The organism is Streptomyces sp. SLBN-118 (assembly GCF_006715635.1).
In the GTDB taxonomy this organism is placed as follows: Bacteria; Actinomycetota; Actinomycetes; order Streptomycetales; family Streptomycetaceae; genus Streptomyces.
Genome location: NZ_VFNP01000001.1, coordinates 2,178,781 through 2,409,466, shown reverse-complemented (window position 1 = coordinate 2,409,466; position 230,686 = coordinate 2,178,781). Strand labels below are relative to the sequence as shown.

Below are 230,686 nucleotides of genomic sequence, written 5' to 3'. Positions count from 1 at the left end.
GACGGTCACGGCCGCCGCTCGGCACGCCACACCACCTTCACCACGCAGGTCCCCGGCCGCCGCTTCATCGGCTACTTCAAGCCGGAGAACCGCGCCGTCGTCGGCACCGGCATGATCATCTCCTTCGGCTTCAACCGGGAGATCGAGGACCGCGCGGCCGTCGAGCGCGCCATCCGAATCACCTCCGAGCCGCCGGTCGAGATCTCCGGCCACTGGTTCGGCGGGGAACGCCTCGACTTCCGCCCCCGCGATTACTGGCAGCCCGGCACCAAGGTCACCATCGATCTCCGGCTGCGCGACGTCCAGGCGGCGCCGGGGGTCTACGGCATCCAGCAGAAGACCGTCTCCTTCACGGTCGGCCGCTCACAGGTCTCCCGGGTCGACGCGGCGGCGCACACCATGGAGGTACGGCGCGACGGCGGAGTCCTCGCGATGGTGCCGATCACGGCCGGGGCGCCCAAGGCGACCACGTACAACGGGAAGATGGTCGTCTCGGAGATGTACGACGTGACCAGGATGAACGGCGCGACGGTCGGCTTCAAGAAGAAGGACGGCAAGGGCGAGTACGACATCAAGGATGTGCCGCACGCGATGCGCCTGACCGACTCGGGCACCTTCATCCACGGCAACTACTGGGCCGCGCCCGAGACCTTCGGCTCGGCGAACGTCTCCCACGGCTGTGTCGGCCTGCGCGACGAGAAAGGCGGCAGCGCGGACGCCCCGGCGGGCTGGTTCTTCGACCGGACCCTGATCGGCGATGTGGTCGAGGTCGTCAACTCGAAGGACAAAAAGGTCGATCCGGCCAATGGTCTCGGCGGCTGGAACCTGGCCTGGGACGCCTGGATGGCGGGCTCCGCACTCCACTGACCCTCGCTGACCTGCCGGGCCCGTACCCCTATCAGTTGAGCTCGCCGGACAGTTGGGACTGAACGGTGACATTCACGGGGACATTCAACAACCAGGGGTGTGATTATCTAGCGCCGTGCGTGCGTGAGGCGCGCGGGGGTGCGGGCCGTGGCGGGGCCAGGCCGTGCGAGGGGAGACCATGGTGAACGGGCAGCCGATATCGGGGGCGTCGGCCGGGGCGGGGCGGATACGACGGCGCGGGGGCGCCGCTCTTCCGGCTCTGGTGCTTGGCGCCGCGCTGCTGCTGGTCACGGCCTGTGGGGGCGGGGACGGCAAGGCCAGCGACGACAAGGGCAAGAGCGACAGCGGGAAGGTCGCGAACGCGGCCTCCCAGGCGGTGGTGACCATCGCGCCCAAGGACGGCGCCTCCTCGGTCGCCACCAGCGGCGCGCTGAAGGTCAGCGCCGCGAAGGGCAAGCTGACCACGGTCACCGTCCAGGACGACAAGGGCGCCGCGGTCGAGGGCAAGATCTCCGCGGACGGCGGCAGTTGGCAGCCGCTGCAGCATCTGGCCGGCTCCACCAAGTACAAGGTGCACGCCGTCGCCAAGGACGCGGAGGGCCGCGAGTCCGCGAAGGACACGAGCTTCACCACGCTCGTCCCGCAGAACACCTTCATCGGGCAGTACACCCCCGAAGACGGTTCGACGGTCGGCGTCGGGATGCCGGTCTCGATCAACTTCACCCGTGGCATCACGGACCCGGCGGCCGTCGAGAAGGCCATCAAGGTGACGGCCGAGCCGTCCGTGCCGATCGAGGGCCACTGGTTCGGCAACGACCGTCTCGACTTCCGCCCGGAGAAGTACTGGGCCGCGGGCACCAAGGTGACCGTGAAGCTCAACCTGGACGGCGTCGAGGGCCGCCCCGGGGTGTACGGCAAGCAGACCAAGACGGTGAAGTTCACCATCGGCCGCAGTCAGGTCTCCACCGTGGACGCGAAGTCCCACCGGATGAAGGTCGTCCGGGACGGCAAGCAGATCAAGGACATCCCCATCACCGCCGGCGCACCGTCGACCACGACGTACAACGGCCAGATGGTGATCAGTGAGAAGTACGAGGTGACCCGTATGAACGGCGCCACCGTCGGCTTCGGCGGCGAGTACGACATCAAGGACGTGCCGCACGCGATGCGCCTGTCCAACTCGGGCACCTTCGTCCACGGCAACTACTGGGCGCCGTCGGACACCTTCGGTTCGGCGAACGTCAGCCACGGCTGTGTCGGGCTGCGCGACGCCCGCGGCGCGGGAGACGGCGGTACCCCGGCGGCCTGGTTCTACGACAACTCGGTCATCGGCGACGTGGTGATCGTGCAGAACTCCAAGGACAAGCAGATCTCTCCGGAGAACGGCCTCAACGGCTGGAACCTGTCCTGGGCGGAGTGGATCAAGTAACTCTTTCACGCAAGGGTCCGGTGCCGGCGGATTTTCTGGGGCGATACCCCCAGACCTCCGCACAGCCCCGGGCCCTTCGTCGTTAACGGCGGCTAACCTGCTGGGCATGACTGTTTCTCTTGAGGTCTCCGAAGGCGTCGGCACCATCCGTCTCGACCGCCCGCCGATGAACGCACTGGACATCGCCATCCAGGACCGGCTGCGCGAGCTCGCCGAGGAGGCGACCCGCCGCGAGGACGTACGAGCCGTGATTCTGTACGGCGGCGAGAAGGTGTTCGCGGCCGGCGCGGACATCAAGGAGATGCAGGCCATGGACCACACGGCGATGGTCGTACGGTCCCGGGGCCTGCAGGACTCCTTCACCGCCGTCACCCGCATCCCCAAGCCCGTCGTCGCCGCCGTCACCGGCTATGCGCTGGGCGGCGGCTGTGAGCTGGCGCTCTGCGCCGACTTCAGGATCGCCGCGGACAACGCGAAGCTGGGCCAGCCGGAGATCCTGCTCGGACTGATCCCGGGCGCCGGCGGTACCCAGCGGCTCTCGCGGCTGATCGGCCCTTCCAAGGCCAAGGACCTGATTTTCACCGGCCGGATGGTCAAGGCGGACGAGGCCCTGGCCCTTGGTCTGGTGGACCGCGTGGTCCCCGCCGACGAGGTGTACGAGCAGGCGCACGCCTGGGCCGCGAAGCTCGCGCAGGGGCCCGCGATGGCGCTGCGTGCCGCCAAGGAGTGCATCGACGCGGGTCTGGAGACGGACATCGAGACCGGGCTCGCCATCGAACGCAACTGGTTCGCGGGCCTGTTCGCGACAGAAGACCGCGAGCGCGGGATGCGCAGCTTTGTGGAGGAGGGCCCCGGTAAGGCCAAGTTCCTCTGAATCTCGGCCGGTTGGACTCTTCCGTGCCGGGCGTCAACCCTGTGTGTGGCTTAGCCGAGCCTTAAGACAGTCTTAAGTCGCCCTGGGTCGACTGCACTTGGCGATCACTCGTAAGCAGAGAGTCAATGCAGCTCAAGGCGGGTATCCGCGTCCGCATGCGGCCACAGTCATATGCCAAATGCTCACTGCGGGACGGCCGATTCCGGGGGCCTCATTCCCCCGGAACGGCCCCGGAGGCCGCCTGTTACGGCCATGATGGGGGCATGGCGGGCCTCGAAGGTGTGGAGCAACCTCGGCAGCGCGGCAGCGCTACCGCAGTGGGGTGGGTGCCTGCCGTCGAGGACGAACAGGCGCTGAAGGCGCTCGAGTTGTTCGGCAACCCCACGGAAGATGAAGTCAAGCTTCCCTCCCGCCCCGAATCCGCTGCCACCGCACGGCGGTTGACCCAGTGCGTGGTGCTGCGCCAGTGGGCGCTGTCCGCCCAGACCGCCGAGCACGCGGTTTTACTGGTCTCCGAGCTCGTCGGCAACGCCGTGCGGCACACCGGCGCCCGGGTCTTCGGATTGCGGATACTGCGCCGCCGCGGCTGGATCAGGATCGAGGTCCGCGACCCTTCGCGCGGTCTGCCCTGTCTGATGCCGGTCCAGGAGATGGACACCAGCGGCCGCGGGCTGTTTCTTGTCGACAAGCTCTCCGACCGGTGGGGCGTGGATCTGCTGCCGCGCGGCAAGACCACCTGGTTCGAGATGCGCGTCTCCGACCGCTGACGCGGAAACACAGAAGCCCCCTCGGCGGGGGCTTCCGCGGAGCGCCATGGATTGGGGGGTGTATCCACGGCGGCTTACGACGACCTGGCCCGGGTCAAAGGGGGGTCGTGCCACTGACTATGGCAGACGGGGGGCGACGTCGCCAGAAGTCGAGAATGGGGCATAGCTGACAAATAGCCGTATATCCATAGTGAATCGTAGGTGAGATGGGCCACCTGCCTAAAAAAATAGTGCATGAACATGCATTTTGGCGAGTGTTTCAATGATCGACTTCATCCTTGCGGTGGATGGCCGGTGACGACCTGTGAGCGTCCTGGATTAGGTCAATCGTTATCTTTCACTCATTTCGCGCCTACTGTGCATTCCCGTGACCTCGATCGACCGCCGCAGCGCACTGCTCGCCGGAGCGGGGGCCGTCGCCGCGAGCGCCCTCGCCACGAGCTGCTCCGACGGCCGTGCCGCACCGGCGCCACCGGCCGCCCCCACCCCGCCGGCCCGCAGTGCCTCTCCCGCCCCCGCACCGCGCCGCCTTCCCGGACAGCCCGCCCAGATCACCCACGGCCCGCGCGACCGTGACCTGGTCGCCCTGACCTTCCATGGCCACGGCGATCCGGCCATCGCCACAGCCGCACTCACCGAGGCCGAACGCGTCGGCGCCCGCATCACCGTGCTCGCCGTCGGCAGCTGGCTCGACCGTTACCCCCACCTCGCCCGACGGATCCTCGACGGCGGCCACGAACTCGGGAATCACACCCAGCGCCATCTGGGCATCTCCCAGATGTCCGAGGCCGAGGCATACGCCGAGATCGCCGACTGTGCCGAACGGCTGCGGCGCCTCACCGGATCCATCGGCACCTGGTTCCGTCCATCCCGTACGAAGGACGCGACCCTCCTGGTCACCCGGCTCGCCGCCCGGGCGGGCTACCCGCACGTCCTCTCGTACGACGTCGACTCCCTCGACTTCACCTCGCCCGGTGCCTTGGCCGTCGTCCGCAATGTCACCGGACAGATCCGGCGCGGATCGGTGGTGAGCCTGCACTTCGGCCACGCGGACACGGTCACGGCACTGCCCGCCCTCCTCGACGACCTCCAACGCCGCGGCCTGCGCGCGGTGACGACCACGGAGCTGCTGATCTGATGCATCCGACGACCTGCCGCACCAAGCGGACCACCGTACTGCTCGCCGGCGTCCTGCTCGCCCTCCTCGGAGGCTGCAGCTCACCCACCGCTACGACCCAGGCCCACGGCACGAACGCCGCCGCGCTGCCCGCCGAGCCCGAGAGGGCCGCCCCGGCCGGACTGCCCGGCATGCCGCCCGTCCTCGACCCCAAGGACATCTACGCGGCGGACCGGCCGAACCGGCTCTCCGCCGCCGTCCGGGGCTTCCCCTCCCGGGTGTACGTCCCCAACACCAACTCCAACACCGTCTCGGTCATCGACCCCGCGACATACAAGGTCGTCGAGACGATCCAGGTCGGGGTCCAGCCGCAGCACGTCGTCCCGTCCTGGGACATGAAGACCCTGTGGGTCAACAACAATCGCGGCCACACACTCACCCCGATCGACCCGGCAACCGGCATCGCGGGCAAACCGGTCAATGTGCACGACCCGTACAACCTCTACTTCACACCCAACGGCAAGTACGCCGTCGTCATGGCGTCCCTGGACCGCGAGCTCGTCTTCCGCGACCCCCACACCATGCGCCCTCTCAAGACCACCCCGGTGTCCTGTTACGGCGTCAACCACGCGGACTTCTCGGCCGACGGACGGTACTTCATCGTCTCCTGCGAGTTCTCCGGCGAGCTGCTGAAGGTCGACACCGAGAAGATGGAGGTCGTCGCGCAGCAGAAGCTGCCCTTCGACGGCGCGATGCCGCAGGACGTGAAGCTCTCCCCGGACGGGAAGACCTTCTACATCGCCGACATGATGGCGCACGGCATGTGGGTGCTCAACGGCGAGACGTTCGCCACGCCCGCGCTGCTGCCTACGGGCAAAGGGGCCCATGGCCTCTACATCAGCCGGGACTCCAAGGTGATGTACATCTCCAACCGTGGTGAGGGGACCGTCTCGGTGTTCGACTTCGCGCAGAACCGGCTGACCAAGAAGTGGTCCCTGCCGGGCGGCGGAAGTCCCGACATGGGGGGTGTCTCGGCGAACGGCAAAGTGCTGTGGCTGTCGGGGCGTTACAACGCCGAGGTGTACGCGATCGACACGGCGACCGGCAGGCTGCTGGCCCGCATCCCGGTGGGCGCGGGCCCGCACGGCCTCGCGGTCTACCCGCAGCCGGGACGCTACTCACTGGGCCACACGGGCATCTTCCGCTAGCCGGCCACGAGGAGCGCCTCGGAGCCCACCGGCCGGAAGCCCGCCGCCTGGAAGGTGCGCACGCTGCGGGCGTTTCCCGGCGACTGCTGGGACCACACCGCCGAGTCCGGAACGAGATGGCGGGCCGCAAGCGCCAGAGCGGGTCCCAGGCCCAGCCCGCGCGCCGCCTCGTCCACCTCTATCGCGCACTCCCAGCGCCCTGCCACGCCCCGGCCCAGGACCAGGACCCCGCCGTCGGCGGCCCAGACCCGTACGCCGTCGCGGAACTTGAGCGCCCGTGCGACGCGAGGATGATCGGGGTCCTCGATCTCCCGCAGTTCGATGTCCGGCCGGCCGGGCAGCGCCCCGGCGACCGTCAACAGGTCGATGGTGTTCATCGAACGTCCGGTGCGGGCCAGCATCGCGGCCAGGAACGAGGGGTTCATCGCGGCGGCGAGCCGGTCGGAGTCGGTGGCGGCCAGCTCGGCCCGTACCCACTCCGGATCCTCGTCCGTGAAGATCACCGAGTGGGCGGTGAAGGCCATCACCCCGGCGTCCCGGGCGTTCGGCTGCCCGATCACCGTGGTGGCGCCGTCCGAGGGCGGGAAATGACCGGCCGCCGCCGCGGTCAGGATCCTCGCCAGTGCCTCGCTCATCGTGTTCTCTCCTCGTCCGGGATCGCTGACACCCGGTCTCTCGCCGGGCCCATGAGGGCAGTTAATCTGACTCCGTCAGCAATGCACCAAGAAGGGCGGAAGCAGTGGTCGACATCGAAGAGGCGCGCAAGGCGTTCGAGCGTTACGACCTGGACGGCGACGGCAGGATCACGGCGGCCGAGTACAAGAGCGTGATGGCGCAGTTGGGCGACTTCCATGTCACCGAGCCGGTCGCCGAGGCAGTCATCGGGTCGAAGGACAGCGACGGCGACGGCGAGCTGACCTTCGAGGAGTTCTGGGCCTCGCTGAACAAGGCCTGACCCTCCCCGCCCGCCGGTGCGGCGGTCCAGGAACGCCGGCCCGGGGTCAGGCCTGGGCCGCCAGGGCCGCCTCCAGCGTCGGCGCCGTACGGAACACCTCCAGCACCCCGCCCGTGCGGAACACCCGCAGCACCGACGGCCGGTCGCACACCACCCACAGCCGCCCGCCGTTCTCGGCGACGCGCCGCCGTGCCCGGCACAGCAGCGCGAGGCCGGAGCAGTCGAAGAACGCGACATGCGTCAGATCGACCACCACATCGTGCTCGCGGACGGCTGTGACCACGTCCAGGTATGCCCCGACGAGCGTGGCTGCGGCGATGTCGATCTCGCCGTGCAGCTCGACGACCGTCCGCTCCCGGCTGCGGTAGACCTGTCCGTACGGACCGGGCAGCGGGGCGCGTAAGTCGGAGGACCTGGCTGTCAGCCCCTCGGCCATGGCTGTTTCTCCTTGGTGCGACGAGCCCTTACCGGCCACCGGGGGCCTGGGTGAACAGACTGCGACGTTAGTGGGAGGCTTCGGGGGGCCGGAGGAGAAAAAACGTTCGGAACTCGAAAAGCTCCCCCGTGCGAGTGAATTCTTGTGAACTTCCTTGACCGGTGAAGGTGTGGCTCAGCACTCGATGATGTTCACCGCGAGAGAGCGCGGGCAGCCCACCGACGCCGAGACCCGGCTCCGTAAACAGGTCGTACGGCTCAAGGAACTCCGCGAGAAGGACAAGGCCGAACTGGAACAACTCCGCGCCGACGTTCAGGGGCTGGTCCGAGTGGTCAACCAACTGAGCTTGGAAAACATCAGTTGCGTGAAGCGTTGACGTTCCCCGACCCGGTCGTCCGGGTCCTTCCCATCCAGCGCACACCGCCCCAGCACGGCTGACCTCTGACAGCGCCCGGGTGCCGGAGACAGGATGCAGTTATTGCGTAGCCAGACGCCGCCCCCGGAGCGACACCGACCAGGTTCCTGGCCACCGTGCCGATCGGTCCTGCGTGCCTCTCCAGCACCCGGAGCTGAACTGAAAGAGGACCCCGGCACCGCCGGCGAATGGCTTCGGTGAACGGTGTGCGCGCCGCGAGGCACCCGCGGTCTGGCCGGGCGGCTGGGGCGTGCCCGTCGCGTGCTCGCTCATTCCGTCGATGGCGTCTAAGCGCTTAACATGGCTGATGACGCGGTCGGTGAAAGGTAGGGAACGTGGCGAAGGCGGCGACGGTCTATGACGTGGCGCAGCGGGCCGGTGTGTCGATCGCGACTGTGTCGATGACCTTCCGCCGTCCGTACAAGGTGAGGGAGGAGACTCGGAAGGTCGTCCTGGCGGCTGCGGAGGCACTGAATTACGTGCCGAGCGCGAGTGCGCGCGGGCTGGCGCGCGGGCGCACCGGGGCGTTGGGTTTGTACTCGTTCGACTACTTCCGCCCGGAGTCGGTGGAGGAGCCCGTGGACCGGCAGCCGACGGGCCGGAAGCGGTCTGGCGGCGGGGTCGCGGTGGTGCGGGACGACGCGGACGAGGATCACCGCGGGTTTCCGCTGTACGTGGACGAGGTGCAGCGCGGTGTTGAGCTGGAGTGCTGGCGGCGTGGTTATGCGCTGCTGATTGGCGGAGGCAGCCGGGCAGACAGAGTGAAGGCCGTGACCGACATCGTGGGGAGAGTCGACGGGCTGGCGGTCTTCCCGCACACGGTGGCCGGTGACGTGCTGGAGCGGATCTCGCAGCGGCTACCGGTGGTGGCGCTGTCGGAGGGGCCGCACCACGACGGGCTTAGCACGGTCTCTGTGGACAACCGCGGCGGGATGCGCGTCATCACGGAGCACCTGATTGTCGAGCACGGGTTGCGGGACCTGCTGTTCGTCGGCGACACCAGTACTTTCGACCCGCAGGAGCGGTTCGCTGGGTTCCGGGCGGCGCTGCGAGCGGCGGGGCTGCGGGTACCGCGCAAGCCGCTGGCGCCGCTGGCTGTGTACGAGCACGACATCGGCCGTGCGATCGCCGGGGTGCTGGCCGACGGTGGCCTGCCGGAGGCGTTCGTGTGCGTCACCGACCAGGCGGCGCTGAACCTGATGGTCGCGCTGGCCGAGCACGGGGTGCGTGTCCCGGATCAGGTGGCGGTCACCGGCTTCGACGGGATCGTGGCGGGGCGGGTGGTGCGTCCGACACTGACGACCGTGCGGCAGCCGATGCAGGCGATGGGCAGGGCGGTGGTGGACATTCTGGTGGAGCGGATCGCCGATCCTGCGGGTCCACCGATCGCGCACCGGCTGCCCGTGCAGGTCGTGCTGCGGGAGAGCTGCGGCTGCCAGCGGCCGTGAGCTTGCCCTGCTCACGCCTTTGATCACCAGCTTCATGCTCTGAGCCTCGGCTGACGGCCCATGCCTCCATCTCCGATGGGCAAATTGTGCCCTTTTAGCCGACACTGGCCGTTGACAGCCAAGGATCTAAGCGCTTAGATTTCTAGCACGTCACGAATCTAAGCGCTTAAACCAATGGATTGCGGCGTTTCGTATCGAACGTCTGCTGAGGAGATCAGCGAGGCACCCCATGGCTCCGGTACTGACCAGTTCCCCGATCGCATCGCGCGGATACCGCCCCCTCCGCGGGCACAGTACCCCCGTGCCCGCGGCTCGCGATGCGACCGGTGAAGTCACATCCCATCGCGCGCTGATCGCCCTACGGGCCGAAGCGCGTCAGGTTCGCGCCGTCCGCCGATTCGCTTCGGCTCACCTCTCCCGCTGGGGCGTGACTGAGGACGACCAGGAGTCCGTGGTCCTCATCGTCGGCGAACTGGCCGGCAACGCCGTGCAACACGGGGGTGCCGACATGACCGTGAGCCTGTCCTTGACCGACCGGGATCTGTGTATCGACGTCGTGGACACCGGTCTGCCGGACCATCTCCCTGTCCCGTACGGCGGCGGCGAAGGGGGCGAACACGGCCGTGGTCTGGGCATCGTCGGTCACCTGGCGAACTGGACCGACTTCCGAGCGGAACGGGGCGGCTGGCGGAGCCGGGCCGGTCTGCGGGTCGCTCCTGCCGTGCTCGCCACGGACTAGGCACGCGCAGCGCCTCAGTCGGAGCCTCTTCACGCGCCGCCCCGGCCACAGCGACTCGCTCAAGGTGCCGCGAGGCGCTGCCGTACGGCCCGGGCGGCGGCCAGCACGAAGACGGCGACCGCACAGGTGCTGGGTGATGCCCCCGCCGACGCCGCTGGAACGGCCCTGGAGCGATCAGGCCAGTCCGAGGCCCAGCACGCCCACGGCCATGGCCTCCATGCTGGCAGCGAGTGCGATGAAGCCGGCGCCGGCCATGATCTGGCGTGGAGTCAGCCCCATCGCCTTGAGGGCCAGCAGGTCGCGGCAGCGGTCCCGTACGCCCGCGGCGATGGTGGTCGGCAGTTCTGCGAGACCGATCAGCGCCACATCCGCACCCAGTCGCCGACGCGGACATCGAGCAGCCCCTGCCGGCCGGGGGCGTAGCCCGGGCGACCGGCATGACGTCCAGGAAGCCCGCAGGTCCTGCACGCACGAAGATCACTCCGACGATCACGCCCCGCAGCTGCCCGCGGTCTCGGCCAGATCGTCCCGCACCGCGCTGGGACGGGAGTCCTTCCCGAGCACCGGCTGGGGCCGCAGCGAGTCGTTGCGCTCGTGCTGCGTGTCGGGGATGTGGAGATCACCCGCCCGCCGTCCTCCGGCTCGATGCTGCGCCCGCCGATGGCTGAACGCGCTTGGCCCGCCATGCGCCCGGCGCCGTGGTCGCGGCGATGAGCAGCAGTGCGCCCGCCGAAAATCGCCGCAGCACCCATGCGCGTTCGGAGAGCGCCTGCCCCAGCTCATTGCCTCGCCGACCCGGCCGGGCAGGCGCGGTCCCAGCAGCTCGGCGGCAAGCGCCCCGAAGGCGACGCCGACCAGCGCGAGGGCGAGGTGCTCGACCAGGTACATCGGGGAAACCGATCGCCTTCAGGACGGAGCTGCCCTGAGCTTGTCCTGCTCACGCCTTTGACCACCAGTTTCACGCCCTGAGTCTCGGCTGGCGGCCCACAGCGGCCCGTATCTCGATCTGTGAGGGTGATTCGTACCCTTAACTTAACCGGCACCCGCCCTTTACAGCCCAGACTCTAAGCGCTTAGATTCTCAGCACGCCGCCGAATCAAAGCGCTTAGATCAGTTGGATTGCGGCGTTTTATCACCATCCAGTCAGGATGGTTTCCAGCCAGGAGAGGAACAGCGATGGTGCTGAGAAGGGCTTCCGCGGCCGCGGTGTGCATGGCCGCCGTGGTGGTGCTAGCGGCGTGCGGGCGGGACGACGGGGGCGCGTCGTCGACGCCTTCGGGCACGGTTCCCTCCGGCAAGGTGACCGGCACGATCACCATGTGGGCACAGGGCACCGAAGGGGAGAAGCTGCCGGAGCTGATCAAGGGCTTCGAGGCGGAGAACCCCGGCGTGAAGGTGAACGTCACCGCGATCCCGTGGGGGGATGCGCATGCCAAGTACCAGGCGGCGATCGCGGGCGGCACGACGCCGGACGTGGCGCAGATGGGCACGACGTGGATGGCGGACTTCGCCAGTTCCTTCCAGGGGGTGCCGAGCGGGATCGACACCAGCGACATCTTCCCGGACGGGAAGGCCACGGCGGTGGTGAAGGGCGCCACGGTGGGGGTGCCCTGGTACCTGGACACCCGGGTGATCTACTACCGCGCCGACCTGGCGAAGAAGGCTGGCTACAGCAGTCCGCCAAAGACCTGGGACGAGTTCAAGGCCATGGCGAAGGCGTTGCAGACCAAGGCCGGCGCGAAGTGGGGGATCGCGCTGCCGCCCGGCGGCGGCGGCACCTTCGAGTCCATCCTGCCGTTCGCGTTCTCGGGCGGGGCCTCGCTGATGAACAGCGCTGGCAGCGAGTGGACACTGGACAGCCCGCAGATGATCGGCGCGATGAAGTACTACCAGAGCTTCTTCACCCAGGGCATCGCCAACCCCAACCTGACCACCGCGCCCGGTGCGCAGGAGTCGGCGTTCGTCAACGGCAGTACGCCGATGCTCATCACCGGCGGCGCGGGCATCAGCGGGCTGAACCAGGCCGGCGGCGCCGGTTTCGAGAGCAAGTACGCCGTGATGCCGTTCCCTGCAAAGGTGTCCTCCACCTCGTTCGTCGGCGGCTCCAACCTGGTGGTCTTCCGCAACTCCCCGCGTGCCGACGCGGCGTGGAAGCTGGTGCAGTACCTGACGAAGGCCAGTATTCAGGCGAGTTGGTACAAGGCCACCGGCGACCTGCCGGCCGTGCAGTCGGCCTGGAACGTCACGGGCCTGAGCACGGATCCGAAGCTCAAGGTGTTCAAGCAGCAGCTGGGCTCCGTTAAGGCGCCGCCCGCGAACACCGCGTGGACGCAGGTCGCCACCGTCGGCGACAGTCAGGTGGAGCGGATCGTGAAGGGGGCCGATCCCTCCTCGGCGCTGGAGTCTCTGCAGAAGAGCGCTGAGTCGATCGGAACAGGGAACTGACCGATGGCTCACAGCAACACTAGCGGCCCGGTCGGCCGCCGCAAGGTCGGCCGGGCTGGCGGACGGCGCCGGCCTAGCTGGGGGCGCGCCCTGAGTGAACGGCGGCGGCAGGGGCTGGCGGCGTGGCTGTTCGCGCTGCCGTTCCTGCTGGTTTTCGGGTTCTTCATGCTTGTCCCGCTCGTCTCCTCCTTTCTGATGTCGTTCACCGACTTCCGCGCCACGGACGTGCAGAGCCCCCTCTCGGTGAGCTTCGTCGGACTGAGCCAGTACGGGGACCTGTTCGGCGACGCGCAGTTCCGCAAGGCGATGCTCAACACCGCACTGGTCGTCGTGGTGGGCATCCCGCTGACCATGGCGATCGCCCTGGCACTGGCCGTGGCCCTCAACAGCGGCATCACCCGCTTCCGCACCGCCTACCGAGTCGGCTTCTACACCCCGGTGGTGACCAGCATCGTCGCCGTCGCCGTGGTGTGGCGGTTCATCCTGCAGCCCGACGGGCTGCTCAACACCATGCTTGGCTGGGTCGGCATCAGCGGCCCGGACTGGCTGCACAGCACCACCTGGGCGCTGCCGTCGCTGATCGGAATGACCGCCTGGCGCAACATGGGCACCCTCATGGTCATTTTCCTGGCCGGGCTGCAGAACGTTCCCCCGGAACTGCATGAAGCGGCCACCATGGACGGGGCCGACGCCTGGCAGCGCTTCCGCCGCATCACCGTGCCGCTGCTGCGCCCGACCCTGCTGCTCGGTGCGGTCCTGCTGTCCGTGGCTTACCTGCAGTTCTTCGAGGAGTCCTTCGTGATGACGCAAGGCGGACCGCTGGACTCGACGCTGTCGGTGAGCTACTTCACCTACAACCAATTCGGTTTCGGCAAGTACGGCTACGCCTCGGCCGCCAGTTATGTGCTCTTCACCGTGATCGCCGCGCTGAGCATGATCCAGTTCCGTCTGCTGCGGTCCAAGGATTGAGGCTGCTCACCATGACCCACCACACCACCCCTGCCGGCGCCGGCCCGACCGCAGCCTCCCGGCGCGCCCGCGTCCTGACCCACCTGGTCCTGATCCTGGCCCTGGCGGCGACGATCCTGCCCTTCCTCTGGATGCTGCTGGCTTCCTTCAAGACCCAGGGCGAGCTGCTGCGCGACCCCAGCGGCTGGCTGCCGACGTCGCCGACCTGGAACAACTACGCCACCTGGCTCGGCCAACTGCGCATCGGCCACTACTTCCTCAACAGCGTGGTCGTCGCGGTCTTCACCGTGCTGGGCAATCTGCTGTTCTGCTCCATGATCGGCTACGTGCTGGCCAAGCTGAACTTCCCCGGTAAACGCGCACTGTTCGCCCTGGTGATGATCACGCTCATGGTCCCGGCCGTGGTGACCTTCGTACCCCTGTTCGTCATGGTCGCCAAGTTGCAACTGGTCAACAGCTACCCGGCGCTGATCCTGCCCTACATTGCCTCGCCGCTCGGGGTGTTTCTCATGCGCCAGTTCATGCTCGGCATCCCCGACTCGCTCCTGGAAGCCGCCAAGATCGACGGCGCCGGGCAGGTGCGCATCTTCTTCAGGATCGTGCTTCCGATGTGCGGGCCGCCCCTGGCCACCTTGACGATCCTGACGTTCCTCGGCTCGTGGAACAACTTTCTGTGGCCGCTGGTCGTCGCCCAGAGCCAGGACAAGTACACCCTCCCGGTCGCCCTCGCCCTGTACTCCCAGGGTCAGAACGCGACCAACTACGCCCTGCTGCTCGCAGGCTCGGTCCTGGTCATCGCGCCCATGGTCGCCCTGTTCATGGCTCTTCAGCGGTTCTTCGTCCAAGGCGTCGCCACCACCGGCATCAAGTAGCCGTCCCCCCTCCGCTCGACCTCTCTTCCTTCGATCCAAGGAATTCCATGCCAGCGAACCATCTGACCTTCCCTGCCCACTTCCTCTGGGGCTCCGCAACCGCGGCCCACCAGACCGAAGGCAACAACGTCAACAGCGACTGGTGGGCCCGCGAACACGCCCCCGGCACCAGCATCCACGAGCCCAGCGGCGACGCCTGCGACAGCTACCACCGCTACGGCGAGGACATCGCCCTCCTGGCGGACCTCGGATTCAACACCTACCGCTTCAGCCTGGAATGGGCCCGCATCGAACCCGAGCAGGGCTTCGTCTCCCGGGCCGCGCTCGACCACTACCGGCGCATGGTGGCCGCCTGCCACCAGGTGGGCCTCACGCCGATGGTGACCTTGCACCACTTCACCGTCCCCCGCTGGTTCGCCCAACGCGGCGGTTGGCAGGCGCCCGACGCAGCCGACCTGTTCGCCCGCTTCACCGAGGCGGTTCTGCCCGTTCTGGCCGACGGGGTGGAATGGGTGTGCACGATCAACGAGCCCAACGGTGTCGCGCACGACGCCGGCAAGGCCAACGAGCACCTGCCCAACCACGTCTACGGCCTGCCCGACCCGGAAGTCTCCCAGACCCTGGTCCTCGCGCACCGCGAGAGCCGCGCCGTGCTCTCCACCCTCACCGGGGTCAAGTCCGGCTGGACGATCGCCACCCAGGCATTCCAGCCCGAGCCCGGGTGCGAGGAGATCGCCCACACCTACGGCTACCCCCGGGAGGACTTCTTCCTCGAAGCCGCCCGCGGTGACGACTTCATCGGCGTCCAGGCGTACACCCGCACCATCATCGGCCCCGACGGCCCCAAGCCGCCCCGCGAAGACGCCGAGAAGACCCTCATGGGCTGGGAGTACTACCCGCCCGCCGTCGGCGACGGCATCCGCAACGCCTGGAAACTCACCGACGGCGTCCCCGTCATCGTCACCGAGAACGGCATCGCCACCGACGACGACCGCCGGCGCATCGCCTACACCACCGGCGCCCTGACCGCCGTCCACCAGGCCATGACCGAGGGCATCGACGTGCAGGGCTACCTGTACTGGTCGGCCCTGGACAACTACGAGTGGGGCAGCTTCCGCCCCACCTTCGGCCTCATCGCCGTCGACCGCCAGACCTTCGCCCGCACCCCCAAGCCCAGCGCCCACTGGCTTGGCCAGGTCGCCAAATCCGGCCGGCTCACCCTCGACACCACCCGTCAGTAACGTCCGGCGCCGGTGGCTTCGAGGGCGCCCGGACCCATCCCCGCTGTCCGGGCGCCGTCGCGGCCGCCGGTTCCGCCGTGCAGCTCACACGCACCGAGGCTCACCGCAACGGGCATTGGCCCACGCCGCGCGCAGCCCGAACCTCCTCCCTCCCGGGGCCCTGCGGGCTCCGACGTCCGCCGGCCGGTGCCGGCTGCCCGAAAGGTCACTGTCCGATGCCGATCTCCGGTGTGCCGTGGTGGCGCGATGCCGTGATGTACCAGATCTATCTGCGGAGTTTCCGTGACGGTAACGGTGACGGTGTGGGCGACCTGCGCGGCGCCAGGGCCGGACTGCCCTACCTGGCCATGCTCGGCGTCGACGGGCTGTGGCTCAGCCCTTGCTTCCCGTCCCCGCAGCACGACCACGGCTACGACGTCGCCGACTACTGCGCGATCGATCCGCTCTTCGGCGACCTCGCCGAATTCGACCTGCTGGTCGCCGACGCGCACGGCCTGGGACTCAAGGTCATCCTCGACGTCGTCCCCAACCACTGCTCCCGCGAGCACTCGTGGTTCCGCCAGGCGCTCAAGGCCGGCCCCGCAAGCGCCGCCCGCGCCCTGTTTCACTTCGCCGACGGGCGCGGCGAGTACGGGGAGCTGCCGCCCAACAACTGGCGCGCCATGTTCGGCGGACCCGCATGGACCCGGATCCAGGAAGCCGACGGCCGCCCCGGGCAGTGGTACCTGCACCTGTTCACCCCGCATCAGCCCGACTTCAACTGGCGTCACCCGAACGTCGCGGACTCCTTCGACGACGTGCTGCGCTTCTGGCTGGACCGGGGAGTGGACGGCTTCCGCATCGATGTCGCGGTCGGCCTTTTCAAGCACCCGGAGCTGCCCGACTCGCCGGACCCCACCGCCGACGAGGACGCCCGCGACGCCGTCAACCCGCTGGCCTGGAACCAGCCCGAGGTGCACGAGGTCTGGCGCCGCTGGCGGACGATCTGCAACGCCTACAGCGCGCGGGACGGCAAGGAGCGCACCCTCGTGGGAGAGGTGGCCGTTCCCGCCCCCGCGGACCAGGCCGCCTATCTGCGCCCCGACGAACTTCACCAGGCCTTCTACTTCGACCTGCTGCACACCCCCTGGGACGCCGCGGCGTTCCGTACCCGGATAGACGCCGCTCTGAAGGACATCGTGTCCACCGGTGCACCGGTCACCTGGGTTCTGAACAACCACGACCAGCAGCGCACCCCTACCCGGTACAGCCGCGGGACACAGCCCGGCGAGGAACCGGATCCGGAGCGCGGCGCGGCCAGGGCCCGCGCCGCGGCACTGCTGATGCTGGCCCTGCCGGGCAGCGCCTACCTCTACCAGGGCGAGGAACTCGGCCTGGTAGAGGTCACCGACCTGCCGTCGGAAGCCCTGACCGACCCCATCGTGGCCGCGACCGGCGAGCCGGCCAAAGGCCGGGACGGCTGCCGCGTACCGCTTCCCTGGACCGGTGAACAGGCGCCGTTCGGCTTCTCCGATGGCCCGCCGCACCGGTCGTGGCTCCCGCAGCCGCACTGGTTCGCCCGCTATGCCGTGCAACGCCAGCGCGGCGACAGCGGGTCAAGCTGGCACCTCTACCGCGACGCGCTGCAGCTGCGACGCAGCCTCACCTCGCTCCGCGACGCCACGCTGCACTGGCTGCCAGGTCCTCCCGACACGGTGGTCTTCGGCCGGGGGTCAGGCTTCGTGTGCGCCGTGAACTTCACCGACGCACCCGTCACGGCGCCCGTTCCCGGAAAACCGCTGCTGTCCAGCCTCCCTTGCGATGACGGAAAGCTCGCGGCCAACAGCGCTGCCTGGTGGCTCGTGAACCGCCTCCCGGACTGACGGTGCGCCCCGCAGCACTGGGCCCTTGAGGAGTTGGCGATGATCGACGGCCCGCGCCCGGACAGGCGTTCCGCAAGGTGATCCGGGCGGTCGGAAAGACCGCGCCCCGCGTCCTCCGAGCGGTCAGCCGAGGTCTTCCTCGACCCCGCACACCTGGCAGACTTACGTACCGAAATAGTTCTTGGAGCTCGTGTTGGAACACTCGCCCCGCTCTGCGCTGTATCTCGATCCCGATGCGTCCGTGGAGGCGAGGACCCGTGACCTGCTGGCGCGGATGACCCTGCCGGAGAAGGTCGGGCAGTTGCTGCAGCTCGATGCCCGTCAGGATCTGGTGGACATCGTGTCCGCCAAGCTGGCCGGGTCGGTCCTGCACGCGTCCCCCACGCGGATGCGGGAGGCCATCGCACTGGCCCGGCGGACCCGGCTCGGCATTCCGCTGCTGACCGCTGACGACTGCATCCACGGTCACTCGTTCTGGCCCGGGGCGACGATCTTCCCGACCCAGCTTGCCATGGCCTGCACCTGGGATCCCGAGCTGCTCCAGCAAGCCGCCCGCGCCGCCGCCGCCGAGATCTCGGCGACGGGAATCCACTGGACGTTCTCACCGGTTCTGTGCATCACCCGTGACCTGCGCTGGGGCCGCGTCAACGAGACATTTGGGGAGGACCCCTTCCTGATCGGCGAGCTAGGGGCCGCGATGGTGCGCGGCTACCAGGGCGAGGGCCTCTGCGACCCGACCGCAGTCCTGGCGTGCGCTAAGCACTTCGCCGGCTACTCCGAGACCCAAGGCGGGCGGGACGCGAGCGAGGCCGACCTGACCCCACGCAAGCTGCGCTCCTGGTTCCTGCCGCCGTTCGAACGGGCGGCCCGCGCCGGATGCCGCACCTTCATGCTCGGCTATCAGTCGATGGACGGGGTGCCCATCACCGCGAACCGGTGGCTGCTGGGCGACGTGCTCAAGGGCGAATGGGGCTTCACCGGAACGCTGGTGACCGACTGGGACAACGTCGGCCGGATGGTCTGGGAGCAGAAGGTCTGCGCCGACGACGTCGAGGCAGCGGCCCTCGCCATCAACTCCGGCAACGACCTCATCATGACCACGCCCGAGTTCTTTCAAGCTGCCCAGACGGCGGTCGCGCGCGGCCTGGCCGACGAGAGGCAGATCGACGACGCCGTTCGACGGGTCCTGCGCCTCAAGTTCGAGCTGGGCCTCTTCGAAGACCCCCGCGCCCCCGACCCCGAGCGGCAGAAGGCGGTGATCGGCTGCCGGGAACACACCGAGCTCAACCTCCGGACCGCGCGCCGCTCCCTGGTAGTGCTGCGCAACGACGGAAGTCTGCCCCTCGAAGGGGGGCTGACCGGCGACGGGCTCGGCCGCGCCGTCAGCCAGGGCCCACCGCGCACGATCGCGGTCGTCGGCCCGAACGCCGACAGCCCACAGGCCATGCTCGGCGATTGGGCCGGGGCCTCCGGCCAGGTCGACTGGCTGCCGGACGGTCAGCCCAGCGAGCTGGTGGAGACCGTGCTCGACGGACTGCGTGCTGTCGCGCCCGCCGACTGGACGGTGACCCACACGCGCGGAGCCGACATCGAGGTTCTCGTACCCGACCCCCGGGGGCCGTTCTGGCCCGACGGCCAACCACGGCCGCCCGTCCTCAGCCCAGCCCCGGTCGATCAGGAACAACTCCGGCAGGCCACCGCCGCCGCGGCGGCCGCCGACTACGCCGTGGTGGTCGTGGGCGACACCATCGCCCTCACCGGCGAGGGGTGCTCTACGGCCACGCTGGATCTTCAGGGCGGCCAGATCGCCCTGCTCGACGCGATCGCCGCCACCGGCACACCCACGATCGTGGTGCTGATCCAGTCCAAGCCGAGCACTCTCCCGGACTCCGCGCTGAACGCGGCGGCACTCGTCGAGGCGTTCAACCCGGGCATGCGCGGTGGCCGCGCCATCGCCGAACTCCTCTTCGGACTCATCGAGCCCAGCGGCCGGCTGCCGATCTCCTTCGCACGGCACGTCGGGCAGCAGCCCGTCTTCTACAACCAAGTGCGCGGCCAGCACGGAGACCGCTACGCGGACCTCAGCCAGGACCCGTTGTTCGCGTTCGGCGAGGGCCTCAGCTACACCACAGTCACTTACTCCAACCTTGTAGTGCGGGACCAGAACGTCCCCGCAAACGGCACGGTCCACGCGACAGTGCGCCTGGCGAACAACGGCAGCCGCCCCGCCCTGGAAACCGTTCAGGCCTACGTCAGCGATCTCACCACCAGCGTCACCTGGGCCGAGCAGGAGCTGAAAGCGTTCGTCCAGGTCGAGTGCCCCCCGGGTGAGGCAGCCGACGTCGACATCCGTATCCCCGCCTCGCACTGCTCACTCGTTACGGCCGACAACCGCCGGGTCGTCGAACCCGGCGAGTTCGAACTCCGTGTCGGACCCAGCTCACGGCACGAGCGACAACTGACTGCGCGTTTCCGCATCCAGGAATGAAGGCGGCAATGATGCGGCGCCAAGCGAAAACGGGAGTGTCATGAATTCGGCTCCTCCAAGATTCCGGTGGTGACGGATGGTGACATCGACCCGGAGATGGGCTGGTGGCGCTACTGCGTGCCGGCCTCGGTGAGGTCGACTGGCGCCGGATCATCGACCGGTTCTACGAAAACACCAGCGTCGCGCTCCAGAAGATCGGGCACAGCCCGTATCTGGTCGTCCCGGCCGGGTGTGAGAACGCGCCTGAACGAGTTCGAGGCGCATGAAGTGCCTTGCCCACACCATGCGGTGTCGCGGGCGGCGAATGTGGCGTTGCCCAGCTTCCCTGCGGCGGCGTGCAGGTTGCCGACGGTGATGAAGTGCCGACGCAGGTGCCGAAGTGCGGCCTCGCTCTCGTCGTGCTCCTGAGGTGAAGAGCAGGTTGCCCTGACGTGCCGTCAGATCCAAGGGGCGGAGCAGGCCTGTCTCGAGGCCCGTGGCCCCAACCACATCTCTCCTCACCTCCGGCGCGCGAGGCGTCGAGCCTTCGAGCCCGACGGCATGCATCGGTTGCTCGCCGGCCAGACGCTCAGCACCTGGGGCAAAGGTCGACACGGTCCTGCGCCGGTACTGCTGCGCCGTCGGGCTGAGACGGCGTTGGGTCGCACGGAGTGGCGCCGGTCCCGAGTGAGGTGTCGGCATGCCCAGGGGGCGCGTCGGCGCGGTGGACGACGCCGTCACCCCGTGACCGCGGACGGCCCGGCCATCCGCCCGCTGCGGGAGCGTAGCTCCAGGGTCCGCAGGACGAGTTCGATGGCGAAGCGGTCGTCCGGCGAGGTCAGGCGGTTGCCGAAGGTCTTCTCCAGGTTGCGCAGCCGGTAGCGGACCGTCTGCGGATGCAGATGCAGCAGCTCGGCCATCTGCACCGCATTCCCCCGGGTTTCCAGCCAGGCCCGCAGGGTTTCGATGATGCGCTCGCGCTGGTTGGCGGTGAGCTCGGTGAGCGGGGCCAGTTGCTGCTTGGCGAGCGCGGTGATGAGGCGGGGGTCGGCGAAGAGCGAGAGCGCCACGAGGTGGTCCTCGCAGTGCGTGTAGGGCATATTCGGCAGAATGCCCGCCTCGACCAGGCTCAGTGCGCGCCGAGCCCAGTGCAGCGACTCGGCGGCATCCGCGAGGGGGACGGTCAGGCCGACGGCGGCGCGGATGGTGCCGGGGGCGGCGTCCATCAAGGCTCGGCGGTGTTCGTCGACCGGCCCAGGGATGAGGCCCTGAGGCTGTGGAGAGCTCAGATCAACCAGGACGTCCTCGGCGATCGCGCCGCGGTCCGGCTTGCCGTCCGGGCTGAACGCGATCAGGGTGACCTCGTCCGGCAGCGGCCACTTGGCGCGCTCGGCGAGTTCGACGAGGGTGCTACGCGGCGTCGCCTCGTCGGACAGCAGACGTTCGAGGAGCCGGTGGCGCTGGATGTCCTGGCCCTGCTCCATCTCCGCCCGGGCCTCGAGGTAGCCCTCACGCGAGACCTCGATCAGGTCGTCGACGTAGACGAGCAGCGCATCGGCGAACGCCAGTGTCAGTCCGGCCGGCAGATTGAGCCGCCGCAGGTTGCGCTTGACCTTGTACAGGGCCAGCCGTGCACCAAGCCGGAAGACCGCCTGCATGGTGTCCAGGCTGCGACCCTCGTATGCCTCGAAACGGCCGAACCTGCGGCACAGCTTGTCCCGCTGCACCGTGGAGGCGCCGGGCGTGGCCACCTGGTCGACGAAATTCGTCAGTATGTGCTCGACAACCAGGTGCACCGCCCGTGAATAGGGCCCGTCCAGCACTTCCGCGTACTCGGGATAGGAGCGGCGGATCTCGTCGATGACCTCGCGGATGAGCCCCGGGAGTTCGGGGCGCATGATGGCGGCGAAATCGCGTGGAAGGGAGGCCGCTGGATTGGGGGAATCACCAGGTGTTGCGACGGTTGTCATGGACTCCCCTTACTCAGCCCGTGATCGGGGCCGCCGGGGGGCGGTGGGGGACGACTCCCGGTCTGAGCACCTCGAGGTATGCCGAGCTGTGGCGATCAGATCTTGATCTCGACGACATGGAACTTCTGGAACGGTAGACCATGTTGCAGCGGTTGCGCACCATGCTCACCAGATCAGCCCGTTCCAGCACTGGCGTTCAGGGCGCCGTGCTCCGAGGCGCACGTCGTCACCCGGGACGCAGGGTGCTCACCACCGGATGAACCATCTCCCCTGGTTGGTGCCTCGGTGACAAATTCACTCGCCGACGCTCAAGTCGGCCGGTTCATGCGCTGTTCGTCAAGGGGTGCGGCGGTGAGTGCTCACTTGTGTATGAATCGCTGCGGGGAATTGCTGCCTTTGGGACGAGGGATTGCCCGTCGATATGGACGGTCGCGATTTTTTGAATTCGTGCGTTGCGTCGCTCGGTTACCAGTGCGTAGGGTCCGATGCGCAAGCCGCCGGAGGATTTGCGGTCTGTGCTGGAAAGTCAAGTGGATTCATCGACAGGGCATGGCCTGGAACCGCCTTCGGTTCTCCGAGACGCGGGTCTTCGTGCGTGTGGTCGCGGCTCCCCCGGACCAGCCGAGGGCCTTGCTGCCGGACCCCGCGGCGTACCCCCTGCCGCGGGGTCCCCTCCCGCCCAGACCACACCCATGACCTCGCCCTGAGGAGAACAGTGATGACAGGTGCCGTGAGCCGTCGGCTCGGCCTCCGCCTCGCCGCGGTCACCGCCGTGGCGCTCGTGGTCCAACTGCTGCCCGGCTCCGGCATGTCGGCGCGCGGGCAGGAGACCCGCAAGACGCTGGCGTACGACTGCGTGCTGCCCTCAGGGTCGCGGCGGGTCGAGGTCGCCGTGGCGGCCACGTTCCCGGCGCGCGGTGCGGTCGCCTTGCCGATCAGGCCCCAATCGGCCGGTGTCACGGTCCGTCTGCCCGCAGGCGTGGTCGGGGAGTTGCTGCCCGAGGCGACAGCGGCTCTGTCGGGGACGGCGACGCTGGTCACCGCGGTGACCCAGGGCCGACAGCGGACGCAGGCACAGTGGGCCGGGCTCACTGCCGCCGAGACGCCGCGCCCGCAGGACAGCGATGTCGAGCTGCGGTTCACCGGCGACGTACCCCAGGTGACGGCCGGCTCCGCGGGCGATGTCACCTTCGCCGCAAGGGACCTGGAGCTCACCCTCGCGACTCGGCAGGAGCCCGAGCCCGCCCGGTTGTCCTGCGCCCCCGCGCCGGGCACCGACACACTCCTGGCCACCGTGCCCGTGGCGGCCCCCGCGCCCCCGACGCCGGACGCCACAGCCGAGCCGGACGGTACCGACCGCCCGCCGCAGGGCATCGAGGTGGCCCCGGCGCCCCGCGCCACCACTGGGCCCCGCGCCACCACCGGCGAGTGCCCGGCCGAACCGCCGCGGGGCAGCCTCGACCCCGAGCGGCTGCCCGAGGTGCCGGCGGGGGCGGAGGTCACCGAGAACGAGCCGACGTCGCTGTGCGCCGTACCGGTCGGCTTCGCGACCATCCGCAAGCTGAAGGGCTCGACGATCGTCAACGACCCGCGCGGACCCCGGGTGGGCCTGATGCACCTCGCGTTCAACGTGCGCGAGGTCGCGGCACCGGGCTACCAGGAGTACGACCATCTGGGTCGCATCGACCTACCGGACGCCGAATCCACCTTCCTGACCTTCGGATTCCAGCCGACGACCGCGAAGGTCCGCTTCGAAGCCGGTCCCGCCACCGTCGTGAACATCGTTCGGGAGGGCAGGCCGACCATGACCAGGGTCGGCTACCACCAGCACCTGCGCCTGTACGACGTGCGGGTGGGCGGTGTGCCGCTGCCCGTCGGGCCCAGGTGCCGCACCGCGCGCCCGATCGACACGCGGCTCACCGGCACCTATCCGGTGTCCAGCGGCGGGCTGCTCCAAGGCGAGTTGGAGATACCTCCGTTCACCGGCTGCGGCTCGGCGGGCGAGGACCTGGACCCACTGTTCACCGCGGCGATCTCGGGCCCCGGCAACGCGCTCAGGATCCAACAGGGCCGCGTCTGCACCGGGTCGTCTTGCAGGAACGCGATACCGAAGCCGCCGGACCTGTGAGCCGCGCCGGTGGTGACCATGCGCAGCGCCGGGCTGACCACCGGGGCGCAGTGCCCGAGGAGAGCTGACCCTGTGTCCGAAGAGAGCCACCCAGTGTCCGAGGAGAGTGTGAGGCGCGATGGGAGTCGAAGTGGTCGTCGAAGGGCTGACCAAGTCGTTCGGCCGGCAGAACATCTGGCAGAACGTCACGCTCACCCTGCCGCGCGGCGAGGTCAGCGTGATGCTGGGCCCGTCCGGCACCGGCAAGACGGTCTTCCTGAAGTCGATCGTCGGTCTGATCAGGCCCGAGCAGGGACAGATCCTGATCGACGGCGTCGACATGGTCAACAGCCCGGAGCGGGAGGTGTACGAGGCTCGCAAGTTGTTCGGCCTGATGTTCCAGGACGGGGCGCTCTTCGGTTCGCTCAGCCTCTTCGACAACGTCGCGTTCCCACTGCGTGAGCACACCCGCAAGAAGGAGTCGGAGATCCGCCGCATCGTCATGGAGCGGATGGACCTGGTGGGGCTGGTCGGCGCCGAGCACAAACTGCCAGGCGAGATATCCGGCGGCATGCGTAAACGTGTGGGCCTGGCCCGCGCCTTGGTCCTCGATCCGCAGATCATCCTGTGCGACGAGCCGGACTCGGGTCTCGACCCGGTGCGCACCTCGTACCTCTCACAGCTGCTCATCGACATCAACGCGCAGATCGACGCGACGATGCTCATCGTCACGCACAACCTGGACATCGCGGCCACGGTGCCGGACAACATGGGGATGCTCTTCCGGCGAAACCTGGTGATGTTCGGGCCCCGCGAGGTGCTCCTGACCAGCGACGAACCGGTGGTCGAGCAGTTTTTGGGCGGGCACAGGGCCGGCCCGATCGGCATGTCGGAGGAGAAGGACCAGGCCACCGTCGACCGGGAGGCCGCACACGGCATCGTCGCCGGGCCCGCCCGGGAGCGGGGCATCGTGCCCCAGCTGGAACCGACCCCAGGACTGCCGGAGCGCAAGGCGGTGCGCCGCCGCAGGGAGCGGGTGCAGTCGATGCTGCACGGACTGACCCCGCAGGCACGGCGGGCCGTGGAGGCCAGCATGCGGGGCACCCTTCGGCCCGCTGCCGAGGACACGTTCCCCTTCCCGCAGATCACCGGAGGTGAGCGCCCATGATTCCACCCCCAGCGGTCGAGGACTCCGCCCAGCCCGACCTGCCGCGTCGGCCGCTGCCCGGTCTCGGAGCGCTCCGCGAGACGGGCCGCATGTTCGCCCTCGGTCTCACCGTGCTCCGTCTGATCTTCAAACGGCCCTTCCAGTGGCGGGAGTTCGTCGAGCAGTTCTGGTTCATCGCGAGCGTCACGATCCTGCCGGCCATGCTCGTCACCATCCCGTTCGGCGCGGTGATCGCGCTGCAGGTCGGCTCCCTGATCGAACAGTTTGGCGCGCAGTCCCTCACCGGCGGCGCCAGCGTCCTCGTCATCATCCAGCAGGCCAGCCCCCTCATCGTGTCGCTGCTGATCTCCGGCGTCGCGGGCTCGGCGATCTGCGCGGACCTCGCCTCCCGGACCACCCGCGAGGAGCTCGACGCGATGAAGGTCATGGGCGTGTCACCGATCCAGCGTCTCGTCGTGCCCCGGGTGCTCGCCGTCATGCTCGTCGGGCTGCTCCTCAACGGCCTGGTCTCCGTGGTGGGCACGCTGGGCGGCTACTTCTTCAACGTCGTGATGCAGAACGGCACCCCGGGCGCATACGTAGCCAGTTTCTCCGCCCTCGCCCAACTGCCCGACCTCTACATCGGCGAGTTGAAGGCCCTGGTGTTCGGCTTCATCGCGGGTCTGGTCGCCGCACACCGCGGCCTCAACCCGAAGGGCGGACCCAAGGGAGTCGGTGACGTGGTGAACCAGTCGGTGGTCTTCACCTTCCTCATCCTGTTCTTCGTCAACATGGTCCTGACGGGCATCCATCTGCAGCTCGTCCCCTCGAAGGGGCTGTGAACCGTGGCCCTCATCGCACGCGGCGGCGAAGGCCGAACCTTCGCCTGGCTCGACCGTCCCGGAGACGAACTCCTCTTCTACGCACGGGCGTTGATGTGGATCCCCAGAGCGATACGCCGCTACCCGAAGGAGATCCAGCGCCTCCTCGCCGAAGTGGCGTTCGGCAGCGGCGGCCTCAGCGTCATCGGCGGCACGGTGGGCGTGATGATCGGCATCACCGTGTTCACCGGCACGGTCGTCGGCCTGCAGGGCTATGCGGCGCTCAGCCAGATCGGCACCGACGCCTTCACCGGGTTCATCTCCGCGTACTTCAACACCCGCGAGATCGCCCCCCTGGTCGCCGCCCTGTCCCTGTCCACCACAGTCGGCGCCGGATTCACCGCCCAGCTCGGCGCCATGCGCATCAACGAAGAGGTCGACGCCCTGGAATCGATGGGCGTGCGCAGCATCCCCTATCTGGTCAGCACCCGCATCGTGGCCGGCGTGGCTGCCATCGTCCCGCTGTACGCGATCGGACTGCTCGGCTCCTATCTGGCCTCGCGCGCCACGACCGTGCTGTTCAACGAGCAGTCGACAGGGACGTACGACCACTACTTCCAGCTCTTCCTGGTCCCCACCGACGTCCTGCTCTCGTTCCTGAAGGTGCTGATCTTCAGCGTCCTGGTCATCCTCGCCCACTGCTACTACGGCTTCCGCGCCTCAGGTGGCCCGGCCGGGGTGGGCGTCGCCGTCGGCCGGTCCGTCCGCACCGCGATCGTGCTGATCAGCATCACCGACTTCTTCCTCAGCCTGGCGCTGTGGGGCGCCACGACCACAGTGAAGGTGGCCGGATGACCCCCCCGACCAGAGTGTGGCCCGCACCCGCACCCGCCGCCGTCCGCACCCGGCCCACCCGGCGTGCCCAGGCCCGCCGCAGACGCCTGGCCGGAGTGGTCTACCTCGTCCTGCCGGTGCTGCTCGTGTGGCTTTCGATCGCCGTGTACGACAAGGAGTTCACGGACACCGCGACCGTCACCGTCGAGGCGGGTCGGGTAGGCGGCGAGATGCACCCGAGAGCCGAGGTGAAACTGCGTGGCGTCGTCGTCGGCGAGGTCACCCGTGTCGACACCGACGGCCGCGCCGCCCGCCTAACCCTCGCCCTGCAGCCGGCGAAGCTGCGCGCCGTCCCCTCCGACGTACGTGTACAGCTGCTGCCGACCACCCTGTTCGGGCAGCGGTATGTCGCCCTCGTACCGCCGAAGAACCCCTCGCCGCGACCCCTGGCCGCGGGCAGCGTCATCACCCAGGACCGCAGCCGCAGCGCCGTGGAACTGGAACAGGTCCTGGACAACCTGCTGCCCCTGCTCACCGCCGTACAGCCGCAGAAGCTGTCGGCGACCCTGTCCGCACTCGCGCAGGCACTGGAGGGCAGGGGCGAGAAGCTGGGCGAGTCGCTGGTGCGGCTGGACGCGTACCTGAAGGACTTCAACCCTCATCTGCCGTCCCTGGAACGGGACATCAGGGAACTGGTCGAGCTCAGCGACACCTACGCCGACGCCGCGCCTGACATCGTCGACGCACTGCACGACGCCACCACCACGAGCGCCACCCTCGCCCAGGAGCGCGCCCAACTGGCTGAGCTGTACGCCTCGGTCACCGCGGGTGCGCAGGAGACCGGCAGCTGGCTGCGCGCCAACCGTGCCAACCTGATCCGGCTGACCGCCACCAGCCGCCCCACTCTGGAGATCCTCGCGAGGTACGCGCCCTCGTTCCCCTGCACGCTCAGCACCGTCGCCGACTTCGTGCCCGTGATGGACGCCGCGCTCGGTAAGGGCACCGGGCGGCCCGGGCTGCGCGTCGACGTGCACGTCGTGCCCTCGCGCGGCGCCTACCTGCCCGGCCGGGACACGCCCCGCTACGACTCGGGCGGCGGGCCGCGCTGCTATCCCGTGCCCTACAGCGGAGCCTCCTACTCGCCACAACGGGCCACCACCCCGACCGGGCTTCCGGGCGGGCTAGGTGTGGCCAATTCACCCCAGGAGAACGCCCTTGTCACCGAACTCCTCACCGCACCCGACACCGGCCGCCCGGCCTCCCTTCCCGGCTGGTCGAGCGTCCTGGCAGGGCCCGCCTTCCGTGGGGCGGAGGTGAACCTGAAGTGAGCGGCCAGCGCAGTCTGACAGGGCCCGCCGTCAAGTCGCTGATCTTCATCCTGGTCACGGCTCTCGCCACCACCGTGCTCGCGCTCAGCGTCGCCGGCACGGACGTGGACAGGACCCGCACCTACAAGGCCTGGTTCACCGACGCCACGGGACTGGGCGAGGGCGACTCGGTGCGTATCGCGGGCGTGCAGGTCGGTCGGGTCGAATCGATGGAGATCGTCCAACGCCGCTATGCCCAGGTCACGTTCAGCATGGACGCGGACCGCAGGCTGCCCGCCTCGGCGACGGCGTCCATCAAGTACCTCAACATGGTCGGACAGCGCTTCGTCGACCTGGGGCGCGGCGCCGGTCCGGTCGGCGGCTTCCTTCCCGAGGGGGCGACCATCCCGCTGCGGCGCACCGCACCGGCCCTCGACCTCACCCAGCTCTTCAACGGCTTCCAGCCCCTGATGCAGGGACTGTCACCGGCGGAGACCAACCGGCTTTCCTCGTCGATCGTGCAGGTCCTGCAGGGCGAGGGCGGCACCGTCGAGGGCCTGCTGCGCACCATCGGCTCCGTGACTACCACCGTAGCCGCCAAGGACCAGGTCATCGGCGAGGTCATCGGCAACCTGAACCGGGTCCTGAAGACCGTCAACACCCGTCAGGAAGGCTTCACCGACCTTGTCGAGACCGTCGAGGAGCTGGTCTCCGGATTCGCCGGCGACCGCAAAACCCTCGGCAAGTCGGTGGATTCCCTCGGCAAACTCAGCGTGAGCACCGCCGACCTGTTCGGCGAGAGCCGGGCCCCGCTCAAGGACGGCATCCGCGATCTGCGCCGGGTCTCCGGAACGCTCGCCGACAACGGGTCGCTGGTGGAGAACTTCCTCACCCGGACCCCGCAGAAGATGGCCGCCATCACCCGCATCGCGTCCTACGGCTCCTGGCTCAACCTCTATCTGTGCGAGGCACGACTCAGCGGCGTCAACACCTACGACGGCAGCCCGCCCCCGACCGGGCTGCCCCTGAAGGACGCGAGGTGCCGCGCATGAGACTTCCCCGTCTGCGCCGACCACGCTGGAAGCCTGTCTCGGAACGCAACCCGGTCGCCGTCGCCCTCGCCGGACTCCTCACCATGACCCTGATCGGACTGCTCGCCTACAACGCCGGATCGCTGCCCGTGACAGGCGGCGGAACCAACTACACCGCCGACTTCGAGGACTCGGCGGGCCTCAGGCCGGGCGACGAAGTGCGCGTTGCCGGGGTGCGCGTCGGCAAGGTGGAGGACGTCGCTCTCGACGGACCCAAGGTCAAGGTCACTTTCAAGGTCAAGGACGCCTGGATCGGCGACCGGTCCACCGTCGGCATCGCCGTCCGCACCCTGCTCGGCGCGAAGTACCTGGCTGTCGACCCGCTCGGCGGCCGCAAGCAGGACCCCGGCAGGCGCATCCCCATGAGCCGCACCGTCTCCCCGTACGACGTGGTGGAAGCGTTCAACGGGCTGAGCCGTACCGTCGGTGAGATCGACGAGGACCAGCTGGCCAAGAGCTTCGAAGCGATCTCGGCGACCTTCCGCGACACCCCGCCCCATGTGCGCAAGGCCCTGACGGGCCTGGCCGCCCTGTCCCGCACGGTGTCCACGCGCAACGACGAACTCGCCGAACTTCTCAACGGCACCGCCCGGTTCACCAAGACCGTCAACGGCAAGCAGACCGAGTTCGAGCGACTCATCGACAACGGCAACCTGCTGCTCGAAGAGGTACGCCACCGCAGGGACGCCCTGCACGCCCTGTTCACCGGCTCCCGCGACCTGGGCACCGAGCTCAGCGGGCTAGTCAAGGACAACGAGAGTCAGCTCGGCCCGGCGCTCGACGCTCTGGACCGCGTCACCACCATCCTCACCCGCAACAAGAAGAACCTCGACCAAGCCCTCGCCGCCGCCGGCCCCTACTACCGCCTGGTCGGTAACACCCTCGGCAACGGGCGCTGGATAGACGCCTACCTTTGCGGCCTGGTCCCCAAGGAGTACCTGAAGGCGGGCAGCGCCCCGGCCACCGGGTGCATGCCGCCGAAGAACGGAGGCGGACGCTGATGGCCCGCGACACATCCCGCAGCCCGCGCGCCGCACACGGCAGGAGCCGTCCCACACTCGGCGAGCGGATCGCCGATGCCACCGGAGCCCTGTGGGGCGGCCGCCTCGTGGTGATCCTGCTGGCGCTTGCCCTTCTGGCCGCCGCGGGCACGGCAGGCGTAGCCGTGCGCGCCCAGAGCGGGGACGGCAAACGGATCACCGCCTACTTCGAACGGACCGTCGCCGTGCACGAAGGCTCCGACCTGCGGATCCTCGGCGTGCGGGTGGGCAGCGTGGAGGAGGTACGCCCCCAGGGCACACGGGTACGGGTGCGCCTGCGCCTCGACGAAGGCGTCAAGGTGCCTGCCCAAGTACGGGCCGTGGTGGTCGCCCCGAGTGTGGTCTCCGGGCGCTTCGTTCAGCTCACCCCCGCATACAGCACCGGTCTGCAGATCCGGGACGGGGCGACCATCGGACCCGAGAACACGGCCACGCCGGTCGAGGTCGACGAACTCCTCAAGAGTGTCACCGAGTTGAGCGAGGCACTCGGTCCCGATGGGGCCAACAAGAACGGTGCCCTCCAGGACCTCGTGGCGGCGGGTGCGAAGAACCTCAAGGGCAATGGCAAGGACATCGGCGACACCCTGCACGCCCTCGGCGGCGCCTCGGCCGTGCTCAACGGCAACAGTGGCGACCTCGTCCAGACCGTGGAGCAGTTGCAGCAGTTCACCGGCATGCTCAAACGCAAGGATGGCGAAGTGAGGACCGCGGAACGGCAGCTGGCCGAGGTCGCCAGCTTCCTGGCGCAGGACAAGGACGACCTCGCCGCCGCCCTCAAGCAGCTCGGCACCGCACTCGGTCAGGTGAAGCAGTTCATCCGCGACAACCGGGGCCGCCTGAAGACCAACGTCGGCAAACTCGCGCTGCTCACCCAGTCCGTCGTCGACCAGCGGGCCTCGGTCGCCGAAGCCCTCGATGCGTTGCCGCTGGCCGCCGCCAATCTGGAGCAGGCTTACAACCCGCGCACCCGCACCGTCGACGGCCGCGCCAACATCAATGAACTGGCAGCGGGACAAGGGGCCTTGAGTGCGGAGGGCGACCTCGTCGCCGTGCCCGAACAGCAACTCGGCAGCCTGCCCGGCCTTCCGCTGCCGCCCGTCGGCGCCGTCTACGGCGCCCCGGCCGGCGGGCGCGCGGGGGCCGACGCAGGCGCCGCGACTGACGGAGTCCGCCGATGAAGCGCCGCGCTGCCCGCATCACCCTGGGCCTCAGCATCGCCGTCACCCTCACGGGACTCGGCCTGATCCCCGGCGGCATACCGGACTTCCACGGACTGGAGGACCTGCCGCTGCCCGGCGGCGCCGACCTCGGCGACCACCCCTACGAGGTCACCGCCGAATTCCGTGATGTGGTGAGCCTCTTCCCGCACTCCGCGGTCAAGGTCAACGACGTGCCGGTCGGCCGCGTCACCCGCATCGCCCTCGCCGACGACGGCTGGACCGCCCGTGTCACCCTTCGTCTCAACGGATCCGTTCGGCTGCCCGCCAACGCCTACGCCAACCTGGAACAGTCGAGTGTGCTCGGCGAGAAGTATGTCCAGCTCGTCGCCCCCGACGGTATGCGGGCCCGCCCCGACCTGCAGGACACTCGCACCGGCACCACCGCCGCCTACGCGGCGGACCGGGGCAGGCTCCGCGAGGGCGCGGTCATCCCTGTCGAACGCACGAACCGCAACCCCGACGTCGAGGAGGTCTTCGGCGCCCTGTCGATGGTCCTCAACGGCGGCGGCGTACAGCACATCGCCACGATCACCCGCGAACTCAACAAGGCCCTCGACGGCAACGAGCCCGAAGCGCGCTCGATGCTCCGACAGCTCGTCACCACCGCCAAGAGCCTCGACAAACACAAGAACGACATCACCGCCGCCCTCGACGGCATCAACCGGCTCTCCGCGACCCTCGCCACCCGCGACATCAAAATCGGCGAAGTCCTGCGCGACCTCCCGCCCGGCCTGAAGGTCCTCAGCAAGCAGCGCGGCTCCCTCGTCACCATGCTGCGGGCCCTCGACTCGCTGTCCACCGTCGCCGTCGACACCGTCGACCGTTCCAAGGCCGACCTGGTCGCCGACCTCAAGGCCCTCGCCCCCGTGCTGAAGAACCTCGCCGACGCGGGTGCCGACCTGCCCGAGTCCCTGCAGGTGATGTTCACCTATCCCTTCACCGACGAGGTGCTCACCGGGGTGAAGGGCGACTACCTCAACGTCTATCTGAAGATCGCCGCGGCCCCTGGCACGGAGATCGTGCCCCCGATACGCGGCGGCGGCGAACGCGCCTCGCTGCCGCTGCCCGCGGTCACCGCCGCCACAGGAGGCGACACATAGTGCTCACCCTGTCCACGCACCTGAAGAACATCGCCTTCCTCGTCCTCGGCAGTCTCGTTATCGGATACATCGCCGTCACCTACGCCGACCTCGGACGGTATGTCGGGGTACGTGACCACTACACGGTCAGCGTCGAACTCGCCCAGACCGGCGGCTTGTTCACCCACGCGAACGTCACCTACCGGGGCGTCGACGTGGGCCGCGTGGAGGCCGTGGACCTGACCCGCTCCGGGGTGCGGGCCCGTATCCGCATCGACGATGAGGCCCCACCCATCCCCAGCGACCTGGACGCGAAGGTCGCCAGCCTGTCGGCCGTGGGCGAGCAGTACCTCGACCTGAGCCCGCGCAGCGACGACGGCCCCTACCTCCAGGAGGGCTCGGTGGTCCCGCGCCAGGCCACCGTCACTCCGGCACCGGTCACCGACGTGCTCGTCGGCGTGAACCGGCTGGCCTCTTCCGTGGACACCGAACAGCTGCGTATCACCGTCGACGAACTCGGCCAGAGCTTCGAGGGGCGCGGAGCGGACCTGCAGATCCTCATCGACACCGGCAGCGAGTTCATCCGCGCCGCCCATGACGCGCTGCCCGCCACCACCGAGCTTCTCGTCGACAGCGAGACGGTCCTGCGCACCCAGAACGAGGAGGCCGATGCCCTGAAGAGGTTCGCGAGCGGCACCGCCCAACTTGCCGCACAGCTGAAGAAGTCCGACCCGGACCTGCGCCGTCTGATCACCCAAGTCCCCGATGCAGCAACCGAATTCACCGCCCTGCTGCAGGACACCGACCCGGGATTCGGCGTCGTGCTCGCCAATCTCGTCACCACCTCCGAGCTGCTGGTGACCCGGCAGCGCGGCACCCGGGAACTCATGGTCCGCATCCCCCGCGTGGCCGCCGCGGGCGCCACCGCGATCGGGCCCGACGGAGTGCGCTTGGGGATGGTCACCACCTTCTTCAAGCCGCTGCCCTGCACTGCCGGATACGGCTCCACCACCTACCGCAACGGCCTGGACACCACACCGGCCCCGGCCAACACCCGGGCCGCCTGCACCGCCGCCCCGAGCAGCGGCCAGAACGTACGCGGCTCGGCCAACGCCCCCTCCGGCGGCGTCCCCGCCCCTGCCCGGCCCGGCTCCACACGCGGTGACGCCCCCGGCGACAGCCCGAGGGGCCTCGGCGGACTGCTCGGCCTGGAGGAGCGATGAGACACATCGGAGGCGCGATGAGACCCACCACGGCGGATGCCGCCCGACGGCGCGGCGCATGGCTGCTCGCCTTCCTCGCGGCCGTGGTGTGCTGCGGATACGGCACGCTGACCTACGCCAGGACCCGGACCGACGCCGACCTGACGTACGCCCACAGCAGGGACGCGGCGCTCGACGCGGCACGGCGTCACATCACGACCCTGAACACCGTCGACGGCTCCGACGTGGCAGCCTCGCTGCGGCGCTGGCGGGATGCCGCCGACGGACCCCTCGCCGACGAACTGCGCCGCACCGGCGCCAAGGGCGGCAAGACCCTCGCACAGGAGGGCACCACCACCCAGGCGACCGTTACCGACGCGGCGCTGACCTCACTCGACGACCGGGCCGGCACCGCGAAGGCCATCGCCACCGTCCGCGTCGAGGTGACCCCGCGCACCGGCGATGCCACCACCGACCGCAAGCGCTTCGAGGCCGCACTGACTCGAACTGGCGGTGCCTGGCGGCTCAGTTCGCTGAGCGCCGTCGCGGCCACCGAGAGCTGAACGGAGCCATGCACATGACCTTGACGGGGAAGCGCGAGTTCGTGGCGGTACGCGACGACGGCAGCGATATCGAGACCGGCACCGATCGCGGCGCAGACACCGGCACCGACGCCAAGCCGCGTCGCCGCCGAACCCTGGCCGTCCTGGTTCTGGCCGCACTGCTGGCCACCGGCGGAGGTCTCCTGGCCGCCGCCGACCGGGCGGAGCACGCCCCCGCCGCCCGCAACCGCGCCCTGGCCGACGCCGAGGCCACCCGCCGGGTTGTCGGCGACATCAGCAACGCCCTGGCCGCCGTCTTCAGCTACACCCCCGACGACCTGCCCGCCACCGGTCAGCGGGCCCGCGAGGTGCTGAGCGGCAGGGCCGCCAAGGACTACCAGGCGCTGTACACCCGACTCGAACGGCAAGTGCGCGGACAGCAGCTGACGCTCACCACCCAGGTCGTACGGGCCGCCGTGCGCGAGCTGTCCGGCGACCGTGCCGAACTCCTCGTCTTCCTCGACCAGCACGCGCAGCGCAAGGGTGCCGAAGCCACGACGGCCGCCGCCCAGCTGTCCGTCACGGCCCGGCTGTACGCCGGGCAGTGGACGATCACCGAGCTCACGGCCAGATAGCGGAAAGGGACCACCCATGGCACGCACAACACCTCGGCGCCGCACGGCACTTGCCCTGACAGGGCTGACGGCCGCCGTCGCCACCGGACTCGCCGCCTGGACCGGCACCTCCTGGTACGCGGCCGCCCACGACGACTCCGCCGCTTTCGCGCAGACCCGCGACGAGGTTCTCGCGGCGGGCGAACAGGCCGTGCAGAACCTCAACACCCTCGACCACCGCGACCTGGAGCAGGGCCTCGACACCTGGGAGCGGTCCGCGACCGGTGACCTCCTGGCCGAACTGCGCAACGGGCGGGACGCGTTCGCCGATCAGGTAGGCAAGGCCCGCACGGTCACCACCGCCAAGGTGCTGTCCGGCGCGGTGACCGAGCTCGACCAGCGGGCGGGCCGGGCCGGGGTCCTGATCGCCGTACGCATCACCGTCGACCCGGCGGATGACGAGCCGAGCAGCAAGCAGTCCCGTCTGCTCGGGGAGCTGACCCGTACCGGCGACGGCTGGAAGCTCAGCGCACTCGGCCAGGCCCCCGCGGGCGACACCACAGCGCACCAGTGAGAGGCACACCATGTCGACGACACGCCACCTGGTCAACCGGCAGCGCCGCCTCGCCGCGAGCCGGGCAACCCGGACCCCGCACAAGGACGCACTCCGCATCCCCTCGAATCCCAAGGAGGCGAGGCGCCGACCCTCCTGGGCACTCCCCGACGGCCCCCGGCCGGTCCGCCGCCCCTTGCCCTGGCCGTTGCTCCTTGCCTTGCTCGCCGTCCTGGCCGGCGGCTTCGCACTCCTCGCCCACACCAAGGCCGAAGACCTGCGCGGCGCGCCCGCCCTGCGCAACACGGCCGTCACCGACACGGCCCGCACCAGCGAAGTCAAGGGCGTCGTCAGCAAGGCGGTGGGCGCCGTCTTCTCCTACGACCACACGGCGCCCGACAGGACGCAGCGTGCCGCGGACGACTACCTCACCGGCAAGGCGGTCGGCCAGCACCAGGACATGCTGGCGCGCATCCGCAGAGACGGCGGGAAGTCCAAGCTCGTTCTGACCACCACCGTCACACGCAGCGGTGTCGAGGTCATCGACGGCAGCCGGGCCCGGGTCCTCGTATTCGCCGACCAGAGCAACACGAGTACCGCCAAGGGCGGTTCGGCCACCTACGCCGCCGCCATGTTCGCCGTCGACGTGACCGAACGGGGCGGGAGCTGGCGAATCGCCAACATCGACACCTTCGACCGGTGACGCCCGCAACTGCCGTCCCCCGCCCGTTCGCCCGACCACCCCACCCGCGTACCACGCAGCTCTTGGAGGAGCCAGAGATGAGAACCCGCCGACGAGTCGCCATCGCTCTGCTGCTGTCAGTGGCGGCGGCAGCGGCGCTGACGCTGACCGCCTGCAGTTCCGAGGTCGACGACGGCCCCCAGGTCGACTGGGCCTCGGGATTCTGCGGCAGCGTCCAGGACGCCGGCGCAACGCTGCCCCTGCCCGCTCTGGACGGCAAGAAGCCCGGGCAGTCCCATACCCAGATCGTCACCTTCCTGGATGCGCTGGCAGACCAACTCGCCATTCTTGAGATGAAGATGAAGCAGGAAGGCGCCCCGCCGGTCGACGGCGGCGAGGCAACGTTCCGCAAGGCCCTCGCCCATCTGAGCGAGGCCAGCCTCACCCTCGCCGACACCCTCGCCGAACTCAGGCAGGCCAAGGTGACTGACAGGAAGTCCCTGCAGGCGGCGCTGGACAAGGCGGGCGCAGGCATCGACAAGGCCGGTGCCTACCAGGGCCCCGCGCAGGACTTCCGTGCCGACCCCGAGCTGAAGAAGGCCTTCGAGAAGGCACCCGAGTGCGCCGACCTCATCGGCAACACCGCGCCCCTGGCCGGCTGACGGCCCGAAAACGCCGTGGGCCGGCACGCCGAGCAGCCCGACCCGCGGCACCCACAGGCGCACCGCTGGACTGAGGCCCCGCCTCCCAGGCGGTACAGCCGCCTGGGTCCTGACCGGCAGGCTGACGCACATGGTCACGCTGGTGCTCTGCAACAGTCCCGACCTGCCGCTCGCCAAAGAGCACGCGGCCCAGCGCAGCGCTGGATCGACCTCACCCGCCCGCGACACGCCACGCACCGCGGCAACCCGCCCAGCTCGCTCGGCGTGCATTCTCCGGCTTGCCGAAGACCCCGCTGCGGGCGCCGCTGCCCCGGCCACCTGCTATCTGCGCGAGGTGGTCGTCGGACGTTGCAGGACCTCGGCGAGCCGCGCCCGGGTGTGGCCGAACTGCGCCCGGATGGCTGGGCCGGTGCTGACCGGCCGCCATCACCTCGAAGTCTGCGGGTGGCTCGGGCAGGGCGGTCCTGCCGATCGTGTGGTGCAGCGCGACGTTGAGCGGTCCCTCCGGCATGTGCACCGTCACGTCCGCGGTGGCCACGCTCTCCAGCGTGGCGCTGCCGAGCGCCCGCAGACCCGTGGCCGCGTTCCTGCCGACCTGCGACTGCGGTCACCTTGAAGGCGGGCATCTGCGGCCGACGTTGACTGTACCCGGTAGGTCTGCCTTCATGACCACGGTGAGCGGATCGTCCTCGATGAGCCGGAAAACACACCGGTACGTCTGACTCAGGGGCACCGGCTCGGCGACCTCGGGGGCACGCCGGCCATGCCGAGGAGTCCGCAAGGAGCGTCGCGGCGCACACGAGGATTGCGGATACGGCCCGCAGGGGGGTGTGGGCCCAGGGCTGGCGTCGCGTTCTCATCAGTACCTCGCGAAGCCTCAGGGGAGATCACGGGGGCCAGGGGGTCTGGGGTAACGGTCCGGCCCCCCGCCTCGAGGTAGGGGCGGGGGGCCGGGTAGGGAGCGCAGTGCGGAGCACCGCTCCCTGCTACTTGCGGTAGGTGAGGTCCATGTCGATGGTGTTGCCGGGTCCTGCGATGAGCGCGCTGATCATGTCGTTGAAGCCACCGCAGTCCTTGAGGCCGGACAGCGTGTAGGTGCCCTTGAGCTTGCCGCCCTGGTACGGCTGGAAGCGGCCCTCACTGGTCAGGTCGATCTTGGCGGGTTCGACGGTCCTGCAGTTCGCGCCGCCGCCGATCGGCAAGCCGAAGGCCTTGACGCTGGTGAGTTTGACGTTCATCTGCGAATGCGACTTGAGGACGCCGTCGGGGCTCAGGGAGCCGTGCGTCTTGGCCGTCTGCTCGAAGGCGACGTCGGCGGTGGCGGGCAGGAAGCCCATGATGGTGAAGTTGCCCTTGGTCGGGTTGAGCTTCAGGTCGGCGTCGAAGGTGCCCTTCGACAGGTCGTAGCGGGTATCGATGCCGCCGGCCAGGGGCGTGTTGCCATTGGCGGCCTTGATGAACGAGGTGCCCCTGATGTCGAAGCCCAGCGACACCGGCTCATCGCCCGGGTCGGTCGGCGGGTCCGTGGGGTCCGTCGGGGGGTCCGTGGGGTCGGTGGGTGGGTCCGTCGGGGTCGGGTCGGTACCGCCGTCCTCGACGGTCATCGTGTGCAGCAGGGTGGACTGGCCGGCGTCCAGAGTGCAGTCCGCCGCGAACTCGTCCCCGTTGGGCGGCAGTTGAACCGGGTCGCCGGCCGCGTCCCGGGCGATCATGTTGTGCAGCTTCATGCCCGTGACGTCGAACTCGGCGGTGCCCTCCTTCGCCCATGTCAGCAGCCCGCCCGGGGACTTGCCGGTGGCCGTCACCTGGAACGGCGCCGCGGGGTTGGGGATGTCGGCCTTCGCCACGGTGTTGGCGACCTTGAACGGCAGGCTGCCGTCGCCGCCCGGCAGGGTGACGTTCACATCGGCGGTGGCCTTGCCCTCCAAGGTCACGGCGCCGAGGACACCGAGACCCTGGGCGGCGCGCTGGCTGACGGCGGTGACGGCCTTGATGTCGTACTCGGGCACACTCTCGCCGACCTGCATGGTGCTCGGCATGTCGGCGGTGATCACCACTTCGATTGGATCGTTGTTGATGATCGGGAACTTGCAGGTGTACTTCTGTGACAGCTTCACCGGGTCGGCGGAGGCGGAACCGCCGCCGAGTGTGACGAGGCCGGTGACCAAGCCCGCGGCCACGGCCGCGCTCAGGGCGGCACGCGCCCCGACGGTTCTGGAATAGGCTCCCATGAGCTACCTCTCGGCTTACGTGAATGGGGTACGAGCATCGGCGCAGGCTCCGCGAGTTCCCATGATTTCGAGCGCACCGGCCCAGCTGTTCAGTGAAGCCGGGATCGCGAAGGTCTCCAGGGCCGAATTATTGCCGCCGGGGATGCGGCAACGTTTCGAAGCCGTAAACTACTGGCGGGTATATTGGGGGTCAAGGGAAGCTTCGGCCGTCGGCGAAGTTTCATCTGACGGGGCATTGGATTTGTGACCCGAGTGAGTACGGGTATGTGCCTGGGTGACAAAGTGCGGGCGCCGGGCGCATAAGCGGCCGCGAGCGCCGCCAGTAGTAATTACTCGACTGTGGCAGTTGTCTGTTCACCTTCGTCAGTGAGGTAACGCATGGAAAGAAAGAAATAAGGCCGCCGTACGAGTGGTGTGGGGATCGGCCCTGACAGGCTGCGCGGGGGTGTTTCTCGCCCTGGCCGACGGGGGGCGCAGCCTCCGCCGAGCCGGTTTCGCTCACGCAGAAGTACACCTGCAAGTTCTGCCGCCTGCACGCTGAACGCGGCGCAGCCCAGCAAGCTGCACTCGATGACGATCACGGGTGGCGGCGCGGATCCGAGCGACCCGTCGGACCCTTCCGATCCCTCTGATCCGTCCGACCCTGCCGACCCGTCGGATCCTTCGGACCCCAGTGATCCCGTCGACCCCGGCGACCCGACGGTTCCGGTCGACCCCACCGCCCGACCACCGACGGCGGCACCAGCACCGGCGGTTCGACGGGCGGCACCGGTACGACCGGCGCCTCCGGCACCCAGCTCGGCACCTCCGTGACCAGCGGCGGAGGCGCGCTCGCGGACACCGGTACGGTCGGCATCGGCATCATGCTGGCGGCGCGGGCGTGCTCGGTGTCGCGGGCGTCGGGGCGTACCACTATCTGCCGCGCCGCATCAGGGCCCTGGACGCCCACGGAGAGGGGCAGCCCACCTGAGGGCAGCGGGGCGCAGGTCGGCGGGCCCGGAGCGGCGAATGGCGCTCCGGGCCCGCCGACGTGTGAGTCAGGCCCGCGGGGTTCGACTGACCGCCGTCGGGCGGTCCTTCGCCTTGCGGCGGCGTACCACCAAGGACGCGAGGAGTGCGACCAGCACCAGGGCGAGCAGCGAGAGCACCGTCCAGTTCACTGTCCGGTAGCGCGCGGTCCCGCTCTCCACCAGCTCACCGCCCTTGTCGCTGGCGATCAGTTCAATGCTGCCCCAGTCCAGTGGGGGAGGGGCAGCCCAGTGCTGGGTGACTCGCACCCGCTGCCCGGGCAGCAGCTCGGCGGGCAGCTCGTGGCCGACATCGGTGAAGGAGGTGCGGCCGAAAAGGCCCTTCGCCTCGAGGTCGACGCGCGGCTCGAGGAGTACGTTTCCGCGGTTCACGAGCGTGTAGCTGATCGTGGCGTCCTTGCCGAGACCGGGCAGAAGCGGCACGTCGTAGTCGAAGCGGACGTCCTCCACCCGCAGGGCCGGTGCCCGCTCACCGCTCACCTGCAGATAGACGCGGGCGCCGACCGCTTGGCGGATGCCCACCCCAGTGCCCTGGGCGCGGGCGACGCGCTTGTCCAGAGCGATGATCGCGCCGGGATGGTCGCCGGGCGAGGCGCTCCCGGGAACGGTGAGGGTGAAGGGAATGGTGGCGCGGCCGCCGGCCGCGATGGTCACCTCACTCCGTTGCAGGCGCGTCCAGGCGCCGACGGAGCGCTGCCGCTCGGTCGGCTCGCGCACCGCGAAGCCACCGTCGCGCGGGGTGTTGTAGGCGTCGGCGGCGTATACCAGGAAGGTCACCGGCTCCTTGGCGAGATTCGAGACAGTGACCCTGTCCCGCAGGGTGCTGCCGGGCTTCGCCGTCATCCTGAAGTGGGCCCGGTCGGCACCGGGGGCATCGCTCTCGCCCTTGCGGACGGCGGGGAAGACGGACCAGCGCCCGTTGTCGGCGGCGTACGCGGTGGTTGGCTCGGCGACGATCAGCAGGCCGAGCGCGAGAAACAGAACGGCGAGTGCGGCCGAGGCGGGCCTGGCGGATCTGTGGTGGTGCATGCACGGCTCCAGGGGAGGGCGACGGGCGGCATGGGATGTCGGGTCGGTGAGGCGAAGGACCGGTGTGACCATGGGCGGTGTGGCGCAAGGGGGGCGGGAACGGCGCGGCGGCATGGCAGGGGATGGGCCGCAGGAGTGTGGATGTCCGGGACCGCAGTGGTGTGGAGACGGCGGTGGACCGGCCGTTGGCGACGGCCGGTCCACGCCTGGGCGAAGCGGGATCAGGTCAGGGTCAGGGTGAGCACGGCCGTGTAGTCACCGGCGGTCGCCGTTGCGGGCACGTCCAGTGCCAGGCCCGCGCCGACCATGAACGTGCCGCCGGTCTGCGCCGCGTCCGGGGCACTGGCGAGGGTGGCGCCGGTGGTGCCCACGGGGCCCTGGGTGCCGGGCACACAGGTGCTCGCCGAGCCCGCCGCCGTGTCGCAGGACGGGGTCCAGCCGAGCTTGTCCGCACCGATGGTGCCGGCACTGCCGGTGAAGTCGGTGACCTTGCCGGTGAGCGACCAGCCCGTCGCGCCGTTGCGCGCGTCGGTGACCGTCACCTGCTGCAGGCTGCCCGTCGAGCTGCCGCCCGCGCCCTCCTCGACCGGGGACAGGGCGACGGTGTCGCCCGCCTGGGTCATGGTGAGCTGCCCGCTGCTCTGCTTGGGCGTGACCTTGGTGTTGAGGTTCTGCTTGCCGCTGGCGGGAACGGGGTCGGGGTCGGGGTCCGTGCCACCGAGTATCTCCATGGTCTGGAGCAGGGTCGGCTGGCCCGCGTCGAGCGTACAGGTGGCCTCGAACTCGTCACCGTAGGGCGGCAGTTGCACAGGCGTGCCGTTGGCGTCCCGGGCGATCATGTTGTGCAGCTTGAGGCTCACCACGTCGAACTTGGCCGTACCGGGCTTGTCCCAGGTCAGCAGGCCGCCTGGGGACTTGCCGGTGGCCTTGACGTTGAACGCGGCGGCCGGGTTGGGGATCGGGGTCTTCTCGACCGTGTTCACCACCTTGATCGGCAGCGTCCCGTCACCGCCCGGCAGTGTCACGACGACATCGGCGGTCGCCTTGCCTTCCAGGGTGACCGCGCCCATCACCCCGAGCCCCTGGGCAGCGCGCGCGCCGACCAGGGTGTCCGCCACGACGGCGTACTCGGGAACCGTCTCGCCCACGTTCATGCTTGTGGGCATGTCCGCGTTGATTGTGACGGAGATCGGGTCGTTGTTGATGATCGGGAACTTGCAGGTGTACTGCTGGCTCAGAGTGGCCTGATCGGCCGAGGCGGCGGACGCGGTGCCGCTGCCCAGGGCCACCAGACCGGCGACCAGTCCGGTTGTCACGACGGTACACAGGGCGTCGCGCACCCCGGATCTCTCACATAGAACCTTCATGAACTACCTCTCGTGCATCGTGAATGGGCACGAACGGATGCAGCGCCGGCAGAAGTTCCGCCGAACAGGCGGCTGACTCGCACATCGGGGCTGCGGAAAGAATGGCCGTACATGTCGTCTTCTTCGGCAGATACGGCTCCGTTTCGAATGGGTAAACTACTGAGGGGTAGTTGGGCGGTCAAGGTGTTGCATGACCTGAGGATTCCGTCCGTCCCCATACCCTGCGGACTTCATCGCCGAGTGAGTAAACGCACTCCGTGGTTCGTCCTGCACTGCCAAAGAATCCGATGCGCCGAAGCGACACCGCGAACGGCCGGAATCGAGCCCGAGTGACAAGCGGGAGCGGCCCGGTGCTCACTGTGTGACAGATTTTGCCGGTGCGGCGAAGCACGCCTTGACCCGCTTCTCGAACCACTACTACGTTCCGCTCTCGGCTCGATTGCCCGTTCAACGTAATTCTCGCCACCCAGGGCAATAGCCGGAATATTGCGTACGTTCCCAGGCCCCGGCCGGCCCTGCCGAAAGAAGCCGGGCGGGACAGAGCCGAGCGCGGAGAAGCGGAGAGCCGATGCTGTCTTCTGAGGAAAGCCCGGAGCAGATCCCGGATGCCGTCCTGGGGTTGAGCCCCTTCGGACGGCCCGACGCCCGACTCGTCGGTGCGGTCTGCCGGGCCGGCGGCCTCGGCATACTCGACCTTGGCGACGGCGACCGGCACGCCCGCGAGGAACTGGCCATGCTCGCCCGCTGGGAACCCCAGCGCTTCGGCGTCCGCGTGGGGGAGCGGTGCACTCTGAGCCCCGACCACCTGGACGCCATGGGATCCGCCCGCCCACACACCGTGCTGCTCGGCGTCGACTCCGCCTGGCAGGCCAGTGAACTCAGCAGCTACTACTGGGTCCTCGCGGAGGTCACCAGCCGTGCCGAGGCGCTGCGCGCACTCGCCGACGGCGTGGACGGACTGGTCGCCCGCGGCAGCGAGAGCGGCGGCCGGGTCGGCGACCTCAGCACCTTCGTCCTGCTGCAGCAGCTCACCGCGGACCCCGCCGTCCCGCTGCCCGTGTGGGCCTGCGGCGGCATCGGACCCCACACCGCGGCCGCAGCCGTCATGGGCGGGGCCACCGGAGTCGTCCTGGACACGCAGCTCGCCCTGCTCGACGAGTCCGCCCTGCCCGAGCACCATCGCTCCACGCTCGCCGCCATGGACGGCACCGAGACAGTCGTGGTCGGCGGCAGACGGCTCCTGCGCCGACACGACGCGGCGGCCGCTCGGGAAGTCGGCGAGCCGTCGGCCGCCGACACCGGGAAGGCCCAGGACCCCGAGGGCCTTCCCGCCGGTGAGGACGGCTTCCTGGCGGCGGGGTTCGCCCGCCGCTGGCGCACCGCGGCGCAGGCGGTGCGGGGGATACGTACCGCCATGGCCCAAACGGTGACGACGTGCGGCCGAGAGGACGCCGCCCCGCACGGCCGCGAGTCCGTGACCTCGCAGGACCAGGCGACCGCCACGGCGCACAGCCGTGAGCCCGTCCCCGCGCACGGCTCACGAGCCGCTGAGCACGTCCGTGACGCCCTCACCCCCGCCGCGTCCGCGATGGCACAGGCGCTCGGCACCGAACTCCCCGTCGCCCAGGGCCCGATGACCCGTGTGAGCGACCAGCCCCGGTTCGCCGCGGCCGTCGCCGCCGAGGGAGGGCTGCCGTTCCTCGCGCTCGCTCTCGCCGACGGCGCACGCACCCGCACCCTGCTGGCCGAGACCCGTGCCGAGCTGGGCGAGCGGCCCTGGGGTGTGGGCATACTCGGGTTCGCGGACGAGCGGATCCGCGCCGAACAGCTCGCTGCCGTAAAGGAGTTCCGACCCAGCCACGCCGTCGTCGCCGGAGGCAGGCCGGGACAGGCGCAGGAGCTCGAGGCGGCCGGGATCCGTACCTTCCTGCATGTGCCGTCGGCCGGACTCCTTCGCCAGTTCCTGGACGCGGGTGCCCGGCGCTTCGTCTTCGAGGGCTCCGAGTGCGGCGGCCATGTCGGGCCCCTCGCCTCCTTCCCGCTGTGGGAGGCGCAGCTCAGCGTGATCGGGGAGTACCTCGATCGGCACGCCGATGCCGACGGACCCGGGATCGAGGTGCTGTTCGCGGGCGGCATCCACGACGCGCGGTCCGCCGCGATGGCCGCCGCGCTCGCCGCACCTTTCGCGGACCGGGGCGTCGCGGCCGGCGTCCTCATGGGCACCGCCTACCTGTTCACCCGCGAGGCCGTCGAACTCGGCGCCGTCCAACCGCTGTTCCAGGAGCAGGTCACCCAGGCCGAGACGACCACGCTGCTGCACACCGCACCCGGCCACGCCACCCGCTGCGTACCGAGCCCCTTCACCGCCGAATTCGCCGCGCAACTGGAACGGCTGGGGGAGGCGGGTACGCCTCGGGAGCAGATCTGGGCGGAACTCGAACAGCTCAACCTGGGGCGGCTGCGGATCGCCGCCAAGGGCCTGGAGCACCACGACGGCGTGCTGCGGCAGGTGGACGGCGCACGGCAGCGGGCCGACGGGATGTTCATGGCGGGACAGGTGTCCGTACTGCGCAGCAGTACGACCACCATCGCGGCGCTGCACCACGAAGTCGGGGTGGCGAGCGGAGAGTTCCTGCGCAACCGCGCCGCACAGCTCCGTCACCGGTTTACGACCGACCGGCCGGCCCCGGGCCGGGTGCCCCCGCCGATCGACGTCGCGGTCGTCGGCATGGCCTGCATGTTCCCGCAGGCCGACGGGCTCGACGCCTACTGGGCGCGAATCCTCACCGGAGCCGACTGTGTGACCGAGGTGGACCCCGAGCGCTGGGACCCGGCCGTCCATCACGGCACCGGACACGGCCGGACGCCCTCCAAGTGGGGCGGGTTCCTGCCCCGCATCCCCTTCGACCCGCTCGCCTACGGCATCCCGCCCGCTTCCCTCAAATCAATCGAACCCGTGCAGCTCCTCGCGCTCGAAGCCGCCCGCCGCGCCCTCGACGACGCCGGGTACGCGGCGCACGCCTCCGATGACGCCGGACCCGCGGCACGGGCTTTCGACCGCACCCGGGCATCCGTGGTGTTCGGCGCCGAGGCGGGGAGCGACCTCGCCCAGGCCACCACCTTGCGCACGGTCCTGCCTGCCTACGTGGACCAGGTGCCCAATGTGCTCGCGGGCCAGCTTCCGGAACTCACTGAGGACTCCTTTCCCGGCATGCTCGCCAACGTCATCGCCGGGCGCATCGCCAACCGCCTGGACCTGAGCGGCGCCAACTACACGGTGGACGCGGCCTGCGCCTCGTCCCTCGCGGCCGTCGACGTGGCGTGCAAGGAACTCGCCCAGGGCACCAGCGACCTCGTCCTGTGCGGAGGTGCGGATCTGCACAACGGCATCAACGACTACCTGATGTTCGCCTCCGTCGGCGCCCTCTCGCCGACCGGCCGATGCCGCACCTTCGACGCCGACGCGGACGGCATCACTCTCGGCGAGGGTGTGGCCTGTGTGGTGCTGAAGAGGCTCGCCGACGCCGAGCGGGACGGCGACCGTATCTACGCCGTGATCAAAGGGATCGGCTCCGCCAGCGACGGCCGCTCCCTCGGCCTCACCGCGCCGCGCCCCGAAGGCCAGCGCGCCGCCCTGGAGCGTGCCTACGCCCAGGCCCGCGTCTCGCCCGCGCAGATCGGTCTGGTCGAGGCGCACGGCACCGGCACGGTCGTCGGCGACCGCACCGAACTCGCCGTACTCACCGCGGTGTTCACGGAGGCGGGAGCCGCTGCCGGCCGCTGTGCGCTCGGCTCGGTCAAGTCCCAGATCGGGCACACCAAATGCGCCGCCGGACTCGCCGGCCTGATCAAGACCGCGCTCGCCCTGCACACCGGCGTCCTGCCGCCCACCCGTCAACTCGCCCGGCCCAACCCCGTCTGGCACCCCGAGTCGAGCCCCTTCGTCTTCCACACCGCCGCCCGCCCGTGGGCCGCCGAGCCCGCGGACCGCCTGGCAGCGGTCAGCGCCTTCGGGTTCGGCGGCACCAACTTCCACGTCGTGCTCGGCGCTCGCCGGCACGGCGCGCCGCCGGCGCACGGTCATGCGCAGTGGCCCGCCGAACTCTTCACCTTCCGCGGCCGCGACCACGAGGCGGCCGCCCGCGAGGTACGGCGCCTCCTCGACCTGGTCGAGCGCCGCCCCCACCCCGTGCGCCTGCGCGACCTGGCCGCCACCGTCGCCCACCGCGCCGAGAGCCGTACCGCGCCGGTACGCATCGCCGTCGTCGCCCCGGACCTCGAGAGCCTGCCCGGGCTGCTGCGCAGGGCGGTGGCGGGGGAGCAGGATCCCGCGTCGAGGATCTTCCTGGCTGACGGCGCCGACTCTGTGACGGCGGGCTCCGCATCGCCCGGGAAGACCGCCTTCCTCTTCCCCGGCCAGGGCAGCCAGCACCCCGGCATGGCCGCGGACCTGCTCATCGCCTTCCCCGAGGCGCAGTGGCGGCTGCAGCTCGGAGCGGCGTACGCGCCCGTGCTCCACCCGCCGGCGGCCTTCGGGACCGACGTGGACGAGCGGCAGCGGGCCGACCTCACCGACACCCGCCATGCCCAGCCGGCCCTGGGCATTGCCGGGCTCACCGCCTTCGACCTGCTGACCCGCGCCGGCGTGCGGCCGGACATGGCCGCCGGGCACTCCTACGGCGAACTCGTCGCCCTGTGTGCGGCGGGCGCCCTCACTGCGGACGACCTGATCTCCCTGAGCCGGCTGCGCGCCGAGGCCATCCTCGCCGCGGCGGGCGAAGACCCGGGGACGATGGCGGCGGTCGCGGCCGACGCGGAGCGGACTCTCGAGGCACTCCGCACCGCAGAGCTCGCCGACCAGGTGGTCCTGGCCAACCTCAACGCGCCCGGCCAGACCGTCGTCTCCGGCCCGACCGACGCGGTACGCGAGGCCGTGGCCGTACTGCGCTCGGCGGGCCTGGGCGCGAAGCGGCTGCCGGTCGCCTGCGCCTTCCACAGCCCGCTCGTCGCGGACGCGGTGCCCGCCTTCCGTGCACATCTCACCGAAGTCGCCCTACAGCAACCGGAGTTCACGGTGTGGGGCAACGCGACCGCCGCACCTTACCCGGCGTCCCCGGACGCGATCCGGGACGGGCTCGCGCAGCAGCTCGCGGTGCCGGTCCGGTTCGCCGAGCAGATCGAGGCCATGTACGCGGACGGGGCGCGGATCTTCGTCGAGGCCGGGCCGGGGTCGGTGCTGACCGGTCTGGTCGACCGCATCCTCGGTGACCGGCCGCACCTCGCCGTGCCCGTCGAGCCACGGCCCGACGCCGGGCTCCCCGGCTTCCTCACCTGCCTGGCGCGGCTCGCGGTCGCCGGAGTGCCGGTGCACACAGGCCGGCTGTTCCACGGCCGGCACACCGTCGACCTCGACTCGGCCGAGCCCGGCAGGTCGCCCGCCTGGACGGTCGACGGCCACCTCGTCCGGGGCGCCTCGGGCGAGCCGCTGCCCGGTGGGCTGCACCCGGCCCGACGCGTTGCCTTGGAGACTGCCGTGAGTGGACCGCATGTCGACCGGGACGCGCTGATCACGACGTTCCTCACCGGCGCGCGCGAGCTGGTCGCGGCCCAACGGGACGTACTGCTCGCCCATTTCGGCGCCGCCCCGGCCACGCCCGCTCCGCTGCCGTACGTGGACGCCACCGTGAACCCGGCGGCGGAAGAGCAGCCGCGTCCGCACGACGAAGCCCACACGATCGAACAGCCGCCACCGGTCGAACCGGCCCACGAGGACACGACCGCGGTCGGCGACAACCTGCTCGCCCACGTCCTGCGGATCATCAGCGATCGCACCGGCTACCCCGAGGACATGCTCGAACCCGGCCTCGATCTGGAGGCCGACCTGAGCATCGACTCCATCAAGCGCGCGGAGATCGCCGGGGAGCTTGTGTCCCGCCTGGCAGGAGAGCGCCTCGCCGACGCGGAGATCGAAGAGCTGACGCGGGCACGGACGGCGGGGGCAATCACCGAATGGCTGCAGCAGCGGTCGGCGGCGGAGCCCGTCGCGACCCCTGCGCCGCTCCTCGCCCGGAGTGGTCAGGTGGCCCCGCCCGCACACCACCCGCCGGCACCCGGTGATCACATCCCGGGCTCCGGTGGGGACCAACCGACGGACGTTGCCGGGCCGTTCGCGCCCCAGCCTCCCCACGGCACCGGCCCGTCCGTCACCCCTCCGACCGAGCCTGCGCCGGCGACCGCGCGAGAGCCGGCGGACGAACCATGGGTGGACGAGGCGCGGGCAGCGGAAGCACCGCCCGGGACGGCGCCTCGGCGGTACGTCGTCTCAGCCGCGCCCGTCGAGACGGAGCGGGTGGACGTGGACCTGACCGGGAAGCGGTTCGCCGTGCTCGGCGGCGGTGACGCGGCCGCGTCCCTCGCCGGCGAACTGGTCCGCGAGGGCGGCGAAGCCGTCGTACTGGAAGAGCCCGGTGCCTTGGCCGCGGCGGCGGCCCACCTGGACGGCGTGTTCCACCTCGGCGCGCTGGACGACGACTCCGAGGCCGTGCTCCCCGGCGGCTTCAAGGCGTTCAAGGCAGCCCTATCCGGACGTCCCGCCTGGCTGATCGGTGTCTGCCTCGCAGACCGCACAGCCGGCGCCGGGCTGGCCGGGTTCTTCCGCAGCGCCGCCCGCGAACACCCGGGCGCCACCATCCGCCTGATACGTCTTTCCGAGCGCCCTCCCGCGGCAGAGCTCGCCCGGATCCTCACCTCCGAACTTGCCACCAGGGACGCCGAGCCCGTCATCGACCTCACCCCGGAAGGCCGCTTCGCCCCGCGTTCCCACCCCGCCCCCCTGGGCAGGCGATCCCGCGCCGGCGCGCCCTGGCTGGACCGGGATTCGGTCGTCGTCCTCGCGGGCGGTGCCAGGGGCATCACCGCCCGATTCGCCCTCGCCCTGGCCGCCGCCACCCGCTGCCGCATCGAACTGATCGGCCGCACCCCGCTCGCCGACACACCCGAGTCCCCGGTCACAGCCGCGGCCCCCGGCCGCAAGGCGCTGCGCGCCGCGCTCGCCGCATCCGGCGACATGACTGCGGCCGAGGTCGACCGGACCGCCGGACTGATCCTCGCCCAGCGCGAAGTGGCCATGACCCTCGACGAGCTGGACGCGCTCGGCACCCTGGCCCGCTACCACACCGCGGACCTGCGCGACGCCGACGCCGTCGACCGCACCCTGAAGGAGGTCATGGCCGAGTACGGCCGCATCGACCTCGTGGTCGGCGCCGCGGGCGTCATCGAGGACCGGCTCATCGTCGACAAGGACCCGGACTCGTTCCGCCGCGTCTACGCCACCAAGGCCGACAGCGCCCGCCACCTCCTCGACGCCGCCGCCGTGCTCGCCGAACGCCCCCTGCGGGCCATCCTGTTCGGCAGTATCGCCGCCGTCCTGGGCAATCGCGGCCAGAGCGACTACGCAGCCGCCAACGACGCCCTGGAAACCCTCGGAGCCGACTGGGCGGCACGCACCGGCAACCACGCGCTCACCGTGCACTGGGGTCCCTGGGCGCCCACCGGCGCCCACACGGGCATGGTCACGTCCGAACTCGGCCGCAGCTACGCGCGGCGTGGCATCCGTCTCATCGACCCCGAGGAGGGCGTACGTGCCCTGCTGCGCGAACTGGGCCGCACAGAGCCGGAGCCGACTGCCGTCGTCCTCACCGCAACAGGGTGGTGAGCGCCGTGATCCCCGTGGCCATCGTCGGCATGGCAGTACTCGTGCCGGGTGCCCCCGACCTCGACACGTACTGGCACAACCTCAGCACCGGCGCCGACTGCATCACCGAGGTGCCGGCCCACCGCTGGGACGCCACCCACTACCCGCGGCGCATCTACTGCAGACGTGGTGGATTCGTCGACCAGTACGCCACTGTGGACCCGGCACGGTTCGGCGTGATGCCCAGCGCGGTGCCCGGCACTGAACCGGACCAGCTGATCGCCCTGCGGGTCGCCGCCCGCGCCCTCGCCGACGCGGGCGGTGAGCACCGGCTGCCGCCCCGGGAACGCATCGGCGTCGTCCTCGGCCGCGGCGGCTATCTCACCCCCGCCCAGGCCCGCAACGACCAGCGCGTCCGCACCGCTCACCAACTCGTCCGCACCCTCGGCGAGTTGCTGCCGGAACTGGACGCCGAAGCACTGAACCGCATCGAGGACGCCTTCGCCGACCGGCTCGGCCCGGACCACCCGGACGCCGCGATCGGCCTGGTCCCCAATCTGGCCGCGTCCCGCATCGCCAACCGCCTCGACCTGCGCGGCCCCGCCTACACCACCGATGCCGCCTGCGCCTCCTCCCTCGTCGCCGTCGACCAAGCCGTCGCCGAACTCGCCTCAGGGCGCTGCGACGTGATGCTCGCCGGGGGAGTGCACCACTGCCACGACATCACCCTGTGGAGCGTCTTCGCCCGCCTCGGCGCGCTCTCCCAGAGCGAGCGCAGCCGCCCCTTCCACGCGGCGGCCGACGGTCTGCTGATCGGCGAGGGCACCGGCATCGTCGTACTGAAACGCCTCATCGACGCCGAACGCGACGGCGACCGTGTCTACGCCGTCATCCGCGGCACCGGCGTCGCCGCCGACGGGCGCGGCGCGAGCCTGGTCAGTCCCGACCCCGGCGGCCAGGCCCGTGCAGTACGCCAGGCCTGGCAGGCGGCCGGACTCGATCCCAGGGCGCCGCACTCCATCGGTCTCCTGGAGGCGCACGGCACCGGAACGCCGACCGGGGACGCGGCCGAACTCGCCACGCTGGCGGAGGCCTTCGGGCCGCCCGAAGCAGAGCCGACAGAAACGGATGCCGTGATCGGCTCGGTGAAGTCGATGATCGGCCACACCATGCCCGCCGCCGGTATCGCCGGCCTGGTCAAGGCCGCGCTCGCCGTGCACCACGCCACCCTGCTGCCCACCCTGCACTGCGACGACCCGCACCCCGCCCTCGCCCGCACCCGCTTCCGGCCCCTGGCCGCCGCGCAGCCGTGGGAGGCGCTGGTGCGCAGGGCCGCGGTCAACGCCTTCGGATTCGGCGGCATCAACGCCCACGTCGTACTCGAACAAGCCCCCCAAGGCGTTCCCGTGCCCACCCGCACCCGGATCCGCGAGCCCGAGCGGGTGCTGCGCCTGACCGCCGACAGCGCCACACACCTCGCCGAACTCCTGGAAGCCGACGACGCCACGCTGCTCGCCGGCGCCGGCCGGGCCCCCGCCCCGGGTGGCCGGGTCCGCCTCGCGGTCGTCGCCCCCGACGCCCGCCGCCTCGCGCTGGCCCGGCGCGCGGTCGCCAAGGGGCAGGCCTGGCGCGGACGGGGCGATGTGTGGTTCACGCCCGACCCGCTGCTCACCGGGACCGAGCCGGGCAAGGTGGCGTTCGTCTTCCCCGGTCTGGAGGCCGAGTTCGCCCCGCGCGTCGCCGAGGTCGCCGACCACTTCGGGCTCGCCGTCCCGGCCGACGCCCGCGTGGGCGACCTCGGACGCCACGGCATCGGAGTCCTTGCCGTCGGCCGCGTCCTGGACGCCGCGCTGCGCGCGCTCGGCATCGCCCCCGACGGGGTGGCCGGACACAGCATCGGCGAATGGTCCGCGATGCTCGCCGGCGGCCTGTACGACATCGCCACCGCGGACGCGCTCCTGGCCGACTTCGACCCCGCCCGGCTGTGCGTGCCCGGCGTCGCCTTCGCCGTGATCGGCGCGCCCGCCGAACAGGTTCAGGACCTGCTCGGCGACCGCACCGACGTGGTGCTCTCGCACGACAACGCCCCTGCCCAGTCCATGATCTGCGGCGCCCCTGACGCAGTGGACGCGCTCGTCCGCGACTTCCGCGCCCGCCAGGTCATCGCCCGGACCCTGCCGTTCCGCTCCGGCTTCCACACCCCGATGCTCGCCCCCTACCTGGGGCCCCTCACCGAAGGCGTATACCGCGCCCCGGTGCGGGCGCCCCGCGTCCCCGTGTGGTCGGGCACCACGGCGGCGCCCTTCCCCACGTCGCCCGACGAGGTGCGTGAGCTGTTCGCACGCCACCTCGTCGAGCCGGTGCGCTTCCGGCCGCTGATCCAGGCCATGTACGCCGCCGGGTATCGGGCCTTCGTACAGGTGGGCACCGGGCAGCTCGGCTCGCTCATCGCCGCGACGCTGGAAGGCCGCGACTTTCTGACCGTGCCGGCGGACAGCCCGCGCCACGGCGGGCTCGACCAGCTGCGCCGGGTCGTGGCCGCGCTGTGGACGGAAGGCAGCGAGCAGGCCGAGGCCGCCCTCGGCTCCGGGCTCCTGCCGACTCCGCCCCACGGCACCGCGGTCCGTCTGGACCTGGGCGCAGCCTCGGTCTCCCTGCCCGACGCCGTTCGCGCCGACCTACGCGCCCGTCTGCTCGCCGCGGTGGGCGGCCAGGTGCCGGGCCGCCTGGACGCACTGGCCGAACGCTTCCCGGCGGTCGCCGCCCTGCGCGCATCCCTCGCGGAGACGGCGGACACCGCGGCGGCGCTGTTCCCCGGCGCGCAGAGGGCCATGGCCCCGGGGCGCGGGAGCGCCACCACAGCGCACACCCGGCCACCGGCCCCGGCCGCAACGGTTCTACCCTTCGCCCGGCCGCCGTCCACGAAGGAGCTCCTCGCCGACGCCCCACCCCCACCCCCAGCACCAGCACCAGGCACCGCGCCCCAGCCCCCCGGCTCTCTGCCGGAGACGCCCACTCACCGCAGCGAACTCCTCGTCTCCGCCGCCGAGATGCCCTACCTGCTCGACCACTGCCTCGTCCCGCAGCGCCCCGGCTGGCCCGACCTCTCCGACCGGCACCCCGTGGTGCCCGCCACCACCGTGCTGCGGCACATGATGGACGCCGCCGAACGGGCACTTCCCGGCCGGCGTACCGTCGCCGTGCACGACGTACGCCTGGAGCGGTGGCTCGCCGCCGAACCGGCCACCCGCCTCGAGGTCGAGGTGCGACCGGACCCGGACGGACACCGCGTGCACGTGGCCCTGGAGCCGTACGCCCGCGCCACCCTCGAACTCGCCGACGCCTATCCGCCGCGCCCCCCGGCCCGCTGGCGGGCCGCAGCCGCCGAGCGGCCCTGCACGATCGGCGCGCTCGACCTGTACCGGGACCGCTGGATGTTCCACGGCCCCGCCTTCCAGGGCGTCACCGAGCTCACCGCGATCGGCGACAGCCACATCCGCGGCGTCTTCACCACCCCGCAGGCTCCCGGCGCCCTCCTCGACTGCGTCGGTCAGCTCCTCGGCCACTGGATCCTCGCCGAACGCACCAGGCGCACGGTCGTCTTCCCGGTCCGCATGTGCGCCTACCGGTTCTTCGGACCCGAACCCGCCCCCGATACCCGCCTCGACTGCCACATCAAGATCACCTCGCTCACCGCGACGACCCTCACCGCCGACGTCCAAATCGCGGTCGGCGACACCGTATGGGCGGAGATCACCGGCTGGCAGGACCGCCGCTTCGACGTCCCCGGCGCCGACCGGGCCGGCGGCTACCCCGAGCACCGCTCTCTGTCCGAGGCACGACCCGGCGGCTGGGCCCTGCTGTTCGACGCCTGGCCCGAGCTGGCATCCCGCGACCTGATCATGCGCACCCAGCTCGGCGCCGCGGAACGCGCCGCCTATGCGGCGCACCCGCCGCGCACCCGCCGCCAGTGGCTGCTCGGCCGGATCGCCGCCAAGGACGCGGTACGCCACCGGCTGTGGCAGAACGGCTCAGGCGCGGTGTTCCCCGCCGAGATCGGCATTCGCAACGACACCGAGGGGCGCCCGTACGCGACCGGGGTGCACGGCCGCCGACTGCCGCCGCTCCAGCTCTCCTTGGCCCACCGGGCGGACGCCGCCGTGGCCCTCGTACGAGAGCAGCGTGAACAGTCCCTCGGCGTCGGCGTCGGCGTCGGCATCGACATCGAGGTGATCGCCGAGCGCGCCGAGACCATCCGCCGCATTGCCCTGGACGCGCAGGAACGCGCCCTGCTCGCCGAGGTGTGCGAGGCCACCGCGGTGAGCGAGGCGGTGTGGTTCACCCGTTTCTGGGCCGCGAAGGAGGCCGCGGCGAAGGCCGAGGGCACGGGACTGCGCGGCAGTCCGAGGCAGTTCGCCGTCCGGCAGGCCCAGACGTACGGCCTGCTCGTCGAGACCCCGCACGGCCGCCACCGGGTGCGCCTCGACCAAGTGGCGGCCCCCGCCCCCGGTTCCCAGGGCAAGCAGTACGTCGTGGCCTGGACAGCGAACGACGGAGCAAAGGAGCACAACCTGTGAAGACGACCGCACCGCCGACCCGAGCCCAAGTCCTCGGGGAGGTCAGCGAAATGATCACCACGGTGCTCGGCGACTACGCGCCGGACACCGCCGACATCGCCGAGCACACGCGCTTCGCCGACGACCTGGAGATGGAGAGCATCGACCTGGTCACCCTCGCCGGGCTGCTCGCCGAGTGGTACGGGACCGATGTCAACCTCGCTGCCTATCTGGCGGATCTCGAACTCGACCAGATCATCGAGCTGACCGTCGGCGATCTGGTGGCGTACGTCGTGAGCGCCCTGACGACCGGCACGGGACGCTGACCGTGGCCAGGGTGCGGGCGAACGGCCTCGACCACCACGTACAGCAACTGCCGCACCGGCCGGGGCCGCACGCCGCAGCGGCGGACGGCGGCGCGCCCACCGTCGTCTTCCTTCACGGCGCCTTCATCGACAGCCTGGCCAGCTTCTACTTCACACTCGGGCCGCAGTTCGCGGACGCGGGCTTCGACGTGCTGATGTACGACCTTCGCGGCCACGGCCGCAGCGAACGCCCCGGTACAGGCTATGGGGTCGAGGACTTCACCGCGGATCTGGCCGCCCTCCTGGACAGCGCAGGACCCGACGCCCCGGTGCATCTGCTCGGCAACTCCTTCGGCGGCACCGTGGCCCTGGACTTCGCCGTGCACCATCCGCGGCGCACCGCGAGTGTGACCGTCGTCGAATCGAGCCCCGCCACCCCGCAGTGGGCGCAGACCATGGCCGGGGCGCTGCACCTGGCCACCAGTGAGCTGCCCGAGGAGGAAGCCCTCGCCTGGTTCGTCGCCGAGTACGGCGCGCTCGCCTCGACCCGGCAGGGCGACGCCCGCCACGACGCGCACATCGCGCGCCTCGGCCGGGCTGCCGCGAAGCTGATCGCCGCCACGACGATCGCCGACGACATTCCCGCGGGCCGCACCCTGACCGACGCCCAACTACGCGCCCTCACCTGCCCGGTGCTCCTGATCAACGGGCAGAACGGTCTGGTCGCCGAGGAGACGGCCCGCCTGGCACGGCTTCTGCCCCATTGCGACGTCGTCGTGGTGCCAGGGCAGAAGCACTCGGTACTCGTCGAGGACGCGGACCGGGTCGGTGCGCTCGCCCTCGACTGGGCGGCCCGGCGCGTGCTGACAAGGAGCGTGACGGGATGAGCCGGTTCCTCTTCGTCGTGCCGCCGCTCGCCGGACACGTCCATCCCGTCTCGGCCGTCGCGGCCGAACTCACCGGGCGTGGCCACTCCGTGGCCTGGGCGGGAGGTCCCGAGGCGCTCGGCCGCCTGGTCGGTGTCGGAGCCACCGTGTTCCCCTGCGCGGGCCCGGCCGACCTCGACGGCAGGCCCGTCAGCCTGCGGGGCGTGGCAGCGCTCAAGTACCTGTGGGGCGAGTTCTTCGCGCCCCTCGCGCACGCCATGGCGCCCGGGGTGACCACCGCCGTCATGGAGTTCGGGCCCGATCTGGTCGTCGTCGACCAGCAGACCGTGGCCGGCGCGCTGGTCGCCGAACGGCTCGGAGTTCCTTACGCCACCTCGTCGACGACGTCCGCCGAACTGTCCGGAAGCCTCAACGGGCTGCCCAAGGTCGACCAGTGGCTCACCGACCTCCTCGACGGCCTGCGCCACCGCCTCGGTGACCCGTCGGCGCGCAACGACCTGCGGTTCTCGCCCCGGCTCACCCTGGTCTTCTCCACCAGCGAGCTGACCGGACCCCGCACGGCCGGTCACGGCCCGGTGCGGTATGTCGGACCCGCGCTCGGCCCGCGCCGTCCGATGGACGCCTTCGACTGGGACTGGGTGGACCGCCCCGACGGGCGGCAGCTCGCCCTGATCACGCTGGGCACGGTGAACTGCGAGGCCGGAGCCCGCTTCCTGGCCCACTGCGTAGAGGCCGTACGCGCCCGCGCCGACCGGATGCGTGCGATCGTCGTCGACCCCGGCGGCGCGCTGGGCGCACCACACGCCGACGACGACGTACTGACCGCCCCCGCCGTGCCCCAACTCGCCCTCCTTTCCCGCACCTCCGTCGTGGTGTGCCACGCCGGGCACAACACCGTCACCGAGGCCCTGTGGAACGGCGTCCCCCTGGTCGTCGCCCCCATCCGCGACGACCAGCCCGTGGTCGCCGCCCAGGTCACCGCAGTCGGCGCCGGGGTGCGGGTGCGATTCGGACGGGCCGACGCGGAGCGGGTCGGCGCCGCCCTCGACCTCGTGCTCGAACAGCCCTCCTTCGCCGCGGCCGCCCGCCGCATCAGCCGCTCCTTCAGACAGGCCGGCGGCGCGACCACCGCGGCCGGTTTCCTCGAAGAGCTCGCCATCAGGGAAACTGCCGGACACCGAGCTCCACGGCCTGGACATGGGTGAGCGCGGCCGCCGCCTGCCGGGGGCGGCTGACCGAACACGCCCCGAACTCCGCGCGCCACGACGCGGCCACCGCGAGCCCTCGGAATGGTACGACTTCCAGAAGCACTCCGAGCTCCGCAAGGTCTTCCAGGGCGCCAAGGCCAGGCCGGGGACTGCCCGTTCCACTCAGTGCGCACCGTCCCTTCCCGCATCAAGCCCCCGGCCGGGACCGGTCTTCCGGCATTGTGTTGCGCGGAGCAAGCCGTCGGCGCCGGGCCGTTCGTGCCGGCCTCGGGCCAACCGAGGTAGTAACGGCCGTCGTCACCAGGCGTCGGTGCCTGTCCGCTCGATCAGGAGCCACCCCCGCGCACCCCCGCGTAGCCGTGCGTTCACCCCGGCGTCGTGGGGAGTTCGGCGACGGAGTGCACACTCGGGGTGCTCAAACGTCCGTGCCCCCGCCCCAGGAGTCTCGATGTCCCACCACACTGCCGAAGGGGCGCGGCGTCCGTCGTCGCTTCAAGCGCGCAGCACTGCCCGTGGCCCTGCTCTCCGTTGCGGTCAGCAGCTACCCTCCCGGTGGCCGGTATCGCGAACGGCGCGACCGCGGACGGCGCCCGAGTGACGGGCTCGGCCACGCTCGGGAACATACCGCTGGGTGAATTCAGAAACGGTCTGCTGCCCCGGCATGGTGGCTGACGGCCGGGGCGTGGACCTCGGCGGCATCGGCAGCGACATGTATCCGGCCGGTCGGAAGGGCAAGTACTGGACGGTCACCGACCGGGGGCCGAACGGCCAGGTCAAGGTGGACGACCAGAAGCGCCGCGCCTTCCCGGTGCCCGGTTTCAATCCGGCGATCGTGAAGATCCGGGTGACCGAGGGCGAGGTGGAGGTCATCGACGCGATCCCGGTGACCACGGCCTCCGGCAAGCCTGTGACAGGCCTGCCGAACCAGGCCGGGCGGGACGAGGTCCCGTATTCCTATGACGCGAGCACCCCGCTGTCGTACGACCCGAACGGTCTGGACGCCGAGGGCATCGTGCGGGCGAAGGACGGCAGTTTCTGGCTGGCCGACGAGTACGGTCCCTCGGGTTCGCTCTCGCCGGGCGTCGGACCCTGGCGCTGATCGATGACAACAACTTGGGGATGACGGACGGAGCGGATGCCTTCGACGCCGAAGGCCGACTGGTGGGCAGCGGTGTCGAAACCACCGTGACCTTCGTGCGGCTGCCGGGGCCGTTCGGCCAGGGCCATGCTGGACGCCCTGGCCGCGGGCGAGCGTGACCCACGGGTACTGGCGGACCTGGCGCTGGGCAGCCTGCAGGGCAAGGTGCCCCTGTTGACCCGGGCGCCGGCTCGGCAAGGAACGACACACCCGCCGTCTCATCGCCCAACTCGCAGCCCTGGGCCTCGACGTCACCGTCACCCCGCGAGAGGAGACGGCTTGACCTGCACCGACCGCATCAGCTCAGGCCATTTTGAAGAGAGCCAGGGTCGGCGATCGCGCACGACTGAGCAGTACCAGGAGCCCCGACCCCATACGTCGTACGGAGCCGGGGCTCCTGCCCTGCCCCGGCTTGTCCCGGGTCTTTCCTGATCCCTTTTCCCGGCCTTCCGGTTCTCCTCAGGTCCGCGGCCTCCCGGGGAGGCCTCAGTCCCGCCGGCCGTCGTACAGGGACTCGATCTCCGCCTCGAAGTCACGGGCGATCGCCGTGCGCTTCAACTTCAGAGACGGCGTCAGATGGCCGCTCTCTTCCGTGAAGTCCGCGGTCAGCACCTTGAAGCGGCGGATCGACTCCGCCCGTGAGACCAGCCGGTTGGCCTCGTCGACCGCGCGCTGGAGCGCGTCCAGCAACTCCCCGTCCTGGACCAGATCGGCCAGTGGCAGATGGGTCTTCTTCTTCATCCGCCGCCAGTGGTCGATGCCGTCCTGCTCGAGCGTGAGCAGTGCAGTGATGTACGAGCGGTTGTCACCGACGACCATGCACTGTGCCACCAGCGGATGAGCGCGCAGCCAGTCCTCCAGCGGGGCGGGCGCGACGTTCTTGCCGCCGGACGTGATGATGATGTCCTTCTTGCGTCCGGTGATCGTCAGATATCCGTCGTCGTCCAGGGCCCCGAGGTCGCCGGTGGGCAACCAGCCCTCGGGGTCCGTCAGGGGTGCGGCCACGCCGCGCTCACTGTCCCAATAGCCGACGCAGACCTGGCCGCCGCGCAGCAGCACCTCGCCATCGTCGGCGATGCGCACCGCCGTGCCCGGCAGCGGCCAGCCGACCGTGCCGAGCCGGGGCCGCAGTGGCGGGGTCGCCGTCGAGGCGGCGGTGGTCTCGGTGAGTCCGTAACCCTCGAAGACCTCGATGCCGGCACCCGCGTAGAACGAGGCGAGCCGGCTGCCCAGGGGCGAGCCGCCGCAGATCGCGTACCGAACTTTGCCGCCGAGCGCCGCCCTGATCCGGCGGTAGACCAGCGGGTCGTACAGGGCCCGAGCCGCCCTGAGGCCGAGCGAAGGGCCGGGGCCGGTGCCGTGTTCGGCCGCCTCCACAGCCCGCCCGTAGCGCTGGGCGATCTTCGCGGCGCGGTCGAAGGAGGAGGCGCGGCCCAGTTTCTCGGCGGTGGCGCGGCCAGTGTTGTAGACCTTCTCCAATACGTACGGGATCGCCAGCAGGAACGTCGGCCGGAAGCCGGCCAAGTCGGCGAGCAGGTCCTCGGTCTGTATGGAGGGTGCGTGCCCGAGCCGCACCCGGGCGCGCAGGCAGCCGATGGCGACCATGCGGCCGAAGACGTGGGAGAGGGGGAGGAACAGCAGGGTCGAGGCGGGCTCCTTGCTCACCGACTTGAAGACGGGGTACAGCAGTTCGACCGCGTTGTCGACTTCGGCGAAGAAGTTGGCGTGGGTGAGCACGCAGCCTTTCGGGCGGCCGGTGGTGCCCGAGGTGTAGATCAGCGTCGCGATCGTGTCCGGCGACAGTCCCGCCCTGCGCGCCGTGACGACGGCGTCCGGGATCCCGCCCTGCTCGCCTGCCTTGCGGAGCTGGGCGACTGCCCCGGTGTCGAACGCCCACAGGTGGGCGAGGCCGGGCAGTTGCCGGCGTTCCTGGCTGATCATCCTGGCCTGTGCGGCGGTCTCGACGAAGCAGGCGACGGCCCCGGAGTTGTCGACGATCCAGCGCGCCTGGAAGGCGGAGGAGGTCGGATAGACGGGGACGGTGACCAGGCCGGCCGCCCAGGCGGCGAAGTCGATGAGCGTCCACTCGTACGTCGTACGGGACATGATCGCCACACGGTCGCCCGGCTCCAGCCCTTCGGCGATCAGCCCCTTCGCGACGGCGAGGACGTCCTCTGCGAACTGCGCCGCGGTCACGTCCTGCCAGGTGCCGTGGGCGTCCTTGACGCTGAGGACCGCATCGTGGGGCGCCTCGCGGGCGTTGTGGAAGGGGATGTCGGCGAGCGAGCCGTGGGTGACGGCCGGCACGAGCGCCGGCACGGACACCTCCATGACGACGCCGTTCACCCGCTTCTTGTGCGGTTCCACCGGCACGGGGGCACCGGCGGGAACAACCAGATCGACTGACACGTGCGGCTCCTCGTCATGAAGGCTGAAAGGTGTGCTGCGCGGGGACCGGCTCACGCGCCGCGACCGTGACGGGCCCGGGCGGCCCTCGGAGGGTGCGGGGGCCCGGCCCCGGTGCGGCTGTGGTCGGCATGGGGTCGGCGTCCGATCGCCGCCGGGCACCGCGTACTTGGCACGTGGCGCCCGTCCGGCAGGCGGCGAGGTGCCCGAGCGAGCGCCGGTCGCCGCAGTCCCGACGTGAGGCGCCGTCGGCACCATCTCGACCAACTCCTGACCTACGAGTAACCTTACTCTGGAGTAACTATACGACCGAGAAGGAAGTCAGGACAATGCCGGACCGCTATCCGATCTGCACCGGCATGACACCCGGTCGTTTCCCCCAGTCGCCTCGGTCTTCCCCGCCGGTGCCGCTGCGCCACTGAGCCCCCAACACCCGGCTCTCGACGGCCCCTTCCTCACCCTGACCGCAGGATCGTCCGCGCCCGAGGGTCCACTGCGGGGCAAGTTCGGTCAGGCTGGGGCCAATCGGGCCAGCTACACCTTCCACGTCGGCCATCCGGCGCTCCAGCGTTCGAGGGCTACCGGATGAGGACGCGCGCCTTGGCGGTGGCCCGCACCCGCACCCGCGGCGCCTACGAGCGGCTGCCTGGCCTGCGGGTCGTGCAGGAGTTCACCGGGCCGGGCGGGTGCGGTGGACGCCAGGACGGCCGCACGGCGAGAGCACGTTGGGCGGCTGACGGCCACCGAGCGGATGCGGCTGCTCGTCGACGGCGAGGACGGTCTGAAGCCGGCGAAGCTATGGCTGTCGGAAAGCGGGCTGCCACTGAAGTCCACGAGCTGGGCGAAAGTCTTCGAGCCGACCGGTCATCGCGCGTGAGGGACTGTTGCAGTTGGTCGCCGTGGTCGAGCGGCTGCGATCCCGCGAGGACAAGGGGGAAGGCCGGTCGCTGTGGAAGAGCGGGACGGAGTGCTCCCCAGAGTGCTGCCCGGACAGGTCCGGGCGATCAGGTGTGGTCCCTGCTGCCCCAGGTGAACCGGCAGATCGCGGTGCGGTGGCTGGCGACGCTGGCAGCGCGGCGGCTCCCCGCGAGGAAACCCGAGGCCGGGGCCGGGTCGGCTGCCCGTCGGGTGAGCGGTGAGGGGGACGCATCATGACCGTGCTCATGCTGTGGGAGCGGGTGGACGGCGGCAAGGTGACTGGCCGTCAACGGGAGCGGCTCGTAGCGGTCTACATCAGGCAGTCGTCGATGCAGCAGGTCCTGGATCATCAGGAGTCGACCCGGCTGCAGTACGCGCTGGTGGATCGGGCGGTGGCGCTGGGCTGGTCGGCCGAGCGGGTGCTGGTGATCGATGAGGACCTGGGCAAGTCCGGTGCCGGCGGGGTGGCCCGCAGCGGCTTCCAGAAGTTGGTCAGCGAGATCGGGCTGAACCACGTCGGGCTGGTGTTGGGCATCGAGAAGTCGCGGCTGGCTCGCTCGGGCCGGAACTGGTACGAGTTGATGGAGCTGTGCGCGGTTTCCGGCGCCCTGCTGGGCGATACCGAGGGCCTCTACGACCCGACCGACTACAGTGACAGGCTCCTGCTGGGCTTGAAGGGCGCGATGGCCGAGGCCGAGCTCCACCTGATCAAGAGGTTGCAGGGACTTTCCGCTGTGCACGCAGGGAAGGCCCCGACAGCGCTGAAAGAGACGAAGGCGCTGGTCAGGGCCTGTCCCCTCAGCACTCGATGATGTTCACCGCGAGACCGCCGCGCGCGGTCTCCTTGTACTTCACCGACATGTCCGCGCCGGTCTCCTTCATCGTCTTGATGACCTTGTCGAGCGAGACCTTGTGGCTGCCGTCGCCGCGCATCGCCATCTTCGCCGCCGTCACGGCCTTCACGGCCGCCATACCGTTGCGCTCGATGCACGGGATCTGGACCAGACCGCCCACCGGGTCGCAGGTCAGCCCGAGGTTGTGTTCCATGCCGATCTCGGCGGCGTTCTCGACCTGCTCGGGGGTGCCGCCCAGCACCTCGGCGAGCGCGCCCGCCGCCATCGAGCAGGCCGAGCCGACCTCGCCCTGGCAGCCGACCTCGGCGCCCGAGATGGAGGCGTTCTCCTTGAAGAGCATGCCGATCGCGCCCGCGGCGAGCAGGAAACGGACCACGCCCTCCTCGTCGGCGCCGGGCACGAAGTTCATGTAGTAGTGCAGCACGGCCGGGATGATGCCCGCGGCGCCGTTGGTGGGGGCGGTGACGACCCGGCCGCCCGCGGCGTTCTCCTCGTTCACGGCCATCGCGTAGAGCGTGATCCACTCCATGGCGTGGGCCAGCGGGTCGCCCGCGGCGCGCAGCTGACGGGCGGAGTTGGCCGCGCGGCGGCGGACCTTGAGGCCGCCGGGAAGGATGCCCTCGCGGGACATGCCGCGCGCAACACAGGCCTGCATGACCCGCCAGATCTCCAGCAGACCCTCGCGGATCTCCTCCTCGGAGCGCCAGGCCTTCTCGTTCTCCAGCATCAGGGCGGAGATGGACAGGCCGGTCTCCCCGGTGAGCCGCAGCAGGTCGTCGCCGGTGCGGAAGGGGTACTTGAGCACGGTGTCGTCGAGGACGATCCGGTCCTCGCCCACCGCGTCCTCGTCGACCACGAAACCGCCGCCGACCGAGTAGTACGTCTTCTCCAGGACCAGGGAGCCCGCGGCGTCGTAGGCAAAGATCGTCATGCCGTTGGCGTGGTACGGCAGCGCCTTGCGGCGGTGCAGCACCAGGTCCTCGTCGAAGTCGAAGCCGATCTCGTGAACCCCGAGCAGACTGAGCCTGCCGCTGCTGCGGATGGCCTCGACCTGGGCGTCCGCGGTCTCGACATCGACGGTGCGCGGGGAGTTGCCCTCCAGGCCCAGCAGGACGGCCTTGGGGGTGCCGTGGCCGTGGCCGGTCGCCCCGAGCGAGCCGAAGAGCTCGGCCCGTATCGCGGTGGTGTGGGCCAGCAGGCCCTCGTTCTTGAGGCGCCGCGCGAACATACGGGCGGCGCGCATCGGGCCGACCGTATGGGAGCTGGACGGGCCGATGCCGATCGAGAACAGGTCGAAGACCGAGATGGCCACGGGAACTCCTAGCGGGGTTGGTAGACGCCGTTGTCTGCCGGGGTCGTGCAGAAATGGGGTATGTGGTTTGGGGCACCACGCCCACACCAGTGTGCGTGGTGCCCCGTTTGTTTTGACCCGGGCTGTTACAGACCGGGGTAGAGCGGGTGCTTCGCGGCGAGCGCCGAGACCCGTGCGCTCAGTGCCTCGGTGTCGTACGACGGCTTCAGCGCCTCGGCGATGATGTCCGCGACCTCGCGGAAGTCCTCGTCCGTGAAGCCGCGGGTGGCCAGCGCCGGGGTGCCGATCCGCAGACCCGACGTGACCATCGGCGGCCGGGGGTCGTTCGGAATGGCGTTGCGGTTGACCGTGATGCCCACCTCGTGGAGGCGGTCCTCGGCCTGCCGGCCGTCCAGCTCGGAATTGCGCAGGTCGACCAGCACCAGGTGCACGTCCGTGCCGCCCGACAGGACGGAGACGCCGTGCTCCGTGACGTCGTCCTGGACCAGGCGCTCCGCGAGGATGCGGGCGCCGTCCAGCGTGCGCTGCTGGCGCTCCTTGAATTCCTCGGAGGCCGCGACCTTGAAGGAGACCGCCTTCGCCGCGATGACGTGCTCCAGCGGGCCGCCCTGCTGGCCCGGGAAGACCGCAGAGTTGATCTTCTTGGCGAGTTCCTGCGTCGAAAGGATCACACCGCCACGCGGACCGCCGAGGGTCTTGTGCGTGGTGGTGGTGACGACATGCGCGTGCGGCACCGGGTTGGGGTGCAGCCCGGCGGCGACCAGGCCCGCGAAGTGGGCCATGTCGACCATCAGATACGCGCCGACCTCGTCCGCGATCCGGCGGAAGGCGGCGAAGTCCAGCTGACGCGGGTACGCGGACCAGCCGGCCACGATCAGCTTCGGCTTGGACTCCTTGGCGAGCCGCTCGACCTCGGCCATGTCGACCTGACCGGTCTGCTCGTCGACGTGGTACGCGACCACGTTGTACAGCTTGCCGGAGAAGTTGATCTTCATGCCGTGGGTCAGGTGACCGCCGTGGGCGAGGTTCAGGCCCATGATCGTGTCGCCCGGCTTGAGCAGCGCGAACATCGCGGCCGCGTTCGCCTGGGCGCCCGAGTGCGGCTGCACGTTGGCGTGCTCGGCGCCGAACAGGGCCTTGATGCGGTCGATGGCGATCTGCTCGACGACATCGACGTGCTCGCAGCCGCCGTAGTAGCGGCGGCCCGGATAGCCCTCGGCGTACTTGTTGGTGAGGACGGAGCCCTGGGCCTCCATGACGGCGACCGGAGCGAAGTTCTCCGAGGCGATCATCTCGAGGGTGGACTGCTGGCGGTGGAGCTCGGCGTCGACGGCGGCGGCGACGTCCGGGTCCAGCTCGTGGAGAGGGGTGTTGAGAAGCGACATCAGGCGATCCCTACGGTCTCGTGGTCAGCCGGAGAACTGGGTGTACTCGTCGGCGGAGAGAAGATCCTTCGGCTCCTCCGCGACGCGCACCTTGAACAGCCAGCCACCCTCGAAGGGGGCGGAGTTCACCAGCGACGGGTCGTCCACGACGTCCTGGTTGGCCGCGACGACCTCACCGGTGACCGGGGAGTACAGGTCGCTGACGGACTTGGTCGACTCCAGCTCGCCGCAGGTCTCGCCCGCGGTCACCGTGTCACCGACCTCCGGGAGCTGTACGAACACCACGTCGCCGAGCGCGTTGGCCGCGTGCTCCGTGATACCGACCGTCGACACGCCGTCCTCGGCGGCCGACAGCCACTCGTGCTCCTTGCTGTAGCGCAGCTGCTGGGGGTTGCTCATGGCCTGAATTCTCCTGTACGCGGGGGAGTGCTGGTGAAGGGCATGGTGGTGCTGAAGGTCACTTCTGGCGCTTGTAGAACGGCAGCGCGACAACCTCGTACGGCTCATGCGTACCGCGGATGTCCACGCCGACGCCCTGAGTGCCCGGTGCGGCGTGCGCCGGGTCCACGTAGGCCATGGCGATCGGCTTGCCCAGGGTCGGCGAAGGGGCGCCCGAGGTGACCTCACCGATCACCTCGCCGCCGGCGACGACGGACATGCCGGCGCGCGGGACCCGGCGGCCCTCGGCGATCAGACCTACGAGCCTGCGCGGCGGCTCGGTCTCGGCGCGTTCGGCGGCGGCCTGCAGGGCCTCGCGGCCCACGAAGCGGCTGTCGTTGGTGGTCTTCTCGAACTTCACGACCCGGCCGAGACCCGCGTCGAACGGGGTCAGCGCGGTGGTCAGCTCATGCCCGTACAGCGGCATGCCCGCCTCCAGGCGCAGGGTGTCGCGGCAGGAGAGCCCACAGGGGATCAGACCGACCGGGGCACCGGCCTCGGTCAGCGCCTGCCAGAGCTTCTCGGCGTACTGCGGCTCGACGAAGAGCTCGAAGCCGTCCTCACCGGTGTAGCCGGTGCGGGCGATCAGGGCGGGGACGCCCGCGACGGTGCCGGGCAGGCCCGCGTAGTACTTGAGGCCGTCGAGGTCGGCGTCGGTGAGGGACTTCAGGATGCCGGGGGACTCGGGGCCCTGGACAGCGATCAGGGCGTACGCGTCGCGGTCGTCGCGGACCTCGGCGTCGAAGCCGCGGGAGCGCTCGGTCAGCGCGTCGAGAACGATCTGCGCGTTGCCCGCGTTGGCGACGACCATGTACTCGCTCTCGCCGAGGCGGTACACGATCAGATCGTCGACGATGCCGCCGTCCTCCCGGCAGATCATCGTGTAGCGGGCGCGGCCGACGCCGACGGAACCGATGTTGCCGACCAGCGCGTAGTCGAGCAGATCGGCGGCCCGGGGACCGGTGACCGTGATCTCGCCCATGTGGGAGAGGTCGAAGAGTCCCGCCTTCGTACGGACGGCATTGTGCTCGTCGCGCTCACTGGCGTACCGCAGCGGCATGTCCCAGCCCGCGAAGTCGGTCATGGTCGCGCCGAGAGACCGGTGCAGGGCGTCGAGGGCAGTCAGACGGGGGGCGTTGCACATAGATGTGGCTCCCAGGGCAGGCCGATGAGGACGATCCTCCCCATCTGTCATCGGAACCTGAGAGGTTCGTCGCAACCGTACGTACAGGTGGTTGCGACTTGCACCTTGGGTGGAGCCACTCGACAGCGGCTCGCTTTTCAGATCTGCCTCATCACACGCGGTACGGGGCCTGAGAGATTCAAGGGAGGGACTTGCTCCTTCGGCGCCCGGCGCACAGTGGCCAGGACTCTCCCGCGTGGATTCAAGCGGCCGGTATGCAGTTGGCGCGCACATCATTGCACGCATTCCGGCGAAGTGGGGTCCCCGGCCTCACTGCAAAACGGTTGTGCCGCATTACCGTTTCTTTACACTTCATGGGCAAGGGTGGGTAACCCGACATGGGGAGGGTGATGACGTTGCAGAGGTCCGAGGCCTGCGCGACGACCGCGGGGGTGCCGGCCCGGCCGGCCCTGCCCGCGCGGCGACTGCTCGGGGCGCCCGTGCCCGTGCTGCGTGACCTCAGGGACCGCTCCGGGCGCAGCCCGAGAAGTCTGGTCTTCGCCGTCGGCGACGTGGTCGTCGTCTCCGGCCTGCCCGGCAGCGGAAAGTCCACGCTGATCCGGCGCGCGGCGACCGGGCGCGGCATCGACTCGCAGGACACCCGCGACCGGTGGGACGCGCGGATGCCGCGGCTGCTGCCGTACGCCGTCTACCGCCCGCTGGTCCGCCTAGCCCACTACGCCGGACTGCGGCGCGCGCTGCGCTCCGGCGAGAGCGTCGTCGTACACGACTGCGGCACCCAGGCCTGGGTGCGGCGCTGGCTGGCCCGCGAGGCGCGGCGCCGGGGGAGCGGGCTGCATCTGCTCCTGCTCGACGTGAGCCCGAAGGTCGCGCGTGCGGGCCAGCGTGAGCGCGGCCGCGGCGTCTCCGGATACGCCTTCGCCCGGCACCGGCGGGCGGTGGGCCGCCTGATCGCGGACGCGGAGGCCGGGCGGCTGCCGGTGGGCTGCGCGTCGGCGGTCCTGCTCGACCGCGACGCGGCGGGGGCGCTGGGACGGGTCGGCTTCCGGTAGGCGGGGTGGGGAACGCCCCCCCGGCCCGCGTTATCGTCGACGGGCAGACCGCACAACGTCCGGGGGACAAGGACCGCCATGCACACACCCGAGCACGCCCAACCGCACCCCTACGGCGGCTGGCCGGCCAACGAGCTCGAAGAGGTGCTCGCTGCCTCCCTCGGCAACGCATCCGCCGGAGGGCGTCTCGTCGAGGTGCTCGGCCGCAGCCAGGTCTGGGTGCCGCTGCCCAACGGCGGCAGCAACGACAGTCCGAATCTCGATCTGCCCACGATGGAGATCGAGGGCGCCGCATACGTCCCGGTCTTCAGCTCCGAGCAGCAGTTCATGGCCTGCGTCGGCAGCCATATGTCCTTCACCGTGGCCCCCGCCCGCGAGTTCGCCCGCGGACTGCCTCCGCAGCTCGGCATCGCCGTCAATCCGGGCGGCACCGTCGGTGCCCCGCTGCCCCCGCTCGCCGTCGCCGAACTGTGCAGGGTCGGCCGCACGCCCCTGGACGGCCCCGCGAGCGGCGGCAGGGTCAGGCTCTTCGAGCCGGACTGGCAGGAGGAGCCCGTGGACTTCCTGGCCGCCGCGGCCGGCGAGTTCGAGTCTTCAGGGGTGGTCCTGAGCGCCCGCCGCGCGCTCGCATCCGTCGAGGGCGAGCCGCCCTCCCTTTTCGTCGGTGTCCAGGTCTCCTCCCGGGAGGCCGTCGAACGCAATGCCCCCATGGACGCCCTCGGCCGGGCGCTGGGCCGGGTCCAGGTGCCCTGGCCGGTCAATCTCGTACTTCTGGATGTCGCGCAGGACCCGGTCGGACAGTGGATGCTTGAGCGCGTGCGGCCCTTCTACCAACGACAGCACGCGTAGCCGTCCGGCATGCGTACGCGTCACGCCGGTGTCAGTGCTGCCGTCTAAGCTGGACTGGTCGATCGAAGAGGGGCGGGACCCAGGGTGAGTGCGTCAGGCACCGCGGCGGCGGGGCAGGTCGAGCACATGCTGCGCCAGGTGACACCCGGACGCTACGACGCGTACGAGGCGCTGCTGCAGGCCATCGCCGACCCGGCGGGCGGCAGGCTCTGGATGCTGCTCTGGCACGGCCAGTCCGGCTCACCCGACGCCCAGTACGGGAACATGGAGGTCGACGGCGTCGGCTACGCGCCGTGCGTGACCTCCGCCCAGGAGCTCTCCGCCTCGGGCTGGAACCGCGCGCACGAAGTGATCGGCGGCCCCGACATCGCCCGCGCCCTCTATCCCGAGCGCTGGGGGATCTGGCTCAATCCGCATGCCCCCGGCGGCGGCGTCGGCATCCCCTGGCTCGACCTTCGCCGGATCGCCACCGGACTCGACCGAATGCCCGCAGGACCCCTGCGGCTGTCCGAACCGGCCATCGAGATCCCGCAGTTCTACGCCCTGCTCTCGCAGAACGCCCACCGCACACCCGCGGTCCGCTCCCTGCGCCGTGCCTGGGTGCAGCCCGCGCTCGGTGCTCCGTATCTCGCCATCGGGCTCGATCTGTACGACACGAGCAGGCAGTCCGTGGACACGGTGCGGGCGATGATGCAGCAGTCGATCGCCGCGGTCCCTGACGGGCTGCCGGTCTCCACGGTCGCGATGTCCGACGAGTACGACCCGGTGACGATGTGGCTGCGGGCCAATGCCCGCCCCTTCTACGACCGCGACGCTCACGGCGGCGCACCAGCAGGCGGAGGCTACGGCTACCCTCCGCCCCACGGCCCCTGAGTCGAGGGCGATTTCACCCTTTTTGCGAAGCGGTCGTTCCTATTTCCATGCTGCGCACCGGTGTTCGGGGCCGAATGTGCGTGCTTGAGACTTCAAATGCCTGGTATTCGAATGAGCTCTTGCTGTCCGCATGGCGATATCTCGCTCAACTATCAACCCATTTGCGGTAGCTGACGGTCCGCTCAGTCGGCGCCGCCGTCCGTATAACGGAACACTCCTCCCCTCATCACGTTTGAGCAAACATTCCCCGGGGGGTCTGGCGGGTGATCGCGAGAGCGTTGAAGACTCCCGGCAGGCGCGGGGCGTCGGACATGTGTGCAGTTGAGTTCAATGGCTCACGCGCCCCAACCCGCCAAACCACCCGCATCACCGGTAATACAGCAGCCGGACGATCGCACCGTCGACCCGGTGCGGGCGTCAGCGCACCGTCGGCAACCGCCGGCACGGGCTAGCACGAGGGACGATGACCGCACCCATTGAGACCACTGGATCGCAGACCGACGTTGCGCCCGAGGCTGTGCTGAAGGGCGTCGAGTCCAAGCAGATCGAGGGCCGTTCGCTCGGGCAGATCGCCTGGACGCGCTTCAAGCGCGACAAGGTGGCCGTCGTAGGCGGCATCGTCGTGGTGCTGCTGATTCTGACAGCCGCGCTCTCGAGACCGATCCAGTCGATGCTCGGGCTCGACCCGAACCAGTTCCACCAGGACCTCATCGACCCGAACACCACCCTTCCCAAGGGCGACTTCGGCGGAATGAGCTGGGACCACCCGCTGGGTGTCGAGCCGAAGTTCGGCCGCGACATCCTCGCCCGCATCCTTGAGGGCTCCTGGGTGTCCCTCGTGGTGGCCTTCGGTGCCACGGTTCTCTCCAACGCCATCGGCACCATCCTGGGTGTCGTGGCCGGCTACTACGGCGGGCGGGTCGACACGGTCATCAGCCGCCTGATGGACACGTTCCTCGCGTTCCCGCTGCTGCTGTTCGCCATCGCCATCTCCGCCACGCTGCAGGGCGGCGCCTTCGGTCTCGAAGGCCTGCCGCTCCACCTCCTCGTACTGATCTTTGTCATCGGCTTCTTCAACTGGCCCTATATGGGCCGGATTGTCCGGGGTCAGGCGCTGGCGCTGCGTGAGCGGGAGTTCGTGGACGCCGCGCGCGGGATGGGGGCCCGCGGCCCCTACATCCTCTTCAAGGAACTGCTGCCGAACCTCGTCGCGCCGATCATCGTCTACTCGACGCTGCTCATCCCGACCAACATCATCTTCGAGGCTTCGCTCAGCTTCCTCGGCGTCGGGATCCAGCCTCCCCAGGCCTCCTGGGGAGGAATGCTCAACCAGGCAAAGGACTTCTTCGAGGTCGACCCGCAGTACATGGTCGTGCCCGGCCTTGCCATCTTCGTCACCGTGCTGGCGTTCAACCTGCTCGGTGACGGCCTCCGGGATGCGCTCGACCCACGCAGCCGCTGATGTCTGCCGGGCTGAGTCCCAATCAAGTTTCCGACAACGAAGGGGAACCGACCATCATGCGAAGGTCAGCAGTGGCCGCACTCGCGGTCATCAGCAGCGCGAGCCTCGTGCTCGCGGGCTGCAGTAAGGCCGAGGACAAGGACGGTGGCAACGGCAAGGCCGCCGGCGCCAACGCCGCCACGAAGTCCATGGTCAATGTCTCCGACAAGAAGGGCGGCACGGTCACCTACGCGATGGCCGACGCCCCGGAGTCCTTCGACCCGGGCAACACGTACTACGCCTTCATCTACAACTTCAGCCGGCTGTACGCCCGTCCGCTGATGACGTTCAAGCCCGCTCCGGGCGAGGCGGGCAACGAGCTCGTCCCCGACCTGGCCGAGGCCAAGGGCACGCCGTCCGAGGGCGGCAAGACCTGGACGTACAAGATCCGCGCAGGCGTCAAGTACGACGACGGCACCGTGGTGACCTCGAAGGACGTCAAGTACGCCGTCGAGCGCTCCAACTTCGCGCGTGACGTGCTCTCCCTCGGCCCGAACTACTTCCAGCAGCTGCTGGCCGACCCGGCCAAGTACAAGGGTCCGTACAAGGACAAGAGCGACAAGGGCCTCGCGTCCATCGAGACCCCGGACGACAACACCATCGTCTTCAAGCTCAGCAAGCCCTTCGCGGACTTCGACTACCTGGTCAGCGCCCCGCAGACCGCCCCGGTGCCGAAGGCCAAGGACAAGGGCGTGGACTACACCAAGTCCGTCGTCTCCTCCGGCTCCTACAAGTTCGAGAGCTACCAGGAGGGCAAGCAGGTCACCCTCGTCCGCAACCCGAACTGGGACGCCAAGACCGACCCGCTGCGCAAGCAGTACCCGGACAAGATCGTCCTGAACCTGAAGGTCTCGCAGTCGACCATCGACAAGGACCTGCTGGCCGGCACGATCCACGCCGACCTGGCGGGCCGCGGTGTGGACACCCAGACCCAGGCCCAGGTGCTCAGCAAGCCGGACCTCAAGGCGAGCACAGACAACACCGCAGGTGGCCGTCTCGTCTACACGGCGATCAACACCAAGGTCGCCCCGTTCGACAACGTCGAGTGCCGCAAGGCCGTCCAGTACGCCATCGACAAGGCCTCCGTGCAGACCGCGATGGGCGGCTCGATCCGTGGTGACATCGCCAGCACGGTGCTGCCGACGGACGTCAAGGGCTACGAGAAGGCCGACATGTACGCCACCGAAGGTGGCAAGGGTGACGTGGCCAAGGCCAAGGAGCACCTGAAGGCCTGTGGCCAGGAGAAGGGCTTCAAGACCGTCATCTCCGCCCGCAGCGACCGCCAGAGCGAGGTCGACTCGGCCACCGCGATCGTCGAGGCGCTGAAGAAGGTCGGCATCGAGGCGAGCATCAAGCAGTACCCGTCGAGCAAGTACTTCTCCGACTACGCGGGCGTCCCGGCGTTCACGAAGAAGGAGGGCATCGGCCTCATCATGATGCAGTGGGGCTCCGACTGGCCGACCGGCTACGGCTTCCTGCAGCAGATCGTGCACGGCAAGGCCATCGGCGCCTCCGGTAACACGAACCTCTCCGAGCTGAACGACCCGGCGGTCAACAAGCTCCTTGACGACGCCATCGCGAACACCGACGAGGCGGCCCGTAACAAGGCCTACACCGAGGTGGACAAGAAGGTCATGGAGCAGGCGGTCATCGTCCCGCTGTCCTACTTCAAGGTCCTGCTGTACCGCTCGCCGAACGCCACCAACCTGGTGTCCACGGCTGCCTTCAGCGGTCAGTACGACTACCTCAACATCGGCACCACGAAGTAGCAGCCCCGGAAGGCAGGTGAAGGCATTGGTGCCCGCGGGCTTCGCCGCCCGCGGGCACCAGCGCCGGTCCCCGTGATCTCGTACATCCTCCGCCGGATAATCGCAGCAGTGATCCTGCTGCTGGTTGTCACCGCGGTCACCTTCGGCATCTTCTTCGTGCTGCCGAAGCTGGCCGGTCAGACCGTCGACCAGCTTGCCCAGCAGTACATCGGCAAGAACCCCACGCCCGAGGACATTGCGGCGGTCAAGCAGAACCTTGGTCTCGACCAGCCCATCTACATCCAGTACTGGGACTTCATCAAGGGGATCGTCGTCGGCGCCGACTATGACCTCGGCCCCACCACCGCGCACTGCAGCGCACCTTGCTTCGGCTACTCCTTCAAGGACCATGTCGAGGTCTGGCCCCAGCTGATGGACCGGCTGCCGGTCACCATCTCGCTGGCCAGCGGAGCGGCCGTGATCTGGCTGCTCTCGGGCGTCACCGCGGGTGTCATCTCCGCGCTCAAGCCCGGATCGATCTTCGACCGCGCCGCCATGGGCATCTCGCTCGCCGGCGTGTCGCTCCCCATGTTCTTCACCGGTCAGCTCGCCCTGCTGCTCTTCAGCTACAAGCTGGAGATCTTCGGCAGGACGTATGTGCCGTTCACGGAGAACCCGGCTCAGTGGGCCAACACCCTGTTCCTCCCCTGGTGTTCGCTCGCGCTGCTCTACTCCGCCATCTACGCCCGGCTCACCCGCTCGGGGATGCTGGAGACGATGAACGAGGACTTCATCCGCACCGCGCGCGCCAAGGGTCTGCGTGAGCGCAAGGTGATCGCCCGGCACGGCCTGCGCGCCGCGCTCACCCCGATCATCACGGTCTTCGGCATGGACCTCGGACTGCTGCTCGGCGGTGCGCTGATCACCGAGCACGTTTTCTCCCTCCACGGAATCGGCGAATACGCGGTCCAGTCGATTACGGCCAACGACCTGCCGCCGATCCTCGGCGTCACGCTCGTGGCCGCCTTCTTCGTCGTGATCTGCAATCTCCTGGTGGACCTGCTGTACGCCGCCGTCGACCCGCGCGTGAGGCTCTCGTGACCGAACTGTCCAAAACCGGTGCCGCCGTTGGCGAGCCGGTGCGGTCCGGGGACTCGCCAGCCCCGGACGCCTTCCTCGAAGTGCGCGACCTCAAGGTGCACTTCCCGACCGACGACGGTCTGGTCAAGTCCGTCGACGGACTCAGCTTCCAGCTGGAGAAGGGCAAGACCCTCGGGATCGTCGGCGAGTCCGGGTCCGGCAAGTCCGTGACCTCCCTCGCCGTGATGGGCCTGCACCGCCAGGGCGCCCGCGGCAAGAACGTGCAGATGTCCGGCGAGATCTGGCTCGGCGGACAGGAGCTCGTCGCCGCCGACCCGGACGAGGTCCGCCGGATGCGCGGCCGCGAGATGGCGATGATCTTCCAGGATCCGCTGTCCGCGATGCACCCGTACTACACGGTCGGCACCCAGATCGTGGAGGCCTACCGCGTCCACAACGACGTGAGCAAGAAGATCGCCCGCAAGCGCGCGATCGAGCTGCTCGACCGGGTCGGCATCCCCGAGCCCAACAAGCGGGTGGACAGCTATCCGCACGAGTTCTCCGGCGGTATGCGCCAGCGCGCCATGATCGCGATGGCACTGGTCAACAACCCCGAACTGCTCATCGCGGACGAGCCGACCACCGCCCTGGACGTCACCGTCCAGGCGCAGATCCTCGACCTGATCCGGGATTTGCAGAAGGAGTTCGGCTCCGCGGTCATCATCATCACCCACGACCTGGGCGTCGTCGCCGAGATCGCCGACGACATCCTGGTGATGTACGCGGGCCGGTGCATCGAGCGCGGTCCGGTCGACGACATCTTCTACGCTCCGCAGCACCCGTACACCTGGGGTCTGCTGGGCTCGATGCCGCGTATCGACCGCGAACAGACCGAGCGCCTCATCCCGGTCAAGGGCGCGCCGCCCAGCCTCATCAACGTCCCCTCCGGCTGCGCCTTCAACCCGCGCTGCCCGTACGCGGATGTGCCCAAGGGCGGGATCACCCGCACCGAGCGCCCGGAGCTCCGCGAGGTCGGCAGTCGGCACTTCTCCGCCTGCCACATGTCGCAGGAGGACCGCACGCGGATCTGGACCGAAGAGATTGCGCCGAAGCTGTGACCGATACGAAGAAGACCACTGACGACGTCGCCATCCCGGAGCAGGCCGCCGGGTCGCCCGAGCCACTGCTCAAGGTCCAGGGCCTGGTCAAGCACTTCCCCATCAAGAAGGGGCTGCTGCAGCGACAGGTCGGCGCCGTGAAGGCCGTCGACGGGATCGACTTCGACGTACGCCGCGGGGAGACCCTCGGCGTCGTGGGCGAATCGGGCTGCGGCAAGTCGACGATGGGACGGCTGATCACCCGGCTGCTCGAACCGACGGGCGGCAAGGTCGAGTTCGACGGCACGGACATCACGCACCTGGGCACCGGCGGTATGCGCCCGCTGCGCCGCGACGTGCAGATGATCTTCCAGGACCCGTACGGCTCGCTCAACCCCCGCCACACGGTCGGCTCGATCGTCAGCGCGCCGTTCCGGCTGCAGGGCGTCGAGCCCGAGGGCGGCATCAAGAAGGAGGTCCAGCACCTCCTGGAGCTGGTGGGCCTCAGCCCCGAGCACTACAACCGGTACCCGCACGAGTTCTCCGGCGGCCAGCGCCAGCGCATCGGCATCGCGCGTGCGCTCGCGCTGAAGCCGAAGCTGGTCGTGGCGGACGAGCCGGTCTCGGCGCTGGACGTGTCCATCCAGGCGCAGGTGGTGAACCTGCTGGACGACCTCCAGGACGAGCTGGGCCTGACGTACGTGATCATCGCCCACGACCTGTCGGTCATCCGGCATGTCTCGGACCGTATCGCGGTGATGTACCTCGGCAAGATCGTCGAGCTGACCGACCGTAAGTCGCTGTACGAGGCGCCGATGCACCCGTACACCAAGGCACTGCTGTCCGCGGTGCCGGTGCCGGACCCGCGGCGGGGCGGCGCCGGCAAGAGCGAGCGCATCCTGCTCAAGGGCGACGTGCCCTCGCCGATCTCCCCGCCGTCGGGCTGCCGCTTCCACACGCGGTGCTGGAAGGCGACGGAGATCTGCAAGACGCAGGAGCCGCCGCTGCTGGCCCTGAAGACGGGCCACCAGGTGGCCTGCCACCACCCGGAGAACGCGGAGGACCAGGCGCCGCAGGACGTGGCGCTGCTGTCGGCGGCGCGGGACGCGATCGAGGTCGTCGAGTCGACGCCGAAGAGCGCGGAAGCGTCGGTGGACGCGGCGGCGGTCGCGGGCGTTGCCAAGGTCGACGGCGACGCGGCGGAGGCTGAGGCGGACATCGCCAAGGTCGACGGCGACGCTGCGGCCGGCGAGGCGGAGGCTGTTTCTGCCGCGGACGCGGACGTTGCCGAGGGCGACGCTGAAAGCAGCGAGCCCGAGGCCGTCGACGCCGACGAGGCCGAGTCCGCCGAGGGCGATGCCTCGGAGGCCGCCGACGACGAGGGCATCCCCGCTTCCGGGGACTCGGGGGACAGCACCAAGGAGTAGAACCGGCACAATCGTCCGGTGCTCCAAGAACTGTTCACGCCCTCCGTCCAGCATGCGCTCGACCTCGCCGGGATCTTCGTATTCGCGATCTCCGGCGCACTGCTCGCCGTACGCAAGAACTTTGACGTCTTCGGCATCGCAGTGCTCGCCGAGGTCACGGCGCTGGGCGGAGGGCTTCTGCGTGACCTGATCATCGGGGCCGTCCCGCCGGCCGCCTTCACCGACACCGGGTACTTCCTGATGCCCCTCGTGGCGACGGCCCTCGTCTTCTTCCTGCACCCGCAGGTCGAGCGCATCCAGGTCGGTGTGAACGTCTTCGACGCCGCCGGCCTCGGGCTGTTCTGTGTCACCGGCACGACCAAGGCGTACGAGTACGGGCTCGGCCTGACCTACTCCGCGGTCCTCGGTCTGGCCACCGCTGTCGGCGGCGGTGTGCTGCGTGACGTACTGGCCAACGAGGTGCCGTCGCTGCTGCGCTGGGACCGCGATCTCTACGCCGTCCCCGCCATCGTCGGAGCGACCATGGTGGTGCTCTGCATCCAGTTCGACGTGCTCAACGCGATCACCAGCGGACTGGCCGTGGTGACCGCGTTCGTCCTGCGTCTGCTCGCGATGCGATTCCACTGGAGGGCACCGCGCGCCTGGAACCGGCGCTCGTCGGCTGTCGAAGAGGGCTGAGCCGCCCCGGTCCGGGAAGGCAAAAAGCTACCGCTCAGTAATTACTTGTTGTACCGTGCTGCCATGGCACAGGCAGTTCAGGCATCCATCGGGGACAGCGAGTTCGACCGCGACACCGCCGTCACCCTGCGCGCACCGGGCGTCTACGACGCGGAGCTCTCCGCAGGCTGGACGATCATCCAGGCCGTCAACGGCGGCTACCTGCTGGCCCTGCTCGGCCGGGCCCTGGGCGACGCGCTGCCGCACCCCGACCCGTTCACCGTCTCGGCGCACTATCTGAGCGCGTCTCAGCCGGGTCCCGCGGTGGTCCGCACCGAGACCGTCCGTACTGGGCGCACCCTCTCGACCGGCCAGGCCTCGCTCGTCCAGTACGACGAGAACGGCGCCGAGGTCGAGCGCATCCGCGTGCTGGCGACGTACGGCGATCTGGACGAGCTTTCCGACGACGTACAGACGTCGGCGATGCCGCCCGTCATGCCGGCGCTCCAGGACTGCCTCGGGCCGTCCGACGGCCCCGCGGCGATCCCGGGAAGCTCGGCGATCACCGGGCGACTGAGCATCAAGCTCGACCCGGCGACCGTCGGCTGGGCCGTCGGCGCGCCCTCCGGCAAGGGGCAGATGCGCGGCTGGTTCTCGCTCGCGGACGGCCGCGACGCGGACCCGCTCTCGCTGCTGCTCACGGTCGACGCGCTGCCGCCGACATCCTTCGAGCTGGGCCTGAAGGGCTGGACCCCGACGGTCGAACTCACCACGCACATCCGCTGCCGCCCGGCGCCCGGGCCGCTGCGGGTGTCGATCACGACGCGGAATCTGGCGGGCGGCTTCCTGGAGGAGGACGCGGAGGTGTGGGACAGCGCGGACCGCCTGGTGGCGCAGTCGCGGCAACTGGCGAAGGCGCCGCGCGGCTGACGTCCGGCGGTGGGGGAAAGCCCGCCGCAGGCGGGCTTTCCCCCACCCCCCTCGCCGAACCGGGGGCAAGCCCCCGGACCCCGTGTGCGACCTTCGCCGGTGTGGTCCGCCGGGCCCGCGCCGTGGGCGGCATGTCCTCAAACGCCGGACTGGCTGAACAATCAGCCCCGTGGGGGTCCCCCGGACGAAGTCTGGGGGAGTTTGAGGAGCGGGGGTCCGGGCGGAGCCCCGCCACGCGGCGGAGCCGCAACATGGCACAGTCGGGACAGGGGTACCTCCCCCGGCCGCTGGGCCGCAGGGGAAGGCGGGGTGGGAACAGGCCCCGCGCCCCGGCACCGCGCCGTCACACCTCCCGGCCCAGCCACGCCGCCAACCTCCCATACGCATCCGCACCCTGCGGCGCCTGACGCACCACCCCGAACGGCACCCCCTCCACTCGCGCCTGCGCCGGGAGTGCCTCGTGGGCGATCGGCAGGATGATCTCGGCCAACTCCTCGTCCAGGGCCAGCGGGTGGCCCAGCGCCTTGGAGAGGTCCCAGGTGTGGGTGACCGTCTCCATCACATAGCCGCCGAGCGCCGCGGCCCCGGGCACCACGCCCCACGGGACCGTGACCTCGCGGCCGAGTTTGGTGTCGTCGGCCCATGCCGAGGTGAAGCGGGCGCGTGCCTCCTCGTAGGCCGCGGGCCAGCCGTCGTCCGGGACGCCGTCGACGCGGGCCGGCAGGGAGAGGCCGTCGCCGCCCTCGCCGATGAGGGCGATCCGGTGGGTGGCCCCCGCGACATGGGACAGCAGCGTCCGTACGTCGAACTCCGTACATGGCGTCGGATCGCTCAGCCGCTGCGGCGTCACAAGCTTCACCAGGCTCGCGAACTGGTCGGCCGCACGCTCGAACAGGGGGCGCGGATCGTTCATGGTGTCCATCTCCTCATCACCGGTCTCGCTGACGAACCGCACTCTGCACGGATAACCTGACATCCCCCGTCATGTTTTCCGGAGACCCTCAGACCCGTGAAGTCCGACCGGCTGCTCTCGATCCTGCTGCTCCTCCAGACCCGTGGTCTTGTCCCGGCCGCCGAACTGGCCGAGCGGCTCGAAGTCTCCGTACGCACCATCTACCGCGACATCGAGGCGCTTTCGTCATCCGGCGTTCCCGTTTACGCCGAGCGCGGCCGCAACGGAGGCATCGCTCTGCTGCCCGGCTTCCGTACCGACGTCACCGGACTGACCGCCGACGAGTCCCGCGCCCTGTTCGTCCTGGCGGCCCAGGGTGCGCACGCCGCGCTCGGCCTGGACGAGGCGCTCGGCTCGGCCCTGCGCAAGGTGATGGCCGCGCTGCCCGAACCGCACCGGCCCGCGGCCGAGTTGACGAGCCGGCGGATCCTGGTCGATCCGGACCGCTGGATGAGGACGCACCGGCGGCCGGCCGTGGACCTCGACATACTGAACACCGCCGTCTTCACCGACCGGCGGCTGCGGCTGAGTTACCGCCACAGCGGGACGACCGAACCACGGACGTACACCCTCGATCCGTACGGACTCGTCGTGAAGGCGGGTGTCTGGTACCTGGTCGCCGACCACCGGGCCCGGCCCCGGCTGTTCCGTGCGGACCGGGTGCTCGCGGCCACGATCACCGATGGGCCGGAGCAGCGGCGCGCCGGCCAGGAGCTGGCGGACGTCTGGGAGGTGTTGCGCCGCCAGGTCGAGGAGCGTCCCGCGGATGTACGGGTCAGGGTGCGGGTGAGGGCCGATCGCCTGGACATGTTTCTGCGGATCCAGGCGGGCAGGCTCGCCGCCGAGCCGGTCACCGAGGGGGAGTGGACGTGCGTCGAACTCGCGCTCACGGAGGTCATGGCGGCCCGCGCGCTGCTCACCTTCGGCGAGAGCGTGGAGGTGCTCTCACCGCCCGAGGCCCGCGTGGAGCTGGCCCGCGCGGCCGCCGCGGTGGTCGACCTGTACGGGGCCGTCGGTCCAGCCAGTGACGGCGGCTCCGTCAGTCCAGCCAGTGACGGCGGCCGAGGCTGATCAGCCGCAGCTGACGACGTGCCACGCAGGAGACCCGCTCCTCGCCCTGAGGCCCGGCTTCCAGGAAGGTGCTGGCCGTCATCACCATGTGGTCCACATACACGCCCGCGAGCATCGCCAGATCCTCCTCGCTCCACCCCGCCGTCTCCGGCTCCCGGGCGAACGCCGCCGCCACCTCGTCGCCGAACCGGCGCAGTTGGGCTTCGATCGCCTCACGAACGGGCTGCACGCCGCCGTGTCGTTCGCGGGCGATGAAGCGGACGTGCCCGGGGGAGGTACGCACCAGGTCGGCGATGAGCGCCACGGTGCGGTCGATGCGTACATCGTCACCGTTCTCGGCGAGCGCCTCGCCGATCGTGGCATGCAGGCTGCCGAGCGCCTCCTCGACGAGCGCGACGCCGAGATCTGCCATGTCCCGGAAGTGCCGGTAGAACGCGGTCGGCGCCACACCCACGGCCCGGGTCACCTCGCGCAGGCCGAGGCTGCTCAGGCTCTGCTCCTCCAGCAACTGCAGCGCGGCGTCCAGGAGGGCCTGACGGGTCTTCTGTTTCTGGGCCTGACGGATCCCCGTGGTGTGACTCATACCATTCAGTAAACAACCGTTCTCCGAAGAAGGGAAGAGTAGACTCTGGAGTCAGTGAACAGTCGTACTCCCAAGTGCTCACCGAGAATTAGAAAGGAAGACGATGATCGCCCTCGTCGCAGCGCTTCTCCTCCTGGGAATCATGCTGGGCGCCGTGGCCCAACTTCCCCTCTCCGCCTCCCTCGTGGCCTGCACCGTGATCGGTGCCTGGCTGCTCGTCTTCGCCGTGCGCGAGCGTCGCGCACGTCACCACCACTGATCCGGAAGGAGCCAACCGCCATGCAGCTCACCGCCGCCGCACGCACCGCGCGCACCGCGCGGACCGAGAGCACCCACGGGGGAACCGCCCTCCGGGAGACCGCGGGAACGACGCCCGGCAGCACGCCCGACGCCAAGTCCGCGGGCCGGCGGGACGCCGACGGCATGGCCGTCGCCGCCTTCGTCCTCGGCCTCGTCGGCCTGCTCGTGATGAACATCGTGCTCGGCCCGATCGCCGTCGTCCTGTCCGGCATCGCCCTCAGGCGCGGCACCGCACGCCGCGGCCGCGCCCTGCTCGGACTCGCCCTCGGCGTCGCCGACCTGGCCGTACTCGCCGTGCTGGTCACCGTGAACGGAACCGTCGTCTGGGGCATCGGCGGCTGACACCGGCACCCGCAGCAGGACAAAAACGGCACCCGCGCGCCCGTGCACCCCTGCGCCTCGCCCGCGCCCCCACAGGGCCTCGTAGAATCGGGGCCACCATGGCCTACCTCGACCACGCTGCGACCACTCCGATGCTGCCGGAGGCGGTCGAGGCGCTGACCGCGCAGCTCACCGTCACCGGCAACGCCTCCGCGCTGCACGCCGCCGGGCGCCGCGCCCGTCGTACGGTCGAGGAGGCCCGCGAGTCCCTGGCCGACGCTCTCGGCGCGCGCCCCAGCGAGGTGGTCTTCACCTCCGGCGGCACTGAGGCCGACAACCTCGCCGTGAAGGGTCTGTACTGGCAGCGGCGCGACGCCGAACCGGCGAGGACCCGTGTCCTCGCCAGCCCGGTCGAGCACCATGCCGTCCTCGACGCCGTCGACTGGCTCGGCGAGCACGAGGGCGCGACCGTGGAGTACCTGCCGGTCGATGCGTACGGGCGGGTGCACCCCGAGGCGTTGCGCGAGGCCATCGAGCGCAGTCCCGACGATGTCGCGCTCGCCACCGTGATGTGGGCCAACAATGAGATCGGCACTGTCATGCCGGTCACCGAACTCTCCGCGGTGGCAAGGGAGTTCGACGTCCCGCTGCACGCCGACGCGGTTCAGGCGTTCGGTCAGCTCGACGTCGGCTTCGCCGCCTCGGGCCTCGCCGCGATGACGGTGTCCGGGCACAAGATCGGCGGCCCGTACGGCATCGGCGCGCTGCTGCTCGGCCGGGAGTACACCCCCGTCCCCGTCCTGCACGGCGGCGGCCAGGAGCGCCATGTCCGCTCCGGCACCCTCGACGCCCCCGCGGTCGCCTCCTTCGCCGTCGCAGGGCGCATCGCCGCCGAGCGCCACGAGGACTTCGCCCGCGAGATCGGCGCCCTGCGCGACGAGCTGGTCGACGCCGTACGTGCGGCCGTCCCCGACGCGATCCTCGGCGGCGACCCGGACGACCGCCTCCCCGCCAACGCCCACTTCACCTTCCCGGGCTGCGAGGGCGACTCCCTGCTCCTGCTGCTCGACGCGCAGGGCATCGAGTGCTCCACCGGCTCCGCCTGCACGGCGGGTGTGGCCCAGCCAAGCCATGTCCTCCTGGCCACCGGCACCGACCCTGACCTCGCGCGCGGCACCCTGCGGTTCAGCCTCGGCCACACCTCCACCAAGGCCGACGTGAAGGCGGTCGCCGAGGCCATAGGCCCCGCCGTGGAGCGCGCCCGTACGGCAGGACTCAGTTAGGGCCTGTCGTTCGGATCTTGCCGGGCTCGCCTGATCCAAACGACAGGCCCTAGCTGGGTCTCATCCAGGCGTCCGGGCCTCGGCCGCCTTCCGCGCCGTCGGCAGCGCCTTGCGCACCAGCGCGAGATAGCGGTTCCAGTCCCAGTGCGGCCCTGGATCCGTGTGGTCAGTCCCCGGCACCTCGACGTGACCGATGATGTGCTTCCGGTCGACGGGTATGCCGTAGCGCGTGCATATCCCGGCCGTGAGCTGCGCGGATGCCTGGTACATCGCGTCCGTGAAGTCGCCCGGGCGGTCCACGAAGCCTTCGTGTTCTATGCCGACGCTGCGTTCGTTGTAGGAGCGGTTGCCCGAGTGGAAGGCCACGTCCAGCTCGCGGATCATCTGGGCCACATGTCCGTCCTTGCGGACGACATAGTGCGCCGCGGCACCGTGCCCCGGGTCCTTGAAGACCCTCAGCGCCGTCGGATAGCTGCCCTGGACGACATGGATGACCACCATGTCGATGTCGTAGTCGTCGGGCCGGTCCGCGAGCCGCCAGTTCGCCCGGGACGCCGCCGTCCACTCCGCGCCCAGGTGGTCCAGCTCACCTTCCTTCCGGGGCTTGGCCATCCCCGGCAGCCGCCACCAGGCATGCCGCAGCTCGTCCCGGGCGAGCACACCGACGCCCACCACCACGGCCCCGCCCCCGATCAGCACGGCCCGCCGGCTGACGCCCCGACCCTCGGCCTGCTTGTCGCCGCCTTTCGATTCACTCCCCATGCGATGCCCAACGCATACTCGCGAGCTTTCGGTTCCCAGGTCCCCTTACCCTGGTAGAGCTATGACTCCTCAGACTCCCCAGCGTCCCCTTCGTGTGCTCGCCGCAATGTCGGGCGGCGTGGACTCCGCCGTCGCCGCCGCCCGAGCCGCCGAGGCCGGGCACGATGTCACCGGTGTGCACCTCGCACTCTCCGCGAACCCGCAGTCCTTCCGTACGGGCGCGCGCGGCTGCTGCACCATCGAGGACTCCCGTGACGCCCGCCGCGCCGCGGACGTCATCGGCATCCCCTTCTACGTGTGGGATCTCGCCGAGCGCTTCCGCGAGGACGTGGTCGAGGACTTCATCGCGGAGTACGAGGCGGGCCGCACGCCCAACCCCTGTCTGCGCTGCAACGAGAAGATCAAGTTCGCGGCGTTGCTGGACAAGGCGCTCGCGCTCGGCTTCGACGCCGTGTGCACCGGCCACTACGCCACGGTCGTGACCGGCGAGGACGGCAGCCGCGAGCTGCACCGGGCTTCCGACATGGCCAAGGACCAGTCCTATGTCCTCGGCGTGCTCGACGAGCGGCAGCTGGCGCACGCGATGTTCCCGCTCGGTGACACCCTCACCACCAAGGACGAGATCCGGGCCGAGGCCGAGCGCAGGGGCCTGGCCGTCGCCAAGAAGCCCGACAGTCACGACATCTGCTTCATCGCCGACGGCGACACCCAGGGCTTCCTCGCCAACCGCCTGGGTACGGCGGAGGGCGACATCGTCGACGAGTCGGGCACGAAGCTGGGCACGCACGAAGGGGCCTTCGGCTTCACGATCGGCCAGCGCAAGGGCCTGCGCATCGGCCACCCGGCGCCCGACGGCAAGCCGCGCTATGTCCTGGACATCTCTCCGGTGAACAACACGGTAACGGTCGGCCCGGTCGAGGCGCTCGACGTCGCGGCCCTCACGGCGATCAAGCCGCGCTGGTGCGGGGTGGCCCCGGCGGGCCCCGGGACGTACACCGCGCAGCTGCGCGCCCACGGCGGTGAGACGTCGGTGACGGCGGAGCTCGTCGGCTCCACGCTGAACGTGACCTTCACCGAGCCGGTCCGGGGCGTGGCTCCCGGCCAGGCGATCGTGCTGTACGACGGCACCCGCGTGGTCGGCTCGGCGACGATCGCGACGACCGAGCGGGCGGGGACCGCGTCGGTCGCGTAGATCCGGCCCGACCGGCCGGATCCACGCGAGCCGTCTCCCGGTGAACTCCCGCGTCAGGCTTCGACGACCTCGGTGTCGTAGAAGCAGAAGTGGCCCTTGATCTGCGCCACTTCGTCCTTGGGCTCGGGGTATCCCCACACCAAGTCCTGCGCGTCCGGCAGCGACCAGTAGGAGGCCGTTCCCTTGAAGGGGCAGTAGGTCTGCGTCTCGGAGGGCTTCAGCAGGTCCGTGCGTACGTCCTCCTCGGGGAGGTAGTAGCGCACGGGGCAGCCCGTCTCGCGCAGGACGAGGGGGCACCGGCTCTCCGCGAGAATGTCCTCGCCCCGTGCCACGCGTACATGGACGGTGCTCTGCTCGATGGTGATCGTGTGTCCTTTGGCCATACCGGGGACAGCACCGGCCGGGCCGCACTTCTTCCCGGTTCCCGCAGGAGTGCGAGCATGGCCCGTATGGCTACACATCTGATCACAGGGGCGGGCTCCGGCATCGGCGCGGCCGTCGCGCGCCGCCTGCACGCGCGCGGGGACGAGCTGATCCTTCTGGCGCGCGACGCGGGCCGCGCCAAGGAGCTCGCCGCTCACTACGAGGGCGCCCGTACCCTCGTCGCCGACCTCGCCGACCCCGACCGCATCTCCAAGTCGCTCGGCATGCAGCCCATGCCGGAGCGTCTGGACTCCCTTCTGCACATCGCGGGCATCGTCGACCTCGGCCCGATCGCGGAGCTGCGCCCCAAGACCTGGCACCAGCAGCTCAACGCCAATCTGGTCTCGCCCGCCGAGCTGACCAGGCTTTTCCTGCCGCACCTACGGGCCGTCAAGGGCCAGGTGGTCTTCGTCAACTCCGGCGCCGGCCTCAACGCCCATGCGGAATGGGGCGCTTACGCCGCCTCCAAGCACGGCCTCAAGGCGCTCGCAGACTCCCTGCGCCACGAGGAGCACGGCAACGGCGTCCGCGTGACCTCGGTCTACCCGGGCCGCACCGCGAGCCCGATGCAGGCCAAGGTGCACTCGCAGGAGGGCAAGGAGTACGACGCGTCCCGCTGGATCGACCCGGAGTCCGTCGCGACGACGATCATCACGGCGATCGACCTGCCGCGCGACGCCGAGATCAACGACGTGACGGTGCGGCCCGGGCGATGAACGCATTCCCATGGGGCCCCGCGACCGGGGTCGGATCCATGCCCGGCGGGGACGCCCGCGAAGCCGCGAAGACCGTCGCCGGATCCTTCGAGGACTTTCCGCATCTGCCCGAACTACCCGCCCGCGGGCCCGGAGCCGACATGATCGGGCGGACCATCGGGCTGCTCGTCGAGATGTACGCGCATGTCGAGCCGAGCGGCTGGCGGTTCAGCGACCGGCCGGGACGCGACACCCGCCGGGCCCGCTCCTGGCTCGGCGAGGATCTTGACGCGCTGGAGGAGCACACCCAGGGCTACGAGGGGCCGCTCAAGGTCCAGGCGGTGGGGCCGTGGACGCTCGCCGCCGCGCTGGAGCTGCGCAACGGCGAGGCGTCGCTGGGTGATCCGGGCGCCGTCCGGGACCTCGCGGCCTCGCTCGCCGAAGGGCTGCGCTCGCATCTGGCGGATGTACACCGCCGCGTGCCCGGCGCCCGCGTGGTGCTCCAGCTCGACGAGCCCTCGCTGACCGCCGTACTGCGAGGACAGGTCAGGACCGCCAGCGGGTATCGCACCCACAGGGCGGTGGACCGCCAGCTCGTCGAGGGCACGCTGCGGGAGGTGATCGGGGTGAGCGACGAGCCCGTCACGATCCACTCGTGCGCGCCGGAGGTGCCGTTCGCGCTGCTGCGCCGGGCAGGGGCCGGGGGTGTCTCGTTCGATGTCGGTCTGCTCACCGAGCGTGAGGAGGAACAGATCGGTGAGGCCGTCGAAGGAGGTACGCAGCTGTTCGCGGGTGTGGTGCCCTCCAGCGATGCTCCATTGTCAGACCCTGCCGGTAGCGTCATGGGTGTCAGGACGTTGTGGCGCAGGTTGGGGCTGAGTCCGGGGACTCTGAGCGAGTCCGTGGTGATCACCCCGGCATGCGGGCTCGCGGGCGCCTCACCGGCGTACGCACGCGCGGCGCTCGCCCACTGCGTCCGGGCCGCGAGATCGCTCGCAGACAACCCTGAGTAACGGGAGGACGACACGGTGGCTGTCGAACAGCAAGGGTCCGTGCCCGCCGAGGCACGGGAGAAGCATGCCCGGCTGGCTGAGCAGGTCGAGGGGCACCGCTTCCGGTATTACGTGAAGGACAGCCCCGTCATCAGCGACGGCGAGTTCGACAAGCTGCTGCGCGAGCTGGAGGCGCTGGAGGAGCAGTACTCCGAGCTGCGCACGCCCGACTCGCCGACCCAGAAGGTCGCGGGGCAGTACGAGACGGAGCTGGCGAAGGTCGAGCACCGCGAGCGGATGCTCTCCCTGGACAATGCCTTCGACGAGGAGGAACTGGCCTCCTGGGCCGAGCGCGTCGCGCGCGAGGTCGGCTCGTCCGACTACCGCTTCCTGTGCGAGCTCAAGGTGGACGGCCTCGCCGTGAACCTCACGTACGAGAAGGGCAGACTCACGCGCGCGGCGACCCGCGGCGACGGTCGCGTCGGCGAGGACATCACTCCCAATGTCCGTACCATCGCGGACATTCCGGACCGACTGCACGGCGACCATGTCCCGGATCTCGTGGAGATCCGCGGCGAGGTCTTCTTCCCGATGGACAAGTTCCAGGAGCTCAACGCCCGGCGGGTGGAGGCCGGTGAGCAGCCGTACGCCAACCCGCGCAACTCCGCGTCCGGTTCGCTGCGCCAGAAGGACCCGAAGGTCACCGCGACCCTTCCGCTGCACATGGTGGTGCACGGCATCGGCGCGCGTGAGGGCTTCGGCATCGACCGCCTCTCCCAGGCCTACGACCTGCTGCGTGCCTGGGGCCTGCCCACCGCCAAGCACTACAAGGTCGTGGACTCGCTCGAAGGCGTGCGGAAGTTCATCGCCTACTACGGCGAGAACCGGCACTCCATGGAGCACGAGATCGACGGAGTGGTCGTCAAACTCGACGAGATCCCGCTCCAGGGGCGTCTCGGCTCCACCTCGCGGGCGCCTCGCTGGGCGATCGCGTGGAAATACGCCCCGGAGGAGGTCAACACCAAGCTGGTCAACATCCGGGTGGGCGTCGGCCGCACCGGCCGCGTCACGCCGTACGCCCAGGTGGAGCCGGTCACGGTCGCGGGCTCCGAGGTCGAGTTCGCCACCCTGCACAACCAGGACGTGGTCAAGGCCAAGGGCGTGCTGATCGGCGACACGGTGGTGCTGCGCAAGGCGGGCGACGTCATTCCGGAGATCCTCGGCCCGGTCGTGGATCTGCGGGACGGCACCGAGCGGGAGTTCGTGATGCCCTCCGAGTGCCCGGAGTGCGGCACCCCGCTGCGCCCCATGAAGGAGGGCGACGTCGATCTGCGCTGCCCCAACGCCCGTTCCTGCCCGGCCCAGTTGCGTGAACGTCTCTTCTATCTCGCCGGGCGCAAGTCGCTGGACATCGAGAACTTCGGCTATGTGGCGGCGGCGGCGCTCACCAAGCCGCTGGAGCCCGCGCAGCCGCCTCTGAGCGACGAGGGCGATCTCTTCGACCTCGCCGTCGAGCAGCTGCTGCCCATCAAGGCGTATGTCCTGGACCAGGACAGTGGACTGCCCAAGCGCGATCCGAAGACCGGTGAGGAGAAGGTCGTCACGGTCTTCGCCAACCAGCTGGGCGAGCCGAAGAAGAACGCCCTGGCGATGCTGGAGAACATCCAGGCCGCCAAGGAGCGCCCGCTGGCCCGGATCATCACCGGTCTGTCGATCCGTCATGTCGGCCCGGTCGCGGCCGAGGCCCTGGCCCGCGAGTTCCGGTCGATCGAGCGGATCGAGCAGGCCGATGAGGCGGAGCTCGCGGCCGTCGACGGCGTGGGACCGACCATCGCCGCCTCCCTCAAGCAGTGGTTCGAGGAGGACTGGCACCGCGAGATCCTGCGCAAGTGGCGGGCGGCGGGCGTCCGTACGGAGGAAGAGGGCGCGGGCGAGGAACAGGGCCCGCGGCCGCTGGACGGACTCACCGTCGTCGTCACGGGCACCCTCGCCGACTACACCAGGGATGGCGCAAAAGAAGCCCTCCAGAGCCGCGGCGCGAAAGTGGCCGGTTCTGTTTCGAAGAAAACGAGCTTCGTGGTCGTCGGCGACAACCCCGGTTCCAAGTATGACAAGGCAATGCAGCTGAAGGTGCCGGTGCTGGACGAGGAGGGCTTCGCCGTACTCCTTGAACAGGGCCCGGACGCGGCACGTGAGGCCGCTGTGCCTCCCGAGGCGTGACGGAGGGGGCGTGCGCGGGGCTTGGGAGGGGCTCGTCAAGGGGCCAAGAGGGGGCGCACGGGGCGGGAATCGGACGCCGGATTCAGCCTCCGAACGACCGGTACAGGTCACCCGTTCAGCGCATACCAGATGGATAAGGGTGGCCAGGTCTCATTCGGGCAAGAGCTGTAGAGCGCTGCCCGTCCGAGCCTTCTGCGGCCTACTGTTGAGACGTGCGCCTGTCGTGCACGGCTGCGTGGTGGGATTTCAGTCGTGGTGGCATGACAACGGGAGCCATCGCGAGGCATCGGCACCGCCGGCTGTGAGAGGGACGGGAATGAAACCGACCGAGAGCGCCGCCACGGTCTCACGGCCGCGTGGATTCGCGGCCCTTGCGGGCATGACGCCGGGACTGCCCGTCGCCGCCGTCGTATGCGCCGCCGCACTGCTCGCCTTCGGAGTCTTCAGCACGCTGGGGGAGGGCCTTGCGCTGTTCCCCGGTTCCACCGCGGGCTGGTCGCTCGCCGTCCTCACCGGGATCATCGTCGGCCATCTCGTCGCGCTCGGCCGCGACCGCTGGTGGGGCGGCACCGGTTCCGGTGCCGCACTCACGCTCGCCGTCCTGCTCCTGTTCGGCTGGGTGCCTGCCGGACTGGTCAGCCTCGCCGTCGTCGCGCTGGTCGCCGCCGCCCGCAGAAACCGCTGGCGCCAGGGCGTATTGCACGGCTCCGTGGACATCCTCGGGATCGGCGCCGCCGCTCTCGTTCTTGCGGTGTTCGGGGTGGAGCCGAGCGTCGAGGCGCCCTGGACGCCACTCGAATGGGGCATCGAGGCCGCCCCGGAAGTGATTCTCGCGGCCACCGCCTATCTCGTGGTGACCCGGCTGCTCCTGTGGTATGTCCTCGCCCCCCAGGGGGGCGGTCTGCCCACCGCCGCCCGTACGGCCCTGCTGCGGCAGGGCCTTGTTGCGGTCGCCCTGCTCGGCATCGCCCCGCTGATCTGTGTCGTCGCCGTCGCCCTGCCGCTGCTGCTGCCCTTGTTCGCCGTACCGCTGATCGCCCTCGATTCCACGCTGTGGATCGCCCGGGCCAGAGCAGAGGAGCAGTTGCGCGACCCCCTGACGGGTCTGCCGAACCGTCAGTGGCTCCTGGAACGGACCTGGTCCGCCCTCGCGGACGCCGAGGGCAGCGGTGCCCGCTCGGCTCTCGTGCTGATCGATCTCGACCGCTTTCGTTCCGTCAATGACACACTCGGCCATCTCGCGGGGGACCGGCTGTTGCTCCAGATCGCCGACCGGCTCAGGCTCGCCCTGCCCCGCGGTGCCGAGGCGGCCCGGCTCGGCGGCGACGAGTTCGCCGTACTGCTCCCGACCGCCGACTCCGCCACCAGCGCCCAGCGCGTCGCCCGTCACCTCGTCGCCGAGCTGTCCTCGCCGCTCGATCTCGACGGGCTCACCCTCGTCCTGGAGGCCAGCGCGGGCGTCGCCGTCTTCCCCGAGCACGCACTGGACGCGGAAGGGCTGCTGCGGCGCGCGGACGTCGCGATGTACCAGGCGAAGCGGGACCGCACGGGCGTGGAGGTGTATGAGTCCAAGCGGGACAGCAACACTCCTGACCGGCTCGGCCTGCTGGGCGATCTGCGCCGTGCGCTGGACGCCGGTGACGTGGAGCTGCACTACCAGCCCAAGGTCCGCTTCGACGGCCATGTCGCCGGACTGGAGGCGCTGGTCCGCTGGGTCCACCCGGAGCGCGGCCGGGTCCCCCCGGACGAGTTCATCGCGATCGCCGAGTCCTCGGGCCTGATGCCGCATCTGACGGAGTACGTGCTGGACACGGCCCTCGGGCAGGTCGCCAAGTGGCGTGCCCAGGGGCTCGACGTGCCGGTGGCCGTGAATGTCTCGCCGCGCGACGTCCACACCCCCGGATTCGCCGGATCCGTCGCCGCCCGCCTCGCCCGCCACGGCGTCCCGGCCGGCTCCCTCCAACTGGAGATCACGGAGCACGTCCTCCTGGAGGACCCCCAGCGCGCCGCCGACACGCTCGCCGGGCTCACCGAGCACGGCGTGAAGATGTCCCTGGACGACTTCGGCACCGGCTACTCCTCCCTCGTGCATCTGCGCAAGCTCCCGGTCAGCGAGCTCAAGATCGACCGCTCCTTCGTGGCCCGGCTCGCCGTCGACAACGAGGACGCCGCGATCGTCCGCTGCACCGTCGACCTCGCCCACTCGCTGGGCCTGCTCGTCGTCGCCGAGGGCGTCGAGGACGACGAGACCTGGGAGCGGCTGCGCGATCTGGGCTGCGACGCCGTCCAGGGGTGGCTGGTCGCGGCCGCGATGCCGCCGCAGGAGGCCACGGCGTGGCTGCGGGCGCGCGGCGAGCGCGGCTGGCACCGGGCCGCGGAACTGCCCGCCGCCACGGCGGACGCGACGCGGCCTCCCGCCAGCCCGACCAGTGAGCCCTCCGGCCAGGTCGTTCCCTGATTCGGCAGGGTCCCGGGAGACGCCGGAGCAAGGCCCGGGAGGTCCCGGCCGCACACCGTTTCGTGGGCAGTGGACCGTGCCCCATAGGATTGAGCTCAAAACCACACACTCACCCCTGAGGATCGCTGCATGCCTGGCATTACGCGCGAGGAGGTCGCCCACCTCGCCCGGCTGGCGCGTCTGGAGCTGAAGGACGAAGAGCTCGACCACTTCGCCGGACAGCTCGACGACATCATCGGCGCGGTCGCCCGCGTCTCCGAGGTCGCCGACCAAGACGTACCCCCGACCTCCCACCCGCTGCCGCTGACCAATGTCATGCGCGCGGACGAGGTTCGTCCGTCGCTCACCCCCGAGCAGGCGCTCTCCGGCGCCCCTGCCCAGGAGCAGCAGCGTTTCAAGGTGCCGCAGATCCTGGGGGAGGACTAATCACCATGACGGACACCAACGTCACCATCATCAGGCTCACCGCCGCAGAGATCGCCGCGAAGATCGCTTCCGGCGAGCTCACGGCCGTCGAGGTCACCGAGGCGCACCTGGCCAGGATCGAGGCCGTCGACGAGAAGGTGCACGCCTTCCTGCACGTCGACCGTGAGGGAGCGCTCGCGCAGGCCCGCGCCGTCGACGCCAAGCGCGAGGCGGGCGAGAAGCTCGGCGCGCTGGCCGGTGTGCCGCTCGCGCTGAAGGACATCTTCACCACCGAGGGCATCCCGACCACCGTCGGTTCCAAGATCCTCGAGGGCTGGATCCCGCCGTACGACGCGACGGTGACCAAGAAGCTCAAGGCAGCGGACGTCGTCATCCTCGGCAAGACCAACATGGACGAGTTCGCCATGGGGTCCTCCACCGAGAACAGCGCATACGGCCCGACCGGCAACCCCTGGGACCTCACCCGTATCCCCGGCGGTTCCGGCGGCGGGTCGAGCGCGGCCCTCGCCTCGTACGAGGCACCGCTCGCCATCGGCACGGACACCGGCGGCTCCATCCGCCAGCCCGCCGCCGTCACCGGCACGGTCGGCGTCAAGCCCACCTACGGCGGCGTCTCCCGCTTCGGCATGGTCGCCTTCTCCTCCTCCCTCGACCAGGGCGGCCCCTGCGCCCGTACGGTCCTGGACGCGGCCCTGCTGCACGAGGTCATCGCCGGTCACGACCCGCTGGACTCGACGTCCATCGACGCCCCGGTCCCGCCGGTCGTCGAGGCCGCGAAGAACGGCTCGGTCGCGGGGATGCGCGTCGGCGTCGTCAAGCAGTTCCGCGGCGAGGGCTACCAGGCCGGTGTCGTCCAGCGCTTCGACGAGTCCGTGGAGCTGCTGCGCGGTCTTGGCGCCACGATCGTCGAGCTGGACTGCCCGTCCTTCGACCTCGGGCTCTCCGCGTACTACCTGATCGCGCCGTCCGAGTGCTCCTCCAACCTGGCCCGCTTCGACGCCATGCGCTACGGCTTGCGGGTCGGCGACGACGGCACGAAGTCGGCCGAGGAGGTCACCGCGCTCACCCGCGAGGCCGGCTTCGGTGACGAGGTCAAGCGCCGCATCATGCTCGGTACGTACGCGCTCAGCTCCGGCTACTACGACGCGTACTACGGCTCCGCGCAGAAGGTGCGCACGCTCATCACCCGGGACTTCGAGAAGGCCTTCGAGCAGGTCGACGTGATCGTCTCGCCGACCACGCCCACCACCGCCTTCCCGATCGGCGAGCGCGCCGACGACCCGATGGCGATGTACCTCGCGGACCTGTGCACCATCCCGACCAACCTGGCCGGCAACGCCGCGATGTCGCTGCCCTGCGGTCTCGCGCCGGAGGACGGACTGCCGGTCGGACTGCAGATCATCGCCCCCGCCATGAAGGACGACCGGCTGTACAAGGTCGGCGCGGCCGTCGAGGCGGCCTTCGTGGAAAAGTGGGGCCACCCGCTGCTCGAGGAGGCTCCGTCGCTGTGAGTAAGGCACTGACCAAGGCCAAGGGCTTCAAGAAGTCCAAGACCGGTACGTATCTGTCGATCGGAACCACCGCCTTCGGCGCGATCAGCGTCGCCAAGCAGGCCAAGAAGGCCCGCAACGAGGGCGACATGCTCCGGCTGATCGACGCCGCCGTATCCGCTGCCGCCATCGTCACCGGCCTGGCCCTGCTCTACCGCGAGCTCAGGCGCCTGGGCGACGACGACGTCCTGCTGGGCTGAGAGGGAAAGTTTCACCGTGACCGTCACTGAACTGGTGTCGTACGAGGACGCCCTCGCTGCCTACGACCCCGTCATGGGCCTCGAGGTCCATGTCGAACTCGGCACCAAGACCAAGATGTTCTGCGGCTGCTCGACCGAGCTGGGCGCCGAGCCCAACTCGCAGACCTGCCCGACCTGTCTCGGCATGCCCGGCTCGCTCCCCGTCGTCAACGCGATCGGCGTCGAGTCGGCCGTCAAGATCGGCCTCGCGCTGAACTGCGAGATCGCCGAGTGGTGCCGCTTCGCCCGGAAGAACTACTTCTATCCGGACATGCCGAAGAACTTCCAGACCTCGCAGTACGACGAGCCGATCGCCTTCGACGGCTATCTGGACGTCCAGCTGGAGGACGGGGAGGTCTTCCGCGTACAGATCGAGCGCGCCCACATGGAGGAGGACACCGGCAAGTCGACGCACGTCGGCGGCGCCACCGGCCGTATCCACGGCGCGTCCCACTCCCTGCTGGACTACAACCGCGCCGGCATCCCCCTGATCGAGATCGTCACCAAGCCGATCGAGGGCGCGGGCGAGCGCGCGCCGGAGGTCGCCAAGGCGTACGTCGCCGAACTGCGCGAACTCATCAAGGCGCTCGGTGTCTCCGAGGCCCGCATGGAGCAGGGCCAGATGCGCTGCGACGTGAACCTTTCGCTGCGGCCGCGGGGTGCCGAGAAGTTCGGCACGCGCTCCGAGACGAAGAACGTCAACTCGCTGCGGTCGGTCGAGCGTGCGGCACGGTTCGAGATCCAGCGCCACGCGGCGGTGCTCTCGTCCGGCGGCACGATCATCCAGGAGACCCGCCACTTCCACGAGGACGACGGCTCCACGACGTCCGGCCGCGTGAAGGAGGAGGCGGAGGACTACCGGTACTTCCCGGAGCCCGACCTCGTCCCCGTCGCGCCTGCGCGCGCGTGGGTCGAGGAGCTTCGCGCCACGCTGCCCGAACTCCCGCGGGTGCGGCGCAACCGCCTGCGCGAGGAGTGGGGCATCTCCGAGCACGACATGCAGTCGATCCTCAACGCGGGTGCGGTCGACCTGATCGCCGCCACGATCGACGCGGGTGCGGATGCCGCGGCCGCGCGCAAGTGGTGGATGGGCGGGCTCGCCCGCCGCTCCAACGAGGAGGGCGTCGAGCTGTCCTCGCTGCCCATCACCCCGGCCCAGGTGGCCCGGGTGGCGGCGCTGGTCGCGTCCGGCGACCTCAATGACAAGCTGGCCCGCCAGGTCATCGAGGGTGTGCTCGCGGGCGAGGGCGGCCCGGACGACGTCGTCGAGAAGCGCGGCCTCAAGGTCGTCTCGGACGAGGGCGCGCTCGGCGCGGCCGTCGACGAGGCGATCGCGGGCAACGCGGCGATCGCCGACAAGATCCGCGGCGGCAAGGTCGCGGCGGTTGGCGCGCTGGTCGGCGCGGTCATGAAGACGACCCGCGGCCAGGCGGACGCGGCGCGCGTCAAGGAGCTGATCCTTCAGAAGCTCGGCGTCGAGGGCTGACGCTCGCGCAACGAGAGGCGGTTCGCACCTGCGGGTGCGGGCCGCCTCCGGCGTTCCACCGGGGCGCTGGTGGATGGGACGGTGGATCCGGGGCGCGGGACACGGCGTGCCGGGTGCCGGGGCTCCTGGCGTCGGGGCTCGGGCAACCCGGGCGCCCCGGACGACGCCTTCCGCCGCGGCGCCGGAGTCCCGAGGCGAGCTGTTCAAGTGGCCCTCGCACGACGACCCGGTGCCGGGTGGGGCCTGCTGCTCAGTGGCGTATGCCAAGGCCCGGGAGCCACAGCTCGCCGCGGTCCTTGCAGCTGACGTCCCTCGCGCGCAGTTCCTCCGGCTCCTTGGTGCCCCGTGCCCGCAGTTCCGTGATCGCCAGGCGGGCCACCGCCGCCACCTCCGGGCGCTCCGGCTCGGGGAAGTCCGTCTGCCACCAGCCACGGTCGAGGGACTGCCAGCCGCGTGAGCGCATCAGCCCGGCCCGCTCCTGGCTGTCCTCGCCGTCGCGGTCGTCGACGGAGACATGCAGCCCGTCCTCCAGCGCGTACGAGATCTGAAGCTGCCGGCCGCGGTCCGCCCCGCTGGTCACGCTGAAGCTCGCCCAGTCGCCGCCGACCTGCACCGAAAGCTGCTCGACCCAGGCCATGAGCAGCAACTCCAGCGCGCTCTGGAAGTGTTCGAGGCTGGAGGCCATGCTCCCGCGCGGCCGCTCGACGGGCCGAAGGCCCGGCCCGCTCCGGTCCAACTGCCAGACGTACGGCAGGAAGGCGAAGTCGTGCGGTTCGTCCGCCGACCAGGTGCCGCCCCATTCGAAGGTGCGCCGTTCGTCGTTCTCCAGGGTGTCCGTGTCGTGGACCGACAGGTGCGCGAGGCGGCGATTGCCCGCGAGGAGCACCACCCTTCTGCAGTCGCGCCAGCGGATGCTGGGGCCTTCCGCCGAGCCGCCGTAGAGCGTGGGCTCGCCGATCCGGGCCACGATCGCGGCGTACACCTCCCGGAAGGCCTCCCGCCGGTCCCGCAGCGAGGCCCCCGGTTCGTACGCCAGCACCGGAACCGGGGCTTGGCCGAAGTACGGGTCAGGTGTGTCATGGAGCGTCAGGGCGAAGTCCGCGGCGTCGCCGGGCCAAACGATCGGCTGGTTGGTCCCCGTGTTTTCCATGTCACCCATCGTGCCAGCCGCCGCCGACAACGCCTGCCGCACGGATGGGGATTTACGGCCGCGGAACAGCACGGGTACACCGGGCGTACAGTCTCGGGACGGCTGGGGGCAGGTAATTGCCGGTAACTCCCCCCGGCCATCCCCGGTTTGGACTCTTGCGACGGACACTTGGACGTTCACCGCTGCGCCGTCCACGGGACTTCCTCACGCCATCCGGCTTCACTGCGTTCCGGGCGGTTATCAGCGGCATCAGACCAAGGACGCCTACCGCTTCACGATCACCGGGCCGAACGGCTTCCGCCGTGAGTTCGCGGGCGGAGCGGGCGGCACGGCCGAGGTCTCCTCCTCGATCGACCACCGCGACCGTGATCTCCACCTCACGCTGCGCAACGAGGGCAGCAAGCCGGTCACCTTCACCCTCCGGCCGCCGGCCTACGTCGACGAGGCCGACCTCACGGACTGGACCCGCACGGTCACGGTGAAGCCGGGGCGCAGCCGCAGCGTCGTCCACTCGGCGGCCGACGCGCACGGCTGGTACGACATCGAGGTGACCGCCGACCGCGAATCCGGCTTCCGCCGCCGTCTGATGGGTCACATCGAAAACGGGGAAGCGAGCGTCTCGGGCTGGCGGCTGGGGCACAAAAGAGCAGGTGAACAGGGGTCCGGAGGGCTGACCTCGGGCCCCTGGTGCTGCTGTGAGGAAGCACACGAAAGGGACAAAGAATCACGTTCTACTGCGAGAGTGTCTCTTCGTAGGTTTCGTTGGTCATGAGTTCTTTGCGGGCTGTTCCCGATCAAAGATCCACGAACCACCCAGGGAGCAAGTCCGTTGGCAGCAATCGCCCGCTGGTGCGTCACGCACCGACTCACAGCCGTAGTCCTGTGGCTGCTGGCTTTCGTCGGCGTCGCAGCCGCCGCCGGCGTCGCGGGCACCGCCTACTCCAACGACTACGAGGTCCCGGGCACCGAGTCCGGCCGTGCGACCGCCCTCCTGCAGGAAGGCTTCCACGGCCAGGGCGGGGACAGCGACACCATCGTCTGGCACATGGACACCGGCAGCGTCCGCGCCGCCGGCGTACGGCAGCCCGTCTCCCAGATGCTCGACAAGGTCGCCAAGCTCGACGGGGTCGCCTCCGTCACCAGCCCCTACGCCACCGAAGGCATCGGCCAGACCAGCGCGGACGGGCACACCGCCTACGCCACCGTCACCTTCGACCAGCAGGCCGACGCCATCCCCGAGGCGCAGGCCGAAGCGGTCGTCGCCACCGCGAAGGCGGCCGAGACGGGCGGGCTCGAGGTCGAGCTCGGCGGAAGCGCCATCGCGCTCACCGAGGCGTCCACAGCCCATGTGGCCGAGATCGTCGGCGTGGCCGTCGCCGCGGTCGTCCTCTTCCTCGCCTTCGGCTCGCTCGCCGCCAGCCTGCTCCCCATAGCCACCGCGCTCGTCTCGGTCGGCACCGCCTTTGCGGGCATCGTCCTGCTCGGGCATGTGATGAGCGTCGCCGACTTCGCCCCTATGCTCGGCATGCTGGTCGGGCTCGGCGTCGGCATCGACTACGCGCTGTTCATCGTGACCAGACACCGCAAGGGCCTGCGGCGCGGACTGCCGGTGGCCCAGGCCGCCCGCGAGGCCGTCGCCACCACCGGCCGCGCGGTCGTCTTCGCGGGCGCCACCGTCTGCATCGCCCTGCTCGGCATGCTCATCCTGCGGCTCAGCTTCCTCAACGGCGTCGCGATTGCGGCCTGTCTGACCGTCGTCCTCACCGTGGCCGCTTCGGTGACTCTGCTGCCCGCACTGCTGTCGTTCATCGGTATGCGGGCCCTCAGCAGGCGCGAACGGCGCCGACTGGACGAACACGGCCCTGAGCCCGAGCTGCCGACCGGCTTCGCCGCCCGCTGGTCCGCCTTCGTCGAACGCCACCCGAAGCTGCTCGGGGCCGTCGCCGCGGTGGTCATGCTCGTGCTCGCCCTGCCGACGTTCTCGCTCCAGCTCGGCACCTCCGACCAGGGCAACGGCGCCGCCACCTCCACCACCCGCCAGGCGTACGACCGGCTCGCCGAAGGCTTCGGCCCCGGTGTCAACGGCCCCCTCACCGTGGTCGCCCATCTCGACGGCGCCGACGACCGGCTGGCGATGGACAAGCTGCCCGGCACCCTGCGAGGCGCCAAGGGCATCGAGTCCGTCGGCGCGACGACGTACAACGGCAGCGGTGACACGGCGGTGCTCACCGTCGTACCGGAATCGGCGCCCCAGTCGAAGGCGACCAGCGAGCTCGTCGACCGGCTGCGCGACGACCTCCTGCCCACCGCGGCGGACGGCTCTTCGCTGCAGGTCCACGTCGGCGGGGTGACGGCGAGCTACGACGACTTCGCCGAGATCATCATCGGCAAGCTCCCGCTCTTCGTCGGTGTCGTCATCGTCCTCGGCTGTCTGCTTCTGTTGCTGGCCTTCCGTTCGATCGGCATCCCGCTCAAGGCCGCCCTGATGAATGTGGCCGCCGTCGCCTCGTCCTTCGGGATCGTCGTCGCGATCTTCCAGTGGGGCTGGGGCAGTGAGCTGCTCGGGCTCGGGCGGGCGGGCCCCATCGAGCCCTTCCTTCCGGTGATCATGGTCTCGGTGCTCTTCGGACTGTCGATGGACTACCAGGTCTTCCTGGTGAGCCGGATGTACGAGGAGTGGCTGGAGACCGGCGACAACCGCCGGGCCGTACGGGTCGGCCTCGCCGAGACCAGCCGGGTGATCAACTCCGCGGCCGTGATCATGATTTCGGTCTTCCTCGCCTTCGTGCTCAGCGGCGACCGGGTCATCGCGATGTTCGGCATAGCACTCGCGGCCGCGGTCGCGCTGGACGCGTTCGTGCTGCGTACGCTCCTGGTCCCTGCCCTGATGCACATGCTGGGCGGGGCGAACTGGTGGCTGCCGCGCTGGCTCGACCGCAGGCTGCCGCGCATCAGCATCGAGGCGCCCGAGCGCCCTGTGCATGCGAAGATCCCTGGGCAGCGCGCGAGCGAGGACACCCAGCTCGTGCCATAGAGGCGTAAACGGGCCGGAGGAAGACGATGTTCGCGATATCCCTGGGCGACGACGGAGCGGAACTGCGCCCCCTGGAGCCCTGGCAGGCCGAGGAGTTCCTGGCCCACATCGATCGCGGGCGGGAATTCATCGGCCGGTACATAGGACTCGCGGCCGCCGCGGCCGACATCGATTCGGCGCGCGGTTTCCTCCAGTCGTACGCCGAGAAGCAGGCCGCCGACACAGGGCGGATCTACGGGATCTGGCTGGACGGGACGCTCGTCGGCGGGGTCCTCTTCCGAGTCTTCGACACCGCCCTCGAGTACTGCGAGGCCGGCTGCTGGCTGGAGCCCTCGGCGGCGGGCCGCGGTCTGGTCACCCGGGCCGTACGGGTGCTGATCGACTGGGCGGTCCAGGAGCGGGGGATGCACCGCGTCGAGTGGATGGCGGCGGCCGGGAACACGGCGAGCCTCAAGGTGGCGCAGCGGCTGGGGATGACCCGCGACGGGGTGCTGCGGGAGGCCTATCCGTACCGGGGCGTACGGCACGACATGGAGGTCTGGTCGGTGCTCGCGCCTCAATGGCGCAGCCTGCGGGCGAGGGATGCGGCCTCCGCTCGATAGACGGGCGCCGGGTCGTTAAGGGGACTCTCAGACAGGCCGCCTAGCGTGCGGCGCATGAACCCCACCGATACCGAAAAGACCACCGAGCAGGCCGAAGCGACCACCGCGGCCGCGCTGAAGGACGAGGGCGCCGACGCGGCCGCCGAGCCGGTCGGGACCGACGCGGCCGCGGTGTCGGCCGACGCCCTTGACGACGGGACCGACGACGCAGAGGAGACTCCGCGCACGTCTGGCATCGGGGCCTCCGCCGCGGCCGTCGTGGCCGCCGGACTCGGCGTTGTCGCGCTCAGCGGCAGCTGGGTCGGGAAGGTCGCCTCCGAGCGCCAGACCCTGATTGGCCAGATCAAGACCTCGCAGGGCGGCACCCCCGCCCAGCAGATCGCCGCGGTCTACGGCGATGCCTGGCACACCACGGCCCTGGTCAACGGCATCTTCGCGCTGCTCGCCCTGATCGTCGGTGCGGCCGTGCTCGCCCTGCCCCAGAAGGCCGGCTGGGTGCGTGCTTTCGCCGTCGCCGGAGTCGCCCTCGGCGTCCTTGGAATGATCGTCTCCGCCGGCATGTACTTCGACCTCCTCCTGTCCTTGCCCACCACCGGCTCCTAAGGGCTGTCCCGCAATACCCGCCGGGCGCGCGACGACAGCTACGGCACCTCGCTGCGTTGTCGAATCGCCCGAATACGCCCAGTATGAGGACGACTCTCCGCCTTGCGATGCACCGCATCTGACGCCGCGCGCTCATCCGCCGGGTATTGCGGGACAGCCCTTAGGCGGCACCCGAAAGTCGTTGGTGAGTCCATCCGCGCGCTGCTGCAATGGGCGGATGGATCACGACGAGGTGCTCGGCCGGTTCGACCACCGGATGCGACGGCACGCACCAGGCGGCGAGCGGATCGGCGACGTGGTGCGCCAGGTCGGCGCCGAGGGCGACTGGAACGGCATCGTCTGGTCCGGCCTGGACCCGGCCACGGCCGACACCGCGATCGCCCGGCAGGTGCGGTACTTCACCGCCCTGGGGCGTGACTTCGAGTGGAAACTCTACGGGTACGACCAGCCGCACGACCTGGGCACCCGGCTGCGGGCAGCGGGCTTCACACCCGGGCCCGAGGAGACGGTCATGGTCGCCGAGACCCGCGATCTGCCCACCGCCGTCCAACTCCCCGACGGCATCCGGCTGGAGACCGTCACCGACGCCGCAGGCGTGGAACTCCTGGTGGACGTGCACGAGCAGGCCTTCGGCGCGGGCGGCGCCCGGCTGCGCGAACAGCTCATCGCCCAGCTGGCGCAGACCCCGGACACCGTCCTCATGACCGTAGCGATGGCCGGGGACCGTCCGGTCTGCGGGGCGCGCATGGAGCTTCACCCGGGCACCGGCTTCGCCGGCCTGTGGGGCGGCGGCACCGTCGCCGACTGGCGGGGCCGCGGCATCTACCGGGCACTGATCGCTCACCGGGCCCGTGTCGCCGCCGCGAACGGCTGCCGCTTCCTTCAGGTCGACGCCTCGGACCAGAGCCGTCCCATCCTGCAACGGCTCGGCTTCGCGGCGCTGAGCACCACCACTCCTTACGTCTACGAGACGTCGGCGGGCCGACCCCCTGAGGTCTGAGGCCCCCGCCGAAGGGGCCTTAGGACGCGGTCGCCGGTATGGGGACGCGTCTAAGGACCCCGACGCCGCCAAGATGCGGAACCCTCCCGATGTGGCGGACCCCCCTGGGAAACGAAAGTTGAGGCATCGCAAGACGCCGAGACAACTCGCAACCAGGGAGTACGACATGTTCGAGTACAGGATGCACGAGCTCCGGCTGGCCGACCTGCTCCGTGAGGCCGAGAACGCGCGCCTCGTCCGGCAGGTGCGCAGGGCCCGCCGCGCCGCCAGACGGTCCGCCAAGGACACAGGGGAGGGGCCGGTGAGTCGCCACAGCACCCGCTACGAGCGAGCCGCTTGAGCGGGCGTGGCCGCGCGTGACAACCGTCGTTCCGATCAAGGGTGCTGCATTGTCCGAGGGCTGTGCGATGCTCGGCACCGTGGAGACCAGGTCCGTCAGCCCCGTGTTCGTCGGTCGCGCCGGTGAACTGACCGTGCTCGGCGACGCGCTCGCCCGCGCCGCCACCGGTGCCGCGGGCGAGCCGCAGGCGCTGCTCATCGGCGGTGAGGCCGGAGTCGGCAAGACCCGGCTCGTCGAGGAGCTGCTCACCGAGGCGTGCCGCCGTCAGGCTGTCGTCGCGGTCGGGGGATGTGTCGAGATCGGCGCGGACGGGCTTCCGTTCGCGCCGATCTCGACCGCACTGCGCGCGCTCCACCGCCAGCTGCCCAAGGAGCTGGCGGCGGCCGCGGCCGGGCAGGAGGACGAACTGGCCCGGCTGCTGCCCGAGTTGGGAGAGAGCCGCAGAGCCAGAAGCAGACACGACGAAGAGAGCATGGCCCGCCTGTTCGAGCTCACCGCGCGCCTCCTGGAGCGCGTCGCCGCGGACCGCACGGTCGTGCTCGTCCTGGAGGACATGCACTGGGCCGACGCCTCCACCCGCCATCTGCTCGCGTACCTCTTCAGGACGCTGCGCCGCGGCAGGCTCGTCGTGATCGCGACCTATCGCTCCGACGACGTCCACCGGCGCCACCCCCTGCGGCCCTTCCTCGCCGAGCTCGACCGCATGCGCACCGTGCAGCGCATCGAGCTGACCCGCTTCAACCGCGGCGAAGTCCACCGCCAGATGGCCGGCATCCTGGCCAGCGAGCCCGAACCGGCCCTGGTGGACCGGGTCTTCGAGCGCTCCGACGGCAATGCCTTCTTCGTCGAGGAGCTTGCCTGCAGCATCGCCGGGGGCTGCGCGACGGGCCTGTCGGACTCGCTGCGCGACATTCTTCTCGTACGCATCGAGGCACTGCCCGAGGGCGCCCAGCAGATCGCGCGGATCGTCGCCGAAGGCGGCTCGACCGTGGAGTACGGTCTCCTGCTCGCCGTGGCCCGGCTGGGCGAGGACGACCTCATCGAGGCGCTGCGGGCCGCGGTCGGCGCGAACATCCTCCAGGCCACGCCCGACGGGGACGGCTACCGCTTCCGGCACTCCCTCGCGCGCGAGGCCGTCAGCGACGACCTGCTGCCCGGCGAGCGCTCCCGGCTCAACCTGAGGTACGCGCAGGCGCTGGAGGCCGATCCCTGGCTCGTACGGGACGAGGAGCGGGCCACCCGGCTCGCCAGCTACTGGTACCAGGCGCACGACCCCGCCAAGGCCCTTCCGGCCGTGCTCAGCGCCTCGATCGAGGCCCGGCGGCGGCATGCCTACGCCGAGCAACTGAAGCTGCTGGACCGGGCGATGGAACTGTGGGACAGCGCCCCGGACGAGGTGCGGGCGGCGCTGCGGCCCGTGGACTACGCCGAGGCGTACCCTCCCTGCGGCTGTGACCCCGACACCACACCGCTGCGCTTCCTCGACCTGATGGCCGAGGCGTCCGTCGCGGGCCGCCTCAGCGGTGAACGCGAACACGCGCTGAAGATCACCAAGCGCGGGCAGCGGCTGGCAGCTGCGGAGGACGATCCGCTGCGCAGCGCCTGGTTCACGCTCCAGCGCTCCCTGCTGGTCTCCGCACTCGGCCGCGGCGACGGCTGGGCGGAGCTGGCCCAGGCGCAGGAGCTGGTGCGCGGACTGCCGCCGTCCGCCGTCCACGCGGAGGTGCTCGCGGAGGCGGCTGGCTGGGGCATGGTGCACGACCCCGGGCCGGGGAGCCTGGCGACCGCCGAGCGCGCGGTGCAGTACGCGCGCATGGTCGGCGAGGAGGACAACGAACTGCGCGCGCGGCTCATCCTCGGCAGCCTCATGGTCGACGCGGGCCACGTGGACGACGGGCTCGCGGAGATGTACGCGGTCAAGGAGCGAGTCGTCGCCCTCGGCACGCCCTCGCTCGTGGGGCGTACACATGTGAATCTACCGTCCGTGCTGGAGGGTGTCGGCCGCTCGCGGGAGTCCGTGGAGGTCCTCACCGAAGGGGTTGAACTCTCCCGTAAGTACGGTCTGTCGGACACCGAGGCATGGGTCCTGAACAACCTGGCCGAATCGTATTTCTCGCTGGGGCGCTGGACCGAGACGGCGCAGGCGGCGGACCGGGCGGCGCGGATCGCGCTGAGCCCCAAGCCGCGGGGGTTCGCCGCGTTCAAGTGGGCCGTCCTGGCCCTGGAGCGGGGCGATGCGGCGAAGGCCGCCGAGTGTCTTCAGGCGGCACGCGAGCACTTCGGGCCGCATGACCCGATGCCGCAGAGCTCCATACCGATGCACATGCTGGCGCTGAGCATTGCTGCCGCGCAGGGGCGTGTGCTGGACGCCCGGGCGGAGTTCGAGCGGGCCGCGACGGCGGGCTTCCCGCCGGGCACCCAGCGCTACGGCTGGCCGCTGCTGCGGGCCGCGGCGGCGCTGGAGGCGGACACCCGCGGGCTGCCCGCGGCGGAGCCCGGCCGCGCCGAGGCACTGGACCGGATCCGCAAGGCGGCCAGGACCATGGTCAGCGCGGTGCCCGTCTGGATGGCGCACGAACGCTGGACCCGTGCCGAACTGCTGCGCGCCGGTGGCGAGGACACGGCCCTCGACTGGGCCGAGGCGGCGGCGGCCTTCGAGGCGCTGGAGCGGCCGTACGACCTGGCGAGGGTCCGCCACCGCTGGGCGGAGGCCCTGCTTCAGTCCCACCGCGCACAGGCCACGGATCTGCTCCGGCAGGCTGCGGCGACGGCCGGAGACCTGGGCGCGCGGCCCCTGTCGGAGGACATCGCCCTGCTTGCCCAGCGGGCCCGCGTCTCCCTCGCGGGCGAACCGTCCCCGCCTGCGCCGGCCACGGGGCCGGCGCTGGGGCTGACCCGCCGCGAGGAGGACGTCCTGCGGCTGGTCGCGGCGGGCCGCAGCAACCGTCAGATTGCCGAAGAGCTGTTCATCTCGCCGAAGACGGCGAGTGTCCACGTCTCCAACATCCTGGGGAAACTGGGCGTCTCGGGCCGTGGTGAGGCGGCGGCGCTGGCGCACCGGCTGCGACTGTTCCCGCCCGGGGAGGCGGGGGACGTGGCGGCGTCGGCGTGACGCGGCTGGATGCCAGGCGGGAGCCCGGGCTCTACTTCACCTCCAGCTGAAGGATCCTGTCGTCCCCCGGCCGGGGTGTGCCCCGGTTGTCCGTCTCGCTCGTCACGAGCCAGAGCTTCGCGCCACCCACCGCGACGACCGTGCGCAGCCGTCCGTACTTCCCCTGCAGGAACGACTGGGGTTGCGCCGAAGGTTTCGCGCCCGCGAGCGGGATGCGCCAGAGCCTTTCGCCCCTCAGCGAGGCCATCCAGATCGAGCCCTCGGCGTACGCGATGCCGCTCGGTGACGCGTCCGCCGTCCTCCACTGGGCGACCGGGTCCACGAAGCCCGGCTTGCCGCCCCTGCCTTCCACCTCCGGCCAGCCGTAGTTCTTTCCCGGCTCGATCAGATTGAGCTCGTCCCAGGTGTTCTGGCCGAACTCCGCCGCCCACAGGCGCTTGTCGGAGTCCCAGGCGAGTCCCTGCACGTTGCGGTGACCCCAGGAGTAGACGACGGAGTCGGCCTCGGGATTGCCGTGCACCGGCCGGCCGTCCGGCGTCATCCGCAGGATCTTGCCGCCCAGTGACTTCTTGTTCTGGGCGAGCGACATGTCACCGGTCTCGCCCGTGCCCGCGTAGAGCATCTTGTCCGGGCCGAACGCAATCCGTCCGCCGTTGTGGATGCTGCCCTTGGGGATGCCCCTCAAGATCGTGTCCGGCGCGCCGAGTTGCTGACCCGCAGGCTTCTGTTCGTCGTACAGCATGCGGGCGATGCGGTTGTCCGACTCGGTGGTGAAGTACGCGTACACCTGGTGGTCCGAGGCGAACGACGGGGACAGGGCCAGGCCCAGCAGCCCGCCCTCGCCGCCCGGAGAAACCCCGGGCACCGAGCCGATCAACGTCTGCTTGCCGCTCTCCCCGTCGACCCGGGTGATCGTCCCCTCGTCGCGAGAGGCGACCAGCAGATCGCCGTCGGCCAGCGCGGCGACGCCCCATGGGGACTCCAGGCCCTCGGTCAGTGTGGACACCACCTTCACCGAGCCCTTGGCCGGCGGGGCGGTGGGGCCCGGCGAGCCGCCCACGCCGGAAGAGGAGGCGGCCGGTGCCGATGCCGCCCCCGTGGAGCCGGCCGGCGGCTCGGCGTCACCGGACGAGCAACCGGCCGCGAGCAGAAGCACGGCAGTGGCCAACGCGGCCGTCACAGCAGGACGTTGCACAGTTCTGATCCCTTCGAGGGCTGCTTCAGCTGCCTGACTACTGTTCTTACACCGCAGCCGCCTCAGAGGTACCCGATCTGCCGGGAAGGGCGACAAGAAGGGGAACCCTGCGGTGCACTCAGTCCCAGGATCCCCTCGCCCGCGGCAGTCCCGCCATCTCAGCCACATCCCGCCCGGTGAGCTCCAGATCGGCCGCCCCCGCGTTCTCCACGGCCCACGCCTCCCGCTTCGCCCCCGGCACCGCCACCACATGACGTGCCTGTGCCAGTACCCACGCCGGCGCCACCCGCGCCGGTGTCGTGTCGCCGCCGTGCCGCTTGGCGATCCGCCTCAGCCCCGCCACGACCGGCTGGTTCGCCGCCATCATCTCGGCCGTGAACCGCGGATGCCGCGCCCGCACATCGTCCGGCTAGAATCCCTGGCCGGGAGTGAGCGTCCCGGTCAGGAAGCCATTGCCCAGCGGCATCGCCGCCAGGAAACCCACCCCCCGCGCCTCGCACCAGGGCAGCAGCCGCTCCAGCGCCTCGGGCGACCACACCGAGAGCTCCGCCTGCACCGCGCTCACCGGGAACACCTGCTGCACCCGCTCCAGCTGCCGGATCGTTCCGTCGTACAGGTCTCCCCGGCCGCGGCGCGAGGCCCGCGCCCCCACCGCGCACAGCCCCAGCGCCCGTACCTTCCCCGCGCTCACCAGCTCAGCCATCGCGCCCCAGGTCTCCTCGACCGGAACCTTCGGATCTGCCCGGTGGAGCTGATAGAGGTCGATCACTTCCGTCCCCTGCCCCGCAGCGAGGCGTCACAGGCCCGCTTCACGTACCCCGGCCGGCCGTCGGCGACCACATGCTGATCGCCGACGAGAAGCCCGACCTTCGTCGACACGAACGCGTCCCGGCGCCGTTCCCTGAGCACCCGGCCGATCAGCAGTTCATTGGTGAAGGGCCCGTACATGTCGGCCGTGTCCAGCAGGCTGGAGCCGGCGTCGAGCGCGGCGTGCACAGTACGAAGGGAGCGGTCCCCGCGCTGCTGGGAGCCGGTACGCCCAGCTCATCGGCATACAGCCGAGCCCGATCGCGCCCACTTCGAGCGCCGCCGCACCGATTGTCCTGCGCTGCACCTGCCCGTACCCCTCCTCAGGCCCGGCCGCCGACCAAACCAACCAATGCGGCCGGCGGTCCTTCGCATAGCCTCCTGACCATGACTGCAGACGTGTGGCTCCCGATTCCGGCCGACGAGATCGACGGGCTTCCCGACCCTTCGGACTCGGGCCTGACCTACCGGTTCTGGGACGGCGGCCCGGACTTCCCCGCCGACCCCGCCGACTGTGCCTTCTATGCCGTCCCGTACATGAAGGGCACGGAGGTCGCGGTCCGTCCGCTGGCCGCGATGACGGCGGTACGCGTCGTCCAGACCCTCTCCGCCGGAATAGACCATGTGGAGCCGGGGCTCGGCTCGCTCCCCCCAGGGGTACGCCTGTGCAATGCCAAGGGCGTCCATGAAGCCTCGACGGCCGAGCTCACGCTCGCCCTGATCCTTGCCTCGCTGCGCGGTCTCCCCGGTTTCGTGCGCGGCCAGGACCAGGAGGAATGGCGCGCGGGCTTCTATCCGGCGCTCGCCGACAAGGCGGTACTCATCGTCGGCTACGGGTCGATCGGTGCCGCGATCGAGGACCGGCTCACGCCGTTCGAATGTGCGCGGGTGGCGCGCGTCGCGCGCTCCGCCCGTACATCGGAGCGCGGTGAAGTGCGCGCACTCGCCGATCTGCCCGATGTGCTGCCCGAAGCGGACATTGTGATCCTTTCCACCCCGCTCACAGAGCAGACGAAGGGTCTGGCGAACGCCGGCTTCCTGGCCCGGATGAAGGACGGTGCGCTGCTGGTCAACGTCGCGCGTGGCCCGGTCGTCGACACCAAGGCGCTGCTCGCCGAGGTGCAGAGCGGGCGTATCACCGCCGCGCTGGATGTCACCGATCCGGAGCCGCTGCCCGCCGGGCACCCCCTGTGGCATGCCCCGGGGGTGCTCATCAGCCCCCATGTGGGCGGCTCCACCTCGGCGTTCATGCCGCGCGCCAAGCGGCTGCTCGCCGGGCAGATCACGCGATTCGCCGCGGGCGATCCGGTTCGCAACGTGGTGTTCACGACCGAATAGCTGCCCGGCCCGCCCACTTCGGGCACTCTGTGAAGTCACTCGAATGCGCCGCGTGCCGCCCATGACTGCCATGGTCACTGAGAGTAGAGGAACTATGTCCCTGAGTGACCGTTCTGGTGTATCGTCCCGACGGGGGGCTGCACCAAGCACGGGGCGGTGCCGCGCCGCGACCTGATTGCCGATCAAGCTTCGAGGGGGGCGACGGGCGATGAACGGCCAGTGGACGAAGCATCCGACGCGGCAGGACCGCCGACGGCGACCCTCGTACGCTCCTGGGCGCAGACCCGATGCGGCGCCGGTCGAACCGGCGATGTTCCCAGCGCCGCAGGCCGGGCCGCCACAGGCCGGGCCGGCGACGGTCAGGCAGGCGCCGGTGCTCCCCGGGGCAGCCCGGTGAGCGCCCCGGGTGCGCTCATGACCCGGCAGACGGTCTCGGGCGGCCCCACCGGACTGCTGCCCCGACTCCTCCTTGCCGCGGTCTGCGCCGGGTACGGCCTGGGCGCCGCCTTCGGCTGGGGATCGCCCGAAGTGGCTCTGATCATGGGCGACTTCGGGCTGAGCGCCGCGGCCCTGATCGCCGCCGTCTCCTGCCTTGTCTACGCCCGCCGGGGGAAGGGCTGCTTTCGGCCCGCCTGGCTGCTGTTCGCGATCTCCTCCGCGATGGCCTCCGGCGGTAACGCCGTCTGGGGCTGGTACGAGGTCGTACTGGAGCGTGAGGTGCCGAGCCCCTCCGTCGCCGACCTGTTCTTCCTCTGCTTCGCGCCGCCGGCCATCGTCGGCCTCCTCGTCCTCGCCAAACGACCGGTCACCAGGGCCGGCTGGGTCTGTCTCGCGCTGGACGCCTGGCTGATCGGCGGCTCGCTGCTCACCCTGTCCTGGAGTCTCGCGCTCGCCCACACCGCGCATGCGCAGGGCGAGAGCGTGGCACCCGCCGCCCTCGCGCTCGCCTATCCGCTGCTCGACATCGTGCTGGTCAGCATGGTGCTCGCGCTGCACTTCCGGCGCTCGTCCGCCAACCGGTCAGCGGTGAACACCGCCATTGCCGCGCTCGCCCTGACCGTCCTGTGCGATGCGCTGTTCACCTCGCAGCTGCTGCGGGACAGCTACCACTCGGGCCAGCTTCTGGACGCCGGGTGGTTCGCCGGTTCGCTGCTGCTGGCGTACGCCCCCTGGGGCGCCCGCCGTTCGCCGGAGGCGACGCGCACACCGCGCGGCCCGCGCCACCTCACCCGCCCCGTCGCCGGCTCGCTGGCCGCCCTCACGCCGTATCTCGCGGCCGCCGTGTGCACCCTCGGGATCCTCTACAACGTCATCGAGGGCCGCCGTGTGGACCGGGTCGTCGTCCTCACCGGCTGCACCGTCGTCCTCGCCCTCGTCGTCCGCCAGGGCATCATGCTCCTCGACAACATCGCCCTCACCCATGAACTGGCCCAGAAGGAGAACCACTTCCGCTCGCTGGTGCAGGGATCGAGCGATGTCATCATGATCGCCGCCCCCACCGGGGTACTGCGCTACGTCAGCCCGGCCGCCTCCGGTGTCTACGGCCGCGAGGCGGAGGAGCTCATCGGCTCCGAGCTGGCCTCCCTCATCCACCCGCAGGATCTCGACCGGGTGGTCCGCGAAGTGCGCCGGTTTCTGGCCTCTCCTCCCGAGGAGGAGCCCACCACCCGGATCGAGTGCCGCTTCAAGTCCGGCACCGGCGACTGGCTCAATGTGGAGTCCACGGTCAACCGCCACCAGGGCGGCCTGATCTTCAACAGCCGGGATGTCACCGAACGGGTACGCCTCCAGGCGCAGTTGCAGCACAACGCCGAGCACGACCCGCTCACCGACCTGCCCAACCGCGCGCTGTTCACCGAGCGCGTCCGCCGGGCGCTCACCGGCCGCCGCGCGGGCGACTCGGGCACCGCTGTGCTCTTCATCGACCTCGACGGCTTCAAGGGGGTCAACGACCGCCTGGGCCACCAGGCGGGCGACGAGCTGCTGATCCAGGCGGCCCGCCGCCTCCAGGACTCGGTACGCAGCGGGGACACGGCCGCCCGCCTGGGCGGCGACGAGTTCGCAGCCCTGATCGTCGGCGACGGTTCCCGCGACGAGTCGGCCCGTGAGTACCAGGTGCAGGAGATCGCCGACCGGCTGCGCCTTACCCTCTCCCAGCCGTACCGCATCGACGGCAGCGAAGTGCGGGTGGCCGCCTCCATCGGGGTGGCCTTCGCCGAACCCGGCATCACCCCCACCAACCTCATGCGCAACGCCGATCTCGCCATGTATCGCGCCAAGGGGGCGGGCAAGGACCGCGTCGAGCTGTATGCCCCGCAGATGCAGGCCGAGGTGGTGCGCCGCAGCGAGCTGGCCGCCCGGCTGCGCAGCGCACTGCACGAGGGTGAGTTCGCGCTGTTGCACCAGCCCGTGGTGAGTCTTGCCACCGGGCAGGTCACCGCCGTGGCCGCCCAGGCCCGCTGGCGATCGGCCCAGGGGATCTTGTTCACGCAGGCCGAGTTCCTGCGGGTCGTGGACGCCGCCGCGGACACCCAGGAGGGCATCCGCACCGCCGAGCTCGGCCGCTGGCTGCTCGAAGAGGCCGTTGAGCAGGCCGCCGAGCGAAGCAGGCTGGGTCACCGGGTGCCGGTGTCGGTGCGGCTCTCGGCCGGCAGGCTGCTGGACACGTCGCTCCCACTCGGCTCCATCGAGGCCCTGCTCACCCGGCACGGGCTGCCCTCGGGCGCCCTGATCATCGAGCTCGCGGACAGCGATCCGCGGATCTCCTTCGACGATCTGGAGAAGCGCCTGGTTTCGTTGCGCAGACTCGGTGTACGGATCGCGCTGGACGGTTTCGGCAGCGGTTACGCCGCGATCAACGCACTGCGCAGGCTCCCCGTGGACGTACTGAAACTGGACAGGGGTCTGGTGGAGGGTGTCGTCGAGTCCGCCCGGCTGCACAAGATCACCGCGGGGCTGCTGCGGATCGCCTGCGATCTCGGCATGCAGTCCGTGGCGGACGGCGTGGATGTGCCGGAGCAGGTGCTCGCCCTGCGCGCCATGGGGTGTACGCACGGCCAGGGCATGGCATTCTCCGGAGCACTGGACGAGTACCGGCTGCGCCGCGCCCTGGTGCGCGGCGAGTTCCCGGTGCCCGGCGAAATCGCCCTGCCCGCCCTGACGGGTGGCGCGTTCCCTGCCTGCAATGGCTCAAATAGTGAGACGCGCGTCCCACCCACTTGACACTGACAGTGCGCCGGGGAGAGGGTCAGTGCCATGCGCACCCGAATTCTCGTACTTGGAAAGCGCGTCGGCTGAGCAAGGCCTCATGGAAGCCCTGCAGACCCCTCCCGACGCGCTCCCCTCGCTTGCCATACGGCACGAGGGGTTTTTTGTTGCACTGGAACACCCCAAACCCTCGCAAAAACCCTCAGCTTCGAGAAGAGAATGCCGATGACCGAGCAGGCCACCGGGGCCCACCATCCGCAGCCGCGGGCCCGTACCGGCGGACAGCAGACCGCCGCAGTTGAGCACGTCACGGGCGCGCAGTCCCTCATCCGTTCTCTCGAGGAAGTGGGGGCCGACACGGTGTTCGGCATCCCCGGCGGCGCCATCCTCCCCGCGTACGACCCGATGATGGACTCCACCAAGGTCCGTCACGTCCTGGTCCGCCACGAGCAGGGCGCCGGCCACGCGGCCACCGGCTACGCGCAGGCCACCGGCAAGGTCGGCGTCTGCATGGCCACCTCGGGCCCCGGCGCCACCAACCTGGTCACCCCGATCGCCGACGCCCACATGGATTCCGTGCCCCTCGTCGCGATCACCGGGCAGGTGGCCTCCAAGGCGATCGGTACCGACGCCTTCCAGGAGGCGGACATCTGCGGCATCACGATGCCGATCACCAAGCACAACTTCCTGGTCACCAAGGCCGACGACATCCCGCGCACCATCGCCGAGGCCTTCCACATCGCCTCGACGGGACGCCCGGGCCCGGTCCTGGTCGACATCGCCAAGGACGCGCTTCAGGCGCAGACGGTCTTCAGCTGGCCGCCGCAGACCGACCTGCCCGGCTACCGGCCCGTGACCAAGCCGCACGCCAAGCAGATCCGCGAGGCGGCGAAGCTGATCGTCCAGGCCAAGCGTCCCGTCCTGTACGTCGGCGGCGGCGTCATCAAGTCCGGCGCCACCACCGAGCTGAAGGTTCTCGCCGAGCTCACCGGAGCCCCCGTCACCACCACCCTGATGGCGCTGGGCGCGTTCCCCGACAGCCACCCGCTGCATGTGGGAATGCCGGGCATGCACGGTGCGGTCACCGCCGTCACCGCGCTGCAGAAGGCCGACCTGATCGTCGCCCTCGGAGCCCGTTTCGACGACCGCGTCACCGGAAAGCTGGACAGCTTCGCTCCGTACGCGAAGATCGTCCACGCCGACATCGATCCGGCCGAGATCGGCAAGAACCGCACCGCCGACGTCCCGATCGTCGGAGACGCCCGCGAGGTCATCGCCGATCTGGTCCAGGCCGTCCAGGCCGAGCACAGCGACGGCCACACGGGCGACTACGCCGCCTGGTGGAAGGATCTGAGCCGCTGGCGCGAGACCTACCCGCTCGGTTACGACCAGCCGGACGACGGCAGCCTCTCACCGCAGCAGGTCATCCAGCGCATCGGCGAACTGGCCCCCGAGGGCACCATCTACGCCGCGGGCGTCGGCCAGCACCAGATGTGGGCCGCGCACTTCATCCAGTACGAGAAGCCCGCCACCTGGCTGAACTCCGGCGGCGCGGGGACGATGGGCTACGCGGTCCCGGCCGCGATGGGGGCCAAGGCGGGGGCGCCGGACCGCACGGTCTGGGCGATCGATGGTGACGGCTGCTTCCAGATGACCAATCAGGAGCTCACCACCTGTGCCCTGAACAACATCCCGATCAAGGTCGCGATCATCAACAACGGCGCGCTGGGGATGGTCCGCCAGTGGCAGACCCTCTTCTACAACCAGCGCTACTCCAGCACCGTCCTGCACGCGGACGACACGGGCCACCACATGGCGGGCTCCCAGGTCGGCGCGAGCACCTCGGCGCGCAAGGGCACCCGCGTCCCGGACTTCGTCAAGCTGTCCGAGGCCATGGGCTGCCACGCGATCCGCTGTGAGTCCCCGGACGAGCTGGACAAGGTCATCGCCGAGGCCAACGCGATCAACGACCGCCCCGTCGTGATCGACTTCATCGTCCACGAAGACGCGCAGGTCTGGCCGATGGTCGCCGCGGGCACCTCCAACGACGAGGTCATGGCGGCGCGCGGCGTCCGCCCCGACTTCGGCGACAACGAAGACGACTGAGAGCCGTAGGAAGAGGAACGACGACCATGTCCAAGCACACGCTCTCCGTCCTGGTCGAGAACACGCCAGGCATCCTCGCCCGGATCGCCGCGCTGTTCTCACGCCGCGGGTTCAACATCGACTCGCTCGCCGTCGGTGTCACCGAGCACCCCGACATCTCCCGCATCACGATCGTGGTCAATGTCGAGGACCTGCCGCTGGAGCAGGTGACCAAGCAGCTCAACAAGCTCGTCAACGTTCTGAAGATCGTCGAACTCGAGCCCGCCGGCGCGATCCAGCGTGAACTCGTTCTGGTGAAGGTCCGCGCCGACAACGAGACCCGCTCGCAGATCGTCGAGATCGTCCAGCTGTTCCGCGCCAAGACGGTGGACGTCTCACCCGAGGCGGTCACGATCGAGGCAACCGGCGGTGCCGACAAGCTGGACGCCATGCTCAAGATGCTGGAGCAGTTCGGTATCAAGGAGCTCGTCCAGTCCGGCACGATCGCCATAGGGCGCGGCGCCCGGTCCATCACGGACCGGTCCCTGCGGGCCCTGGACCGTTCCGCCTAGCGAGACTCTTCGCCGTCCCCACCCCCTCCCGCCGTACGGTGGGACGTAACACTGCACACCAAGGAGATATCCCAGTGGCCGAGCTGTTCTACGACGACGATGCCGACCTGTCCATCATCCAGAACCGCAAGGTCGCGGTCATCGGCTACGGCAGCCAGGGCCACGCCCACGCGCTGTCGCTGCGTGACTCGGGTGTCGACGTCCGTGTCGGTCTGCACGAGGGCTCCAAGTCCAAGGCCAAGGCCGAGGAGCAGGGTCTGCGCGTCGTGACGCCCGCCGAGGCCGCGGCCGAGGCCGACGTCATCATGATCCTCATCCCGGACCCGATCCAGGCCCAGGTGTACGAGGAGTCCATCAAGGACAACCTGAAGGACGGCGACGCGCTGTTCTTCGCCCACGGCTTCAACATCCGCTTCGGCTTCATCAAGGTCCCGGCCGGTGTGGACGTCGCCCTCGTCGCCCCCAAGGGCCCGGGCCACCTGGTCCGCCGCCAGTACGAGGAGGGCCGCGGCGTCCCGGCGATCGCCGCTGTCGAGCAGGATGCCTCCGGCAATGCGTTCGCCCTGGCCCTCTCGTACGCGAAGGCCATCGGCGGCACCCGCGCCGGAGTCATCAAGACCACCTTCACCGAGGAGACCGAGACCGACCTGTTCGGTGAGCAGGCCGTCCTCTGCGGTGGTACGTCCGCGCTGGTCAAGGCGGGCTTCGAGACACTGGTCGAGGCCGGCTACCAGCCGGAGATCGCGTACTTCGAGTGCCTCCACGAGCTGAAGCTGATCGTGGACCTGATGTACGAGGGCGGCCTGGAGAAGATGCGCTGGTCGGTCTCCGAGACCGCCGAGTGGGGCGACTACGTCACCGGCCCCCGCATCATCACGGACCAGACCAAGGCCGAGATGAAGAAGGTCCTCTCCGAGATCCAGGACGGCACCTTCGCCCGGAACTGGATGGACGAGTACCACGGCGGTCTGAAGAAGTACAACGAGTACAAGACGCAGGACGAGAACCACCTGCTGGAGACCACCGGCAAGGAGCTTCGCAAGCTCATGAGCTGGGTCGACAACGAAGAGGCGTAAGCCTTGGGCCGGGGGCCGGGACGGATGCGTCCCGGCCCCCGCCACGGCGTACCGCCGCGACCCGGTGGCTTCTCCACTCCGTCCAGCCACGGACGGGTGATCCTGCCTTCGAGGCGCACGACGCACCTCCTGACAGCACTACACTTCTCAGACATACGCGTTCAGGCCCACAGTGTCGTGCGTCTTCCACGCGGCTAGCCCCTCCACCGCCTGCGGCCGTCGGGACGGCCGTCCGCACTGGACTTGTGAGGACCCACGTGAGCTCGAAACCTGTCGTACTCATCGCTGAAGAGCTGTCGCCCGCCACCGTCGACGCGCTGGGCCCGGACTTCGAGATCCGGCAATGCAACGGCGCCGACCGAGCGGAGCTGCTCCCCGCCATCGCCGATGTCGACGCGATCCTCGTGCGCAGCGCCACCAAGGTCGACGCCGAGGCCATCGCCGCCGCGAGGAAGCTGCGCGTCGTCGCCCGCGCGGGCGTCGGGCTGGACAATGTCGACGTCTCCGTCGCCACCAAGGCCGGCGTGATGGTCGTCAACGCCCCCACGTCGAACATCGTCACGGCCGCCGAGCTCGCCTGCGGTCTGCTGGTCGCCACCGCGCGCAATATTCCGCAGGCCAACACCGCCCTGAAGAACGGCGAGTGGAAGCGGTCCAAGTACACCGGCGTGGAGCTGAGCGAGAAGACCCTCGGCGTGGTGGGCCTCGGCCGCATCGGCGTTCTGGTCGCCCAGCGGATGTCGGCCTTCGGCATGAAGATCGTCGCGTACGACCCCTATGTGCAGCCCGCGCGTGCCGCTCAGATGGGCGTCAAGCTGCTGACGCTCGACGAGCTGCTGGAGGTCTCCGACTTCATCACCGTCCACCTGCCGAAGACCCCCGAGACCCTCGGTCTGATCGGCAACGAGGCGCTGCACAAGGTCAAGCCGTCGGTCCGGATCGTCAACGCCGCGCGCGGCGGGATCGTCGACGAGGCGGCGCTGTACTCGGCGCTCAAGGAGGGCCGGGTCGCCGGAGCGGGCCTGGACGTGTACGCGAAGGAGCCGTGCACCGACTCCCCGCTCTTCGAGCTCGACCAGGTCGTCTGCACCCCGCACCTCGGAGCGTCCACCGACGAGGCGCAGGAGAAGGCGGGCATCGCGGTTGCCCGCTCGGTGCGTCTCGCGCTCGCCGGTGAGCTCGTGCCCGACGCGGTGAACGTCCAGGGCGGCGTGATCGCCGAGGACGTGCGCCCGGGTCTGCCGCTCGCCGAGAAGCTCGGCCGGATCTTCACCGCGCTGGCGGGCGAGGTCGCGGTACGGCTCGATGTCGAGGTGTACGGCGAGATCACCCAGCACGACGTCAAGGTGCTCGAACTGTCCGCGCTCAAGGGCGTGTTCGAGGATGTCGTCGACGAGACGGTCTCGTATGTCAACGCCCCGCTGTTCGCGCAGGAGCGCGGCGTCGAGGTCCGGCTGACGACGAGTTCGGAGTCCCCGGACCACCGCAACGTCGTCACCGTCCGCGGCACGCTCTCGGGCGGTGAGGAGGTCGCGGTCTCCGGCACGCTGGCCGGTCCCAAGCACCTCCAGAAGATCGTCGCCATCGGTGACTACGACATCGACCTGGCGCTCGCCGACCACATGGTCGTCCTGCGGTACGAGGACCGTCCCGGCGTCGTCGGCACGGTCGGCCGGATCCTCGGTGAGGCCGGGCTGAACATCGCGGGCATGCAGGTCTCGCGCGCGGAGGAGGGCGGCGAGGCGGTCGTCGTGCTCACGGTGGACGACACGGTGCCGCCGGCGGTGCTGGGGGAGATCGCGGACGAGATCGGCGCGGCGTCGGCGCGCTCGGTGAACCTCACCGACTGACGCACTTGTACGCGAAAGGGCCCGGCTCACCGGGCCCTTTCGCATCGGCCAACGATCAGTGCGCGTCGACCAGTTCGGCGTCCGGTGCCCCCTCCGCGGCCGGTGCCTGCCGCAGCAGCGCCGCCGCCAGTACCGCCGCCGCGAGCAGCAGCACCCCCGCGTCGGCTGCCGCCAGCTGCATGCCGTGCGTGAAAGCTTCCCGGGCGGCACCCAGTACCGAATCGCCGAGCCTGTCCGGCAGCTGCCCGGCGACCGCCGCCGCGCCGCCCAGCGTCTCGCGGACCGTGCCCACCGCCTCGGCCGGCACACCCCGGGGCACGGAGTCCGTGAGATCCGCGCGGTAGACCGCCGTACCGATGGAGCCGAGTACGGCCATGCCCAGCGCTCCGCCGAACTCCTGGCCGGTCTCCAGCAGGGATGCGGCCGATCCGGCCTTCTCCGCCGGGGCCGAGGCCAGCGCCAGGTCCGAGATCAGCGCCATGACGGTGACGATGCCGCAGCCGATGACGGCCGCCCCGGCCAGCAGCATCCGGAGCGAGTCCGTGCCGGTGAGGGTGAGCAGGGCGAACCCGACAGCGGCGATGAGGAATCCCGCGGCGATGACATACGCCCGGTCGGTCTTCTGGCCGACCGCCGTGGCTGTCGGAGCCGCGGCGCCGACCGCCAGGGACGGGGCCAGGCTCCACAGCGCGGCCTCCATGGTGCCCATACCGAGCACGGACTGCAGGTACTGGGTGGTGAAGTAGGCCGAGCCCAACATCGCGAAGGCGGCGATGGTGTTGAGCGCGATCCCTGAGCCGAAGACGCGTCCTCGGAACAGCTCACGGCTGATCATCGCGTCGGTGCGGCTCCGCTGGCGGCGTACGAAGAGCGCGCCGACGGCCAGACCGGCCGCGATGCACAGGGCCATCGCGAGGCTGAAGCCTTCGGCCGCCATCTCTTTGAGGCCGTACACCACGGGCAGGACGGCGCCCATCGACAGCGGCACGCTCACCAGGTCGAAACGGCCGGGGGCGGGGTCCTTGAACTCCGGTACCAGGACCGGCACCAGGATCAGCAGAAGCAGCATCGCCGGCACATTGATCAGGAAGACCGAGCCCCACCAGAAGTGGTTGAGCATGACGCCGCTCATGACCGAACCGAGGGCGATACCAGCGGCCATGGCGCCCGACCAGATGCCTATGGCCTGACTGCGCTGCTTGTCGTCCGTGAACATATTGCGGACCAGGGCCATGGTCGAGGGCATCAGCGTGGCCCCGCCGATGCCGAGCAACGCCCGTGCGCCGATGAGCATTTCGGCGCTCTGCGCGTACGCCGCGCCGACCGAGGCGATCCCGAAGGCCGTGGCCCCGATCAGCAGGAGCCTGCGGCGGCCGATGCGGTCGCCGAGCGAGCCCATGGTGATCAGGAGCCCGGCGAGGGCGAAGGCGTAGATGTCGAAGATCCACAGCTGCTGCGTGCTGCTGGGATCCAGTTCGCGGCTGATCGCCGGGATGGCGAAGTAGAGGACCGAGACGTCCATCGAGACCAGGAGGAGCGGCAGCAGGAGCACCACGAAGGCGGTCCATTCCCGGCGTCCGGCGCGAAGTGCGGTGGAGTTCGTCATGCAGAGCAATGTACGGTCGTATAAAACATCTGTCTAGTACGAGCGTATAAGACGTTGGTCTGGGACGGTTGTATGTCCCCGCGGTACGCTGCTGACATGGGACATCGTGAGGATCTGCTCGAAGGCGCGAAGCGCTGCCTGCTGGAGAAGGGGTTCGTGCGCACCACGGCGCGCGACATCGTGAAGGAGTCGGGGACGAACCTGGCGTCGATCGGATACCACTACGGTTCGAAGGACCAGCTGCTCGCGCAGGCGTACATCGCTCTGGTCGAGGGGGTCTCCGACGACTTCGACGCCACCGAGCAGGCGACGACCGAGACACCGCCGGGTTCGCTGGAGCGGTTCCAGGAGGTCTGGTCGAACGTCATCGGCACCATGCAGGGGCCCGAGTCGATGTGGCGGCTCAGTATGGAGATCGTGGTCATGGGTGATCAACTGCCAGAAGTACGCGACCACTTGGCGCTGGCCCAGCGCGAGGGCGGGCGCGGCATCATCCCGATGCTCATGGGTGGCGAGGAGTCCGACGTCAGTGACGAGGACGTCGACACGCTGGGCAAGTTCTACATGACGCTCATGACGGGCCTCATCGCCCAGTGGGTGTTCGACCCCCAGACGGCCACGCGGGCGGACGAACTGACGGAAGGGCTGCGACGCGTCATGCAGGCCGCCGCCCGGTCGTCATAGGCGCGCCGCTTTGAGCGCCATGTGCAGCAGCAGCCGGTCCTCGCCCTCCGCCAGGTCCAGGCCGGTGAGCTGCTCGACACGCGAGAGCCTGTAGTAGAGCGTCTGCCGGTGGATGCCCAGTGCGGCCGCCGTGCGGCCCGCCTGGCCCGAGCGGTCCAGGAACACCTCGGCAGTGCGGGCCAGTTCGGCGTGGGACCGGTCGAGCAGTTCGCGTACGGCGGGGTCCTGCGCACGGTCCGCGGGGAGCGCGGTCAGCATGCGGTACGGGCCGATCTCCGACCACTGCGCGACCGGTCCGAGTCCGGGCTGCGCCCGTGCGGCGCGGGCCGCTGAAGTCGCTTCCAGCCAGGCGGTGTTGAGGTCGGCGAGCCCACGTCGCGGGGTCGCGAACCCGGCGGTCGCCCCGGCCGCGCCCGCGTCGGCGCGGAGTCGGTCCGCCGAGGTGCGGACGGGGGAGAGCGCGTCGGCCGACCGCAGGCGTACGAGCACGGCGAGCGCGGACGATTCCGCGGCCTCGTCCCCGTCGGCCGCGTCCATGGGGTCCCCACCCGCAGAACCTTCCGCCCCCGTACCCGAAGCCGCGCCGTCACCCTCGCCGCCCGCGCCCGCCGAGGCGGTACCCCTGCGCACCGTGCACAGCGCCGCCGTCCCCGGCAGTGACCTGGACGACGGGGCGTCGGCCGCCGCCCACGGACTCACGCACACCACCGTGTGCAGCCCCTCCGTGCCCCCGTCCCCCAGGGCGGTGCGCAGCGCGGCCACGGCCATGTCGTACTGCCAGCCGCGCTCCGCCGTCAGGACCGCGCGCAGCTCCCGCGACAGATCGGCCCCCGCCCGCTCCTCGTCCGCGAGCAGTGTGCCGATCCGCGCCGTGACCTCCATCGCGGCGGCCAGCTGCGTCTCGGTGGGGCCGGGTGTCGCGTCGAGCAGCCATACGTAACCGAGCACGATGCCCCGGTGGCGTACGGGAAGACAGATCCGCTCCCGGTTGACCCCCGCGTCCGGGGCAGCCGGAATGCGGACCGGGCCGGTCGCGCGGGCGATGCCGAAGCCCTCGAACCAGGCGCGGACCGCCGGTGTGGACTTGCGAGTCAGGATCGAGCGGGTCCTGACGGGGTCCATCGCGGTGTCGTCGTCGCTGTCGTGCGCGCCGAAGGCGATCAGCCCGAAGTCGCGGTTCTCCAGCGTCGCGGGGACGGCCAGCAGCGCCGAGATCTCGTCGACCAGGTCCTGGTAATCGCCTTTCACCCGGACATTCTCGCACCCCTTCAGACATATGTCTGAGATCCGGGCCACGGATGCGTGACAGCTGTCGATGGCAGAGGATCGGAGCGATCCTTAGGTTTCACGGTGGTTCTTCGCGCCGTTCCCGATTCGTTCGGTCCCGGCCTCCTTCTACCGCCGTTTCCGTGGAGGTGCCCCGTGCTGGGTCCCGTGATCCTCGCCGCGTCCCGCAGCGACAAGATGCGTCGTTTCGTCTCGGCCGCCCCGGGGACCAGGCAGGTCGTCTCCCGGTTCATCGCCGGTGAAACGGTCGAGCAGGTCATTCCGATCGTCAAGGAGACGGTCGCCAAGGGCCTCGAAGTCACCCTCGACGTAGTGGGCGAGGACATCACCACCCGCGATCAGGCCTACGCCGCGCGCGACGCCTACATGGAACTGATCGAGCACCTCGAAGACCTCGGCCTGGGCACGAAGGCCGAGATGTCGGTCAAGCTGTCGATGTTCGGCCAGTCCCTCGAGGGCGGCCACGAGCTGGCACTCGCCAATATCCGCCCCGTCGTCGAGGCCGCCGACTCCATCGGCACCACGGTCACCCTGGACGCGGAGGACCACACCACCCTCGACTCGATGTTCGCGATCCACGAGGAGCTGCGGAAGGACTATCCGCAGACCGGCTGTGTGATCCAGGCGTATCTGTTCCGCACCGAGGACGACGCCCGCCGCCTCGCCGAGGCCGGCAGCCGCGTCCGACTCGTGAAGGGCGCGTACAAGGAGCCCGCGACCGTCGCGTACCAGAGCAAGGCCGAGATCGACACGGCGTACGTCCGCATCCTCAAGACCCTCATGGAGGGCGAGGGTTACCCGATGATCGGGTCCCACGACCCGCGCCTCATCGCCGTCACCCAGGAGCTCGCCCGCCGCGCCGGGCGCAAACTGGACGAGTACGAATTCCAGATGCTGTACGGCATCCGCAGTGACGAGCACGTCCGGCTCGCGGCGGAGGGCCACCGGATGCGCGTCTACACGGCGTACGGAACCGACTGGTACGGCTACTTCATGCGCCGTCTCGCCGAGAAGCCGGCCAACCTGCTCTTCTTCGTCCGGTCGATGATCACCAAGGGCTGAGCCCTCCCACCCCTCATAAAGGAGTAACGGAACTCATGGACGCTGTGACCCAGGTCCCCGCCCCGGTCAACGAGCCGGTGCACGGCTACGCCCCCGGTTCCCCCGAGCGCGCCCGTCTGGAGGCCAAGCTCAAGGAGCTGTCCGAGAACCCGATCGAGCTGCCGATGACGATCGGCGGCGTCAGGCGGATGGGCGGCGGTGAGCGCGTCGACGTCGTACAGCCCCACAACCACAAGGCAGTCATCGGCACCTTCGCCGGGGCCACCCAGCAGGACGCGCAGGACGCGATCGACGCCGCGCTCGCCGCCGCCCCGGCCTGGCGCGCGATGTCCTTCGACGACCGCGCCGCGATCATCCTGCGGGCGGCCGAGCTGCTGGCCGGTCCGTGGCGCGAGACGCTCGCCGCCTCCACCATGCTGGGCCAGTCCAAGACGGCGCAGCAGGCCGAGATCGACACCCCGTGTGAGCTCGTCGACTTCTGGCGCTTCAACGTCAAGTACGCCCGCGACCTGCTCGCCGAGCAGCCGCCGACCAACTCGCCGGGTGTGTGGAACCGTCTGGACCACCGCCCGCTCGAAGGCTTCGTCTACGCGATCACACCCTTCAACTTCACGGCCATCGCGGGCAACCTGCCCACCGCGCCCGCCCTGATGGGAAATGTCGTGGTGTGGAAGCCGTCCCCGACGCAGACGCACGCCGCCGTGCTGCTGATGCAGCTCCTGGAGGAGGCCGGCCTGCCCAAGGGCGTCATCAACCTGGTGACCGGTGACGGCATCGCCGTCTCCGAGGTGGCGCTGAACCACCCCGACCTCGCCGGTATCCACTTCACCGGCTCGACCAGGACCTTCCAGCACCTGTGGAAGACGGTCGGCAGCAACATCGAGAAGTACCGCTCCTACCCGCGCATCGTCGGTGAGACGGGCGGCAAGGACTTCGTCGTCGCCCACCCGAGCGCCGACCGTGCCGCGCTGAAGACCGCGCTGACCCGTGGCTCCTTCGAGTACCAGGGCCAGAAGTGCTCGGCGTCCTCGCGTGCCTACATCCCCGCCTCGATCTGGAACTCCGGCTTCAGGGAGGAGTTCGCGGCCGAGGTCGACGGCATCACGATGGGTGATGTCACGGACCTGTCGAACTTCATCGGCGCCGTGATCGACGAGCGGGCCTTCGCCAAGAACAAGGCCGCGATCGACCGCGCGAAGGCGGACCCGAGCTGCACGATCGTCGCGGGCGGGACCTATGACGACTCGGTCGGCTACTTCGTCCGCCCGACGGTCGTGGAGTGCTCGGACCCGGCCAACGAGGTCTTCACGACCGAGTACTTCGGCCCCTTCCTCGCGGTCCACGTCTACGAGGACGACCAGTACGACGCGATGCTGGAGCAGATGGAATCGGTGTCGGCGTACGCCCTGACCGGCGCGGTCATCGCGAACGACCGTGCGGCGGCGGCCCACACGATGGAGAAGCTGCGGTACGCGGCGGGCAACTTCTACATCAACGACAAGTCCACCGGTGCGGTGGTCGGCCAGCAGCCCTTCGGTGGCGGCCGCGCGTCCGGCACGAACGACAAGGCGGGCGCCCCGCAGAACCTGATGCGCTGGACGCTGACCCGCGCGATCAAGGAGACGCTGGTCCCGCCGACGGACTACTCCTACCCGCACATGGGCTGACGTCCCTCGCGTGAACCCCTTCGCGTGAACCCCTGAACCCCGCCCCCGGCCCGGCCCCCACGCCGGGCCGGGGGCGGTCCACGTCGCAGCGGTCTACGCTGCTTGAAGGGGCACCGGAAGGAGGGCGTGATGCCAGGTTCAACGACGTTGAAGGCCGGGCACGGGGTCGATCCGGTCGAGCACACCGATGCCGTGCGGCTGGCCTCCGTACTGAGCGAACTGAACGCCCTGCTGACCGTGGAAGGGCCGAACCGGCTCAGCGACGCGCAGGTCAGCGCCCTGTGCGGGGGACAGGCGCATCATCGGCAGGAGTTCGGCGAGTTCATAGCCCGGCTCGCCCTGGACCTCGGCCGGAAGGTTGCGTCGTAGGCGCCTCAGTCCTCGGTCTCCGCCTTGGTCGCCGCCTCGGCGATGTGCTTGATCGCCGACAGCCGGGCGTCCCACTCGGATGCCACACGGTCCATCCACCGCGCCGTGACACCCAGCCGCGCAGGCAGCACCGTGTAGCGCGCCTCACGGCCCTCCCGGTGTCCGGCCACCAGGCCGGCCCGGGCGAGGACCGCGAGATGCTTGACGACGGCCTGCCGGCTGACCGGCAGCTCCGTCGCCAGGACCGTGGCGGTAGCCTCGCCGTGCGTGGCGAGGGCGTCGAGTATCCGGCGGCGGGTCGGGTCGGCCAGGGCCGACAGGACCTCCGTCACGGCGTCCTGGCTCGATTCCGTCGTCATGCGGCGAGCTGCTCCGCGTACTTCTGGAGGTTGCCGACCACCTCGGTCCAGCCTGTCGAGTGGCTGTCGTATCCGGCGGTCGCGGCCTTGTCCTCGGGGATGGAGAGGGCGGCGAAGCCGGTCTCCACCACGCGCAGACGGGTGCCGTCGCCGTCCGGGGTGAGGGTGAACTCCACCAGCGTGGAGTTGCCCTCGACGGCCTGCTCCCCCGGGAAGGCGCTCGCCCAGCGGTACGAGAAGTGGTGCGGCGGGTCGACCTTCACGATCGTGGTCGGGAACTGGCCGTACTCGCCGTGGTCGAGCTGCATGGTCCCGCCGGGGCGCAGGTCGACCGGGGTCGGCCTGCCCTGGCCGAACCACGAGCCGACATGCTCGGGCTCGGTGAGTACCGCCCACACGCGCTCCACCGGTGCGGCGATGGTGATCTCTCGTTCGATGCGGTCCCTGCTCATGATCCCTGCCTCCTGTTCGGCTGTGACGTGCTACTCGATGGTTGCACGTCTGGGATTGCAGTGCAACCCATCGGTTGCGCTTATGGCCTGAGAGGATGCCGGGCATGAGTCGGACGCTGCGCACCGCCCACACCTTCGAACTCGGCCCCGCCGAACTGCTGGAGATCCGCGCCCTGTTGACGGACGCCTTTGCCGGCACCTTCGGCGACGAGGACTGGGACCACAGCCTGGGCGGGATCCATGCGCTGGTGCACGAGGACGGGGAACTCGTCGCGCACGGCAGCGTGATCCAGCGCCGGGTGATCCATCGTGGCCGCTCACTGCGAATCGGCTACATCGAGGCCGTGGCCGTGCGCGCCGACCGGCGGCGGCGCGGGCTCGGCGGCCTGGTGGTGGAAACGCTGGAGCGGGTCATCGACGGGGCCTACGCATTGGGCGCTCTCTCCGCCTCCGACGACGGGGCCGGGCTGTACCGGGCGCGCGGCTGGCAGCTGTGGCCGGGCCGGATCGAGGCGCTCGGCCCGGGCGGAGCGGTGCGTCTCCCGGACGAGGAGGACTCCACCTATGTGCGGCCCGCCGCCGCCCGTCCGCTGCCCGACCCGTCCGCCGCGCTGCTCTTCGACTGGCGCGACGGCGACGTCCTCTAGCGTCCGTCCGGGTTTCGACACGGCCGGTGAAGTCTCGGCGTAAGGGCCCTGATCCGCGAGCCGAGAGCCCCCTCCGGGTGATCGCCGTCTCAGATAGTAGGAAGTCCGACTAATTGTGGAGACAGAAGCGCGTAGCTGTCCTAGCTTTGTAGAAGCCGAACGTCTCGCTCGATCCAGCGAATGGCGGTCGTGAGCACGTGCCCTTGAGCAGGCAACCCCTGCGGCACAGCTCCCCGCCCCTTCCGGCGCCTCGAATCAGAGTGATTCCAAGGAGTCGATCATCATGCACGCTGAGACCGCACGTCGCGTCCGCCGTTCCTCCCGTACGGGGGAGTCCGACCGCAAGAATGCCGCCGCCGCCCTGCAGCGAGCCCTCGACCGCAGGGACAACGGCGGTTCCACCGGCCACTAGGTCCTGCCCACTGCAGGGCCTCAGCTCGACGAACGCCTGACCTCGAAGTAGTCGATGCGCTTCCCCGCTCTCGGCGAGCGCGGAGACCTTCAGGGCCGGCGCCGTACCGGCCTCCGCCTCCACCCCCGATCGGCACAGGCTTGCCGACCTCGCCGCCCTTGATGGCGTCCGTTCGCTCGTAGTCGGATGAACGAAATCCAAACCGGAGTTGGTTGATCCGTGGAGCTCGGGTCGTCCAGATGGTGGACGTCGCATGTCATTGGATGGGACGCGGAGTAGGGTGCCCGACATGTCTCGCAGCATCAATCTCGCAGTGATCCCCGGTGACGGCATCGGCCAGGAGGTCGTGGCCCAGGGCCTGAAGGTCCTCAGAGCCGTCCTCCCACAGGATGTGAAGCTGGAGACCAAGGAGTACGACCTCGGCGCCCGGCGCTGGCACCGCACCGGAGAGACCCTCCCCGACGCGGAGCTCGACTCTCTCAAGAACCACGACGCCATCCTGCTCGGCGCGATCGGCGACCCGTCCGTGCCGTCCGGTGTGCTGGAACGCGGGCTGCTGCTCAAGCTCCGCTTCGCCTTCGACCACTACGTCAACCTGCGTCCGTCGAAGCTGTTCCCCAACACCGCGACCCCGCTGGCCGGCCGTCCCGACATCGACTTCGTCGTCGTCCGCGAGGGCACCGAGGGCCCGTACACCGGCAACGGCGGTTCGCTCCGAACCGGTACCGAGCACGAAGTCGCCACCGAGGTCAGCCTGAACACGGCGTTCGGTGTCGAGCGCGTCGTCCGTGACGCGTACGAGCGGGCGAACGCCCGCCCCCGCAAGAAGCTGACGCTGGTCCACAAGAACAACGTCCTCGTGTACGCCGGCCACATGTGGAAGAACATCTTCGACAAGGTCGGCACGGAATACCCCGAGGTCACCACCGACTATCTGCACGTCGACGCGGCGACGATCTTCTTCGTCACCCAGCCGGAGCGCTTCGACGTCATCGTCACCGACAACCTCTTCGGTGACATCCTCACCGACCTCGCCGCTGCCGTGACCGGCGGTATCGGCCTGGCCGCGTCCGGCAACATCAACCCGACGGGAGCCTTCCCGTCGATGTTCGAGCCCGTCCACGGCTCGGCGCCCGACATCGCGGGCACCGGCAAGGCCGACCCGACGGCCACGATCCTGTCCGTCGCCCTCCTGCTGCGCCACCTCGGCTTCGAGGCCGAGGCCGTGCGTATCGAGGAGGCCGTCTCCGCGGACCTTGCGGGCCGCGACGGCAGCACGGTCCGTACGACGGACGAGATCGGCGACGCGCTCGCGGTACGAGTAGCGAGCTGACCCGACGCCTCCACCAAGCCGCCGGGTCGCAACCGCACCCGGCGGCTTCTCCTGTGCGGCCTCCGGGTGCCACCATTCATCTCTGGATCGCATTCACCCCGTTTCGTGCACGGTGCCCCGCGGGCGATAATCGAACGCGGGCCGCGACATGCGGGAAAGCTCGGACGTCCTAGCAGTCGCAGCGGCGTGAGCGCGGTCCGTCACAAACAACCGGTGAAGGACACTGCACTCATGACGACGCCCACGATCGAGCTCAAGCCCTCCTCGCACCCGCTGTCCGACGCGGAGCGCGAGGCGATCCTGGTCAACCCCGGATTCGGCCGCCACTTCACCGACCACATGGTGACGATCAAGTGGACGGAGGGGCGTGGCTGGCACGACGCGGAGCTCGTCCCGTACGCGCCGCTGTCGATCGATCCGGCCAATATGACGCTGCACTACGCGCAGGAGATCTTCGAGGGCCTCAAGGCCTACCGCCGCCCCGACGGCTCCGTCGTGACCTTCCGCCCGGAGGCCAACGCCGAGCGCTTCCAGAGGTCGGCCCGCCGCCTGGCGATGCCGGAGCTGCCGGTCGAGACCTTCATCGCGGCCTGTGACGCACTGGTCCAGCAGGACAGCGCCTGGGTGCCCGCACACGGCGGCGAGGAGTCGCTGTACCTGCGCCCGTTCATGATCGCCACCGAGGTCGGCCTGGGCGTGCGCCCGGCCAACGAGTACCTCTTCATCGTGATCGCCTCACCCGCCGGCGCGTACTTCCCCGGCGGCGTCAAGCCGGTCTCCATCTGGCTGTCCGAGGACCGTGTGCGCGCCGTCCCCGGCGGCATGGGCGACGCCAAGACCGGCGGCAACTACGCCGCGTCCCTGCTCGCCCAGGCCGAGGCCGCCGCGAAGGGCTGCGACCAGGTCGCCTACCTCGACGCCGTGGAGCACAAGTGGGTCGAGGAACTGGGAGGCATGAACCTGTACTTCGTGTACGGGAACCGCATCGTGACCCCCGAGCTCACCGGCTCGCTGCTCGCCGGCATCACCCGTGACTCGCTCCTCAATCTCGCCAAGGACCTCGGCTACGAGTCGGAGGAGAGCCGCGTCTCCATCGACCAGTGGAAGGCCGACACCGAGAACGGCACGCTCACCGAGGTCTTCGCCTGCGGCACGGCCGCGGTCATCACCCCGGTCGGCCTGGTCAAGTCCGCGGGCGGCGAGTGGAAGCAGTCCGGCGGGCAGCCGGGCGAGGTCACGCTGAAGCTGCGCAAGGCGCTGCTGGACATCCAGACGGGCAAGGCCGAGGACGTCCACGGCTGGACCCACCAGCTGGGCTGACGCCGGCCGCTGTATGTACGAAGGCCCGCCACCGGTGTGAACCGGGGCGGGCCTTCGACGTCCGTGCCGTCCCCGGCGCCCCTCGTCAGGCGGACGCCTCCACCGTGGTGGGTTCCGGCACTCCGGCCGTGGCGGTGGCCGGAGCCCTCAGGGTCAGCAGCAGGTAGGTCAGGCCGCCGACCATGCCCGAAAGGATGAAGCCGCAGTCCACCCCGCCGGTCAGGGCGAGCAGCGGGTCTTCGTGGACGGTCGTGGAGGCCGCGGCCAGGCCGGCCGCCGCGCCCAGGGCCCAGGACGCCGTGGCGCTGATGTTCCAGCCCGCGCGGTACCAGTAGATGCCGCCCCGGACGCGACTGTTTGAGTGACGCTCAATATGACTCGGTGGGGAGTGATACATCAATGCTTCCCTGAAGCGAAACTCATGGTTAGAGTGTCGTTCAAACAGGAGGTGTGGTGACGTGCGACTGACCCCGACCGAGCGGGACCGGCTGCTGATCTTCGGCGCCGCCGAACTGGCCCGGGCCCGCCGGGCACGCGGCCTGAGGCTCAACGTCCCCGAGGCCACCGCGATCGTCGCGGACACCGTCTGCGAGGCCGCGCGCGACGGACGCAGGCTCGCCGAGGCGATCGAGGCCGCGCGCGGCGTGCTGGGCCCCGACGACGTCCTCCCCGGTGTGGCGGACGTGGTCACCGAGGTCCATGTGGAGGCCGTCTTCGACGACGGCTCACGGCTCGCCGTGGTCTCCAGCCCGATTGGCGGCGGCGGTCTGGGAGCCGGCGCACCCGGTGCGGTCCTGCCCGGCCCCGCCGGCGCCGAGCCCGAGCCCGCCCTGCGGCTCCCCGTGCGCAACACCGCGGCCGTCCCCGTCAGCGTCACCTCGCACTTCCACTTCTTCGAGGCGAACCCCCGGCTCGACTTCGACCGGGCCGCGGCCTACGGCATGCGCCTGAGCGTTCCCGCCGGATCCTCGGTCCGCTTCGACCCGGGCGCCGAGGCCGAGGTCGGCCTGCTGCCCATCGGCGGCGACCGGATCGCGATCGGCTTCGCCGGACTGGTCGACGGCCCGCTGGACGCGCCGGGCGCGAAGGAAGAGGCCCTGCGGCGCGCGGCGGCCTGCGGCTACCGAGGAGCGGAGGGCGCCTGATGGACCCGCAGGAGTACGCATCCGTGCACGGCCCCCGCGCCGGGGACCGCGTCGTCCTGGGCGACAGCGGACTCGTCGTCCGCGTCGAGTCGGACGCCCAGAAGCCCGGCGACGAGTTCCTCGCCGGTTTCGGCAAGACCGCGCGCGACGGGCTGCACCTCAAGGCTGCGGCCGTACGCGAGACCTGCGACGTCGTGATCAGCAACGTTCTGGTCATCGACCCCGTGCAGGGCATCCGCAAGGTCTCCGTCGGCATCCGGGAGGGCCGTATCGCGGCCATCGGGCGGGCCGGGAACCCCGACACCCTCGACGGTGTCGACGTGGTCGTCGGCACGGGCACTTCGATCGTCCCGGGCGAGGGCATGATCGCCACCGCCGGCGCCGTCGACACGCATGTCCATCTGCTCTCGCCGCGGATCATGGAGGCCTCGCTCGCCTCAGGCGTCACCACCGTCATCGGCCAGGAGTTCGGGCCGGTCTGGGGTGTCGGCGTCAACTCGCCGTGGGCCCTGCGGCACGCCTTCAGCGCCTTCGACGCCTGGCCGGTCAACATCGGCTTCCTCGCCCGCGGTTCGTCCTCGAACGACGCGCCGCTCGTCGAGGCGCTCGCCGAGGGCGGCGCGTCCGGATTCAAGGTCCACGAGGACATGGGCGCGCACACCCGCGCCCTCGACACCGCCCTGCGGGTCGCCGAGGAGTACGACGTCCAGGTCGCCCTGCACAGCGACGGCCTGAACGAATGCCTGTCGGTCGAGGACACCCTCAACGTCCTCGACGGCCGTACGATCCACGCCTTCCACATCGAGGGCTGCGGCGGCGGCCACGTACCGAACGTGCTCAAGATGGCGGGCGTGCCGAACGTCATCGGCTCCTCCACCAACCCGACCCTGCCCTTCGGCCGGGACGCGGTCGCCGAGCACTACGGGATGATCGTTTCCGTACACGATCTCAAGACCGACCTGCCCGGCGACGCCGCCATGGCCCGTGACCGGATCCGGGCAGGGACGATGGGCGCGGAGGACGTACTGCACGACCTCGGCGCGATCGGCATCACCTCCTCGGACGCGCAGGGCATGGGGCGCGCAGGCGAGACCGTACGCCGCACCTTCGCGATGGCCGGGAAGATGAAGGCCGAGCTGGGACCGATGGAGGGCGACGGCGCGCACGACGACAACGCGCGCGTGCTGCGCTACATGGCCAAGCTGACGATCAACCCCGCCATCGCGCACGGGCTCGCACACGAGATCGGCTCCATCGACGTGGGCAAGCTCGCGGACATCGTGCTGTGGAAGCCGCAGTACTTCGGGGCGAAGCCGCAGCTCGTCCTGAAGTCGGGCTTCCCGGCGTACGGGGTGACGGGCGACCCGAACGCCGCCACCGACACCTGCGAACCACTCGTCCTCGGGCCGCAGTTCGGGTCCTACGGAGCGACCGCCGCGGACATCTCGGTCGCCTTCGTCGCCGCGGCCGCGATCGAACTTGGCTCCGACATGATGCCGACCCGCCGCCGCCGGGTCGCGGTGCGCGGCACCCGCGGTATCGGCCCGGCCGACCTGCGGCTCAACTCCCGCATCGGCGAGGTGGGAGTGGACGGCCGCACCGGCCTGGTCACACTCGACGGCGGCCCACTGCGCTCCGAACCCGCCGACTCGATCTCCCTCAACCGCCTCTACTTCCTGTAAGGGATTCCCGATGACCTTCCGTATGCCGCCCGAGTGGGCCCCGCACGAGCGCACCTGGATGGCCTGGCCCGGCCCGAACGTCACCTTCACCGGCGACGACCTCGCCGCTTCCCGCCGCGCCTGGGCGTCGGTCGCCCGGGCGGTGCGCCGCTTCGAACCGGTCACGATGGTCGTCGGGCCCGGCCAGGCGGCAGGGGCACGCGCGCTCCTCGGCCCGGACATCGACCTCGCCGAGTGCGAACTGGACGACGCGTGGATGCGCGACACCGGTCCGACCTTCGTCACCGACGGGAGGCAACTGGCCGCCGTGGACTGGGTGTTCAACGGCTGGGGCGCACAGAGCTGGGCCACCTGGGACCATGACGCGAAGATCGCCCGCCATGTCGCGGACCTCGCCGGCGTGCCCGTTCACAGCTCGCCTCTCGTCAACGAGGGCGGCGGCATCCACGTCGACGGCGAAGGCACCGTACTGCTCACGGAAACGGTGCAGCTGGGCCCGGAGCGCAACCCCGGCTGGACGAGGGACGAGGTCGAGGCCGAGATCCACGGGAAGCTCGGCACGACCAAGGCGATCTGGCTGCGGCGCGGCCTGACCGCCGACTACCCGCCGCACGGCTTCGGCACCCTCGGCCACGTCGACATCGTCGCCGCCTTCGCCGGTCCGGGCGTCATCGTCGCCCACACTCAGCCCGACCCGGCCCACCCCGACCACGAACTCTGCAAGGAGAACGTGGACATGCTCAAGCTCCAGACGGACGCGCGCGGCCGCCGCATCGAGATCGTCGAGATTCCCGCGCCGACCCTCACGCGGGCCGAGGACGGCCGCTGGGCCGACTACTCCTACGTCAACCACTACGTCTGCAACGACGGCGTGGTGCTGTGCGCCTTCGACGACCCGCGCGACGAGACGGCGGCGGGCATCTTCCGCAGGCTGTACCCGGACCGCTCGGTCACGCTGGTCGACGCCCGGACGATCTTCGCCGGGGGCGGCGGCATCCACTGCATCACGCAACAGCAGCCAAGGGTCTCATCGTCCGCCCCGCCCGTCGGTTCGTGATCAGGTAGAAAATACGGGTGAACGTGCCCCTGACCGCGGTTGCCGCCGTATGACCCCCGCTCCGCGCCGCCGCAACATCGCGCCGCCCCGAGAGTCCGTGCTCGAAGCCGCCATGGCCACCATCGCCGAGCGCGGGCTCGACGGGCTGACGATGGCCGGACTCGGGCGGGAGGTGGGAATGAGCAGTGGGCATCTGCTCTACTACTTCCGCACCAAGGACGAGCTGCTGCTCCAGACACTGGAGTGGAGCGAGGGCCGCCTCGGGGCCGAGCGCAGTTCGCTGCTCTCCCGGCAGGGCCCGGTGCGCGAGCGGCTCGACGCGTATGTCGATCTGTATGTGCCCGACGGGCCGCGCGACCCCCACTGGACGCTCTGGCTCGAAGTCTGGAACCGCTCGCAGAGCGCCGACCCCGATGCCCGGGCCCGCCAGGCGGCCATCGAGGGGGCCTGGCACCGGGATCTGGTCGCGCTGCTCGCCGAGGGGATCTCGCGCGGCGAGTTCCGTGCGGTCGACCCCGACCGCTACGCCGCCCGGCTGCGGGCCCTCCTCGACGGTTTCAGCGTCCATGTCGCCGTCGGCATACCGGGCACCGGGCGGCCCCAGGTGCTGGCTCATGTGAGGGAGTTCCTCGACGGCTCGCTCTGAGCGCGGGCGCCCTGGTGCCCGCATAGTGAGACCACCGTCCACGCCCGCCCCGGCTGTGGCAGACTGCCACCGTGCTCTCATTCGCCATGATTATCGGCAAGAGCGCGCCGGTCCGCAGTGACCGCTGACCCGTGGACAGTAACCCCCCGCGGCAGCGGCACCGTGCCCCAGACCCGCGCGCAGACCTCTCGCACCCGCGAGAGGTTTTTTCGTTTTACGGCCCCACCCCGGCCAAGGAGCGAACCGCGCGAAGATGGGGGCAAGTGGAGCCAGAACTTCCGGAGCCACGAATCCGACAGGAGTCAATCAGCCATGACCACGGAGACCGACGACAGCTTCCATGTCTTCGACACGACGCTCCGCGACGGAGCCCAGCGCGAGGGGATCAACCTCACCGTCGCGGACAAGCTGACCATCGCCCGGCACCTGGACGAATTCGGCGTGGGCTTCATCGAGGGCGGCTGGCCCGGCGCCAACCCCCGGGACACGGAGTTCTTCTCCCGCGCCCAGCAGGAGATCACCTTCAAGCACGCCCAGCTCGTCGCCTTCGGCGCCACCCGCCGCCCGGGCGCCAGGGCCGCTGAGGACCCGCAGGTCAGGGCGCTCCTGGAGTCGGGCGCCCCGGTGATCACGCTGGTCGCCAAATCGCACGACCGGCATGTCGAGCTGGCCCTGCGCACGACCCTCGAGGAGAACCTGGAGATGGTCCGCGACACCGTCGCCCACCTGCGCGAACAGGGCCGCCGCGTGTTCGTGGACTGTGAGCACTTCTTCGACGGCTACCGCGCCAATCCGGAGTACGCCAAGTCCGTGGTGCGCGCCGCGGCCGACGCGGGCGCCGATGTCGTCGTGCTGTGCGACACCAACGGGGGCATGCTCCCGGCCCAGATCCAGGCCGTCGTGTCCACCGTCCTCGCCGACACCGGCGCGCGCCTGGGCATCCACGCCCAGGACGACACCGGATGCGCCGTCGCCAACACCCTCGCCGCCGTCGATGCCGGCGCGACGCACGTCCAGTGCACCGCCAACGGCTACGGCGAGCGCGTCGGCAACGCCAATCTCTTCCCGGTCGTCGCCGCCCTGGAGCTCAAGTACGCGAAGAAGGTGCTGCCCGAGGGCGCGCTGGCCGAGATGACCCGTATCTCGCACGCCATCGCCGAGGTCGTCAACCTCACGCCGTCGACCCACCAGCCCTACGTCGGGGTGTCGGCCTTCGCCCACAAGGCCGGACTGCACGCCTCCGCCATCAAGGTCGACCCCGATCTGTACCAGCACATCGACCCCGAGCTGGTCGGCAACACCATGCGGATGCTCGTCTCCGACATGGCGGGCCGTGCCTCCATCGAGCTCAAGGGCAAAGAGCTCGGCATCGACCTCGGTGGCGACCGCGAGCTGGTCGGCCGGGTCGTCGAGCGGGTCAAGGAGCGCGAGCTCAAGGGCTACACCTACGAGGCCGCGGACGCCTCCTTCGAGCTGCTGCTGCGCGAGGAGGCGGAGGGCCGGGCGCGCCGTTACTTCCGTACGGAGTCCTGGCGGGCCATCGTCGAGGACCGGCCCGACGGCACCCACGCCAACGAGGCCACGGTGAAGCTGTGGGCCAAGGGCGAGCGTATCGTCGCCACCGCCGAGGGCAACGGCCCGGTCAACGCCCTCGACCGGGCGATGAAAGGCGGCCTGGAGAAGATCTACCCGCAGCTCGCCAAGCTGGAGCTGATCGACTACAAGGTCCGTATCCTCGAAGGCCGCCACGGCACCGAGTCCACCACCCGCGTTCTGATCACCACGGGCGACGGAGGGGGCGAGTGGGCCACGGTCGGCGTCGCCGACAATGTCATCGCCGCCTCCTGGCAGGCACTGGAGGACGCGTACACCTACGGCCTGCTGCGCGCCGGGGTCGAGCCCGCCGAGTAGCGGCCGGACGGGTCAGGGCTGGAGCCGCCACTTCTGGTTGGCGGCTCCCGTGCACGACCAGATCTGGGACCGGGCGCCGTTCGCCGTCGAATGGTCACTCACGTCCAGGCACTTGTCGGCCGGGGCGTTGACCAGGTCGCCGGTGGACGCCTGCCACCGCCACTGCTGCGCGCCCGAGCCGTTGCACCCGTACAGCTGGACCTTCGCGCCGTCCGCTGTCGATCCCGCGGTCACGTCAAGGCACTTGCCGAGCGCCTGGACGGTGCCGTCGGAGCGGACCGTCCAGCGCTGGGCGGCCGAGCCGTTGCAGTCCCACAGCTGTACGGCCGTACCGTCCGCGCTGGAGCCGCCCGCCACGTCGAGGCACTTTCCGGCCAGTCCGACGAGGCTGCCCGTCGTGTCCGTACCGCCGCCCTGCGTGCCCGACCAGGTGAAGGTCGCGGATGTCCTGCCGGGCAGCGAGTACGTGGCGTGCTGCCCGCCCCAGTTGACGGTGAGGGACTGCGCCGACGAGGAGTCGTTGTACGCGATCAGCGCCTTCGAACCGTCCGGGTTGCGCCAGGCCACGTTCGGCACGGCCGAGCTCGCCGAGGAGGCGATCCGCTGGGCGCCGGGCCGGACGAACTTCGTGAGGTGGCCCATGGTGTAGTACTCGATCATGTAGTCGACCTGGCCATGCCTGCTGTCCCCGTTGTGGACGGTGATCAGCCCGTCGCAGACGCCGCAGCCGCCGTTGTGCGGACCCCGGTTCTGGTCGACGGCCAGGGACCATTTGGTCACCGACTTCGCCCAGTTACGGGTGTAGTCGACGATGTTCAGCATGTCCTCGCGCTGCTGGTTGCCGATCCAGGTGCCGCCCGAGTGCTCGGTCTGGAAGGCGTCCAGCTGCGGGTACTGGTTGTGCACCTCGGTCTGCCGGGACACGTTGCCGCCGTAGCCGTGCCAGGCGATCCCGCCGAAGTTCGGATGGCTGCGCACCGCCGCGTCATTCACCGTGGCCGCGGCGTACGCGTCGTAGGTGTCCCAGTTCCAGTCGTGCGCGAGCACCTTGGTGGGCAGGCCCGCCGAGCGGAGCCTGGGCAGCAGTTCGCTCTTGGTGAAGTAGGCCAGACCCGAGGCGTTCCAGCTCATCGACGGATAGCCGTCGCAGCAGGTCGGCTCGTTCTGAGCGGTGACGTAGTCGACCGGGATGCCCTGGTCGCGGTAGGCCTGGAGATACTTCACGAAGTAGTCGGCGTAGGTGCCGTAGAACTCCGACTTCAGCCAGCCGCCGTTGAGTTGTCCGCTGTCCTTCATCCACGCGGGCGCGGTCCACGGCGATGCCACGGTCGTCAGCGCCGGGTTGAGCCGCTTGGCCTGCCCGGTCAGCGGAAGGACGTCGGCGAGATCGTGCGCCACGGAGAACTTCGACAGCGAGGGATCACTCTGGCCCGCGGGGATGTCGTCGTAGGTGTAGCCGAAGCGGGCCAGGTCGGAGCCGCCCATCGGATTGCGGACGAAGGAGAGCCCGATTCCCTCGGTGGGGGAGAAGAGCTTCTTCATTGTCTCGTCGCGGGTCGCCTGCGACAGTGCACCGCTGCTCTTCATCAGCCAGGCCGCGGTGTCTGTGAAGGAGGCTCCGCCGCCGGTGAAGGTCTGGAAGCGGGTGTTCTCGTCGACGGTGATGTTGGTGCCCGAACCGCCGCTGCCCGCCTGGAAGGTGAGGGGCGTCTGTTGCTGGAGCCCGCGTGTGACGTGCCTGCCGCCGGCGTCGTCGGTGGTGGTGAGCCAGATGTTCACCTGCTCGCCCGCGGCCTGCGCCGAGCCGGTCGTCAGACCGGTCAGTCCCGCGGCGGCCAGGGCGGATGCGAGCAGGATCCTGATCGTTCTCGTACGTCGCGCCATGGGCTGGGCCCTCTCCGGCAGTGGTGTGGGGGACGTGCGTGAGTGAACTGCCGTTGGGTACCGACGTCAAGGCTTTGTGTATTCAGGACCTGAACGCATAACGGCCAAGATCCGCGTGGGAGTTGAGATCTGACCAATCTCGGCGTGAAGTATTGACGGCATTCTTCCCCCGGGGTTAACTCACCGCCCAGACCCCGGGACCGGTTCCGGGACCGGTTCCAGCACCGCCCACCACCTCGACGCGGAGGCCCCGATGCGAGTCACGATCGCCGACGTCGCACGGGAGGCCGGGGTCAGCAAGACCACTGTGTCCCGTGTCCTGAACACCAAGGGCGAAGTGGACTCCGGCACGGCCGCCCGTGTTCGTGAAGTGATCGCAAGCCTCGGGTATGTACCCAGCAGCGGCGCCGTCGGCCTGGCCCGCGGCGCCAGCCGTACGGTCGGGATGCTCACGCCCCCGCTCACCTGGCCCTGGATGGGCGAGGTTCTCCAGGGAGTCGTCGACACCGTCGAGGCCGCCGGCTACGGACTGCTGCTCTTCACCTGCAACCGCGGCGCCGAGTCCGTCGAGCGCTTCACCAGCCAGGTCTCGGCCCGCGCCTTCGACGGACTCCTCGTGATCGAACCGGAGAACACCCTCGGCACGATCACCGCGAAGCACCGAAAGGGCCTCCCGGTCGTCCTCATCGACGACCGCGGCCACCACCCCGAATTCCCCTCCGTCGCGACCACCAACCTGGAGGGCGGAGCCTCGGCTGCCCGGCATCTGCTGGCCTCGGGCCGCACCCGCCCGCTGATCGTCACCGGCCGCCGCCACTTCGGCTGCGTACGCGACCGGCTCGACGGCTTCCGCGGCGTCCTGCCGACCCCTCTGATCGCCGAGGGCGACTTCACCGAGCTCTCCGGACAGCTCGCGGTCGAACGGCACCTCGCCGACGGCACCCCTTTCGACTCCGTCTTCGCGCACAACGACCTCAGCGCGGTCGGCGTGCTGCGGGCCCTGCGTGCCGCCGGCCGGAGCGTGCCCGACGACATCGCCGTCGTCGGCTTCGACGACCTGCCCGTCGCGCAGCAGACCGAACCGCCCCTGACGACCGTGCGCCAGCCCATGCGGGAGATGGGCGAAACGGCGGCGCGGATGCTGCTCGCCCATCTCGGCGGTACCCCGGCCTCGGAGGAACCGGTCGTCCTCCCGACGGAATTGGTCGTCCGCCGATCCGCGCCCTGACCAGTCGCCGCGCCCTGACCAGTCGCTGTCCTTGCCCGTCACGCGCCCTTGCCCGTCACGCGCCCTTGGCCGTCACGCGCCCTTGCCTGTCACCACGCCCTGCCCTGTCACCGCGTCATGACCCACGAAGGAGCCGCAATGCCACCTCGCACCCGCACGCGCTTTCGAAGCAGAGCAGGAAGGGGAACCGCGGTGCTCGCCGCGACCGCCGTGCTCACCGGTCTCCTGGCCGCCGCTGTCCCCAGCGCCGCAGTCGACGACCCCGCCCCTGTCGCCGTCGACCGCTTCGAGGGCGAGGTCCCCTTCGCGAATCCGCCCGCCGAGGGCATCTTCACCTGGGGCAGCGACGCCGACGACCAGCCCAGGCTGGAGTTCAAGGAGCGCGCGGACGCCCCTGAAGGCGCCAAGGTCCTCGAAGGCAGTTATGACATCAGCGCCTGGGGCGGCCTCACCCACGACTTCGCCTTCGACAAGCCCGCCCACGACTGGACGGCGCACCAGGGCATCCGCTTCTGGTGGTACGGCCAGAACACCGCACCCCTGCCGCCCGGTTCCGGCAAGCGCATCAACTTCGAGCTCAAGGACGGCGGTGCCAACGGCGAGGCCTCCGAGCTGTGGACCACATCGTTCACCGACGACTGGGAGGGCTGGCATCTCGTCGAGATCCCCTTCGCCGACTTCGTCTACCGCGCCGACTACCAGCCTGTCGGTGGCATCGACCAGGTCCTCGGCCTCAACGAGATCTGGGGATACGCGCTGACACTCCCCACCGGCGCGCCCGGCAGGTTCGCGATGGACGGCGTCGAGCTGTACGGCAAGGCCGACCCGGCGCTGAAGGCGAAGGTCGTCACCGACGCCGCCGTGTACCCGGTCGACGAGGGCGGCACCGCCCAGGTGAAGATCTCCGTGGCGACCACAGGATCCGGCCCGATCGACGAGCCCGTGACCGTCGCGTACACGACCGAGGGCGGCACCGCCGAAGCGGGCACGGACTACGCCCCGGTCTCCGGCACCGTCACCTTCCCGGCGGGATCGGTCTCCGGTACGTCCCGGACCGTCGCCGTCGCCACCAAGAAGGACACCGCGGCCGAGTCCGCCGAGACGATCCCGATCAAACTCACCGTCACCGGCGCCAAGCCCCCGGCCGAGACTCCGCAGGTCGTCGTCGACGCTCACGGACTCCCGTATCTCGACGCCCGGCTCCCCGTGAAGAAGCGCGTCGCCGACCTCCTCTCCCGGATGACGCTCGCGGAGAAGGCCGGCCAGATGACCCAGGCCGAGCGCAACGCCCTCAAGTCGCAGGGTGACATCGCACGTTACGACCTCGGTTCACTGCTCTCCGGCGGCGGTTCGGTGCCCACGCCCAACGCCCCCGAGGCCTGGGCCAGGATGGTGGACGCCTACCAACTGCGCGCCCAGGCAACGCGGTTCCAGATCCCGCTGATCTACGGTGTGGACGCCGTCCACGGCCACAACAATGTCATCGGGTCGACGATCATGCCGCACAACATCGGCATCGGGGCCACCCGTGACCCGGCCGTCGCCGAGAAGGCCGGAGCGGTGACGGCGAAGGAAGTACGCGCCACCGGCGTTCCGTGGGACTTCGCACCCTGCCTCTGCGTCACCCGCGACGAGCGCTGGGGTCGCTCGTACGAGTCCTTCGGCGAGGACCCGGCGCTGGTCACCGCCATGGAGACCGTCATCAGAGGCATGCAGGGACCGCCCTCGGGCAAGGACCTCGCTCGCAACGACAAGGTGCTGGCCACCGCGAAGCACTTCGCCGGCGACGGCGGCACGGAGTACGGCTCGTCCACCACCGGCTCGTACACGATCGACCAGGGCATCACCAAGGTCACCCGTCAGGAGCTGGAAGCGGTACACCTCGCGCCTTTCGCCGAAGCGGTGAAGCGCGGCACCGGCTCGGTCATGCCCTCGTACTCCTCGCTCGACATCGTCGGCGACGACAAGGGCCCGGTGAAGATGCACGCCAGTGCGGAGATGATCAACGGCGTGCTCAAGGACCGCATGGGCTTCAAGGGATTCGTCATCAGCGACTGGCAGGCGATCGACCAGATTCCGGGCGACTACGCGAGCGATGTGCGGACGTCCGTCAACGCCGGACTCGACATGATCATGGTCCCGACGGCATACCCCGACTTCCACCGGACGCTGCAGGAGGAGGTGAACACGGGCCGCATCAGCCGGGCCCGGATCGACGACGCGGTCTCCCGGATCCTGACGCAGAAGTTCACGCTCGGCCTCTTCGAGAAGCCGTACGCGGACACGGCCAACATCGGCACCGTCGGCTCGGCCGCACACCGTGCGGTCGCACGCGAGGCCGCCGCCAAGTCCCAGGTCCTGCTGAAGAACGACGGCGCGGTCCTGCCGCTGAAGCCGTCGCAGAAGGTGTACGTCGCCGGGTCCAATGCCGACGACCTCGGCAACCAGGCCGGCGGCTGGACCGTCACCTGGCAGGGCTCCTCCGGAAAGATCACCACCGGCACGACGATTCTGGAGGCCATGAAGAAGGCCGCGCCGGACACGGCCCCCACCTACTCCAAGGACGCCTCCGCGCCGATGGACGGCCATGACGTCGGAGTGGTCGTCGTCGGCGAAACCCCGTACGCCGAGGGCATCGGCGACGTCGGCAACGGCCACGACCTGGAGCTCGGCGCGGCGGACAAGGCGGCAGTCGACAAGGTCTGCGGGGCCATGAAGTGCGCGGTCCTGATCGTCTCGGGCCGCCCCCAGCTGATCGGGGACCGCCTCGGCGACATCGACGCGCTCGTCGCCTCCTGGCTCCCCGGCACGGAGGGCGACGGAGTCGCCGATGTCCTCTACGGCAAGCGGCCCTTCACCGGGCAGCTCCCGGTCACCTGGCCCAAGTCGGCGAACCAGCTGCCGATCAACGTCGGCGACGCGGCGTACGACCCGCAGTATCCCTACGGGTGGGGTCTGACCACGCTGCAAAAGCCCCCGCGGGGCGGGGAACTCACCCTCAAGGCGATCGCCCTCGCGGCCAGGGTCCTTCAGGCGGCGGGACGTGGGGACTCCCCGGAGGCTCGTGCGCTTGTCTCCCAGGCGCGGCTGATCGTCCAGCAGAAGACCGGCCGGCATGTGACGGCGGCGGTGTCGAAGCCGTTCGCGGAGGCGGATCACCTTGCGCTGGGGGGTGACGTGACGGGAGCGGTGGCCGCCCTGACGGTGGCGTTCAGGCGGGGGTAGTCCCCAGCCCCGGGGGCTCTGCCCCCGGACCCCCGCTCCTCAAACTCCCCCAGACTTCGTCCGGGGGGACCCCCACGGGGCCAAATGTGCGGCCGAGCCGCACATTTCAGCCCGTCCGGCGATTGAGGACATGCGGCCGAAGGTCGCATACGGGGTCCAGGGGGCGTAGCCCCTCGGTACGGGATGGGGGCACCCCCCCACGGCCGCCAGGCCGTAGGGGGTCGGGGTCGGGAACATGCCTGCCGCAGGCGACCACGTTCGGGTTCCGTAAGGCCCGAGCTGTCCGCATTCACCCCTATTCGGGTAGCGTCGAAGTATGAAGACCCGGCTGCTCACCGCCCTGTCCGGCCTGCTGCTCGCCTTCCCCGCGACCGCCCTCCTCGCGACGCCGGAAGCGCACGCGGCCACCGGCCCCGAGACAGTGGCGGCAGCGCTGAAGAAGAGCCCGGTCTACGTCGATCCCCGCGCCTCCGGCCAGCTCTCGAAGGCCGACGCCGACGCCCTCGCCAAGAAGATCAAGGACGCCGACAAGCCCCTCTTCGTGGCCGTCCTCCCCAATGCCGCGGAGTTCCCGCCGGGCTCGGTCCTGCGCAACCTCCGTACCGAGACCGGCATCACCGGCCTGTACGCCGTCCGTCTCGGCAACGGTTTCAACGCGGGAGCGGACCGCAGTGTCATGTCCGGCCAGGCCGTGCGGAACCTGGTCACCGCGGTCAGGACGCCCCCTGGCACCGACGCCGAAACCCAGCTGAACAACTTCGTCGACCAGGCCCTTCCCCAGCTGCGCGGCAGCGCTCCCGCCTCGTGGGGTGCAGGCCCCGACGACGGGACGGACTACGGAACCCTGGTCGTGCTCGGCGCGGTCCTGGCCGCAGGCGGTGCGGGCGCGTACACGATCGTCCGCCGCAACCGCCAGCGGAAGGCCGCGGAGGAGCGGGCCGCTCTCGACAAGCTGCGCGTCGTCGTCGACGAGGACATCACCGCCTTCGGCGAGGAACTCGACCGGCTCGACTTCCACCCCTCCGAAAAGGGCGCGGACGATGCCATGCGCGCCGACTACGAGCGCGCACTCGACTCGTACGACAAGGCGAAGTCCCTGATGGGTTCGGCCCAACACCCCAGTGACGTACGCCCCGTCACCCAGGCTCTTGAGGACGGCCGGTTCTCGCTCGCGGTCCTGGACGCCCGCCGCACGGGCGAGGCCATTCCCGAGCGCCGCGCCCCCTGCTTCTTCGACCCGCGCCACGGTCCCTCCACGACGGACATGATGTGGATTCCGGCGGGCGGCATGCCCCGCGAGGTCCCGGTCTGCGCCGCCGACGCGGCCCGCCTGGAGGACGGCGAGGACCCGCAGGCACGCATGGTCGAAACCGCGTCCGGCCACCGCCCGTACTGGGACGCGGGCCCCGCGTACGGCCCATGGGCGGGCGGCTACTTCGGCGGCGGCCTCCTGCCCGGCCTGCTCGTCGGCACGCTGCTGGGCAGCGCGCTGTCCACCCCGGCGTACGCGGCGGAGTACGGCGGTGGCGACTTCGGCGGTGGTGACTACTCCGGCGCCGACTTCAACTCCTCCGACTTCGGCGGAGGCGACTGGGGAGGCGGCGGAGGCTTCGACGGCGGGGGCGGATTCGACGGAGGCGGTGGTTTCTGATGCAGACCAAGAAGTGGAATGTCGAGATCGTCATCACGGAGAACAATCACCTGACCAAGGCCGAGGCCCGGCTGCGCGGCCAGAGCGCGGAACTGATCGTCGGAGAGGGAACGGCACACCGCAATCGTGCCGACCAGAACGTCCCGCACATCGGAGACGAACTGGCTGTGGCCCGTGCCCTCAGCGAGTTGACACATCGGCTGCTGCACGAGGCGGCGGCGGAGATCGAGACCCACACCGGGGAGCGGGTGGATCACCTCCGCGCCTGACTCGGCGCACGGCGACGAAGGCGGCCCGGGCGTCCGGACCCGCTCGGGCCGTTTCGTCGTGTGTATATGTGCCGCCTCCCCTCGCAGGGCTCGCTTGAGCCGTCACGTGCCGTACAACCCGGCTGTACGACTCGACGACCGGTCCACATGGGGGGCGGAAATCGAATCAACTACGGAAAGTGCTCGAACAGCGACCGCGCGTGATTGACTGTGATCGTTTTTGCGTGCTTGCCTCGAGCGCATGCCAAACCGAACGAGGCTCAAAGCCTTTGCCGCCGCGGCCTTTGCCGCCGCCGTGATGTCCGCCGGGCCGCTGTCCGCGTCCGCCGAGCCGTATGCCCCCGCCCCGGCCCCGCTGTACCACTCCCCGAAGGCCCTGAAAGGCCGCTACATCGTGTCGCTCAGCCCGAGCGCCGACCCGGACGAGGTGGTGCGCAAGCTCGGCCTGACGTCTCACTACTCCTACAAGTCCGCACTGCGCGGCTTCGCCGCCCCGCTGACCGCGCTTCAGCTCAAGACCGTGCGTACGACGCCCGGTGTTGCCGCCGTCGAGGAGGATGCCGAGGTCACCGCGCTGCCCATGGAGGAGGCCGGTGCCGAGCGCGTACCGGCCGCGTCCTGGGGTCTCGACCGGATCGATCAGCGCCGTCTGCCGCTCAACAGCCAGTTCAAGGTGAACGGCACCGGCATCGGTGTCACCGCGTACATCCTCGACACCGGAATCGACTTCGGCCACAGCGAGTTCGGCGGGCGCGCCACGTACGGCTTCGACGTCGTCGGGGACGGCCGGCGCGGCCGGGACTGCCAGGGGCACGGAACGCATGTCGCGGGCACGGTCGGCGGCGCGACCCACGGTGTGGCGCGCGGTGTTTCGCTGGTGAGCGTCCGCGTACTCGACTGTGAGGGCACGGGCTCCTGGTCGGGTGTCCTTGCGGGGTTCGACTGGGTGGCCGAGAACGCCGTGCAGCCCGCCGTGCTCAACGCCTCCCTCGGTGGCTCCAAGTCCGTCACGGTGAACGAAGCGGCGACCGCGCTCTCGGAGAGCGGCGTGCTGCCGGTCGTCGCGGCGGGGAACGAAGCGGCGGACGCCTGCAACGTCTCGCCGGCGTCCGCGGACGGCGTGGTCACGGTCGCCGCGTCCGGGCGCAACGACAAGGAGACCGACTTCTCGAACTTCGGCGACTGTGTCGCGCTCTACGCTCCGGGCGCCGACATCGTCTCCGCGAAGCTCGGCGGCGGCAGCGTCTCCCTGAGCGGCACATCCATGGCCTCTCCGCATGTCACGGGGGCTGCCGCGCTCTACAAGGCGATCAACCCGACCGCGGCGCCGGATCAGGTCGCTGCCTGGCTCAACACCTGGTCCACCAAGAATGTCCTGGCCGGTCTCAGTGCCGGGTCGCCCAACAAGATCCTCTACACCGACGGTCTCTGAGCCACGGGATCGGTTCAGCCGCACGACCGAGCGCCCGCCCAGGCCGCGGGGGACGGCAGGGCGGGCGCGCTCAGGGGGTCGGGGGCCGGGATCAGGCGGCGGCCTTGATGGCGGAGATGTCGAAGCTCAGCTTGACCTTGTCGCTGACCATGACGCCGCCGGTCTCCAGCGCCGCGTTCCAGGTCAGGCCCCAGTCGGAGCGCAGAATCTCGGCCTTGCCCTCGAAGCCGACGCGCTCGTTGCCGTAGGGGTCGGTGGCGGAGCCGTTGAACTCCAGGTCGATGGCGAGCGGGCGCGTGACGTCCTTGATCGTCAGGTCACCGGTGATGCGGTACGTGTCGCCGCCCAGCTGCTCGGCGTGCGTGGAGCGGAACGTCATCAGCGGGAACTGCTCGGCCTCGAAGAAGTCACCGCTGCGCAGGTGGCCGTCGCGGTCGGCGATCCCGGTGTCGATGCTGGAGATCTTGACGTCGATCTCGGCGGTCGAGCGGTGGGGGTCGGCGCCGTTCAGGTGCAGGCTGCCGGAGAAGTCCCCGAACGAGCCGCGGACGTTGGTGACCATGGCGTGGCGGACGGTGAAGCCGATGCTGCTGTGGGCCGGATCGAGGTTGTAGTCGCCTGTGAGGGCGACCAGTGCCGGGTCCACCTCGCGGGTGGTGGTGGCAGTGCCTGCGGCAGTGTCGGCCTTGCGGTTGAAGAGACCCATGACGCGCTCCTTGGGGGACGTGTTTGCGTGTTGTTTAAGCTTCAACGACGTCGACTGTAGGCATATTCCCTTCAAAGTTCAACAAGTTCGATTTCTTTTGCGCCAGGTTCACCGAGAGGTCGCGGCAGGCCTCTGGCGACGCGCGTAGAACTCGGGCACCATCGGACTGCTCCACCTGCACTGCCGTCCCACCGAATGCCCGGTCCGCACCGGAACGCACGGTCCGGGCGGTCATCAGCAGGAGGCCCCCGCCATGAGAATCCGCCCCGCACTCGTCTCGCTCGCCCTTGTCACCGGCGCGCTCTTCGCCCCCGGCTTCGGCGTCATCACCGGCGCGACGGACGCCCACGCCGTCACCAAGATCAGCCATGCCACGGCGACGTCGATGTTCCGCTCGTCGGGGATCACATGGTCCTCGTCCGGCGGCTGCTCCAACCGCAACAACCCCACCTGTACTTCCTTCGAGCAGCTGAACCTCGCGACCGCTAAGGGCGCGCAGACGCTCAAGAGCGCGAGCGGATGCGCGCTCAACATCACCGGCGGTACGGAGACCGGGCACGCGAGCGGTACGTACTCGCACTGGAACGGCTACAAGCTCGACTTCAGCAAGTACACATGCGTCGGGAACTACATCAGGAACACCTTCACGTACATCGGAGCGCGGCCGGGTGACGGGGCTCCGCAGTGGAGGTCGGGGTCGGGGAACATCTACGCGGACGAGGGCAGCCACTGGGATGTCCTCTACTACAACTGCGGCGGCTGCTGAGCCCCCGCCCTGGGGCGCCCGGTCGGCGGCTGTCCCGCACCCGCTGCCCGGGCGTGCACTCGCGGCCGGGAAGGATGCCGACCGCCGGACGACCGGTGACCATGGAGTTGCACCGCCTTGTCCGGGGGCGGCAATCCAGGGAGGCGCCAGTGGCGCACACCTACGCAACGGACGTACTGGTCGTGGGTGCCGGCCCGGTCGGCCTGACCACGGCCGCGGAACTGCGCAGGCGCCAGGTCTCCTGCCGGATCGTGGACCGGCTGCCCGCCCGGCTGCCGTTCGCGAAGGCCGTGGGCATCCAGCCGCGCACCCTGGAGATCTGGGACCGGATGGGCCTGGTCCGCGCCGCCATGGACGCGGCCGTCCCGATGCGGGGCCAGCTGACCTACGTCGACGGTGCCGAGCAGCCCCGCATAGACCTCGCCCTGCCGCCCGAGGTGCCGTACGGCTTCGCCGCGCTTCCGCAGTACGAGACCGAGCGCATCCTCGAGGAGTTCCTCACGCGGTACGGGACCCGGATCGAGCGCGGCACGGAACTGGTGTCGTTCGCCCAGGACGCCGATGGGGTGACCAGCCGGCTGCGTACCCCCTCCGGCGCGGAGGAAGAGCTGCGGACCCGCTTCCTGGTGGGCTGCGACGGCGCGCACAGCCTCGTCCGGAAGGGGCTCGGGCTCAGCTTCGAAGGCGGCGCCTTCCCCGAGGAGTACATGCTCGCCGACGTGGAGGTCGACTGGGACCTCCCGCCCGGGTACGGCGTACGTGCCATGCACCGGGACGGCGACGGCGCGGTCGACGACCTGCTGGTCTGCATCCCGCTGCCCGGCTCGGGCCGGTACCGGATGTCGATGCTGGTACCGCCCGAGCTCTCGACCGCACGGCAGGCCGAGGCCGCCGGGGCGTCCGATGGGGTGGCGCACGGCCTGGAGGGCGGACGGGCCCCCGGGCTCTCCGACATCCAGGCCGTCCTGGACCGGCTCTCCCCGCAGCAGACGACCGCCTCGGCCATCCGCTGGGCCTCGGTGTTCCGCATCAGCCACCGGCTCGTGGACCGGTACGGAGAGGGCCGGGTCTTCGTCGCCGGGGACGCGGCGCACATTCACCCGCCGACGGGCGCCCAGGGCATGAACACCGGTATCCAGGACGCCTGGAACCTGGCCTGGAAGCTCGCGCTGGCGGTCGAGGGGGCGGCCCACCCCGGCCTGCTCGCGAGCTACGACGCCGAACGCCGGCCGGTCGGCGAGGAGGTCGTCGGCCGTACCGTGCGGCATGCCACCGAGGGAGTCCAGGCCGACCCCGCCGACCCGGCGACCCTGATGCTGCGCGAGGCGCAGCTGCTCGTCTCCTACCGGGGCAGCCCGCTCGCGGACCCGCCCGGCGACGGCCCCGGACCCCGGCCGGGCGACCGGGCCCCGGACTGCGGCGGTCTCACCGGCCCGATCGCCGCCTACCCGCTGCGCCTGTACGACCTCCTCCGGGACCGCGGCCACATACTGCTGCTGTTCGGAAGCGGGCACGGGAACGGGAACGGGCACGGGCTCGAACTCGCCGAGGCGGCCCGGGAGTCGTCCGGGGGCCGGGTGGAGACCTGCGTGGTCCTGGAGGCCGATGCCCCGGCCGGCGCGACGCTCCTGCCGGTCTACCGCGACAGCCGCGGCGAGTTCGCCCGCCTCTACGCCGTGGAGCAGCCGACGGCCTTCGTGATCCGCCCGGACGGCCACCTCGGCGCCCGCCTCTGTCCGCCGGACCCGAAGCAGCTGGCCGCCCATCTCGCAGCCACCTTCGCCGCGACCCACGGGGCGGCAGCCGACTTGGACTAACGCACGGCGGTTGTTGGACTGCCGCTCGCCTCCGCGCACGACTTCGTTGACGGTGGCGAGAGCGGAGGGCTACTCAGTCCCCATGCCACGAAGACTCCGTGCGGCCCGTGCCCTCGCCGCAGTCTCATCCGCCGTGTTCGCCCTCGCCGGACCCGCACTCCCCGCCGCCGCGGGCGAGGCCGATGCACCTGCCGTCATCGGTTCACCGCAGCTCTCGGTCACCGTCGCCGAGGACTTCCCGCGGGTCCTCTCGTACAGCGACCGGGCGGGTGGGGCCACGCTCCTCGGGAGCACGAACCCGGTCACCGAGGTCGTCCTCAACGGCACTGCGTACGCGGTGCAGTTGAAGGGCGCGCCCGCCCTCACGGCGTCGAGTGCCGCGTACACCCTGGCCTTCGCCGCCCTGCCCGGGGTCGAGATCGACGCGGGGCTGACCGTCGCCGGACGGGCCGTGACCTTCAAGGTCACCGCGGTGCGCGACACCGAGGCCTTCCGTGTGGGCACGATCGACATCCCCGGGCACGACCTCGTCTCGGTCGGCAGTACGGAGTCCGGCGCCGCGACCGCCTTCACGCGCCTGGACCCCGACTCGACGAAGACCGCCGACGTCTTTGCCGGGGTCACGGACGGGACGGCGGCGGACCTGGCACCCGTCGGAGCCTCCTACGCTCTCGTCAACACCGGCTCCCTCGCCGCCGCCGTCGAGTCCAACTCCAGCTACGACAGGCCCGGCGGAGCCACCGGAGGCGACGACGCCCGCTTCTGGCACCAGGCCCGCAAGGCCGCGGACGGCAGCACGCGCGTCGGAGTCTGGTCGGGGCAGTGGACCTACCGGGGGAGCGGTGCCCCGCAGCCCGCGAGCGGCAGGGACCTGCCCTGGGCGAAGGTCGTGGTCACCCCCGACGCCAACGGCGACAGGAAGGTCGACTGGCAGGACGGCGCCGTGGCCTTCCGCTCGATCGGGGCCAGGGCCCCGGGCAGCGAGCGGACGCCGGACCGGGTGATCACCCACATCCCGTTCAACTTCGCCAGCCAGGCCACCCACCCCTTCCTGCGCACCCTGGACGACGTCAAGCGGATCTCGCTCGCCACCGACGGACTCGGCCAGCTGGCGCTGCTGAAGGGATACGGCTCCGAGGGCCACGACTCCGCCCACCCCGACTACGGCGGTCACTACAACAAGCGGGCCGGGGGACTGGCCGACCTCAATACGCTGCTCAAGAAGGGCAGGAAGTGGGGCGCGGCCTTCGGTGTGCATGTGAACGCGACCGAGTCGTACCCGGAGGCGAAGAGCTTCAGCGAAACCCTCGTCGACAAGACCAAGCCGGGCTGGAACTGGCTGAACCAGAGCTATTACATCGACCAGCGCCGCGACATCAACAGCGGTGATCTCGCCCGCAGATTCCAGCAGTTGAGGGACGAGACCGACCCGAATCTCTCCCTCCTCTACATCGACGTCTACCACACGCACGGCTGGATCGCCGACAAGACCCTCCAGGCCGTGCAGGCGCAGGGCTGGAACGTCGCCACCGAATGGGCCGACAAGTTCGAGCGGGCCTCGCTCTGGTCGCACTGGGCCAATGACCTCGACTACGGCGGGGCCACCAACAAGGGCCTCAACTCCCAGATCATCCGTTTCATCCGCAACGGCGAGAAGGACGTCTGGAACAATCACCCGGTCCTCGGCCAGAGTGCACTGGAGGATTTCGAGGGCTGGACGGGCGAGAGCGACTGGAACGCCTTCTACGCCAATGTCTGGCAGCGCGATCTGCCCGCCAAATACCTCCAGCACCAGCAGATCACCCGCTGGAACGGCAACGACCTGACCTTCACCGGCCAAGTCCGGGGCACGGTCGAGGACGGCCGCCGCAGCTTCTACGACCACGGCCGCAAGGTCCTGGACGGCGACGCCTACCTCCTGCCGTGGGACGGCGGCAGGAAGCTCTACCACTACAACAAGGCGGGTGGCAGCAGCAGTTGGGCCGTGCGCGGTGCGGCCTCGTACACCGTCTACAAGCTCACCGACAACGGACGCGTGAAGACCGGCACCGTACGCCCGGCCGGCGGCCGGATCAGCCTGACCGCCGCCGCAGGACAGCCGTACGTCCTCTACCCGGACCGCGCGCCCGCCCCCGCGGACCCGCGGTGGGGCGAGGGCGGGCCGGTCGCCGACCCCGGCTTCAACGACGTGGGTCTGGACGACTGGTCCAAGCGCGGCACGGTCGTCCGGGACACCGACGACCACGGCCGCAACAGTGCCGCCCTGAGCGGGACGTCCGCCGCCTCGCTCTCCCAGCGGCTGACCGGGCTCACCCCCGGGGCCCGCTACAGCGCGTCCGCCTGGATCGAGGTCCAGCCGGGCAGGGAGCGGCGTACGACCCTGTCCGCGGGCGGCGCGTCCGTCACCGTCGAGCGCTCGACCGCGAAGGACCAGGTCGCCGCGTCCGACCGGCACGACAGCTACTTCCAGCGGGCCAAGGTGCACTTCACCGCGCCCGCGGACGGCACGGCCACCCTCAAGGCCGAGGCAGCGAGCGGCAGTTCGGCGCGTGTGCGGATCGACGACGTACGCGTCGTCAAGAGTGCACCCGCCACCAGGCCGGGCACCGTTGCGTACGAGGACTTCGAGGCGGTCGACCAGGGGTGGGGCCCCTTCCTCAAGGGCGACGCGGGCGGCGTCACCGACCCGCGCACCCACATCGCGCAGAAGCACGCCCCGTACACCCAGGTGGGCTGGAACAGGAAGCTGATCGACGATGTGCTGGACGGCGGCGAGTCCTTGAAGTCCCACGAGGAGAACGCCGGTCTCGTCTACCGAACGGCACCCTGGACCGTGCCGATGAGCAACGGGCACAGCTACCGGGTCGAGTACGACTACCAGTCGAGCCACGCGGGTGCGTACGAGTGGGTCACCGGATACGACAGGATCGGCGCGGACGGGACCCCGGGCTCCGTGGAGACCCGTCGCACGCCGATGGGGCAGCAGGGGACCACCGGGCACTTCACCGAGACCGTCACGGCGGGCTGCGGCGACACCTGGACCGGTCTGCGCAAGCGGGACGACGCCCCGGACGGCGCCGACTTCGTCCTCGACGGCTTCACCGTCACGGACCTCGGTCCGGCGGCGGGGCAGGCGGCCTGCGGGACGCTGAGCGTCGAACCGGCCGCCGAGACCCTGGAGCCCGGCCGGAAGAACGAGGTCAAGGCGGTGTTCACCAACTACGAGGCGCAGCCCGCGACCGGCGTCTCGATCGCTCTGGCCCTGCCCGAGGGGTGGACGGCGGAGCCCTCGGGACCCCTGTCATTCGACGAGGTCGCGCCGGGGGCGAAGGCCGGCGGCAGTTGGCAGGTCACACCGCCGCGGGACGCCAAGTACCAGACGTACACGCTTGGTTCGCAGGTCACGTACGACGTCGGCGGTTCGGCTCAAAAGCTCGCTGCCGCAGCCTCGGTACGCACCCTGCCGCCACCGCCCGCCGCCGACGCCTGGGCCAGTGACCTCGACTGGGCGAGCGCGGAGAACGGCTGGGGGCCGGTCGAGCGCGATGTCTCCAACGGCGAGACGGGCACGGGCGACGGCGCCCCGCTGACCATCGGGGGAGTGGCGTACGCCAAGGGGCTCGGCACCCACGCTCCCGCGAAGGTCCGCTACTACCTGGGCGGGCAGTGCACGTCCTTCACCGCCGAGGTGGGGGTGGACGACGTCCAGATCTCGCGCGGCAGCGTCCAGTTCAGCGTCCTGGCGGACGGCGCCGAGCAGGTGAAGTCGCCGGTCCTGAAGGCCGCCGACGCGGCCTGGCAGCTGACCGCGGACGTCACCGGCGCCTCGTATGTCGATCTGGTCGTCGGCGACGGCGGCGACGGGAACGGCAACGACCACGCCGACTGGGGCAGTGCGCGATTCCGGTGCGGAGCCCCGGGGTAAATGAGCCGCGCTTGCCCCTCGTGTTGAGCGCAGACCCTGGGGGCAAGCGCTTCCCATCACGTACTGGAGGCTGCCGTGTGGTCACGCCGTAGCGTTCTCGGGATGATGTCGGCGAGCGCACTCATCCTCGCCTCCCCCGGACCCGCCTTGGCCGACGATCCGTACGAGACTCTCCGGCAGCGCTGGCTGGACATCAGCCTCGGTACCGGCTACGACCCGACCGCCGAGCCCTACGCCTCCCGCCTTGCCGAGACCGGACGGCTCGCCGCCGGATTCCGTGCCTCGATGGCCCCCGGCGACACTTCCCTGTGGCCCGGCTACCCCTTCGACCCGCCCTCCGGGATCACCCAGAGCTACAGCCGCCTGTGGACCATGACCCAGGCGTACGCACAACAGGGCACCGGGCTCACAGAAGACCCGGGACTCCTCGCCGACATCGTCCGCGGCCTCGACCATCTCGCGGCGAAGATCTACAACCCTTCCACCACCCGCTACGGCAACTGGTGGGAATGGCAGATAGGCAGTCCCCGCCTCCTCATGGACAGCGTCGCCGTCCTGCACGATCGGCTCACCGCCGCACAGCGCGAGGCCGCATTCGCGACCCTCGACCACTTCGTCTCCGACGCGGCGCTCGGCGACTACAGCGGCACCTCCACCGGCGCCAACCGCGTCGACCTGTGCCGCTCCGTCGCGCTGCGCGGCGTCCTCGGCAGGAACCCGGCCAAGATCGCCCTCGCCAGGGACGCCCTCTCGCCCGTCTTCCCCTACGCCACCAAGGGCGACGGCCTCTACGCCGACGGCTCGTTCGTCCAGCACACCTGGGTCGCCTACTCCGGCACGTACGGACAGGTCCTGCTGGACGGTCTCGGCCGCCTCTTCGCCCTGCTCGCGGGCTCGGCCTGGGCCGTCACCGACCCGGGCCGGCAGATCATCCTGGACAGCGTCGAGCACGCGTACGCGCCGCTGATCCACGACGGGCTGATGATGGACAGCGTCAACGGCCGGGCCATCAGCAGGGGTTACCTCAAGAGCGACGACCGCGGGATCATGCGCAGCGACCACTTCCACGGACAGGGGGTCATCGCCGCGATCGCGCTGCTCGCGGGCGGGGCCTCGGCGGCCGAGCGGGACAGGTGGCACGCCCGGATCAAGGGCTGGATCGAGCGGGACACCACCACCCCGGTCCTCACCGCCGGGCAGTTCGGCGTCGCCGACCTCGCCCGGCTGCACGCGGTCGCTGCCGCGCCCGTGGCCGCGGCGCCCGAGCCGGTCGGCCATCAGCTCTTCGCCTCCATGGACCGGGCCGTGCACCGCCGGCCCGGCTGGGCCGCGAACATCGCCATGGCCTCGGAGCGGATCGCGTACTACGAGTGCGGCAACGGCGAGAATCCGCGGGGCTGGCACACCGGCGCCGGAATGACCTACTGGTGGACTCCGGACAACGGCGGCCAGTACACCGACTGGTTCTGGCCCACCGTCGACTTCTACCGGCTGCCCGGAACGACAGTGTCGACCAAGCGACTTGCCGACCGGGCGGGTGGCGAATGGGGCGAACCCAAGCCCGTCGCGCAGTGGGTCGGCGGGGCGAGCGACGGCGAGTTCGCGGCCGTCGGCCAGCACCTGCTTGGCCTCGGTTCCACCCTTGTGGCCCGCAAGTCCTGGTTCTGCGTCGCGGACGCGGTCATCTGCCTGGGCGCCGGAATCACCAGCACTGACGGCGTACCCGTCGAGACGATCGTCGACAACCGCAACCTCGGCGCCGACGGCACGAGCAGGCTCACCATCGGCCGCGGCTGGGCCCACCTCGAAGGCCACGGCGGCTGGGTCTTCCCGGGCGGCATGCAGCGACTGTGCACCCTGCGCGAGGAGCGCACCGGAGCCTGGAGCGACATCAACACCACCAGCTCGACCCGGCGTGCCACCCGCCTCTACCAGACCCTCTGGCTCGACCACGGGACGGACCCGGTGGACGCCTCGTACGCGTATCTGCTGATGCCCGGGGCGGGACACCGGGTACTCGCCGCCCGCGCCCGGGACGAGGGATGGCTGCGGATCCTCGCCAACAGCGGGGCTTGCCAGGCCGTCGCCGTCCGCTCCCTGGGACTGACCGCGGCGAACTTCTGGCAGCCCGGTACGGTGGGCCCGCTCACTCTGAAGGCACCGGCGAGTGCCCTCGTTCGGAGTAATCGGCACACAGCGAGCCTTCATTTCAGCGAGCCGCCGCGCACGGGAGTGCCGCTGGAGATCACCTGGCACCACCCGGTGCGTAAGGTGACCAGCAAGGACGCGTCGATCGAAGTCCTCGCCACCGGAAGCTCGCTGCGGCTGCGGATCAGCGGGGGCACCGCTGGAGCCACCCATCACTGTGAAGTGGCTCTCAGGTGAACGCCTTGTTGAACCTCCACAAAGCTTGGTGGCACTCGGCTGGTACTAGGGCTGCAGTGGGCAAGTGTTCTGTCAGGTGGTGACAGGAGAACGCTCCGGAGACTGTGTGGAGTCGACGGGACTGTTTTCTTGGTCGGATCCGTAGGGTCGATGCATGACCGTTTTGGACGAGACCACCAGCGAGCCGAGTGACGCCCGGGGACGTGTGGCGGAGCTGCATGCCCTTCGTGAGGAGGCCCGTCGTGGGCCGAGTGAGAGGGCGACCGAGGCGCAGCATGCGAAGGGCAAGCTGACGGCGCGGGAGCGGATCGGGCTGCTGCTGGATGAGGGGTCGTTCCATGAGGTCGAGCAGTTGCGCCGGCATCGGGCGACGGGGTTCGGTCTGGAGGCGAAGAAGCCGTACACGGATGGTGTGATCACCGGGTGGGGCACGGTCGAGGGCCGCACGGTGTTCGTGTACGCGCATGATTTCCGGATTTTCGGCGGGGCGCTGGGTGAGGCTCATGCGACGAAGATCCACAAGATTATGGACATGGCGATCTCGGCGGGTGCGCCGCTGGTGTCGCTGAACGACGGCGCGGGGGCCCGGATCCAGGAGGGTGTCTCGGCGCTGGCCGGGTACGGAGGCATCTTCCAGCGCAACACCCGCGCGTCGGGGGTGATTCCGCAGATCTCGGTGATGCTCGGCCCGTGCGCGGGCGGGGCTGCCTACAGTCCGGCGCTGACCGACTTTGTGTTCATGGTGCGGGAGACCTCGCAGATGTTCATCACCGGCCCGGATGTGGTCAAGGCGGTGACCGGCGAGGAGATCACGCAGAACGGGCTGGGCGGCGCGGACGTGCACGCCGAGACCTCGGGTGTCGCGCACTTCGCGTACGACGACGAGGAGACCTGCATCGCCGAGGTGCGCTACCTGCTGGCGATGCTGCCGTCCAACAACCGGGAGAACCCGCCGTCCGTCGCGGCCGAGGACCCCGCGGACCGGCGTGGCGAGGCGCTGCTGGACCTGGTTCCCGCGGACGGCAACCGGCCCTACGACATGCACAAGGTGATCGAGGAGCTCGTCGACGACGGCGACTACCTGGAGATCCACGAACGCTGGGCCCGCAACATCATCTGCGCCCTGGCCCGCCTGGACGGGCAGGTGGTGGGCATCGTGGCCAACCAGCCGCAGTCGCTGGCGGGGGTGCTGGACATCGAGGCCTCCGAGAAGGCGGCCCGGTTCGTGCAGATGTGCGACGCCTTCAACATCCCGATCATTACGCTGCTGGACGTGCCCGGCTTCTTGCCGGGGGTGGACCAGGAGCACGGCGGGATCATCCGGCACGGCGCCAAGCTGCTGTACGCGTACTGCAATGCCACGGTGCCGCGTATTTCGCTGATCCTGCGCAAGGCGTACGGCGGGGCGTACATCGTGATGGACTCCCAGTCCATCGGCGCGGACCTGACCTACGCGTGGCCGACGAACGAGATCGCGGTGATGGGCGCCGAGGGTGCCGCCAATGTCATCTTCCGCCGGCAGATCGCCGATGCCGAGGACCCCGAGGCGATGCGGGTGCGCATGGTCAAGGAGTACAAGGCCGAGCTGATGCACCCCTACTACGCCGCCGAGCGCGGTCTGGTCGACGACGTCATCGACCCGGCCGAGACCCGCGGGGTGCTGATCGCATCCCTCGCCATGCTCCGCACCAAGCACGCCGACCTGCCCTCCCGCAAACACGGCAACCCCCCGCAGTGACCCTGCGAAGACTGGAGCTTGATCGCCCATGAGTACTTCCGCCGAGAACCCCCTGTCCTCCTCTCTGCTGCGCGTCGAGAAGGGTCACGCCGACCCCGAGGAGCTGGCCGCGATCACCGCGGTGCTGCTCGCGCGTGCGGCCACGCAGCCCGAGGCTCCGGCCGCGCACCGTGGCAGCTCCACGGCCGGCTGGCGGCGCCTGGAGCGCCAGCGCGGCTTCCAGCCGTCCCACAGCTGGCAGGGCTGACGCCCGGCCCTCCAGAGGCCTTCTGCGGCTCCGACCACCGTGTTGGTGGGCGGGGCCGCAGCCTTTTCCCCACCTTCCCCTCCCCCTACGGGGGGCCGGAGCCCCGGATATGAGAAAGCCCCCGCCCTCCCGAAGGAGCGCGGGGGCTTCCCCACAGAGACAGACAGGCGACCGCGGTAACCGGCTTACCGCAGGCGCGCCATCAGGGCGTGCTCAACCAGGGTGATGAGCGCGCTCTTCGCGTCCGCCCGATGCCGGGCGTCCGTCGTGATGATCGGGGTGTCCGGGCCGATCTGGAGTGCCTCGCGTACTTCTTCGGGGTTGTAGGGCTGGTGTCCGTCGAAGCCGTTGAGGGCGATGACGAAGGGCAGGCCGCTGTTCTCGAAGTAGTCGACTGCGGGGAAGCAGTCGGCGAGTCGGCGTGTGTCGACGAGGACGACGGCGCCGATGGCGCCGCGGACGAGGTCGTCCCACATGAACCAGAAGCGGTCCTGTCCGGGTGTGCCGAACAGGTACAGGATCAGGTCCTGGTCCAGGGTGATGCGGCCGAAGTCCATGGCCACCGTGGTGGTGGTCTTGTCTCCGGTGTGGGTGAGGTCGTCGATGCCCGCGGACGCGCTGGTCATGACGGCTTCGGTACGCAGCGGGTTGATCTCCGAGACGGCGCCGACGAACGTGGTCTTGCCCACGCCGAAGCCGCCCGCCACCACGATCTTCGCGCTGGTGGTTGAGCGGGCTGCACCGCCGCTAGAGCTTGCGAAGTCCACTGAGCACCCTTTCGAGCAGTGTCACATCTGGCTGGCCGCCGGCGGACTCGTCGCCGCCGGGCTGGTGGATGGCGACAAGTCCGGCCTCCGCCAGGTCGGCGACGAGGATACGGGCAACGCCGAGGGGGATGGTGAGAAGTGCCGAGATCTCCGCGACCGACTTGATCTCGATGCACAGCCGGCAGATCCGCTGGTGCTCGGGCAACTGCCCTTGCAGCCTCGACGGATCGGCCGTGGTGCTGACCAGTGCCTCGATGGCGAGCTGGTAGCGCGGCCGGGTCCGGCCGCCGGTCATGGCGTACGGCCGCACCAACGGGTTGTGCGTGCCCTGCGCCGGTGCGCCTTCCGGTGCCCGACGGGGCTGTACCGGCTGAATGCGCGGCTGCGGCGGCTGGTTGTACGAGGGGTCGTACGGCGACTGCGGCTGCTGGTAGGGCTGCTGGGCGCCCTGTCTGCTCGGCGTGGAAGGAAAGTTGAAACGGTTCTGAGAGTGATCACCCGGCGTTTGGTGAGCATCGTCATAAGGGCGTCCGCCCGGTGGTGTTGCCACGTTTCCTCCTCCGACTGCCGGTCGCCGGTCCCTGTCCCTGTGGAGCCGCGCCACCGCACCCTATGGTGCGGTGGCGTGAAACGCACTGTCTGACTGTTAGTTGAGAAGACTTCCCTGGAGCTCCGCACGGAGGTCCGGCGTCAAAACGCTCCCCGCACGGTCCACCAGCAGAGCCATCTCGTAACCCACCAGACCGATGTCGGCCTCGGGGTGTGCGAGAACAGCCAGCGAGGAACCGTCGGAGATGGACATGATGAAGAGGAAGCCCCGTTCCATCTCCACCACCGTCTGGTTGACCGCACCGCCTTCGAAAATCCTTGACGCCCCCGCGGTCAGCGAGGTCAGACCGGAGGCCACTGCCGCCAGCTGATCGGCTCGGTCCCTCGGGAAACCCTCGGACATCGCCAGCAGGAGTCCGTCGGCGGAGACCACCACGGTGTGGGACACCCCGGGGGTGTTGTCCACGAAGTTGGTGATCAACCAGTTCAGATTCTGCGCCGCCTGGCTCATCGGGCTCACACTAACGCTCCTGGTTGTAGGTACTGCCCGGGCCGAAGCCCAGTCCGTTCGTGTCCGTTCCCGCGCTGCGTCCCTGCTGGACGCCGCGCCGCAGGTTGCTCAACCTGCCGCGCACGGCCTCCGGGGCGCGGGAGACCTGGGGGCCGCCCTGGGGCGTCTGCTCCGCGGTGCCCTCGATGAGATTGGCCTTGGGCATCCGCCGTGGAAGACCGGAGGAGGTGACTCCGCCCGCCTTCGGCTCACGGAGCTTCTCCGCCCGATGCCAGCGCTCGTCGTTGGTCGAGCGCCAGTCCTCGGAGCCGCCGACGCCCTGGCTGTTGCCGGCGGCCTCGGCCTGATCGCTCTGCGGAGCTTCTAGGTCCTGCTCGGCGGGCTGCTGCCACTGCTGCTGGGACTGCGGCTGCTGGTTGCTGCCGCGCCGCGGCAGACCGGCGTTGGTCACCGCGTGACTGCTGCTCGGAGCGGGCCCGGGACGCTCGAAGCCTACGCGCTCGGGGGCGTTGGCGGGAGCGCCGGGGGTAGATTCCGCTTCCGCCCGGTACTCCGGCTCGTACGAACCCTGGTACGTACCTTGCTCCGACCACTCTGCCTGGTGGGATGCGGTGTCGTACTGGCCGTCGTAGGAGCCGTCGGCCGCCTGTGAAGCCTGGTAGTCGGCTTCCGCATATGCGCCTGTGGGCTCGTTCTGGTGCTCCTGGTACTCCTGGTGCTCGGAGTAGCCACCGGGCGTCTGGTAGCCGTCGTACGCCTGCTGCTGGTCCTGGGCGTAACCCTGCTCCTGGAACTCCTGGCCGTACTCGGAGGTGTACTGCTCCTGCGGGTAGTCCCGCTCGTCGCGGAAGAGGGGACGGTCACCGCCCTGAGTCTGCGCCTCCAGCGCCGCACGGCGCTCCTCGCGTATCAGCGAGCGGCCCACCGGGTCGAGCTGTGCGGAGGACTCGGACTGCTCCTCGTACCGCGAGTCGTCGAAGCCGAGTTCCGCGGCCGTACGCATCGGCGCCGCGCTCTGGAGCTGGGCGTACTCGAAGGACTGCTGCTCGGGAATGATCTGGGAGACCGTGAAGTCGTCATCGGGGAGCGCCTCGCCACCGCCACCGTGGGTGATGGCGTCGGGGAGCATGACCAGCGAGGTGGTGCCCGCCTGCTCGCCGGAGGGGCGCAGCTGGACGCGGATGCCGTGCCGGTCGGCGAGGCGGCCGACCACGAACAGGCCCATGCGCTGCGAGACGGCGGCGTCCACCGTCGGCGGGTTGGCCAGCTTGTGGTTGATGTCGGCGAAGTCCTCGGCGGTCAGGCCGATGCCCTTGTCGTGGATCTCGATCATGACCCGACCGTCGGGGAGACGGGTGGCCGTCACCCGAACCTTGGTCTGCGGCGAGGAGAACGTCGTGGCGTTCTCCAGCAGCTCGGCCAGCAGGTGCACGAGGTCGGTCACGGCCTGGCCGTGGATGTCCGTCTCCGGGACACCGGTGAGCTCGATGCGCTCGTACGACTCCACCTCGGAGGAGGCGGCCCGCAGGACGTCGACGAGCGGCACCGGCTGGTTCCAGCGGCGGCCCGGCTCCTCGCCCGCGAGGACCAGGAGGTTTTCGCCGTTGCGGCGCATACGGGTCGCCAGGTGGTCCAGTCGGAAGAGGTTCTCCAGCTGGTCGGGGTCGGCCTCGTTGTTCTCCAGGTCGGTGATCAGGGTCAGCTGGCCCTCGATCAGCGACTGGTTGCGGCGCGAGAGGTTGGTGAAGATCGCGTTGACGTTGCCACGGAGCATGGCCTGCTCGGCGGCGAGTCGCACGGCTTCCCGGTGGACCTGGTCGAAGGCGCGGGCGACTTCGCCGATCTCGTCCTGGCTGTCGATCGGGATCGGCTGCACCCGGGTGTCGACGCGGCCCGGCTCGGTGCGCGAGAGCTGATCGACCAGCATCGGCAGACGCTGCTCGGCGATGCCGAAGGCGGCGGTGCGCAGCTGGCGCATCGAGCGGCTCATCTGGCGGGCCATGAGACCGGCCAGGATGAAGGCGGTGAGCAGGGCGATTACGACAATGCCGCCGTTGGTGATGGCATCGCGCTTGGCGTCGTCGGAGATCTCGGCGGCCTCGGTCACGGCCTTGTCGACGAGGTCGTTCTCGATCTCGGTGTAGCCGTCGAACTTGGCGGTGGCCGCGCCCATCCAGACTGTGGGCGTGGTGTCGAGCTTCTTCAGCTCCTTGGGGCTGAGCCCCTGGCCGATCTTGGCGGACATGCCCGCAAGGACCGAGCCCTTGTCGTCCTTCGGCGGGTTGAGATCGGCGGCCTTGAGCTGCTTGGCGCCCTCGACGGCCTTGGCCGTCATGATCTGCTCGAGCTTGTCGGCGTCGTCCTGCGTACCGCCGGAGACGTACTCGGCGAGCGCGATCTGCTCGAGGTAGTTGTACGAGTTGAACGCGATGGTCTGCTTCGCGCGGATCGTGTCGTCCTCGCTGGGACGGATCAGCAGGTGCATACCGATGGACCGCTGCAGCGACTCGGCGGCCTTGGCCAGCTGGACCGCGTAGACCGTACGGCCGTAGCTGGTGATGTTGCCGGTGCCGAGGCCGAGCTCGTTGGAGAACTCCATCAGCGAGTGCTGGACCTTGACGTAGCTCTCTTCGGTGCCGACCGCGGACTTGGGCTCGACGGCCTGGGTGTAGGCGAGCTTGCGGATGTCGGCGAGCTCGGGCTCCACGCCCCGGAACAGGCTCAGACGGCGCTCCAGGCCCTGCCCCTCGGGCAGATCCTGGACGGCGTCGTCGAACTTCTGCTTGGCGTTGTCCGTGGTCGCGTACGCCTGGGTGACCTTCGCGTTCTGGCGGTCATTGGCGAGCAGATACGGCGCCGTGAGGTCACGCTCGTTGAGGAGCGCCTGGCCGTACTCCGAGGCGGCGCGCACGATCAGCGCCGTCTTCTCGGCGTCCTGCGCCTCTTTCCAGGTGTCGATGGACGACTTGACCTGGAAGCCGCCCATCACCAGGCCGACGAGCACGGGTATGAGCAGGATCGCGTTCAGGCGGGTGGGCACTCGCCAGTTACGCGGGGACAGCCGGCTGGAGCTTCCGGTGGCCGGGGACGGACCGGGCGCATCCGCAGGCGACGCCGCTGTGCGCGGCGGCGGGGTGAAGTTGCCCCGCGCCTGCTGCTCTGCGGAGCTCGTCATGCTTCGCCTCACTCGACCAACAACCTCTCGGCGTCGGCACCTACGCTGTGCCGTGTTTCGTTCAGAGCTCTACTACTCGGGAGTTCGTCGAATTCCAGCATGCGGAGGGGTCCCGTTCCAAACAGTTGGAATCGGCCATTCCGTGTGTGCAGGTCAGGGATAAAACGGGCAAAAAGAGCGAGTCCTGCCAAATTGGGGGTCAAATGTGAGCACAGTGGCACCGGCTGGATGCACCGGGTGGCCAATCCATCTTAATTCTCTGTCGAAACGTTATGAACACGAGGGCGGGCCGTGTCAAAGGACACAGCCCGCCCACGCACAACTACGACAACTGCCGTATGTCGGCGTCTACTTGAGGCGGGCCATCAGGGCGTGCTCCACCAGCGTGATCAGCGCAGACTTGGCATCGGCCCGATGCCGGGCGTCCGTCGTGATGATCGGAGCGTCCGGGCCGATCTGGAGTGCCTCGCGTACTTCTTCGGGGTTGTAGGGCTGGTGTCCGTCGAAGCCGTTGAGGGCGATGACGAAGGGCAGGCCGCTGTTCTCGAAGTAGTCGACTGCGGGGAAGCAGTCGGCGAGTCGGCGTGTGTCGACGAGGACGACGGCGCCGATGGCGCCGCGGACGAGGTCGTCCCACATGAACCAGAAGCGGTCCTGTCCGGGTGTGCCGAACAGGTACAGGATCAGGTCCTGGTCCAGGGTGATGCGGCCGAAGTCCATGGCCACCGTGGTGGTGGTCTTGTCTCCGGTGTGGGTGAGGTCGTCGATGCCCGCGGACGCGCTGGTCATGACGGCTTCGGTACGCAGCGGGTTGATCTCCGAGACGGCGCCGACGAACGTGGTCTTGCCCACGCCGAAGCCGCCCGCCACCACGATCTTCGCGCTGGTGGTCGATCGGGCTGCACCGCCGCTAGAGCTTGCGAAGTCCACTGAGCACCCTTTCGAGCAGTGTCACATCCGGCGTGCCGCCGGCCTCTCCGTTGCCCGGCTGATGGATGGCCACCATGCCCGCCTCCGCCAGGTCGGCGACGAGGATACGGGCAACCCCGAGCGGCATCGACAGCAGCGCCGAGACCTCGGCCACCGATTTGACCTCACGGCACAGGTGGCAGATCCGCTGGTGCTCCGGCAGCAGCCCGGCCAGATGCGCCGGGTCGGCCGTGGTGCTGACCAGTGCCTCTATCGCGAGCTGGTAGCGCGGCCGGGTCCGGCCGCCGGTCATGGCGTACGGACGAACCAGCGGCTGATCGCCTTCTCCGTACGACGCGTCGACTGAGGCGCCGTACGGATCGTGAGAGGCGGGTGGCGGGGTCATGAATCCTCCGGGCGTGACAGCAAGTGGTCTGCGTGCCGTCTGAGTGGAGCCGGTGGGGGGCCTGTGGGCGGCCTGACGGTAACTGTGCGGTGGCGTCTATCTGAAGCACCTCGTGGGGGAGGCGGATTTCAGTGCAGCAGGCTTCCCTGGAGTTCGGCGCGCAGGTCCGGAGTGAGGACACTGCCCGCCCGGTCGACCAGGAGAGCCATCTCGTATCCCACGAGGCCGATGTCGCACTCGGGGTGTGCGAGTACGGCCAGCGAGGAACCGTCGGAGACGGACATGAGGAACAGGAAACCGCGCTCCATCTCGACCACGGTCTGGCTGACCGGGCCGCCTTCGAAGATCCGGGAGGCACCCGCGGTCAGCGAGGTCAGACCGGAGGCCACGGCCGCCAGCTGATCGGCGCGGTCGCGCGGGAATCCTTCTGACATTGCCAACAGAAGACCATCGGCGGAGACCACCACTGTGTGGCTCACCCCGGGGGTGTTGTCCACGAAGTTCGTGATCAACCAGTTCAGATTCTGCGCCGCCTGGCTCATCGGGCTCAACTAGTGCTCCTGCTGGTGAGTGGGGCCGAGGTTGAAGCTGCCGGTCGTCGAATTCTGCTGACGGCCCTGCTGAATGCCACGACGGAGGTTGGTCAGCCGGCCGCGTACATCATCGGGTGCACGCGAAACCTGCGGTCCGGACTGGTGGTTCTGCTCCTGGGCGGTTCCCGGCACAAGGTTGGCGCGCGGGACCCGACGGGGCAGACCCGAGGTGGTGACGCCGCCCGCCGCGGGCTTCCTGACCCGCTCGGCCTGGCGTACCAACTCGTCATTGGGCGAGGAGCGCCATGCGGCACCACTCGCGTGGGGCGCGTTGCCCGGGGTCGCCGGGCTCTGCGCGGGGGAGCGCTGCGGCATCGGCGGAACGGGACGCTCCGCAGGTTGCTGCGGGACAGCTGCCGACGGTCCCTGCGGCTGCTGCTGAGCGGGCTGACCGCCACGCGCGCCGTGGAACCAGTTCGTTTCCAGTGTGTCGTACAGGGGTGTACGGCCGTCGCCGGGACCGGCGGGCGGCAGCGCCTCGGGCTGTGGCTGCGGGGGCAGCGCATTCGCGGGGCGCGGGGCGCGGAACCCGTCCTGGCCAGCGCGCGGACGCGGAGCATGGGCGGGAGCGGGCGGCTGCGGGGAGTTGAAGTCCGGACGCGCGAACTGCGCGGTGGACGCCGCATCCTGAGAACCGGCTCCCTGGCCATCCGGGCGGGCGTACTGACCCGTGGACGAGGAGTCCGCAGCGCCGAACACGTCGGGCCGTACGAACTGCCCGGTGGAACCGGCACCACCCTGCGGCGGGGCCGCGTTGTAGTCGGGGCGCGCGAACTCCGACGTCGAGCCCTGACCGCGCCCGGAGTCGCTGTCCTCGTGCCCGCGCGGCGAGTCCGCGGCATGACGCTGCGGGGCGCCCTGCTGCTCGTTGCCCCAGCTGGTGGTCTGCGGACGCTGCGGGCGCTGCGGCTCCTCGCGGCGCGGGCCGCCGGGGAGCTCGGCGCGCGGACCGCCGGACGCAGGAAGCTGGCGGCCGCGGCCGCCCGCGTCCGGCGCGCTCTGCGGGAAGCCGTTCTGCCGCTCGTTGCGGGCGGGAGCGTTCTGCGCGCCACGACCCGCACCGGCGCCGAAGGCTCCGGCGAGACCGCGGCCCTGCCCCTGTCCCTGAGCACCGTCACGAGCCGGCAGCGCGGCACGCGCGCCCGATCCCGCACCGAGCCTGCCGCCCGCGGGAGCCCCTGCGGGACCCGCACCGGGTCCGCCGCCGAGACCGGGACGGCCTGAGCCGCCCGAACCGCCGGGACGGCCGCCGAGACCCGCCGGACCACCCTGCGCCGGGGGAACGGCGCCCTGGCCGCCCGCACCGGGCATGCCGGTCGGAGGCTTCTTGCCGCCGTGGGCGACATCGACGGGCAGCATGACCAGCGCGGTCGTGCCGCCGGAGTCGGAGGGGCGCAGCTGGATGCGGATGCCGTGTCGCAGGGACAGCCGGCCGACCACGAACAGACCCATGCGGCGCGAGACCGAGACGTCCACGGTGGGCGGCGACGCCAGCCGCTCGTTGATCGCGGCGAGGTCCTCGGGGGAGAGGCCGATGCCGGTGTCGTGGATCTCGACCAGCACACGGCCGTCGGGCAGCGCGTGACCGGTGACGCGGACCTTGGTCTGCGGCGAGGAGAAGGAGGTCGCATTCTCGAGCAGCTCGGCGAGGAGGTGCACGAGGTCGTTGACGACGCGGCCCGCGACCTCGGTCGCGGGGACCGAGGCCAGTTCGATGCGCTCGTACTGCTCCACCTCGGAGGCGGCGGCACGGAGCACGTCGACCAGCGGGACCGGCCGGGTCCACCGGCGGCCCGGCTCCTCGCCCGCGAGGACGAGGAGGTTTTCGCCGTTCCGGCGCATACGGGTCGCGAGGTGGTCCAGCTTGAAGAGGGACGACAGCTGGTCCGGGTCGGCCTCGCGCGACTCCAGCTCGGAGATGAGGGAGAGCTGACGCTGGATAAGACCCTGGCTGCGGCGCGAGAGGTTGGTGAACATCGCGTTGACGTTGCCTCGCAGCAGCGCCTGCTCGGCGGCGAGGCGGACGGCCTCGCGGTGCACGTCGTCGAAGGCCGCGGCCACCTGGCCGATCTCGTCCCGCGAGTGCACACCGACCGACTCGACGGAGGTGTCGACGTCCTGCGGGTCCGACTCGGACAGCTGCTTGACCAGCTCGGGCAGGCGGTCCTGGGCGACCCTGGTCGCGGTGTCCTGCAGCCGGCGCAGCGAGCGGATCATGGAGCGTGCCACGACGAAGGCGCCCACGAGGGAGACACCGAGGACGATCAGGATCAGCGCACCATTGATGATCGCTTCGCGCTGCGAGGCCTCGCGCAGTTCACGGGCCTTGCTCTCCATCTGGCTGAGCAGCGTGGCCTCGATGGTCTTCATGGCGTTGATACGGACCGTGTAGTCGTCGGTCCAGTCCAGGTGCGAACGGATGGGCTGCGACGCCAGACCGTTCTTGGTGTCCAGCACGCGCTTGGCGTAGAGCTCGGACGCCTCGATGGTCGGGTTGCCGTCCTCCATCGGTTCGGTCAGCTCGTCGGCGTTGCCGCCGGAGGACTCGTAGACCGCCTTGAAGGCCTTGAGCTGGGTGTTGCCGCTGTCGCGGGCCGCCTGGCCGTACTGCCGGTCGGGCTCGGTCAGGCCGGGGACCTTGCCGGTGTCACCGACCGGGAGCGCCGCGGCGATGACCGCGCGCTGGATGGAGGCGTACTCCTTGGCGGACGAGAAGGCCGCCAGAGCCCGGGTCCGCTTGATCATCTCCGGGTTGTTCGTCGCCTGGGCCATGTCCTGGGACAGGCTCAGCAGGGCGTCGATCAGCCGACTGTACTTGTCGATGGTGAGGGACGTCGGCTGGCCCGGCTTGTACGCGTTGGCCCGGATGCCGTTGAGCTCGTGGACCTGAACGGCGATCTGGTTGGCGTTGGCCCGGATGCTCTCCAGGGCCTCGTCGTCATCCGTGTTGGGGATGTCGCGAGTGGCCTCGAGGAACGCGTTCCTGGCCCGGTCGGTCGCGGTACGGGGACCGGTGACCTTGAAGTCCTTGACGGCGGCAGGATCGTTGGCCAGCGGGCCCGCCGACAGGTCGCGCTCCGTCTGGAGCTGCGTCGCCAGTTCGGTCGCCTGCTTGGTCATCTTGGTGAGCAGCTGCATGTGATCCAGCTGCTTCATGTCTTCCATGGACTCGTTGATACGGAGTCCGCCCAGCGTGGTCGCCGCGACGACCGGCAGGGTCAGAAGCGAGACGAGGCGCGTGCTGATGCGCCAGTTGCGCAGGGCTATTCGCGGCCCCGTGTCCGTCGGTCCCTTCGGCTTCAGCGGGGCTGTTGCCCTGTCGCCGCCGGGTGCCGCCACGCCGGGGCGCGCGGCACGTTCGCCGCTGTCGCCGGGCGCTGCCGGTCCCTGGTTCTGGGTGTGCTGGGGCGAGGAGCCGCGGTCGGTCCCGCCGCGCGGCTCCTGTTCCGCCGCAGCGCTGCCATCCCTCTTGAAACGTCCCTGCACTAGCGTCGCAACCTCTGGACCAGGCGTCCCTCCGCTCTCACGGTGGGACGGTGTCGGCGTCTCGGGGCGGAAAAACAGTGCCCCTTGGTGGTCGGTGAGTGACCGGCGCTGTCCCCCCTCTCCCGCCGCCACTCGGCGCTGCGTTGCGCCCCATGCGCGCCGGCCTGTAAACCGCGGCGGTGCGTGGAATTCCAGCACAGTGCCGGATCTCCAACAAGAGTCATGTACCGGCCTGTGACCTGGATGACACGGTGTAAGTGTCGCGTCACAAAGCGTACAAACAGTTCGCGGATGAAACGGACTTTTCCTTACGAGTCCCCTAGGGGTGGGGGGTGTCCCAGTCGCGATGATCAGGAGCGGAATGGTCGCTTCAGTGGCGCAATGTCCGTTTCCATGCAACTGACCCGCTATCCGGAATGCCCGAATTGACCGTCAACTCGTGAGGAAACTCACATGTAGATCGCTGAGTCTTCCGGACTTTCCCGGGGAATTGGATGTTTAGCCTGACGCTTTACAGGGATGGGCAATCCGTCAACCCGGCGTTAATCGCAGCGCCCGCACACCGACAGGGTCTGAAACAACCGATGAGGACGACGATGATGTTCCGCAACATAGCCAACCCCCGGCGCACCACGCTCGCGCACCTCACGGACGCGGACGAACTGCAGACGCCGGAGCAGCCGGAGCACGCACTCGATCTTCCCACGCAGACGGCCAACCCCCGCCGCACGGTCCTGATGGACGCCCCCGCCCAGTAATACGCGAGGCGGCCCTCGCACCCGCGTTAGCCTGGAGCGTCAGACTCCAGCCAGCGTCACCAAAAGAGGGGCACCCGCAACCCGTGCGCATCGCCAGGTTCTCCATCGACGGCAATGTGGCCTTCGGCGCGGTCGAGGGCGAAGGCCCCGACGGCCTCGTCCTCGACATCATCAAGGGCATCCCGTTCGCGGACTTCGAGCTCTCCGGCACCAAGGTCCCGCTGGCTCCCGGCTCCAAGGACAGGGTCCGGCTGCTGCCGCCCGTGCTTCCCAGCAAGGTCGTGGCCTTCGGCCGCAACTACGCGGAGCACGCGGCGGAGCTCGGCAACGAGGTCCCCGACGCGCCGTTCGCCTTCTTCAAGCCGTCCACCTCGGTGATCGGCCCCGGCGACCCCATCGCGTACCCCTCGTTCTCGCAGGAACTCCACCACGAGGCCGAACTGGCCGTGGTCATCGGCCGGATGTGCCGCGAGGTCCCGCGTGAGCGGGTCAAGGACGTCATCCTCGGCTACACCTGCGCCAACGACGTCACCGCCCGCGATGTCCAGAGGCGCGAGAAGCAATGGGCGCGGGCCAAGGGCTTCGACAGCTCCTGCCCGCTCGGCCCCTGGGTGGAGACCGACCTCGACCCGAGCGACCTGGCCATCCAGTGCACGGTCAACGGCGAACAGCGCCAGCTCGGCCGTACGAGCCAGATGATCCACTCCATCGAGGAGCTGGTCGTCAATGCCTCCGAGGCGATGACACTGCTCCCCGGCGACGTCGTCCTCACCGGCACTCCGGCCGGGGTCGGCCCGCTCAACGTCGGCGACGAGGTCGCCGTCACCATTCAAGGCATCGGCACTCTCACCAACAAGGTGATCCAGCGTGGCTAACGCGAACGTCCGCGTACGTTTCTGTCCGTCCCCGACCGGCAACCCCCATGTGGGCCTGGTCCGCACCGCCCTGTTCAACTGGGCCTACGCCCGGCACACCGGCGGCACCATGGTCTTCCGTATCGAGGACACCGACGCGGCCCGCGACTCCGAGGAGTCGTACAACCAGCTGCTCGACTCGATGCGCTGGCTGGGCCTGGACTGGGACGAGGGCCCGGAGGCGGGCGGCCCGCACGCCCCCTACCGCCAGTCGCAGCGGATGGACATCTACCGGGACGTCGCCGAGAAGCTGATGGCCGGCGGCTACGCGTACGAGTGCTTCTGCACCGCAGTCGAGTTGGAGGCCCGCCGCGACGCCGCCCGTCTTGCCGGCAAGCCGTCCGGTTACGACGGCACGTGCCGCAACCTCTCCACCGAGCGCATCGCCCGGTACAAGGACGAGGGCCGCCCGGCCATCGTCCGCTTCAAGATGCCCGACGAGCCGATCACCTTCACCGACCTGGTCCGCGGTGAACTCACCTTCACCCCGGACAACGTGCCCGACTACGGGATCGTCCGCGCCAACGGTGCCCCGCTGTACACACTGGTCAACCCTGTCGACGACGCGCTGATGGAGATCACGCACGTCCTGCGCGGCGAGGACCTGCTCTCCTCGACCCCGCGCCAGATCGCGCTCTACAAGGCGCTGATCGAGCTGGGCATCGCCAAGGAGATCCCCGCGTTCGGGCACCTCCCGTACGTCATGGGCGAGGGCAACAAGAAGCTCTCCAAGCGCGACCCCCAGGCGTCCCTGAACGTCTACCGGGAGCGCGGCTTCCTCCCGGAGGGCCTGCTCAACTACCTCTCCCTCCTCGGCTGGTCCTTCTCGGCCGACCAGGACGTCTTCTCGATCGAGGAGATGGTGGCGAAGTTCGACGTCGCGGACGTCAACGCCAACCCGGCCCGCTTCGACCTGAAGAAGGCCGAGGCGATCAACGCCGACCACATCCGCCGCCTCGACGTGAAGGCCTTCACCGAGGCGTGCGGCACCTGGCTGCGGGCCCCGCACGCCAACTGGGCCCCCGAGCAGTTCGACCGGGCGGCCTGGGAGGCGATCGCCCCGCACGCCCAGACCCGGCTGACCGTCCTCTCGGACATCACGGCCAATGTCGACTTCCTCTTCCTGGACGCGCCGGTCGAGGACGAGGCGTCCTGGACGAAGGCGATGAAGGAGGGCTCCGACGCGCTGCTGCGCACGGCCCGCGAGAAGCTGGCCGACGCCGACTGGTCCAGCCCCGAGTCCCTGAAGAACGCGGTCCTGGCGGCGGGCGAGGAGCACGGCCTGAAGCTCGGCAAGGCCCAGGCCCCGGTCCGCGTCGCGGTCACGGGCCGCACGGTGGGTCTGCCGCTCTTCGAGTCTCTGGAGATCCTGGGCAAGGGCAAGACCCTGGCCCGCATCGACGCGGCGCTGGACAAGCTCGCGTCCTAAGCTCGGGTTCATGCCGATACGCGCGGTCCTGTGGGACATCGACGACACGATCTTCGACTACTCCCGCGCCGACCGCGCCGGTATGCAGCGGCACCTCGAAGCCGAGGGCCTGGTCGACGGATACGACTCCGTCGACCAGGCCCTCGGCCGCTGGCGCGAGATCACCGACCAGCACTGGGCGCGCTTCTCCGCCGGTGAGACCGACTGGCAGGGCCAGCGACGCGACCGAGTCCGGTCCTTCACCGGCCGGCCACTTTGCGACGCCGAGGCCGACGACTGGTTCGCGCGCTACATCGTGCACTTCGAGGCCGCCTGGTCCCTGTTTCCGGACGCCGTCCCCGCGCTCGACCTGCTCGCCGGCCACTACCGCCATGCCGTCCTGTCCAACTCCTCGCTCCACAACCAGGACCGCAAGCTGCGCGTCCTCGGGGTACGCGACCGGTTCGAGACGATCCTGTGCGCGGACGAGCTGGGTGTGTCCAAGCCCGCGGCCGAGGCGTTCCACGCGGCCTGCGTCGCCCTCGCGCTGCCCCCGGGAGAGGTCGCGTATGTGGGGGACCATCCGGACATCGACGCGCAGGGGGCCGCGGCCGCGGGGCTCACCGGCATCTGGCTGGACCGCAACGGTCTCGGAGGGCGTCCTGACCTCCGTCGTATCACCGGTCTCGCCCAGCTCCCCGGCCTGCTGTGGCGCGATACCCGTTTTGGAGCGCCGGACACCTTCGGGTAATGTTCTTCCTGCGCCGCCCGAGAGGGCCGAGAGGTCCGGCCGGAGAGCGCAAACCAAACAAACCCCCCTCCAGGGGGTTGAGTTTTGGTGGGCTATGGTGTAATTGGCAGCACGACTGATTCTGGTTCAGTTAGTCTAGGTTCGAGTCCTGGTAGCCCAGCTCGCAGAGATCTTCTGCAAAGCCCCCGTTGTGTAGCGGCCTAGCACGCTGCCCTCTCAAGGCAGTAGCGCCGGTTCGAATCCGGTCGGGGGTACAGATCCATCCTGCTGATCATCAGGGTCGCACCCGATGACCGCGCAGTGACATCACCCGGCTCTGCCGGGTGGGATCGCTAGGGCCCCCGTTGTGTAGCGGCCTAGCACGCCGCCCTCTCAAGGCGGTAGCGCCGGTTCGAATCCGGTCGGGGGTACTGGTCTAAACCACCATGGCCTATGGTGTAATTGGCAACACTACGGTTTCTGGTACCGTCATTCTAGGTTCGAGTCCTGGTAGGCCAGCTCGCGGAGCTCATCCGCAAGGCCCCCGTTGTGTAGCGGCCTAGCACGCCGCCCTCTCAAGGCGGTAGCGCCGGTTCGAATCCGGTCGGGGGTACACATCGAAGAGGCCCTCCGCTCGTCGCGGAGGGCCTCTTCGCGTTCTTGGCGTACGGACCTTCCTGCGGCACCAGCTCCTGGCGGATACTCCGCGCATGGATGCTGCAGGCGCGGAACCTCTCGTACGGACCGCGGAGTTACGTATCTTGCGCATCGAACAGCCCCCGGGCCTCAGGATCGAGGGCGTCGTCGACATCCATGCACACCGCCATCTGCACGGTGCCCTCGACGTGATCGCCTCCATCGAAGGGGATCTTCAACTCGACCTTTCCGGGCTGGAGTTCCTCGACATCGGGGGACTGCGCATGCTGATCGGCTTCGCCCGGACCCGAAAGCCGGGCGACCATGTGGAGTTGACGGGACTCGCCCCGCATCTGCGGAATGTGATCGCACTCGTGGGATGGGACGACACACCGGGTCTGCGGCTGGGAGACCATCGTGTCAACTGACCGAGCTCCGGGCGGCTTTGAACACGCGCCGGGGGAGTGGGCACACTCGACACCACCGCCGAGTCCATGTACCTCGGCCGCCGACCGGTGGACCGGGTCGCCCAGCTCCTGCGGTACACGGACAGCTACCGGGCGGGGTCGCGGGGCCGCCGGGGCGGATGATCACCGAGACCGGGCACGGGGACGTGCACCCGCTCCCGCCGCCCCCGCCGGGACGCTTTGCGGTTTCGTCCTGCCGGGGCCGGGCCGGGCGTGGCCCATGGCGGACGACGCCCTGTGCCTTGCGCGGTGAAAGCGGCCCGCAGGGTCAGCCGCTGCGGCGCAGTGCCTCGCTCAGGCGCGCCGCCGCGTCGATGACCGCCTGCGCGTGCATCCTGCCCGGGTGCCGGGTCAGCCGCTCGATCGGCCCCGAGACCGACACCGCGGCCACGACCCGGTTCGATGGCCCTCGCACCGGCGCCGAGACCGAGGCCACGCCCGGCTCGCGTTCGCCGATCGACTGGGCCCAGCCCCGGCGCCGTACGCCGGACAGGGCGGTGGCCGTGAAGCGGGCGCCCTGCAGGCCCCGGTGCAGGCGCTCCGGTTCCTCCCAGGCCATCAGGATCTGGGCCGAGGACCCGGCCTTCATGGTGAGCGTGGAGCCGACCGGCACGGTGTCCCGCAGTCCGGACAGCCGCTCCGCCGCTGCCACGCAGATACGCATGTCGCCCTGCCGGCGGTAGAGCTGCGCGCTCTCGCCCGTCACATCGCGCAGATGCGTGAGTACCGGCCCCGCCGTGGCCAGCAGCCGGTCCTCGCCCGCCGCCGCGGCGAGCTCGGCCAGCCGCGGGCCCAGGATGAACCGGCCCTGCATGTCCCTCGCCACCATCCGGTGGTGTTCCAGTGCCACGGCAAGGCGATGTGCCGTGGGTCGTGCAAGCCCTGTCGCCGCGACCAGCCCGGCGAGGGTGGCCGGACCGGACTCCAGAGCGCTCAGTACCAGAGCTGCCTTGTCGAGAACGCCGACGCCGCTAGAGTTGTCCATGCAACGATATTCACGTCTCACACTGTGAAACGCAAGTTCAATTTTCCCGGGAACTTGCGAGTCTGTAGTGGCGGCCCGCGGACCAACGGGCTCTGCACAAGATCTCTAGTTGTGTCGGCGAACCAGCCGGCCGGAGGGAAAGCGATGGGTAGGACACTGGCGGAGAAGGTCTGGGACGACCATGTCGTCCGGCGCGCCGAGGGCGAGCCCGACCTCCTCTTCATCGATCTGCACCTGCTGCACGAGGTGACCAGCCCGCAGGCTTTCGACGGTCTTCGTCAGAATGCCCGGCCGGTGCGGCGGCTCGATCTCACCATCGCGACCGAGGACCACAACACCCCGACGCTCGATATCGACAAGCCCATCGCGGACCCGGTCTCCCGCGCCCAACTGGAGACGCTGCGCAAGAACTGCGCGGAGTTCGGTGTACGGCTGCACCCGCTGGGTGACATCGAGCAGGGCGTCGTCCACGTCGTGGGCCCCCAGCTGGGTCTGACCCAGCCCGGCACCACCGTGGTCTGCGGTGACTCCCACACCTCCACCCACGGCGCGTTCGGTGCGCTGGCGTTCGGCATCGGCACCTCCCAGGTGGAGCATGTCCTGGCCACCCAGACGCTGCCGCTGGCACGCCCCAGGACCATGGCCATCACGGTCGACGGCGAACTGCCCGAGGACGTCACCGCCAAGGACCTGATCCTGGCCGTCATCGCCCGCATCGGCACCGGCGGCGGCCAGGGCTACATCCTGGAGTACCGCGGCTCGGCCATCGAGAAGCTCTCGATGGAGGCCCGGATGACCATCTGCAACATGTCGATCGAGGCGGGCGCCCGGGCCGGAATGATCGCCCCGGACCAGACCACCTTCGACTATCTGCGGGGCCGTGACCACGCCCCCAAGAGCGAGGACTGGGACGCCGCCGTCGCGTACTGGAAGACGCTGCGCACCGACGACGACGCCGTCTTCGACGCCGAGGTGTTCATCGACGCCACCGAACTGGCGCCGTTCGTCACCTGGGGCACCAACCCCGGCCAGGGCGCGCCACTGTCGGCCAGCGTCCCCGACCCGGCTTCGTACGAGGACGCTTCGGAGCGCCACGCCGCCGAAAAGGCCCTGGAATACATGGGGTTGAGCGCCGGCCAGCCGCTGCGCGACATCAAGGTGGACACCGTCTTCGTAGGCTCCTGCACCAACGGCCGTATCGAAGACCTGCGCTCGGCAGCCGCCATTCTGGACGGCCGCAAAGTCGCCGACGGCGTACGGATGCTGGTGGTCCCCGGCTCCGTGCGGGTCGCGCTGCAGGCCGTCGAGGAGGGCCTGAACAAGGTCTTCACCGAGGCGGGAGCCGAATGGCGGCATGCGGGCTGCTCGATGTGTCTGGGCATGAACCCCGACCAACTGGCCCCCGGCGAGCGCTCCGCGTCCACCTCCAACCGTAACTTCGAGGGCAGGCAGGGCAAGGGCGGACGCACCCATCTGGTCTCGCCGCAGGTCGCCGCCGCCACCGCGGTACTGGGCCATCTGGCCTCGCCCGCCGACCTGTCCGAAGCCCCCGCGACCGCCGGAGTCTGAGCACCATGGAAGCTTTCACCGCACACACCGGCCGGGCCGTCCCGCTGCGCCGCAGCAACGTCGACACCGACCAGATCATCCCCGCCCACTGGCTGAAGAAGGTCACCCGCGACGGCTTCGAGGACGGGCTCTTCGAGGCCTGGCGCAAGGACTCCTCCTTCGTCCTCAATCAGCCCGAGCGGCAGGGCGCCACGGTTCTGGTGGCGGGCCCCGACTTCGGCACCGGCTCCTCCCGCGAGCACGCCGTGTGGGCCCTGCAGAACTACGGCTTCAAGGCCGTCATCTCCTCCCGGTTCGCCGACATCTTCCGCGGCAACTCGCTCAAGAACGGTCTGCTGACCGTGGTTCTGGACCAGAAGGTCGTGGACGCGCTCTGGGAGCTGACCGAGGCCGACCCGACGGCCGAAGTCTCCGTGGACTTGGAAAAACGACAGGTTCTGGCCGAAGGCATCACGGCCGACTTCGAGCTTGACGAGAACGCCCGATGGAGGCTGCTGAACGGGCTGGACGACATCAGCCTCACCCTTCAGAACGAAGCCGACATCGCGGCTTACGAGGCGTCCCGGCCGGCCTTCAAGCCCCGCACAATTCAGGCCTGAGCAGCGCTTTTACCGTACTGCGCCCCCCACCGTCCGGTGGGGGGCGCAGTCGCTTGTTGAGACCCTGCCGGGCGACAACTCGCCCCAGATGGCACAATCGGTGCATGGAACGCGACAGCCAACTCGAGCTCTACGAGGCAGTCGCCGCCCGACTGAAGGAAGCGCACACAAGAGTGCGCGCACTGCAAGTCCCGGAGGGCGTAAGGATGGCGCTGTCCCGGAAGCTGCTGGTCGTCACGGCAGCGGCGAAGCACGATCTCCCGGATGCGGCTAGGCGTCTGGACCGCTTGATGAAGGACCTCGACGAGGGCCGATTCCCTGAAGGCGACTGACACCCGAAGTTCCGCGACGGTCGACTTCGTTGCGGCACTAGGGTGATTAGCCCGTTTCGTGTTTGATTTGCGGTATATATCTGCCTAACGTGCGAAAAAGCCAGGACGCATTCGTTCCGGCCAATGTCTCCGAAGGGGAAGACGTGAACAAGGCGCAGCTCGTAGAAGCGATTGCCGACAAGGTCGGCGGCCGTCAGCAGGCCGCAGACGCTGTCGACGCGGTACTTGACGCGATCGTCCGCGCAGTTGTCGGCGGAGACCGGGTTTCGGTCACCGGCTTCGGCTCGTTCGAGAAGGTCGACCGTCCTGCTCGTTACGCCCGCAACCCGCAGACGGGTGAGCGCGTGCGGGTCAAGAAGACCTCGGTTCCGCGCTTCCGTGCGGGGCAGGGCTTCAAGGACCTGGTGAGCGGCTCGAAGAAGCTCCCCAGGGGCGGCGAAGTCGCGGTCAAGAAGGCCCCCAAGGGCAGCCTCACCGGCGGCATCGCCGCCGCCCGCACGACCGTCAAGAAGGCTGCTGCGAAGAAGACGGTCGCGAAGAAGGCCGCCGCGAAGAAGACGGTCGCCAAGAAGGCCGCAGTGAAGAAGACCGCGGCGAAGAAGACGGTCGCCAAGAAGGCGGCAGTGAAGAAGACCGCCGCGAAGAAGGCGGTCCCGGCCAAGGCGGCGGCAAAGAAGACGACCGCCAAGAAGGCCGCCGCCAAGAAGACCGCGCCGGCCAAGAAGGCGCCCGCCAGGAAGACGACGGCGCGCAAGACCGCCGCGAAGAAGACCGCCGCCAGGAAGTAAGCGGCACAAGGTCACAGGGCCATTCACGCGCCGGGCCGGGCTCCCCTCGGGGAGCCCGGCCCGCGGCGTTTCAGAGCGTGGCCAGGGTCACCAGCGTGATGCGCAGGGCCTCGCCCTCGCCCTCGGTCTCGATACGTACCCGCTGGCCCGGCCGCAGCAGCCGCAGACCGCCCGCGTCGAAGGCCGCGGCATCGAACTCCACGGGGGTGCCGTCGTCGAGCAGCACACTGCCGCTGCGGGTGTCGGAGTCGTAGGTGTACGAGGTCGCCTGCATACCGGCAGCTTAGGGGGTGTCTCTCTACGGTGCGTGGGCGCCCGCAGCCCAGCGCTCCGCGGTCCGCGGGCCCACTCCCAGGGCCAGCGCGGCCGCCAGATCGGCTCCCGTGTCCACGTCCTGCCGCACCGAATCCACGCCGTCGAGCAGGATTTCCGCGACCCCCGACGCCAAATGCCGACGGCGGGACCGGCCGCCGAAAGCGGGACGCAATTCCGTCCCCGGTGCCGCGGAGAGGAATGTCGTGCCGATTCCGGCCGCATCCGTCAGAAATGCCCGGGGAAATACCGAAGCGCGAACCAGTACCCGGGCCAATTCCTCGGGACGCAAAGCGGGAAGATCGGCGTTGAGTACCGCGACGGCCGCGTCGGGACGCAGCGCCCGTACTGCCTCGGCCCCGTGCGCGAGCGCCGCGTTGAGACCGGCGCCCGGGGAGTCCGGGACGATCCGGGCCCCCAGCGCGGCCAGCTCGCCGGCCGCCGCCGGATCGTCCGTGACGACCGCCACATCCCGTACTCCATCGCACGCCAGCGCCGCGGCCACCGTGTCCTGGGCAAAGGCGAGCGCGAGATGCGGCCGCAGAATGCCCGCCGCGGTCCCCGCGAGCCTGCTCTTGGCCAGAACAAGGGGCTTCAGCGGGACCACCAGGGACCAGCCGTTCGTCGCGTCGGTGTTCGTGGCGAGCTCTCCGTCCATGCGCATCGGACCCCATTGTGGCGCGAGCCCTTGACGGACCGGGGGCCCGGTCCCGGAGCCGAGGCGTACGGTGTTCTCGACAGACCAGGGGCCTGGGGCGACACTTGACCCCCAGCAGCCGGGCGGCAGCCCGGCAATAGAGGAAGGTGTCCGAGTGTCCCGCCGTAGAATCGGCTTCTGGTACCGCCTGGCGGCGGTCATCGCTAAACCGCCGCTGTTGGTTCTGTTCAAGCGGGACTGGCAGGGAATGGAACACATTCCGGCGGACGGCGGATTCATCACCGCTATCAATCACAACTCGTACCTCGACATGTTCTCCTACGGGCACTTCCAGTACAACAGCGGACGTGTGCCCCGATTCCTGGCCAAGGCCGCGCTCTTCAAGGCGCCCGTGGTCGGCACCCTCCTGCGGGGCACGGGCCAGATTCCCGTCTACCGGGAGTCCTCCAACGCCTTCGGCGCCTTCCGCGCGGCCGTCGACGCCATCGAGCGCGGTGAATGCGTCGCCTTCTACCCGGAGAGCACGCTCACCCGCGATCCCGGCATGTGGCCGATGACGGCGAAGACCGGAGTCGCACGCGCGGCGCTGCTGACCAAAGCGCCGGTCATTCCGGTCGCCCAATGGGGCGCGAACTTGGCAATGCCGCCGTACGCCAAGGAGAACAAGCTCCGTCTCTTCCCGCGCAAGACGCTTCAGGTGAAAGCCGGCCCGCCGGTCGACCTCGACCGCTTCTACGGCCAGGAGCCGACGCCCGAGGTGCTGAAGGAGGCGACCGGGGACATCATGGCCGCGATCACCGCCCTGCTGGAGGAGATCCGCGGCGAGAAGGCCCCGGACAAGCCGTTCGATCTGCGCGAAGTCCTCGCGCAGCAGCGCCGCAAGGCCGCCGAGGAGGGCACTAAGTGACGCGCGCCGCCACCAAGGCAGCAGTTTTCGGAACCGGCTCCTGGGGCACGGCCTTCGCCATGATTCTCGCCGACGCCGGTTGCGAGGTGAGCCTGTGGGCCCGCCGCGCCGAACTCGCCGAATCGGTCAACGCGACCCGGACCAACCCCGACTATCTGCCGGGAATTGAGCTTCCCGAGGCGGTACGGGCGACCAGCGACCCCGCCGATGCGGCTGCCGGGGCCGAGTTCACGGTTCTGGCGATCCCCTCCCAGACCCTGCGGGGCAACCTTGCCGCGTGGGCACCGCTCCTCGCGCCGGACACCGTGCTCGTCTCCCTGATGAAGGGCATCGAACTCGGCACGGCCAAGCGCATGAGCGAGGTCATCGAAGAGGTCGCCAAGGTCCCCGCCGAACGCGTCGCCGTCGTCACGGGCCCCAACCTCGCCAAGGAGATCGCTCAACGCCGACCCGCCGCCGCGGTGGTCGCCAGCCGTGACGAGAGCGTCGCCCAGCGGCTCCAGTCCGCCTGCCACACCCCGTACTTCCGGCCGTACACGAACACAGATGTGGTCGGCTGTGAACTGGGCGGCGCCGTCAAGAACGTCATCGGCCTCGCCGTCGGCATCGCGGACGGCATGGGCCTCGGAGACAACGCCAAGGGTTCGCTGATCACGCGTGGCCTCGCCGAAACCACCCGCCTCGGTCTCGCGATGGGCGCCGACCCGATGACCTTCTCCGGGCTCGCCGGACTGGGCGACCTGGTCGCGACCTGCTCCTCGCCGCTCTCCCGCAACCACACCTTCGGCACCAACCTCGGCCGCGGGATGACGCTCGAGGAGACCATCGCGGCCACCAAGCAGACCGCCGAGGGTGTCAAGTCCTGCGAGTCGGTACTGGATCTGGCCCGCAGGCACGGCGTCGACATGCCGATCACCGAGACGGTCGTCGGCATCGTCCACGAGGGCAAGCCGCCGGTCGTCGCGCTGAAGGAACTCATGTCGCGCAGCGCCAAGGCCGAGCGGCACTGACGTGATTCCAGCCAGCGGGTAGTCTCAACGCGATATGAGCAGCGAGAACCTCCCCCAGAGCCCTGAGCAGCAGCCGCGCAAGCCGCGCGTAGCCGTCGTCTTCGGCGGTCGCAGCTCCGAACACGGGATCTCCGTGGTCACCGCCGGCGCCGTACTGCGCGCCATCGACCGTACGAAGTACGACGTGCTGCCGATCGGCATCACGTCGGATGGCCGGTGGGCGCTGACCGCCGACGAGCCGGAGCGGATGGCCATCGCCGACCGCCGTACGCCCAGCGTCGAGGAGCTCGCCGACTCCACCGAGGGCGGCGTCGTGCTCTCCGTGGACCCCGCCAACCGCGAGGTCGTCTACAGCGAGCCCGGCGCCGTCCCCAAGGCGCTCGGCGAGGTCGACGTCGTCTTCCCCGTGCTGCACGGCCCGTACGGCGAGGACGGCACCCTCCAGGGCCTCCTGGAGTTGTCCGGCGTCCCGTACGTCGGCTCTGGCGTTCTCGCCTCGGCCGTCGGCCAGGACAAGGAGTACATGAAGCGTGTCTTCATCTCCTTCGGCCTGCCCGTCGGCCCGTACACGGTCATCCGCCCCCGCGAGTGGGAGCTCGACCCCTCCGCCGCCCGCAAGAAGATCATCGACTTCGCGGGTGAGCACGGCTGGCCGCTCTTCATCAAGCCCGCGCGTGCCGGATCCTCCATCGGCATCAGCAGGGTCGACGACATCTCCGGCCTGGACGAGGCGATCGGCGAGGCGCAGCGCCACGACCCCAAGATCCTTGTGGAGTCGCTGCTGCGCGGCCGCGAGATCGAGTGCGGGGTGCTGGAGTTCGAGGACGGCCCGCGTGCCAGCGTCCCGGCCGAGATCCCGCCCGTCACGGCCCACGAGTTCTACGACTTCGAGGCCAAGTACATCGACTCGGCGGCCGGTCTGGTGCCCGCGCCGCTGACCGAGGAGCAGACCGCCGAGGTACGCCGGCTCGCGGTCGAGGCGTTCGACGCCGCGTCCTGCGAGGGTCTCGTACGAGCGGACTTCTTCCTCACCGAGGACGGCGAGTTCGTCATCAACGAGATCAACACCATGCCCGGCTTCACGCCGATCTCGATGTACCCGCGCATGTGGCAGGAGAGCGGTATCGACTACTCCGATCTCGTCGACCGGCTGATCCAGGCGGCGCTGCGCCGCTCGACCGGCCTGCGCTAGGGCTCTTTACGGGACCACGAGGGTGGCCGGCACCGTCTTTTTGACGGCGCCGGCCAGTTCGGCGAGCGGCGTGACATCGTGGGCGAACCGCTCGTCCATCGTGACCTCGACGTAGGTCTTGCGGTACGTGGTGGTCAGGCGGGGGCCCTCGGGCCGCTCCTCCAGGAGCCAGTTGACCCCGTCCGCCTCCACTGCCTGCGACTGGGCGTCGCTCATCTTCGCGGGCCGTGGGACTCCACAGCGCAGTACGATCGCCGCGTCGCCCCAGCCGGCGGTCAGATCGGAAGCCGGCTCGGGGTCGTTGCGGTCCTGACCGGCCACGGACTTCGGCAGCTCCTTGTGCAGCGCGCCGCACAGTGCAGCCTGGTCCGAGGGCGGGCTGGGAACCGTGACCGACGCCGCTGCGTCCGTGGAGTCGCAGCCCGCGGCAGCCAGCAGCACCAGGGCGGCAGCGGACAGAAAGAAAGGCCGGCGGCGGGAAGATGTCACCGGCCAAGCGTAGACGGGGGCTACAGGTGCACGACCGGGCAGGTCAGGGTGCGGGTGATGCCGTCCACCTGCTGGACCTTGGCGACCACCATGCGGCCGAGATCGTCTACCGTCTCGGCCTGGGCGCGCACAATCACGTCATAGGGACCGGTCACGTCCTCGGCCTGAATCACTCCCGGAATCTTGCCGATGGTCTCGGCGACGGTCGACGCCTTGCCCACCTCGGTCTGAATGAGGATGTACGCCTGTACCACGGAACCTCCAGGGCGGCCACGAGGATCATGTGGGGGGAAGGGACGCCACGGTATCGCGTCGCCGCGGGCCGCGGGGAGACCCGCGCGCCGGGTGACGCCCGCAGCGTGGCGTACGGAGAGCAGAAGTTGACGTATCTCTTGACGGTACCCAGGGCGCACACCGCTCGCGACCGCAAGCGAGCAGCACTGCCGGAGGTCCCGGCAGGACGACGGAGAGGTGAGACTCGGTGAAGGGCACTGTGGGCGAGTTGGGGGAGTTCGGGCTCATCAGGGAACTCACCTCACGGCTCACCTCCACCCCGGCGGTCCGGCTCGGACCCGGTGACGACGCGGCGGTCGTGGCCGCACCCGACCGCAGGGTCGTGGCGAGCACGGACGTGCTCCTGGAGGGGCGGCACTTCCGCCGTGACTGGTCGACGGCATACGACGTGGGGCGCAAGGCCGCCGCACAGAATCTGGCCGACATCGCCGCGATGGGCGCGGTCCCGACCGCGCTGCTGCTCGGCCTGGTCGTCCCGGCCGAACTCCCGGTCACCTGGGCCACCGAGCTCATGGACGGCATCCGCGACGAGTGCCAGGTGGCCGGGGCGGCGGTGGTCGGCGGCGATGTCGTACGCGGAGACCTCATCACCCTCGCGATCACCGCGCTCGGTGATCTGCGCAACCACGAGCCGGTCACCCGGGCCGGCGCCCAGCCCGGCGATGTCGTCGCGTACACCGGCTGGTTGGGCTGGTCGGCCGCCGGGCACGCGGTGCTCTCCCGCGGCTTCCGCTCGCCGCGCGCCTTTGTCGAGGCACACCGCAGGCCCGAGCCGCCCTACCACGCCGGCCCCGCGGCGGCCGGACTCGGCGCCACCGCCATGACCGACGTCAGCGACGGACTCGTAGCCGACCTCGGGCACATCGCGGAGGCCAGCAAGGTCCGTATCGATCTGCGCTCGGGCTCCATCGACATCCCCTCGCAGATGAACGACATCGGTCAGGCCGTCGGCGTCGACCCGCTCCAGTGGGTGCTGACCGGGGGAGAGGACCACGCGATCGTCGCGACCTTCCCGCCGGACGCTAAGCTTCCGGCCCGCTGGAAGGTGATCGGCGAGGTGCTCAACCCGTCGGCGCTTCCGCAGGTGACGGTCGACGGTGCGCCCTGGACCAACAAGAGCGGCTGGGACCACTTCGGGGACATCGAGGACGGCAAGTAGATTCGGCGGTATGGACGTACCTGCCCTGCCTCCTCGCGTGCTCACCGTCGCCGGGTCCGACTCCGGCGGCGGTGCGGGCATTCAGGCCGATCTGAAGACGATGCTGGCGCTCGGTGTGCACGGCATGAGCGTGCTCACCGTGGTCACCGCGCAGAACTCGCTGGGTGTGCAGGACACGTGGGAACTGCCCGTCGACGCGGTACGGGCCCAGTACCGCAGCGTCGTCGACGACATCGGTGTACAGGCCGTGAAGACCGGCATGCTGGCCTCCGCGCCTCTGGTCGAGACGGTCGCCGAGCTACTGGCCGGAACGGAGGCGCCGGTCGTCGTGGACCCGGTGGGCGTCTCCAAGCACGGGGATCCGCTGCTGGCCGCCTCCGCGCTCGACTCCGTACGCGGCAGGCTGCTGCCCCTCGCGACCGTGGCCACCCCGAATCTGGACGAGGTCGAGCAGCTGACGGGCGTACGGGTGCGGGCCGAGGCGGATCTGCGCCGGGCCGCGGACGCGGTCCTGGGCCTCGGGCCGCGGTGGGCGCTGATCAAGGGCGGGCATCTCGCGGGCGACGCGGTGGACCTGCTGACGGACGGCGAGCAGGAACACTGGCTGCGTGCGCCCCGGCACGACAACCGGCACACGCACGGGACGGGCTGCACGCTGGCCTCCGCCCTCGCTTCGGGGCTGGCGAAGGGGATGGAGGTGCCGGAAGCCGTACGGGTCGCCAAGGAGTACGTCACGGGGGCGATCACCGCGGGGTTCGCACTGGGGGGAGGGATCGGCCCGGTGGATCACGGCTGGCGTCTGCGCTGACCGCCGGCCTGCCGTCCGGTGATTGCCGTCCGGTGACCGCACCCCGGGCACGGCAAAAAGCCGGCCCACCGAGGTGGACCGGCTTTCAAGGCAACCGGAGGGGCTGCGCTACGACGAAACGTCGCGGTTAGCGCGAGACCTTGCCGGCCTTGATGCACGAGGTGCAGACGTTGAGCCGCTTCGGCGTCCGACCGACCACGGCACGCACACGCTGGATGTTCGGGTTCCAGCGACGGGACGTACGGCGGTGCGAGTGCGAAATGTTGTTGCCGAAGCCCGGCCCCTTGCCGCAGACGTCGCAGTTGGCAGCCACGGGTCACTCCAAAGACTTCAGATGCACTTACAGTGAATTCCGGCGCGCCGGATCAGTGATCTGATTGGTGGCTTTGCCGGGGGAATGGCCCGACTCTCATCGGGCAACCGGAGCAGCATACAACGACTGCGTCCGAGATACGAAACTACCATGGCTTCTCCCGCCCCCGGCCCGGACCCCGCTCCCACCTGGGGTCTACCCTGCGGTGCAACCCGCTGCTCAGGGCCCTTCCGGCCGCTCAAGGAGGATCACCAGGTGCCGCAGACCCTCGACGCCACAGCGGTACGCACCTGGTGCTCACTGGCACTGGAAGCGCTGGGCCGGGAGCGCGAGGAGATCGACGCGATCAACGTCTACCCGGTCGCGGACGGGGACACCGGCACGAATCTGTATCTGACTGTCGAGTCCGCGGCCCGGGCCGTGGAGGCGGTCTTCTCCGCGCACGAGACCGAAGGCTCGGCCCCCCGGCCCGCCGATGTGGTCCGGGCGATGGCCCATGGCGCGCTGATAGGCGCCCGGGGGAACTCCGGGACGATCCTGGCGCAGTTGCTGCGGGGCATGGCGGAACGGCTCGGGGCCGGAGACCACATCGCCGACGCGATGCGCCGGGCGGCTGCTCTGGCGCGCGAGGCGGTCGCGCATCCCGTCGAGGGCACGATCCTGACGGTTGCGGCTGCTGCGGCCCGCGCCGCGGAGTCCTCACCGGACGATCCCGTGCGCGCCGCCTACGAGGGAGCGCGAGCCGCGCTGGACGCGACGCCGGGGCAGCTTGCCGTGCTGGACCGCGCGGGGGTCGTGGACGCGGGCGGGCGCGGGCTGCTGGCGGTGCTGGGCGCGCTCGTGGAGGCGGTGACGGGGGAGGTCCCGGCCGCGCCGGGGCCCACGCATGTACACCCCGCTGCGATGGTGGCCGTCGCGGAGGGAGGCGGCGAACCGTGTGCGGACGGAGGGCCGGCGTTCGAGGTGATCTACCTCCTGGAGGCCGAGGACGCGGCCGTGGCCCGGCTGCGCACCCGGCTGGACGGGCTCGGCGACTCGCTGGTCGTCGTCGGCGGCGACGGGCTGTGGAACGTGCATGTGCACGTCGATGACGCGGGCGCCGCGGTGGAGGCGGGCGTCGAGGCCGGGCGGCCGTACCGGATCCGGATCACCCACTTCGACTCCGCCGCGGAGATGTCGCGCGAGCAGGTGCAGCGGGCGGTCGTCGTGGTTGTCCCCGGGGAGGGCCTGGCGGACCTGTGCGCCGAGGCGGGCGCGACGACTGTGCTTGCGCGCCCCGGGGAGCCGCCGGCCAGCGGCGAACTGGTCGACGCGATCCGGCGCGCGCATGCCCGCGAGGTCGTCCTGCTGCCGAACTCGCCGGAGCTGCGGCACACCGCGGCGGCGGCCGCAGAACAGGCCCGTACGGAGGGCGTACGGGTCGCCCTCGTCCCCACCCGCGCCGCGGTTCAGGGCATCGCGGCGCTCGCCGTCCACGAGCCTGACCGCCGTTTCGACGAGGACGTCGTCGCGATGACGGCGGCGGCGGGGGCGACCCGCCATGCCGAACTGGCCGTGGCGGAACGGCAGTCGTGGACGACGGCGGGCGTGTGCCAGGCCGGTGACGTCCTGGGCCTGATCGACGGCGACGTGGCGGTGATCGGCGCGGACCTGCCGGGCACGGCGGAAGCGGTCCTGGACAGGATGCTGGCGGCGGGCGGCGAACTGGTGACGCTGATCCTGGGCGACGACGTACCGGACGGGGACGCGGTGGCCGAGCGCCTGGAACGGCATGTGCGGGAAGGCCACTTGGCGGTGGACACGGTGGTCTACCTGGGCGGCCGGGGGGCGTCCCCGCTGCTGATCGGGGTGGAGTAGGAGGCGGTGCCGCCCGGCCGGCGCGGGGACCTGTGCCGCGCTCGCGGCACCGCTGTGACCAGCGGCTATCCACAGGTGCACGACGTCTGTCAGTGCTGTGGTGTGCAATGGATCGCGTGTCCGCGCTCGACGAACCTCTGAAGAAGACGCTCGGAGCCGCCACCGCCAAGGTGATGGCCGAGCATCTGGACCTGCACACCCTCGGCGATCTGCTCCACCACTACCCGCGCAGGTACGCGGAGCGGGGCGAGCTCACGCACCTGTCCGACCTGCCGCTGGACGAGCACGTCACCGTGGTCGCCCAGGTGGCGAGCGCCCGCGTGCTCACCTTCAGCGGCTCCAAGGGCCGGGGCCAGCGCCTGGAGGTCGTCATCACGGACGGCAGCGGTCAACTGCAACTGGTCTTCTTCGGCAAGGGCGTTCACAAGCCCCACAAGGACCTTCTGCCGGGCACCCGCGCGATGTTCGCCGGCAAGGTGTCGGTCTTCAACCGCAAGCTGCAGCTCGCCCACCCCGCGTACGAACTGCTCCACGGAGACAGCGACGAGGCCGTCGACTCCTGGGCCGGAGCACTCATCCCGATCTATCCGGCCACCACGAAGCTGGAGTCCTGGAAGATCGCCAAGGCCCTCGACGCCGCACTGCCCAGAGCCCGGGAGGCCGTCGACCCCCTGCCGGAGGCACTGCGTGAAGGACGCGACCTCGTTCCGCTCCCCGAGGCCCTGTTGAAGATCCACCGGCCGCACACCAAGGCGGACATCGCCGTCGCACGCGACCGCCTGAAGTGGGACGAGGCCTTCGTCCTCCAGGTCGCCCTCGCCCGCCGCCGGTACGCCGACACCCAACTGCCCGCCGTGGCCCGCACACCACGGCCGGACGGGCTGCTCGACGCCTTCGACGCCAAGCTGCCCTTCACCCTGACCGAGGGCCAGCAGAAGGTCACCAAGGAGATCTTCGACGACCTGGCGACGGAGCACCCCATGCACCGCCTGCTCCAGGGAGAGGTCGGATCGGGCAAGACCATGGTGGCCCTGCGGGCGATGCTCACCGTCGTCGACGCGGGCGGGCAGGCGGCCATGCTCGCGCCCACCGAAGTCCTCGCCCAGCAGCACCACCGCTCGATCATCGAGATGATGGGCGAGCTCGCCGAGGGAGGGATGCTCGGCGGCGCCGAGCACGCGACCAGGGTGGTGCTGCTGACCGGCTCGATGGGCGCCGCCGCGCGCAGGCAGGCGCTGCTCGATCTGGTGACCGGCGAGGCCGGGATCGTGATCGGAACGCATGCGCTGATCGAGGACAGGGTGCAGTTCCACGATCTGGGGCTGGTGGTCGTCGACGAGCAGCACCGCTTCGGCGTGGAGCAGCGCGACGCCCTGCGTTCCAAGGGCAGGCAGCCGCCGCATCTGCTGGTCATGACGGCCACCCCCATTCCGCGTACGGTCGCGATGACGGTCTTCGGCGACCTGGAGACCTCGGTCCTGGACCAGCTGCCGGCCGGGCGTTCGCCGATCGCCAGCCATGTGGTCCCCGCCCAGGACAAGCCGCACTTCCTCGCGCGGGCCTGGGAGCGGGTGCGCGAAGAAGTCCAGAGTGGCCATCAGGCGTATGTGGTGTGCCCCCGCATCGGTGACGAAGAGGAGGAGCCGAGGAAGAAGTCCGTGGAGGACGAGGCCGAGAAGCGCCCTCCGCTGGCCGTGATCGAGATCGCCGGCCAGCTTGCGGCGGGCCCGCTGAAGGGCCTGCGGGTGGAAGTCCTGCACGGCCGGATGCAGCCCGACGACAAGGACGACGTCATGCGCCGCTTCGCCGCGGGCGATGTCGATGTCCTGGTCGCCACCACCGTCATCGAGGTCGGCGTCAATGTTCCCAACGCCACCGCGATGGTGATCATGGACGCGGACCGTTTCGGGGTGTCGCAGCTGCACCAGCTGCGCGGCCGGGTCGGCCGTGGCTCGGCCCCCGGGCTGTGTCTGCTGGTCACCGACATGCCCGAGGCCGCACCCGCCCGCGCCCGGCTCGGCGCGGTCGCCTCCACGCTGGACGGCTTCGAGCTTTCCCGTATCGACCTCGAACAGCGCCGTGAGGGCGATGTGCTCGGCCAGGCCCAGTCCGGTGTGCGCTCCTCGCTGCGGATGCTCACGGTCATCGACGACGAGGAGACCATCGCGGCGGCCCGGGAGGAGGCCGTCGCGATCGTCTCCGCGGATCCGGATCTCGAGCATCTGCCGGAGCTGCGTACGGCGCTGGACGCGTTGGTCGACACGGAGCGGGAGCAGTACCTCGACAAGGGCTGACGGGGATTCGCCGTCTGCCATTGGCTGACCGGATGTGCAGCCGGTCATGTGCAGCCGGTCATGTGCAGCCGGTCATGCGCTGAGGGGCATTCACCGTCACGCATCGGTTCGCGCCGGCTCGGGAACGGCCTTCGCCCGGGAGCGGACGACCGTGCCCGCCGCCTCGACCGGACCGAGGACTGATACGGAGGCTCCCAGCCTGAGGGGACCGAATCCCTGCGACGGCCTATCGTTTAAGCACATCCGCCAAGCACCGCAGCTCGGCGCTCCGCTCAGCAGCCTCAAGCCTCATCCGCCTCCGCCTTTAAGGACCAGACTCAGATGACCCGCGTGATCGCCGGCGCGGCCGGCGGGCGCCGTATCGCCGTCCCGCCCGGCACCGGCACCCGCCCCACATCCGACCGCGCTCGCGAGGGGCTCTTCTCCAGCTGGGAGTCCCTCCTCGGCACGCTCGGCGGCATCCGTGTCGCCGATCTGTACGCGGGCTCCGGCGCCGTCGGCCTGGAGGCACTGTCCCGGGGCGCGTCCCACGCCCTCCTGGTCGAGGCGGACAACCGCGCCGCCCGCATCGTCCGGGAGAACGTCCGCGCGCTCGGACTGCCCGGTGCCGAAGTCCGTACCGGCAAAGCGGAACAGATCGTGACGGGACCGGCGCCCGAGCTCCCGTACGACGTCGTCTTCCTCGACCCGCCGTACGCCGTCACCGATGACGATCTTCGGGAGATTCTGCTCACACTCCGTCGCCAGGGCTGGCTCGCGGACGATGCGCTCGCCACCGTGGAGCGCAGCACCAGAGGCGGCGAATTCGTCTGGCCGCAGGGCTTCGAGCCACTGCGGGCCCGTCGCTACGGCGAGGGCACGCTTTGGTACGGTCGCGCCGCCTCTACGTGCGAAGACGCACGATGACCGGTTCGGAGAGCGAGGGACTTCAGTTGCGCCGCGCAGTCTGTCCGGGGTCATTCGACCCCATCACCAATGGGCACCTCGACATCATTGCCCGCGCCTCCAAGCTGTACGACGTCGTACATGTCGCGGTGATGATCAACCAGTCCAAGCAGGGACTGTTCACGGTCGGAGAGCGGATGGACATGATCCGCCAGGTCACCAGCGAGTACGGGAACGTCGTCGTGGAGTCCCACCACGGCCTTCTCGTCGACTTCTGCAAGCAGCGCGACATCCCGGCCATCGTCAAGGGACTGCGCGCGGTCAGCGACTTCGACTACGAGCTGCAGATGGCCCAGATGAACAACGGCCTCTCGGGCGTCGAGACCCTCTTCGTCCCGACCAACCCCACCTACAGCTTCCTGTCCTCCAGCCTCGTCAAGGAGGTCGCCGCCTGGGGCGGTGACGTCTCCCATCTGCTGCCTCCGGTCGTCAACGAGGCCCTGACCCGTCGCCTGGCCGAGAAGTGACGAACTGACAGTTCGTCACCCGGTGTCGGGCGGGCGCCGACTGCCCGTACAGTCGTCCCGTCCGTCTCATATCAGGCAGAGAGTGGCGAAGCACGGTGGACGTCCAGAAGAAGCTCGACGAGATCGTCGATGCGGTCGGCAGCGCCCGGTCCATGCCCATGTCGGCCTCCTGCGTGGTCAACCGCGCCGAGCTGCTCGCCATGCTCGAAGAGGTCCGTCAGGCCCTGCCGGGTTCCCTGGCCCAGGCCCAGGAGCTGATCGGCGGCCGTGAGCAGATGGTCGAGCATGCCCGCCAGGAGGCCGAGCGGATCATCGAGACCGCCCATGCCGAGCGCGGCTCACTGATCTCGGACACCCAGGTCGCCCGCCGGTCCCAGGAGGAGGCCGACCGCATCCTCGCGGAGGCCCGCCGGGAGGCCGAGGAGATCCGTGCCGAGGCCGACGACTACGTCGACTCCAAGCTCGCCAACTTCGAGGTCGTCCTCACCAAGACCATCGGCTCCGTCGACCGTGGCCGCGAGAAGCTGCTCGGCCGCGGCCCGGGCCTGGACGAGCAGGGCTACGCGGACGAGGACGCCCCCGAGTACAGCGCGGACCCGCAGACCCTGATCCAGCGTGCCGACGAGTACGTGGACACCAAGCTGGGTGCCTTCGAGGCCGTGCTCTCCAAGACGCTCGACGCGGTCGGCCGCGGCCGCCAGAAGCTGCACGGCCGGACCGCCAGTGACGCCCTGGGCGAGCACATGGCCGCCCAGGATGCGGCGGGCGGCCGGCAGCATGCCAGCGACGCCGACTATCTGGCCGGGCTCGCGGAGCTGGCCGAGCCCGAGCCGCAGGCGCAGCCCCAGCACCAGTACCAGCCCGTGGCCGAGCAGCAGCCCCAGGTCCCGGCCCAGCCCGATCCGTACGCCGGGGGCGCGTCGGGCTACGGGGGACAGCCGCAGGACGCGTACGCCGGCTACCAGTCCGATCCGTACGCCGCGTACCAGCAGCAGGGCTACGACCAGCAGCAGTACGCCCAGCAGGACCCGTACGCGTATCAGCAGCAGGTCCAGCACCAGCCGCAGCAGCAGGTCCAGCAGCAGGGCGCCGCCCTCGACGAGACCAGCCTGTTCGACACCGGCATGATCGACCTGGACCGGCTGCGCCGGTACGAGCAGGGGCGCTAGGTCCTGTCCGGTCGACCGGACAGGACCTCGAAGGCGCGGATTGGGTCTACGGCGGCCCGTCCAGTATCCTGGCTCTTCGGTCGCGCGTAGCTCCGCGATCACGGCTGCCCGCTTCGCACCCAGAAGCCGGGACGGCCCCTCCCCACGACCCGAAAGCAGGAAAAGTCCTGAGCACGCGCCTCGACCACCGCAACCCCCTCGTGTTCGACACACACGAGCTGGGGCGGCGTCCTGGTGCCCTCCAGCGGCTGACCCGCTCGGTCGATGCCCCCAGGGACTTCGGTATCGAAGGGGTCATCGGCGTGCCGGAAGGCGCGCCCGTGGAACTCGGACTCCGTCTGGAGTCGGTCATGGAAGGTGTGCTTGTCACAGGCACCGCCCGTGCATCGGCCAAAGGGGAGTGCGTAAGGTGTCTGGAGCCGCTGAGCCAAGAGGTCGCGGCGGACTTCCAGGAGATGTTTTCGTACCCCGACGCCGATGACCGGGGCCGCAGTCGCACTGCGGAGCCGGTCGACGACGCCGAGGACGAGGACAGGCTCTTTCTCGAGGACGGCATGTTCGACCTCGAGTCCGTGCTGCGTGATGCGGTGGTGCTCGCACTGCCGATGCAGCCGGTGTGCCGGGAAACGTGTGCCGGCCTGTGTCCCGAATGCGGGATCAGGCTGGACGAGAACCCGGACCACCACCATGACGCCGTCGACATTCGTTGGGCGGCACTGCAGGGACTCGCCGAGACCATTCAGGACGGCGAGAAGGACAACATGGGCGGCGCCGAAGCGGGCGTCGACGAGAAGCAGGAGAAGTAGCCGTGGCTGTTCCGAAGCGGAAGATGTCGCGCAGCAACACGCGCCACCGCCGGTCGCAGTGGAAGGCTGCGGTCCCCACTCTGGTTTCGTGTGAGCGTTGCCAGGAGCCGAAGCAGCAGCACATCGCGTGCCCGAGCTGCGGCACCTACAACAAGCGCCAGGTCCTCGAGGTCTGAGCGGCTGGTGAGAGGCCCGATGTCTGAGCTGTCCAATGCCAAGAAGCAGGCAGACGCAGTAAACACAGCCAACGCAGCCTCGTCCCACACGCTTCTGGAAGGGCGGCTCGGGTATCACCTCGAGTCCGCCCTTCTGGTGCGTGCGCTGACCCACCGTTCGTACGCGTACGAGAACGGCGGTCTGCCCACCAACGAGCGTCTCGAATTCCTTGGGGATTCGGTGCTCGGCCTGGTGGTCACCGACACGCTGTACCGCACCCACCCCGACCTGCCCGAAGGCCAGCTGGCCAAACTGCGGGCCGCGGTGGTCAATTCGCGTGCGCTGGCGGAGGTCGGCCGCGGCCTCGAACTCGGCCTCTTCATCCGGCTCGGCCGGGGCGAAGAAGGCACGGGAGGCCGGGACAAGGCGTCCATCCTCGCCGACACCCTTGAAGCGGTGATCGGTGCGGTCTATCTCGACCAGGGCCTCGAAGCGGCCTCGGAGCTGGTGCACCGGCTCTTCGACCCGCTGATCGAGAAGTCCTCGAACCTGGGCGCGGGCCTGGACTGGAAAACCAGTCTCCAGGAGCTCACCGCCGCCGAGGGGCTCGGAGTTCCGGAGTATCTCGTCACCGAGACCGGCCCGGACCACGAGAAGACCTTCACTGCTGCCGCCCGCGTCGGTGGTGTCTCGTACGGCACCGGCACCGGCCGCAGCAAGAAGGAAGCGGAGCAGCAGGCGGCGGAGTCCGCATGGCGGGAGATCCGTGCCGCCGCGGACGAGCGCGCGGCTGCCGCGAAGGCCGAAGCCGAGGCCGGGGCCAAGGCCCGGGCCGAGGCGGAGGCCAAAGCGACCGCTGCTGGTGACGAAGGGGCCGCCGACGCCCCTTCGGCCTCGGAATCCGGGGACCGGGCCTCGGCCTGAGTCCACCCTTTCCGCAGTTCACCGCGGGGCCCCTCGCTCGTCAGGAGCGCTGGGGCCTCGCGGTTTTGCGTCTCCGGCGCGGAGGTACGCTGCGGGCGTCACCCTGAGAGTTGCCCGAAGGAGCCCTGTGCCCGAGCTGCCCGAGGTCGAAGTCGTACGTCGCGGACTCCAGCGCTGGGTCAGCGGGCGGACGATCGCCGAGGTCGAGGTGCTGCACCCGCGTGCGGTCCGCCGCCATCCGGCCGGCGCCGGGGACTTCGCGGCCCGGCTCAAGGGCCACAGTGTCGGGATCGCCCGCCGCCGCGGCAAGTACCTCTGGCTGCCACTGGCAGACACCGACACATCGATCCTGGGCCACCTCGGCATGAGCGGGCAGCTGCTCGTACAGCCCGAGGACGCCGCCGACGAGAAGCATCTGCGGATCCGGATCCGCTTCGAGGACCGGCTCGGCACCGAGCTGCGCTTTGTCGACCAGCGCACCTTCGGGGGTCTGTCCTTGCACGACAACACGCCTCAAGGGCTCCCGGACGCGATCGCCCACATCGCCCGCGATCCGCTGGACCCGGCCTTCGACGACGCGGCCTTCCCTGTGGCGCTGCGGCTGCGCCGGACGACGGTCAAGCGTGCGCTGCTCGACCAGTCGCTGATCAGCGGCGTCGGGAACATCTATGCGGACGAGGCACTGTGGCGCGCCCGGCTCCACTACGAGCGCCCCACCGCGACCCTGACGCGCCCCCGCGCGGCTGAACTGCTCGGTCATGTACGGGACGTGATGAACGCGGCCCTGGCCGTCGGCGGCACCAGCTTCGACAGCCTGTATGTGAACGTGAACGGCGAATCGGGCTATTTCGACCGGTCGTTGGATGCGTACGGCCGCGAGGACGAGCCCTGCCGACGCTGCGGCACACCCATGCGCCGCCGTCCCTGGATGAATCGTTCCAGCTATTTCTGCCCGCGCTGTCAGCGGGCGCCGAGGCCTTCGCGCTCCTCGTCGTAGCGCGCGCGGGCGGCAAGCACCTCGGGCATCCGGCCCTCGATCAGGTGGATCAGCCCGAGCAGCCGCTCGGCGACGGCGCGTCCCAGCGGGGTGAGTTCATAGTCCACGCGCGGGGGATTGGTGGTCTGTGCTTCCCGGTGGACCAGGCCGTCGCGCTCCAGCGCATGAAGGGTCTGGGAGAGCATCTTCTCGCTCACACCGTCGATGCGCCGGCGCAGTTCGTTGAAGCGGAAGGTCCCCTCGTGCAGGGCCCCGATCGTCAGGCTGCCCCAGCGGCCCGTCACGTGCTCGAGAGTGCCGCGTGAGGGGCACTGCTTGGAGAAAACGTCGAAGGGGTGGCCGCCGTCGTCCATGAGGGGCACCCTACTCCGGCGCGCTAACTATTCGTAAGCGGCTGTTCGTCAGCGTTCCAGGAGGGGCTGGAAACCGAGGACAATCGATGGGTGGCCTGGGGTCCGGCGTGTCACAATTCACACGTTGTGGCGGGGGAGGGGATGCCATGCCTGGTACGCCTGCGGCGTTCATGAGCTATGTCCGTTTCAATGACGAGCACGATGACGGTCTGCTCACTCAGCTCCGGGAACGGCTGGGCACCGAGGTCCGGGCGCAGACCGGCGAGGAGTTCGCGATCTTCCAGGATCGCAATGACGTCGCCTGGGGGCAGAACTGGCAGCAGCGCATCGATGAGGCGCTGGACGCGGTGACCCTGTTGCTGGTCATCATCACGCCGAGTCTGTTCCGCAGCCCCGCCTGCCGGGCGGAGGTGGCACGGTTCCTGGAGCGGGAGGGTGAGCTGGGCCGCCAGGGCCTGATCCTGCCCGTGTACTACATCAGTGCCCGGGAGCTGGATGATCCCGAGCTGCGGGAGGCCGATGAGATGGCGCGGGTGCTGGCTTCTCGGCAGCACGCCGACTGGCGGGAGTTACGGTTCGAGCCGTTCACCTCACCGCTGGTGCGCAAGGCGATCGCGCAGTTGGCGTCGCGGATGCGGGATACCTTCTGGCATCCGCCCGCGCCCACCCGGGCGCGGCCCGTCAGGACTGCGGAAGCCGGCGGAGCAGCGGCCGGGTCCACGGAGCAGACGGGCGACACTGCCAGGGTCGTGGCCAAGTCCGAGCCGCCGACGCATGTGGTGGACCCTTATCACCGGGGTGACTTCGCCACGGTCGGCGCGGCGATCAAGGCCGCGCAGCCGGGTGACCGGATCCTGGTGCGGCCTGGCCTGTACGAGGAGGGCCTGGTGGTCGACAAGCCCCTGGAAATCCTCGGCGACGGGCCCCTCGCCGACATCCAGATCCGCGCCCACGACTCGTACGTCCTGGCGTTTCGGGCCGGCATCGGCCGGGTCGCGAACCTCACCTTGCGCCAGACCGGTGGTGCGTGGCACGGCGTGGACATCACCCAGGGGCGGCTGGAGCTTGAAGGCTGCGACATCAGCAGCCAGGGGCTCGCCGGCGTCGCCATCGGCAATGGCGCCGATCCGCGGCTGCGCCGCAACCAGATCCACGGCAACAAGCAGAGCGGCGTTTTCGTCCGTGACGGCGGCGGGGGCACGCTGGAGGACAACGACATCACCGGCAACACTTACGCGGGTGTTGAGATCAAGACGGGCGGCAACCCCACCCTGCGCGCCAACCAGATCCGCGACAACGGGGGAGGCGGCGTCTATGTCCATGACAGCGGCATGGGGACGCTGGAGGACAACGACATCACCGGCAACGCTTTGGCGGGTGTGACGATCCGGACGGGTGGCAGCCCCACCCTGCGCCGCAATCAGATTCGGGACAACAGGCAGAGCGGCGTGTTCGTCCAGGACAGCGGCGTGGGGACGCTGGAGGCCAACGACATCACCGGCAGCGCTTTGGCGGGTGTCACGATCAAGGCGGGAGGCAGCCCCACCCTGCGCGGCAACCAGATTCACGACAACAAGGGTGGTGGTGTCTTCGTCTACGACAGCGGCGTGGGGACGCTGGAGGACAACGACATCACCGGCAACGCTTTGGCGGGTGTTGAGATCCAGGCGGGTTGCAGCCCCACCCTGCGCCGCAATCAGATTCGGGACAACAGGCAGAGCGGCGTGTTCGTCCAGGACAGCGGCGTGGGGACGCTGGAGGACAACGACATCACCGGCAACGCCTACGCGGGTGTTGAGATCAAGACGGGCGGCAATCCCACCCTGCGCGGCAACCAGATCCGCGACAACAAGGGTGGTGGCGTCTTCGTCTACGACAGCGGCGTGGGGACGCTGGAGGCCAACGACATCACCGGCAACACCTACGCGGGTGTGACGATCCGGACGGGTGGCAGCCCCACCCTGCGCCGCAACCAGATTCACGACAACAAGCAGAACGGCGTGTTCGTCCAGGACAGCGGCGGGGGCACGCTGGAGGACAACGACATCACCGGCAACGCCTACGCGGGTGTTGAGACCAAGACGGGCGCGGAGCCCACCCTGCGCCGCAACCGGATTCACCGCAACAAAAATGCGGCAGTAAGGATTCACGAGGGGGGTGGCGGCGTATTCGAGGACAACGACCTGACGGCCAACAGCAGAGGCGCTTGGGACATCGCGAAGGAATGCCAGGAGAACGTCGTCCGCGCCCGCAACAAGGAATGAATGATCGTGCAAACCTCGACAGGCGAGACCCGGGCCCGGGCCGCCGTGGATCAGTCGTCAATAACCACGACCCTGCGCAAGACGGCCCGGAGACGGCCCGGAAGAGCTCGTAAGCCCCTGAACTGCTGTTATCTCAAAAGCCGAAGTCCTGGGTCCACCAGGGGCCGCCGTCGCCCATGACCACACCGACGCCCAGCGTCTTGTAGTCACAGTTGAGGATGTTGGCGCGGTGACCGTCGCTGTTCATCCAGGAGTTCATCACCGCGGCCGCGTCGGCCTGCCCACGGGCTATGTTCTCGCCGCCGAGGCCCCTGACGCCCGCCTCGTCGGCGCGGTCCCAGGGAGTGTCCCCGTCGGGGTCGGTGTGGTCGAAGAAGCCGCGCGCGGCCATGTCGGCGCTGAAGTCCCCGGCGAGATCCGCAAGACCGGAATCGGTACGTACCGGGCTGCAGCCGACCTTCGCCCGCTCCTTGTTGACCAGGGCGAGAACCTCGGCCTCGGCGCCGGCCGCGCCCGAGACGACGGGCTTGGCCCGCTCGGGCGGACGGCTGGAGGGGCGGGCCTCGGTACGGGCCGGGGCGGTCTTCTTCTTCTCCACCACCGGGGCCTTCGTCTGCTTCGACGGAGTCGCCGAGGGCTTGGCCGGCTTGGCGGAGGGAGTCTTCGACGGTGCCTTCGGCCGCGGCGCGGTCCGGCTCGCGGACGGCGAGGTCCCGTTCGTCGGCTCGGCGCTCGCGTCGCCCTGGGTCTGCAGCTGGGCGGAGTCCTCGGCGCGAATCTTCCCGCTCGGTTCACTGCCGCCGCTGACGTTGAACGTGTCGCCGCCCGGCAGCAGGCCGGACGCGACGGCGACAGCGCCTACGGCCATGGCTGCGGAGGCGCCGAGCAGCCCGGTGCGTACAGGCATGCCCGACCGCTTCTTCCGGCGTGTACCACCCCGGTGCCGGCCTGCGGCTGCGTCCGCGTGGTGGTGCGGGGCGGGTGCGTCGGCGGAGCGTCGATGGCGTCCCATCTGCTGTGCCTTCCTCGTGCTCGACGGAGCTCGACGGTCAAACGTCAAACTGACTCACCCAAATGGGTGAAGCTCATTGCGACGGGACTGTACGCCATGACGCGTGGGGGCGAAGTGCTCTGAGTGCATTTGGGCGGTTACCGTGCACGCATGAACGATGTCGCACGGCTCACCGCCTGGGTACGCGGCCGAGTACAGGGAGTGGGCTTCCGCTGGTTCACCAGGGCGAATGCTCTGGAGATCGGCGGCATCACGGGATTCGCCGTCAATCTCGACGACGGCAGAGTGCAGGTTGTGGCAGAGGGGCCACGTGAGAATTGCCACCGTCTGCTGGAGTGGCTGCAGTCGGACGACACGCCCGGCCGGGTCGAAGGTGTCACCGAGATCTGGGACACCCCGCGCGGCGGCTACGACGGCTTCGCGATCCGCTGAGGTCATCGCGCATTTTCCCCGGAAGCGGCCCTCGCCGGCATGCCCCGGGCACCTGCCGTTGGCAGAAATTGCCTGGTGGTTGCCAAGAAGGGCTTGTCGTGTCAGGCTGCGCCAGGAAGAATGATCTCCACGCCCCCTGGGCCCCGCTTCAGAGGCTCCGCCGCGCGTTCCGCGGCCGTATGCCCCCGGGTTTGCCCGCTCATGCGGGGCGTGATCGTGTTGACCGTCAAACTTTTTGGTGAGACTCTGGAAGCCCCGCGCACCTTAGCTGTTTGGCAGTAAGTACCGCAGCCATATCGATCACTAACAAGCACTGTCGAGCACCGCGGGTGCGAATCCCTCACGACCCACACCGCTTCGGTCGGTCACTCATTGTGGAGGACCATCCATCATGGCAAAGGCGCTTCTCGGTTACGTCGGCGGTAACGACCCGCGACTCCTCGCCGAGATGCGACGGCTTCAGCAGCGCGTCCAGGACCTGGAATCCGAGCTTGTACGGATCCAGTCCGAGAACGACGCGCTCAACGCTGCCGTCGCTCAGCACCCTGGAGAGTCGTTGCTTGAAGGCATCGACATCGACGTACCCCAGGCGGAGCCGGCGCTCACCTGAGCACTGTGTCCGCTCGAGAATCATCGCGCACAAGATATGCAAGGGACGCCTCGGCGTCCCTTCTTTCTTTGCCCCGCCTGTTTCTTTGTCCCGCCCCTTACCGTCGTTCGCTTACCGTCAGATGTGCCCTGCACCTTCATGGGCGAAACCGCGAGCACTGTGTCTTCCCCGGCGGGTACCCCCCCCGGGGGCCCGGCAGGAAACCCCATGTGGCAGGCCCGAGCCAACATGCTCCGGCCTTGTGAGCGAAGCGCACGGTAGAGTCCGGCTGCGTGCACCTCAAGGCCATGACCCTTCGCGGGTTCAAATCCTTCGCGTCCGCCACGACGCTGCGCTTCGAGCCGGGCATCACCTGCGTCGTGGGGCCCAACGGTTCGGGCAAGTCCAACGTGGTGGACGCGCTCTCCTGGGTCATGGGGGAGCAGGGGGCCAAGTCGCTGCGCGGCGGCAAGATGGAGGACGTCATCTTCGCCGGGACGACCGGGCGGCCCCCGCTGGGCCGCGCCGAGGTCTCCCTCACCATCGACAACTCCGACGGCGCGCTCCCCATCGACTACGCCGAAGTCACCATTACGCGGATCATGTTCCGCAACGGCGGCAGCGAGTACCAGCTCAACGGCGACACCTGCCGGCTCCTGGACATCCAGGAACTGCTGTCCGACTCCGGCATCGGTCGCGAGATGCACGTCATCGTCGGCCAGGGCCAGCTCGACTCCGTACTGCACGCCGACCCGACGGGACGCAGGGCCTTCATCGAGGAGGCCGCGGGTGTCCTCAAGCACCGCAAGCGCAAGGAGAAGGCGCTGCGGAAGCTGGACGCGATGCAGGCCAACCTCGCACGCGTACAGGATCTGACCGACGAGCTGCGCCGCCAGCTCAAGCCGCTGGGGCGGCAGGCAGCCGTTGCCCGGCGGGCCGCCGTCATCCAGGCCGATCTGCGCGACGCCCGGCTGCGGCTGCTCGCGGACGATCTCGTACGGCTGCGGGAGGCGCTGCGCAGTGAGATCGCCGACGAGGCCGCGCTGAAGGAACGCAAGGACGCGGCCGAGGCGGAGCTCAAGGCGGCGCTGACGCGCGAGGCGGAGCTGGAGGACGAGGTACGGCGCCTCGCGCCACGGCTGCAGCAGGCACAGCAGAGCTGGTACGAGCTCTCCCAGCTGGCCGAGCGGGTGCGCGGCACGATCTCGCTGGCCGACGCACGGGTCAAGAGCGCGAGCGCTGCGCCCGCGGACGAGCGGCGTGGACGCGATCCGGAGGACATGGAGCGCGAGGCCGCCAGGATCCGTGAGCAGGAGGCGGAGCTGGAGGCCGCGCTGGAGGCGGCCGAGCGCGCCCTGGAGGACACCGTCGCGCACCGCGCCGAGCTTGAGCGGGAGCTGACGGTCGAGGAGCGGCGGCTCAAGGACGTCGCCCGGGCGATCGCCGACCGGCGCGAGGGCCTTGCCCGGCTGGGCGGTCAGGTCAACGCGGCACGCAGCAGGGCCGCCTCGGCACAGGCCGAGATCGACCGGCTGGCCGCCGCACGCGACGAGGCCCAGGAGCGGGCCGTCGCAGCACAAGAGGAGTACGAGCAGCTCAAGGCCGAGGTCGACGGTCTCGACGCCGGGGACTCCGCGCTCGGCGAGCAGCACGACGCTGCACGGCGGGAGCTGGCAGAGGCGGAAGCCGCGCTCGGCTCGGCCCGTGAGGCGCTCACCGCCGCCGAACGCGAGCGCGCCGCCGTCGCCGCCCGCCGCGAAGCGCTCGCCCTGGGTCTGCGCCGCAAGGACGGCACGGGTGCGCTGCTCGCCGCGAAGGACCGGCTGAGCGGATTGCTGGGCCCGGCCTCCCAGCTGCTGACGGTGGCCACCGGATACGAGGTTCCGGTGGCGGCGGCGCTCGGCGCTGCCGCGGACGCCGTGGCCGTGTCGACCCCGGCGACGGCAGCCGAAGCGCTGCGGCTGCTGCGCAAGTCCGACGCGGGACGCGCCGCGATACTGCTGAGTGGCGCGCCCGAGTCCCCGGCGCCCGAGCGGCGCCCCGACCCTTCGCCGTTCGCGGCCGATCTGGTGCGCGGGCCCGACGAGCTGATGCCCGCCGTGCGCAGACTGCTCCGAGGCATCGTCGTCGTCGGGACGCTGGAGGATGCCGAGCATCTGGTCTATGCGCGGCCCGAGTTCACCGCCGTGACCGCCGAGGGCGACGTCCTCGGCGCGCACTTCGCGCAGGGCGGCTCCGCCGGTGCGCCGAGCCTGCTTGAGGTGCAGGCCTCCGTCGACGAGGCCGCCGCCGAGCTGGAGGAGCTGGCCGTCCGGTGCGAGGAACTGGCCGCCGCCCAGCAGCAGGCCGCTGATCGCCGGCGTGAATGCGCCGCCCTGGTGGAGGAGCTGGGGGAGCGCCGCCGGGCCGCCGACCGCGAGAAGTCCGCGGTGTCGGGGCAGCTCGGGCGGCTCGCCGGGCAGGCGCGCGGCGCAGCGGGCGAGGCCGAGCGGACGTCTGCGGCCGCGGCCCGGGCGCAGGAAGCGCTGGAGCGCGCCCGTGAGGAGGCCGAGGAGCTGGCCGAGCGGCTGCTGGTCGCCGAGGAGGCTCCTGTCGAGGAGGAGCCCGACACGCATGTACGGGACCGGCTCGCGGCCGACGGAGCCAACGCCCGCCAGACCGAGATGGAGGCCCGCCTCCAGGTTCGTACGCACGAGGAGCGTGTCAAGGGGCTCGCGGGACGGGCGGATGCGCTCGACCGGGGAGCGCGCGCCGAGCGCGAGGCACGGGCGCGGGCCGAACAGCGGCGCGCCCGGCTGCGCCACGAGGCCGAGGTCGCCTCCGCGGTGGCGAGCGGCGCCCGTCAGCTGCTCGCCCATGTCGAGGTCTCCCTCGTGCGGGCCGAGGCGGAACGGGTGGCCGCCGAGGCGGCCAAGGCCGAGCGTGAACAGGATCTCGGCGCCGCCCGCAGCCAGGGGCGTGACCTCAAGGGCGAACTCGACAAGCTGACCGACTCGGTGCACCGCGGCGAGGTGCTCGGGGCCGAGAAGCGACTGCGGATCGAGCAGTTGGAGACCAGAGCTCTTGAGGAGCTCGGCGTGGAACCGGCCGGGCTGATCGCGGAGTACGGGCCCGACCAGCTGGTGCCGCCCTCACCGCCCGCCGAGGGCGAGGAACTGCCACAGGACCCCGAGCACCCGCGGAACCTGCCGAAACCTTTCGCACGCGGTGAGCAGGAGAAGCGCCTCAAGTCCGCGGAACGGGCCTACCAGCAGCTCGGGAAGGTGAATCCGCTTGCGCTGGAGGAGTTCTCGGCACTGGAGGAGCGCCACAAGTTCCTCTCCGAGCAGCTGGAAGACCTGAAGAAGACCAGGGCCGACCTCCTTCAGGTGATCAAGGAGGTCGACGAGCGCGTCGAGCAGGTCTTCACCGAGGCGTACCGGGACACCGCGCGCGAGTTCGAGGGCGTCTTCTCGCGGCTCTTCCCCGGCGGTGAGGGACGGCTGATTCTGACGGATCCCGACAACATGCTCACCACGGGTGTGGATGTCGAGGCCCGGCCGCCCGGCAAGAAGGTGAAAAGGCTCTCGCTGCTCTCGGGCGGTGAGCGGTCGCTGACGGCGGTGGCGCTGCTGGTGTCGATCTTCAAGGCGCGGCCGAGCCCGTTCTATGTCATGGACGAGGTCGAGGCGGCGCTCGACGACACCAACCTCCAGCGGCTGATCCGGATCATGCAGGAGCTCCAGGAGTCCTCGCAGCTGATCGTGATCACGCACCAGAAGCGGACGATGGAGGTCGCCGACGCGCTGTACGGCGTGTCCATGCAGGGCGACGGGGTCTCCAAGGTCATCAGCCAACGCCTTCGTTGACGCTTCTCCGCACTCTGAACACATCTTCAACACTTGAACGAAAAGCTAGGGAGCTGCGTCGTGAATCCGGCTTGTTCCGCCTCTTGACTTCGAAACGTGAACGAATAGTCTCTGCTGCGTTGCATTTACCTTCAAGTGGTGGGCGGCGGCTTGTTGTACGCCGCTTGAAGGGCTCGCCCCCCACGCCCGGCGACGCTGCCGGACGCCCGAGGAGTACACGTGACCAGCACCGCGCAGCACCCCCCTGTACCGGGGGCCCGTGAGGCACATCCCGACCACCTCGGCCATGTCATCTTCATCACGGCCGCCGCCGCGATGGGCGGTTTCCTCTTCGGCTACGACAGCTCCGTCATCAACGGTGCCGTCGAGGCCATACGTGACCGCTACGACATCGGTTCCGGCACGCTCGCCCAGGTCATCGCGATCGCCCTGATCGGCTGCGCCATCGGCGCCGCCACAGCCGGCCGGATCGCCGACCGCATCGGCCGCATCCGCTGTATGCAGATAGCCGCCACGCTCTTCACCATCAGCGCGGTCGGCTCCGCCGTGCCCTTCGCCCTCTGGGACCTCGCCATCTGGCGGATCATCGGCGGCTTCGCCATCGGCATGGCATCGGTCATCGGCCCGGCCTATATCGCCGAGGTGTCCCCGCCCGCCTACCGCGGCCGGCTGGCCTCCTTCCAGCAGGCGGCGATCGTCATCGGCATCGCCGTCTCCCAGCTGGTGAACTACGGCATCCTGCAGCTTGCCGACGGTGAGCAGCGCGGCGAGATCGGCGGGCTCGAGGCCTGGCAGTGGATGCTCGGCGTCATGGTCGTGCCCGCGGTGCTCTACGGACTGCTGTCCTTCGCGATCCCCGAGTCGCCCCGCTTCCTGATCTCCGTCGGCAGGGCGGACCGGGCGAAGGAGGTCCTCGGCGAGGTCGAGGGCCACGGCGTCGACCTGTACGCCCGTGTCGCCGAGATCGACCAGGCGATGCGCAGCGAGCACAAGTCGACCTTCAAGGACCTGCTGGGCAGCCGCTTCGGCTTCCTGCCCATCGTCTGGGTCGGCATCGGACTCTCGGTCTTCCAGCAGCTCGTCGGTATCAACGTCGCGTTCTACTACTCCTCGACGCTGTGGCAGTCCGTCGGCATCGACCCGACCGACTCGTTCCTCTACTCCTTCACCACCTCGATCATCAACATCATCGGCACCGTGATCGCGATGGTGTTCGTGGACAGGATCGGCCGGCGTCCGCTCGCCCTCGTCGGCTCCGCCGGTATGGCGATCGCGCTGGCCTTTGAGGCCTGGGCCTTCTCCGCCGATCTCGTCGACGGCAAGCTGCCCACCACCCAGGGTGTCGTGGCCCTGGTCGCCGCCCATGTCTTCGTGCTCTTCTTCGCCCTGTCCTGGGGTGTTGTGGTCTGGGTGTTCCTGGGCGAGATGTTCCCCAACCGGATCCGTGCCGCGGCACTCGGCGTTGCGGCCTCCGCCCAGTGGATCGCCAACTGGGCCATCACCGCGAGCTTCCCGAGCCTGTCGGACTGGAATCTCTCGGCCACGTATGTCATCTACACAGTCTTCGCCGTGCTCTCGATCCCCTTCGTGCTCAGGTACGTCAAGGAGACGAAGGGCAAGGCGTTGGAGGAGATGGGCTAATCCCCGCTGCCCCTCTCCTCGTCACGGAACTGCCCCGGCTCAACCAGTGAGCCGGGGCAGTACGTGTTCGCACAGCAGCTGCAGGCTGCGCCAGCCCTCGTCCACCGGCATCCCGCCGCACAGCGGATGCAGTACAAGGCTCTCCCCGCCCAGCGCCACGCACTCGTCCGGTGTCACGATCCGGTACACACCCTCGGCGCGGAGCTCCTCGACGGTGGTGGCCGTGGACTTCACCGCCGAACGGATGTCCTTGGACTGCCACGAGGCGTACATCCGAGCCTCGTGGAGGAAGTGCTTCCCGTACTCGGCCCAGGTGCGGTCGGGGTCGTCGGAGAGATGCAGGAGCGGCGTCTTCTCGGCGGGCATCATCGTCCAGCCCTCGGTGCCGTATTCGGCGAGCCTGTCCTGGTAGTACGACTCCAGCTCCGGCAGATGCGCGCTCGGGAAGAACGGCAGTCCGAGGCGGGCGGCGCGGCGGGCCGCCGCCTGCGACGAGCCGCCGACGAGCAGCAGGGGGTGCGGCTGGGTGTACGGGCGCGGGGTGACCCGTACCGTACGGCCCTCGTAGGTGAAGGGCTCGCCCGTCCACGCCTTGAGGAGGGTCTCCAGGAGCAGGTCCTGGATCTTGCCGCGCCGGCCCCAGTCGACGCCGTGGGCCTCGTACTCCTCGGGCCGGTATCCGATGCCCGCGACCGTGACCAGACGTCCCCTGCCGATCAGGTCGAGCACGGCGATGTCCTCGGCCAGCCGCAACGGGTCGTACAGCGGACCGATGATCGCGGAGACGGTGACCGCGATACGGCGGGTGGAGCCGAGGACGGCGCCGGCGAAGACGAAGGGGGAGGGCAGCCAGTTGTTCCCGGCGCCGTGGTGCTCCTCGGTCTGGATCGTGTCGATGCCGCGGTCGTCGGCGTACGCGGCCATCTCCAGGGCGGCGCGATAGCGGGCCGCAAGGGTTTCGGGTGTCGCGTCGGGATCGACGAGATTGAAGCGGGCCACCGTGAAAGCCATGGGAACGTCCCCCTCCGCAGCGTATGAGCACGGCGAGGAGGGACGGTAGCTGACGTCGTGTCAGATTGATAGAGGGGCGGACCCGGTTCCGCCACTGCCGTGGAGGGTGGCCGGCCGGCCCGGTCGGAAGGGCTGCGTGCCCGGCCGGGGGAGCAAACGGCCATCTGCGAGGTCACGCATACTGGACGGGTTATGGAAATCCTCATCCTTGCTGTAGTCATCGCCCTGGTCGCGGTCGGCGCGATCAGCGGGCTCGTGGTCAGCAGCCGCAAGAAGAAGAAGCAGCTGCCGCCCTCGGCACCGTCGAGCACGCCGACCATCACTGCCCCGCCCGCCGAGCCTCAGGTCGGTGAGGACGCCGCCCCGACGGTCGAGGAGCCGCGCCGCACGATCGAGGAGGTCGACCTCCCCGACACCACAGGAGCCACGGCTCCGGTCGTCGTCGAGGAGCCCCTCGCCCCCGAGATCGAGATCCCCGAGCCGACCGCGGGCCGGCTGGTCCGCCTACGCGCGCGTCTCGCCCGCTCCCAGAACTCCCTCGGCAAGGGGCTGCTCACACTCCTGTCGCGCGAGCACCTCGACGAGGAGACCTGGGAGGAGATCGAGGACACCCTGCTCACGGCGGACGTCGGCGTCGCGCCGACCCAGGAGCTGGTCGAGCGGCTGCGCGAGCGGGTGAAGGTGCTCGGCACGCGTACGCCCGACGAGCTGCGCGGGCTGCTGCGCGAGGAGCTGCTGCACCTCCTCGGCACCGACTTCGACCGTGCGGTAAAGACCGAGAGCGGTCTTGACACCCCGGGCGTCGTCATGGTTGTCGGTGTCAACGGCACCGGAAAGACCACCACGACCGGAAAGCTGGCGCGGGTGCTCGTCGCGGACGGCCGCTCGGTCGTACTCGGAGCGGCGGACACCTTCCGTGCGGCTGCCGCGGACCAGCTCCAGACCTGGGGCGAGCGGGTCGGCGCGCGCACCGTGCGCGGCCCCGAGGGCGGCGACCCGGCGTCGATCGCGTTCGACGCGGTCAAGGAGGGCATCGCCGAGGGCGCGGACATCGTACTGATCGACACCGCGGGCCGGCTGCACACCAAGACGGGCCTGATGGACGAGCTCGGCAAGGTCAAGCGCGTCGTCGAGAAACATGGCCCGCTGGACGAGATCCTGCTGGTCCTGGACGCGACGACCGGACAGAACGGCCTGGTGCAGGCGCGGGTCTTCGCAGAGGTCGTGGACATCACCGGCATCGTGCTGACCAAGCTGGACGGCACGGCCAAGGGCGGCATCGTGGTGGCGGTCCAGCGCGAGCTGGGCGTCCCGGTGAAGCTGGTGGGTCTGGGCGAGGGGCCCGACGACCTGGCGCCGTTCGAGCCGGAGGCGTTCGTGGACGCACTGATCGGCGAGTAGATCGCGCCCAGGCTTTGCCCCGGGGCCCGGCGGGCGACCTTCGGCCGCATCCAGCCGCTCGGGGGTCCCGCCGCGAAGTCCGGGGGATATTGAGGAGCGGGGTCCCGGGCGAAGCCGCCGCTTCAGGAACGGTGGCAGACGTACGCCAGCGTCCCCAGCAGCAGCCGCGCCTCCGGCGGCGCCGCCGCCGTGTCCAGCGACGGCGGGCGCAGCCAGCTGACCGGGCCAAGGCCGGCGTGGTCCGACGGCGGGGCCGTGATGTGCGCGCCGGGGCCCAGGCAGTGCAGGTCCAGGTCCGCGTCGTCCCAGCCCATCCGGTAGAGCAGTTGCGGGAGTTCGTCGGCCGCGCCCGGCGCGACGAAGAACTGGCAGCGGCCGTCCGGCGTGGCCGTCACCGGGCCGAGCGGCAGGCCCATCCGCTCCAGGCGCACCAGCGCCCGCCGGCCCGCCGGGGCGGCGACGTCCAGGATGTCGAAGGTGCGGCCGACCGGCAGCAGGAGCGCCGCGCCGGGTACCTCGGCCCATGCCGTGGTGACCTCGTCCACCGTGGCGCCTGCGGGGACCTCGGGGGCGAAGCCGAGTGGATGGGCCCCCGGGGACGGGCAGTCGCCCGCCCCGCAGGAACACTCGCCGGAAGCCGTTCGCGCCCCCGGCGCCACGTCCCAGCCCCACAGTCCCGTGTACTCCGCCACGACGGTGCACTCCGCGGTGCGGGCACGGCGCCGTGAGCCGGGCCTGATCTCCCTGATCCCCCGGCTGCCGCCGATCGTGAAGCCCATGCCCCCTCCAACGGGTCGAATCGCCGGTGGTTACCACCTGAAGTCTGCTCGTTACACTGCGTCGCAATCCGTGAAGGTCCGGCGGCGCATTGTGGCAGGAGGGGTGGCGCGGCCCGGGTCGCGCGCCTGCGCGCGCACCGCTCCGCCGACTCCTGATCGTCGTGTGTCAAGTGAATCGCGCCTGGCGGCAGGTGAGTTCATTCGAAGGGGTGGCGAATGGTGGCGTTTCTGGAATCGCCCTCGCTGGACGGGTGATCGTGGGGCTACGTTCAGTACACGAGCCCTGGAGTTCTGCACATCCGTGGGTATGCCGGAGGCAACTCGGTTTCCCACTCGATGGGGTGCAACCTCCACCGGAGAGCCTCAACTCACGGCATTCTGGTAAGGGTTCGGGCGACACAGCGTTTCAGCGGATGGGGGCAATCCAGTGGCGGGCACCGGCGCAGGCGGTACGAATACCGGCAAGCGCCCGAACGAGCAGTTGAGTTCGTGGTTCGTGCGCAGCGGTTGGTCGAAGGGCGAGCTGGCGCGCCAAGTGAACCGCCGGGCGCGCCAGATGGGCGCACACCACATCAGCACGGACACCTCACGGGTGCGCCGCTGGCTCGACGGGGAACAGCCGCGCGAGCCGATCCCCCGCATTCTCTCCGAGCTGTTCTCCGAGCGCTTCGGGTGCGTGGTCGCCATCGAGGACATCGGTCTGCGCACGGCGCACCAGTCACCGTCGGTGTCCGGGGTCGACCTGCCGTGGGCCGGCCCGCAGACCGTCGCCCTCCTCGGTGAGTTCTCCCGCAGCGATCTGATGCTGGCGCGGCGCGGCTTCCTCGGCACCTCACTCGCCCTGGCCGCGGGCCCCGCCCTCGTCGAGCCCATGCAGCGCTGGCTGGTGGCCTCACCGCCCGGCGAGCCGGCAGCGCAGCCGGCCGCAGCGCGCAGGTCCTCACGGCTGTCAAAGCCCGAGCTCGACCTGCTGGAGTCCACCACGGCGATGTTCCGCCAGTGGGACGCACAGTGCGGCGGCGGACTGCGCCGCAAGGCCGTGGTGGGCCAACTGCACGAGGTCACCGACCTGTTGCAGGAGCCGCAGCCCGAAGGCACGGCCCAGCGCCTGTTCACATGCGCGGCCGAGCTCGCCGAGCTGGCCGGCTGGATGAGTTACGACGTCGGCCTGCAGCCCACCGCGCAGAAGTACTTCGTGCTCGCGCTGCACGCCGCCAAGGAGGCGGCCGACAAGCCTCTCGGCTCGTACATCCTGTCCTCCATGAGCCGCCAGATGATCCACCTGGGGCGGCCGGACGACGCCCTGGAGCTCATTCATCTCGCGCAGTACGGCAGCCGCGACTGCGCCACCCCGCGCACCCAGGCGATGCTGTATGCGATGGAGGCCCGCGCTTACGCCAATATGGGCCAGCCCAGCAAGTGCAAGCGAGCCGTCCGGATGGCCGAGGACACCTTCGCCGACGCTGGTATGGACGGCGAGCCGGAGCCGGACTGGATCCGCTTCTTCTCCGAGGCCGAGCTCAATGCCGAGAACGCCCACTCGTACCGTGATCTGGCCTATGTGGCAGGCCGCAGCCCCACGTACGCCTCGCTCGCCGAGCCGATAATGCAGCGCGCCGTGGAGCTCTTCGGCCAGGACCAGGAGCACCAGCGGTCGTACGCGCTGAACCTGATCGGTATGGCCACCGTTCATCTGCTCAAGAGGGAGCCCGAACAGTCGACTGCCCTGGCCGGGGAGGCGCTGAAGGTCGCCAAGCGGGTCCGCTCCGAGCGGGTCAACACCCGGCTGCGCAAGACCGTCGACAGCGCGGCCCGGGACTTCGGTGACGTGGCCGAGGTCGTCCACCTCACCGACCAGCTCACCTCCCAGCTGCCCGAGACCGCGGAAGCGGTCTGAGAGGCCGCTCCTTCAAGGCCCCGGCCGCGACGCTCACCCCGAACAGTCCGACTCGGCTCCCCCGCCGCAGGTCATCCGGGTGACGTCGCGGCCGGTTCAGCGAGGCGGCCTGCGAGCCGTTATTCCTCAGGCCCGCGACGTGCGCAGAGGGTACTCCCGTTACGTACTCGTGACCCCGCAGTTCATGGCGGTGTAACACGCCGGACCTCTTCGTCACTGCGGCGAAACATCGTGCGGCATCGACCGAAACGGCATTGCGCCAACCTCAGGGCGAATAACCGGCCCGCCCTTCCGCTCAGGCTTCGCCCGCACGCGGCCGCACCGACGACGAGGAGACGCCGATGCCAACAGGCATCTCGACGCTTGCAGCAGACACCCCGACGCTGTCTGCAGCCAACACCGGCTTCATGCTCATCTGCTCCGCCCTGGTGATGATCATGACTCCGGGCCTGGCCTTCTTCTATGGAGGCATGGTCCGGGTCAAGTCCACCCTGAACATGCTGATGATGAGCTTCATCAGCCTCGGGATCGTCACGATCCTTTGGGTGCTGTACGGATTCAGCGCCGCATTCGGCACCGACAAGGGTGGCCTCATCGGCTGGACCTCCGACTACGTCGGACTGAGTGGCCTCGGCCTCACCCAGCTGTGGGACGGCTACACCATCCCGGTGTACGTCTTCGCCGTCTTCCAGCTGATGTTCGCGATCATCACGCCCGCGCTGATAAGCGGTGCGCTCGCCGACCGCGTCAAGTTCACCGCCTGGGCGCTGTTCATCACGCTCTGGGTCACCGTCGTGTACTTCCCGGTCGCGCACTGGGTGTGGGGCGCGGGCGGCTGGCTCTTCGAGCTCGGCGTCATCGACTTCGCCGGCGGTACCGCCGTCCACATCAACGCCGGAGCCGCGGCCCTCGGCGTGATCCTGGTCATCGGCAAGCGTGTGGGCTTCAAGAAGGACCCGATGCGGCCGCACAGCCTGCCGCTGGTGATGCTCGGCGCCGGTCTGCTGTGGTTCGGCTGGTTCGGCTTCAACGCCGGATCGTGGCTGGGCAACGACGACGGCGTCGGCGCGGTGATGTTCGTCAACACCCAGGTCGCCACGGCCGCCGCGATGCTCGCCTGGCTCGCGTACGAGAAGATCCGCCACGGTGCGTTCACCACGCTCGGTGCCGCCTCCGGCGCGGTCGCCGGCCTGGTCGCCATCACCCCGTCCGGCGGATCCTGCTCGCCGCTCGGCGCGATCGCGATCGGTGTCATCGCCGGTGTGCTGTGCGCCATGGCGGTCGGCCTGAAGTTCAAGCTCGGCTACGACGACTCCCTGGACGTCGTCGGTGTCCACCTCGTCGGCGGTGTCGCCGGCTCCCTGCTCGTCGGCTTCTTCGCCACCGGTGGCGTCCAGTCCGACGCCAAGGGCCTCTTCTACGGCGGCGGCCTCGACCAGCTCGGCAAGCAGGCCATCGGTGTCGGCGCGGTGCTGGCCTACTCTCTGGTGGCATCGGCGATCCTCGCCTTCATCCTCGACAAGACCATCGGTATGCGGGTGGACGAGGACGTCGAGGTCTCCGGAATCGACCAGGACGAGCACGCCGAGACGGCGTACGACTTCAGCGGTGCGGGCGGCGGCGCCGGCTCCCGCAAGGCCGTGCCCACGCCGGCCGAAACCGTGGCAGCTGCTGAGAACAAGAAGGTGGACGCATGAAGCTCATCACCGCAGTCGTGAAGCCACACCGGCTGGACGAGATCAAGGAGGCCCTGCAGGCCTTCGGCGTCCAGGGCCTCACCGTCACGGAAGCCAGTGGTTACGGCCGCCAGCGCGGTCACACCGAGGTCTACCGGGGCGCGGAGTACACCGTCGACCTGGTGCCGAAGATCCGTATCGAGGTACTGGTCGAGGACGACGACGCCGAACAGCTCATCGACGTGGTCGTCAAGGCGGCCCGCACCGGCAAGATCGGCGACGGCAAGGTCTGGAGCGTCCCGGTCGACACGGCCGTACGGGTACGAACCGGCGAGCGCGGCCCCGACGCGCTCTGAGTCGCGACCGCTTTACAGAATCAGGAGCTACTGGGTGACGAGCGTGGAAGTGACCACCGAAGCGGAAGACTCGGGACCCAGCGGCTATGCGGCGGCCCGGCTGCGCCTTCTCAACGAGAAGGAGCAGTCCGGGCCGCCGCGCCGTGCTGCCCTGGCCAGGCTGACCGACGAGTGGCTGTCCGCGCTGTTCACCACCGCCTGTCTGGAGACGAAGGTGCGGGGCGCGGCGCTCGTCGCCGTCGGCGGCTACGGACGCGGGGAGCTGTCGCCGCGCAGCGACCTCGATCTGCTCCTGCTGCACGACGGGAGCGCCCAAGCGGGCGCTCTCGCCGCGCTCGCGGACCGGATCTGGTACCCGGTGTGGGACCTGGGGCTCGCCCTCGACCATTCCGTACGCACCCCCGGCGAGGCCCGCAAGACCGCGGGGGAGGACCTGAAGGTGCAGCTGGGGCTCCTGGACGCGCGCCCGGTCGCGGGCGATCCGGGTCTGGTCGCCGGGCTGCGCACTGCCGTACTGGCCGACTGGCGCAACCAGGCCCCCAAGCGGCTGCCCGAACTCGACGAGCTCTGCCGGGAACGGGCCGAGCGCCAGGGGGAGCTGCAGTTCCTGCTGGAGCCCGACCTGAAGGAGGCGCGGGGCGGGTTGCGTGACGCCACCGCACTGCGTGCCGTCGCCGCATCCTGGCTCGCCGACGCGCCGCGCGAAGGGCTCGCCGAGGCGCGGCGGACGCTCCTGGACGCCCGCGACGCGCTGCATCTGACGACCGGGCGGGCCACCGACCGCCTCGCCCTCCAGGAGCAGGACCAGGTCGCCGCCGAGCTGGGGCTGCTGGACGCCGACGCGCTGCTGCGCCAGGTGTACGAGGCCGCGCGCACCGTCTCGTACGCCACCGATGTCACCTGGCGCGAGGTGAACCGGGTGCTCAGGTCGCGGGCCGTACGACCCCGGTTGCGCGCCATGCTCAGCGGTGGCCGTGGACAGCAGCCCGAGCGCAGCCCGCTCGCCGAAGGCGTCGTCGAGCAGGACGGTGAGGTGGTGCTCGCGCGCACCGCCAAGCCCGAGCGCGACCCCGTGCTACCGCTGCGAGCCGCCGCCGCGGCCGCGCAGTCGGGTCTGCCGATCTCCCTGCACGCGGTCCGCCGCCTCGCCGCCACCACCAAGCCGCTGCCCGTGCCCTGGCCCGCCGAGGCGCGCGAGGAACTGGTCACTCTGCTGGGCGCGGGGGAGTCGACGATCGGTGTGTGGGAGGCGCTGGAGGCCGAGGGCCTGATCACCCGGCTGCTGCCCGACTGGGAGCGTGTACGGTGCCGCCCGCAGCGCAACGCCGTGCACACCTGGACCGTCGACCGGCATCTCGTCGAGGCCGCGGTCAAGGCCTCGTCGCTGACCCGCCGCGTCGGCCGCCCCGACCTGCTGCTGATCGCCGCCCTGCTGCACGACATCGGCAAGGGCTGGCCCGGCGACCACTCGGTGGCCGGCGAGACCATCGCGCGGGACGTCGCCACCCGGATCGGATTCGACCGCGCGGACGTGGCCGTCATCGCCACACTCGTACGCCACCACCTGCTGCTGATCGAAACGGCCACCCGGCGCGATCTGGACGATCCCGCGACGGTCGCCTCCGTCGCCGACGTCGTGGGTTCGGTGAGCACCCTGGAGCTGCTGCACGCCCTCACCGAGGCCGACGCGCTCGCCACCGGGCCCGCGGCCTGGTCGTCCTGGCGCGGCTCGCTCGTGACGGACCTGGTCAACCGCGTGGCGGCGGTCCTCGCGGGCAACGCCCCCGCCGAGCCGGAGCCCGCCGAACCCAGCGCCGAACAGGAACGCCTCGCCATCGAGGCGCTGCGGACCGGCGAACCCGTACTCTCGCTGCACGCGCAACCCGAGGCGCCCGGCGGGGACGAGCCCGGACCGGTCGGCGTCGAGCTGCTGATCGCGCTGCCCGACCAGCCGGGCGTCCTGCCCGCCGCGGCCGGAGTGCTCGCCCTGCACCGGCTGACCGTGCGCGCCGCCGATCTGCGCTCCATCGAGCTGCCCAGCGAACTGGGTGGACCCGCCGGCGTACTGCTGCTGAGCTGGCGCGTCGCCGCGGAGTACGGCTCCCTGCCGCAGGCCGCCCGGCTGCGCAGCGATCTGGTCCGGGCCCTGGACGGCTCGCTCGACATCCCGGCCAGGCTCGCCGAGCGTGAGGCCGCCTACCCGCGCCGCCGTGGAGCTCAGGCCCCGCCACCGCTGGTAACGGTCGCCGCGGCCGGTTCGAGCCTGGCCACGGTCATCGAGGTCCGCGCCCAGGACGCCCCGGGTCTGCTGCACCGGATCGGCCGGGCACTGGAGGACGAGGCGGTACGGGTGCGCAGCGCCCATGTCTCCACCCTCGGCTCGAACGCTGTTGACGCCTTCTATGTGACCGATGCCGAGGGGGCGCCACTGCCCGCCGAGGAGGCGGCCAGAACCGCCAGTGCCCTGGAAGCGCTGCTGCGCGGCTGATGTGAGACCCCCCACGGGGCAGACCCCACCTCGCGCGGCCGGATACCCTGGGGGACACTGTCCGCCCGCCCCCGACATCTGAGGACCCGCGACCACCGTGTTCGACACCCTCTCCGACCGCCTTGCCGCGACATTCAAGAACCTCCGGGGCAAGGGCCGCCTGTCCGAGGCGGACATCGACGCCACGGCGCGCGAGATCCGTATCGCGCTGCTCGAGGCCGACGTGGCGCTGCCCGTCGTCCGTGCCTTCATCAAGCAGATCAAGGAACGCGCGACCGGCGCCGAGGTCTCCCAGGCACTGAACCCGGCCCAGCAGGTCATCAAGATTGTCAACGAGGAGCTCATCGGCATCCTCGGTGGCGAGACGCGCCGCCTGCGCTTCGCCAAGCAGCCGCCGACCGTGATCATGCTCGCCGGTCTCCAGGGTGCGGGTAAGACCACGCTCGCCGGAAAGCTGGGCCTCTGGCTGAAGGGCCAGGGCCACGCGCCGCTGCTCGTCGCCTGTGACCTTCAGCGCCCCAACGCGGTCAACCAGCTCGCCGTCGTCGCCGAGCGCGCCGGCGTCGCGGTCTACGCGCCCGAGCCGGGCAACGGTGTCGGCGACCCGGTCAAGGTCGCCAAGGACTCCGTCGAACACGCCAGGGCCAAGCAGTACGACGTGGTCATCGTCGACACCGCCGGCCGCCTCGGCATCGACCAGGAGCTGATGCAGCAGGCCGCGGACATCCGCGACGCCGTCGGCCCCGACGAGGTCCTCTTCGTCGTCGACGCGATGATCGGCCAGGACGCGGTCAACACCGCGGAGGCCTTCCGCGACGGCGTCGGCTTCGACGGCGTGGTGCTCTCCAAGCTCGACGGCGATGCCCGCGGTGGTGCCGCGCTCTCCATCGCGCACGTCACCGGTCGCCAGATCATGTTCGCCTCCAACGGCGAGAAGCTGGACGACTTCGACGCGTTCCACCCGGACCGCATGGCGTCCCGCATCCTCGGCATGGGCGACATGCTCAGCCTGATCGAGAAGGCCGAGCAGACCTTCAGCCAGGAAGAGGCCGCCAAGATGGCCTCCAAGCTGGCGAGCAGCAAGGGCAAGGACTTCACGCTCGACGACTTCCTGGCCCAGATGGAGCAGGTCAGGAAGATGGGCTCCATCTCCAAGCTGCTCGGGATGCTGCCCGGCATGGGCCAGATCAAGGACCAGATCAACAACATCGACGAGCGGGACGTGGACCGTACCGCCGCGATCATCAAGTCGATGACCCCGGCCGAGCGCCAGGACCCGACGATCATCAACGGCTCGCGCCGGGCCCGTGTCGCCAAGGGCTCGGGTGTCGAGGTCAGCGCCGTGAAGAGTCTGGTGGAGCGGTTCTTCGAGGCCCGCAAGATGATGTCGAGGATGGCCCAGGGCGGCGGGATGCCGGGAATGCCCGGGATGCCTGGCATGGGTGGCGGCCCCGGCCGTCAGAAGAAGCAGGTCAAGCAGGCCAAGGGCAAGCGCAAGAGCGGCAACCCGATGAAGCGCAAGGCCGAGGAGCAGGCGGCAGCGGCCCGCCGCGAGCAGGCGGCGCAGGGCGGGGCGTTCGGACTCCCGGCGGGCGAGCCGGGCAAGGACTTCGAACTGCCCGACGAGTTCAAGAAGTTCATGGGCTGACAGCGGTCCACAAGGGCCCGCGGCCGGACCGGCCGCGGGCCCTTGTGCGTTCGGCTGGGCGGCGGGACTACCATGGGGGCTCGCGGGTGCGCCGAGGAGAAGTGGCGTACCGCGCAGGCGGCATCGCGCGGGCGGCATCGCGCGGGCGGCATCGCGCGGGCGGCATCGCGCGGGCGGCATCGCGCGGGCGGCATCGTGCGGGTCAACGAGAAGGCGTGACGGGGTGTCGGCCGGCCGGGGCCGCTGCGGAACGAGTGCCACGGTGCCGCGAGGGGACCCGCACCTCGCGCAGGCCCTCGCCCTTGCCGTCCGGGCCTGCCGCGGACAGCCGCCGGATCGGCGCGAATGGCCTGCCCCTGCGCGGAGTTGCCGTCCGTGGGTGGGGAACCCCGCGCGGCCACGACCCGAGCCCGGCCCCGACTGGCCCCCTCAGCGCGTCCGCGTAATCAGGTACCGGAACACATTCGGCATCCACACCGTCCCGTCGCGCCGCCGATACGCATGCAGTGCCTCCGTGATCTCCTTCTCAACCCGCGTCTGATCCGTCGCCCGCACCGCCGCCCCGTACAACCCCGTCGAGAGCAGCCCCCGCACCGCGCTCTCCATGTCCGCGTAGCCGAAGGGGCATGCAACTCGCCCCGAGCCGTCCGGCTTCAGGCCCGCCCGGGACGCGACGTCCTCCAGGTCGTCGCGCAGGGCCGGGCGCCAGCCGCCGGTGCGCACGGGGTCCGTCAGCCGGCCCGCCACCCGCAGGACGCCCGACGTGGCGCAGCGCTCCGGCGGGCCCCAGCCGGCCAGGACCACCGCGCTGCCGTGCTCGGCCAGTTCCACGGCCGCCGTCAGCGCGGGCACGAGGCCCTCCGAGTCACCGGCCGTACAGCCAATCGGCTGAAACGCGGTGATCAGGTTGTACGGCGGCCGCGCCGGATCCACCGCCGTCTCGCCCTCCACCAGTTCGACATCACGGTGCGCACCCGCGTCCGAAGCCATCCGTTCCCGCGCCAGCGCCAGCCGTTCGCGATCCGTGTCGCAGCCGGTCACGCTCGCACCGCGCGCCGACGCGATCAGCAGCGCCAGACCGGACCCGCAGCCGAGGCCGAGCAGCCGCGTGCCCGGACCGACCTCCAGGCGCTCGTACACCGCCTCGTAGAGCGGCACCAGCATCCGTTCCTGGATCTCGGCCCAGTCCCGGGCCAGCGCGCCCGCCTGAGCCGGGGACGGAGCCGCGGACGCCGCATGGGGTCGGTGCTGGACGAGCGTTGGTGTCATAAGAAAGCGCCCCAATCCGCCAAGAGGTCAGCCGAGCCCTGAAGGACAGCCCCCCGTGTGCGTACGCCTGCGCTCCCCCGTATGCCAGAGAACTCCGCATGCGTCCGCAAGTCCAGGGGTTGAATGGCAATGCTTGCGTGCCACCGGCGTGCGCTCCCGGGACGCTGGCCGATTCACGGTCGACACCGCTGTCGCCGTACGATGCGCGCCATGGCAAAGGCACCCGTTCTCACGCCCCAGGCGGAAGACTTCCCACGCTGGTACCAGGACCTGATCAACAAGGCCGAGCTGGCGGACAACGGTCCGGTGCGGGGCACCATGGTCATCCGACCGTACGGATACGGCCTGTGGGAGCGGATGCAGCAGGAGATGGACGCCCGCATCAAGGACGCGGGTGCCCAGAACGCCTATTTCCCGCTCTTCATCCCACAGTCTTACCTGACTCGGGAAGCTGAGCACGTCGAGGGCTTCGCGCCCGAGCTCGCGGTGGTCACCCACGGGGGCGGCAAGGAGCTCGAGGAGCCCGTCGTCGTACGCCCCACCTCCGAGACGATCATCAACGACTACTTCGCGAAGTGGATCCAGAGCTACCGCGACCTGCCCCTCCTGATCAACCAGTGGGCCAATGTGGTCCGTTGGGAGATGCGTCCGCGCGTCTTCCTCCGTACGACGGAATTTCTCTGGCAGGAGGGCCACACCGCCCACGCCACCTACGAGGACGCCCGCGACTACGCCGCGTACATCCACAAGGAGGTCTACGCGGACTTCATGGTCAACGTCCTCGGCATCGACGTGGTGCTCGGCCGCAAGACGCCCAGGGAGCGCTTCGCCGGCGCCATCAACACCCTCACGCTCGAAGGCATGATGGGCGACGGCAAGGCCCTGCAGATGGGCACGAGTCATGAGCTCGGCACCAACTTTGTCGAAGGACGGCAAGCAGGAGCTGGCCTGGCAGACCTCCTGGGGCAGCTCCACGCGGATGGTCGGCGGCCTGATCATGTCGCACGGCGACGACAACGGACTGCGCGTTCCGCCCCGCCTCGCGGCCGTCCAGGTCGTCGTCATGGCCATCAAGGGCGACGAGGCCGTTGCCAAGGTCCGCGAGATCGGCGACCGGCTCAAGGCGGCGGGGCTGCGCGTGCAGGTCGACGACCGCACCGACACCCCCTTCGGGCGCCGCGCGGTCGACTGGGAGCTCAAGGGCGTGCCCGTACGGATCGAGATCGGTCCGCGGGACCTGGAGGCGGGCACCGCGATGCTGGCCCGCCGTATCGCGGGGGGCAAGGAGCCGGTGCGCCTCGACGAGCTGGCCGAGCTGTTGCCCGCGGTTCTTGAGGAGGACCAGGCGCAGCTGCTGCGGGAGTCACGGGAGCGCCGTGAGTCCCGTACGACCGAGGTGCGGACGATCGACGAGGCCGCCGAGGCCGCAGTCGCGGGCGGCTGGGCACGTATCCCCTGGTCGACGCTGGGCCAGGACGGCGAGGCCCGGCTCGCCGAGCAGGCGGTGTCGGTACGGTGTCTGGTCGCCGAGGACGGGTCGGTGCCGGATGCCGACGACGCTCCCGGTACTGTCGCCATCGTGGCCCGCGCCTACTGACGCTTGAGCTGCTCCGCAGCGGGTGCCGCCCCGGCGCGCGAAACTTGTCTACGCGCTGGGGCGTACGCGCCGCTACGTACCACCTTGTTGTGACCTGCGAGGCTTCTCCGCAGATCAGCGCACCCGCCCTCGTCAGGACGCATCAACGGCAACTGACGGGTACGTGCAAATTATTTGGGATGCCCCGGAATGGAACCCGCGAGGGCTTCGGCTCGTTATCACGACGTGAGCACGACACCACCTGTTCTCGCCGCAGAGCTGGCACAGGCGTGGGCCGACATTCAGCGGCACCACCCCGAGCTGCCCGATCTTGCCGCGCCAGAGTCCCTTATCGGAGAGTCCTCGTCCGCCTGCGGCGCCGAGCTCTCCTTCGAGCGACTGCTCCATGAGGCAGTCCACGGCATCGCCGCCGCCCGAGGTGTCCGCGACACCTCACGCGCCGGCCGCTATCACAACCGCCGATTCCTGGCGATCGCCGAGGAGATGGGCCTCGACCATGTCGACGAGCCGCATCCGAGCAGCGGCTTCTCGCTGGTCATGCTCAATCCCGAGGCGAAGAGGCGGTACCGACCCACGATCGAGAGACTGCAGCGCGCGCTCAAGGCGCACACGGTCGCCACGGCCTCCGACACCAAGCGCTCCTTCCGCGGGCCTGCCGCCCGCCACGGCTCGTCCGGCGGCGGAGTGCGGGTGAAGGCGGTCTGCGACTGCGGGCGCAACGTCCGGGTCGTTCCGTCCGTTCTTGCCCAGGCCCCCATCGTCTGCGGCGGCTGCGGCAAGCCCTTCCGGATCCCGGAAGCGGTCGCCGCCGCGAGCTGATCGACGCCGCCCGCCGGGTCGGGCCGCCCGACGGGGGCGGTGCGACTCCGGTCGGGTGCGAGGCTGCCGCAGGTGTGTGGCACAATGGCTAGCTGTACTCGACAGCCGCACAGGAACCCTCTCGCCTCCGGCTGACGCGTCCATCGGGCACCCGAGTACCGCAACCCCACGTGGCATCTTGTTGTGCCCAACCACGTCAAGACCAGGAGACACCACTTCCGTGGCAGTCAAGATCAAGCTGAAGCGTCTGGGCAAGATCCGTTCGCCTCACTACCGCATCGTCGTTGCCGACTCCCGTACCCGCCGTGACGGCCGGGCCATCGAGGAGATCGGCCTGTACCACCCGGTGCAGAACCCCTCGCGCATCGAGGTCGACTCCGAGCGCGCGCAGTACTGGCTGTCCGTCGGCGCCCAGCCGACCGAGCCGGTCCTCGCCATCCTGAAGCTCACCGGTGACTGGCAGAAGCACAAGGGCCTGCCGGCCCCGGCGCCGCTGCTCGTCGCGGAGCCGAAGGACAAGCGCGCCGCGTTCGAGGCCTTCACCAAGGCCATCGAGGGCGACGAGCCGAAGGGTGAGGCGATCACCCCGAAGGCGAAGAAGGCCGACAAGAAGGCGGACGAGGCCGAGGCTGCCTCGTCGGCATCCGCCGCTGAGTCGACCGAGGCCTGAGCATGCTCGAGGAGGCTCTCGAGCACCTCGTGAAGGGCATCGTCGACAACCCGGACGATGTGCAGGTCGCCTCGCGCAACCTGCGCCGCGGGCGTGTGCTCGAGGTCCGGGTCCACCCCGACGACCTCGGTAAGGTGATCGGCCGCAACGGTCGCACCGCACGCGCTCTGCGCACCGTCGTGGGCGCCATCGGCGGCCGTGGCATCCGCGTCGACCTCGTCGACGTGGACCAGGTTCGCTGACACGTTGTTGAACACCGGCTCGGGCCGGGGAGGGCTTACGAGCCCGCCCCGGCCCGTAGTCGTATCGAAGGAGAAGCATGTGCAGCTGGTAGTCGCGCGGATCGGCCGCGCCCACGGCATCAAGGGCGAGGTCACCGTCGAGGTGCGCACGGACGAGCCGGAGCTGCGGCTCGCCCCCGGCGCCGTGCTGGCCACCGACCCGGCCTCAGCGGGTCCGCTGACGATCGAGACCGGCCGGGTGCACAGCGGCAGGCTGCTGCTGCGCTTCGAGGGCGTACGGGACCGCAACACCGCCGAGGCCCTGCGCAACACCCTGCTGATCGCGGACGTGGACCCGCAGGAGCTGCCCGGGGAACCGGACGAGTACTACGACCACCAGCTGATGGACCTCGATGTCGTCCTCGCCGACGGCACCGGGATCGGCCGGATCACCGAGATCAGCCATCTGCCCTCGCAGGACCTCTTCATCGTGGAGCGGCCGGACGGCAGCGAGGTGATGATCCCCTTCGTCGAGGACATCGTGAGCGAGATCGACCTGGAGGAGCAGCGGGCGGTCATCACACCGCCGCCCGGGCTGATCGACGACAGCGAGGCCGAGATCGCATCGTCGCGGGACGAAAGCCGGGACGAAACCTGATGCGGCTCGACGTCGTCACGATCTTCCCCGAGTACCTCGAACCGCTGAACGTCTCGCTCGTCGGCAAGGCACGCGCGCGTGGACAGCTCGACGTCCATGTGCACGACCTGCGCCGGTGGACGTATGACCGGCACAGCACCGTCGACGACACTCCGTACGGCGGCGGTCCCGGCATGGTCATGAAGACCGAGCCGTGGGGCGACGCCCTCGACGACGCGCTGGCCGGCGGGTACGAGGCGGGCGCTCACGGCCCGGTCATGGTCGTGCCCACCCCCAGCGGACGCCCCTTCACCCAGGAACTCGCCGTCGAGCTCTCCGAGCGGCCCTGGCTGATCTTCACCCCCGCCCGCTACGAGGGCATCGACCGCCGGGTCGTCGACGAGTACGCGACCCGGATTCCGGTGTACGAGGTGTCCATCGGGGACTACGTCCTGGCCGGAGGCGAGGCCGCCGTCCTGGTGATCACCGAGGCCGTGGCCCGGCTGCTTCCGGGCGTCCTGGGCAATGCCGAGTCGCACCGGGACGATTCCTTCGCACCCGGCGCCATGGCCAATCTGCTCGAAGGCCCCGTCTACACCAAGCCGCCCGAGTGGCGTGGTCGCGCCATTCCGGACGTGCTGGTCAGCGGGCACCACGGGAAGATCGCGCGCTGGCGGCGGGACGAGGCGCTGCGGCGCACGGCCGCCAACAGGCCGGATCTGATTGAGCGTTGCGATGCCTCTGCCTTCGACAAGAAGGACCGGGAGATCCTGTCCATTCTGGGCTGGGCGCCGGAGCCGGGCGGCCGATTTTGGCGCAGGCCCCAGGCCGTGGAAGAATAGGCCGCTGCTGTGCGTCCGGTCGGCGCCCCTGCCACAGGGGGAACGACGCCCGCCCGACGTGAGCGGCACCCTGATTCTCATCTCGATCGTTCCGCTGATGACCTGTGGCATCAGCGAGGAAGCAGACCAACATGGCTCACCTGCTCGACAACGTCAACGCGGCTTCGCTGCGCAGCGACATCCCCGCCTTCCGCCCCGGCGACACCGTGAACGTCCACGTGCGTGTCATCGAAGGCAACCGCTCGCGTATCCAGCAGTTCAAGGGCGTTGTCATCCGCCGCCAGGGCTCGGGCGTCAGCGAGACTTTCACGGTCCGCAAGGTCTCCTTCTCCGTCGGCGTCGAGCGCACCTTCCCGGTGCACAGCCCGATCTTCGAGAAGATCGAGCTCGTCACCCGCGGTGACGTCCGTCGCGCGAAGCTGTACTACCTCCGCGACCTGCGCGGCAAGGCCGCCAAGATCAAGGAGAAGCGCGACAACTGAGCCCCGGCTCGCCTCTCGCGCCTGAGCTTCGGCTCACACTGACGCCGGGTTCACATGGTGGCCGGATAGGCTCTGGCCCCGATGGACACCGAAACGAAGCACACGGAGCGCGACCGCTCTTCCGCCCCCGACACCGGGGAAGAGGGAGAGGGGTCGCGCTCTGTGCGTTCATCGCGCTCCTCCGGCCACCTGGGTAGGCGCCTCTCCGGGATGTCGTGGCGCAGGGTCGGGCTTCTCGGCCTCGCCTGCACCGTCGTTGTGCTGCTGTTCAGCCATTTCGTGGTGCAGCCGTTCCAGATCCCCAGCAGTTCGATGGAGCCCACCCTTCAGGTCGGGGACCGCGTTCTGGTGAACAAGCTGGCGTACCGTTTCGGTTCGGGGCCCGAGCGGGGGGACGTCGTCGTCTTCGACGGCACCGGATCCTTCGTTCAGGAGGGACTTGAGGAGAACCCGGTCAGCGCGGCGACGCGGGGCGTCTTCGCGGCGCTGGGGCTGGCCGAGCCCGCAGAGACCGACTTCGTGAAGCGCGTGGTCGGCGTGGGCGGTGACCGCGTGGTGTGCTGCGACAAGGGGGGAAGGGTCGAGGTGAACGGCGTAGCCGTCGACGAGGGATATCTGCACCCTGGTGACGTCCCCTCAGAGGTCCCCTTCGACATCGTCGTTCCGCAGGGCACTTTGTGGGTCATGGGAGACCACCGGAGCAATTCGCGCGACTCCCGCGACCATCTCGGGGAGCCCGGCGGCGGCATGGTGCCCGTCGACCAGGTGATCGGACGGGCGGAGTGGATCGGCTGGCCGGTCGGCCGCTGGACCTCGCTGGAGCCGTCGGGTGCCTTTGCGCGCGTCCCGGAGGCGAAACGAACGCCGGGCGGCGCCCATGGGTAACCGCGGGCGTCGAGCGAGCCACCGGGCCGACACCAGGCTGCCCACAGGGACCCGGCCGACCAACGGTTCCCGGACGCTGCCGGGCCGTGCGGAACGGCGCAGGCTCGCTCAGAAGGTGAAGCGCAAGCGCCGACGTTCGGCCGTGAAGGAGATACCTCTCCTGATCACCGTGGCGCTGATGATCGCGCTGGTTCTCAAGACGTTCCTGGTGCAGGCCTTCGTGATCCCGTCAGGCTCGATGGAGCAGACGATACGCATCCAGGATCGCGTGCTCGTGGACAAGCTCACTCCCTGGTTCGGCTCGAAGCCCCAGCGGGGTGACGTCGTCGTGTTCAAGGACCCCGGCGGTTGGCTCCGGCAGGAGCAGAATCCGAAGCAGAACGACCCGGTCGTCGTCAAGCAGGTGAAAGTGGGCCTGTCCTTCATCGGACTGCTGCCCTCCGACGACGAGCAGGATCTGATCAAACGCGTGGTCGCGGTCGGCGGGGACACCGTCAAGTGCTGCGACAAGGACGGACGGGTCACCGTCAACGGCGTACCGCTCATCGAGCCGTATCTGAACCCCGGAAACGTTCCTTCGACCCTGAAGTTCGAGGTCAAGGTGCCTGCCGGGCGGATCTTCGTCATGGGCGACCACCGGGCCAACTCGGCGGACTCGCGCTTCCACCTGGACGAGAAGGACCGCGGCACCGTCTCGGAGGAGCAGGTCGTCGGACGCGCCGTCGTCATCGCCTGGCCGATCGGCCACTGGCGGAAGCTGGAGGAGCCCGAGACGTACGCATCCGTACCGAACGCGCGCGCCGGGGCGACATCAGCGCTCCACCCGTCGAATAGGGTGTCACCTCAGGATCTGAACGGAATGATCCCGCTCCCGAGCCCTGCGGAACTCCCGCTCGTTATGGGAGTAGTGGGCCTGCTCCGGCTTCGGGGCAGGCGGTTCGCACGGACTGAGGAGTGGATGTGGGGGACGTGGCGGTCGGCGCACGATCCGGACACGACGGGCCGGAGGAGAGGCCGGGGGAAGAACCCGCCGAGTCACCCGCAGCCGTGACGGACGAATCGGCGGCGCATCCGCCGGGGACGGCGGGCGGTGTGGACGAGGAGGGCCCCGAGGGCGGTTCCTCCGAGGGCAGTGGTACGGGACAGAAGAAGCAGCGGTCCTTCTGGAAGGAACTGCCGCTCCTGATCGGTATCGCGCTGCTTCTCGCGCTGCTCATCAAGACCTTCCTGGTGCAGGCGTTCTCGATCCCCTCGGACTCGATGCAGAACACCCTCCAGCGGGGCGACCGGGTGCTGGTCGACAAACTCACCCCGTGGTTCGGCTCCGAGCCGGAGCGCGGCGAGGTCGTCGTCTTCCACGACCCGGGCGGCTGGCTGGACGGTGAGCCCACCCCCAAACCGAACGCCCTGCAGAACTTCCTCAGCTTCATCGGCCTGATGCCGTCGTCCGAGGAGAAGGATCTGATCAAGAGGACGATCGCGGTCGCCGGCGACACCGTGGAATGCAAGAAGGGCGGCCCGGTCAAGGTCAACGGCAGGGCGCTCGACGAGCCGTACACCTTCCCCGGCAGCACCCCCTGCGACGACCAGCCCTTCGGGCCCTTCAAGGTGCCGAAGGACCGGATCTGGGTCATGGGCGACAACCGCCAGAACTCCCGTGACTCCCGCTACCACATGGAAGACGTGAACGGCGGATTCGTGCCCGTCGACAAGGTCGTCGGACGAGCCGTGGTGGTGGCCTGGCCGCTGAACCGCTGGGCGACACTGCCGGTGCCCGAGACCTTCGACCAGCCGGGGATCAACTCCGCTGCCGCGGCCGCCGCCTCGGCCGCGCCCCTGGCGTTGGGCACGATCGGCGCCCTGCCGATCGTTCTCCGGCGCCGGAGGAGGCTGACCTCCGGGCGTACTGCCGGGTAGGGTGCCGTCCCAGATCGCCGATTCCCGGGGTTCGATGCCCGGGGACCGAATCTCCGAAGTGGGGAGCAGCTGGGATGAGCGGGACGATACGTTCGGACGACGGCCACGGCCGGCTCGGCAACGCACTGTCGGGCCTGGCCGTGGCCGTCGGCTGTGTGCTCTTCCTCGGAGGGTTCATCTGGGGGGCGCTGGTCTACCAGCCCTACACCGTGCCGACCGACTCGATGACGCCGACCGTGCACGCCGGGGACCGGGTGCTTGCGGAGCGGATAGACGGCGACCAGGTGCGGCGCGGTGACATCGTGGTCTTCCGGGACAAACAGTGGGGCGACATGCCCATGGTGAAGCGCGTCGTCGGCGTGGGCGGCGACACGGTCGCCTGCTGCGGGGACGGCGGCAAGCTGACCATCAACGGCAAGGCCATTGAGGAACCGTATCTGCGCACCAAGGGAGCCGCTTCGAACACCTTCACGGCGACCGTGCCCAAGGGGCAGCTGTTCATGCTGGGCGACGAGCGCATGGGGTCACAGGACTCCCGCGTACACCTTCAGGACCCCGGGCAGGGGTCGGTGCCGCGCTCGGCCGTCGAAGGACGGCTGGACGCCGTTGCGTGGCCCCTGACCGGCGGCCTGCTGGAGCGGCCCGCGGGCTTCGCCGCGCTGCAGGGCGGGGTGTCCTCGCCCGGACCGGTGAAGCTACTGGTCGTGTCGGTGGTGGTCGGGGCCGCACTGATCGTGGGCGGGGCTTCGTACGGTCCCGTCGCGCGGAAGCTGACAGCGAGGCGGCGCGGGGCCGCAGGCGGCGGCCGCACGAAGGCGACCGCCGGTGTCGGATGAGGAGCCGGCGCCCGGCGAGCTGCGCAAGGTGGCCCGCGTCGTCCTGCTCGACCCCGATGACCGCATTCTGCTGATTCACGGGCACGAGCCGGAGGATCCGGCCGACCGCTGGTGGTTCACCCCCGGCGGCGGTCTGGAAGGCGAGGAGACCCGGGAGGAGGCCGCGCTGCGCGAGCTGGCCGAGGAGACGGGGATCACAGACGTGGAACTGGGACCGGTGCTGTGGCAGCGGACCTGCTCCTTTCCGTTCGACGGACGCCGCTGGGACCAGGACGAGTGGTACTTCCTTGCGCGTACGGCACAGACGTCGACGGCCCCGGGCGGACTGACGGAGCTTGAGCGGCGCAGTGTCGCGGGTCTGAGGTGGTGGACGTCCGCCGAACTGTCGGCGGCCCGTGAGACGGTGTATCCGACCAGGCTCGCCGAGCTGCTGCGAACGCTGCTCGACGAGGGTCCTCCGAGTGCGCCGGTTGTCCTGGCCCCCGAAATCGTCTAGAGGCGCGCGGGGCTGGCGCACAATAGGGGGACGCACGGCTGAAGGGGAACATGCCATGAGCGCCGAGGACCTCGAGAAGTACGAGACCGAGATGGAGCTGAAGCTCTACCGGGAGTACCGAGACGTCGTCGGGCTGTTCAAATACGTGATCGAGACCGAGCGGCGTTTCTACCTCACCAACGATTACGAGATGCAGGTGCACTCGGTGCAGGGCGAGGTCTTCTTCGAAGTCTCGATGGCGGACGCGTGGGTCTGGGACATGTATCGACCGGCCAGGTTCGTCAAACAGGTGCGCGTGCTGACGTTCAAGGACGTGAACATCGAGGAGCTCAACAAGAGCGATCTCGAACTCCCCAGCGGCTGAACTTCCAGGTGAGTCCACTTCTGGGTGACTGAGTTATCCACAATCGACGGGCTGTCCACCAAGATCCACGAGTTGACGCCCGACGCGTCACAGTCGGTGCCGGAGGTGGTGCCGATATGAACGCTACGGGGGCACTGGGGCGGTACGGCGAGGATCTGGCGGCGCGGCTGCTGACCGAGGCCGGAATGACGGTGCTGGCGAGGAACTGGCGCTGCGGGCGGGCCGGTGAGATCGACATCGTGGCCCGGGACGGCGACACGGTCGTCGTCTGCGAGGTCAAGACCCGCAGGTCGGGCGCGTTCGAGCATCCGATGGCGGCGGTCACGCCGACGAAGGCACAGCGGCTGAGACGGCTCGCCGAATGCTGGCTGGAGCGCACCGGCGGGCCGCCGCCCGGCGGCGTGCGCATCGACCTGGTGGGTGTGGTGATGCCCAGGCGCGGAGCCCCCACCGTCGAGCACGCTCGGGGGGTGGCGTAATGGGGTTCGCGCGTGCGTGTTCCGTGGCGCTGGTCGGCGTCGAGGGCGTGGTGGTCGAGGTCCAGGCGGACCTGGAGCCGGGCGTGGCCGCCTTCACGCTGGTGGGCCTCCCGGACAAGAGCCTCTCGGAGAGCCGGGACCGGGTCAGGGCGGCGGTGGTCAACTCCGGCGCGGAGTGGCCGCAGAAGAAGCTGACCGTGGGGCTCAGCCCGGCTTCCGTCCCGAAAGGGGGAAGCGGCTTCGATCTGGCGGTGGCCTGCGCGGTGCTCGGTGCGGCGGAACGCATCGATGCGAAGGACATCGCCGATCTGGTCCTGATCGGAGAACTCGGCCTGGACGGCAGGGTGCGACCCGTACGCGGAGTGCTGCCCGCCGTTCTCGCGGCCGCGGAGGCGGGCTACCGGCAGGTGGTGGTCCCTGAGCAGACAGCCGGGGAGGCCTCGCTGGTCCCGGGGGTCTCGGTGCTGGGCGTCCGCAGTCTGCGCCAGCTCATCGCCGTACTGACCAATGAACCGGTGCCCGAGGAGGAGCCGGTCCCGGAAGGAAGTCCGGATCCCATGCTGGCCGGGCTGATGGTGCCGGGCGCGGGAGTCGGCACGGGGCTGGCGAGGGAGCCCGGCGAAGGACCGGACCTGGCCGATGTCGCCGGGCAGAGCGCCGCACGGACAGCACTGGAGGTCGCGGCGGCGGGCGGCCATCACCTGCTGCTGCACGGACCGCCCGGCGCGGGCAAGACCATGCTGGCCGAGCGACTGCCCGGGGTGCTGCCGCCGCTGACCAGACGGGAGTCCCTGGAGGTCACCGCCGTTCACTCGGTGGCGGGCATCCTGCCGCCGGGCGAGCCTCTGGTGCGGGCGGCTCCATACTGCGCGCCGCATCATTCGGCGACGATGCAGTCGCTCGTCGGCGGCGGAAACGGCCTGCCGAGACCGGGAGCGGTCTCGCTAGCCCACAGGGGCGTGCTGTTCCTCGATGAGACACCCGAATTTTCGGCCAAGGCGCTCGATGCTTTGAGGCAGCCGCTGGAATCGGGGCAGGTGGTGGTGGCGCGGAGCGCGGGAGTGGTGCGGCTGCCGGCACGATTCCTCATGGTCCTTGCGGCCAATCCATGCCCGTGTGGGCGGCACACGCTGGTCGGGGCGGGATGCGAGTGCCCGCCGTCGGTGATCCGGCGGTATCAGGCGCGGCTGTCCGGACCTTTGCTCGACCGCGTCGATCTGCGGGTCGGGGTCGAGCCCGTCAACCGCGGAGATCTGATGGGCCAGGGCGGCCGGGGCGAGCCGACGGCGGTCGTCGCGACCCGGGTGCGGGAGGCCAGGGAGCGTGCCGCGGCACGGCTGCAGGGCACGCCGTGGAACGTCAACAGCGAGGTGCCGGGTCATGAGCTGCGTACGCGTTGGCTGGTCGCGCCCGGGGCGCTGGCCGCGGCCGAGCGTGACATGGAACGGGGGCTGTTGACGGCGCGGGGCCTCGACCGGGTGCTGCGGGTTGCGTGGACGATTGCGGACCTCGCGGGACGGGACCGGCCACAGGCCCCCGACGTCGGCTTGGCCCTGGAACTGCGAACCGGCATCGCGCGCGGGGCGCCCATGCCCATCGGCGCGGGAGGGCCCTGATGCCGGACGCAGGGGGAGAGCTCCGGACGGTCACCAGGGAGGATGAGCGGTTGGCGCGGGCCGCGCTGACACGGGTGATCGAGCCGGGGGACGAGCACGGCGGGCGATGGCTGCGCGAGTTCGGGGCCCGGGGCCTCATGGCGCGGCTGACCGCACGTGAGCACGAAGAGGCGGGGCTGACCGGAGCCACGGCCAGGCGGCTCGCGGGCTACCGGACACGGGCGGCGGGGGCCGACCCCGACCGCGATCTGGCCGCGGTCGCCGCCGCAGGGGGCCGCTTCATCTGCCCGGGCGACCAGGAATGGCCGACCCAGCTCGACGACCTCGGTGACGGCAGACCAATCGGACTCTGGGTGCGGGGGCGGGCCGACCTGCGCACATGGGCGCTGCGCTCGGTCGCTGTGGTCGGAGCGCGAGCCTGCACTCCGTACGGCGCGCACATGGCGGCCACCTTGTGCGCGGGGCTCGCCGAGCGTGGCTGGGTCGTGGTGTCGGGAGCGGCCTTCGGTGTCGATGGATCGGCGCACCGGGGCGCACTGTCCTTGGGCGGGGCCACCGTCGCCGTACTCGCCTGCGGGGTCGATGTCGTCTATCCACGCGGACATGCCGAGTTGATCGGACGCATCGCCGAACAGGGGCTGGTCATCGGAGAGTTGCCGCCAGGCGACCATCCCACGCCCAGCAGATTCGTCCTGCGTAATCGGGTCATCGCAGCCCTGACCAGGGGCACCGTGGTCGTCGAGGCCGAATACCGCAGCGGCTCCCTCGCCACTGCACGCAGCGCACAGAAGCTCGGCCGCTACACGATGGGAGTCCCCGGTCCGGCCACCAGCGGGCTCTCGGCCGGTGTGCACGAACTCCTGCGCGGGGAGGGAGTGCTGGTCACCGACGCCGCGGAAGTGGCAGAACTCGTAGGGAACATCGGTGACCTTGCGCCTGACCGGCGGGGGCCTGTGCTCCCCAGGGATCTGCTGGATCCCGTCAGCGCGCGGATTCTTGAGGCCATACCTGCCCGAGGTGCGGTCGACGGCCGGTGGCTGGCGCGGGCCACCGGGACGACGCCCGACGAGACGCTCGGCAGGCTGTACGAACTGCACGCGCTGGGCTTCGTCGAACGGGAGGGAGATGGATGGCACTTGACGCGTAGCGCGATCCGCGGTTCGAACGCGCGGCGAGGCGGTCCTTGACCTGGAGCATTCGGGTGAAAAGGTGATGCCGATGACCTTTGCAGGCCTGTCGGCGACATCTGAGAGACCGGCGCGCGCGGTGGCCGCCCCGGTTCGAAGGTGTGGACGACAGCCCATACCCGCACAGGTTCGTTCCCCCGTCCTTCGCCCACCGCAACGCCGCAGTCACGCTACGCTCACCAAGGTTCCGGCCCAGATGCTCGTCTCCTCCCCCCTCACAGCAGAACGGCTCAAGGCAACGCATGCCCCAGCACACCTCCGGGTCTGACCGCGCGGCAGTGCCCCCCTCTGCCCGTGGCACCGTGCGGCCCCCCGCTCCCTCGTCGCTCGACGAGTTGTGGCGGTCGTACAAGGCCACGGGTGACGAGCGGCTGCGCGAGCAGTTGATCCTGCACTACTCACCTCTGGTGAAGTACGTCGCGGGCCGGGTGAGCGTGGGGCTGCCGTCCAACGTTGAACAAGCGGACTTTGTCTCCTCCGGGGTCTTCGGACTCATCGACGCCATCGAGAAGTTCGACATCGACCGGTCGATCAAGTTCGAGACGTACGCGATCACCCGTATCCGTGGCGCGATGATCGACGAACTGCGGGCCCTGGACTGGATTCCGCGCTCCGTGCGGCAGAAGGCAAGGGCCGTGGAGCGGGCCTACGGCACGCTCGAGGCACAGCTGCGGCGTACACCGTCGGAGTGCGAGGTCGCCGCCGAGATGGGGATCGCGGTGGACGAACTACACGCGGTTTTCAGCCAGTTGTCCCTCGCGAACGTGGTGGCGCTGGAGGAGCTGCTGCATGTCGGCGGCGAGGGCGGCGACCGGCTCAGTCTGATGGACACCCTTGAGGACACGGCTGCCGACAATCCGGTCGAGGTCGCCGAGGACAGGGAGTTGCGCCGGCTGCTCGCCCGTGCCATCAATACCCTCCCCGAGCGCGAGAAGACCGTCGTCACCCTCTACTACTACGAGGGCCTCACCCTCGCCGAGATCGGCAATGTCCTCGGGGTCACCGAGAGCCGGGTCAGCCAGATCCACACGAAGTCGGTTCTGCAACTGCGCGCGAAGCTGGCCGACGTCGGGCGCTGACGCCGAATCGTCCCTGCCTCGTCCACCGGCATCCGTACAGTGGAGGCGTGCCCAGGATTCGAGCGGCCTCTGTGGCCGAGCACCGGACCATGCAGCGCGGCGCCCTGCTGGACGCCGCGCGCTCCTTGCTGTCCGAGGGCGGCACGGAGGCGCTGACCTTCCCCGCCCTCGCCGAGCGCACCGGCCTGGCCAGGTCCTCCGTCTATGAGTACTTCCGCTCCCGGGCCGCGGTCGTCGAAGAGCTGTGCGCGGTCGACTTCCCCGTCTGGGCGGCGGAGGTCGAGACCGCGATGCAGCAGGCGGACTCGGCCGAGGGCAAGGTCGAGGCGTATGTGCGCAGGCAGCTGGACCTCGTGGGCGACCGGCGTCACCGGGCGGTTGTCGCGATCTCCGCGAGCGAACTGGACGCGGGGGCACGGGAGAAGATCCGCGCCGCCCACGGCGGGCTGATCGCGATGATCGTCGAGGCGCTGGGCGAGCTGGGCCAGGAGCAGCCCCGGCTGGCGGCGATGCTGCTGCAGGGTGTCGTGGACGCGGCGGTGCGCCGCATCGAGATCGGCGCGGGGGAGGACCCGGAGGCGATCGCCGACGCGGCCGTGGCGATGGCACTTCGAGGCGTACGTGGCTGAGCCGGCGCGGGCGCGCACCGCTCGCCCGCCACAGGCCCCGCCCACCCGGACCGCTCGCCCGCCACAGGCCCCGCCCACCCGGACCGCTCGCCCCGCCCACCCGGACCGCTCGCCCGCCACAGGCCTCGCCTACCCGGCCCGCGCGGGCCGCGCCGCAGACCCCACCTCGACACGGCGGCCGCGACCACGAGGATCACCGCGTGCAGCGCCCCGCCTGCCCCGGCCAGAACCGGCTCGCGCATCGCGGGGGCGGCCGCAGCAGCGGTCGACCCCAGAGCCGGGACGCCGAACACCGGCAGCAGCCGTGACGGGGGACGGCGCAGCAGCCAGGGCGGCAGCAGGGACAACGGATCCAGATACTCCTTCCCGCGCAGCAGTCCCCAATGCAGGCACCCCTGAGTGCAGTGCGACGGCCCCGCTTCCACGGTCGCGACCACCTGCCCCGCGCTCACCTCCGTGCCCTCGGGCAGCAGCGGGCGCACCGGCTCATAGGTCGTGCGCAGTGGCGGGTCACCCGTACCGGTGAGGGTCACGGAGAGTACGCCTCGGCCCGCGACCCGGCCCGCGAACGAGACCCGGCCGCGCGCGGCCGCCAGTACCGCTGTGCCGGGCGGCGCGGCCAGGTCCACCCCGCGGTGGCCCGCCCCGTATGCCGAGGCCGGCGGCTCCCACCCGCGCACGACGAAAGGACGTGGCGGCCCCAGGGGCCAGCTCCGGTCGCGGGAATCGTCGGCCGCGGCCGGGCCGGTGCCCGCCCAGGCCGCCCAAAACATCAGAACGAGCAGGAGGAGAAGTCTGCGAAACGTGGCGCGGTACATGGCACAGACCGTCCCGCGAATTTCGCAGGCCAGTGGATCATGGTCCGAATCTGTGGAGTACCGACCGGTTGTGGACAGCGCCGTCACCCGGCACCGCGCGGGTCCCGTACACTTCTTCTGGCGATCCGGGTCACCGGGTCGACTTCGCACGCCCCGCCACCACACCCTCTTCAGGTCG

The 230,686-nt window shown here is 70.0% G+C and carries 195 protein-coding genes, 5 tRNA genes, 7 pseudogenes and 1 riboswitch (1 of these 208 cut by a window edge); of the genes and pseudogenes, 159 read left to right on the top strand and 48 right to left on the bottom strand.

The features are described from left to right. From FBY35_RS10730 to FBY35_RS10705, 6 genes are all read left to right on the top strand, one after another. A protein-coding gene (locus FBY35_RS10730) for an Ig-like domain-containing protein (RefSeq protein WP_142213569.1) crosses the window boundary here: on the top strand, positions 1-867 show its 3' portion. 360 nt of this gene lie to the left of the window's left edge; 867 of the gene's 1,227 nt are visible here — the last part of the coding sequence; the start codon falls outside the window, past its left edge; the stop codon is at positions 865-867. A 181-nt stretch (positions 868-1,048) separates the two neighbouring features. Next, a complete protein-coding gene (locus FBY35_RS10725; protein WP_142215002.1) occupies positions 1,049-2,296 on the top strand; it encodes an Ig-like domain-containing protein in 1,248 nt (415 codons plus the stop codon). A gap of 106 nt (positions 2,297-2,402) precedes the next feature. Next, positions 2,403-3,170: an enoyl-CoA hydratase/isomerase family protein gene (locus tag FBY35_RS10720; protein WP_142213568.1), complete on the top strand. Its 768-nt coding sequence runs from the start codon at positions 2,403-2,405 to the stop codon at positions 3,168-3,170. A gap of 263 nt (positions 3,171-3,433) precedes the next feature. Then, the gene (locus tag FBY35_RS10715; protein ID WP_142213567.1) at positions 3,434-3,937 is read left to right on the top strand and encodes an ATP-binding protein; all 504 of its coding nucleotides are present in this window, start codon (positions 3,434-3,436) and stop codon (positions 3,935-3,937) included. Between the two features lie 367 nt (positions 3,938-4,304). Beyond that, complete coding sequence (locus tag FBY35_RS10710; RefSeq protein WP_142213566.1) at positions 4,305-5,075, top strand: polysaccharide deacetylase family protein; 771 nt, start codon at positions 4,305-4,307, stop codon at positions 5,073-5,075. Continuing rightward, entirely contained in the window at positions 5,075-6,262 is a 1,188-nt protein-coding gene (locus FBY35_RS10705; protein ID WP_142213565.1) for a YncE family protein, read from the top strand. The genes FBY35_RS10710 and FBY35_RS10705 overlap by 1 nt, the downstream gene beginning before the upstream one ends. Here the strand turns inward: FBY35_RS10705 and FBY35_RS10700 are convergent. Beyond that, on the bottom strand, positions 6,259-6,897 hold the full coding sequence (locus tag FBY35_RS10700; protein ID WP_142213564.1) for a GNAT family N-acetyltransferase: 639 nt from the start codon (positions 6,895-6,897) through the stop codon (positions 6,259-6,261). The two genes, FBY35_RS10705 and FBY35_RS10700, sit on opposite strands and share 4 nt — an antisense overlap. 104 nt (positions 6,898-7,001) lie before the next feature. Between FBY35_RS10700 and FBY35_RS10695 the strand changes: the two genes are divergently transcribed. Continuing rightward, on the top strand, positions 7,002-7,217 hold the full coding sequence (locus FBY35_RS10695; protein WP_142213563.1) for an EF-hand domain-containing protein: 216 nt from the start codon (positions 7,002-7,004) through the stop codon (positions 7,215-7,217). A 46-nt stretch (positions 7,218-7,263) separates the two neighbouring features. On the opposite strand, the gene FBY35_RS10690 is transcribed toward FBY35_RS10695, so the two are convergent. Beyond that, positions 7,264-7,653, bottom strand: a complete 390-nt coding sequence (locus FBY35_RS10690; RefSeq protein WP_142213562.1) for an STAS domain-containing protein — start codon at positions 7,651-7,653, stop codon at positions 7,264-7,266. A 169-nt stretch (positions 7,654-7,822) separates the two neighbouring features. On the opposite strand from FBY35_RS10690, the gene FBY35_RS10685 reads away from it, so the two are divergent. The 3 genes from FBY35_RS10685 to FBY35_RS10675 all read left to right on the top strand — a co-directional run bounded on the left by FBY35_RS10685 (position 7,823) and on the right by FBY35_RS10675 (position 10,255). Beyond that, on the top strand, positions 7,823-8,029 hold the full coding sequence (locus tag FBY35_RS10685) for a hypothetical protein (RefSeq protein ID WP_142213561.1): 207 nt from the start codon (positions 7,823-7,825) through the stop codon (positions 8,027-8,029). A 374-nt stretch (positions 8,030-8,403) separates the two neighbouring features. After that, positions 8,404-9,516 (top strand): LacI family DNA-binding transcriptional regulator, encoded by a 1,113-nt coding sequence (locus tag FBY35_RS10680; RefSeq protein ID WP_142213560.1) that lies wholly within the window; start codon positions 8,404-8,406, stop codon positions 9,514-9,516. Positions 9,517-9,745: 229 nt separating this feature from the next. Further along, positions 9,746-10,255 (top strand): ATP-binding protein, encoded by a 510-nt coding sequence (locus FBY35_RS10675; protein WP_142213559.1) that lies wholly within the window; start codon positions 9,746-9,748, stop codon positions 10,253-10,255. Between the two features lie 174 nt (positions 10,256-10,429). Here the strand turns inward: FBY35_RS10675 and FBY35_RS37715 are convergent, their stop codons facing one another. After that, positions 10,430-10,621, bottom strand: a complete 192-nt coding sequence (locus FBY35_RS37715) for a hypothetical protein (RefSeq protein ID WP_186356904.1) — start codon at positions 10,619-10,621, stop codon at positions 10,430-10,432. A 123-nt stretch (positions 10,622-10,744) separates the two neighbouring features. Next, the gene (locus FBY35_RS10665; protein ID WP_142213558.1) at positions 10,745-11,143 is read right to left on the bottom strand and encodes a hypothetical protein; all 399 of its coding nucleotides are present in this window, start codon (positions 11,141-11,143) and stop codon (positions 10,745-10,747) included. 288 nt (positions 11,144-11,431) lie between these two features. Here FBY35_RS10665 and FBY35_RS10660 point away from each other — a divergent pair, with 288 nt between their 5' ends. The 7 genes from FBY35_RS10660 to FBY35_RS36075 all read left to right on the top strand — a co-directional run bounded on the left by FBY35_RS10660 (position 11,432) and on the right by FBY35_RS36075 (position 20,398). Further along, positions 11,432-12,700 carry a sugar ABC transporter substrate-binding protein gene (locus FBY35_RS10660; RefSeq protein WP_142213557.1) on the top strand — a complete coding sequence of 423 codons (1,269 nt, stop codon included), beginning with the start codon at positions 11,432-11,434 and terminating at the stop codon, positions 12,698-12,700. Between the two features lie 3 nt (positions 12,701-12,703). Continuing rightward, positions 12,704-13,669 carry a carbohydrate ABC transporter permease gene (locus tag FBY35_RS10655; protein ID WP_142213556.1) on the top strand — a complete coding sequence of 322 codons (966 nt, stop codon included), beginning with the start codon at positions 12,704-12,706 and terminating at the stop codon, positions 13,667-13,669. Between the two features lie 11 nt (positions 13,670-13,680). Continuing rightward, positions 13,681-14,541, top strand: coding sequence for a carbohydrate ABC transporter permease (locus FBY35_RS10650; protein WP_142213555.1), 861 nt, complete (start codon positions 13,681-13,683; stop codon positions 14,539-14,541). Between the two features lie 47 nt (positions 14,542-14,588). Continuing rightward, positions 14,589-15,782, top strand: a complete 1,194-nt coding sequence (locus tag FBY35_RS10645) for a glycoside hydrolase family 1 protein (RefSeq protein WP_142213554.1) — start codon at positions 14,589-14,591, stop codon at positions 15,780-15,782. 215 nt (positions 15,783-15,997) lie between these two features. Then, positions 15,998-17,644, top strand: coding sequence for a glycoside hydrolase family 13 protein (locus FBY35_RS10640; RefSeq protein ID WP_142213553.1), 1,647 nt, complete (start codon positions 15,998-16,000; stop codon positions 17,642-17,644). A 193-nt stretch (positions 17,645-17,837) separates the two neighbouring features. Continuing rightward, positions 17,838-20,132: a glycoside hydrolase family 3 N-terminal domain-containing protein gene (locus FBY35_RS10635; protein WP_399208248.1), complete on the top strand. Its 2,295-nt coding sequence runs from the start codon at positions 17,838-17,840 to the stop codon at positions 20,130-20,132. Positions 20,133-20,236: 104 nt separating this feature from the next. After that, the gene (locus FBY35_RS36075) at positions 20,237-20,398 is read left to right on the top strand and encodes a hypothetical protein (RefSeq protein WP_160159255.1); all 162 of its coding nucleotides are present in this window, start codon (positions 20,237-20,239) and stop codon (positions 20,396-20,398) included. Positions 20,399-20,848: 450 nt separating this feature from the next. Here FBY35_RS36075 and FBY35_RS10630 read toward each other — a convergent pair whose 3' ends face one another. Continuing rightward, positions 20,849-22,081: a CdaR family transcriptional regulator gene (locus FBY35_RS10630; protein ID WP_142213552.1), complete on the bottom strand. Its 1,233-nt coding sequence runs from the start codon at positions 22,079-22,081 to the stop codon at positions 20,849-20,851. Between the two features lie 718 nt (positions 22,082-22,799). Here FBY35_RS10630 and FBY35_RS36070 point away from each other — a divergent pair. From FBY35_RS36070 to FBY35_RS10555, 15 genes are all read left to right on the top strand, one after another. Further along, positions 22,800-24,209: a DUF6801 domain-containing protein gene (locus FBY35_RS36070; protein ID WP_160159254.1), complete on the top strand. Its 1,410-nt coding sequence runs from the start codon at positions 22,800-22,802 to the stop codon at positions 24,207-24,209. A 118-nt stretch (positions 24,210-24,327) separates the two neighbouring features. After that, positions 24,328-25,356, top strand: a complete 1,029-nt coding sequence (locus FBY35_RS10620; protein WP_142213551.1) for an ABC transporter ATP-binding protein — start codon at positions 24,328-24,330, stop codon at positions 25,354-25,356. Next, entirely contained in the window at positions 25,353-26,177 is an 825-nt protein-coding gene (locus FBY35_RS10615; protein WP_142213550.1) for an ABC transporter permease, read from the top strand. Before FBY35_RS10620 ends, FBY35_RS10615 begins: the two co-directional genes overlap by 4 nt. Before the next feature lie 93 nt (positions 26,178-26,270). Beyond that, positions 26,271-27,011 carry an ABC transporter permease gene (locus FBY35_RS10610; protein WP_142215000.1) on the top strand — a complete coding sequence of 247 codons (741 nt, stop codon included), beginning with the start codon at positions 26,271-26,273 and terminating at the stop codon, positions 27,009-27,011. Beyond that, complete coding sequence (locus FBY35_RS10605) at positions 27,008-28,318, top strand: MCE family protein (RefSeq protein ID WP_142213549.1); 1,311 nt, start codon at positions 27,008-27,010, stop codon at positions 28,316-28,318. Before FBY35_RS10610 ends, FBY35_RS10605 begins: the two co-directional genes overlap by 4 nt. Continuing rightward, positions 28,315-29,349, top strand: a complete 1,035-nt coding sequence (locus tag FBY35_RS10600; protein WP_260848576.1) for an MCE family protein — start codon at positions 28,315-28,317, stop codon at positions 29,347-29,349. The genes FBY35_RS10605 and FBY35_RS10600 overlap by 4 nt, the downstream gene beginning before the upstream one ends. Beyond that, entirely contained in the window at positions 29,346-30,389 is a 1,044-nt protein-coding gene (locus FBY35_RS10595; protein WP_142213547.1) for an MCE family protein, read from the top strand. The genes FBY35_RS10600 and FBY35_RS10595 overlap by 4 nt, the downstream gene beginning before the upstream one ends. A gap of 116 nt (positions 30,390-30,505) precedes the next feature. Then, positions 30,506-31,606 (top strand): MCE family protein, encoded by a 1,101-nt coding sequence (locus FBY35_RS10590; RefSeq protein WP_260848677.1) that lies wholly within the window; start codon positions 30,506-30,508, stop codon positions 31,604-31,606. Beyond that, a complete protein-coding gene (locus tag FBY35_RS10585) occupies positions 31,603-32,748 on the top strand; it encodes an MCE family protein (RefSeq protein ID WP_142213545.1) in 1,146 nt (381 codons plus the stop codon). The genes FBY35_RS10590 and FBY35_RS10585 overlap by 4 nt, the downstream gene beginning before the upstream one ends. Beyond that, positions 32,748-33,950: an MCE family protein gene (locus FBY35_RS10580; RefSeq protein WP_142213544.1), complete on the top strand. Its 1,203-nt coding sequence runs from the start codon at positions 32,748-32,750 to the stop codon at positions 33,948-33,950. Before FBY35_RS10585 ends, FBY35_RS10580 begins: the two co-directional genes overlap by 1 nt. Before the next feature lie 17 nt (positions 33,951-33,967). Then, entirely contained in the window at positions 33,968-34,492 is a 525-nt protein-coding gene (locus FBY35_RS10575) for a hypothetical protein (protein WP_142213543.1), read from the top strand. A 14-nt stretch (positions 34,493-34,506) separates the two neighbouring features. Beyond that, complete coding sequence (locus FBY35_RS10570; RefSeq protein WP_142213542.1) at positions 34,507-35,106, top strand: hypothetical protein; 600 nt, start codon at positions 34,507-34,509, stop codon at positions 35,104-35,106. A 16-nt stretch (positions 35,107-35,122) separates the two neighbouring features. Further along, positions 35,123-35,659 carry a hypothetical protein gene (locus FBY35_RS10565; protein ID WP_260848575.1) on the top strand — a complete coding sequence of 179 codons (537 nt, stop codon included), beginning with the start codon at positions 35,123-35,125 and terminating at the stop codon, positions 35,657-35,659. 10 nt (positions 35,660-35,669) lie between these two features. Beyond that, positions 35,670-36,341 carry a hypothetical protein gene (locus FBY35_RS10560; protein ID WP_142213541.1) on the top strand — a complete coding sequence of 224 codons (672 nt, stop codon included), beginning with the start codon at positions 35,670-35,672 and terminating at the stop codon, positions 36,339-36,341. Positions 36,342-36,418: 77 nt separating this feature from the next. Further along, positions 36,419-36,982, top strand: coding sequence for a hypothetical protein (locus FBY35_RS10555; protein WP_142213540.1), 564 nt, complete (start codon positions 36,419-36,421; stop codon positions 36,980-36,982). 211 nt (positions 36,983-37,193) lie between these two features. Here the strand turns inward: FBY35_RS10555 and FBY35_RS10550 are convergent, their stop codons facing one another. From FBY35_RS10550 to FBY35_RS10520, 4 genes are all read right to left on the bottom strand, one after another. Continuing rightward, a complete protein-coding gene (locus FBY35_RS10550; RefSeq protein ID WP_142213539.1) occupies positions 37,194-37,520 on the bottom strand; it encodes a hypothetical protein in 327 nt (108 codons plus the stop codon). 448 nt (positions 37,521-37,968) lie between these two features. Then, a complete protein-coding gene (locus FBY35_RS36065) occupies positions 37,969-39,213 on the bottom strand; it encodes a DUF6801 domain-containing protein (RefSeq protein WP_160159253.1) in 1,245 nt (414 codons plus the stop codon). Between the two features lie 1,037 nt (positions 39,214-40,250). Next, positions 40,251-41,270 (bottom strand): WxL protein peptidoglycan domain-containing protein, encoded by a 1,020-nt coding sequence (locus FBY35_RS10525; RefSeq protein WP_160159252.1) that lies wholly within the window; start codon positions 41,268-41,270, stop codon positions 40,251-40,253. A gap of 221 nt (positions 41,271-41,491) precedes the next feature. Next, positions 41,492-42,586 carry a DUF6801 domain-containing protein gene (locus tag FBY35_RS10520; protein ID WP_142213533.1) on the bottom strand — a complete coding sequence of 365 codons (1,095 nt, stop codon included), beginning with the start codon at positions 42,584-42,586 and terminating at the stop codon, positions 41,492-41,494. A 619-nt stretch (positions 42,587-43,205) separates the two neighbouring features. On the opposite strand from FBY35_RS10520, the gene FBY35_RS10515 reads away from it, so the two are divergent. From FBY35_RS10515 to FBY35_RS10490, 6 genes and pseudogenes are all read left to right on the top strand, one after another. After that, positions 43,206-50,351: a type I polyketide synthase gene (locus tag FBY35_RS10515; RefSeq protein ID WP_142213532.1), complete on the top strand. Its 7,146-nt coding sequence runs from the start codon at positions 43,206-43,208 to the stop codon at positions 50,349-50,351. A 29-nt stretch (positions 50,352-50,380) separates the two neighbouring features. Next, positions 50,381-54,907 (top strand): type I polyketide synthase, encoded by a 4,527-nt coding sequence (locus tag FBY35_RS10510; RefSeq protein WP_222123143.1) that lies wholly within the window; start codon positions 50,381-50,383, stop codon positions 54,905-54,907. Positions 54,908-54,957: 50 nt separating this feature from the next. Further along, the gene (locus tag FBY35_RS10505; RefSeq protein WP_142214998.1) at positions 54,958-55,212 is read left to right on the top strand and encodes an acyl carrier protein; all 255 of its coding nucleotides are present in this window, start codon (positions 54,958-54,960) and stop codon (positions 55,210-55,212) included. Between the two features lie 2 nt (positions 55,213-55,214). Then, positions 55,215-56,078 carry an alpha/beta fold hydrolase gene (locus FBY35_RS10500; RefSeq protein ID WP_160159251.1) on the top strand — a complete coding sequence of 288 codons (864 nt, stop codon included), beginning with the start codon at positions 55,215-55,217 and terminating at the stop codon, positions 56,076-56,078. Further along, complete coding sequence (locus FBY35_RS10495; RefSeq protein WP_142213530.1) at positions 56,075-57,283, top strand: glycosyltransferase; 1,209 nt, start codon at positions 56,075-56,077, stop codon at positions 57,281-57,283. The genes FBY35_RS10500 and FBY35_RS10495 overlap by 4 nt, the downstream gene beginning before the upstream one ends. Positions 57,284-57,814: 531 nt before the next feature. Beyond that, positions 57,815-58,349 (top strand): annotated as a pseudogene (locus FBY35_RS10490) (esterase-like activity of phytase family protein); the annotation flags it as partial. A gap of 561 nt (positions 58,350-58,910) precedes the next feature. On the opposite strand, the gene FBY35_RS10485 reads toward FBY35_RS10490, so the two are convergent. Continuing rightward, positions 58,911-60,833 carry a long-chain fatty acid--CoA ligase gene (locus FBY35_RS10485; RefSeq protein ID WP_260848573.1) on the bottom strand — a complete coding sequence of 641 codons (1,923 nt, stop codon included), beginning with the start codon at positions 60,831-60,833 and terminating at the stop codon, positions 58,911-58,913. Between the two features lie 688 nt (positions 60,834-61,521). Here FBY35_RS10485 and FBY35_RS10480 point away from each other — a divergent pair. Beyond that, positions 61,522-61,707, top strand: a complete 186-nt coding sequence (locus FBY35_RS10480) for a hypothetical protein (RefSeq protein ID WP_142213529.1) — start codon at positions 61,522-61,524, stop codon at positions 61,705-61,707. A gap of 274 nt (positions 61,708-61,981) precedes the next feature. Then, positions 61,982-62,560 carry a recombinase family protein gene (locus FBY35_RS10475; RefSeq protein WP_142213528.1) on the top strand — a complete coding sequence of 193 codons (579 nt, stop codon included), beginning with the start codon at positions 61,982-61,984 and terminating at the stop codon, positions 62,558-62,560. On the opposite strand, the gene FBY35_RS10470 is transcribed toward FBY35_RS10475, so the two are convergent. The 4 genes from FBY35_RS10470 to gcvT form a co-directional block, all read right to left on the bottom strand. After that, entirely contained in the window at positions 62,547-63,914 is a 1,368-nt protein-coding gene (locus FBY35_RS10470; protein ID WP_142213527.1) for an L-serine ammonia-lyase, read from the bottom strand. The genes FBY35_RS10475 and FBY35_RS10470 overlap by 14 nt on opposite strands. Before the next feature lie 125 nt (positions 63,915-64,039). Further along, positions 64,040-65,299, bottom strand: a complete 1,260-nt coding sequence (gene glyA / locus FBY35_RS10465) for a serine hydroxymethyltransferase (RefSeq protein WP_142213526.1) — start codon at positions 65,297-65,299, stop codon at positions 64,040-64,042. Between the two features lie 24 nt (positions 65,300-65,323). Next, positions 65,324-65,698: a glycine cleavage system protein GcvH gene (gcvH, locus tag FBY35_RS10460; protein ID WP_142213525.1), complete on the bottom strand. Its 375-nt coding sequence runs from the start codon at positions 65,696-65,698 to the stop codon at positions 65,324-65,326. Between the two features lie 58 nt (positions 65,699-65,756). Beyond that, positions 65,757-66,881, bottom strand: a complete 1,125-nt coding sequence (gcvT, locus tag FBY35_RS10455; RefSeq protein WP_142213524.1) for a glycine cleavage system aminomethyltransferase GcvT — start codon at positions 66,879-66,881, stop codon at positions 65,757-65,759. A 148-nt stretch (positions 66,882-67,029) separates the two neighbouring features. Beyond that, a riboswitch (glycine riboswitch) is annotated at positions 67,030-67,125 on the bottom strand. A 145-nt stretch (positions 67,126-67,270) separates the two neighbouring features. Here gcvT and FBY35_RS10450 point away from each other — a divergent pair. The 10 genes from FBY35_RS10450 (at position 67,271) to FBY35_RS10405 (ending at position 78,095) form a co-directional block, all read left to right on the top strand. Further along, positions 67,271-67,933, top strand: a complete 663-nt coding sequence (locus FBY35_RS10450; protein WP_142213523.1) for an AAA family ATPase — start codon at positions 67,271-67,273, stop codon at positions 67,931-67,933. 78 nt (positions 67,934-68,011) lie between these two features. Continuing rightward, on the top strand, positions 68,012-68,782 hold the full coding sequence (locus FBY35_RS10445) for an enhanced serine sensitivity protein SseB (protein ID WP_142213522.1): 771 nt from the start codon (positions 68,012-68,014) through the stop codon (positions 68,780-68,782). A gap of 84 nt (positions 68,783-68,866) precedes the next feature. Next, a complete protein-coding gene (locus FBY35_RS10440) occupies positions 68,867-69,655 on the top strand; it encodes an enhanced serine sensitivity protein SseB C-terminal domain-containing protein (protein ID WP_142213521.1) in 789 nt (262 codons plus the stop codon). Between the two features lie 463 nt (positions 69,656-70,118). Then, positions 70,119-71,117, top strand: a complete 999-nt coding sequence (locus FBY35_RS10435) for an ABC transporter permease (protein WP_142213520.1) — start codon at positions 70,119-70,121, stop codon at positions 71,115-71,117. Between the two features lie 56 nt (positions 71,118-71,173). Continuing rightward, the gene (locus FBY35_RS10430; RefSeq protein ID WP_186356903.1) at positions 71,174-72,925 is read left to right on the top strand and encodes an ABC transporter substrate-binding protein; all 1,752 of its coding nucleotides are present in this window, start codon (positions 71,174-71,176) and stop codon (positions 72,923-72,925) included. Between the two features lie 72 nt (positions 72,926-72,997). After that, positions 72,998-74,005, top strand: a complete 1,008-nt coding sequence (locus FBY35_RS10425) for an ABC transporter permease (protein WP_142213519.1) — start codon at positions 72,998-73,000, stop codon at positions 74,003-74,005. Beyond that, positions 74,002-75,102: an ABC transporter ATP-binding protein gene (locus tag FBY35_RS10420; protein ID WP_142213518.1), complete on the top strand. Its 1,101-nt coding sequence runs from the start codon at positions 74,002-74,004 to the stop codon at positions 75,100-75,102. Before FBY35_RS10425 ends, FBY35_RS10420 begins: the two co-directional genes overlap by 4 nt. Then, on the top strand, positions 75,099-76,508 hold the full coding sequence (locus FBY35_RS10415; RefSeq protein ID WP_142213517.1) for an ABC transporter ATP-binding protein: 1,410 nt from the start codon (positions 75,099-75,101) through the stop codon (positions 76,506-76,508). Before FBY35_RS10420 ends, FBY35_RS10415 begins: the two co-directional genes overlap by 4 nt. Before the next feature lie 18 nt (positions 76,509-76,526). Beyond that, the gene (locus FBY35_RS10410) at positions 76,527-77,186 is read left to right on the top strand and encodes a trimeric intracellular cation channel family protein (protein WP_142213516.1); all 660 of its coding nucleotides are present in this window, start codon (positions 76,527-76,529) and stop codon (positions 77,184-77,186) included. Between the two features lie 63 nt (positions 77,187-77,249). Continuing rightward, the gene (locus FBY35_RS10405) at positions 77,250-78,095 is read left to right on the top strand and encodes a thioesterase family protein (RefSeq protein ID WP_142213515.1); all 846 of its coding nucleotides are present in this window, start codon (positions 77,250-77,252) and stop codon (positions 78,093-78,095) included. Positions 78,096-78,438: 343 nt separating this feature from the next. Here the strand turns inward: FBY35_RS10405 and FBY35_RS10400 are convergent, their stop codons facing one another. Then, positions 78,439-79,008, bottom strand: a complete 570-nt coding sequence (locus FBY35_RS10400) for a TIGR03086 family metal-binding protein (RefSeq protein WP_142213514.1) — start codon at positions 79,006-79,008, stop codon at positions 78,439-78,441. A gap of 96 nt (positions 79,009-79,104) precedes the next feature. On the opposite strand from FBY35_RS10400, the gene FBY35_RS10395 reads away from it, so the two are divergent. Then, positions 79,105-80,118, top strand: a complete 1,014-nt coding sequence (locus tag FBY35_RS10395) for a YafY family protein (protein WP_142213513.1) — start codon at positions 79,105-79,107, stop codon at positions 80,116-80,118. Here FBY35_RS10395 and FBY35_RS10390 read toward each other — a convergent pair. Beyond that, positions 80,087-80,701: a TetR family transcriptional regulator gene (locus FBY35_RS10390; protein ID WP_142213512.1), complete on the bottom strand. Its 615-nt coding sequence runs from the start codon at positions 80,699-80,701 to the stop codon at positions 80,087-80,089. The two genes, FBY35_RS10395 and FBY35_RS10390, sit on opposite strands and share 32 nt — an antisense overlap. Positions 80,702-80,804: 103 nt before the next feature. Between FBY35_RS10390 and FBY35_RS36405 the strand changes: the two genes are divergently transcribed. From FBY35_RS36405 to FBY35_RS10380, 3 genes are all read left to right on the top strand, one after another. After that, entirely contained in the window at positions 80,805-80,960 is a 156-nt protein-coding gene (locus FBY35_RS36405; protein WP_186356902.1) for a hypothetical protein, read from the top strand. A gap of 20 nt (positions 80,961-80,980) precedes the next feature. Then, the gene (locus tag FBY35_RS37060) at positions 80,981-81,343 is read left to right on the top strand and encodes a DUF4190 domain-containing protein (protein ID WP_260848572.1); all 363 of its coding nucleotides are present in this window, start codon (positions 80,981-80,983) and stop codon (positions 81,341-81,343) included. Positions 81,344-81,441: 98 nt separating this feature from the next. After that, positions 81,442-82,605 carry a cysteine desulfurase family protein gene (locus tag FBY35_RS10380; RefSeq protein WP_142213511.1) on the top strand — a complete coding sequence of 388 codons (1,164 nt, stop codon included), beginning with the start codon at positions 81,442-81,444 and terminating at the stop codon, positions 82,603-82,605. Between the two features lie 60 nt (positions 82,606-82,665). On the opposite strand, the gene FBY35_RS10375 is transcribed toward FBY35_RS10380, so the two are convergent. Beyond that, on the bottom strand, positions 82,666-83,367 hold the full coding sequence (locus FBY35_RS10375; RefSeq protein WP_142213510.1) for an N-acetylmuramoyl-L-alanine amidase: 702 nt from the start codon (positions 83,365-83,367) through the stop codon (positions 82,666-82,668). Between the two features lie 61 nt (positions 83,368-83,428). Here FBY35_RS10375 and mnmA point away from each other — a divergent pair, with 61 nt between their 5' ends. Continuing rightward, positions 83,429-84,559 carry a tRNA 2-thiouridine(34) synthase MnmA gene (gene mnmA / locus FBY35_RS10370; protein WP_142213509.1) on the top strand — a complete coding sequence of 377 codons (1,131 nt, stop codon included), beginning with the start codon at positions 83,429-83,431 and terminating at the stop codon, positions 84,557-84,559. A gap of 53 nt (positions 84,560-84,612) precedes the next feature. Here mnmA and FBY35_RS10365 read toward each other — a convergent pair whose 3' ends face one another. Continuing rightward, entirely contained in the window at positions 84,613-84,942 is a 330-nt protein-coding gene (locus tag FBY35_RS10365) for a DUF427 domain-containing protein (RefSeq protein ID WP_142213508.1), read from the bottom strand. Between the two features lie 57 nt (positions 84,943-84,999). On the opposite strand from FBY35_RS10365, the gene FBY35_RS10360 reads away from it, so the two are divergent. The 8 genes from FBY35_RS10360 (at position 85,000) to gatB (ending at position 95,048) form a co-directional block, all read left to right on the top strand. Continuing rightward, complete coding sequence (locus FBY35_RS10360) at positions 85,000-85,698, top strand: SDR family oxidoreductase (RefSeq protein WP_142213507.1); 699 nt, start codon at positions 85,000-85,002, stop codon at positions 85,696-85,698. Further along, positions 85,695-86,690 (top strand): methionine synthase, encoded by a 996-nt coding sequence (locus tag FBY35_RS10355; protein ID WP_142213506.1) that lies wholly within the window; start codon positions 85,695-85,697, stop codon positions 86,688-86,690. The genes FBY35_RS10360 and FBY35_RS10355 overlap by 4 nt, the downstream gene beginning before the upstream one ends. A 15-nt stretch (positions 86,691-86,705) precedes the next feature. After that, positions 86,706-88,889, top strand: a complete 2,184-nt coding sequence (gene ligA, locus FBY35_RS10350) for an NAD-dependent DNA ligase LigA (protein ID WP_142213505.1) — start codon at positions 86,706-86,708, stop codon at positions 88,887-88,889. Between the two features lie 316 nt (positions 88,890-89,205). Then, positions 89,206-91,347, top strand: a complete 2,142-nt coding sequence (locus FBY35_RS10345) for a bifunctional diguanylate cyclase/phosphodiesterase (protein ID WP_142213504.1) — start codon at positions 89,206-89,208, stop codon at positions 91,345-91,347. A gap of 129 nt (positions 91,348-91,476) precedes the next feature. Further along, the gene (gene gatC, locus FBY35_RS10340) at positions 91,477-91,773 is read left to right on the top strand and encodes an Asp-tRNA(Asn)/Glu-tRNA(Gln) amidotransferase subunit GatC (protein WP_016642027.1); all 297 of its coding nucleotides are present in this window, start codon (positions 91,477-91,479) and stop codon (positions 91,771-91,773) included. A gap of 5 nt (positions 91,774-91,778) precedes the next feature. Then, positions 91,779-93,284 (top strand): Asp-tRNA(Asn)/Glu-tRNA(Gln) amidotransferase subunit GatA, encoded by a 1,506-nt coding sequence (gene gatA, locus FBY35_RS10335; RefSeq protein WP_142213503.1) that lies wholly within the window; start codon positions 91,779-91,781, stop codon positions 93,282-93,284. Beyond that, on the top strand, positions 93,281-93,523 hold the full coding sequence (locus FBY35_RS10330) for a hypothetical protein (protein ID WP_142213502.1): 243 nt from the start codon (positions 93,281-93,283) through the stop codon (positions 93,521-93,523). The genes gatA and FBY35_RS10330 overlap by 4 nt, the downstream gene beginning before the upstream one ends. A gap of 16 nt (positions 93,524-93,539) precedes the next feature. After that, a complete protein-coding gene (gene gatB, locus FBY35_RS10325) occupies positions 93,540-95,048 on the top strand; it encodes an Asp-tRNA(Asn)/Glu-tRNA(Gln) amidotransferase subunit GatB (RefSeq protein ID WP_142213501.1) in 1,509 nt (502 codons plus the stop codon). A 250-nt stretch (positions 95,049-95,298) separates the two neighbouring features. Here the strand turns inward: gatB and FBY35_RS10320 are convergent, their stop codons facing one another. Then, complete coding sequence (locus FBY35_RS10320) at positions 95,299-96,198, bottom strand: hypothetical protein (protein ID WP_142213500.1); 900 nt, start codon at positions 96,196-96,198, stop codon at positions 95,299-95,301. Positions 96,199-96,451: 253 nt separating this feature from the next. On the opposite strand from FBY35_RS10320, the pseudogene FBY35_RS10315 reads away from it, so the two are divergent. The 7 genes and pseudogenes from FBY35_RS10315 to FBY35_RS10290 all read left to right on the top strand — a co-directional run. After that, a pseudogene (locus tag FBY35_RS10315) lies at positions 96,452-96,823 on the top strand (phospholipase domain-containing protein); the annotation flags it as partial. A 204-nt stretch (positions 96,824-97,027) separates the two neighbouring features. Continuing rightward, the gene (locus FBY35_RS10310; RefSeq protein WP_142213499.1) at positions 97,028-99,232 is read left to right on the top strand and encodes an MMPL family transporter; all 2,205 of its coding nucleotides are present in this window, start codon (positions 97,028-97,030) and stop codon (positions 99,230-99,232) included. 26 nt (positions 99,233-99,258) lie between these two features. Beyond that, positions 99,259-99,834 carry a GNAT family N-acetyltransferase gene (locus tag FBY35_RS10305; protein ID WP_142213498.1) on the top strand — a complete coding sequence of 192 codons (576 nt, stop codon included), beginning with the start codon at positions 99,259-99,261 and terminating at the stop codon, positions 99,832-99,834. A 54-nt stretch (positions 99,835-99,888) separates the two neighbouring features. Further along, positions 99,889-100,437 carry a hypothetical protein gene (locus tag FBY35_RS10300; protein WP_260848571.1) on the top strand — a complete coding sequence of 183 codons (549 nt, stop codon included), beginning with the start codon at positions 99,889-99,891 and terminating at the stop codon, positions 100,435-100,437. 217 nt (positions 100,438-100,654) lie between these two features. After that, the gene (locus FBY35_RS10295; protein ID WP_142213496.1) at positions 100,655-101,437 is read left to right on the top strand and encodes a GNAT family N-acetyltransferase; all 783 of its coding nucleotides are present in this window, start codon (positions 100,655-100,657) and stop codon (positions 101,435-101,437) included. A gap of 166 nt (positions 101,438-101,603) precedes the next feature. Further along, the gene (locus FBY35_RS36400) at positions 101,604-101,777 is read left to right on the top strand and encodes a hypothetical protein (RefSeq protein WP_186356901.1); all 174 of its coding nucleotides are present in this window, start codon (positions 101,604-101,606) and stop codon (positions 101,775-101,777) included. Between the two features lie 67 nt (positions 101,778-101,844). Then, on the top strand, positions 101,845-104,889 hold the full coding sequence (locus tag FBY35_RS10290) for a helix-turn-helix transcriptional regulator (protein ID WP_142213495.1): 3,045 nt from the start codon (positions 101,845-101,847) through the stop codon (positions 104,887-104,889). 31 nt (positions 104,890-104,920) lie between these two features. On the opposite strand, the gene FBY35_RS10285 is transcribed toward FBY35_RS10290, so the two are convergent. Both FBY35_RS10285 and FBY35_RS10280 read right to left on the bottom strand, forming a co-directional pair. Next, positions 104,921-106,069, bottom strand: a complete 1,149-nt coding sequence (locus FBY35_RS10285) for a sorbosone dehydrogenase family protein (RefSeq protein ID WP_142213494.1) — start codon at positions 106,067-106,069, stop codon at positions 104,921-104,923. 133 nt (positions 106,070-106,202) lie between these two features. Then, positions 106,203-107,198: pseudogene (locus tag FBY35_RS10280) on the bottom strand (aldo/keto reductase). Between the two features lie 80 nt (positions 107,199-107,278). Between FBY35_RS10280 and FBY35_RS10275 the strand changes: the two are divergent. The 6 genes from FBY35_RS10275 (at position 107,279) to serA (ending at position 117,019) form a co-directional block, all read left to right on the top strand. Next, the gene (locus tag FBY35_RS10275; RefSeq protein ID WP_142213493.1) at positions 107,279-108,229 is read left to right on the top strand and encodes a 2-hydroxyacid dehydrogenase; all 951 of its coding nucleotides are present in this window, start codon (positions 107,279-107,281) and stop codon (positions 108,227-108,229) included. A gap of 393 nt (positions 108,230-108,622) precedes the next feature. Beyond that, on the top strand, positions 108,623-111,451 hold the full coding sequence (locus FBY35_RS10270) for a bifunctional diguanylate cyclase/phosphodiesterase (RefSeq protein WP_186356978.1): 2,829 nt from the start codon (positions 108,623-108,625) through the stop codon (positions 111,449-111,451). Between the two features lie 204 nt (positions 111,452-111,655). Then, positions 111,656-113,542, top strand: a complete 1,887-nt coding sequence (locus FBY35_RS10265; protein WP_142213491.1) for an acetolactate synthase large subunit — start codon at positions 111,656-111,658, stop codon at positions 113,540-113,542. A gap of 26 nt (positions 113,543-113,568) precedes the next feature. Beyond that, positions 113,569-114,093 (top strand): acetolactate synthase small subunit, encoded by a 525-nt coding sequence (gene ilvN / locus FBY35_RS10260; RefSeq protein WP_142213490.1) that lies wholly within the window; start codon positions 113,569-113,571, stop codon positions 114,091-114,093. A gap of 74 nt (positions 114,094-114,167) precedes the next feature. Then, entirely contained in the window at positions 114,168-115,169 is a 1,002-nt protein-coding gene (gene ilvC / locus FBY35_RS10255; protein ID WP_142213489.1) for a ketol-acid reductoisomerase, read from the top strand. Between the two features lie 257 nt (positions 115,170-115,426). After that, complete coding sequence (serA, locus tag FBY35_RS10250; protein ID WP_142213488.1) at positions 115,427-117,019, top strand: phosphoglycerate dehydrogenase; 1,593 nt, start codon at positions 115,427-115,429, stop codon at positions 117,017-117,019. Between the two features lie 55 nt (positions 117,020-117,074). Here the strand turns inward: serA and FBY35_RS10245 are convergent, their stop codons facing one another. After that, on the bottom strand, positions 117,075-118,625 hold the full coding sequence (locus FBY35_RS10245; protein ID WP_142213487.1) for an MFS transporter: 1,551 nt from the start codon (positions 118,623-118,625) through the stop codon (positions 117,075-117,077). Positions 118,626-118,721: 96 nt separating this feature from the next. Between FBY35_RS10245 and FBY35_RS10240 the strand changes: the two genes are divergently transcribed. After that, positions 118,722-119,309: a TetR/AcrR family transcriptional regulator gene (locus FBY35_RS10240; RefSeq protein WP_142213486.1), complete on the top strand. Its 588-nt coding sequence runs from the start codon at positions 118,722-118,724 to the stop codon at positions 119,307-119,309. Here the strand turns inward: FBY35_RS10240 and FBY35_RS10235 are convergent. After that, positions 119,304-120,557, bottom strand: coding sequence for a CdaR family transcriptional regulator (locus FBY35_RS10235; RefSeq protein WP_142213485.1), 1,254 nt, complete (start codon positions 120,555-120,557; stop codon positions 119,304-119,306). The two genes, FBY35_RS10240 and FBY35_RS10235, sit on opposite strands and share 6 nt — an antisense overlap. Positions 120,558-120,731: 174 nt before the next feature. On the opposite strand from FBY35_RS10235, the gene FBY35_RS10230 reads away from it, so the two are divergent. From FBY35_RS10230 to FBY35_RS10220, 3 genes are all read left to right on the top strand, one after another. Next, entirely contained in the window at positions 120,732-121,658 is a 927-nt protein-coding gene (locus tag FBY35_RS10230; protein ID WP_142213484.1) for a proline dehydrogenase family protein, read from the top strand. A gap of 35 nt (positions 121,659-121,693) precedes the next feature. Then, on the top strand, positions 121,694-123,325 hold the full coding sequence (gene pruA / locus FBY35_RS10225) for an L-glutamate gamma-semialdehyde dehydrogenase (protein ID WP_142213483.1): 1,632 nt from the start codon (positions 121,694-121,696) through the stop codon (positions 123,323-123,325). A gap of 129 nt (positions 123,326-123,454) precedes the next feature. Then, positions 123,455-123,694, top strand: a complete 240-nt coding sequence (locus tag FBY35_RS10220; protein ID WP_142213482.1) for a hypothetical protein — start codon at positions 123,455-123,457, stop codon at positions 123,692-123,694. Between the two features lie 5 nt (positions 123,695-123,699). Here FBY35_RS10220 and FBY35_RS10215 read toward each other — a convergent pair whose 3' ends face one another. After that, on the bottom strand, positions 123,700-124,053 hold the full coding sequence (locus tag FBY35_RS10215) for a helix-turn-helix transcriptional regulator (RefSeq protein WP_186356900.1): 354 nt from the start codon (positions 124,051-124,053) through the stop codon (positions 123,700-123,702). Further along, the gene (locus FBY35_RS10210) at positions 124,050-124,505 is read right to left on the bottom strand and encodes an SRPBCC family protein (RefSeq protein ID WP_186356899.1); all 456 of its coding nucleotides are present in this window, start codon (positions 124,503-124,505) and stop codon (positions 124,050-124,052) included. Before FBY35_RS10210 ends, FBY35_RS10215 begins: the two co-directional genes overlap by 4 nt. Before the next feature lie 104 nt (positions 124,506-124,609). On the opposite strand from FBY35_RS10210, the gene FBY35_RS10205 reads away from it, so the two are divergent. From FBY35_RS10205 to FBY35_RS10195, 4 genes are all read left to right on the top strand, one after another. Further along, positions 124,610-125,152, top strand: coding sequence for a GNAT family N-acetyltransferase (locus FBY35_RS10205; protein WP_142213480.1), 543 nt, complete (start codon positions 124,610-124,612; stop codon positions 125,150-125,152). 283 nt (positions 125,153-125,435) lie between these two features. Beyond that, positions 125,436-125,564, top strand: coding sequence for a hypothetical protein (locus tag FBY35_RS37055; RefSeq protein WP_260848570.1), 129 nt, complete (start codon positions 125,436-125,438; stop codon positions 125,562-125,564). Between the two features lie 289 nt (positions 125,565-125,853). Continuing rightward, complete coding sequence (locus tag FBY35_RS10200; protein ID WP_142213479.1) at positions 125,854-126,897, top strand: 3-isopropylmalate dehydrogenase; 1,044 nt, start codon at positions 125,854-125,856, stop codon at positions 126,895-126,897. Positions 126,898-127,128: 231 nt separating this feature from the next. Further along, positions 127,129-128,217, top strand: a complete 1,089-nt coding sequence (locus FBY35_RS10195; protein WP_142213478.1) for a branched-chain amino acid aminotransferase — start codon at positions 127,129-127,131, stop codon at positions 128,215-128,217. 85 nt (positions 128,218-128,302) lie between these two features. Here the strand turns inward: FBY35_RS10195 and FBY35_RS10190 are convergent. Beyond that, positions 128,303-128,575: pseudogene (locus FBY35_RS10190) on the bottom strand (cytosine permease); the annotation flags it as partial. 100 nt (positions 128,576-128,675) lie between these two features. Between FBY35_RS10190 and ureA the strand changes: the two are divergent. From ureA to cimA, 5 genes are all read left to right on the top strand, one after another. After that, positions 128,676-129,362: an urease subunit gamma gene (gene ureA, locus FBY35_RS10185; protein ID WP_142213476.1), complete on the top strand. Its 687-nt coding sequence runs from the start codon at positions 128,676-128,678 to the stop codon at positions 129,360-129,362. Beyond that, positions 129,362-131,044 carry an urease subunit alpha gene (locus FBY35_RS10180; RefSeq protein ID WP_142213475.1) on the top strand — a complete coding sequence of 561 codons (1,683 nt, stop codon included), beginning with the start codon at positions 129,362-129,364 and terminating at the stop codon, positions 131,042-131,044. Before ureA ends, FBY35_RS10180 begins: the two co-directional genes overlap by 1 nt. Positions 131,045-131,054: 10 nt before the next feature. Beyond that, positions 131,055-132,101, top strand: coding sequence for an agmatine/peptidylarginine deiminase (locus FBY35_RS10175; protein WP_142213474.1), 1,047 nt, complete (start codon positions 131,055-131,057; stop codon positions 132,099-132,101). A 49-nt stretch (positions 132,102-132,150) separates the two neighbouring features. Next, complete coding sequence (locus tag FBY35_RS10170; protein WP_142213473.1) at positions 132,151-132,747, top strand: TetR/AcrR family transcriptional regulator; 597 nt, start codon at positions 132,151-132,153, stop codon at positions 132,745-132,747. A gap of 312 nt (positions 132,748-133,059) precedes the next feature. Further along, a complete protein-coding gene (cimA, locus tag FBY35_RS10165; protein ID WP_142213472.1) occupies positions 133,060-134,658 on the top strand; it encodes a citramalate synthase in 1,599 nt (532 codons plus the stop codon). A 12-nt stretch (positions 134,659-134,670) separates the two neighbouring features. On the opposite strand, the gene FBY35_RS10160 is transcribed toward cimA, so the two are convergent. After that, positions 134,671-136,542, bottom strand: coding sequence for a ricin-type beta-trefoil lectin domain protein (locus tag FBY35_RS10160; protein WP_142213471.1), 1,872 nt, complete (start codon positions 136,540-136,542; stop codon positions 134,671-134,673). A gap of 253 nt (positions 136,543-136,795) precedes the next feature. Here FBY35_RS10160 and FBY35_RS10155 point away from each other — a divergent pair, with 253 nt between their 5' ends. The 5 genes from FBY35_RS10155 (at position 136,796) to FBY35_RS10135 (ending at position 144,347) form a co-directional block, all read left to right on the top strand. Continuing rightward, positions 136,796-137,770 (top strand): LacI family DNA-binding transcriptional regulator, encoded by a 975-nt coding sequence (locus FBY35_RS10155; protein WP_142213470.1) that lies wholly within the window; start codon positions 136,796-136,798, stop codon positions 137,768-137,770. 138 nt (positions 137,771-137,908) lie between these two features. Beyond that, positions 137,909-140,995 carry a glycoside hydrolase family 3 N-terminal domain-containing protein gene (locus FBY35_RS10150; protein ID WP_142213469.1) on the top strand — a complete coding sequence of 1,029 codons (3,087 nt, stop codon included), beginning with the start codon at positions 137,909-137,911 and terminating at the stop codon, positions 140,993-140,995. Positions 140,996-141,311: 316 nt separating this feature from the next. Beyond that, positions 141,312-142,646, top strand: a complete 1,335-nt coding sequence (locus FBY35_RS10145; protein ID WP_142213468.1) for a hypothetical protein — start codon at positions 141,312-141,314, stop codon at positions 142,644-142,646. Beyond that, complete coding sequence (locus FBY35_RS10140; protein WP_142213467.1) at positions 142,646-142,915, top strand: DUF1876 domain-containing protein; 270 nt, start codon at positions 142,646-142,648, stop codon at positions 142,913-142,915. Before FBY35_RS10145 ends, FBY35_RS10140 begins: the two co-directional genes overlap by 1 nt. Positions 142,916-143,156: 241 nt before the next feature. After that, positions 143,157-144,347, top strand: a complete 1,191-nt coding sequence (locus tag FBY35_RS10135) for a S8 family peptidase (protein ID WP_142213466.1) — start codon at positions 143,157-143,159, stop codon at positions 144,345-144,347. Positions 144,348-144,438: 91 nt separating this feature from the next. Here the strand turns inward: FBY35_RS10135 and FBY35_RS10130 are convergent, their stop codons facing one another. Then, complete coding sequence (locus FBY35_RS10130) at positions 144,439-145,053, bottom strand: YceI family protein (protein ID WP_142213465.1); 615 nt, start codon at positions 145,051-145,053, stop codon at positions 144,439-144,441. 253 nt (positions 145,054-145,306) lie between these two features. Here FBY35_RS10130 and FBY35_RS10125 point away from each other — a divergent pair, with 253 nt between their 5' ends. The 6 genes from FBY35_RS10125 (at position 145,307) to FBY35_RS10100 (ending at position 155,931) form a co-directional block, all read left to right on the top strand. After that, on the top strand, positions 145,307-145,819 hold the full coding sequence (locus FBY35_RS10125) for a hypothetical protein (RefSeq protein ID WP_142213464.1): 513 nt from the start codon (positions 145,307-145,309) through the stop codon (positions 145,817-145,819). Positions 145,820-145,968: 149 nt separating this feature from the next. Continuing rightward, a complete protein-coding gene (locus FBY35_RS10120) occupies positions 145,969-147,636 on the top strand; it encodes an FAD-dependent monooxygenase (RefSeq protein ID WP_186356898.1) in 1,668 nt (555 codons plus the stop codon). An 82-nt stretch (positions 147,637-147,718) separates the two neighbouring features. Then, positions 147,719-151,561 carry an endo-alpha-N-acetylgalactosaminidase family protein gene (locus tag FBY35_RS10115; RefSeq protein ID WP_142213462.1) on the top strand — a complete coding sequence of 1,281 codons (3,843 nt, stop codon included), beginning with the start codon at positions 147,719-147,721 and terminating at the stop codon, positions 151,559-151,561. 102 nt (positions 151,562-151,663) lie between these two features. Next, a complete protein-coding gene (locus FBY35_RS10110; protein WP_142213461.1) occupies positions 151,664-153,946 on the top strand; it encodes a polysaccharide lyase 8 family protein in 2,283 nt (760 codons plus the stop codon). Between the two features lie 154 nt (positions 153,947-154,100). Further along, on the top strand, positions 154,101-155,684 hold the full coding sequence (locus tag FBY35_RS10105; RefSeq protein WP_142213460.1) for an acyl-CoA carboxylase subunit beta: 1,584 nt from the start codon (positions 154,101-154,103) through the stop codon (positions 155,682-155,684). Positions 155,685-155,712: 28 nt separating this feature from the next. Next, complete coding sequence (locus tag FBY35_RS10100) at positions 155,713-155,931, top strand: acyl-CoA carboxylase subunit epsilon (RefSeq protein WP_142213459.1); 219 nt, start codon at positions 155,713-155,715, stop codon at positions 155,929-155,931. A gap of 185 nt (positions 155,932-156,116) precedes the next feature. Here FBY35_RS10100 and FBY35_RS10095 read toward each other — a convergent pair whose 3' ends face one another. The 8 genes from FBY35_RS10095 to FBY35_RS10060 all read right to left on the bottom strand — a co-directional run bounded on the left by FBY35_RS10095 (position 156,117) and on the right by FBY35_RS10060 (position 166,327). Next, complete coding sequence (locus tag FBY35_RS10095; protein ID WP_050791473.1) at positions 156,117-156,698, bottom strand: ATP/GTP-binding protein; 582 nt, start codon at positions 156,696-156,698, stop codon at positions 156,117-156,119. Then, complete coding sequence (locus FBY35_RS10090; protein ID WP_142213458.1) at positions 156,679-157,248, bottom strand: DUF742 domain-containing protein; 570 nt, start codon at positions 157,246-157,248, stop codon at positions 156,679-156,681. The genes FBY35_RS10095 and FBY35_RS10090 overlap by 20 nt, the downstream gene beginning before the upstream one ends. 96 nt (positions 157,249-157,344) lie before the next feature. Beyond that, positions 157,345-157,758 carry a roadblock/LC7 domain-containing protein gene (locus FBY35_RS10085; RefSeq protein WP_005311461.1) on the bottom strand — a complete coding sequence of 138 codons (414 nt, stop codon included), beginning with the start codon at positions 157,756-157,758 and terminating at the stop codon, positions 157,345-157,347. Between the two features lie 10 nt (positions 157,759-157,768). Continuing rightward, positions 157,769-160,945, bottom strand: a complete 3,177-nt coding sequence (locus tag FBY35_RS10080; RefSeq protein ID WP_399208247.1) for a nitrate- and nitrite sensing domain-containing protein — start codon at positions 160,943-160,945, stop codon at positions 157,769-157,771. A 336-nt stretch (positions 160,946-161,281) separates the two neighbouring features. Continuing rightward, complete coding sequence (locus tag FBY35_RS10075; protein WP_137993156.1) at positions 161,282-161,863, bottom strand: ATP/GTP-binding protein; 582 nt, start codon at positions 161,861-161,863, stop codon at positions 161,282-161,284. Then, positions 161,844-162,248, bottom strand: a complete 405-nt coding sequence (locus tag FBY35_RS10070; protein WP_142213456.1) for a DUF742 domain-containing protein — start codon at positions 162,246-162,248, stop codon at positions 161,844-161,846. Before FBY35_RS10070 ends, FBY35_RS10075 begins: the two co-directional genes overlap by 20 nt. Before the next feature lie 128 nt (positions 162,249-162,376). Further along, positions 162,377-162,790: a roadblock/LC7 domain-containing protein gene (locus tag FBY35_RS10065; RefSeq protein ID WP_142214992.1), complete on the bottom strand. Its 414-nt coding sequence runs from the start codon at positions 162,788-162,790 to the stop codon at positions 162,377-162,379. 9 nt (positions 162,791-162,799) lie between these two features. Next, positions 162,800-166,327 (bottom strand): nitrate- and nitrite sensing domain-containing protein, encoded by a 3,528-nt coding sequence (locus FBY35_RS10060; RefSeq protein ID WP_142213455.1) that lies wholly within the window; start codon positions 166,325-166,327, stop codon positions 162,800-162,802. Between the two features lie 596 nt (positions 166,328-166,923). Here FBY35_RS10060 and FBY35_RS36395 point away from each other — a divergent pair. The 11 genes from FBY35_RS36395 to FBY35_RS37050 all read left to right on the top strand — a co-directional run bounded on the left by FBY35_RS36395 (position 166,924) and on the right by FBY35_RS37050 (position 171,363). After that, the gene (locus FBY35_RS36395; protein WP_186357010.1) at positions 166,924-167,085 is read left to right on the top strand and encodes a hypothetical protein; all 162 of its coding nucleotides are present in this window, start codon (positions 166,924-166,926) and stop codon (positions 167,083-167,085) included. A gap of 83 nt (positions 167,086-167,168) precedes the next feature. Then, complete coding sequence (locus FBY35_RS10055) at positions 167,169-167,960, top strand: fumarylacetoacetate hydrolase family protein (protein ID WP_142213454.1); 792 nt, start codon at positions 167,169-167,171, stop codon at positions 167,958-167,960. Continuing rightward, on the top strand, positions 167,953-169,428 hold the full coding sequence (gltX, locus tag FBY35_RS10050) for a glutamate--tRNA ligase (protein ID WP_142213453.1): 1,476 nt from the start codon (positions 167,953-167,955) through the stop codon (positions 169,426-169,428). Before FBY35_RS10055 ends, gltX begins: the two co-directional genes overlap by 8 nt. A gap of 10 nt (positions 169,429-169,438) precedes the next feature. Continuing rightward, entirely contained in the window at positions 169,439-170,158 is a 720-nt protein-coding gene (locus FBY35_RS10045) for an HAD family hydrolase (protein WP_142213452.1), read from the top strand. Positions 170,159-170,246: 88 nt separating this feature from the next. Further along, positions 170,247-170,318 (top strand) — tRNA-Gln (locus FBY35_RS10040). 21 nt (positions 170,319-170,339) lie between these two features. Then, positions 170,340-170,412 (top strand) — tRNA-Glu (locus FBY35_RS10035). Positions 170,413-170,495: 83 nt separating this feature from the next. Continuing rightward, a tRNA-Glu gene (locus FBY35_RS10030) sits at positions 170,496-170,568 on the top strand. Between the two features lie 16 nt (positions 170,569-170,584). Continuing rightward, positions 170,585-170,656: transfer RNA gene (locus FBY35_RS10025), tRNA-Gln, on the top strand. Positions 170,657-170,677: 21 nt separating this feature from the next. Continuing rightward, a tRNA-Glu gene (locus tag FBY35_RS10020) sits at positions 170,678-170,750 on the top strand. Positions 170,751-170,847: 97 nt separating this feature from the next. Continuing rightward, positions 170,848-171,201 carry an STAS domain-containing protein gene (locus FBY35_RS10015; RefSeq protein WP_142213451.1) on the top strand — a complete coding sequence of 118 codons (354 nt, stop codon included), beginning with the start codon at positions 170,848-170,850 and terminating at the stop codon, positions 171,199-171,201. A 36-nt stretch (positions 171,202-171,237) separates the two neighbouring features. Next, complete coding sequence (locus tag FBY35_RS37050; protein WP_260848569.1) at positions 171,238-171,363, top strand: hypothetical protein; 126 nt, start codon at positions 171,238-171,240, stop codon at positions 171,361-171,363. A 145-nt stretch (positions 171,364-171,508) separates the two neighbouring features. Here the strand turns inward: FBY35_RS37050 and ndgR are convergent, their stop codons facing one another. Then, a complete protein-coding gene (gene ndgR, locus FBY35_RS10010; protein ID WP_026278050.1) occupies positions 171,509-172,225 on the bottom strand; it encodes an IclR family transcriptional regulator NdgR in 717 nt (238 codons plus the stop codon). 144 nt (positions 172,226-172,369) lie between these two features. Here ndgR and leuC point away from each other — a divergent pair, with 144 nt between their 5' ends. The 4 genes from leuC (at position 172,370) to FBY35_RS09990 (ending at position 175,513) form a co-directional block, all read left to right on the top strand. After that, positions 172,370-173,794 carry a 3-isopropylmalate dehydratase large subunit gene (gene leuC, locus FBY35_RS10005; RefSeq protein ID WP_142213450.1) on the top strand — a complete coding sequence of 475 codons (1,425 nt, stop codon included), beginning with the start codon at positions 172,370-172,372 and terminating at the stop codon, positions 173,792-173,794. Positions 173,795-173,799: 5 nt separating this feature from the next. Continuing rightward, a complete protein-coding gene (gene leuD, locus FBY35_RS10000) occupies positions 173,800-174,393 on the top strand; it encodes a 3-isopropylmalate dehydratase small subunit (protein ID WP_142213449.1) in 594 nt (197 codons plus the stop codon). Between the two features lie 104 nt (positions 174,394-174,497). Further along, positions 174,498-174,725: a hypothetical protein gene (locus tag FBY35_RS09995; protein ID WP_142213448.1), complete on the top strand. Its 228-nt coding sequence runs from the start codon at positions 174,498-174,500 to the stop codon at positions 174,723-174,725. Positions 174,726-174,868: 143 nt separating this feature from the next. Continuing rightward, complete coding sequence (locus tag FBY35_RS09990; protein ID WP_142213447.1) at positions 174,869-175,513, top strand: HU family DNA-binding protein; 645 nt, start codon at positions 174,869-174,871, stop codon at positions 175,511-175,513. Positions 175,514-175,583: 70 nt separating this feature from the next. Here FBY35_RS09990 and FBY35_RS09985 read toward each other — a convergent pair whose 3' ends face one another. Both FBY35_RS09985 and cofC read right to left on the bottom strand, forming a co-directional pair. Then, complete coding sequence (locus FBY35_RS09985; RefSeq protein ID WP_142213446.1) at positions 175,584-175,787, bottom strand: hypothetical protein; 204 nt, start codon at positions 175,785-175,787, stop codon at positions 175,584-175,586. Between the two features lie 24 nt (positions 175,788-175,811). Then, complete coding sequence (gene cofC, locus FBY35_RS09980) at positions 175,812-176,489, bottom strand: 2-phospho-L-lactate guanylyltransferase (RefSeq protein ID WP_142213445.1); 678 nt, start codon at positions 176,487-176,489, stop codon at positions 175,812-175,814. Between the two features lie 148 nt (positions 176,490-176,637). Between cofC and FBY35_RS09975 the strand changes: the two genes are divergently transcribed. Genes FBY35_RS09975 through FBY35_RS09965 form a run of 3 tightly spaced genes read left to right on the top strand, consistent with a single transcriptional unit; the run spans position 176,638 to position 179,592 of the window. Continuing rightward, positions 176,638-177,390, top strand: a complete 753-nt coding sequence (locus tag FBY35_RS09975) for a 1-acyl-sn-glycerol-3-phosphate acyltransferase (protein WP_142213444.1) — start codon at positions 176,638-176,640, stop codon at positions 177,388-177,390. Further along, positions 177,387-178,400 carry an NAD(P)H-dependent glycerol-3-phosphate dehydrogenase gene (locus FBY35_RS09970; protein ID WP_142213443.1) on the top strand — a complete coding sequence of 338 codons (1,014 nt, stop codon included), beginning with the start codon at positions 177,387-177,389 and terminating at the stop codon, positions 178,398-178,400. Before FBY35_RS09975 ends, FBY35_RS09970 begins: the two co-directional genes overlap by 4 nt. Positions 178,401-178,434: 34 nt before the next feature. Beyond that, complete coding sequence (locus tag FBY35_RS09965; RefSeq protein WP_142213442.1) at positions 178,435-179,592, top strand: D-alanine--D-alanine ligase family protein; 1,158 nt, start codon at positions 178,435-178,437, stop codon at positions 179,590-179,592. 6 nt (positions 179,593-179,598) lie between these two features. Here FBY35_RS09965 and FBY35_RS09960 read toward each other — a convergent pair whose 3' ends face one another. Both FBY35_RS09960 and FBY35_RS09955 read right to left on the bottom strand, forming a co-directional pair. Next, entirely contained in the window at positions 179,599-180,081 is a 483-nt protein-coding gene (locus tag FBY35_RS09960; protein WP_142213441.1) for a DUF3515 domain-containing protein, read from the bottom strand. Between the two features lie 20 nt (positions 180,082-180,101). Then, positions 180,102-180,335 carry an Lrp/AsnC family transcriptional regulator gene (locus FBY35_RS09955; RefSeq protein WP_108152814.1) on the bottom strand — a complete coding sequence of 78 codons (234 nt, stop codon included), beginning with the start codon at positions 180,333-180,335 and terminating at the stop codon, positions 180,102-180,104. 227 nt (positions 180,336-180,562) lie between these two features. Between FBY35_RS09955 and FBY35_RS09950 the strand changes: the two genes are divergently transcribed. Both FBY35_RS09950 and thiD read left to right on the top strand, forming a co-directional pair. Further along, positions 180,563-181,534 carry a thiamine-phosphate kinase gene (locus tag FBY35_RS09950; RefSeq protein WP_142213440.1) on the top strand — a complete coding sequence of 324 codons (972 nt, stop codon included), beginning with the start codon at positions 180,563-180,565 and terminating at the stop codon, positions 181,532-181,534. Between the two features lie 10 nt (positions 181,535-181,544). Then, positions 181,545-182,342 carry a bifunctional hydroxymethylpyrimidine kinase/phosphomethylpyrimidine kinase gene (gene thiD, locus FBY35_RS09945; protein WP_142213439.1) on the top strand — a complete coding sequence of 266 codons (798 nt, stop codon included), beginning with the start codon at positions 181,545-181,547 and terminating at the stop codon, positions 182,340-182,342. A gap of 127 nt (positions 182,343-182,469) precedes the next feature. On the opposite strand, the gene rpmB is transcribed toward thiD, so the two are convergent. After that, positions 182,470-182,655 (bottom strand): 50S ribosomal protein L28, encoded by a 186-nt coding sequence (gene rpmB, locus FBY35_RS09940; protein ID WP_003957616.1) that lies wholly within the window; start codon positions 182,653-182,655, stop codon positions 182,470-182,472. A gap of 255 nt (positions 182,656-182,910) precedes the next feature. Here rpmB and FBY35_RS09935 point away from each other — a divergent pair, with 255 nt between their 5' ends. From FBY35_RS09935 to mutM, 9 genes are all read left to right on the top strand, one after another. After that, positions 182,911-184,512 (top strand): DAK2 domain-containing protein, encoded by a 1,602-nt coding sequence (locus tag FBY35_RS09935; RefSeq protein WP_142213438.1) that lies wholly within the window; start codon positions 182,911-182,913, stop codon positions 184,510-184,512. A 107-nt stretch (positions 184,513-184,619) separates the two neighbouring features. Continuing rightward, positions 184,620-186,806, top strand: a complete 2,187-nt coding sequence (recG, locus tag FBY35_RS09930; protein ID WP_142213437.1) for an ATP-dependent DNA helicase RecG — start codon at positions 184,620-184,622, stop codon at positions 186,804-186,806. Between the two features lie 321 nt (positions 186,807-187,127). Further along, positions 187,128-187,712 (top strand): 16S rRNA (guanine(966)-N(2))-methyltransferase RsmD, encoded by a 585-nt coding sequence (gene rsmD / locus FBY35_RS09925; protein WP_142213436.1) that lies wholly within the window; start codon positions 187,128-187,130, stop codon positions 187,710-187,712. 26 nt (positions 187,713-187,738) lie between these two features. Further along, positions 187,739-188,218: a pantetheine-phosphate adenylyltransferase gene (gene coaD / locus FBY35_RS09920; protein ID WP_222123142.1), complete on the top strand. Its 480-nt coding sequence runs from the start codon at positions 187,739-187,741 to the stop codon at positions 188,216-188,218. A 95-nt stretch (positions 188,219-188,313) separates the two neighbouring features. Then, on the top strand, positions 188,314-189,387 hold the full coding sequence (locus FBY35_RS09915; RefSeq protein ID WP_142213434.1) for an ATP synthase F0 subunit B: 1,074 nt from the start codon (positions 188,314-188,316) through the stop codon (positions 189,385-189,387). A 200-nt stretch (positions 189,388-189,587) separates the two neighbouring features. Then, complete coding sequence (locus FBY35_RS09910; protein ID WP_399208246.1) at positions 189,588-190,193, top strand: DUF177 domain-containing protein; 606 nt, start codon at positions 189,588-189,590, stop codon at positions 190,191-190,193. Positions 190,194-190,195: 2 nt separating this feature from the next. After that, positions 190,196-190,369 (top strand): 50S ribosomal protein L32, encoded by a 174-nt coding sequence (gene rpmF / locus FBY35_RS09905; RefSeq protein WP_026165248.1) that lies wholly within the window; start codon positions 190,196-190,198, stop codon positions 190,367-190,369. Positions 190,370-190,388: 19 nt separating this feature from the next. Next, a complete protein-coding gene (gene rnc, locus FBY35_RS09900) occupies positions 190,389-191,273 on the top strand; it encodes a ribonuclease III (protein WP_142213432.1) in 885 nt (294 codons plus the stop codon). 127 nt (positions 191,274-191,400) lie between these two features. Then, the gene (mutM, locus tag FBY35_RS09895) at positions 191,401-192,270 is read left to right on the top strand and encodes a bifunctional DNA-formamidopyrimidine glycosylase/DNA-(apurinic or apyrimidinic site) lyase (RefSeq protein WP_142213431.1); all 870 of its coding nucleotides are present in this window, start codon (positions 191,401-191,403) and stop codon (positions 192,268-192,270) included. On the opposite strand, the gene FBY35_RS09890 is transcribed toward mutM, so the two are convergent. Then, complete coding sequence (locus FBY35_RS09890) at positions 192,234-192,623, bottom strand: helix-turn-helix domain-containing protein (RefSeq protein ID WP_142213430.1); 390 nt, start codon at positions 192,621-192,623, stop codon at positions 192,234-192,236. The genes mutM and FBY35_RS09890 overlap by 37 nt on opposite strands. Before the next feature lie 146 nt (positions 192,624-192,769). Between FBY35_RS09890 and FBY35_RS09885 the strand changes: the two genes are divergently transcribed. Continuing rightward, the gene (locus FBY35_RS09885; protein ID WP_160159250.1) at positions 192,770-194,887 is read left to right on the top strand and encodes a right-handed parallel beta-helix repeat-containing protein; all 2,118 of its coding nucleotides are present in this window, start codon (positions 192,770-192,772) and stop codon (positions 194,885-194,887) included. A gap of 133 nt (positions 194,888-195,020) precedes the next feature. Here the strand turns inward: FBY35_RS09885 and FBY35_RS09880 are convergent, their stop codons facing one another. Next, the gene (locus FBY35_RS09880; RefSeq protein WP_142213428.1) at positions 195,021-195,899 is read right to left on the bottom strand and encodes a CAP domain-containing protein; all 879 of its coding nucleotides are present in this window, start codon (positions 195,897-195,899) and stop codon (positions 195,021-195,023) included. A 150-nt stretch (positions 195,900-196,049) separates the two neighbouring features. Between FBY35_RS09880 and FBY35_RS09875 the strand changes: the two genes are divergently transcribed. From FBY35_RS09875 to FBY35_RS09855, 4 genes are all read left to right on the top strand, one after another. Then, on the top strand, positions 196,050-196,331 hold the full coding sequence (locus FBY35_RS09875) for an acylphosphatase (protein WP_142213427.1): 282 nt from the start codon (positions 196,050-196,052) through the stop codon (positions 196,329-196,331). A 391-nt stretch (positions 196,332-196,722) separates the two neighbouring features. After that, complete coding sequence (locus FBY35_RS09865; RefSeq protein ID WP_142213425.1) at positions 196,723-196,941, top strand: hypothetical protein; 219 nt, start codon at positions 196,723-196,725, stop codon at positions 196,939-196,941. A 272-nt stretch (positions 196,942-197,213) separates the two neighbouring features. After that, on the top strand, positions 197,214-200,768 hold the full coding sequence (gene smc, locus FBY35_RS09860; RefSeq protein WP_142213424.1) for a chromosome segregation protein SMC: 3,555 nt from the start codon (positions 197,214-197,216) through the stop codon (positions 200,766-200,768). Positions 200,769-200,987: 219 nt separating this feature from the next. Beyond that, a complete protein-coding gene (locus FBY35_RS09855; protein ID WP_142213423.1) occupies positions 200,988-202,409 on the top strand; it encodes a sugar porter family MFS transporter in 1,422 nt (473 codons plus the stop codon). A gap of 39 nt (positions 202,410-202,448) precedes the next feature. Here FBY35_RS09855 and FBY35_RS09850 read toward each other — a convergent pair whose 3' ends face one another. Further along, on the bottom strand, positions 202,449-203,420 hold the full coding sequence (locus FBY35_RS09850; protein ID WP_142213422.1) for an LLM class flavin-dependent oxidoreductase: 972 nt from the start codon (positions 203,418-203,420) through the stop codon (positions 202,449-202,451). A gap of 192 nt (positions 203,421-203,612) precedes the next feature. Between FBY35_RS09850 and ftsY the strand changes: the two genes are divergently transcribed. Next, positions 203,613-204,821, top strand: a complete 1,209-nt coding sequence (gene ftsY / locus FBY35_RS09845; RefSeq protein ID WP_142213421.1) for a signal recognition particle-docking protein FtsY — start codon at positions 203,613-203,615, stop codon at positions 204,819-204,821. A gap of 122 nt (positions 204,822-204,943) precedes the next feature. On the opposite strand, the gene FBY35_RS09840 is transcribed toward ftsY, so the two are convergent. Beyond that, positions 204,944-205,600 carry a bifunctional DNA primase/polymerase gene (locus FBY35_RS09840; RefSeq protein WP_142213420.1) on the bottom strand — a complete coding sequence of 219 codons (657 nt, stop codon included), beginning with the start codon at positions 205,598-205,600 and terminating at the stop codon, positions 204,944-204,946. Between the two features lie 427 nt (positions 205,601-206,027). Between FBY35_RS09840 and FBY35_RS09835 the strand changes: the two genes are divergently transcribed. The 6 genes from FBY35_RS09835 (at position 206,028) to FBY35_RS36060 (ending at position 213,884) form a co-directional block, all read left to right on the top strand. Then, positions 206,028-207,497 (top strand): hypothetical protein, encoded by a 1,470-nt coding sequence (locus tag FBY35_RS09835; RefSeq protein ID WP_142213419.1) that lies wholly within the window; start codon positions 206,028-206,030, stop codon positions 207,495-207,497. 341 nt (positions 207,498-207,838) lie between these two features. Next, positions 207,839-209,194 carry an ammonium transporter gene (locus FBY35_RS09830; RefSeq protein ID WP_142213418.1) on the top strand — a complete coding sequence of 452 codons (1,356 nt, stop codon included), beginning with the start codon at positions 207,839-207,841 and terminating at the stop codon, positions 209,192-209,194. Next, positions 209,191-209,529, top strand: coding sequence for a P-II family nitrogen regulator (locus FBY35_RS09825; RefSeq protein ID WP_084904268.1), 339 nt, complete (start codon positions 209,191-209,193; stop codon positions 209,527-209,529). Before FBY35_RS09830 ends, FBY35_RS09825 begins: the two co-directional genes overlap by 4 nt. A 34-nt stretch (positions 209,530-209,563) precedes the next feature. Then, complete coding sequence (locus FBY35_RS09820; RefSeq protein ID WP_142213417.1) at positions 209,564-212,017, top strand: [protein-PII] uridylyltransferase; 2,454 nt, start codon at positions 209,564-209,566, stop codon at positions 212,015-212,017. 97 nt (positions 212,018-212,114) lie between these two features. Next, the gene (ffh, locus tag FBY35_RS09815; RefSeq protein ID WP_142213416.1) at positions 212,115-213,665 is read left to right on the top strand and encodes a signal recognition particle protein; all 1,551 of its coding nucleotides are present in this window, start codon (positions 212,115-212,117) and stop codon (positions 213,663-213,665) included. A 72-nt stretch (positions 213,666-213,737) separates the two neighbouring features. Then, a complete protein-coding gene (locus FBY35_RS36060; protein WP_160159249.1) occupies positions 213,738-213,884 on the top strand; it encodes a hypothetical protein in 147 nt (48 codons plus the stop codon). Between the two features lie 210 nt (positions 213,885-214,094). On the opposite strand, the gene FBY35_RS09810 is transcribed toward FBY35_RS36060, so the two are convergent. Next, positions 214,095-214,934 carry a methyltransferase domain-containing protein gene (locus FBY35_RS09810; protein WP_142213415.1) on the bottom strand — a complete coding sequence of 280 codons (840 nt, stop codon included), beginning with the start codon at positions 214,932-214,934 and terminating at the stop codon, positions 214,095-214,097. A 210-nt stretch (positions 214,935-215,144) separates the two neighbouring features. Here FBY35_RS09810 and proS point away from each other — a divergent pair. The 18 genes and pseudogenes from proS (at position 215,145) to FBY35_RS09720 (ending at position 229,690) form a co-directional block, all read left to right on the top strand. Further along, positions 215,145-216,531 (top strand): annotated as a pseudogene (proS, locus tag FBY35_RS09805) (proline--tRNA ligase). A gap of 225 nt (positions 216,532-216,756) precedes the next feature. Beyond that, positions 216,757-217,350, top strand: a complete 594-nt coding sequence (locus FBY35_RS09800; protein ID WP_142213414.1) for a hypothetical protein — start codon at positions 216,757-216,759, stop codon at positions 217,348-217,350. 220 nt (positions 217,351-217,570) lie between these two features. Then, positions 217,571-218,020 (top strand): 30S ribosomal protein S16, encoded by a 450-nt coding sequence (gene rpsP, locus FBY35_RS09795; RefSeq protein WP_142213413.1) that lies wholly within the window; start codon positions 217,571-217,573, stop codon positions 218,018-218,020. A gap of 2 nt (positions 218,021-218,022) precedes the next feature. After that, complete coding sequence (locus tag FBY35_RS09790) at positions 218,023-218,262, top strand: RNA-binding protein (RefSeq protein WP_005311361.1); 240 nt, start codon at positions 218,023-218,025, stop codon at positions 218,260-218,262. A 79-nt stretch (positions 218,263-218,341) separates the two neighbouring features. Continuing rightward, positions 218,342-218,899: a ribosome maturation factor RimM gene (gene rimM / locus FBY35_RS09785; protein WP_142213412.1), complete on the top strand. Its 558-nt coding sequence runs from the start codon at positions 218,342-218,344 to the stop codon at positions 218,897-218,899. Next, on the top strand, positions 218,899-219,720 hold the full coding sequence (trmD, locus tag FBY35_RS09780; protein WP_142213411.1) for a tRNA (guanosine(37)-N1)-methyltransferase TrmD: 822 nt from the start codon (positions 218,899-218,901) through the stop codon (positions 219,718-219,720). Before rimM ends, trmD begins: the two co-directional genes overlap by 1 nt. Positions 219,721-219,851: 131 nt before the next feature. After that, positions 219,852-220,202 carry a 50S ribosomal protein L19 gene (gene rplS, locus FBY35_RS09775; protein ID WP_142213410.1) on the top strand — a complete coding sequence of 117 codons (351 nt, stop codon included), beginning with the start codon at positions 219,852-219,854 and terminating at the stop codon, positions 220,200-220,202. Between the two features lie 81 nt (positions 220,203-220,283). Next, entirely contained in the window at positions 220,284-221,087 is an 804-nt protein-coding gene (lepB, locus tag FBY35_RS09770) for a signal peptidase I (RefSeq protein ID WP_142213409.1), read from the top strand. Then, positions 221,080-222,157: pseudogene (lepB, locus tag FBY35_RS09765) on the top strand (signal peptidase I); the annotation flags it as partial. The gene lepB (FBY35_RS09770) and the pseudogene lepB (FBY35_RS09765), both read left to right, overlap by 8 nt. Positions 222,158-222,179: 22 nt before the next feature. Beyond that, on the top strand, positions 222,180-223,004 hold the full coding sequence (gene lepB / locus FBY35_RS09760) for a signal peptidase I (protein WP_399208245.1): 825 nt from the start codon (positions 222,180-222,182) through the stop codon (positions 223,002-223,004). Between the two features lie 74 nt (positions 223,005-223,078). After that, a complete protein-coding gene (lepB, locus tag FBY35_RS09755) occupies positions 223,079-223,840 on the top strand; it encodes a signal peptidase I (RefSeq protein ID WP_142213408.1) in 762 nt (253 codons plus the stop codon). Further along, positions 223,830-224,336, top strand: a complete 507-nt coding sequence (locus tag FBY35_RS09750; RefSeq protein WP_142213407.1) for an NUDIX hydrolase — start codon at positions 223,830-223,832, stop codon at positions 224,334-224,336. Before lepB (FBY35_RS09755) ends, FBY35_RS09750 begins: the two co-directional genes overlap by 11 nt. 55 nt (positions 224,337-224,391) lie before the next feature. Next, on the top strand, positions 224,392-224,700 hold the full coding sequence (locus FBY35_RS09745) for a DUF2469 domain-containing protein (RefSeq protein ID WP_003993268.1): 309 nt from the start codon (positions 224,392-224,394) through the stop codon (positions 224,698-224,700). Positions 224,701-224,816: 116 nt separating this feature from the next. Further along, the gene (locus tag FBY35_RS09740; RefSeq protein ID WP_142213406.1) at positions 224,817-225,179 is read left to right on the top strand and encodes a YraN family protein; all 363 of its coding nucleotides are present in this window, start codon (positions 224,817-224,819) and stop codon (positions 225,177-225,179) included. Then, the gene (locus tag FBY35_RS09735) at positions 225,179-226,795 is read left to right on the top strand and encodes a YifB family Mg chelatase-like AAA ATPase (RefSeq protein ID WP_142213405.1); all 1,617 of its coding nucleotides are present in this window, start codon (positions 225,179-225,181) and stop codon (positions 226,793-226,795) included. The genes FBY35_RS09740 and FBY35_RS09735 overlap by 1 nt, the downstream gene beginning before the upstream one ends. After that, positions 226,795-227,982, top strand: a complete 1,188-nt coding sequence (gene dprA, locus FBY35_RS09730) for a DNA-processing protein DprA (protein ID WP_142213404.1) — start codon at positions 226,795-226,797, stop codon at positions 227,980-227,982. Before FBY35_RS09735 ends, dprA begins: the two co-directional genes overlap by 1 nt. A gap of 242 nt (positions 227,983-228,224) precedes the next feature. Beyond that, a complete protein-coding gene (whiG, locus tag FBY35_RS09725) occupies positions 228,225-229,061 on the top strand; it encodes an RNA polymerase sigma factor WhiG (protein WP_142213403.1) in 837 nt (278 codons plus the stop codon). A gap of 71 nt (positions 229,062-229,132) precedes the next feature. After that, on the top strand, positions 229,133-229,690 hold the full coding sequence (locus FBY35_RS09720; RefSeq protein ID WP_142214990.1) for a TetR/AcrR family transcriptional regulator: 558 nt from the start codon (positions 229,133-229,135) through the stop codon (positions 229,688-229,690). A 278-nt stretch (positions 229,691-229,968) separates the two neighbouring features. Here the strand turns inward: FBY35_RS09720 and FBY35_RS09715 are convergent. Further along, positions 229,969-230,418, bottom strand: a pseudogene (locus FBY35_RS09715) (M23 family metallopeptidase); the annotation flags it as partial. Positions 230,419-230,686 lie beyond the last annotated feature (268 nt).

Excerpts from the sequence above, each read along its gene's own strand:
- FBY35_RS10720 (WP_142213568.1), top strand. The coding sequence starts at position 2,403 with ATGACTGTTTCTCTTGAGGTCTCCGAAGGCGTCGGCACCATCCGTCTC.
- FBY35_RS10715 (WP_142213567.1), top strand. The coding sequence starts at position 3,434 with ATGGCGGGCCTCGAAGGTGTGGAGCAACCTCGGCAGCGCGGCAGCGCT.
- FBY35_RS10705 (WP_142213565.1), top strand. The coding sequence starts at position 5,075 with ATGCATCCGACGACCTGCCGCACCAAGCGGACCACCGTACTGCTCGCC.
- FBY35_RS10700 (WP_142213564.1), bottom strand. The coding sequence starts at position 6,897 with ATGAGCGAGGCACTGGCGAGGATCCTGACCGCGGCGGCGGCCGGTCAT.
- FBY35_RS10690 (WP_142213562.1), bottom strand. The coding sequence starts at position 7,653 with ATGGCCGAGGGGCTGACAGCCAGGTCCTCCGACTTACGCGCCCCGCTG.
- FBY35_RS10675 (WP_142213559.1), top strand. The coding sequence starts at position 9,746 with ATGGCTCCGGTACTGACCAGTTCCCCGATCGCATCGCGCGGATACCGC.
- FBY35_RS10665 (WP_142213558.1), bottom strand. The coding sequence starts at position 11,143 with ATGTACCTGGTCGAGCACCTCGCCCTCGCGCTGGTCGGCGTCGCCTTC.
- FBY35_RS10660 (WP_142213557.1), top strand. The coding sequence starts at position 11,432 with ATGGTGCTGAGAAGGGCTTCCGCGGCCGCGGTGTGCATGGCCGCCGTG.
- FBY35_RS10655 (WP_142213556.1), top strand. The coding sequence starts at position 12,704 with ATGGCTCACAGCAACACTAGCGGCCCGGTCGGCCGCCGCAAGGTCGGC.
- FBY35_RS10650 (WP_142213555.1), top strand. The coding sequence starts at position 13,681 with ATGACCCACCACACCACCCCTGCCGGCGCCGGCCCGACCGCAGCCTCC.
- FBY35_RS10645 (WP_142213554.1), top strand. The coding sequence starts at position 14,589 with ATGCCAGCGAACCATCTGACCTTCCCTGCCCACTTCCTCTGGGGCTCC.
- FBY35_RS10640 (WP_142213553.1), top strand. The coding sequence starts at position 15,998 with ATGCCGATCTCCGGTGTGCCGTGGTGGCGCGATGCCGTGATGTACCAG.
- FBY35_RS10630 (WP_142213552.1), bottom strand. The coding sequence starts at position 22,081 with ATGACAACCGTCGCAACACCTGGTGATTCCCCCAATCCAGCGGCCTCC.
- FBY35_RS36070 (WP_160159254.1), top strand. The coding sequence starts at position 22,800 with ATGACAGGTGCCGTGAGCCGTCGGCTCGGCCTCCGCCTCGCCGCGGTC.
- FBY35_RS10620 (WP_142213551.1), top strand. The coding sequence starts at position 24,328 with ATGGGAGTCGAAGTGGTCGTCGAAGGGCTGACCAAGTCGTTCGGCCGG.
- FBY35_RS10615 (WP_142213550.1), top strand. The coding sequence starts at position 25,353 with ATGATTCCACCCCCAGCGGTCGAGGACTCCGCCCAGCCCGACCTGCCG.
- FBY35_RS10610 (WP_142215000.1), top strand. The coding sequence starts at position 26,271 with ATGTGGATCCCCAGAGCGATACGCCGCTACCCGAAGGAGATCCAGCGC.
- FBY35_RS10605 (WP_142213549.1), top strand. The coding sequence starts at position 27,008 with ATGACCCCCCCGACCAGAGTGTGGCCCGCACCCGCACCCGCCGCCGTC.
- FBY35_RS10595 (WP_142213547.1), top strand. The coding sequence starts at position 29,346 with ATGAGACTTCCCCGTCTGCGCCGACCACGCTGGAAGCCTGTCTCGGAA.
- FBY35_RS10585 (WP_142213545.1), top strand. The coding sequence starts at position 31,603 with ATGAAGCGCCGCGCTGCCCGCATCACCCTGGGCCTCAGCATCGCCGTC.
- FBY35_RS10575 (WP_142213543.1), top strand. The coding sequence starts at position 33,968 with ATGAGACCCACCACGGCGGATGCCGCCCGACGGCGCGGCGCATGGCTG.
- FBY35_RS10570 (WP_142213542.1), top strand. The coding sequence starts at position 34,507 with ATGACCTTGACGGGGAAGCGCGAGTTCGTGGCGGTACGCGACGACGGC.
- FBY35_RS10565 (WP_260848575.1), top strand. The coding sequence starts at position 35,123 with ATGGCACGCACAACACCTCGGCGCCGCACGGCACTTGCCCTGACAGGG.
- FBY35_RS10560 (WP_142213541.1), top strand. The coding sequence starts at position 35,670 with ATGTCGACGACACGCCACCTGGTCAACCGGCAGCGCCGCCTCGCCGCG.
- FBY35_RS10555 (WP_142213540.1), top strand. The coding sequence starts at position 36,419 with ATGAGAACCCGCCGACGAGTCGCCATCGCTCTGCTGCTGTCAGTGGCG.
- FBY35_RS36065 (WP_160159253.1), bottom strand. The coding sequence starts at position 39,213 with ATGGGAGCCTATTCCAGAACCGTCGGGGCGCGTGCCGCCCTGAGCGCG.
- FBY35_RS10525 (WP_160159252.1), bottom strand. The coding sequence starts at position 41,270 with ATGCACCACCACAGATCCGCCAGGCCCGCCTCGGCCGCACTCGCCGTT.
- FBY35_RS10515 (WP_142213532.1), top strand. The coding sequence starts at position 43,206 with ATGCTGTCTTCTGAGGAAAGCCCGGAGCAGATCCCGGATGCCGTCCTG.
- FBY35_RS10510 (WP_222123143.1), top strand. The coding sequence starts at position 50,381 with ATGGCAGTACTCGTGCCGGGTGCCCCCGACCTCGACACGTACTGGCAC.
- FBY35_RS10505 (WP_142214998.1), top strand. The coding sequence starts at position 54,958 with ATGATCACCACGGTGCTCGGCGACTACGCGCCGGACACCGCCGACATC.
- FBY35_RS10495 (WP_142213530.1), top strand. The coding sequence starts at position 56,075 with ATGAGCCGGTTCCTCTTCGTCGTGCCGCCGCTCGCCGGACACGTCCAT.
- FBY35_RS10475 (WP_142213528.1), top strand. The coding sequence starts at position 61,982 with ATGACCGTGCTCATGCTGTGGGAGCGGGTGGACGGCGGCAAGGTGACT.
- glyA (WP_142213526.1), bottom strand. The coding sequence starts at position 65,299 with ATGTCGCTTCTCAACACCCCTCTCCACGAGCTGGACCCGGACGTCGCC.
- gcvH (WP_142213525.1), bottom strand. The coding sequence starts at position 65,698 with ATGAGCAACCCCCAGCAGCTGCGCTACAGCAAGGAGCACGAGTGGCTG.
- gcvT (WP_142213524.1), bottom strand. The coding sequence starts at position 66,881 with ATGTGCAACGCCCCCCGTCTGACTGCCCTCGACGCCCTGCACCGGTCT.
- FBY35_RS10450 (WP_142213523.1), top strand. The coding sequence starts at position 67,271 with ATGACGTTGCAGAGGTCCGAGGCCTGCGCGACGACCGCGGGGGTGCCG.
- FBY35_RS10445 (WP_142213522.1), top strand. The coding sequence starts at position 68,012 with ATGCACACACCCGAGCACGCCCAACCGCACCCCTACGGCGGCTGGCCG.
- FBY35_RS10435 (WP_142213520.1), top strand. The coding sequence starts at position 70,119 with ATGACCGCACCCATTGAGACCACTGGATCGCAGACCGACGTTGCGCCC.
- FBY35_RS10430 (WP_186356903.1), top strand. The coding sequence starts at position 71,174 with ATGCGAAGGTCAGCAGTGGCCGCACTCGCGGTCATCAGCAGCGCGAGC.
- FBY35_RS10405 (WP_142213515.1), top strand. The coding sequence starts at position 77,250 with ATGGCACAGGCAGTTCAGGCATCCATCGGGGACAGCGAGTTCGACCGC.
- FBY35_RS10400 (WP_142213514.1), bottom strand. The coding sequence starts at position 79,008 with ATGAACGATCCGCGCCCCCTGTTCGAGCGTGCGGCCGACCAGTTCGCG.
- FBY35_RS10390 (WP_142213512.1), bottom strand. The coding sequence starts at position 80,701 with ATGAGTCACACCACGGGGATCCGTCAGGCCCAGAAACAGAAGACCCGT.
- FBY35_RS36405 (WP_186356902.1), top strand. The coding sequence starts at position 80,805 with ATGATCGCCCTCGTCGCAGCGCTTCTCCTCCTGGGAATCATGCTGGGC.
- FBY35_RS37060 (WP_260848572.1), top strand. The coding sequence starts at position 80,981 with ATGCAGCTCACCGCCGCCGCACGCACCGCGCGCACCGCGCGGACCGAG.
- FBY35_RS10380 (WP_142213511.1), top strand. The coding sequence starts at position 81,442 with ATGGCCTACCTCGACCACGCTGCGACCACTCCGATGCTGCCGGAGGCG.
- FBY35_RS10375 (WP_142213510.1), bottom strand. The coding sequence starts at position 83,367 with ATGGGGAGTGAATCGAAAGGCGGCGACAAGCAGGCCGAGGGTCGGGGC.
- mnmA (WP_142213509.1), top strand. The coding sequence starts at position 83,429 with ATGACTCCTCAGACTCCCCAGCGTCCCCTTCGTGTGCTCGCCGCAATG.
- FBY35_RS10365 (WP_142213508.1), bottom strand. The coding sequence starts at position 84,942 with ATGGCCAAAGGACACACGATCACCATCGAGCAGAGCACCGTCCATGTA.
- FBY35_RS10360 (WP_142213507.1), top strand. The coding sequence starts at position 85,000 with ATGGCCCGTATGGCTACACATCTGATCACAGGGGCGGGCTCCGGCATC.
- FBY35_RS10355 (WP_142213506.1), top strand. The coding sequence starts at position 85,695 with ATGAACGCATTCCCATGGGGCCCCGCGACCGGGGTCGGATCCATGCCC.
- FBY35_RS10345 (WP_142213504.1), top strand. The coding sequence starts at position 89,206 with ATGAAACCGACCGAGAGCGCCGCCACGGTCTCACGGCCGCGTGGATTC.
- gatC (WP_016642027.1), top strand. The coding sequence starts at position 91,477 with ATGCCTGGCATTACGCGCGAGGAGGTCGCCCACCTCGCCCGGCTGGCG.
- gatA (WP_142213503.1), top strand. The coding sequence starts at position 91,779 with ATGACGGACACCAACGTCACCATCATCAGGCTCACCGCCGCAGAGATC.
- FBY35_RS10320 (WP_142213500.1), bottom strand. The coding sequence starts at position 96,198 with ATGGAAAACACGGGGACCAACCAGCCGATCGTTTGGCCCGGCGACGCC.
- FBY35_RS10305 (WP_142213498.1), top strand. The coding sequence starts at position 99,259 with ATGTTCGCGATATCCCTGGGCGACGACGGAGCGGAACTGCGCCCCCTG.
- FBY35_RS10300 (WP_260848571.1), top strand. The coding sequence starts at position 99,889 with ATGAACCCCACCGATACCGAAAAGACCACCGAGCAGGCCGAAGCGACC.
- FBY35_RS10295 (WP_142213496.1), top strand. The coding sequence starts at position 100,655 with ATGGATCACGACGAGGTGCTCGGCCGGTTCGACCACCGGATGCGACGG.
- FBY35_RS36400 (WP_186356901.1), top strand. The coding sequence starts at position 101,604 with ATGTTCGAGTACAGGATGCACGAGCTCCGGCTGGCCGACCTGCTCCGT.
- FBY35_RS10290 (WP_142213495.1), top strand. The coding sequence starts at position 101,845 with ATGCTCGGCACCGTGGAGACCAGGTCCGTCAGCCCCGTGTTCGTCGGT.
- FBY35_RS10275 (WP_142213493.1), top strand. The coding sequence starts at position 107,279 with ATGACTGCAGACGTGTGGCTCCCGATTCCGGCCGACGAGATCGACGGG.
- FBY35_RS10265 (WP_142213491.1), top strand. The coding sequence starts at position 111,656 with ATGCCGATGACCGAGCAGGCCACCGGGGCCCACCATCCGCAGCCGCGG.
- ilvN (WP_142213490.1), top strand. The coding sequence starts at position 113,569 with ATGTCCAAGCACACGCTCTCCGTCCTGGTCGAGAACACGCCAGGCATC.
- FBY35_RS10245 (WP_142213487.1), bottom strand. The coding sequence starts at position 118,625 with ATGACGAACTCCACCGCACTTCGCGCCGGACGCCGGGAATGGACCGCC.
- FBY35_RS10240 (WP_142213486.1), top strand. The coding sequence starts at position 118,722 with ATGGGACATCGTGAGGATCTGCTCGAAGGCGCGAAGCGCTGCCTGCTG.
- pruA (WP_142213483.1), top strand. The coding sequence starts at position 121,694 with ATGGACGCTGTGACCCAGGTCCCCGCCCCGGTCAACGAGCCGGTGCAC.
- FBY35_RS10220 (WP_142213482.1), top strand. The coding sequence starts at position 123,455 with ATGCCAGGTTCAACGACGTTGAAGGCCGGGCACGGGGTCGATCCGGTC.
- FBY35_RS10215 (WP_186356900.1), bottom strand. The coding sequence starts at position 124,053 with ATGACGACGGAATCGAGCCAGGACGCCGTGACGGAGGTCCTGTCGGCC.
- FBY35_RS10210 (WP_186356899.1), bottom strand. The coding sequence starts at position 124,505 with ATGAGCAGGGACCGCATCGAACGAGAGATCACCATCGCCGCACCGGTG.
- FBY35_RS10205 (WP_142213480.1), top strand. The coding sequence starts at position 124,610 with ATGAGTCGGACGCTGCGCACCGCCCACACCTTCGAACTCGGCCCCGCC.
- FBY35_RS37055 (WP_260848570.1), top strand. The coding sequence starts at position 125,436 with ATGCACGCTGAGACCGCACGTCGCGTCCGCCGTTCCTCCCGTACGGGG.
- FBY35_RS10200 (WP_142213479.1), top strand. The coding sequence starts at position 125,854 with ATGTCTCGCAGCATCAATCTCGCAGTGATCCCCGGTGACGGCATCGGC.
- FBY35_RS10195 (WP_142213478.1), top strand. The coding sequence starts at position 127,129 with ATGACGACGCCCACGATCGAGCTCAAGCCCTCCTCGCACCCGCTGTCC.
- FBY35_RS10180 (WP_142213475.1), top strand. The coding sequence starts at position 129,362 with ATGGACCCGCAGGAGTACGCATCCGTGCACGGCCCCCGCGCCGGGGAC.
- FBY35_RS10175 (WP_142213474.1), top strand. The coding sequence starts at position 131,055 with ATGACCTTCCGTATGCCGCCCGAGTGGGCCCCGCACGAGCGCACCTGG.
- FBY35_RS10170 (WP_142213473.1), top strand. The coding sequence starts at position 132,151 with ATGACCCCCGCTCCGCGCCGCCGCAACATCGCGCCGCCCCGAGAGTCC.
- cimA (WP_142213472.1), top strand. The coding sequence starts at position 133,060 with ATGACCACGGAGACCGACGACAGCTTCCATGTCTTCGACACGACGCTC.
- FBY35_RS10160 (WP_142213471.1), bottom strand. The coding sequence starts at position 136,542 with ATGGCGCGACGTACGAGAACGATCAGGATCCTGCTCGCATCCGCCCTG.
- FBY35_RS10155 (WP_142213470.1), top strand. The coding sequence starts at position 136,796 with ATGCGAGTCACGATCGCCGACGTCGCACGGGAGGCCGGGGTCAGCAAG.
- FBY35_RS10150 (WP_142213469.1), top strand. The coding sequence starts at position 137,909 with ATGCCACCTCGCACCCGCACGCGCTTTCGAAGCAGAGCAGGAAGGGGA.
- FBY35_RS10145 (WP_142213468.1), top strand. The coding sequence starts at position 141,312 with ATGAAGACCCGGCTGCTCACCGCCCTGTCCGGCCTGCTGCTCGCCTTC.
- FBY35_RS10140 (WP_142213467.1), top strand. The coding sequence starts at position 142,646 with ATGCAGACCAAGAAGTGGAATGTCGAGATCGTCATCACGGAGAACAAT.
- FBY35_RS10135 (WP_142213466.1), top strand. The coding sequence starts at position 143,157 with ATGCCAAACCGAACGAGGCTCAAAGCCTTTGCCGCCGCGGCCTTTGCC.
- FBY35_RS10130 (WP_142213465.1), bottom strand. The coding sequence starts at position 145,053 with ATGGGTCTCTTCAACCGCAAGGCCGACACTGCCGCAGGCACTGCCACC.
- FBY35_RS10125 (WP_142213464.1), top strand. The coding sequence starts at position 145,307 with ATGAGAATCCGCCCCGCACTCGTCTCGCTCGCCCTTGTCACCGGCGCG.
- FBY35_RS10115 (WP_142213462.1), top strand. The coding sequence starts at position 147,719 with ATGCCACGAAGACTCCGTGCGGCCCGTGCCCTCGCCGCAGTCTCATCC.
- FBY35_RS10110 (WP_142213461.1), top strand. The coding sequence starts at position 151,664 with ATGATGTCGGCGAGCGCACTCATCCTCGCCTCCCCCGGACCCGCCTTG.
- FBY35_RS10105 (WP_142213460.1), top strand. The coding sequence starts at position 154,101 with ATGACCGTTTTGGACGAGACCACCAGCGAGCCGAGTGACGCCCGGGGA.
- FBY35_RS10100 (WP_142213459.1), top strand. The coding sequence starts at position 155,713 with ATGAGTACTTCCGCCGAGAACCCCCTGTCCTCCTCTCTGCTGCGCGTC.
- FBY35_RS10085 (WP_005311461.1), bottom strand. The coding sequence starts at position 157,758 with ATGAGCCAGGCGGCGCAGAATCTGAACTGGTTGATCACCAACTTCGTG.
- FBY35_RS10070 (WP_142213456.1), bottom strand. The coding sequence starts at position 162,248 with ATGACCCCGCCACCCGCCTCTCACGATCCGTACGGCGCCTCAGTCGAC.
- FBY35_RS10065 (WP_142214992.1), bottom strand. The coding sequence starts at position 162,790 with ATGAGCCAGGCGGCGCAGAATCTGAACTGGTTGATCACGAACTTCGTG.
- FBY35_RS36395 (WP_186357010.1), top strand. The coding sequence starts at position 166,924 with ATGATGTTCCGCAACATAGCCAACCCCCGGCGCACCACGCTCGCGCAC.
- FBY35_RS10045 (WP_142213452.1), top strand. The coding sequence starts at position 169,439 with ATGCCGATACGCGCGGTCCTGTGGGACATCGACGACACGATCTTCGAC.
- FBY35_RS10015 (WP_142213451.1), top strand. The coding sequence starts at position 170,848 with ATGGATGCTGCAGGCGCGGAACCTCTCGTACGGACCGCGGAGTTACGT.
- ndgR (WP_026278050.1), bottom strand. The coding sequence starts at position 172,225 with ATGGACAACTCTAGCGGCGTCGGCGTTCTCGACAAGGCAGCTCTGGTA.
- leuC (WP_142213450.1), top strand. The coding sequence starts at position 172,370 with ATGGGTAGGACACTGGCGGAGAAGGTCTGGGACGACCATGTCGTCCGG.
- leuD (WP_142213449.1), top strand. The coding sequence starts at position 173,800 with ATGGAAGCTTTCACCGCACACACCGGCCGGGCCGTCCCGCTGCGCCGC.
- FBY35_RS09995 (WP_142213448.1), top strand. The coding sequence starts at position 174,498 with ATGGAACGCGACAGCCAACTCGAGCTCTACGAGGCAGTCGCCGCCCGA.
- FBY35_RS09985 (WP_142213446.1), bottom strand. The coding sequence starts at position 175,787 with ATGCAGGCGACCTCGTACACCTACGACTCCGACACCCGCAGCGGCAGT.
- cofC (WP_142213445.1), bottom strand. The coding sequence starts at position 176,489 with ATGCGCATGGACGGAGAGCTCGCCACGAACACCGACGCGACGAACGGC.
- FBY35_RS09965 (WP_142213442.1), top strand. The coding sequence starts at position 178,435 with ATGAGCAGCGAGAACCTCCCCCAGAGCCCTGAGCAGCAGCCGCGCAAG.
- thiD (WP_142213439.1), top strand. The coding sequence starts at position 181,545 with ATGGACGTACCTGCCCTGCCTCCTCGCGTGCTCACCGTCGCCGGGTCC.
- recG (WP_142213437.1), top strand. The coding sequence starts at position 184,620 with ATGGATCGCGTGTCCGCGCTCGACGAACCTCTGAAGAAGACGCTCGGA.
- rsmD (WP_142213436.1), top strand. The coding sequence starts at position 187,128 with ATGACCCGCGTGATCGCCGGCGCGGCCGGCGGGCGCCGTATCGCCGTC.
- rnc (WP_142213432.1), top strand. The coding sequence starts at position 190,389 with ATGTCTGAGCTGTCCAATGCCAAGAAGCAGGCAGACGCAGTAAACACA.
- FBY35_RS09890 (WP_142213430.1), bottom strand. The coding sequence starts at position 192,623 with ATGGACGACGGCGGCCACCCCTTCGACGTTTTCTCCAAGCAGTGCCCC.
- FBY35_RS09885 (WP_160159250.1), top strand. The coding sequence starts at position 192,770 with ATGCCTGGTACGCCTGCGGCGTTCATGAGCTATGTCCGTTTCAATGAC.
- FBY35_RS09880 (WP_142213428.1), bottom strand. The coding sequence starts at position 195,899 with ATGGGACGCCATCGACGCTCCGCCGACGCACCCGCCCCGCACCACCAC.
- FBY35_RS09875 (WP_142213427.1), top strand. The coding sequence starts at position 196,050 with ATGAACGATGTCGCACGGCTCACCGCCTGGGTACGCGGCCGAGTACAG.
- FBY35_RS09865 (WP_142213425.1), top strand. The coding sequence starts at position 196,723 with ATGGCAAAGGCGCTTCTCGGTTACGTCGGCGGTAACGACCCGCGACTC.
- FBY35_RS09850 (WP_142213422.1), bottom strand. The coding sequence starts at position 203,420 with ATGGCTTTCACGGTGGCCCGCTTCAATCTCGTCGATCCCGACGCGACA.
- ftsY (WP_142213421.1), top strand. The coding sequence starts at position 203,613 with ATGGAAATCCTCATCCTTGCTGTAGTCATCGCCCTGGTCGCGGTCGGC.
- FBY35_RS09840 (WP_142213420.1), bottom strand. The coding sequence starts at position 205,600 with ATGGGCTTCACGATCGGCGGCAGCCGGGGGATCAGGGAGATCAGGCCC.
- FBY35_RS09830 (WP_142213418.1), top strand. The coding sequence starts at position 207,839 with ATGCCAACAGGCATCTCGACGCTTGCAGCAGACACCCCGACGCTGTCT.
- FBY35_RS09825 (WP_084904268.1), top strand. The coding sequence starts at position 209,191 with ATGAAGCTCATCACCGCAGTCGTGAAGCCACACCGGCTGGACGAGATC.
- FBY35_RS36060 (WP_160159249.1), top strand. The coding sequence starts at position 213,738 with ATGGGGGCTCGCGGGTGCGCCGAGGAGAAGTGGCGTACCGCGCAGGCG.
- FBY35_RS09810 (WP_142213415.1), bottom strand. The coding sequence starts at position 214,934 with ATGACACCAACGCTCGTCCAGCACCGACCCCATGCGGCGTCCGCGGCT.
- FBY35_RS09790 (WP_005311361.1), top strand. The coding sequence starts at position 218,023 with ATGCTCGAGGAGGCTCTCGAGCACCTCGTGAAGGGCATCGTCGACAAC.
- trmD (WP_142213411.1), top strand. The coding sequence starts at position 218,899 with ATGCGGCTCGACGTCGTCACGATCTTCCCCGAGTACCTCGAACCGCTG.
- rplS (WP_142213410.1), top strand. The coding sequence starts at position 219,852 with ATGGCTCACCTGCTCGACAACGTCAACGCGGCTTCGCTGCGCAGCGAC.
- lepB (WP_142213409.1), top strand. The coding sequence starts at position 220,284 with ATGGACACCGAAACGAAGCACACGGAGCGCGACCGCTCTTCCGCCCCC.
- lepB (WP_142213408.1), top strand. The coding sequence starts at position 223,079 with ATGAGCGGGACGATACGTTCGGACGACGGCCACGGCCGGCTCGGCAAC.
- FBY35_RS09745 (WP_003993268.1), top strand. The coding sequence starts at position 224,392 with ATGAGCGCCGAGGACCTCGAGAAGTACGAGACCGAGATGGAGCTGAAG.
- FBY35_RS09740 (WP_142213406.1), top strand. The coding sequence starts at position 224,817 with ATGAACGCTACGGGGGCACTGGGGCGGTACGGCGAGGATCTGGCGGCG.
- FBY35_RS09735 (WP_142213405.1), top strand. The coding sequence starts at position 225,179 with ATGGGGTTCGCGCGTGCGTGTTCCGTGGCGCTGGTCGGCGTCGAGGGC.
- dprA (WP_142213404.1), top strand. The coding sequence starts at position 226,795 with ATGCCGGACGCAGGGGGAGAGCTCCGGACGGTCACCAGGGAGGATGAG.
- whiG (WP_142213403.1), top strand. The coding sequence starts at position 228,225 with ATGCCCCAGCACACCTCCGGGTCTGACCGCGCGGCAGTGCCCCCCTCT.